The organism is Actinomadura sp. NPDC049382 (assembly GCF_040677125.1).
Taxonomy (GTDB): domain Bacteria; phylum Actinomycetota; class Actinomycetes; order Streptosporangiales; family Streptosporangiaceae; genus Spirillospora; species Spirillospora geliboluensis.
Map to the genome: position 1 here is coordinate 1 of NZ_JBFARO010000006.1, position 197,231 is coordinate 197,231.

201 protein-coding genes, 4 tRNA genes and 3 pseudogenes are annotated in these 197,231 nt (G+C 71.3%); 148 read left to right on the forward strand and 60 right to left on the reverse strand.

Annotated elements, in window-relative coordinates:
• The first annotated feature begins 3 nt into the window (after nucleotides 1-3).
• Nucleotides 4-780, forward strand: coding sequence for a hypothetical protein (locus AB0K34_RS05765; protein ID WP_364546199.1), 777 nt, complete (start codon nucleotides 4-6; stop codon nucleotides 778-780).
• Between the two features lie 44 nt (nucleotides 781-824).
• On the forward strand, nucleotides 825-1,097 hold the full coding sequence (locus AB0K34_RS05770) for a hypothetical protein (RefSeq protein WP_138640592.1): 273 nt from the start codon (nucleotides 825-827) through the stop codon (nucleotides 1,095-1,097).
• 110 nt (nucleotides 1,098-1,207) lie between these two features.
• Here the strand turns inward: AB0K34_RS05770 and AB0K34_RS05775 are convergent, their stop codons facing one another.
• The gene (locus AB0K34_RS05775) at nucleotides 1,208-1,411 is read right to left on the reverse strand and encodes a BldC family transcriptional regulator (RefSeq protein WP_021593176.1); all 204 of its coding nucleotides are present in this window, start codon (nucleotides 1,409-1,411) and stop codon (nucleotides 1,208-1,210) included.
• Between the two features lie 247 nt (nucleotides 1,412-1,658).
• Here AB0K34_RS05775 and AB0K34_RS05780 point away from each other — a divergent pair, with 247 nt between their 5' ends.
• From AB0K34_RS05780 to AB0K34_RS05870, 19 genes are all read left to right on the forward strand, one after another.
• The gene (locus AB0K34_RS05780) at nucleotides 1,659-2,636 is read left to right on the forward strand and encodes a threonine/serine dehydratase (protein WP_364545930.1); all 978 of its coding nucleotides are present in this window, start codon (nucleotides 1,659-1,661) and stop codon (nucleotides 2,634-2,636) included.
• Between the two features lie 45 nt (nucleotides 2,637-2,681).
• Nucleotides 2,682-2,921 (forward strand): DUF4229 domain-containing protein, encoded by a 240-nt coding sequence (locus tag AB0K34_RS05785; RefSeq protein ID WP_364545932.1) that lies wholly within the window; start codon nucleotides 2,682-2,684, stop codon nucleotides 2,919-2,921.
• Between the two features lie 85 nt (nucleotides 2,922-3,006).
• Nucleotides 3,007-3,708: a demethylmenaquinone methyltransferase gene (locus tag AB0K34_RS05790; protein ID WP_364545935.1), complete on the forward strand. Its 702-nt coding sequence runs from the start codon at nucleotides 3,007-3,009 to the stop codon at nucleotides 3,706-3,708.
• Between the two features lie 136 nt (nucleotides 3,709-3,844).
• Nucleotides 3,845-5,101, forward strand: coding sequence for a geranylgeranyl reductase family protein (locus tag AB0K34_RS05795; protein ID WP_364545938.1), 1,257 nt, complete (start codon nucleotides 3,845-3,847; stop codon nucleotides 5,099-5,101).
• Nucleotides 5,102-5,282: 181 nt separating this feature from the next.
• On the forward strand, nucleotides 5,283-5,642 hold the full coding sequence (locus AB0K34_RS05800; RefSeq protein WP_138636821.1) for an NADH-quinone oxidoreductase subunit A: 360 nt from the start codon (nucleotides 5,283-5,285) through the stop codon (nucleotides 5,640-5,642).
• Between the two features lies 1 nt (nucleotide 5,643).
• Nucleotides 5,644-6,189, forward strand: a complete 546-nt coding sequence (locus tag AB0K34_RS05805) for an NADH-quinone oxidoreductase subunit B (RefSeq protein ID WP_089324571.1) — start codon at nucleotides 5,644-5,646, stop codon at nucleotides 6,187-6,189.
• Nucleotides 6,190-6,969, forward strand: a complete 780-nt coding sequence (locus AB0K34_RS05810) for an NADH-quinone oxidoreductase subunit C (RefSeq protein ID WP_364545942.1) — start codon at nucleotides 6,190-6,192, stop codon at nucleotides 6,967-6,969. It abuts the gene before it with no gap.
• Nucleotides 6,966-8,312: an NADH-quinone oxidoreductase subunit D gene (locus AB0K34_RS05815; protein WP_138636824.1), complete on the forward strand. Its 1,347-nt coding sequence runs from the start codon at nucleotides 6,966-6,968 to the stop codon at nucleotides 8,310-8,312. Before AB0K34_RS05810 ends, AB0K34_RS05815 begins: the two co-directional genes overlap by 4 nt.
• On the forward strand, nucleotides 8,309-9,088 hold the full coding sequence (nuoE, locus tag AB0K34_RS05820; protein WP_364545945.1) for an NADH-quinone oxidoreductase subunit NuoE: 780 nt from the start codon (nucleotides 8,309-8,311) through the stop codon (nucleotides 9,086-9,088). The genes AB0K34_RS05815 and nuoE overlap by 4 nt, the downstream gene beginning before the upstream one ends.
• Nucleotides 9,085-10,383, forward strand: coding sequence for an NADH-quinone oxidoreductase subunit NuoF (nuoF, locus tag AB0K34_RS05825; protein WP_138636826.1), 1,299 nt, complete (start codon nucleotides 9,085-9,087; stop codon nucleotides 10,381-10,383). The genes nuoE and nuoF overlap by 4 nt, the downstream gene beginning before the upstream one ends.
• Nucleotides 10,380-12,842, forward strand: coding sequence for an NADH-quinone oxidoreductase subunit G (locus tag AB0K34_RS05830; protein WP_301173979.1), 2,463 nt, complete (start codon nucleotides 10,380-10,382; stop codon nucleotides 12,840-12,842). Before nuoF ends, AB0K34_RS05830 begins: the two co-directional genes overlap by 4 nt.
• Nucleotides 12,839-14,179 (forward strand): NADH-quinone oxidoreductase subunit NuoH, encoded by a 1,341-nt coding sequence (gene nuoH, locus AB0K34_RS05835; protein WP_138636828.1) that lies wholly within the window; start codon nucleotides 12,839-12,841, stop codon nucleotides 14,177-14,179. Before AB0K34_RS05830 ends, nuoH begins: the two co-directional genes overlap by 4 nt.
• Nucleotides 14,166-14,720, forward strand: a complete 555-nt coding sequence (nuoI, locus tag AB0K34_RS05840; protein ID WP_138636829.1) for an NADH-quinone oxidoreductase subunit NuoI — start codon at nucleotides 14,166-14,168, stop codon at nucleotides 14,718-14,720. The genes nuoH and nuoI overlap by 14 nt, the downstream gene beginning before the upstream one ends.
• Nucleotides 14,717-15,625: an NADH-quinone oxidoreductase subunit J gene (locus tag AB0K34_RS05845; protein ID WP_138636830.1), complete on the forward strand. Its 909-nt coding sequence runs from the start codon at nucleotides 14,717-14,719 to the stop codon at nucleotides 15,623-15,625. Before nuoI ends, AB0K34_RS05845 begins: the two co-directional genes overlap by 4 nt.
• Nucleotides 15,622-15,921 carry an NADH-quinone oxidoreductase subunit NuoK gene (gene nuoK / locus AB0K34_RS05850; protein WP_138636831.1) on the forward strand — a complete coding sequence of 100 codons (300 nt, stop codon included), beginning with the start codon at nucleotides 15,622-15,624 and terminating at the stop codon, nucleotides 15,919-15,921. Before AB0K34_RS05845 ends, nuoK (AB0K34_RS05850) begins: the two co-directional genes overlap by 4 nt.
• A gap of 10 nt (nucleotides 15,922-15,931) precedes the next feature.
• Nucleotides 15,932-17,848 (forward strand): NADH-quinone oxidoreductase subunit L, encoded by a 1,917-nt coding sequence (nuoL, locus tag AB0K34_RS05855; RefSeq protein ID WP_364545951.1) that lies wholly within the window; start codon nucleotides 15,932-15,934, stop codon nucleotides 17,846-17,848.
• Nucleotides 17,845-19,425, forward strand: a complete 1,581-nt coding sequence (locus AB0K34_RS05860) for an NADH-quinone oxidoreductase subunit M (protein ID WP_364545954.1) — start codon at nucleotides 17,845-17,847, stop codon at nucleotides 19,423-19,425. Before nuoL ends, AB0K34_RS05860 begins: the two co-directional genes overlap by 4 nt.
• Nucleotides 19,422-21,008, forward strand: a complete 1,587-nt coding sequence (gene nuoN / locus AB0K34_RS05865) for an NADH-quinone oxidoreductase subunit NuoN (RefSeq protein WP_138636833.1) — start codon at nucleotides 19,422-19,424, stop codon at nucleotides 21,006-21,008. The genes AB0K34_RS05860 and nuoN overlap by 4 nt, the downstream gene beginning before the upstream one ends.
• A 78-nt stretch (nucleotides 21,009-21,086) precedes the next feature.
• Nucleotides 21,087-22,058, forward strand: a complete 972-nt coding sequence (locus AB0K34_RS05870; protein WP_240807640.1) for a polyprenyl synthetase family protein — start codon at nucleotides 21,087-21,089, stop codon at nucleotides 22,056-22,058.
• Here the strand turns inward: AB0K34_RS05870 and AB0K34_RS05875 are convergent.
• Complete coding sequence (locus tag AB0K34_RS05875) at nucleotides 22,034-23,266, reverse strand: MFS transporter (protein ID WP_364545958.1); 1,233 nt, start codon at nucleotides 23,264-23,266, stop codon at nucleotides 22,034-22,036. The two genes, AB0K34_RS05870 and AB0K34_RS05875, sit on opposite strands and share 25 nt — an antisense overlap.
• A gap of 96 nt (nucleotides 23,267-23,362) precedes the next feature.
• On the opposite strand from AB0K34_RS05875, the gene AB0K34_RS05880 reads away from it, so the two are divergent.
• Nucleotides 23,363-24,307, forward strand: coding sequence for a LysR family transcriptional regulator (locus tag AB0K34_RS05880; protein ID WP_364545961.1), 945 nt, complete (start codon nucleotides 23,363-23,365; stop codon nucleotides 24,305-24,307).
• On the opposite strand, the gene AB0K34_RS05885 is transcribed toward AB0K34_RS05880, so the two are convergent.
• From AB0K34_RS05885 to rarD, 9 genes are all read right to left on the reverse strand, one after another.
• Nucleotides 24,304-24,915, reverse strand: a complete 612-nt coding sequence (locus AB0K34_RS05885) for an ATP/GTP-binding protein (RefSeq protein WP_364545964.1) — start codon at nucleotides 24,913-24,915, stop codon at nucleotides 24,304-24,306. The two genes, AB0K34_RS05880 and AB0K34_RS05885, sit on opposite strands and share 4 nt — an antisense overlap.
• Nucleotides 24,896-25,327, reverse strand: a complete 432-nt coding sequence (locus AB0K34_RS05890; protein WP_138636838.1) for a DUF742 domain-containing protein — start codon at nucleotides 25,325-25,327, stop codon at nucleotides 24,896-24,898. The genes AB0K34_RS05885 and AB0K34_RS05890 overlap by 20 nt, the downstream gene beginning before the upstream one ends.
• Entirely contained in the window at nucleotides 25,324-25,749 is a 426-nt protein-coding gene (locus tag AB0K34_RS05895; protein ID WP_138636839.1) for a roadblock/LC7 domain-containing protein, read from the reverse strand. Before AB0K34_RS05895 ends, AB0K34_RS05890 begins: the two co-directional genes overlap by 4 nt.
• Entirely contained in the window at nucleotides 25,746-28,358 is a 2,613-nt protein-coding gene (locus tag AB0K34_RS05900; RefSeq protein ID WP_364545967.1) for a nitrate- and nitrite sensing domain-containing protein, read from the reverse strand. Before AB0K34_RS05900 ends, AB0K34_RS05895 begins: the two co-directional genes overlap by 4 nt.
• Nucleotides 28,359-28,587: 229 nt before the next feature.
• Complete coding sequence (locus tag AB0K34_RS05905; RefSeq protein WP_364545970.1) at nucleotides 28,588-30,234, reverse strand: prenyltransferase/squalene oxidase repeat-containing protein; 1,647 nt, start codon at nucleotides 30,232-30,234, stop codon at nucleotides 28,588-28,590.
• Entirely contained in the window at nucleotides 30,231-31,133 is a 903-nt protein-coding gene (locus AB0K34_RS05910) for a terpene synthase family protein (RefSeq protein ID WP_364545973.1), read from the reverse strand. The genes AB0K34_RS05905 and AB0K34_RS05910 overlap by 4 nt, the downstream gene beginning before the upstream one ends.
• 6 nt (nucleotides 31,134-31,139) lie before the next feature.
• The gene (locus AB0K34_RS05915; protein ID WP_138641433.1) at nucleotides 31,140-32,510 is read right to left on the reverse strand and encodes a cytochrome P450; all 1,371 of its coding nucleotides are present in this window, start codon (nucleotides 32,508-32,510) and stop codon (nucleotides 31,140-31,142) included.
• 275 nt (nucleotides 32,511-32,785) lie between these two features.
• A complete protein-coding gene (locus AB0K34_RS05920) occupies nucleotides 32,786-33,127 on the reverse strand; it encodes a hypothetical protein (protein WP_301173977.1) in 342 nt (113 codons plus the stop codon).
• A gap of 47 nt (nucleotides 33,128-33,174) precedes the next feature.
• Complete coding sequence (gene rarD / locus AB0K34_RS05925; protein ID WP_356948714.1) at nucleotides 33,175-34,044, reverse strand: EamA family transporter RarD; 870 nt, start codon at nucleotides 34,042-34,044, stop codon at nucleotides 33,175-33,177.
• A gap of 206 nt (nucleotides 34,045-34,250) precedes the next feature.
• On the opposite strand from rarD, the gene AB0K34_RS05930 reads away from it, so the two are divergent.
• From AB0K34_RS05930 to AB0K34_RS05950, 5 genes are all read left to right on the forward strand, one after another.
• Nucleotides 34,251-34,448, forward strand: coding sequence for a type II toxin-antitoxin system RelE/ParE family toxin (locus AB0K34_RS05930; RefSeq protein WP_301173976.1), 198 nt, complete (start codon nucleotides 34,251-34,253; stop codon nucleotides 34,446-34,448).
• A 143-nt stretch (nucleotides 34,449-34,591) separates the two neighbouring features.
• A complete protein-coding gene (locus AB0K34_RS05935) occupies nucleotides 34,592-34,801 on the forward strand; it encodes a helix-turn-helix transcriptional regulator (protein ID WP_338072677.1) in 210 nt (69 codons plus the stop codon).
• 189 nt (nucleotides 34,802-34,990) lie between these two features.
• Complete coding sequence (locus tag AB0K34_RS05940; RefSeq protein ID WP_138641840.1) at nucleotides 34,991-35,344, forward strand: DUF1877 family protein; 354 nt, start codon at nucleotides 34,991-34,993, stop codon at nucleotides 35,342-35,344.
• 295 nt (nucleotides 35,345-35,639) lie between these two features.
• Nucleotides 35,640-36,353: a methylenetetrahydrofolate reductase gene (locus AB0K34_RS05945; protein WP_364545979.1), complete on the forward strand. Its 714-nt coding sequence runs from the start codon at nucleotides 35,640-35,642 to the stop codon at nucleotides 36,351-36,353.
• Nucleotides 36,350-36,721 (forward strand): hotdog domain-containing protein, encoded by a 372-nt coding sequence (locus AB0K34_RS05950; protein ID WP_364545982.1) that lies wholly within the window; start codon nucleotides 36,350-36,352, stop codon nucleotides 36,719-36,721. Before AB0K34_RS05945 ends, AB0K34_RS05950 begins: the two co-directional genes overlap by 4 nt.
• Before the next feature lie 261 nt (nucleotides 36,722-36,982).
• On the opposite strand, the gene AB0K34_RS05955 is transcribed toward AB0K34_RS05950, so the two are convergent.
• The 3 genes from AB0K34_RS05955 to AB0K34_RS05965 all read right to left on the reverse strand — a co-directional run bounded on the left by AB0K34_RS05955 (nucleotide 36,983) and on the right by AB0K34_RS05965 (nucleotide 41,027).
• The gene (locus AB0K34_RS05955) at nucleotides 36,983-37,813 is read right to left on the reverse strand and encodes an ABC transporter permease subunit (protein ID WP_138641842.1); all 831 of its coding nucleotides are present in this window, start codon (nucleotides 37,811-37,813) and stop codon (nucleotides 36,983-36,985) included.
• Complete coding sequence (locus tag AB0K34_RS05960) at nucleotides 37,810-40,287, reverse strand: CocE/NonD family hydrolase (protein WP_364545985.1); 2,478 nt, start codon at nucleotides 40,285-40,287, stop codon at nucleotides 37,810-37,812. Before AB0K34_RS05960 ends, AB0K34_RS05955 begins: the two co-directional genes overlap by 4 nt.
• A 68-nt stretch (nucleotides 40,288-40,355) precedes the next feature.
• Nucleotides 40,356-41,027, reverse strand: coding sequence for a TetR/AcrR family transcriptional regulator (locus tag AB0K34_RS05965; RefSeq protein ID WP_240808415.1), 672 nt, complete (start codon nucleotides 41,025-41,027; stop codon nucleotides 40,356-40,358).
• A gap of 113 nt (nucleotides 41,028-41,140) precedes the next feature.
• Here AB0K34_RS05965 and AB0K34_RS05970 point away from each other — a divergent pair, with 113 nt between their 5' ends.
• Nucleotides 41,141-43,720 carry an MFS transporter gene (locus AB0K34_RS05970; protein ID WP_364545988.1) on the forward strand — a complete coding sequence of 860 codons (2,580 nt, stop codon included), beginning with the start codon at nucleotides 41,141-41,143 and terminating at the stop codon, nucleotides 43,718-43,720.
• A 64-nt stretch (nucleotides 43,721-43,784) separates the two neighbouring features.
• Nucleotides 43,785-44,615, forward strand: a complete 831-nt coding sequence (locus tag AB0K34_RS05975) for a YceI family protein (protein ID WP_364545991.1) — start codon at nucleotides 43,785-43,787, stop codon at nucleotides 44,613-44,615.
• A 9-nt stretch (nucleotides 44,616-44,624) separates the two neighbouring features.
• Here AB0K34_RS05975 and AB0K34_RS05980 read toward each other — a convergent pair whose 3' ends face one another.
• The 5 genes from AB0K34_RS05980 to AB0K34_RS06000 all read right to left on the reverse strand — a co-directional run bounded on the left by AB0K34_RS05980 (nucleotide 44,625) and on the right by AB0K34_RS06000 (nucleotide 51,875).
• Complete coding sequence (locus AB0K34_RS05980; RefSeq protein ID WP_364546202.1) at nucleotides 44,625-45,551, reverse strand: hypothetical protein; 927 nt, start codon at nucleotides 45,549-45,551, stop codon at nucleotides 44,625-44,627.
• Nucleotides 45,552-45,789: 238 nt separating this feature from the next.
• Complete coding sequence (locus tag AB0K34_RS05985; protein WP_364546205.1) at nucleotides 45,790-46,821, reverse strand: 2-oxoacid:ferredoxin oxidoreductase subunit beta; 1,032 nt, start codon at nucleotides 46,819-46,821, stop codon at nucleotides 45,790-45,792.
• A 73-nt stretch (nucleotides 46,822-46,894) separates the two neighbouring features.
• Complete coding sequence (locus AB0K34_RS05990) at nucleotides 46,895-48,736, reverse strand: 2-oxoacid:acceptor oxidoreductase subunit alpha (RefSeq protein ID WP_138640513.1); 1,842 nt, start codon at nucleotides 48,734-48,736, stop codon at nucleotides 46,895-46,897.
• Nucleotides 48,737-49,062: 326 nt separating this feature from the next.
• Nucleotides 49,063-50,316 carry a hypothetical protein gene (locus tag AB0K34_RS05995; RefSeq protein WP_364545994.1) on the reverse strand — a complete coding sequence of 418 codons (1,254 nt, stop codon included), beginning with the start codon at nucleotides 50,314-50,316 and terminating at the stop codon, nucleotides 49,063-49,065.
• A 488-nt stretch (nucleotides 50,317-50,804) separates the two neighbouring features.
• A complete protein-coding gene (locus tag AB0K34_RS06000) occupies nucleotides 50,805-51,875 on the reverse strand; it encodes a hypothetical protein (RefSeq protein WP_301173973.1) in 1,071 nt (356 codons plus the stop codon).
• A 367-nt stretch (nucleotides 51,876-52,242) separates the two neighbouring features.
• Between AB0K34_RS06000 and AB0K34_RS06005 the strand changes: the two genes are divergently transcribed.
• From AB0K34_RS06005 to AB0K34_RS06020, 4 genes and pseudogenes are all read left to right on the forward strand, one after another.
• Nucleotides 52,243-52,614, forward strand: a complete 372-nt coding sequence (locus AB0K34_RS06005) for an NADH-quinone oxidoreductase subunit A (RefSeq protein WP_138642371.1) — start codon at nucleotides 52,243-52,245, stop codon at nucleotides 52,612-52,614.
• A gap of 66 nt (nucleotides 52,615-52,680) precedes the next feature.
• Nucleotides 52,681-53,124, forward strand: a pseudogene (locus tag AB0K34_RS06010) (NADH-quinone oxidoreductase subunit B family protein); the annotation flags it as partial.
• Between the two features lie 479 nt (nucleotides 53,125-53,603).
• Nucleotides 53,604-54,155 carry an NADH-quinone oxidoreductase subunit C gene (locus AB0K34_RS06015; protein ID WP_301173971.1) on the forward strand — a complete coding sequence of 184 codons (552 nt, stop codon included), beginning with the start codon at nucleotides 53,604-53,606 and terminating at the stop codon, nucleotides 54,153-54,155.
• On the forward strand, nucleotides 54,148-55,104 hold the full coding sequence (locus AB0K34_RS06020; RefSeq protein WP_301173970.1) for a complex I subunit 1 family protein: 957 nt from the start codon (nucleotides 54,148-54,150) through the stop codon (nucleotides 55,102-55,104). Before AB0K34_RS06015 ends, AB0K34_RS06020 begins: the two co-directional genes overlap by 8 nt.
• Before the next feature lie 15 nt (nucleotides 55,105-55,119).
• Here the strand turns inward: AB0K34_RS06020 and AB0K34_RS06025 are convergent, their stop codons facing one another.
• The gene (locus AB0K34_RS06025; RefSeq protein WP_301173969.1) at nucleotides 55,120-55,761 is read right to left on the reverse strand and encodes a helix-hairpin-helix domain-containing protein; all 642 of its coding nucleotides are present in this window, start codon (nucleotides 55,759-55,761) and stop codon (nucleotides 55,120-55,122) included.
• 300 nt (nucleotides 55,762-56,061) lie between these two features.
• Here AB0K34_RS06025 and AB0K34_RS06030 point away from each other — a divergent pair, with 300 nt between their 5' ends.
• From AB0K34_RS06030 to htpX, 7 genes are all read left to right on the forward strand, one after another.
• On the forward strand, nucleotides 56,062-56,613 hold the full coding sequence (locus tag AB0K34_RS06030; RefSeq protein WP_364545999.1) for an NADH-quinone oxidoreductase subunit I: 552 nt from the start codon (nucleotides 56,062-56,064) through the stop codon (nucleotides 56,611-56,613).
• Nucleotides 56,610-57,200: an NADH-quinone oxidoreductase subunit J gene (locus AB0K34_RS06035; protein WP_364546002.1), complete on the forward strand. Its 591-nt coding sequence runs from the start codon at nucleotides 56,610-56,612 to the stop codon at nucleotides 57,198-57,200. Before AB0K34_RS06030 ends, AB0K34_RS06035 begins: the two co-directional genes overlap by 4 nt.
• Nucleotides 57,200-57,571 carry an NADH-quinone oxidoreductase subunit NuoK gene (gene nuoK / locus AB0K34_RS06040; RefSeq protein ID WP_364546005.1) on the forward strand — a complete coding sequence of 124 codons (372 nt, stop codon included), beginning with the start codon at nucleotides 57,200-57,202 and terminating at the stop codon, nucleotides 57,569-57,571. Before AB0K34_RS06035 ends, nuoK (AB0K34_RS06040) begins: the two co-directional genes overlap by 1 nt.
• The gene (locus AB0K34_RS06045; protein WP_364546008.1) at nucleotides 57,568-59,577 is read left to right on the forward strand and encodes an NADH-quinone oxidoreductase subunit L; all 2,010 of its coding nucleotides are present in this window, start codon (nucleotides 57,568-57,570) and stop codon (nucleotides 59,575-59,577) included. Before nuoK (AB0K34_RS06040) ends, AB0K34_RS06045 begins: the two co-directional genes overlap by 4 nt.
• A gap of 5 nt (nucleotides 59,578-59,582) precedes the next feature.
• Entirely contained in the window at nucleotides 59,583-61,076 is a 1,494-nt protein-coding gene (locus AB0K34_RS06050) for an NADH-quinone oxidoreductase subunit M (protein ID WP_364546208.1), read from the forward strand.
• A complete protein-coding gene (locus tag AB0K34_RS06055; protein ID WP_364546010.1) occupies nucleotides 61,076-62,530 on the forward strand; it encodes an NADH-quinone oxidoreductase subunit N in 1,455 nt (484 codons plus the stop codon). The genes AB0K34_RS06050 and AB0K34_RS06055 overlap by 1 nt, the downstream gene beginning before the upstream one ends.
• A 65-nt stretch (nucleotides 62,531-62,595) precedes the next feature.
• Nucleotides 62,596-63,450 carry a zinc metalloprotease HtpX gene (gene htpX / locus AB0K34_RS06060; protein WP_364546012.1) on the forward strand — a complete coding sequence of 285 codons (855 nt, stop codon included), beginning with the start codon at nucleotides 62,596-62,598 and terminating at the stop codon, nucleotides 63,448-63,450.
• Nucleotides 63,451-63,548: 98 nt separating this feature from the next.
• On the opposite strand, the gene AB0K34_RS06065 is transcribed toward htpX, so the two are convergent.
• Nucleotides 63,549-64,037: a YajQ family cyclic di-GMP-binding protein gene (locus AB0K34_RS06065; protein WP_138641835.1), complete on the reverse strand. Its 489-nt coding sequence runs from the start codon at nucleotides 64,035-64,037 to the stop codon at nucleotides 63,549-63,551.
• Nucleotides 64,038-64,150: 113 nt separating this feature from the next.
• Between AB0K34_RS06065 and AB0K34_RS06070 the strand changes: the two genes are divergently transcribed.
• A tRNA-Tyr gene (locus tag AB0K34_RS06070) sits at nucleotides 64,151-64,232 on the forward strand.
• Nucleotides 64,233-64,353: 121 nt separating this feature from the next.
• Here the strand turns inward: AB0K34_RS06070 and AB0K34_RS06075 are convergent.
• From AB0K34_RS06075 to AB0K34_RS06085, 3 genes are all read right to left on the reverse strand, one after another.
• The gene (locus AB0K34_RS06075; RefSeq protein WP_364546015.1) at nucleotides 64,354-64,731 is read right to left on the reverse strand and encodes a hypothetical protein; all 378 of its coding nucleotides are present in this window, start codon (nucleotides 64,729-64,731) and stop codon (nucleotides 64,354-64,356) included.
• Between the two features lie 170 nt (nucleotides 64,732-64,901).
• Nucleotides 64,902-65,408 (reverse strand): class F sortase, encoded by a 507-nt coding sequence (locus AB0K34_RS06080; RefSeq protein WP_364546018.1) that lies wholly within the window; start codon nucleotides 65,406-65,408, stop codon nucleotides 64,902-64,904.
• A gap of 463 nt (nucleotides 65,409-65,871) precedes the next feature.
• Nucleotides 65,872-66,447 (reverse strand): hypothetical protein, encoded by a 576-nt coding sequence (locus tag AB0K34_RS06085; RefSeq protein ID WP_364546021.1) that lies wholly within the window; start codon nucleotides 66,445-66,447, stop codon nucleotides 65,872-65,874.
• A gap of 193 nt (nucleotides 66,448-66,640) precedes the next feature.
• Between AB0K34_RS06085 and AB0K34_RS06090 the strand changes: the two are divergent.
• Nucleotides 66,641-67,113, forward strand: a pseudogene (locus AB0K34_RS06090) (hypothetical protein); the annotation flags it as partial.
• A 78-nt stretch (nucleotides 67,114-67,191) separates the two neighbouring features.
• Here the strand turns inward: AB0K34_RS06090 and AB0K34_RS06095 are convergent.
• The 5 genes from AB0K34_RS06095 to AB0K34_RS06115 form a co-directional block, all read right to left on the reverse strand.
• The gene (locus AB0K34_RS06095; protein WP_364546215.1) at nucleotides 67,192-67,554 is read right to left on the reverse strand and encodes a hypothetical protein; all 363 of its coding nucleotides are present in this window, start codon (nucleotides 67,552-67,554) and stop codon (nucleotides 67,192-67,194) included.
• A 314-nt stretch (nucleotides 67,555-67,868) separates the two neighbouring features.
• Nucleotides 67,869-68,441: a cadmium resistance transporter gene (locus AB0K34_RS06100; RefSeq protein WP_301173962.1), complete on the reverse strand. Its 573-nt coding sequence runs from the start codon at nucleotides 68,439-68,441 to the stop codon at nucleotides 67,869-67,871.
• A gap of 58 nt (nucleotides 68,442-68,499) precedes the next feature.
• Nucleotides 68,500-68,664 carry a hypothetical protein gene (locus AB0K34_RS06105; protein ID WP_301173961.1) on the reverse strand — a complete coding sequence of 55 codons (165 nt, stop codon included), beginning with the start codon at nucleotides 68,662-68,664 and terminating at the stop codon, nucleotides 68,500-68,502.
• Nucleotides 68,665-70,035, reverse strand: a complete 1,371-nt coding sequence (locus AB0K34_RS06110) for a glycosyltransferase family 2 protein (RefSeq protein WP_364546024.1) — start codon at nucleotides 70,033-70,035, stop codon at nucleotides 68,665-68,667.
• Nucleotide 70,036: 1 nt separating this feature from the next.
• Nucleotides 70,037-70,693: a class F sortase gene (locus AB0K34_RS06115; RefSeq protein ID WP_301173959.1), complete on the reverse strand. Its 657-nt coding sequence runs from the start codon at nucleotides 70,691-70,693 to the stop codon at nucleotides 70,037-70,039.
• Nucleotides 70,694-71,244: 551 nt separating this feature from the next.
• Between AB0K34_RS06115 and AB0K34_RS06120 the strand changes: the two genes are divergently transcribed.
• On the forward strand, nucleotides 71,245-71,967 hold the full coding sequence (locus AB0K34_RS06120; protein ID WP_364546027.1) for a hypothetical protein: 723 nt from the start codon (nucleotides 71,245-71,247) through the stop codon (nucleotides 71,965-71,967).
• Nucleotides 71,968-71,970: 3 nt separating this feature from the next.
• Here AB0K34_RS06120 and AB0K34_RS06125 read toward each other — a convergent pair whose 3' ends face one another.
• A complete protein-coding gene (locus tag AB0K34_RS06125; protein WP_301173957.1) occupies nucleotides 71,971-73,002 on the reverse strand; it encodes a hypothetical protein in 1,032 nt (343 codons plus the stop codon).
• An 86-nt stretch (nucleotides 73,003-73,088) separates the two neighbouring features.
• Between AB0K34_RS06125 and AB0K34_RS06130 the strand changes: the two genes are divergently transcribed.
• The 9 genes from AB0K34_RS06130 (at nucleotide 73,089) to AB0K34_RS06170 (ending at nucleotide 78,824) form a co-directional block, all read left to right on the forward strand.
• Entirely contained in the window at nucleotides 73,089-74,219 is a 1,131-nt protein-coding gene (locus AB0K34_RS06130; RefSeq protein ID WP_364546031.1) for an acyl-CoA dehydrogenase family protein, read from the forward strand.
• 154 nt (nucleotides 74,220-74,373) lie between these two features.
• Nucleotides 74,374-74,446 (forward strand) — tRNA-Thr (locus AB0K34_RS06135).
• Between the two features lie 330 nt (nucleotides 74,447-74,776).
• Nucleotides 74,777-74,850, forward strand: a tRNA-Met gene (locus AB0K34_RS06140).
• Between the two features lie 117 nt (nucleotides 74,851-74,967).
• A complete protein-coding gene (gene rpmG / locus AB0K34_RS06145) occupies nucleotides 74,968-75,132 on the forward strand; it encodes a 50S ribosomal protein L33 (protein ID WP_089324515.1) in 165 nt (54 codons plus the stop codon).
• A gap of 188 nt (nucleotides 75,133-75,320) precedes the next feature.
• Nucleotides 75,321-75,758: a MaoC family dehydratase N-terminal domain-containing protein gene (locus tag AB0K34_RS06150; RefSeq protein WP_138640885.1), complete on the forward strand. Its 438-nt coding sequence runs from the start codon at nucleotides 75,321-75,323 to the stop codon at nucleotides 75,756-75,758.
• Nucleotides 75,758-76,183 carry a MaoC family dehydratase gene (locus tag AB0K34_RS06155; RefSeq protein ID WP_089324513.1) on the forward strand — a complete coding sequence of 142 codons (426 nt, stop codon included), beginning with the start codon at nucleotides 75,758-75,760 and terminating at the stop codon, nucleotides 76,181-76,183. The genes AB0K34_RS06150 and AB0K34_RS06155 overlap by 1 nt, the downstream gene beginning before the upstream one ends.
• Before the next feature lie 81 nt (nucleotides 76,184-76,264).
• A complete protein-coding gene (locus tag AB0K34_RS06160; RefSeq protein WP_364546035.1) occupies nucleotides 76,265-77,332 on the forward strand; it encodes a UDP-N-acetylmuramate dehydrogenase in 1,068 nt (355 codons plus the stop codon).
• 103 nt (nucleotides 77,333-77,435) lie between these two features.
• On the forward strand, nucleotides 77,436-78,137 hold the full coding sequence (locus AB0K34_RS06165) for a GntR family transcriptional regulator (RefSeq protein ID WP_364546038.1): 702 nt from the start codon (nucleotides 77,436-77,438) through the stop codon (nucleotides 78,135-78,137).
• 33 nt (nucleotides 78,138-78,170) lie between these two features.
• Complete coding sequence (locus AB0K34_RS06170; RefSeq protein ID WP_364546041.1) at nucleotides 78,171-78,824, forward strand: TetR/AcrR family transcriptional regulator; 654 nt, start codon at nucleotides 78,171-78,173, stop codon at nucleotides 78,822-78,824.
• On the opposite strand, the gene AB0K34_RS06175 is transcribed toward AB0K34_RS06170, so the two are convergent.
• Nucleotides 78,751-79,704, reverse strand: a complete 954-nt coding sequence (locus AB0K34_RS06175) for an adenosine deaminase (RefSeq protein WP_240807628.1) — start codon at nucleotides 79,702-79,704, stop codon at nucleotides 78,751-78,753. The genes AB0K34_RS06170 and AB0K34_RS06175 overlap by 74 nt on opposite strands.
• 346 nt (nucleotides 79,705-80,050) lie before the next feature.
• Here AB0K34_RS06175 and AB0K34_RS06180 point away from each other — a divergent pair, with 346 nt between their 5' ends.
• From AB0K34_RS06180 to AB0K34_RS06190, 3 genes are all read left to right on the forward strand, one after another.
• Entirely contained in the window at nucleotides 80,051-80,998 is a 948-nt protein-coding gene (locus tag AB0K34_RS06180) for a hypothetical protein (RefSeq protein WP_364546044.1), read from the forward strand.
• 119 nt (nucleotides 80,999-81,117) lie between these two features.
• Entirely contained in the window at nucleotides 81,118-81,627 is a 510-nt protein-coding gene (locus AB0K34_RS06185) for a SigE family RNA polymerase sigma factor (protein WP_138636777.1), read from the forward strand.
• 3 nt (nucleotides 81,628-81,630) lie between these two features.
• The gene (locus tag AB0K34_RS06190) at nucleotides 81,631-82,386 is read left to right on the forward strand and encodes a hypothetical protein (protein WP_364546047.1); all 756 of its coding nucleotides are present in this window, start codon (nucleotides 81,631-81,633) and stop codon (nucleotides 82,384-82,386) included.
• Nucleotides 82,387-82,554: 168 nt separating this feature from the next.
• Here AB0K34_RS06190 and AB0K34_RS06195 read toward each other — a convergent pair whose 3' ends face one another.
• Complete coding sequence (locus AB0K34_RS06195) at nucleotides 82,555-83,766, reverse strand: pyridoxal phosphate-dependent aminotransferase (protein ID WP_138636779.1); 1,212 nt, start codon at nucleotides 83,764-83,766, stop codon at nucleotides 82,555-82,557.
• 279 nt (nucleotides 83,767-84,045) lie between these two features.
• Here AB0K34_RS06195 and AB0K34_RS06200 point away from each other — a divergent pair.
• The 24 genes from AB0K34_RS06200 to AB0K34_RS06315 all read left to right on the forward strand — a co-directional run bounded on the left by AB0K34_RS06200 (nucleotide 84,046) and on the right by AB0K34_RS06315 (nucleotide 113,316).
• A tRNA-Trp gene (locus tag AB0K34_RS06200) sits at nucleotides 84,046-84,118 on the forward strand.
• 123 nt (nucleotides 84,119-84,241) lie between these two features.
• The gene (gene secE, locus AB0K34_RS06205) at nucleotides 84,242-84,511 is read left to right on the forward strand and encodes a preprotein translocase subunit SecE (RefSeq protein WP_301173948.1); all 270 of its coding nucleotides are present in this window, start codon (nucleotides 84,242-84,244) and stop codon (nucleotides 84,509-84,511) included.
• Between the two features lie 99 nt (nucleotides 84,512-84,610).
• Nucleotides 84,611-85,468, forward strand: a complete 858-nt coding sequence (nusG, locus tag AB0K34_RS06210) for a transcription termination/antitermination protein NusG (RefSeq protein ID WP_301173947.1) — start codon at nucleotides 84,611-84,613, stop codon at nucleotides 85,466-85,468.
• Nucleotides 85,469-85,853: 385 nt separating this feature from the next.
• Nucleotides 85,854-86,282 (forward strand): 50S ribosomal protein L11, encoded by a 429-nt coding sequence (rplK, locus tag AB0K34_RS06215; protein WP_089324503.1) that lies wholly within the window; start codon nucleotides 85,854-85,856, stop codon nucleotides 86,280-86,282.
• A gap of 59 nt (nucleotides 86,283-86,341) precedes the next feature.
• Nucleotides 86,342-87,058: a 50S ribosomal protein L1 gene (gene rplA, locus AB0K34_RS06220; RefSeq protein WP_138636781.1), complete on the forward strand. Its 717-nt coding sequence runs from the start codon at nucleotides 86,342-86,344 to the stop codon at nucleotides 87,056-87,058.
• A gap of 122 nt (nucleotides 87,059-87,180) precedes the next feature.
• A complete protein-coding gene (locus AB0K34_RS06225; RefSeq protein WP_364546054.1) occupies nucleotides 87,181-88,725 on the forward strand; it encodes an AMP-binding protein in 1,545 nt (514 codons plus the stop codon).
• A 154-nt stretch (nucleotides 88,726-88,879) separates the two neighbouring features.
• Nucleotides 88,880-89,749, forward strand: coding sequence for a hypothetical protein (locus AB0K34_RS06230; RefSeq protein WP_364546057.1), 870 nt, complete (start codon nucleotides 88,880-88,882; stop codon nucleotides 89,747-89,749).
• 154 nt (nucleotides 89,750-89,903) lie between these two features.
• Nucleotides 89,904-90,755 (forward strand): hypothetical protein, encoded by an 852-nt coding sequence (locus tag AB0K34_RS06235; protein WP_364546060.1) that lies wholly within the window; start codon nucleotides 89,904-89,906, stop codon nucleotides 90,753-90,755.
• A gap of 116 nt (nucleotides 90,756-90,871) precedes the next feature.
• On the forward strand, nucleotides 90,872-91,750 hold the full coding sequence (locus AB0K34_RS06240) for a hypothetical protein (RefSeq protein WP_364546063.1): 879 nt from the start codon (nucleotides 90,872-90,874) through the stop codon (nucleotides 91,748-91,750).
• Nucleotides 91,751-92,093: 343 nt separating this feature from the next.
• A complete protein-coding gene (gene rplJ, locus AB0K34_RS06245; RefSeq protein ID WP_138636785.1) occupies nucleotides 92,094-92,684 on the forward strand; it encodes a 50S ribosomal protein L10 in 591 nt (196 codons plus the stop codon).
• A gap of 55 nt (nucleotides 92,685-92,739) precedes the next feature.
• On the forward strand, nucleotides 92,740-93,129 hold the full coding sequence (rplL, locus tag AB0K34_RS06250; protein ID WP_138636786.1) for a 50S ribosomal protein L7/L12: 390 nt from the start codon (nucleotides 92,740-92,742) through the stop codon (nucleotides 93,127-93,129).
• A 561-nt stretch (nucleotides 93,130-93,690) separates the two neighbouring features.
• On the forward strand, nucleotides 93,691-94,812 hold the full coding sequence (locus AB0K34_RS06255; RefSeq protein ID WP_364546067.1) for an ABC transporter ATP-binding protein: 1,122 nt from the start codon (nucleotides 93,691-93,693) through the stop codon (nucleotides 94,810-94,812).
• A complete protein-coding gene (locus AB0K34_RS06260; RefSeq protein WP_301173940.1) occupies nucleotides 94,812-95,663 on the forward strand; it encodes an ABC transporter permease in 852 nt (283 codons plus the stop codon). The genes AB0K34_RS06255 and AB0K34_RS06260 overlap by 1 nt, the downstream gene beginning before the upstream one ends.
• A gap of 83 nt (nucleotides 95,664-95,746) precedes the next feature.
• Nucleotides 95,747-96,511: an ABC transporter permease gene (locus tag AB0K34_RS06265; protein ID WP_301173993.1), complete on the forward strand. Its 765-nt coding sequence runs from the start codon at nucleotides 95,747-95,749 to the stop codon at nucleotides 96,509-96,511.
• Nucleotides 96,512-96,517: 6 nt separating this feature from the next.
• Nucleotides 96,518-97,825, forward strand: a complete 1,308-nt coding sequence (locus AB0K34_RS06270; RefSeq protein ID WP_301173939.1) for an MCE family protein — start codon at nucleotides 96,518-96,520, stop codon at nucleotides 97,823-97,825.
• Complete coding sequence (locus tag AB0K34_RS06275) at nucleotides 97,822-98,853, forward strand: MCE family protein (RefSeq protein ID WP_138640893.1); 1,032 nt, start codon at nucleotides 97,822-97,824, stop codon at nucleotides 98,851-98,853. Before AB0K34_RS06270 ends, AB0K34_RS06275 begins: the two co-directional genes overlap by 4 nt.
• Nucleotides 98,854-99,915, forward strand: coding sequence for an MCE family protein (locus AB0K34_RS06280; protein WP_301173937.1), 1,062 nt, complete (start codon nucleotides 98,854-98,856; stop codon nucleotides 99,913-99,915).
• Nucleotides 99,916-99,930: 15 nt separating this feature from the next.
• Nucleotides 99,931-101,205: an MCE family protein gene (locus AB0K34_RS06285; RefSeq protein ID WP_301173936.1), complete on the forward strand. Its 1,275-nt coding sequence runs from the start codon at nucleotides 99,931-99,933 to the stop codon at nucleotides 101,203-101,205.
• Nucleotides 101,202-102,512: an MCE family protein gene (locus AB0K34_RS06290; RefSeq protein WP_364546072.1), complete on the forward strand. Its 1,311-nt coding sequence runs from the start codon at nucleotides 101,202-101,204 to the stop codon at nucleotides 102,510-102,512. Before AB0K34_RS06285 ends, AB0K34_RS06290 begins: the two co-directional genes overlap by 4 nt.
• Nucleotides 102,509-103,966, forward strand: coding sequence for an MlaD family protein (locus tag AB0K34_RS06295; protein WP_301173934.1), 1,458 nt, complete (start codon nucleotides 102,509-102,511; stop codon nucleotides 103,964-103,966). The genes AB0K34_RS06290 and AB0K34_RS06295 overlap by 4 nt, the downstream gene beginning before the upstream one ends.
• Nucleotides 103,967-103,976: 10 nt before the next feature.
• Nucleotides 103,977-104,465 (forward strand): hypothetical protein, encoded by a 489-nt coding sequence (locus tag AB0K34_RS06300; protein ID WP_240807729.1) that lies wholly within the window; start codon nucleotides 103,977-103,979, stop codon nucleotides 104,463-104,465.
• Nucleotides 104,462-105,370, forward strand: a complete 909-nt coding sequence (locus AB0K34_RS06305; protein WP_364546077.1) for a hypothetical protein — start codon at nucleotides 104,462-104,464, stop codon at nucleotides 105,368-105,370. Before AB0K34_RS06300 ends, AB0K34_RS06305 begins: the two co-directional genes overlap by 4 nt.
• Before the next feature lie 577 nt (nucleotides 105,371-105,947).
• Nucleotides 105,948-109,424, forward strand: coding sequence for a DNA-directed RNA polymerase subunit beta (gene rpoB, locus AB0K34_RS06310; RefSeq protein WP_301173932.1), 3,477 nt, complete (start codon nucleotides 105,948-105,950; stop codon nucleotides 109,422-109,424).
• A 19-nt stretch (nucleotides 109,425-109,443) separates the two neighbouring features.
• Nucleotides 109,444-113,316: a DNA-directed RNA polymerase subunit beta' gene (locus tag AB0K34_RS06315; protein ID WP_364546080.1), complete on the forward strand. Its 3,873-nt coding sequence runs from the start codon at nucleotides 109,444-109,446 to the stop codon at nucleotides 113,314-113,316.
• Between the two features lie 143 nt (nucleotides 113,317-113,459).
• Here the strand turns inward: AB0K34_RS06315 and AB0K34_RS06320 are convergent, their stop codons facing one another.
• Both AB0K34_RS06320 and AB0K34_RS06325 read right to left on the reverse strand, forming a co-directional pair.
• Nucleotides 113,460-113,783 (reverse strand): SUKH-4 family immunity protein, encoded by a 324-nt coding sequence (locus tag AB0K34_RS06320; protein ID WP_364546083.1) that lies wholly within the window; start codon nucleotides 113,781-113,783, stop codon nucleotides 113,460-113,462.
• 116 nt (nucleotides 113,784-113,899) lie between these two features.
• Nucleotides 113,900-114,373: a carboxymuconolactone decarboxylase family protein gene (locus AB0K34_RS06325; protein ID WP_138637360.1), complete on the reverse strand. Its 474-nt coding sequence runs from the start codon at nucleotides 114,371-114,373 to the stop codon at nucleotides 113,900-113,902.
• A 148-nt stretch (nucleotides 114,374-114,521) separates the two neighbouring features.
• Between AB0K34_RS06325 and AB0K34_RS06330 the strand changes: the two genes are divergently transcribed.
• The 3 genes from AB0K34_RS06330 (at nucleotide 114,522) to AB0K34_RS06340 (ending at nucleotide 116,726) form a co-directional block, all read left to right on the forward strand.
• Entirely contained in the window at nucleotides 114,522-115,292 is a 771-nt protein-coding gene (locus AB0K34_RS06330; protein WP_364546086.1) for a phytanoyl-CoA dioxygenase family protein, read from the forward strand.
• Nucleotides 115,293-115,326: 34 nt separating this feature from the next.
• Nucleotides 115,327-116,367, forward strand: coding sequence for a DNA polymerase IV (locus tag AB0K34_RS06335; protein ID WP_364546089.1), 1,041 nt, complete (start codon nucleotides 115,327-115,329; stop codon nucleotides 116,365-116,367).
• Between the two features lie 119 nt (nucleotides 116,368-116,486).
• Nucleotides 116,487-116,726 carry a hypothetical protein gene (locus AB0K34_RS06340; protein ID WP_138637357.1) on the forward strand — a complete coding sequence of 80 codons (240 nt, stop codon included), beginning with the start codon at nucleotides 116,487-116,489 and terminating at the stop codon, nucleotides 116,724-116,726.
• An 82-nt stretch (nucleotides 116,727-116,808) separates the two neighbouring features.
• Here AB0K34_RS06340 and AB0K34_RS06345 read toward each other — a convergent pair whose 3' ends face one another.
• The 5 genes from AB0K34_RS06345 to AB0K34_RS06365 all read right to left on the reverse strand — a co-directional run bounded on the left by AB0K34_RS06345 (nucleotide 116,809) and on the right by AB0K34_RS06365 (nucleotide 120,997).
• Nucleotides 116,809-117,441 (reverse strand): hypothetical protein, encoded by a 633-nt coding sequence (locus AB0K34_RS06345; RefSeq protein WP_364546092.1) that lies wholly within the window; start codon nucleotides 117,439-117,441, stop codon nucleotides 116,809-116,811.
• 153 nt (nucleotides 117,442-117,594) lie between these two features.
• On the reverse strand, nucleotides 117,595-118,248 hold the full coding sequence (locus AB0K34_RS06350) for a response regulator transcription factor (RefSeq protein WP_364546095.1): 654 nt from the start codon (nucleotides 118,246-118,248) through the stop codon (nucleotides 117,595-117,597).
• Nucleotides 118,245-119,417 (reverse strand): histidine kinase, encoded by a 1,173-nt coding sequence (locus tag AB0K34_RS06355; RefSeq protein WP_138637354.1) that lies wholly within the window; start codon nucleotides 119,415-119,417, stop codon nucleotides 118,245-118,247. Before AB0K34_RS06355 ends, AB0K34_RS06350 begins: the two co-directional genes overlap by 4 nt.
• Nucleotides 119,418-119,453: 36 nt before the next feature.
• The gene (locus AB0K34_RS06360; RefSeq protein WP_301173926.1) at nucleotides 119,454-119,900 is read right to left on the reverse strand and encodes a DUF6069 family protein; all 447 of its coding nucleotides are present in this window, start codon (nucleotides 119,898-119,900) and stop codon (nucleotides 119,454-119,456) included.
• A 98-nt stretch (nucleotides 119,901-119,998) separates the two neighbouring features.
• Nucleotides 119,999-120,997, reverse strand: a complete 999-nt coding sequence (locus tag AB0K34_RS06365) for an RNA polymerase subunit sigma-70 (protein ID WP_301173925.1) — start codon at nucleotides 120,995-120,997, stop codon at nucleotides 119,999-120,001.
• A 114-nt stretch (nucleotides 120,998-121,111) separates the two neighbouring features.
• Here AB0K34_RS06365 and AB0K34_RS06370 point away from each other — a divergent pair, with 114 nt between their 5' ends.
• Entirely contained in the window at nucleotides 121,112-121,525 is a 414-nt protein-coding gene (locus AB0K34_RS06370; RefSeq protein WP_205719303.1) for a hypothetical protein, read from the forward strand.
• Nucleotides 121,522-122,253, forward strand: a complete 732-nt coding sequence (locus AB0K34_RS06375) for a DUF4253 domain-containing protein (RefSeq protein ID WP_138637351.1) — start codon at nucleotides 121,522-121,524, stop codon at nucleotides 122,251-122,253. The genes AB0K34_RS06370 and AB0K34_RS06375 overlap by 4 nt, the downstream gene beginning before the upstream one ends.
• A gap of 74 nt (nucleotides 122,254-122,327) precedes the next feature.
• Here AB0K34_RS06375 and AB0K34_RS06380 read toward each other — a convergent pair whose 3' ends face one another.
• Complete coding sequence (locus AB0K34_RS06380; RefSeq protein ID WP_138637350.1) at nucleotides 122,328-123,530, reverse strand: CU044_5270 family protein; 1,203 nt, start codon at nucleotides 123,528-123,530, stop codon at nucleotides 122,328-122,330.
• Nucleotides 123,523-124,101 (reverse strand): RNA polymerase sigma factor, encoded by a 579-nt coding sequence (locus AB0K34_RS06385; RefSeq protein WP_138637349.1) that lies wholly within the window; start codon nucleotides 124,099-124,101, stop codon nucleotides 123,523-123,525. Before AB0K34_RS06385 ends, AB0K34_RS06380 begins: the two co-directional genes overlap by 8 nt.
• Nucleotides 124,102-124,273: 172 nt before the next feature.
• Here AB0K34_RS06385 and AB0K34_RS06390 point away from each other — a divergent pair.
• Nucleotides 124,274-124,834 (forward strand): annotated as a pseudogene (locus AB0K34_RS06390) (aldo/keto reductase); the annotation flags it as partial.
• Between the two features lie 792 nt (nucleotides 124,835-125,626).
• On the forward strand, nucleotides 125,627-127,063 hold the full coding sequence (locus AB0K34_RS06395) for a replication initiator (RefSeq protein WP_301173924.1): 1,437 nt from the start codon (nucleotides 125,627-125,629) through the stop codon (nucleotides 127,061-127,063).
• Nucleotides 127,064-128,532: 1,469 nt separating this feature from the next.
• Here AB0K34_RS06395 and AB0K34_RS06400 read toward each other — a convergent pair.
• Both AB0K34_RS06400 and AB0K34_RS06405 read right to left on the reverse strand, forming a co-directional pair.
• Nucleotides 128,533-128,769, reverse strand: coding sequence for a hypothetical protein (locus tag AB0K34_RS06400; RefSeq protein WP_301173923.1), 237 nt, complete (start codon nucleotides 128,767-128,769; stop codon nucleotides 128,533-128,535).
• 356 nt (nucleotides 128,770-129,125) lie between these two features.
• Entirely contained in the window at nucleotides 129,126-129,422 is a 297-nt protein-coding gene (locus AB0K34_RS06405) for a hypothetical protein (RefSeq protein ID WP_301173922.1), read from the reverse strand.
• Between the two features lie 178 nt (nucleotides 129,423-129,600).
• Here AB0K34_RS06405 and AB0K34_RS06410 point away from each other — a divergent pair, with 178 nt between their 5' ends.
• Entirely contained in the window at nucleotides 129,601-130,836 is a 1,236-nt protein-coding gene (locus AB0K34_RS06410; protein WP_301173921.1) for a helix-turn-helix transcriptional regulator, read from the forward strand.
• 60 nt (nucleotides 130,837-130,896) lie between these two features.
• On the opposite strand, the gene AB0K34_RS06415 is transcribed toward AB0K34_RS06410, so the two are convergent.
• On the reverse strand, nucleotides 130,897-132,414 hold the full coding sequence (locus AB0K34_RS06415; RefSeq protein WP_301173920.1) for a recombinase family protein: 1,518 nt from the start codon (nucleotides 132,412-132,414) through the stop codon (nucleotides 130,897-130,899).
• A gap of 14 nt (nucleotides 132,415-132,428) precedes the next feature.
• Here AB0K34_RS06415 and AB0K34_RS06420 point away from each other — a divergent pair, with 14 nt between their 5' ends.
• The 31 genes from AB0K34_RS06420 to AB0K34_RS06570 all read left to right on the forward strand — a co-directional run bounded on the left by AB0K34_RS06420 (nucleotide 132,429) and on the right by AB0K34_RS06570 (nucleotide 152,844).
• Nucleotides 132,429-132,875: an aldo/keto reductase gene (locus tag AB0K34_RS06420; RefSeq protein ID WP_356948711.1), complete on the forward strand. Its 447-nt coding sequence runs from the start codon at nucleotides 132,429-132,431 to the stop codon at nucleotides 132,873-132,875.
• A 241-nt stretch (nucleotides 132,876-133,116) separates the two neighbouring features.
• Complete coding sequence (locus AB0K34_RS06425; RefSeq protein ID WP_364546105.1) at nucleotides 133,117-134,619, forward strand: hypothetical protein; 1,503 nt, start codon at nucleotides 133,117-133,119, stop codon at nucleotides 134,617-134,619.
• Between the two features lie 680 nt (nucleotides 134,620-135,299).
• Nucleotides 135,300-135,674 (forward strand): 30S ribosomal protein S12, encoded by a 375-nt coding sequence (gene rpsL, locus AB0K34_RS06430; RefSeq protein WP_089324469.1) that lies wholly within the window; start codon nucleotides 135,300-135,302, stop codon nucleotides 135,672-135,674.
• The gene (rpsG, locus tag AB0K34_RS06435) at nucleotides 135,674-136,144 is read left to right on the forward strand and encodes a 30S ribosomal protein S7 (RefSeq protein ID WP_067806994.1); all 471 of its coding nucleotides are present in this window, start codon (nucleotides 135,674-135,676) and stop codon (nucleotides 136,142-136,144) included. The genes rpsL and rpsG overlap by 1 nt, the downstream gene beginning before the upstream one ends.
• A gap of 40 nt (nucleotides 136,145-136,184) precedes the next feature.
• A complete protein-coding gene (fusA, locus tag AB0K34_RS06440; protein ID WP_138636312.1) occupies nucleotides 136,185-138,296 on the forward strand; it encodes an elongation factor G in 2,112 nt (703 codons plus the stop codon).
• A gap of 83 nt (nucleotides 138,297-138,379) precedes the next feature.
• A complete protein-coding gene (gene tuf / locus AB0K34_RS06445; protein ID WP_301173918.1) occupies nucleotides 138,380-139,573 on the forward strand; it encodes an elongation factor Tu in 1,194 nt (397 codons plus the stop codon).
• 108 nt (nucleotides 139,574-139,681) lie between these two features.
• The gene (gene rpsJ, locus AB0K34_RS06450; protein ID WP_018657599.1) at nucleotides 139,682-139,990 is read left to right on the forward strand and encodes a 30S ribosomal protein S10; all 309 of its coding nucleotides are present in this window, start codon (nucleotides 139,682-139,684) and stop codon (nucleotides 139,988-139,990) included.
• Nucleotides 139,991-140,005: 15 nt separating this feature from the next.
• The gene (gene rplC, locus AB0K34_RS06455) at nucleotides 140,006-140,656 is read left to right on the forward strand and encodes a 50S ribosomal protein L3 (RefSeq protein ID WP_138636310.1); all 651 of its coding nucleotides are present in this window, start codon (nucleotides 140,006-140,008) and stop codon (nucleotides 140,654-140,656) included.
• Nucleotides 140,653-141,255, forward strand: a complete 603-nt coding sequence (gene rplD / locus AB0K34_RS06460) for a 50S ribosomal protein L4 (RefSeq protein ID WP_138636309.1) — start codon at nucleotides 140,653-140,655, stop codon at nucleotides 141,253-141,255. Before rplC ends, rplD begins: the two co-directional genes overlap by 4 nt.
• Before the next feature lie 12 nt (nucleotides 141,256-141,267).
• Nucleotides 141,268-141,567 (forward strand): 50S ribosomal protein L23, encoded by a 300-nt coding sequence (gene rplW / locus AB0K34_RS06465; protein WP_089324464.1) that lies wholly within the window; start codon nucleotides 141,268-141,270, stop codon nucleotides 141,565-141,567.
• A 42-nt stretch (nucleotides 141,568-141,609) separates the two neighbouring features.
• Nucleotides 141,610-142,443: a 50S ribosomal protein L2 gene (rplB, locus tag AB0K34_RS06470; protein ID WP_089324463.1), complete on the forward strand. Its 834-nt coding sequence runs from the start codon at nucleotides 141,610-141,612 to the stop codon at nucleotides 142,441-142,443.
• A 12-nt stretch (nucleotides 142,444-142,455) separates the two neighbouring features.
• Nucleotides 142,456-142,737: a 30S ribosomal protein S19 gene (gene rpsS / locus AB0K34_RS06475; RefSeq protein WP_067807019.1), complete on the forward strand. Its 282-nt coding sequence runs from the start codon at nucleotides 142,456-142,458 to the stop codon at nucleotides 142,735-142,737.
• Nucleotides 142,738-142,772: 35 nt separating this feature from the next.
• Nucleotides 142,773-143,156, forward strand: a complete 384-nt coding sequence (gene rplV / locus AB0K34_RS06480; RefSeq protein ID WP_138636308.1) for a 50S ribosomal protein L22 — start codon at nucleotides 142,773-142,775, stop codon at nucleotides 143,154-143,156.
• Nucleotides 143,156-144,019 carry a 30S ribosomal protein S3 gene (gene rpsC / locus AB0K34_RS06485; RefSeq protein ID WP_138636307.1) on the forward strand — a complete coding sequence of 288 codons (864 nt, stop codon included), beginning with the start codon at nucleotides 143,156-143,158 and terminating at the stop codon, nucleotides 144,017-144,019. The genes rplV and rpsC overlap by 1 nt, the downstream gene beginning before the upstream one ends.
• A 7-nt stretch (nucleotides 144,020-144,026) precedes the next feature.
• On the forward strand, nucleotides 144,027-144,446 hold the full coding sequence (gene rplP, locus AB0K34_RS06490) for a 50S ribosomal protein L16 (RefSeq protein WP_089314943.1): 420 nt from the start codon (nucleotides 144,027-144,029) through the stop codon (nucleotides 144,444-144,446).
• Nucleotides 144,446-144,691 (forward strand): 50S ribosomal protein L29, encoded by a 246-nt coding sequence (gene rpmC / locus AB0K34_RS06495; RefSeq protein ID WP_089324460.1) that lies wholly within the window; start codon nucleotides 144,446-144,448, stop codon nucleotides 144,689-144,691. The genes rplP and rpmC overlap by 1 nt, the downstream gene beginning before the upstream one ends.
• Nucleotides 144,688-144,960: a 30S ribosomal protein S17 gene (gene rpsQ / locus AB0K34_RS06500; protein ID WP_138636306.1), complete on the forward strand. Its 273-nt coding sequence runs from the start codon at nucleotides 144,688-144,690 to the stop codon at nucleotides 144,958-144,960. The genes rpmC and rpsQ overlap by 4 nt, the downstream gene beginning before the upstream one ends.
• A gap of 98 nt (nucleotides 144,961-145,058) precedes the next feature.
• Entirely contained in the window at nucleotides 145,059-145,427 is a 369-nt protein-coding gene (gene rplN, locus AB0K34_RS06505) for a 50S ribosomal protein L14 (protein WP_067629407.1), read from the forward strand.
• Nucleotides 145,427-145,735, forward strand: coding sequence for a 50S ribosomal protein L24 (gene rplX / locus AB0K34_RS06510; protein ID WP_138636305.1), 309 nt, complete (start codon nucleotides 145,427-145,429; stop codon nucleotides 145,733-145,735). The genes rplN and rplX overlap by 1 nt, the downstream gene beginning before the upstream one ends.
• A gap of 5 nt (nucleotides 145,736-145,740) precedes the next feature.
• Complete coding sequence (rplE, locus tag AB0K34_RS06515; RefSeq protein ID WP_138636304.1) at nucleotides 145,741-146,316, forward strand: 50S ribosomal protein L5; 576 nt, start codon at nucleotides 145,741-145,743, stop codon at nucleotides 146,314-146,316.
• 2 nt (nucleotides 146,317-146,318) lie between these two features.
• A complete protein-coding gene (locus AB0K34_RS06520; RefSeq protein ID WP_138636303.1) occupies nucleotides 146,319-146,504 on the forward strand; it encodes a type Z 30S ribosomal protein S14 in 186 nt (61 codons plus the stop codon).
• A gap of 146 nt (nucleotides 146,505-146,650) precedes the next feature.
• Nucleotides 146,651-147,049 carry a 30S ribosomal protein S8 gene (rpsH, locus tag AB0K34_RS06525; protein ID WP_138636302.1) on the forward strand — a complete coding sequence of 133 codons (399 nt, stop codon included), beginning with the start codon at nucleotides 146,651-146,653 and terminating at the stop codon, nucleotides 147,047-147,049.
• A gap of 16 nt (nucleotides 147,050-147,065) precedes the next feature.
• Nucleotides 147,066-147,602: a 50S ribosomal protein L6 gene (gene rplF, locus AB0K34_RS06530; protein ID WP_138636301.1), complete on the forward strand. Its 537-nt coding sequence runs from the start codon at nucleotides 147,066-147,068 to the stop codon at nucleotides 147,600-147,602.
• Nucleotides 147,603-147,604: 2 nt separating this feature from the next.
• Nucleotides 147,605-147,991: a 50S ribosomal protein L18 gene (gene rplR / locus AB0K34_RS06535; protein ID WP_138636300.1), complete on the forward strand. Its 387-nt coding sequence runs from the start codon at nucleotides 147,605-147,607 to the stop codon at nucleotides 147,989-147,991.
• A gap of 31 nt (nucleotides 147,992-148,022) precedes the next feature.
• Complete coding sequence (gene rpsE / locus AB0K34_RS06540; RefSeq protein WP_089324453.1) at nucleotides 148,023-148,646, forward strand: 30S ribosomal protein S5; 624 nt, start codon at nucleotides 148,023-148,025, stop codon at nucleotides 148,644-148,646.
• On the forward strand, nucleotides 148,643-148,825 hold the full coding sequence (gene rpmD, locus AB0K34_RS06545) for a 50S ribosomal protein L30 (protein ID WP_089324452.1): 183 nt from the start codon (nucleotides 148,643-148,645) through the stop codon (nucleotides 148,823-148,825). The genes rpsE and rpmD overlap by 4 nt, the downstream gene beginning before the upstream one ends.
• A 1-nt stretch (nucleotide 148,826) precedes the next feature.
• A complete protein-coding gene (rplO, locus tag AB0K34_RS06550) occupies nucleotides 148,827-149,303 on the forward strand; it encodes a 50S ribosomal protein L15 (protein WP_138636299.1) in 477 nt (158 codons plus the stop codon).
• A gap of 227 nt (nucleotides 149,304-149,530) precedes the next feature.
• Nucleotides 149,531-150,826 carry a preprotein translocase subunit SecY gene (gene secY / locus AB0K34_RS06555; protein WP_138636314.1) on the forward strand — a complete coding sequence of 432 codons (1,296 nt, stop codon included), beginning with the start codon at nucleotides 149,531-149,533 and terminating at the stop codon, nucleotides 150,824-150,826.
• Complete coding sequence (locus tag AB0K34_RS06560) at nucleotides 150,826-151,476, forward strand: adenylate kinase (RefSeq protein WP_364546118.1); 651 nt, start codon at nucleotides 150,826-150,828, stop codon at nucleotides 151,474-151,476. The genes secY and AB0K34_RS06560 overlap by 1 nt, the downstream gene beginning before the upstream one ends.
• Nucleotides 151,477-151,543: 67 nt before the next feature.
• Nucleotides 151,544-152,383, forward strand: a complete 840-nt coding sequence (map, locus tag AB0K34_RS06565) for a type I methionyl aminopeptidase (protein WP_364546120.1) — start codon at nucleotides 151,544-151,546, stop codon at nucleotides 152,381-152,383.
• 14 nt (nucleotides 152,384-152,397) lie between these two features.
• On the forward strand, nucleotides 152,398-152,844 hold the full coding sequence (locus AB0K34_RS06570) for a DUF1707 domain-containing protein (protein WP_138636296.1): 447 nt from the start codon (nucleotides 152,398-152,400) through the stop codon (nucleotides 152,842-152,844).
• Between the two features lie 3 nt (nucleotides 152,845-152,847).
• Here AB0K34_RS06570 and AB0K34_RS06575 read toward each other — a convergent pair whose 3' ends face one another.
• Nucleotides 152,848-153,663: a phosphodiesterase gene (locus tag AB0K34_RS06575; protein WP_364546123.1), complete on the reverse strand. Its 816-nt coding sequence runs from the start codon at nucleotides 153,661-153,663 to the stop codon at nucleotides 152,848-152,850.
• Between the two features lie 113 nt (nucleotides 153,664-153,776).
• On the opposite strand from AB0K34_RS06575, the gene AB0K34_RS06580 reads away from it, so the two are divergent.
• A complete protein-coding gene (locus tag AB0K34_RS06580; protein WP_364546126.1) occupies nucleotides 153,777-154,109 on the forward strand; it encodes a GNAT family protein in 333 nt (110 codons plus the stop codon).
• A gap of 31 nt (nucleotides 154,110-154,140) precedes the next feature.
• Here the strand turns inward: AB0K34_RS06580 and AB0K34_RS06585 are convergent, their stop codons facing one another.
• Nucleotides 154,141-154,698 (reverse strand): hypothetical protein, encoded by a 558-nt coding sequence (locus AB0K34_RS06585; protein ID WP_138636293.1) that lies wholly within the window; start codon nucleotides 154,696-154,698, stop codon nucleotides 154,141-154,143.
• A 258-nt stretch (nucleotides 154,699-154,956) separates the two neighbouring features.
• Between AB0K34_RS06585 and infA the strand changes: the two genes are divergently transcribed.
• From infA to truA, 8 genes are all read left to right on the forward strand, one after another.
• Complete coding sequence (gene infA / locus AB0K34_RS06590) at nucleotides 154,957-155,178, forward strand: translation initiation factor IF-1 (protein ID WP_067629441.1); 222 nt, start codon at nucleotides 154,957-154,959, stop codon at nucleotides 155,176-155,178.
• A gap of 66 nt (nucleotides 155,179-155,244) precedes the next feature.
• A complete protein-coding gene (gene rpmJ / locus AB0K34_RS06595; RefSeq protein ID WP_021596712.1) occupies nucleotides 155,245-155,358 on the forward strand; it encodes a 50S ribosomal protein L36 in 114 nt (37 codons plus the stop codon).
• A gap of 261 nt (nucleotides 155,359-155,619) precedes the next feature.
• The gene (gene rpsM / locus AB0K34_RS06600) at nucleotides 155,620-156,000 is read left to right on the forward strand and encodes a 30S ribosomal protein S13 (RefSeq protein ID WP_138636292.1); all 381 of its coding nucleotides are present in this window, start codon (nucleotides 155,620-155,622) and stop codon (nucleotides 155,998-156,000) included.
• A 48-nt stretch (nucleotides 156,001-156,048) separates the two neighbouring features.
• Entirely contained in the window at nucleotides 156,049-156,450 is a 402-nt protein-coding gene (gene rpsK / locus AB0K34_RS06605) for a 30S ribosomal protein S11 (RefSeq protein WP_021596710.1), read from the forward strand.
• 20 nt (nucleotides 156,451-156,470) lie between these two features.
• Nucleotides 156,471-157,097, forward strand: a complete 627-nt coding sequence (gene rpsD, locus AB0K34_RS06610; protein ID WP_138636291.1) for a 30S ribosomal protein S4 — start codon at nucleotides 156,471-156,473, stop codon at nucleotides 157,095-157,097.
• Nucleotides 157,098-157,210: 113 nt separating this feature from the next.
• Nucleotides 157,211-158,224 (forward strand): DNA-directed RNA polymerase subunit alpha, encoded by a 1,014-nt coding sequence (locus tag AB0K34_RS06615; protein ID WP_131741171.1) that lies wholly within the window; start codon nucleotides 157,211-157,213, stop codon nucleotides 158,222-158,224.
• Nucleotides 158,225-158,319: 95 nt separating this feature from the next.
• Nucleotides 158,320-158,838 (forward strand): 50S ribosomal protein L17, encoded by a 519-nt coding sequence (gene rplQ, locus AB0K34_RS06620; protein ID WP_138636290.1) that lies wholly within the window; start codon nucleotides 158,320-158,322, stop codon nucleotides 158,836-158,838.
• 175 nt (nucleotides 158,839-159,013) lie between these two features.
• Entirely contained in the window at nucleotides 159,014-159,904 is an 891-nt protein-coding gene (truA, locus tag AB0K34_RS06625; protein WP_364546131.1) for a tRNA pseudouridine(38-40) synthase TruA, read from the forward strand.
• A 54-nt stretch (nucleotides 159,905-159,958) separates the two neighbouring features.
• Here truA and AB0K34_RS06630 read toward each other — a convergent pair whose 3' ends face one another.
• The 3 genes from AB0K34_RS06630 to AB0K34_RS06640 form a co-directional block, all read right to left on the reverse strand.
• The gene (locus AB0K34_RS06630; protein WP_364546134.1) at nucleotides 159,959-161,500 is read right to left on the reverse strand and encodes a hypothetical protein; all 1,542 of its coding nucleotides are present in this window, start codon (nucleotides 161,498-161,500) and stop codon (nucleotides 159,959-159,961) included.
• Between the two features lie 24 nt (nucleotides 161,501-161,524).
• Nucleotides 161,525-162,619: a hypothetical protein gene (locus tag AB0K34_RS06635; protein ID WP_364546137.1), complete on the reverse strand. Its 1,095-nt coding sequence runs from the start codon at nucleotides 162,617-162,619 to the stop codon at nucleotides 161,525-161,527.
• Between the two features lie 118 nt (nucleotides 162,620-162,737).
• The gene (locus AB0K34_RS06640; RefSeq protein ID WP_364546139.1) at nucleotides 162,738-163,499 is read right to left on the reverse strand and encodes a CAP domain-containing protein; all 762 of its coding nucleotides are present in this window, start codon (nucleotides 163,497-163,499) and stop codon (nucleotides 162,738-162,740) included.
• A 760-nt stretch (nucleotides 163,500-164,259) separates the two neighbouring features.
• Between AB0K34_RS06640 and rplM the strand changes: the two genes are divergently transcribed.
• From rplM to glmM, 3 genes are all read left to right on the forward strand, one after another.
• Nucleotides 164,260-164,712 carry a 50S ribosomal protein L13 gene (gene rplM, locus AB0K34_RS06645; protein WP_301175482.1) on the forward strand — a complete coding sequence of 151 codons (453 nt, stop codon included), beginning with the start codon at nucleotides 164,260-164,262 and terminating at the stop codon, nucleotides 164,710-164,712.
• Between the two features lie 126 nt (nucleotides 164,713-164,838).
• Nucleotides 164,839-165,345, forward strand: a complete 507-nt coding sequence (gene rpsI / locus AB0K34_RS06650) for a 30S ribosomal protein S9 (RefSeq protein WP_089324437.1) — start codon at nucleotides 164,839-164,841, stop codon at nucleotides 165,343-165,345.
• A 134-nt stretch (nucleotides 165,346-165,479) separates the two neighbouring features.
• Nucleotides 165,480-166,823 carry a phosphoglucosamine mutase gene (glmM, locus tag AB0K34_RS06655; RefSeq protein ID WP_364546143.1) on the forward strand — a complete coding sequence of 448 codons (1,344 nt, stop codon included), beginning with the start codon at nucleotides 165,480-165,482 and terminating at the stop codon, nucleotides 166,821-166,823.
• Here the strand turns inward: glmM and AB0K34_RS06660 are convergent.
• Together AB0K34_RS06660 and AB0K34_RS06665 are read right to left on the reverse strand one after the other, a co-directional pair.
• A complete protein-coding gene (locus AB0K34_RS06660; RefSeq protein WP_364546146.1) occupies nucleotides 166,820-167,140 on the reverse strand; it encodes a hypothetical protein in 321 nt (106 codons plus the stop codon). The genes glmM and AB0K34_RS06660 overlap by 4 nt on opposite strands.
• 50 nt (nucleotides 167,141-167,190) lie before the next feature.
• The gene (locus AB0K34_RS06665) at nucleotides 167,191-168,072 is read right to left on the reverse strand and encodes a DUF1524 domain-containing protein (protein WP_364546149.1); all 882 of its coding nucleotides are present in this window, start codon (nucleotides 168,070-168,072) and stop codon (nucleotides 167,191-167,193) included.
• 123 nt (nucleotides 168,073-168,195) lie between these two features.
• Between AB0K34_RS06665 and AB0K34_RS06670 the strand changes: the two genes are divergently transcribed.
• The 5 genes from AB0K34_RS06670 (at nucleotide 168,196) to AB0K34_RS06690 (ending at nucleotide 172,702) form a co-directional block, all read left to right on the forward strand.
• Nucleotides 168,196-169,152, forward strand: a complete 957-nt coding sequence (locus AB0K34_RS06670) for a DUF389 domain-containing protein (protein WP_364546152.1) — start codon at nucleotides 168,196-168,198, stop codon at nucleotides 169,150-169,152.
• Between the two features lie 85 nt (nucleotides 169,153-169,237).
• Nucleotides 169,238-170,206, forward strand: coding sequence for an ABC transporter ATP-binding protein (locus AB0K34_RS06675; RefSeq protein ID WP_364546154.1), 969 nt, complete (start codon nucleotides 169,238-169,240; stop codon nucleotides 170,204-170,206).
• Nucleotides 170,203-171,081: an ABC transporter permease gene (locus tag AB0K34_RS06680; protein ID WP_364546157.1), complete on the forward strand. Its 879-nt coding sequence runs from the start codon at nucleotides 170,203-170,205 to the stop codon at nucleotides 171,079-171,081. The genes AB0K34_RS06675 and AB0K34_RS06680 overlap by 4 nt, the downstream gene beginning before the upstream one ends.
• Nucleotides 171,078-171,989 (forward strand): ABC transporter ATP-binding protein, encoded by a 912-nt coding sequence (locus AB0K34_RS06685; protein WP_364546160.1) that lies wholly within the window; start codon nucleotides 171,078-171,080, stop codon nucleotides 171,987-171,989. The genes AB0K34_RS06680 and AB0K34_RS06685 overlap by 4 nt, the downstream gene beginning before the upstream one ends.
• On the forward strand, nucleotides 171,986-172,702 hold the full coding sequence (locus tag AB0K34_RS06690) for an ABC transporter permease (protein WP_138637906.1): 717 nt from the start codon (nucleotides 171,986-171,988) through the stop codon (nucleotides 172,700-172,702). The genes AB0K34_RS06685 and AB0K34_RS06690 overlap by 4 nt, the downstream gene beginning before the upstream one ends.
• Nucleotides 172,703-172,727: 25 nt before the next feature.
• On the opposite strand, the gene AB0K34_RS06695 is transcribed toward AB0K34_RS06690, so the two are convergent.
• From AB0K34_RS06695 to AB0K34_RS06715, 5 genes are all read right to left on the reverse strand, one after another.
• Nucleotides 172,728-173,360 carry a response regulator transcription factor gene (locus AB0K34_RS06695; RefSeq protein WP_364546162.1) on the reverse strand — a complete coding sequence of 211 codons (633 nt, stop codon included), beginning with the start codon at nucleotides 173,358-173,360 and terminating at the stop codon, nucleotides 172,728-172,730.
• 1 nt (nucleotide 173,361) lies between these two features.
• The gene (locus AB0K34_RS06700) at nucleotides 173,362-174,537 is read right to left on the reverse strand and encodes a sensor histidine kinase (RefSeq protein WP_364546165.1); all 1,176 of its coding nucleotides are present in this window, start codon (nucleotides 174,535-174,537) and stop codon (nucleotides 173,362-173,364) included.
• Nucleotides 174,538-174,542: 5 nt separating this feature from the next.
• On the reverse strand, nucleotides 174,543-176,699 hold the full coding sequence (locus AB0K34_RS06705) for an MMPL family transporter (protein ID WP_364546167.1): 2,157 nt from the start codon (nucleotides 176,697-176,699) through the stop codon (nucleotides 174,543-174,545).
• 92 nt (nucleotides 176,700-176,791) lie between these two features.
• The gene (locus tag AB0K34_RS06710) at nucleotides 176,792-179,011 is read right to left on the reverse strand and encodes a DUF4132 domain-containing protein (protein ID WP_364546170.1); all 2,220 of its coding nucleotides are present in this window, start codon (nucleotides 179,009-179,011) and stop codon (nucleotides 176,792-176,794) included.
• Nucleotides 179,012-179,073: 62 nt separating this feature from the next.
• Entirely contained in the window at nucleotides 179,074-179,982 is a 909-nt protein-coding gene (locus tag AB0K34_RS06715) for an LLM class flavin-dependent oxidoreductase (RefSeq protein ID WP_364546173.1), read from the reverse strand.
• A 51-nt stretch (nucleotides 179,983-180,033) separates the two neighbouring features.
• On the opposite strand from AB0K34_RS06715, the gene AB0K34_RS06720 reads away from it, so the two are divergent.
• Together AB0K34_RS06720 and AB0K34_RS06725 are read left to right on the forward strand one after the other, a co-directional pair.
• Nucleotides 180,034-180,501 carry a MarR family winged helix-turn-helix transcriptional regulator gene (locus tag AB0K34_RS06720; RefSeq protein ID WP_138637912.1) on the forward strand — a complete coding sequence of 156 codons (468 nt, stop codon included), beginning with the start codon at nucleotides 180,034-180,036 and terminating at the stop codon, nucleotides 180,499-180,501.
• A 130-nt stretch (nucleotides 180,502-180,631) separates the two neighbouring features.
• Nucleotides 180,632-181,996 (forward strand): alkaline phosphatase PhoX, encoded by a 1,365-nt coding sequence (locus AB0K34_RS06725; RefSeq protein ID WP_364546176.1) that lies wholly within the window; start codon nucleotides 180,632-180,634, stop codon nucleotides 181,994-181,996.
• Between the two features lie 42 nt (nucleotides 181,997-182,038).
• Here the strand turns inward: AB0K34_RS06725 and coaA are convergent, their stop codons facing one another.
• Nucleotides 182,039-182,980, reverse strand: a complete 942-nt coding sequence (coaA, locus tag AB0K34_RS06730) for a type I pantothenate kinase (protein WP_138637914.1) — start codon at nucleotides 182,978-182,980, stop codon at nucleotides 182,039-182,041.
• A 122-nt stretch (nucleotides 182,981-183,102) separates the two neighbouring features.
• Between coaA and glmS the strand changes: the two genes are divergently transcribed.
• The 3 genes from glmS (at nucleotide 183,103) to AB0K34_RS06745 (ending at nucleotide 186,956) form a co-directional block, all read left to right on the forward strand.
• The gene (glmS, locus tag AB0K34_RS06735; RefSeq protein WP_138637915.1) at nucleotides 183,103-184,947 is read left to right on the forward strand and encodes a glutamine--fructose-6-phosphate transaminase (isomerizing); all 1,845 of its coding nucleotides are present in this window, start codon (nucleotides 183,103-183,105) and stop codon (nucleotides 184,945-184,947) included.
• 74 nt (nucleotides 184,948-185,021) lie between these two features.
• Nucleotides 185,022-185,978: an ABC transporter ATP-binding protein gene (locus AB0K34_RS06740; protein ID WP_364546180.1), complete on the forward strand. Its 957-nt coding sequence runs from the start codon at nucleotides 185,022-185,024 to the stop codon at nucleotides 185,976-185,978.
• A 6-nt stretch (nucleotides 185,979-185,984) separates the two neighbouring features.
• Entirely contained in the window at nucleotides 185,985-186,956 is a 972-nt protein-coding gene (locus tag AB0K34_RS06745) for an ABC transporter permease (RefSeq protein WP_138637917.1), read from the forward strand.
• A 94-nt stretch (nucleotides 186,957-187,050) separates the two neighbouring features.
• On the opposite strand, the gene AB0K34_RS06750 is transcribed toward AB0K34_RS06745, so the two are convergent.
• From AB0K34_RS06750 to AB0K34_RS06760, 3 genes are all read right to left on the reverse strand, one after another.
• Complete coding sequence (locus tag AB0K34_RS06750) at nucleotides 187,051-187,272, reverse strand: DUF397 domain-containing protein (RefSeq protein ID WP_338072574.1); 222 nt, start codon at nucleotides 187,270-187,272, stop codon at nucleotides 187,051-187,053.
• A gap of 245 nt (nucleotides 187,273-187,517) precedes the next feature.
• Complete coding sequence (locus AB0K34_RS06755) at nucleotides 187,518-187,889, reverse strand: DUF397 domain-containing protein (RefSeq protein WP_138637919.1); 372 nt, start codon at nucleotides 187,887-187,889, stop codon at nucleotides 187,518-187,520.
• Complete coding sequence (locus tag AB0K34_RS06760; RefSeq protein ID WP_138637920.1) at nucleotides 187,780-188,640, reverse strand: helix-turn-helix transcriptional regulator; 861 nt, start codon at nucleotides 188,638-188,640, stop codon at nucleotides 187,780-187,782. Before AB0K34_RS06760 ends, AB0K34_RS06755 begins: the two co-directional genes overlap by 110 nt.
• A gap of 226 nt (nucleotides 188,641-188,866) precedes the next feature.
• Between AB0K34_RS06760 and AB0K34_RS06765 the strand changes: the two genes are divergently transcribed.
• From AB0K34_RS06765 to tsaD, 8 genes are all read left to right on the forward strand, one after another.
• Entirely contained in the window at nucleotides 188,867-190,342 is a 1,476-nt protein-coding gene (locus AB0K34_RS06765; RefSeq protein WP_364546186.1) for an NAD(P)H-hydrate dehydratase, read from the forward strand.
• Nucleotides 190,343-190,790: 448 nt separating this feature from the next.
• The gene (alr, locus tag AB0K34_RS06770) at nucleotides 190,791-191,915 is read left to right on the forward strand and encodes an alanine racemase (RefSeq protein WP_364546188.1); all 1,125 of its coding nucleotides are present in this window, start codon (nucleotides 190,791-190,793) and stop codon (nucleotides 191,913-191,915) included.
• Nucleotides 191,916-191,926: 11 nt separating this feature from the next.
• Complete coding sequence (locus AB0K34_RS06775) at nucleotides 191,927-193,015, forward strand: alpha/beta hydrolase (RefSeq protein ID WP_364546191.1); 1,089 nt, start codon at nucleotides 191,927-191,929, stop codon at nucleotides 193,013-193,015.
• Between the two features lie 35 nt (nucleotides 193,016-193,050).
• The gene (gene tsaE, locus AB0K34_RS06780) at nucleotides 193,051-193,482 is read left to right on the forward strand and encodes a tRNA (adenosine(37)-N6)-threonylcarbamoyltransferase complex ATPase subunit type 1 TsaE (RefSeq protein WP_364546212.1); all 432 of its coding nucleotides are present in this window, start codon (nucleotides 193,051-193,053) and stop codon (nucleotides 193,480-193,482) included.
• Nucleotides 193,483-193,607: 125 nt separating this feature from the next.
• Entirely contained in the window at nucleotides 193,608-194,750 is a 1,143-nt protein-coding gene (locus AB0K34_RS06785) for a hypothetical protein (RefSeq protein ID WP_364546194.1), read from the forward strand.
• Nucleotides 194,751-194,796: 46 nt separating this feature from the next.
• Nucleotides 194,797-195,465, forward strand: coding sequence for a tRNA (adenosine(37)-N6)-threonylcarbamoyltransferase complex dimerization subunit type 1 TsaB (tsaB, locus tag AB0K34_RS06790; RefSeq protein ID WP_138641408.1), 669 nt, complete (start codon nucleotides 194,797-194,799; stop codon nucleotides 195,463-195,465).
• Complete coding sequence (gene rimI, locus AB0K34_RS06795; protein WP_301175475.1) at nucleotides 195,462-195,953, forward strand: ribosomal protein S18-alanine N-acetyltransferase; 492 nt, start codon at nucleotides 195,462-195,464, stop codon at nucleotides 195,951-195,953. The genes tsaB and rimI overlap by 4 nt, the downstream gene beginning before the upstream one ends.
• Nucleotides 195,953-196,987 (forward strand): tRNA (adenosine(37)-N6)-threonylcarbamoyltransferase complex transferase subunit TsaD, encoded by a 1,035-nt coding sequence (gene tsaD / locus AB0K34_RS06800; protein WP_171069437.1) that lies wholly within the window; start codon nucleotides 195,953-195,955, stop codon nucleotides 196,985-196,987. The genes rimI and tsaD overlap by 1 nt, the downstream gene beginning before the upstream one ends.
• The last annotated feature ends 244 nt before the right edge of the window (nucleotides 196,988-197,231 follow it).

The window sequence follows — 197,231 nt, forward strand, 5'->3', positions numbered from 1 at the left end:
GACATGGGCGACGCCGCCCAGCGGACCCTGGAGGTCAAGCTGGTGTTCGTGCTGCTGTCCGGGGGGCTCGCGCGGCGCGGCCACGGGCGGCCGCGCGCCGGCGACTACTCCTGGAGCGACTTCGAGCTGGACGACGACCGGCTCCGCGTCGAACCGCACCCGCCCGGCATGCCGCACGCCGCCGACGGCCGCCGCCACTGCGGCGTGCTGGAGGACGTCCTGCACCGGCAGTGGGACGTCCGGGACGGGCCGCCGCCGCCCGAGGTGATCGGCGCGGTGGAGAGCCTGGCGTCGCTGCCCGAGCGGCTGAAGGAGAAGCTCGCGGCCGGGCTGGACGGCATCTACGTGGGGCCCGGCGGGGTGCCGCAGCTCGACGACATGGGCCACCTGCGCGACCGGCCGCTGCCGTCCGGCCGCGCGACCTGGGACATCTGCGCCGGCGCCTACGGCGACCGCAAGATCGTCGTGGGTGACCGGCCGTCCCCGACCCCGGACGTGATGCTGCACGAGGTCGGGCACGCCCTCGACGACATCGACGGCGCCGACGGCGAGTGGACGTCCGACAGCCCCGCGTTCCGGAAGCTGTACGAGGAGTGCCTGCCGCATCTGGCGAGCGGCTTCCACCGGCAGCCGGGCGCGCTCGGCCGCCGCGAGTTCTTCGCCGACGCGTTCGCCGCGATCTCCTCCCGGCAGCGTCCCGCGCTCGTGGATATGCTCGCCGGCAACATCAGGACGGCCCTTGAGGTCATGCTCTTCTTCAACCGCGAGTACGGGATCTAGGACACCGTGATGACGGCGACGGCAGACGGCGAGGGTGATCGACGATGTACGTGATCCGGCTCCCCGACGGCACGCTCCGGGTCCCGCACAGCGTGATCGCCGGCGCGGACGGCTCCGAGCCCGGATCCGGCGCGCGCGAGGGACGGATCATCGCCGACGCCTATGTGGAGATCGGCCCGGACGACCCCGACTACGACCGGCTGCTCCGCGAGTCGCTCACCGAGGAGGAACTGGAGGACCGGCGGCGCCGCTGGCGGGACGAGGACGCGGACCTGCTCCGCCGGTTCGAGGAGTGGAAGGGGGACGCGGAGGACTGAGCGCCGGAGGGCGCGGGGAGCGCGGGGCGTCCCCGGGGCGGTGCGATGCCCCGGCCGCCCGGCTGGTTGGGACCGTCGAGGGCGCGGCGGTCCGGGCGGCCAGAGCCTCGTCAGCGGGCCGAGTGCTCGGCGACGGGCTCCTCGCCGCGCAGCAGCGCGTGCACCTCGGACTCGCGGAAGCGCCGGTGGCCCCCCGGAGTGCGGATGCTGCTGATCCGGCCCGCGGCGGCCCACCGGGTGACCGTCTTCGGGTCGACCCGGAAGAGGGCGGCGACCTCCCCTGGGGTCAGCAGGCGCTCGCTCGTGCTCTCCACGTTTTCTCTCCCCCTTTGTCCCGCTCTCGGCGCGGGTGGACTGTTTACAGTGTGGCGGGTCAAGACCGATTTCTCCCTTGTTTTCGGAAAAGATCACCGACCGTAGTTTCCCGAGCAGGAGCGATCGCGCTCGGTATTCGGCACTGTGGCCACCGCTCCCGCACTGACCCCATTTGACCTGCCAAGTCACGGGGGAAACGGGCTGCGGCGCGCCTGCGGCGCGGCGCGCGAAGTAGTCTTCGAGACCATGTCCGATCTTGTTTCGCTGCCGGAGATCGAGCGGGCCGCCGAGCGCGTCGCGGGCGTCGCCGTCCGGACCCCGCTCGTCCCGTTCCCCCGCGACCCCGCCCCCGCCGCCGGCGAGCCGGAGCTGCTGGTGAAGGCCGAGTCGCTGCAGCCGATCGGCGCCTTCAAGGTGCGCGGCGCCTACGCCGCCATCTCCGCGCTCCCCGAGGAGCAGCGCGCGGCCGGGGTCGTGACGCACTCCAGCGGCAACCACGCGCAGGCCGTCGCCTACGCCGCCCGCGCCCTCGGCATCAAGGCCGTCCTGGTCATGCCGCACACCACCCCCGGCGTGAAGGTCGAGCGGTGCATCGCGCTCGGCGCCGAGGTCGTCTACGTCGAGCCGACCGGGCAGGCCCGCGCCGAGACCGCCGGCAAGCTCGCCGCCGCGCACGGCTTCACGCTGATCCCGTCCTACGACGACGCGCGGGTCATCGCCGGGCAGGGCACGGTCGGGCTGGAGATCGTCAAGGACCGCCCGGACGTCGACGTCGTGCTCGTCCCGATCAGCGGCGGCGGCCTCATCGCCGGCGTCGCCGCCGCGGTGAAGGCGCTGCGGCCCGAGGCGAAGGTGATCGGCGTCGAGCCCGAACTGGCCGCCGACGCCCGCGACTCCCTGGCCGCGGGACGACCCGTCACCTGGGACGCCGAGAAGACCGGCCGCACCCTCGCCGACGCGCTGCGCGTCCAGCGGGTCGGCGACCTGCCGTTCGCCCACCTGCGCGCCCACGTGGACGGCATCGTCACCGTGACCGAGGACGAGATCCGCCGCGCGATGCGCCGGCTGGCCCGCGAGGCCCGCCTGATCGCCGAGCCGGGCGGCGCCGTCGCCACCGCCGCCTACCTGGACCGCCGCGCCGAACTGCCCGAGGGGCGCACCTACGTCTCCGTCCTGTCCGGCGGCAACGTCGACCCGGCGCTGCTCCTGGACGTCCTGAGGTGACCCCGGGGACGGAGCGCGCGGGACCGGGGTTAACCTCGAAGGGTCATGCGCTCCGTCATCCTCTACACCATCGCGCGGGCCGCGATCTTCGCGGCGACCGCGGGTGTGCTGGCGCTCTTCGGCGCCCGCGGCTTCCTGCTCCTGCTGCTGGCCCTGCTGATCAGCGGCATCGTCAGCTACGTACTGCTGTCCGCGCAGCGCGACCGCGTGTCCGCCGCCGTCACCCGCGGCGTCCGCAGCGGACGGAAGAAGTACGAGAAGTCCCTCACCAAGGAAGACGCGTGACGGCTTCCGCCGGGCCGTCGCGCCCGTAGGGAACCAAGGGGGACCACGGGCGCGCACGGGTCCGGGCAGTCTCTAGGCTGGAGGCATGACCCGCGCCTCTCTTGACAAGCAGCCGGCCGACGTGGCGGCGATGTTCGACGGCACCGCCGAGCGGTACGACCTGCTGAACACGCTGATGACCGGCGGGCAGGACCGGCGGTGGCGGCGGGAGGTCGTGCGGGCGCTGGACGCGCGGCCGGGCGAGCGGATCCTCGACCTCGCGGCGGGGACGGGCACGTCCTCGGTGCCGTTCGCGGAGGCGGGCGCCGACACGGTGGCATGCGACTTCTCCCTCGGGATGCTGCGCGTCGGGGTGCGCCGGCAGGAGGGCGTGCGGGGGCTGCGCTTCGTGGCCGGCGACGCGCTGTCGCTGCCGTTCGCGGACGGCTCGTTCGACGCCGTCACGATCTCCTTCGGGCTGCGCAACGTCGCCGACACCGTGAAGGCGCTGCGCGAGCTGCGCCGGGTCGCGCGGCCGGGCGGGCGGCTGCTGGTGTGCGAGGTGAGCCACCCCCCGAACGCGCTGCTGGCGCTCGGGCACAAGGCGCACCTGAAGTACGGGCTGCCGCTGCTGGCGCGGGTCAGCTCCAATCCCGACTCCTACCGCTACCTCGCCGAGTCGACGCTCGCCTGGCCCGACCAGGCGGGGCTGGCGCGGCTCGTCCAGGACGCCGGCTGGGACGCGGTGCGGTGGCGCGACCTCACGTTCGGGGTGGCCGCGATGCACCACGCGGTCAATCCCGGCTGATCGCGGCGGCGGGCGGTTCGGACCGGTCCAAAGTCAGACCGACCCAGAAGTACCCACCAGTCGTGATAAAGGAATAGACTCCCCTGTCGGATCCTTGTGAAGTGCTTCACAAGCGAACGAGCTGAAGAGGAACGCCGTGACCGACTCCACCCGACACGCGGACGTGATCGTCGTCGGGGCAGGCCCCGCCGGATCGTCGACCGCCTACTGGTTGGCGCAGGCCGGCCTGGACGTGTACCTGCTGGAGAAGGCCGTCTTCCCGCGGGACAAGATCTGCGGTGACGGGCTCACCCCCCGCGCCGTCCGCGCCCTCATCGGCATGGGCGTCGACATCAACGACCCGGGCTGGGGGCGCAACCGGGGGCTGCGCATCTACGGCGGCGGCGTCAAGGTCGAGCTGCCCTGGCCGGAGCTCGCGTCCTTCCCCGACTTCGGGCTCGTCCGCAAGCGCACCGACCTCGACCAGCTGCTCGCCGAGCACGCCGCGAAGGCCGGCGCGCGGCTGCTGCAGGGCTGCAACGTGACCGGTCCCATCCTGGACGAGCGCACCGACCGCATCATCGGCGTCACCGCCGTCCTCGACGGCGAGGAGACGGAGTTCCGCGCGCCGCTCGTCGTCGCCGCCGACGGCAACTCCACCCGGCTGTCGCTCGCCATGGGGCTGCGGCGTCGCGAGGACCGGCCGATGGGCGTCGCGGTCCGCCGCTACTTCCAGTCGCCGCGCCACGACGACGACTTCATGGAGGCGTGGCTCGAACTGTGGGACGGCGAGCGACTCCTGCCCGGCTACGGCTGGGTGTTCGGCGTCGGCGACGGCACGTCCAACGTCGGCCTCGGCCTCCTCAACACCAGCAAGGCGTTCCAGAACGTCGACTACCGGGGCATGCTGAAGCGCTGGTGCGCGCAGATGCCCGAGGACTGGCAGTTCGACGAGGAGCACGCCACCTCCAAGATCCGCGGCGCGGCGCTGCCGATGGGCTTCAACCGGCAGCCGCACTACACCCGGGGCATGCTGCTCGTCGGCGACGCCGGCGGCATGATCAACCCGTTCAACGGCGAGGGCATCGACTACGCGCTGGAGTCCGGCCGGCTGGCCGCCGACATCATGGTGCAGGCGCTCGCCCGCCGCACCCCGGCGCAGCGCGAGCGGACCCTCTACGAGTACCCGCGCATCCTGAAGGACGAGCACGGCGGCTACTTCACCCTCGCGCGCGTCTTCGTGCAGGCGATCGGCGACCCGCGCGTCATGAAGTTCCTGACCTCGCACGGCCTGCCGCACCCGACGCTGATGCGCTTCACGCTCAAGCTCCTGGCCAACCTGACCGACCCCAAGGGCGGGGACGCGATGGACCGGGTCATCAACGCGATGCAGAAGGTGGCGCCGGCGGCATGAGCGAACCCCGTACGACGCTCCTGATCGAGCTGATCGAATTGAAGCTTCCGCAGGTGAGCGGACTACAGTGCAGTACCCGAGCCCCTGAGGGGAGCGCTATTGATCACCTTGGTTAGGGTGGCGGGTCGCCGGCGGCCCGTCCCGTACAACGTCGTACGTCCCGAGGAGAGGTCGTAGAGGCATGGATCTCTATATTCCGATCATCGTGCTCGGGGTGCTCGCCTTCGCCTTCGCGGCGGGCTCGGTGCTGATGGCCGCGTTCACCGGGCCGAAGCGGTGGAACCGCGCCCGGCTGGACGCCTACGAGTGCGGCATCGAGCCGACTCCGCAGCCGGTCGGCGGCGGGCGTTTTCCGATCAAGTACTACCTGACGGCGATGCTGTTCATCGTCTTCGACATTGAGATCATCTTCCTTTACCCCTGGGCGGTCGCGTTCGACCGGATGGGGCTCTTCGGCCTTGTCGAGATGGTCCTTTTCATCGTCACCGTGCTCGTGGCGTACGCCTACATCTGGCGGCGCGGCGGTCTGGAGTGGGACTGACATGGGTCTAGAGGAGAAACTCCCGAGCGGGTTCCTGCTGACCACGGTCGAGCAGGTCGCGGGATGGGCGCGCAAGAGCTCGGTGTGGCCGGCGACGTTCGGCCTCGCGTGCTGCGCGATCGAGATGATGGCGACCGGGGACCCCCGGCACGACTTCTCCCGGTGGGGGATGGAGCGTGCCTCGGCGACGCCGCGGCAGGCCGACCTGATGATCGTCGCGGGCCGGGTGAGCCAGAAGATGGCGCCGGTGCTGCGGCAGATCTACGACCAGATGACCGAGCCCAAGTGGGTCATCGCGATGGGCGTGTGCGCCTCGTCGGGCGGCATGTTCAACAACTACGCGATCGTGCAGGGCGTGGACCACATCGTCCCGGTCGACATCTACCTGCCGGGCTGCCCGCCGCGGCCGGAGATGCTGCTGGACGCGATCCTGAAGCTGCACGACAAGATCCAGAACACCAAGCTCGGGCCGCAGCGGCAGAAGCAGATCGCCGAGCTGGAAGAGGCCAAGCGCCGCCAGCTCCCGCTCCTGGGTCAGGGGGCCTAGATGAGTTCCGAGCACCCCGAGCAGAAGGCCGAGCAGGCCGCCGACCAGCTTCCCGCGCAGACCGAGGAGGAGCGCCGGGAGCAGCCGATCGCCCGCAAGGGCATGTTCGGCGCGAAGACCACCGGCGACACCTCCGGCTACGGCGGGCTGGTCGTCCGGCAGAGCCCGAAGGTGTCGGCGCCGCGCCCCTACGGCGGGCCCGGCGGCGCGGCCGAGCGCGGCGAGTTCGACGACATCGCCGACGAGCTGGAGCGGGCTCTGCGGGGTCCGGGGTCGTCCCCGGAGAAGACAGGGCCCGACTTCGGCGACGCGATCGAGCGGGTCGTCGTGCACCGCGGCGAGCTGACCTTCCACGTCAAGCGCGAGCACCTGCGCACGGTCGCCACGACCATGCGGGACGAGCCGTCGCTGCGCTTCGAGCTGTGCTCGGGCGTGTCCGGCGTGCACTACCCGAAGGACGAGGGCGCCGAGCTGCACGCGGTCGTGCACCTGCTGTCGATCACGCACAACCGGCGGGTCCGGCTGGAGGCGAGCTGCCCCGACGCCGACCCGCACATCCCCTCGCTCGTCCCGGTCTACCCGACGAGCGACTGGCACGAGCGCGAGACCTACGACTTCTTCGGGATCGTCTTCGACGGCCACCCGGCGCTGACGCGCATCGAGATGCCCGACGACTGGGTGGGGCACCCGCAGCGCAAGGACTACCCCCTGGGCGGCATCCCCGTCGAGTACCGAGGAGCGGAGATCCCGCCGCCGGACGAAAGGCGGTCGTACGTATGAGTTCGACGAAGTACACCGAGTACGACGCCTACGCCGCCGAGGAGGCGGCCGAGGGCAAGGTCTTCGACGTCAACGGGCAGGACTGGGACAAGGTCGTGTCCGCCGCCGAGGAGGCGGGCGACGAGCGGCTCGTCATCAACATGGGGCCGCAGCACCCGTCCACGCACGGCGTGCTCCGGCTGATCCTCACGCTCGACGGTGAGACGGTGAACGAGGCCCGGGTGGGCATCGGCTACCTGCACACCGGCATCGAGAAGAACATGGAGTTCCGCACCTGGACGCAGGGCACCACGTTCTGCACCCGGATGGACTACCTCGCCCCGCTGTTCAACGAGGCGGCGTACTGCCTCAGCGTGGAGCGGCTGCTCGGCATCGAGGACAAGATCCCGGAGCGGGCCCAGATCATCCGCGTGATGATGATGGAGCTGAACCGGATCTCCTCGCACCTGGTCGCGATCGCCACGTTCGGGCTGGAGCTCGGCGCGACGACCGTCATGCTGAACGGGTTCATCGAGCGCGAGTACACCCTCGACCTGTTCGAGGAGATCACCGGCCTGCGGATGAACCACGCCTACATCCGCCCCGGCGGCGTCGCGCAGGACCTCCCGAGCGGCGCCACCAGCAAGATCCGCGACTACCTGGACCGGATGCCGAAGCGGATCCAGGCGCTGCGCAAGCTGATGGACGACAACCCGGTCTTCAAGGCCCGCACGCAGAACATCGCGTACCTGGACCTGACCGGCTGCATGGCGCTCGGCATCACCGGCCCCGTGCTGCGCTCCACCGGCCTGCCGTGGGACCTGCGCAAGTCGCAGCCCTACTGCGGCTACGAGACCTACGACTTCGACGTCCCGACGCAGGACACCTGCGACGTGTACGGCCGCTACCTCGTCCGGATGGACGAGATGGAGCAGTCGCTGCGGATCGTCGAGCAGTGCCTGGACCGGCTGCAGTCGGTCAAGGGCCCGGTCATGATCGAGGACAAGAAGATCGGCTGGCCCGCGCAGCTCGCGATCGGCGCCGACGGCATGGGCAACTCGCCCCGGCACATCGCGCACATCATGGGCACCTCGATGGAGGCGCTGATCCACCACTTCAAGCTGGTCACCGAGGGCTTCCGGGTCCCGGCGGGCCAGGCGTACGCGCCGATCGAGTCGCCCCGCGGCGAGCTCGGCGCGCACGTGGTCAGCGACGGCGGCACCCGCCCGTACCGGGTCCACTTCCGCGAGCCGTCCTTCGTCAACCTGCAGGCCACCCCGGCGATGAGCGAGGGCGGCATGGTCGCCGACATCATCGCGGCCGTGGCCAGCATCGACCCGGTCATGGGGGGAGTGGACCGATGACGTACGAACCCGAGGTGCGCGAGCGGCTGGAGCGGGACGCCAAGGAGATCATGGGCCGGTACCCCCGGCCGCGGTCGGCGCTCCTGCCGATGCTGCACCTGGTGCAGTCGGTCGACGGCCACGTCACCCAGCACGGCGTGGAGTTCTGCGCCGAGATGCTCGGCATCACGCCCGCGCAGGTGATGGGCGTCGTCACGTTCTACACGCAGTACAAGCAGGAGCCGGTCGGCGACTACCACGTCGGCGTCTGCACCAACACGCTGTGCGCGATCATGGGCGGCGACCAGATCTGGGACGAGCTGAGCGAGCACACCGGCGTCGGCCACGACGAGGCCACCCCGGACGGCAAGATCAGCCTGGAGCGGGTCGAGTGCAACGCGGCCTGCGACTTCGCCCCCGTGGTGATGGTCAACTGGGAGTTCTTCGACAACATGACTCCCGCGAAGGCCAAGCAGCTCGTCGACGACCTGCGGCTGGGCAAGGACGTGCTCCCCTCGCGCGGGCCGAACCGCCTGGCCACCTGGCGGGAGGCGTCCCGCGTCCTCGCCGGGTTCCCCGACGGACTCGCCGGCGAGGGCGTCCAGGCCGGGCCGGAGTCGCTGGTCGGCCTGAAGCTCGCGCACGAGCGCGGGTGGGCGGCGCCGTCCGCCGACACGGGCCGCGAGCGCCCGGACGAGCCGGTCAAGCCCGAGCAGATCGCCGAGCCGCCGCACGAGCCCGGCAAGCCGATTCCGGGCGAGGCCAAGCCCGGCAGCCAGGAGGGACGGAACAAGTGACCACGCTGACCCCCGTCCTCACGAAGAACTGGGACCGCGCCGACTCCTTCACCCGGGCGGGCTACGAGCGCGACGGCGGCTACGCGGCGCTGCGCAAGGCGCTGCGGATGGAGCCCGACGAGATCGTCCAGGCGGTCAAGGACTCCGGGCTCCGCGGCCGCGGCGGCGCCGGGTTCCCCACCGGGATGAAGTGGGGCTTCCTGCCGCCGTCCAGCCCGAACCCGCGCTACCTCGTCGTCAACGCCGACGAGTCCGAGCCGGGCACGTGCAAGGACATCCCGCTGATGATGGCGAACCCGCACGTCCTCGTCGAGGGCGTCATCATCAGCGCGTACGCGATCAAGTCGAGCCACGCGTTCATCTACGTGCGCGGCGAGGTCCTGCACGTCATCCGCCGCCTCCAGCAGGCGGTGGCGGAGGCGTACGAGGCCGGCTACATCGGCAAGGACATCCTCGGCTCCGGCTACGACCTCGACGTGGTCGTGCACAGCGGCGCCGGCGCCTACATCTGCGGCGAGGAGACGGCGCTGCTCGACTCCCTCGAGGGGTTCCGCGGCCAGCCCAGGCTGAAGCCTCCCTTCCCCGCGGTCGCGGGCCTGTACGGCGGCCCGACTGTCATCAACAACGTCGAGTCGATCTCCTCGGTTCCCTCGATCGTCGAGAACGGGCCGGAATGGTTCGCCTCGATGGGCACCGAGAAGTCGCAGGGCTTCGGGATCTTCTCGCTGTCCGGGCACGTCACCCGGCCCGGCCAGTACGAGGCGCCGCTCGGCATCACGCTGCGGGAGCTGCTCGACATGGCGGGCGGCATCCGGGAGGGCCACCGGCTGAAGTTCTGGACGCCCGGCGGGTCGTCCACGCCGATCTTCACCGACGAGCACCTGGACGTGCCGCTGGACTTCGAGTCCGTCGGCGCCGCCGGGTCGATGCTCGGCACCCGGGCGCTGCAGATCTTCGACGAGACGACCTGCGTCGTCCGGGCGGTGCTGCGCTGGTCGGAGTTCTACGCGCACGAGTCGTGCGGCAAGTGCACGCCGTGCCGTGAGGGCACCTACTGGTACAAGCTGATGCTCAAGCGGCTCGAGGCGGGCGACGGCACCGAGGAGGACCTGGAGACCCTGCTGGACATCTCCGACAACATCCTCGGCCGCGCGTTCTGCGCCCTCGGCGACGGCGCGACCAGCCCGGTCGTGTCGTCGATCAAGCTGTTCCGGGACGAGTACCTCCAGCACTTCGAGCAGGGCGGCTGCCCGTTCGACCCGGCCAAGTCCACCCTCTGGGGAGGTGCCAAGTGACCGTCACCGACGACAAGTCGGCGGTGGAGAAGGTCGAGATGGTCTCCTGCACCATCGACGGCTTCGAGATCGAGGTGCCGAAGGGCACGCTGATCATCCGGGCCGCCGAGCTGCTCGGCATCCAGATCCCCCGGTTCTGCGAGCACCCGCTGCTCGACCCGATCGGGGCGTGCCGGCAGTGCCTGGTGGAGATCCCGGACGCCGGCAACGGCCGCGGGATGCCGAAGCCGCAGGCGTCCTGCACCACCGCGGTGATGCCGGGCATGGTCGTCAAGACCCAGCTCACCTCGCCGGTGGCCGACAAGGCCCAGCACGGCATCATGGAGTTCCTGCTCATCAACCACCCGCTGGACTGCCCGGTCTGCGACAAGGGCGGCGAGTGCCCGCTGCAGAACCAGGCGATGTCGAACGGGCGCGGCGAGACCAGGTTCCAGGAGACCAAGCGCACCTGGCCGAAGCCGATCCCGCTGTCCAGCCAGGTGCTGCTGGACCGGGAGCGGTGCATCCAGTGCACCCGCTGCACCCGGTTCTCCGAGCAGATCGCCGGCGACCCGTTCATCGACCTGTTCGAGCGGGGCGCCAAGGAGCGGGTCGCGGTCGCCGACGACCGGCCGTTCCACTCCTACTTCTCCGGCAACACCGTGCAGATCTGCCCGGTGGGAGCGCTCACCGGCACCGCGTACCGGTTCCGGTCCCGGCCGTTCGACCTCGTGTCGCAGCCGAGCGTCTGCGAGCACTGCGCGTCCGGCTGCGGGCTGCGCACCGACCACCGGCGCGGGAAGGTCACCCGCCGGCTGGCCGGCGACGAGCCGCAGGTCAACGAGGAGTGGAACTGCGACAAGGGCCGCTGGGCGTTCACCTACACCACGCAGCCCGACCGGCTCACCACGCCGCTCGTCCGGAACGAGGACGGGGTGCTGGAGCCGGCGTCGTGGCCGGAGGCGCTGACGGTCGCGGCGCGCGGCCTCGCGGCGGCGCACGGCTCGGCCGGCGTGCTGGCCGGCGGCCGCGTCACCCTTGAGGACGCCTACGCCTACGCCAAGTTCGCCCGGGTCGCGCTCGGCACCAACGACGTCGACTTCCGGGCCCGGCCGCTGTCGGACGAGGAGTCGCGGTTCCTCGCCTCGTCGGTCGCGGGACGCTCCATCGAGGTGTCCTACGCCGACCTGGAGAAGGCGCCCGCCGTCCTCCTCGCCGGGTTCGAGCCGGAGGAGGAGTCGCCGATCGTGTTCCTGCGGCTCCGCAAGGCGTACCGCAAGAACCGGCTGAAGGTGTACGCCGCCGCCCCGTTCGCGACCCGCGGGCTGGGCAAGGTCGGCGGGACGCTGCTGCCGACGGCGCCCGGCGCGGAGGCCGAGACCCTCGGCTCCCTCATCGGGGACGACGCCCGCTCCGACGTCCGGACGCTGCTGGAGACGCCGGGCGCGGTGATCCTGGTCGGCGAGCGGCTCGCCGCCAGCCCGGGCGCGCTGACCTCGGCGGTCCGGGTGGCGCAGGTGACCGGCGCGAAGCTCGCGTGGGTGCCGCGCCGGGCCGGGGAGCGCGGCGCGGTGGAGGCCGGGGCGCTGCCCGGGCTGCTGCCGATCGGCCGCCCCGTCGCCGACCCGGCCGCGCGCGCCGAGGTCGCCCGCACCTGGGGCGTCGCGGAACTGCCCGCCGACCCCGGTGAGGACACCGCCGGCATCATCGCCGCGGCGGCGCAGGGCCGCCGGGGCGCGCTGCTCGTCGGCGGCGTCGACCCCTACGACCTGCCCGACCCGGACGCGATGCTCCGGGCGCTCGACGCGACCCCGTTCGTGGTGAGCCTGGAGCAGCGGCCGAGCGCGGTCACCGACCGCGCCGACGTGGTGCTGCCGGTCGCGGCCGTCGCGGAGAAGGCCGGCACGTTCGTCGACTGGGAGGGCCGCGGCCGCCCGTTCGACATCGTGCTGAAGCAGGCCGGGCGGATGTCCGACCTGCGGGTGCTGGACGCGCTCGCCGACGAGATGGACGTCCATCTGGGCCTGCCCGGCCCGGAGGCGGCGCGCCGCGAGCTGACCGGCCTCGGCGCGTACCGCGGCGAGCGTCCGGACGCGCCGAACGTGGCGCAGGAGCTGCCGCCGCACCCCGAGCAGGGCGAGGCGCTGCTCGCGACGTGGCGGCTGCTGCTGGACCGGGGCCGCCTGCAGGACGGGGAGCCGTTCCTCGCGGGCACCGCCAAGGCGGCCGTCGCCCGGCTGTCGCCCGCGACCGCCGCCGAGATCGGCGCGACCGGCGCGGTGACGGTGTCGGCGGCGCGCGGCGAGGTGACGCTGCCGCTGGAGATCACCCCGGACATGCCCGACCGGGTGGTGTGGCTGCCGACGAACTCGGCCGGCTGCGCCCTCTACCGGGATCTGGGCGCCGCCGCGGGCGGCGTCGTCAAGATCGCGAGCGGGGTGCTCGCGAGCACCGCGCGGAACGTGGGAGGTGGCGAATGAGCCCGCTCGCCGCGGCGCCGGCCGCCCAGCCGCCGCTGCAGGACTTCGGGCACGACCCGTGGTGGCTGATCGGCGGCAAGGTCCTGGTCATCTTCGCGTTCCTCGTGGTGACCGTGCTGCTGACGATGTGGATCGAGCGGCGCGTCATCGGCCGGATGCAGCTGCGCGTCGGCCCGAACCGCGCCGGGCCCTTCGGCCTGCTGCAGGGCCTCGCCGACGGCGTCAAGCTGGCGCTGAAGGAGGACATCGTCCCCCGCCAGGTGGACAAGGTGGTGTTCATCCTGGCGCCGGTGATGGCGGCGGTGCCGGCCTTCATCTCGTTCATCATCATCCCGTTCGGCCCGACGGTGTCGATCTTCGGCCACCAGACGGCGCTGCAGGGCACCGACCTCCCGGTCGCGGTCCTGCTGGTCCTCGCGATGTCGTCGATGGGGATCTACGGCGTGGTGCTGGCCGGCTGGTCGTCGATGTCCCCGTACTCGCTGCTCGGCGGGCTCCGCTCGTCCGCGCAGATGATCTCCTACGAGATCGCGATGGGGCTGTCGTTCGTCGCGGTGTTCATGTTCGCCGGGTCGATGTCCACCTCGGAGATCGTCGCGGCGCAGCAGGACAAGTGGTTCGTGCTGCTGCTGGCGCCGTCCTTCATCATCTACGTGATCACGATGATGGGCGAGTCGAACCGCATCCCGTTCGACCTCCCCGAGGGCGAGGGCGAGATCGTCGGCGGCTTCCACACCGAGTACTCGTCGCTGAAGTTCGCGATGTTCTTCCTCGCGGAGTACATCAACCTCACGACGCTGTCGGCGCTCGCCACCACGATGTTCCTCGGCGGCTGGCGCGCGCCCGCGCCGATCTCCACGGTGTGGGCCGGGGCCAACTCCGGCTGGTGGCCGGTGCTGTGGTTCCTGATCAAGATCTTCCTGTTCATCTTCTTCTTCATCTGGCTGCGCGGCACGCTGCCGCGGGTCCGCTACGACCAGCTGATGAAGCTCGGCTGGAAGGTGCTGATCCCCGTCTCGCTCGGCTGGATCCTGCTGGTCGCCGCGATCCGCGCCTTCAAGAACGAGGGCTACGACATGCAGCAGATCGCGATCGGCACCGCGATCGCCGCCGCGGTCGTGCTGGTGGCGACGGTGATCTGGGAGATGGTCCGCGGCGGCGAGGACGGCAAGGAGATCGTCCCCGGCGCGGCGGAGGGGCCGCGCCCCGACCCGGCCGCGGGCGGGTTCCCGGTGCCGCCGCTGGACGCGCCCCACTACCACGGCCGCGCCCGCGAGCCGGTCCGGCCCGCCACGATCGAAACCCCTCCTGAGGAGGTCACCAGTGGGACTCACTGATTTCCTGAACCCGGTCAAGGGGTTCGGGGTCTCGTTCCACCAGATGTTCATGAAGAGCGAGACCGTTCAGTACCCCGAGGTGAAGAAGCCGACCGCCCCGCGCTTCCACGGGCGGCACCAGCTGAACCGGTGGCCGGACGGGCTGGAGAAGTGCATCGGCTGCGAGCTGTGCGCGTGGGCCTGCCCGGCGGACGCGATCTTCGTCGAGGGCGCCGACAACACCGAGGACGAGCGGTACTCGCCCGGTGAGCGGTACGGCCGCACGTACCAGATCAACTACCTGCGCTGCATCCTCTGCGGGCTGTGCATCGAGGCGTGCCCCACCCGGGCGCTCACGATGACCAACGAGTACGAGCTCGCCGACGACAGCCGGGAGAGCCTGATCTACACCAAGGACATGCTGCTCGCGCCGCTGCGCGAGGGCATGGAGACGCCGCCGCACGCCATGCGGCTCGGCGACACCGAGGAGGACTACTACCGCCTCGGCCTCCAGTCCGACGAGTCGCCGGCCGGGCCGGCCGAGGGCGGTGAGGGCAGATGAGCGCCGCGCACGTCCTCGCCGCCGAGGTCGCCGACAAGCAGTCGGGCGAGCCGTTCTTCTTCTGGCTGCTCGCCGTGGTGTCGGTCGCCGGCGCGCTCGGCATGATCTTCGTGCGGAAGGCGGTGCACTCGGCGCTGCTGCTGGCGACCGTGATGCTCAGCCTCGCCGCGCTGTACGCGATCCAGAACGCGCCGTTCCTGGCCTTCGTCCAGGTGATCGTCTACACCGGCGCGGTGCTGATGCTGTTCCTGTTCGTGATGATGGTCGTCGGGGTCAGCTCCACCGATTCGCTGGTGGAGACGATCCGGGGCCAGCGCTTCTGGGGCGTGATCGCCGCGATCGGGTTCATCGCCCTGCTGACCGCGGGCCTCGGCAACGCGGCGCTCGGCGACTCGGCGGGCCTGAACCAGGCCAACGCCGAGGGCAACGTCGTCGGCCTGGCCCGGCTGCTGTTCTCCAAGTACGTGTTCGCGTTCGAGGCGACCAGCGCCCTGCTGATCACCGCGGCGCTGGGCGCGATGGTGCTGGCGCACCGGGAGCGCACCGAGCCGAAGCCGACCCAGAAGGACCTGTCCAAGGGCCGCTTCCTCAGCGGCGACCACCCGGGCCCGCTGCCGGGCCCCGGCACCTACGCCCGGCACAACGCCGTCGACATGCCGGCGCTGCTCCCGGACGGGACGCCGTCGGAGCTGTCGGTCAACCCGGTCATCGCGGCCCGCACCGACACCGCCGCGCGGCACGCCGACCTGCACGGCGGCACCGAGGAGGAGGCGATGGAGCGGGACGTGGCGGAGGTCAGGGCGGTCACCGCCGAGGCCGCCGAGGCCGACGCCGAGGAGCGCTCCGTCAAGTCGGGGACGCCGGCCGCGGGCGGCGGCGCGAGTGAAGGCGAGGCTGGTCAATGAGTCCGGGGCACTACCTGGCTCTCTCGGCGATCCTGTTCACCATCGGAGCGCTCGGCGTCCTCGTGCGGCGCAACGCGCTCGTGGTGTTCATGTGCATCGAGCTCATGCTGAACGCGACGAACCTGGCGTTCGTCTCGTTCTCCCGCATGCACGGCAACCTCGACGGCCAGATCATCGCGTTCTTCGTGATGGTGGTGGCCGCCGCGGAGGTCGTGGTGGGCCTCGCGATCATCATGACCATCTTCCGGACCCGCAGGTCCTCGTCGGTCGACGACGCGAACCTGCTGAAGTACTGAGAGGTCGGGAATGCAAGCGGAAGGCATCCAGGCCGCGTCCTGGCTTCTCATCGCGCTCCCGCTCGCGGGCGCCGCGATCCTCCTGCTCGGGGGGAGGCGCACCGACAAGTGGGGCCACCTGCTCGGCGTCACCATGTCGGTCGCGTCGTTCGCGGTGGGCGTCGCGATGTTCGCCCAGATGCTCGGGTACGACGCCGCGGAGCGGCGCCGCACCCTGCACCTGTGGGACTTCATCGACGTGGGCTCGTTCAAGGTCGGCATGGACCTGCTGGTGGACCCGCTGTCCATCAGCTTCGTCCTGCTGATCACCGGGGTGGGCTCGCTCATCCACATCTACTCCATCGGCTACATGGCCGAGGACCCCCACCGCCGCAAGTTCTTCGCGTACCTGAACCTGTTCGTCGCGGCGATGCTGCTGCTGGTGCTGGGCAACAACTACCTGGTCATGTTCCTCGGCTGGGAGGGCGTGGGTCTCGCGTCCTACCTGCTGATCGGGTTCTGGCAGCACAAGCCGACCGCGGCGACCGCGGCGAAGAAGGCGTTCGTCGTCAACCGCGTCGGCGACATGGGGCTGATCATCGCGATCGCGCTGATGTTCGCGACGTTCGGCACCATCGACTACGGGCCGATCCTCGGGCTCGGCCCCGAGCACGCCGGCCTCGCGAACCAGCTGGGCTCCGGCACCGCCACCGCGATCGGGCTGCTCCTGCTGCTCGGCGCGTGCGGCAAGTCGGCGCAGCTGCCGCTGCAGTCCTGGCTGCTGGACGCCATGGAGGGCCCGACCCCGGTGTCGGCGCTCATCCACGCCGCCACGATGGTGACGGCGGGCGTCTACCTGATCGTCCGGTCCGGGCCGATCTTCGAGATGTCGGAGACCGCGCAGCTCGTCGTGACGATCGTCGGCGCGGCCACGCTGCTCGCCGGTGCGATCATCGGTTGCGCGAAGGACGACATCAAGAAGGCCCTCGCCGGGTCGACGATGTCGCAGATCGGCTACATGACGCTGGCCGCCGGGCTCGGCAAGGCCGGGTACGTCTTCGCCATCGCGCACCTCATCGCGCACGGCTTCTTCAAGGCGGGCCTGTTCCTCGGCGCCGGCTCCGTCATGCACGGCATGAAGGACGACGTGAACATGCGCCACTACGGCGCGCTGCGCGGCGTCATGATGGCCACCGCGGTGACGTTCGGGCTCGGGTACCTCGCGATCATCGGGTTCCCGTTCCTGTCCGGCTGGTTCACCAAGGACGCGATCATCGAGGCCGCGTTCAACAAGGGCGGCACGTCCGGGGCGATCCTCGGCACCTGCGCGGTGGTCGGCGCGGCCGTCACCGCCTACTACATGTCGCGCGTCATGTTCATGACGTTCTTCGGCGAGAAGCGCTGGGCGGACGACGTCCACCCGCACGAGTCGCCGAAGGTCATGACGATCCCGCTGATGCTGCTCGCGGTCGGCTCCGTCGCCGCCGGCGGGTTCCTGATCCTCGGCGGGTTCGCCGACTTCCTGGAGCCGGTCGTCGGGGCGCCCGAGCACGAGCACGAGTTCGCGTTCATCACCGGCCCGGGCGTCGCGGTCTTCGTCCTGATGATCGCCGGCGCCGTGATCGCGTGGCGGCAGTACGGCGCCCGCAAGGTGCCGCGCGAGGCGCCCAAGGGCTCGTTCGTCACCGTCGCGGCCCGCAAGGACCTGTACGGCGACGCGATCAACGAGTCGCTGCTCATGCGTCCCGGCCAGTGGCTGACCCGCCTCGCGGTCTGGTTCGACGGGCGCGGCGTCGACGGCCTCGTCAACGGCACGGCCGCCGGGGTCGGCGGCAGTTCGGGCCGGCTCCGCCGCGTCCAGACCGGCTTCGCCCGTTCGTACGCACTCTCGATGCTGGGCGGCGCGGCCCTCGTGGTCGCGGCGCTCCTGGTGGTGAACGTTTCATGAGCGACTTTCCCTGGCTGAGCGTCCTCATCGGACTGCCACTGGTGGGCGCGCTGCTGCTCATCGCCATCCCGCGCCAGCGGGAGGCGCTGGTCAAGCAGTTCGCGCTCGGCGTCTCCATCCTCGTCGCGGTGCTCACCGGCGTCATGGCGGCGGGCTTCGACGCGGGCGGGGCGCGCTTCCAGTTCGAAGAGAAGTACTGGTGGATCAAGGAGTTCGGGGTCCACTGGGCGCTCGGGGTCGACGGCGTCGCGCTGACGCTGATCCTGCTGTCGGTCATCCTCGTCCCGCTGGTCATGCTGGCCTCCTGGAACGAGGCGGACCGCTCCGGCGGCACCGACGTGCCGGCGAAGCGGTCGGTGAAGACCTACTTCGCGCTGCTGCTGTCGCTGGAAGCGGCCATGATCGGCGTCTTCGCGGCGACCGACGTGTTCCTCTTCTACGTCTTCTTCGAGGCGATGCTGATCCCGGTGTACTTCATCATCGGGTCCTACGGCGGCGCGCAGCGCTCCTACGCCGCGGTGAAGTTCCTGCTGTACTCGCTGTTCGGCGGGCTGCTGATGCTCGTCGCGGTCATCTGGCTGTACCCGCTGTCGGCCAAGTCCGTCGCGGACGGCGGCCTCGGCCACGGCACGTTCATGTTCGACGAGCTGTCGAAGATGAACATCGACCCGACGACGGCGAAGTGGCTGTTCCTCGGCTTCTTCGTCGCGTTCGCGATCAAGGCGCCGATGGTGCCGGTGCACACCTGGCTGCCGGACGCGGCGCAGCAGTCCCCGGCCGGGGCGCTGGTGCTGATCGTCGGCGTGCTGGACAAGGTCGGCACCTACGGGATGCTCCGGTTCTGCCTGGAGCTGTTCCCCGGCGCGGCCAAGTGGGCGACGCCGGCGGTGCTCGTGTTCGCGGTCGTCAGCATCATCTACGGCGCGATCCTCGCGATCGGGCAGGTCGACATGAAGCGGCTGATCGCCTACACGTCGATCTCCCACTTCGGGTTCATCGTGCTCGGCATCTTCGCGATGACGTCGCAGGCCCAGTCCGGCGCGGCGCTCTACATGGTGAACCACGGGTTCTCCACCGGCGCGCTGTTCCTGATCGTCGGGTTCCTGATCGTCCGGCGGAAGTCGGCGCGGATCTCCGACTTCGGCGGCGTGCAGAAGGTCGCCCCGGTGCTCGCAGGGACGTTCCTGATCGCCGGCCTGTCCGGGCTGTCGCTGCCCGGCCTGTCGCCGTTCGTGTCGGAGTTCCTGGTCGTGGTCGGCACGTTCAGCCGCTACCAGTGGGCCGCCGTCGCCTCCATCATCGCCATCGTGCTCGCCGCCATCTACATCCTCTGGATGTACCAGCGGACCATGGGCGGCCAGCCGGTGGCCGCGGTGGAGGGCATGAAGGACCTGTCCGCCCGGGAGAAGTGGGTCATCGCCCCGATCATCGCGATCATCGTGGCGATGGGCTTCTTCCCGCAGCCGGTGCTGCACGTGATCAACCCGTCGGTGGACCACACGCTGGCCAGGGTCGACCAGCACGACCCGGCGCCGGACATCACCGGTAACGTCGCCGAGAACGGAGCCCGTCCATGAGCACCTCCAGCCAGGTGAGCGCGGTCCTCGCGCAAGGGGGTGACATCCCCGCGCCGCACATCGAGTACGGGCAGATCGCCCCGCTGCTCCTGGTCCTCGGCGCCGCCGTCGTGGGCGTGCTCGTCGAGGCGTTCGTCGGCCGCAACGCGCGCTACTACGTGCAGGTTCCGCTCGCGTTCCTCGGCCTCGCCGGCGGTTTCGGCTGGACGGTCGCGCTCGCGTGGCGCGACAACCCGCACCACGTCGCGGCCGAGGGCGCGATCGGCGTGGACGGGCCGACGCTGTTCATCCAGGGCACCATCCTGCTGCTGGGGCTGGTCAGCCTGCTGCTGATCGCCGAGCGCGGCGGCCACGCGACCGGCGGGCACTTCGCCGCGCAGGCGTCCGCGCTGCCCGGCAGCGAGGCCGAGCAGCGGACCGCCGAGGCGGGGGTCACCCAGACCGAGGTGTACCCGCTGATGATGTTCGCCGTCGGCGGCATGATCATGTTCCCGGCGGCGAACGACCTGCTCACGATGTTCGTGGCGCTGGAGGTCATGTCGCTGCCGCTGTACCTGCTGTGCGGGCTCGCCCGCCGGCGGCGCCTCCTCTCCCAGGAGGCGGCGGTCAAGTACTTCCTGCTCGGCGCGTTCTCGTCGGCGTTCTTCCTGTACGGCGCGGCGCTGCTGTACGGGTACGCCGGGTCGGTGCGGCTGGCGGACATCTCCGCCGAGATCGGCAAGGACGCCGGCAACGAGACGCTGCTGCTCGCGGGCGCCGCGCTGCTGTCGGTCGGGCTGCTGTTCAAGCTCGGCGGCGTCCCGTTCCACATGTGGAAGCCGGACGTCTACCAGGGCGCCCCGACCCCGATCACGGCGCTGATGGCGTCCGGGACGGTCGTCGCCGCGTTCGGCGGGATCCTGCGGGTCTACTACGTGGCGTTCGAGACGCTGCGCTGGGACTGGCGGCCCCTCATGTGGGGTGTGGCGATTCTCACGATGGTCGCCGGGTCGATCATCGCGATCACGCAGACCGACATCAAGCGGATGCTGGCCTACTCGTCCATCGCGCACGCGGGCTTCCTGCTCATGGGCGTGATCGCCAGCTCCGCGAACGGCCTGTCGAGCACCCTGTTCTACCTGCTCGCCTACGGCTTCACCTCGGTCGGCGCGTTCGCCGTCGTCACGATGGTGCGGGACGCGGGCGGCGAGGCCGGGCACCTGTCCCGGTGGGCCGGGCTCGGCAAGCGCTCCCCGGTGGTCGCGGGCGTGTTCGCCTTCTTCCTGCTGGCGTTCGCGGGCATCCCGCTCACCAGCGGGTTCACCGGGAAGTTCGCGGTGTTCAAGGCCGCCGTCGAGGAGGGCGCGACGCCGCTGGTCATCGTCGCGGTCATCTCGTCCGCGGTCGCCGCGTTCTTCTACGTCCGGGTGATCGTGGTGATGTTCTTCAGCGAGCCGGACGCCGAGGGACCGGTCGTGGTGGCCGGGCCGGCGACCGCGGTAGCGGTGGCGCTCGGTGTGACGGCTACTGTGGTACTCGGCGTGATCCCGCAGCCGGTCCTGGACCTCGCGGGTCAGGCCACGACCCACATGTTCGTCCGTTAGGGAGTCTGGGTGAGCAACCCATCCGCGGAGAAGTCCGGCGGGCCGGCCGTCAAGGGGACCGGCCCGTTCGGGCTTCCCATCGACGCCGCGCTCGCGTCCGACGCCAAGGCGCGCCTGACCGACGTCGAGGCCCTGCTGCTCGACTGCGTGCGCGGCGAGGACCCGCTGCTCACCGAGGCTTCCGAGCACCTCGTCGAGGCGGGCGGCAAGCGGTTCCGGCCCATGCTGGTACTGCTCGCCTCCCACTTCGGCGACCCCGCCGCGGCCGGCGTGGTGCCCGCCGCCGTCGTCGTCGAGCTGACCCACCTCGGCACCCTCTACCACGACGACGTGATGGACGAGGCGACCGTCCGCCGCGGCCAGCAGTCCGCCAACTCGCGGTGGACGAACACCGTCGCGATCCTCACCGGCGACTACCTGTTCGCCCGCGCGTCCGACCTGCTCGCCGACCTCGGCCCGGAGGCGGTCCGCATCCAGGCCCGCGCGTTCGCGCGGCTCGTCCGCGGCCAGATCCAGGAGACGGTCGGCCCGGGCGAGGACGCCGACCCCCTCAAGCACTACCTCCAGGTCGTCGCCGACAAGACCGCGTCGCTCATCGCCGTCTCCGGCCAGTTCGGGGCGCTGCTGGCGGGCGCCCCGGCGCACGTCGTCGACACGGTCACCTCCGCCTGCGAGAAGATCGGCATCGCGTTCCAGCTGTCCGACGACATCCTCGACATCGACTCCGAGACCGAGGAGTCGGGCAAGACCCCCGGCACCGACCTCCGCGAGGGCATCCGCACGCTGCCGATGCACCACGTGCTCGCCGGCGTCGGCTCCGGCCCGGACGACGCCCGCCTCCGCGAGCTGCTCGTCCAGGACCTCACCGACGACGCGCTGCACGCCGAGGCGCTCGCCCTCCTGCGCGCCCACCCCGCGATGGACCGCGCCCGCGCCGACCTGCGCCGGTGGGCCGAGGACGCGCGCACCGAGCTCCTCACCCTCCCGGACGTCCCGGCCCGGGAGGCGTTCACCAACCTCTGCGACTACGTCGTCTCCCGCACCGGCTGACCTCCGTCGGCCGGTTCCGCCGGGCGGGCCCGCACCTCGCCGCCACCGCGATGCCCGAGTGTCATCGCGGTGGCCAGGGCGAGCGCGGCCAGCGCGCCGCCCAGCCACATGACGCCTTCCTCTCCCGCGGTGTCGGCGACGCGTCCGCCGGTCAGCGCTCCCAGCGAGATGGCGATGTTGAACGCGGCGACGAACAGCGCCGACACGGGTTCGGGTGCGTCGGGGGCGGCCCGCAGCAGCCAGTTCTGCAGGGTGACCGAGACGCCGCCGTAGGCGATGCCCCACAGCATCAGCAGCGCCACTGCCGGGAGCGGGTTCCGGCCTGCGACGGGGATCAGGAGGGCGGCGGGTGCGAGCAGCGCGGTGAGCGTGATCAGGGTGCGGCGCGGGTCGCGCGCTGAGGCCGTCCCGGCGGCGAAGTTCCCGGCGACGCCCGCGATGCCGTAGCCGAGCAGCAGGGTGCTGATCAGGCCGGCGTCCACGCCCGACACCCGCTCCAGGACGGGACGCACGTAGGTGTACGCCGCGAAGTGCCCGGTGACGAGCAGCATCGTGACCAGCAGCCCGGCCCGCACGGCGGGCACGCGCAGGAGCCCCGGCAGCCGCCGCAGGCCCGCAGGGCCGGTGCCGGGCAGCGGCGGCAGCAGCACGGCCAGGGCCGCGCAGGCGGCGGCCGCGGACAGCCCCGCTACGGCGAACGCGGCCCGCCAGCCGGCCAGGTCGCCGAGGAGCGTGCCGGCGGGGACGCCCACCACCGACGCCACCGCGATCCCGCCGAAGATGACCGAGGTGGCGGTGCCGACCGAGCGGGCCGGCACCAGCCGGACCGCCAGCCCGCCGGCGATCGCCCACACCCCGCCGATCGCGACGCCGACCAGGATCCGCGCGACCAGCAGCACCTCCAGGTTGGGCGCGGCGGCCGAGGCCAGGTCGGCGGCGGCCAGCAGGCCCGCCAGGACGGCCAGCACCGTCCGCCGGTCGTATCGGGCGGTCGCGGCGGGGAGCACGAGGGCGGACAGCGCGGCCACGAGGCCGGGCACGGTCATCGCCAGCCCGGCCGTGCCGGCGGACACCCCGAGGTCCGGGCCGATCGAGGTGAGCAGCCCGACCGGCAGCATCTCGCTGGTGACGACGAGGAACGTCGTCGCGGCGACCGCGGCGACCGCGGGCCGGCCGCGCCGGGGCGCGGGAAGGGGAGCGTACGTCATGCTCACGACCCTGCTGCGCGGGCGCGCCGGGAACAACGGCGAAGTCCGCAACCTTGTATGAGCGAGACTGATCGATCACCGACCCGGAGGAGCGCGGTGCCCGAGATCGAGGCCCGGGAGCTGGAATGCTTCCTCGTCCTCAGCGAGGAGCTGCACTTCGGCCGCACCGCCGAACGCCTCTACCTCTCCCAGAGCCGCGTCAGCCAGCTGCTGCGCGCGCTGGAGCAGCGGGTCGGGGCCCGGCTCGTCGAGCGCACCAGCCGCCGGGTGCGGCTGACCCCGCTCGGCGCGAGCCTGCGGGACGAGCTGGAACCCGCGTACGCGGCCGTCCTCGGTGCCGTCGACCGGGCCAGGGCCGCCGCCCGCGGAGTCGGCGGCGTGCTGCGGGTCGGCTTCCTCGGCGTGCTGGACGAGGAGCTGATGGGCTTCGTCGCCGCGTTCGAGCGCGCCCACCCCGGCTCCGAGGTGCACACCGTCGAGGTGCCGCTCGCGGACCCGTTCGGCGCCGTCCGGGACGGGGACCTGGACGCCGCGATCGTGCTGGCGCCGGTACGGGAGCGCGGCCTCGCCACCGGCCCGGTCTTCAACGAGGCGCCGCTGAGCCTCGCCGTCGCGTCCGGCCACCCGCTCGCGGACCGCCCGTCGGTGGACGCCGAGCAGCTCGCCGGGCACCCGCTGGTCAGGATCGCCGGGCCGGCGCCGCGCTACTGGCGGGAGGCGCAGTCGCCGGGGGTGACGCCCGGCGGGCGGCTGATCCCGTCCGGCCCGGCCGTCACCACGATCCAGGAGGCGCTCGCGCTGGTCGCCGTGGGGCGCGGGGCGATGCTGCTGTGCGTCCCGACCGCCCGCGTCCAGGCGCGCGGCGACATCGCCTTCGTCCCGGTCACGGGACTGCCCCGCTCGGCGCTCACGCTCGTCTGGCGGCGGGAGCGCACCACCGCGACCCTCCGCGCCTTCGCCGCCGCCCTGACCGGCGGCCCGGACGCGACAGGGGCCGGCGAGCGCGGCCTCCCGCTGCTCGCCGGCCCCGGCCACGGCTAGACGTTCTGCGGTTCGGGCTCCTCGGTGACCCCGCGGGCCTTCATCGCGTGCAGGACGAGGTCGATGAGGACCTCCTTGCAGGAGTCGATGCTGCGGGCGTCGCAGAGCATGACGGGGACCTTGGGGCCCAGGTTCAGGGCCATCTGGATCTCCGCCAGGTCGTAGCGCTGCGCGCCCTCGAAGCAGTTGACGGCGACGATGAACGGCGTGCCGCGCCGCTCGAAGTAGTCGACCGACGGGAAGCAGTCCGACAGCCGGCGGGTGTCGGCGAGGACCACGGCGCCGAGCGCGCCGAGGACGACCTCGTCCCACATGAACCAGAAGCGCTCCTGGCCGGGGGTGCCGAACAGGTAGAGGACGTACTCGTTCCGCATCGTGATGCGGCCGAAGTCCATCGCGACCGTGGTGGTGCTCTTGCGCTCCACCCCGGACACGTCGTCCACGCCGATGCTCTGGTCGGTCAGGAGTTCCTCGGTGCGCAGCGGCTGCGTCTCGGAGACCGTGCCGACCATGGTGGTCTTGCCGACGCCGAAACCGCCCGCGATCACGATCTTGACCGCGGTGGGGAGCCGGCGGGCGCGTATCCCCCTAGAGGGCCCGGAGACCATCGATCACCGCCTTGTAGAGCCTGATGTCGTGCATGTCCGCCTCCGGTTCGGGTTCCTGCATGGAGACGAACCCCTTGTCGAGGAGGTCGCCGAGCATCACCCGCACCGTCGCGACGGGCAGGTTGAGATGGCCGGTGAGTTCGGCGACGGAGATGACGTTCTGGCAGAGCCGGAGGATCGCCAGGTGTTCGGGGCCGAGCCCGATCGCGGTGTCCGGCTCGGGGCCGGAGGCGACCACCAGCGTGATGAGGTCGAACTTGCCGCGGGTCGGCTCGATGCGGCCGCTCGTCATCACGTACGGGCGGACCATCGGGCCGGCGTGCTCGTCGAGCCAGCGCTCGGCCTCCGTCTCCGGGGGACGCGCCGGATCCTCCGACCAGAACTCGGGGGAGGGGTCCTCGGGCGGCATCATGTCGGGCGGCCCTCCGCGGCGCTCTCGGCACGGGACGGGGAGGTCAGGTGGTGGCCCATGCTCGTGACGAGCATCGCCATCTCGTAGGCGATGAGGCCGACGTCGGCGTCCTCGTCGGCCAGCACCGCGAGGCAGGCGCCCTTGCCCGCCACCGTCACCAGCATGAACTTCGTCTGCATCTCGATGATCGTCTGCCGGACGGGGCCGCCGCCGAACCGCGTCCCGGCGCCCTTGGCCAGGCTCTGGATGCCGGCGGCCACCGCGGCCAGGTGCTCGCCGTCGTCCTGGCCCATCCCCTCCGATGAGGCCATCAGGAGGCCGTCCGCGGACAGGACGACCGCGTTGTGGGCGTGCGGCACGCGGTGGACCAAGTCGTCCAGCAGCCAGCCCAGATCGGACGGCGAACCTGCCTTCTGCTTCACTGCTCGTCCTCGCCTTCCACTGCTTCGTTGCCGCGGGATTCGACCGCCGTCCTCGCAAGGCGGGTGCCGCGCTGGTAGGAACCCATGATTCGCTGGATCTCCTCGGGGGAGCGGCCGGGGACGTCCGGCTCGTCCGGCTCCTGCGCGACGACGGGCTCGTCGGTGCGCAGCGGCGCCGCGAGGTTCGCCTGCGGGACCCGGACGGGCAGGCCGGACGGGGTGGTGCTGTCGGTCACGGGTGGCTGGTCCTCCGGGTGGCTCGTCGCGGAATCCCCGCCGCCCGTCGCCGCGAGACCGCCGGGCGGAGCTGGTTCGCCCGGGGGTCGCGACGGGGCGGGTGCACCGGCGGGAGCGGTCTGCGGGCCGGTGGTCTGGGGCCCGGTGGCCGTGGTGACGGTCTGCGGGCCGGTGGTGCGCGGTTCGGCGGCCTGTGGGCCGGTGGTGTTCGGGTCGGCCAGGGGGCCGGTGGTGTTCGTGCCGCCGCTCAGAGGGCCGGTGGTGGTCGGGTCGCCGCCGCGCGGGCCGCTGGGCTGCGGGGCGGGCGCGTCGTCCGGCTCGGGGGCGGGCGGGGGCACGGCCACCAGGGCGGGCGGCGAACCGGCCTGCCTGGTGAGCGTCACGACGCTGCCCGATCCTTCGCGGCCCTGCTCGGAGGCCCCGGCCGGGACCGCGGCCGGCTGCCGGACGGCCAGGCCGTTCTCGGTGGTGGCGGCGGGCGCCTGCGCGGTGCCCGCCTCGACGACCAGGTCCTGCGGGATGACGACGACGGCGGTGGTGCCGCCGTAGGCGGACCGCTTCAGCGAGACGCGCACGCCGTAGCGCTCGGCGAGCTTCGCGACCACGAACAGGCCGAGCTGGACGGAGCTGCGCAGGTTGAACTCGGGCGGGTCGACGATCCGCTCGTTGATCTCGGCGAGCTTCTCGTCGGTCATGCCGAGCCCGCGGTCCTCGATGTCGATGGCGAAGCCGTTGGCGACGAGGTGGCCGCCGACGTGCACGGCGGTGTCGGGCGGCGAGAACGACACGGCGTTCTCGATCAGCTCGGCCAGCAGGTGGGTGACGTCGCCGACCGCGCGTCCGGCCAGCTCGACCGGGCCGAACGGCAGCACGGTGACGCGGGTGTAGTCCTCGACCTCGCCGACGGCGGCGCGGACGACGTCGATCATCGGGACCGGCTGCCGCCAGCCGCGGGCCGGGATCGACCCCGAGAGCACGATGAGGTTCTCGGCGTTGCGCCGCATGCGGGTGGCGAGGTGGTCGAGCCGGAACAGCTCTTCCAGGTCCTTCGGGTCGATGTCGCGCTTGCGCTCCATCGTGTCGAGCATGCTCAGCTGCCGGTGCACCAGCGCCTGCGTGCGGCGCGCCAGGCTCAGCAGGACGTCGCGGATGCCGCGGCGCAGCTCGGCCTGCTCGACGGCGGTGCGGATCGCGGTCTCCTGGACGGCGTTGAACGCGCGGCCCACCTGCCCGATCTCGTCGCTGCCGAACTGCAGCGGGGGCGCCTCGACGGCGACGTCCACCTTCTCGCCGTGCCCGAGCCGTTCGACGACGCTCGGCAGCCGCTGCTCGGCCAGCTCCCACGCCGCGCCGCGCAGCCGCTCCAGCTGCCGCACCAGGGCGCGGGCGGTGGTGATGGACACGACGATGGACGCGATGACCGCGAGGAGCCCCAGACCACCGGCGAGGACCAGCCGCAGGATGATGCCGAGGCTGACCGGACCGGCACGTTCCACCAGCTCGTCACCGCCGGTGAGGACGAGCTTCTCCAGCCCTTCCTGGGACGGGCCCACCGCGCCCTGCCAGTCCGTGCCGTTGACCGGCGGGCGGAGCGTGGCGCGCTGGAGGATGCGGTCCTCGACGGCGCGCAGCCGGGAGAAGGCGGGACCGTTGACGAGCTGCTCGTAGCGCGCGAGGTCGGCGGGCGGGAGCTCCGCCGCGGCCTCCTCGGTGAGGAAGCGGGAGGTGTTCACCAGCCCGACGAAGCGGGCGTGCTCGCCCGGCTCGTACTTGCGGGCGGCGATCGCGCCGGCGAGCAGCGCGTCCTCCCGGGACAGCACCTCCTTGGCGCGGGTCATCGCGTTCAGCGTGCGGCTGTCCTTGGAGATGCCCTCGTCGTTCAGCACGGCGCCGGTCGAGTTGAAGACGCGGAACGCGGTGTCGATGATCTTGTTGAAGGAGGTGGCGGCCTGGACCCGGGTGCCGCGCCCGGCGTCGACGACGGCGCGGCCCGCGCGCAGGTCGTCGAGGGCCTCGAACATCTCGTCGATGCGGCGCTCCAGCGCGTCGCTCGCCGCCCGGCCGACGTCGCCGCCGGACGCCGTCGTGCGCACCTTGGCCGCGGCCTTGTCGGTCTCGGTGCGCTGCGCGAGCAGCGACTGCCGCTGCTGCTGCCCCGGCGAGGCGAGGTAGACGACGGACGCGCGGCGCTCGTTCTGCAGGGCGGTCACGAGCGACACGGTCGGCCGGCTGATCTTGGTGTCCAGTGTGCTGGCCCAGAGCAGGCCCAGACCTTCGCGAAGTGTCACCCACGCGGCGAACGCCCAGAGCGCCGTCAGCGACAGCAGCAGCGCAGTGATCTTGGTCCGCAGACGAGAATTGCGGAGGCGCATTGACGACCCGTCCCAACGAGAGTGAGCAGGACCCGCGATCCCGGGGGTGTCAAGGGCCAGCGAGTCTCTGTTGTCCGAGTGCGCGATGGGGCAGGAGGGGCGCCAGCGCACACACCGGAGCACCTTAGCAACGCGGCATCACGTGAAGACGTCAATTTTCACTATTTGAGCAGGACGAGGCCCAGATCGGTGTGGTGCGTCTCACGTCCTGGACGCCTCCCGCGCGACGCTACTCGGGACGGGTGAGATGGAGGGCGCTCAGGATCGTCGAATGGACGATCGCCTTCGGCAGGTACAGGTCCTTGTCGTGCCAGAGGGCCGGGCCGTCCGTCCAGTGGGGGGAGCGCAGCAGCCACGCCCGGCCGCGCGCGGCGGCCCGCAGGTGCGCGAGGCGGCGCGCGGACCCGTTCCCCGCCCGTCCGGACGGCAGCAGGACGAGCATGGCCTCCGCGGTCTCCTCGGCGGTGCCGTCCCACCAGCCCCAGGATCCGTCCGGACGCTGGGTCTCGGTCACCCACCGCCGGGCACGTTCCACGGACGCGGCGGCCTCGGCGCCGCCGAACGACTGGAGCGCCTGCACCGCGCACGCGGTCGCGTAGTAAGGGGAGACGTGCCAGCGGTCCGTCCAGCTTCCGTCCGGCTCCTGGCGGGCGCACAGCCAGCTCGCCGCCTTCGCCATGGCGGGCGCGTACCGGGCGCGGGCGGCGGGGCGCAGGCGCGCGTACTCGCCGAACGCGTCGAGGACGTGCGCGTTCGTCGTGACCGACGCGCCCTGCTCGCCCTGCCAGGTGCAGAAGCGGTCGTCCAGCTCGTAGGCCAGCAGGCTGTCGGGCTCCCGCGGCGCGCCGAGCAGCGCGAGCGCGTGCAGGGTCACGGACGTGGTGTCGGCGTCCGCCGGGAGGCCCTCGCCCGCCGGGGTTCCGAGCGGGCCGACGGCCGCGTCCAGCGAGGCGGTCAGCTCGTCCGGCACGGTCACCGGGACGCCCGTCCGGCGCAGGCCGCTCAGCACCCACGCCCGCTCGAACACGGTGATCGGATAGCCGCAGGGCACCGGGCCGCCGTGGTGCGCCGCGACGGTCTCCAGGAAGCGGCGCGCGGGGTCGTCCGCCGGCGGGGCCTCGTCGCCGCCGATCCACGCGGCCGTCGCGGCCGGTGAGGCGCCGACGCCGCCGGTGCGGGGGCCCGGCCGGGTGGAGCCGGTCCGCCGGGCGGCGGGCCCGGCGACCTCCAGCGCGTGGAACAGCTTCTCCGGGACCTGCCCGCCCGCGCTCAGCAGCTCCCGCAGCGGGTCGAGCGCGGCGTCCGCCCAGCTCTCGGGGGCGCGCACCCGCACCCCCGCCGGACGCGGACCGGACGCGCCCGGCGGCCGGGCGTCGAGCCACTCCAGATGGTCGTTGATCAGGCGGGCCAGATGCGCGGAGATCAGCTCCACCGCGGGCATGTCGGGGATCGCGTCGCCGGACGCGTCGTCCAGCAGCGCCGTCAGCGCCTGGAGCCCGCGGTCGGCCGCCTTCGCCAGGACGTCGCGCTCGATCCCGGAGCCGTCGCGGCCGGTCCCGGACGCGTCCCGCCGGAAGGCCGAGAGGATCGCCTCGGTCGCGCTCAGGGTCGGGACGAGGGAGTACCCGCCCGGCGCGCCCCACCCGCCGTCGGCGCGCTGCGCCGCGAGGAGGAACCGCAGCCGCTCGGTGTGCCCGATGAGCCACGGGGCGAGGGTGACGACGCGTCCGGTCTCGTAGATGGAGGGGGACACCTGCCCCCAGGGGTCCGCGAGGAGGCCGCGGACCAGTGCGTCGGCGCCGGCGACCGGGTCCGCCGCCGGCGCGGGTTCTGACGGGTCCGGGACGTCCTCCGCCTCACCGCACTGGACGCTCACAGCTCACCCCAGTAGTCCGTCCGGCCGTAGAAGCCGGTGCTGAACCCGATCTGGCGCTCCAGGTACCGCGCCTCCTTCGGGCACGGCTCCCGCAGCGGAGCCAGTTCGTCCAGGCACTCCTTGACGAGGAGGTCGATCTGGTCGGTCACCTCGGCCCGGCTGACGCCGAGGGCGAGCGGGTTGAGGTCGCCCCAGTCGAGGTCCCGCTGGAGGGTGGCGAGGTCGTTGAGCAGCCGCAGGATCCGTTGCACCGTTCCGCTCGCGGCCCACAGCGCGTCGATGTGCCGGAGCTCGTCCGGGCCGGACGTGTAGATCCAGTGCGAGAGGTTGACGAACGAGGACCCGAAGTTGTCGGCGTTGCCGACGTACTCGGCGAACGTCGGCGCGGGGCCGTCGCCGGACTTCCGCGCGGCGTGCCACTCCCACTCCCGGGCCATCGCCGCGAAGTAGCGGTCGAGTTGGGCGCGCCACCGCCCCCGCAGCTCGGCGAACGCGGGACGCGCCGCGAGCGTGTCGCGGATCTCCGCGAGGAACCGGGCCAGCGGGACGTCCGGCGGCGGCTCCGCGCCGTCCGCGACCGCGAGGCACGCCGCCGCCTGGACGTCGACGTCCGCCCGCGTCTCCGCGACGTAGTCGACGAGCCAGTCCGCGGCGAAGACCCACAGCGACGTGCGGCAGGCGACGCTCAGCTCCTCGGCGGACGCCCACGGCGACCCGAACGCGTTGGCGAGGGCCACGCCGCTCAGCAGCCGCGGGTCGAAGGGGCCGCCGGGGAAGAGGACGGCGTGCTCCTTCGCGCACGCCGCCAGGTCGCGCTGGCAGTCCACGGCGAGCGCGCTGGTCCTGCCCTCCTCGATGACGGTCCGAAGTTCACCGGTCGGTGCGGCCGGGGTTCCCATGTGCGCCTACCTGCCGTCGACGGGGTTCAGTGAGATCTTGATCGGCTGCCGCGGCTTGAGGGTGAGCCCCGCCTGGGGCTCGACGCCCGCGGGCCCGTGCAGGGTCGGGCGCAGCCGGCTGATCATGCTGGCGACGATCAGCTGCGCCTCGACGGTGAAGAAGACGCTGCCCACGCACTGGTGGGGCCCCGCGCCGAAGGCGAGGTAGGCGAAGCGGTGCCGGGAGTTGCCCGGCGCGAACCGCTCGGGGTCGAACCTGTGCGGGTCGGGCCACACGTCCGGCACCCGGTGGGTGAGGTAGGGGCTGACCGCGATCGTGGCGCCCCGGTGCATCCGGACGCCGTCGATCACGTCGTCCTCGGCCACGATGCGGGGGATGATCCAGCCGACCGAGTAGATCCGCAGCAGTTCCTGGAGGACCATCTTCGTGTAGCGGAGCCGCGGCAGGTGCTCGCGGGTGGGGCGGGCGCCGTCCAGGACGTCCTCGATCTCCGCGCGGAGCCGGACCATCACCTCGGGATGCGCGTCGAGCACGACCCACAGCCAGCTCAGCGCCGTCACCGTGGTCTCCGTGCCGGCCACGAACAGCGAGACGACTCCGTCGCGGACGCCCTGGTCGTCGAGCGCGTTCCCCTGCTCGTCGCGGGCCCGCAGCAGCAGGGACACGATGTCGTGGCCCTCGTCGCCCCGCTCGTGCACGCCCTGCCGGCGCGCCTCCTCGATGACGGGGAAGATGATGTCGTCGACGTTCTGCACCGCGCGGTGGAAGGCGTGGTCGCCGGGCAGCGGCACCGCGTGCGGGACGAACGGCAGCAGCATCCGGGACCGGAACGACGACGTGGTCGCGATCGTGATCGCGTCCCCGAGCCGGTCGGCGTCGGCGAGCGAGAGCCGGTCCCCGATGAAGATCCGCAGGATGGCCCGGTAGACGATGCGGGTCAGCTCGTCGCTGCAGTCGATCGGGGTGCCGGCACCGGTGCGGCGGCCGAGTTCGTCGACGTTGTCGGCGATGTTGGCCGCCATCTCGTCGGTGTAGGTCGCGATCTTCTTGCCGGTCAGCAGGGTCTGGAAGATGCGCCGCTTGAGCGGCCAGGCGGGGTCCGCGCCGGACGGCTCGCCGACGAGCCTGCTGAGGGGCTTCCACATCAGCCCCTCGCGCCGGTAGTTCGCCGCGTTGTCGCGCAGGATGTGCTGGACGTGCTCGGGGCGGGTCACGAGGTACGGGCGCAGCATGCCCAGGTTCACGCGGGTGATCTCGCCCTGGGACTCGCGCCCCATCTGCTCGATGGCACCCAGCGGGTCCCGGAGCAGTCTCGGCAGGCTCTGATGGAACGGAATGGTTCGCGGTTCCCTGACGGAGCCGACGCCGACCGACATACTCGACTGTCCCCTCACTAGGCAGTGGTGCGGGTCACGGGGCGAGATGATCTCGGGCTATGGCCGCTGGTGCGGCATTTGTGAAACATGGGCGATTCGTCCGGAAGTATCACATGATCATTTGACGAAGACAACCGTCCGAGAGGTAGGAAAGCACTACATCTGTGCGTGATCTAGGTCACTTTTCAAGGGATGTGCCGGTGAAGTCAACGCCGCGCTGACAAAGTGATGGCTGCGTATGCGCACCGGCCGACGGCGGCCCTTGACGCCCGCGGTCAGTGGTCGGTCGGCAGGATGTCGGGCCACCCGACCCGGCCCGCGACCCGCACCTCGCCGGTCACCTTCCGCGACCCGCAGCGCGCCGCCACCGCGTACTCGCCGGGGACGGCATCGGCCTTCACGGTCGCGGCGCCGTCCACGGCCCGCCCGGTGAACACCTCGGACTCGACCCGCGCCCCCGCACATCCCGGCACCGAGACCCGGACGTGCTCGCCCGGCCGCACCATGCCGGGCTCCACCGCGACACCGCCGCGGCCCGTCGCCTCACCCGTGGCCGGAGCCAGCATCCCGGCCGCGACCAGCGCGGTGCCCAACACGCTGACGGTGACCAGACGCAACGAGACTCCTCGAAATCCGGCAAATGACGTCCGGCACTCTAGTCCCTTCAGACGGCCTCGGGCACCGCTTCCCGGCGGCTCAGCCCCTCCCACGTCAGCGTCACCAGCGCGAGCCACACCAGCAGGAACCCCGCCCACCGGCTCGGCGGCATCTCCTCGTGCTGCACCAGGAAACCGATGGCGAACTGCAGCACCGGGGCCAGGTACTGCAACATCCCGAGCGCCGTCATCGGCAGCCGGATCGCCGCCGAGTTGAACAGCATCAACGGCACCGCCGTAACGACACCCGCCCCCGCCAGCAGCACCGCGTTCGCCACCCCCTCATGCCCGAACGCGGCGTCCCTCTGCGCCTCCAGGAAGAACACGAACCCCAGGGCGGGCAGGAACATGACGGCCGTCTCCACCGCCAGACTCTCCGCCGACGGCATGTCCGCGAACTTCTTCAGCAGCCCGTACACGCCGAACGCGAAGGCCAGCACCAGCGCGATCCACGGCGGCCGCCCGTAGTCCACGGTCAGCACCACCACCGCGACCGCCCCCAGCCCGACCGCCGCCCACTGCCACGGCCGCAGCCGCTCCCGGAACACCACCACCCCGAACACCACGCTGATCAGCGGGTTGATGAAGTACCCGAGCGACGCCTCGATCGTCCGCCCGCTGTTCACGGCGTAGATGTACGTCCACCAGTTCACGCTGATCACCACGGCCGCCGCGACCAGCAGCAGCATCTGCCGCCGCCCGACCCGCGCCCACGTCCGCCGCACCGCCAGCACCGCCCCCACGGCGACCAGCGACCACATGATCCGATGCGCGAGGATCTCCCCCGCCCCCGCCGGCTTCAACAGCGGCCAGTACAGGGGAAAAAGCCCCCACATCACATAAGCCCCGACACCGGCCGCCATGCCCCGCTTAATCACGACCGAACCCTACGCGGTAACCACCCAACCAGTAAGACACCCCTGAACCCCGAACAACCAGCAACCATCCCGGACTCCGCGAACACGCCCCCGACCCCGACGAGCAGATCCCGTCCCCAGCACAGCACGAGGTCCCCGCCGCCCGCCCGCCCACCTCGGCACGTCTACCGACCGCGCAGTTCGCCACGGCGGCGTTCTACATCGACTTGCTCGCCGACGAGGGGGTGCTGCTCGGGGAGCCGTACACGCGGCAGCTCGATGGCAAGCTGAGGGAGTTGCGTTTCCACCTCGGCACACAGGCTGTACGCGTGACCTACTGGATTGCTTCTGGCAGACGAATCGTTCTGCTCACGGTGTTCCACAAAACACGCATGCGAGAAGATCGAGAGGGAGCGCGCTCGTAGGGCGCTGCGGCTATGCGTAACCGAGGCGCACTCGGCGGAGGCTGAGGGAGGTGAGGCCGATGGGTGATCGGACAGACTGGAGTGCGCTGCGGGAGCGCCGCATGTCCGAACCTGGTGCTGCGGAGGCTTACGAGGTGGCTCGCTTGGCCTACGAACTGGGGCGCAGTGTTCGAGCCCTCCGTGAGGAGCGCGGCTGGAGCCAGAGCGAGCTGGCCCGGGGGGCGGGCATGACACAGTCGGCCGTGGCCAGGTTCGAAGCCGGCGGCACCGTGCCGACGCTGGCGGTCCTCGAGCGCCTGGCCCGAGCTCTCGGTGCCGAACTCGTCGTCAAACTGCAGAGCCCGGCCGCGTAGGCGGGCGACCACGCGCAGGGCGAGTAGCGCCAGCAGTACTCGGCCGCCAACCGCAAACGGCTACTACGGCCTAGAGGGTCGGCGGTGGGCTCGACGCCTCATCGACTTGCGCCCTGGTTGGTGGTGGCGGGCGGTTCTGGTAGCGGCAGCGTGCTTCTGAGTGCTGGGGGGCGTCAGTAGGGTGGCGGGGTGTTGGGTGTGCACTTCGCTGTCAGTGCCGATCAGGAGCGCCTTTTGCTCGCGGCCGGCGATGAGGGCGGTGCCTATCCGCTGTCGCATGCCGTCCTCGGCGGGCGGCATATGCACGAGGACTACTACGTCGTCTACGTGACCGCGGCCGAAGTCCGAGATGTCGCAGACGAACTCCAGCGGGTCGAAAAGGTGTGGCTGCGGCGGCGCTTCGACGCGATCGACGACCCGGAGTACCGCGGGTCGCTTGATGATGACGACTTCGAGTACACGTGGGAGAACTTCGTCGAGGTACGGGGGTTGTTCGAGCGGGCGGCCGAGGCCGGGCGGGCGGCCATCTTCACGGCGACGTGACCTCGTACCGGTTGGAACTGCTTGCAGTCATGCGTGGCCGGAGTGTTGCGCGGGGTGTGGCGGGTGATCCCCAGGTCGTGGGGCGTTGTCCTGAAATGCCCGTTAAGAGGCTGCTCGACGGAAGTTAGGTCTACACGTCTCCTGGCCATGGGGCTGCGGGGGTGTTCTTTGGGGGAGAAGGCTAATGTGAGGCGGTGTCGGTTGTGCGCGTCGTCACGTCGATCTGGGAGTAGGGCTCGTGGGGTTCGAGGTTGTTTGTGAGGTCGAGCCGCCTACTCGGCCTGATCTGCGGAAGGTGCGGCATCAGATCGGGGTGTTGAGTCCGGTGGCGGACTCGTTTCTGATTCCCGACAACCACATTGGCCGGGCCACCGTGTCGAGTGTGGCCGTCGCGCACGAGGTGCAGGCCATGGGGGCTCGGGGGATCGCCTGTTTGAACTCGCGTGACCGGAATCTGCTCGGGTTCCGGCGGGATCTGCTCACCGCGGCCGCGTACGGGGTCGAGCGGTTTCTGTTCGTCTATGGGGACAAGCCGAGCGCGGGCGGGCGGACGAGTGAGCTGACCGTCCGGGCGATGATGGAGGAGGCGCGCGCGGCCAGTGAGGACGCGGTCTTCGACGGGTGCGGGGCGTTCCAGGTCGGCGTCACGTCCGGGTTGAGGCGGGTGCCTGAGTGGAAGCGGGCTGCCGACTTCACGTTCGTGCAGGTCAGTTACTCGGTGGATAACCTCTTGCGGTGGCGCGAGCGCGCGGAGATCGACGGGCCCGTCTACGCGGGGGTCATGGTGCTGGCCAGTGCGGGGATGGCGCGGAATCTGGCTGCGGCCATTCCCGATATCGACATTCCCGGGGAGCTCGTCGAGGCCGTCGAGCGGGACCGGAGTGCCGGAGTCGCGGCTGCCTGTGAGCAGGTGCTCGCGATCCGGGACAGCGGGGCGTTCGACGGGGTGCATCTCGTGCCGGTGAGTCGCTACCGGGAGGTCGCGGCGCGGCTGGAAGGGGAGTTGTGAAGCCGGGGCTGCACGGCCAGGTGTCCCTCGTGGTGGGGGACGACGACACGGCGGTCGCGTTGGGCAGTGGTGATGTGCCCGTGCTGGCGACGCCCCGGTTGCTGGCGCTCGCCGAGGCCGCGACCGTGGAGGCCGTCAGAGGTGAGCTCGGGGACGGCCGGACGTCCGTGGGGACGCGGGTCGCGCTGGAGCATCGCGCGGCCAGCCCGGTCGGTGTGCGGGTGACCGTGGAGGCGGAGCTCGCGGAGGTCGACGGGAAGCGGCTCGTGTTCGCGGTCAACGCGGTGGACGAGCGCGGCCCCGTGGGGAGCGGCCGTGTCGAGCGCGTGGTGGTCGAGCGGGAACGGTTCCTGGCGCGGCTTCAGTAGGGGAGCAGGCGGCCCGAGGGCGTGCGGAGGTCGGGCTGGCTCGGTTGACGTGGGGGCTTGGGGCGCTTGATGAGCTGCTGCCGTGCCATGGTGATCATCTCCCCCCAACGGGCCCGGCTTAATCGTCACTGCCTCGTGTGACGCGGCCGATGGGCGCGCGGTTCGCCGAGCTTATGCGACGAACGCTGCCGGTTCGACCGATTTTCGGGGCCGAATTGTCGACGCGGAGTTGTCGGATAGTGACAATGCGTGCCCAGTTTTTCAGGAGACGATGTCGCGGGTGCGGAAGCGGCGGAAGGCCAGTGCGAACAGTATGAGCGCGTAGGAAAGGGATATCGCGGCGCCCTTCGCCATGCCCGTCCACTGGATCTGGGGTTGCAGGGCGTCCATCCACGAGTACATCCAGTGCGTCGGGAGGAAATCGCGCCAGGAGCCGAGGGCGGTGACGGCGTCCAGGATGTTGCTGACGATGACCAGGCCGACGGCGCCGCCGACCGCGCCGAGGGGCGAGTCGGTGGTGACGGACAGCAGGAACGCCAGGGCGGCGACGACGAGCTGGGCGATCAGCGAGTAGCCGACGATGATCGCCATCCTGCCGAGCGCGGTGCCGACCGGGACGGTGCCGCCGGTGGGGAGTTCCACGTCGCCCCAGCCGAAGCCCGCCGTGCCGGCGACCAGGGACATCAGCGGCAGGCTGACGACGGCGACGACGGCGTAGGAGAGCGCGACGACCAGCTTCTGGCGCAGCAGGCGGGCGCGGGGCACGGGCGCGGCCAGCAGGTAGCGCAGGGACGACCAGCCCGCCTCGCTCGCGACGGTGTCGCCGCAGAACAGGGCGACGGCGACCACCAGCAGGAAGCCGGTGGAGACGAACAGGGCGAACAGGGCGAAGTTCAGGGCGCTGGAGGTGGCGACGTCGACCAGGCTGGGGACGCCGTCCGGGCCGGGGTCGCCGCCGAGCTTGAACGCGAGCACCAGCACCCACGGCAGGACGAGCAGGATCCCGAACGCGACGAGGGTCCGGCGGCGCCGGAACTGCCGGACGGCCTCGACCCGCAGCGGCAGCGTCCGCCGGACGTGGTAGGTGGTCATGACGTCTCTCCGATGATCTCCAGGAACGCGTCCTCCAGGCGGCGGCCGGAGCCGACGATCTCGCTGACGGGCCCGGCGGCGACGCGGCGGCCGCCCGCCATGACGACCGCGTGCGTGCAGGTCTGCTCGACTTCGGCGAGGAGGTGGCTGGAGACGATGACGGTGCGCCCTGCGGCGGCGTACTTGACCAGCACCTCCCGCATCTCGCGGATCTGGGGCGGGTCGAGGCCGTTGGTGGGTTCGTCCAGGACGAGGAGGTCCGGTAGGCCGAGCATGGCCTGGGCGATCGCGAGCCGCTGCCGCATCCCTTGCGAGTAGGTGCGTACCGCGCGGTCCAGGGCGGAACCCAGGTCGGCTATCTGCAGCGCCTCTTCGAGGTGGGCCTCGTCCAGGGGGCGGCCTGTGGCGCGCCAGTAGAGGTCGAGGTTGTCGCGGCCGGAGAGGTGGGGCAGGAAGCCGGGTCCCTCTACGAAGGAGCCAAGGCGGGACAGGACGGGCGCACCGGGAGTGACCCGCTGACCGAAGATGCGTATCTCGCCCGAGTCGGGGTGGATCAGCCCCATGAGCATGCGCAGCGTCGTGGTCTTGCCTGCACCGTTCGGGCCGAGCAGGCCGAGAACCTGACCCTTCTCCACACGGAACGACAGGTCGGCCACGGCTTGGTGGCCGTTCTTGTAGGTCTTGGTAAGGCCGGTTATCTCCAGCGGGACGTCGCTGCTGGCGTCGGCGGTGCGTCTGCGTCGTCCGGGCAGGAGGATGGCGGCGGCCACGGCGAGCGCCCCCAAAGGCAGGACCCAGACCCAGGCGGGCAGCGGCGACGAGGCCGTGGCGAGGGACGGCACCGTGGGGACGGTCAGCGGCGAGACCACCTGCACCTTGTAGGACGAAGGCTCGGCGGGCGTCGCGAAGCCCATGTCGGTCGTCGCGATGACGAGGCGCAGGCGGTGGCCCCGGTCGAAGCGGTAGTCCATCGGCGGGAGCGTCACGCTGACGTCGCCGTCCGACACGCGGAACGGGGCCGCCAGGCGCCGCGCCGGAGCGGCGCCGCCGCCGGGCGGGACGTCGTAGAGCTTCGCGAAGAGCGGCCCCTTGCCCTGAACCTCGAGGCGCACGGAGGCCGCGCCGGTCAACCGGACGGGACGCTCCAGCGGGGCGGTGTCGAAGACGGCGGTCTGGCCCGGCATGTCGGCCGGCAGCGACCCGCCGAGCCCGCCGGCCGCGCCGAGCGACCCGAGGGAGCCGAGCGCGCCCAGGCCGGGCACCGCCGAGATCGACGCCGGCGACCCGCCCGCCGGGTTGAAGATCGTCTGTTCGCGGCCGGTGAGCCGCAGGGCGACCGGATCGCCGGCGAGGCCGGGATACCGGGCCGCCGTCGCCTCGTCCACGACGACCTCCTGCGTGGACGAGTCGAGCCCGCCCGCGCGCGTCACCGTGAAGGCGTCGAGGGCGGGGCCGGAGCGGCGGAGGCGGGCGTCGAAGAAGTCGCGCACCAGCCCCTCGACGCGCTCGGTCTCCGGGTCGCCGCCGTCGTGGCCGCCCTGGAACCACACCACCGACACCGGCGCGCCGTTGCGGGCGATGGCCCGCGCGTTGGCGTCGGCCTGGTCCAGCGGGAACAGCGAGTCGGCCTGGCCCTGGACGAGCAGCGTCGGCACCCTGATCCGGTCGGCGACGGAGGACGGGCTCGACCGGCGCAGCGTCGCGATCGCCGACTCGGTCGGGCGCCCCTTCTGCGCGACCTCCTGGTACATCTCGCAAAGAGACGGCAGGAAACGCCCGCAGGCCGTCCGGGTGGCGCTGCCGGTGAAGAAGATCCCCGCCCACAGCTTCTTGAACACGCCGTCGGTGGGCGGCGCGCCCTCGGCGGTGGTCGGGAACAGCGCGTCCGCGAGGTCGTTCCAGGTGATCTGGGGTGCGATGGCGTCCACCCGCTGGTCGTAGGCGGCGGTCATCAGCGCGATCGCGCCGCCGTACGACTGGCCCGCCATGCCGACGCGCGGGTCGCCCGGCCCGTCGAGGACGACCTCGGGCCGCTTCGCGAGCCAGTCGATGAGCTGCCGGGTGTCCTTCACCTCGTAGTCGGGGGAGTTCAGCGCGATCTCCCCGGTCGAGCGTCCGAAGCCGCGCGCCGACCAGGTCAGCACCGCGTACCCGGCGCGGGCCAGCTCGCGCGCCTCGCCGGCCGCCTCCTGCTTCGAGCCGCCGAAGCCGTGCGCCAGCAGGACCGCCGGGCCCTTCGCCCGCCCGGCGGCCGGGCGGTAGAACGTCGTGTCGAGCAGGACGCGCTGGTCGTCCTTCGGCCCGTCCACCACGGGGATGCGCTGCTCGGACGTCCGGACGCGCGGAGCGTCGCCCGCGACCGCGCCCCAGCCGGCCGCCGTGCCCGCGAGCACGACCGCCGCGCCCGCCGCCGTCCAGCGCGCGGCCCGCCCCGTCCTGCCCCACCGCTCGCGGAGAGCGCCCCCCAGCCTCATGGTCGACAACCCTATGCCGGGGTGCCGGGCGCGCCGCTCCGCCTTCAGGCCGAGCCGGCCGCGCCGCGCTACTCCCGGTGGCGTACGGGCGGGCCGAGCGCGGCGGTGAACATGGCGGTGAGGCGGTCGGTGACCTCGGCCGGGTCGGCGGCGCGCAGGTCGTCCAGGCCGAACAGCCGGCGGACGGGCCCGCCGCCCATGATGATCGTGGACGCGAGCAGCGCGCGGGCGCGGGCGTCCGGCCCGTCCAGCTGGGCGATGATCGGCTGGACGATCCGGTCCTCCAGGTAGTGGAGCAGGGCCTCCTTGACCTCGGGCTGGCCGGCCGACCGGTCCAGGATCCGGGACATGGTGGTGACGGGGCGCTGGTCGATCTGCCGGACGAAGTGCTCGGCGAGCCGGCGCGGCAGCCCGGCCGGGTCGCCCGCGATGACGCCGCGGATCACCGACTCGCCGGCGAGGACCTCCTCGAACAGCGCCGCCTTGGAGCCGAAGTACCGGTTGACGAGGGCGACGTTCGCCTCCGCCCGCGCCGCGATCATGCGGACGGTGACGCCGTCGTAGCCGTGCTCGCCGAACAGGTCGCGGCCCGCCTCCAGGATGCGCCGCCGGGTGGCCTCCCGGTCCCGCTTGGGCCGCCGCCGGCCGGCCGCCCCCGGCCCGCTCGCCGCGGGCGCGTCCGCCTCGGGCGCACTCGTTTCGGGTGCGCTCGCGCGCTCGTCCTCGACCCGCATCCCCATCCCCGGAACTGTCGGTAACGGTCAGTGTTCAGTATCCAACGAGTTGCAAGTAAACAAGCGTCTACCTAAGATACATGCACGGCACAGGTAATTCCGTATCGCATGGGGGCAGGGTGGCTCGAACCAGCGTGGCGTCGCACGGCCCGGCGGCGTCCGAGCCCGCGCGACCGCACTACACGCACCGGCAGATCCTGGAGATCCTCGCCGGTCTGATGATGGCGATGCTGACGTCGATGATCTCGACGTCGGTCGTCGCGACGGCGCTGCCGACGATCGTCGGCGACCTCGGCGGCCAGGACCAGCTGGCCTGGGTCGCCAGCGCGTCGCTGCTGACGATGACCGCCTCGACCCCGCTGTGGGGCAAGCTGTCGGACATCGCCGGGCGCAAGCTGATGTTCCAGACCGCCCTGCTGATCTTCGTGCTGGCCTCGGTGGGCGCCGGGCTGTCGCAGAACATCGGCCAGCTCATCGCCGCCCGCGCGTTCCAGGGCCTCGGCGTCGGCGGCCTGTCCGCGCTCGCCCAGGTCATCCTCGGCGACGTCGTCGAGCCCCGCCAGCGCGGCCGCTACGCCGGCTACATGGGCGCCGTGTTCGGCGTCTCGACGGTCGCCGGCCCCCTGCTCGGCGGGTTCATCGTGGACGCCGACGGCCTCGGCTGGCGCTGGTGCTTCTACGTGTGCGTCCCGCTCGCGGTCGTCGCGTTCCTCGTCATCCAGCGGGTGCTGAAGCTGCCGAAGGTGAAGCGCGACACCCGGGTGGACGTGTTCGGCGCGTTCACCATCACCGGCGCCGCCGCGCTGCTGATGCTCGTCCTGTCGATGGGCGGCACGGAGTTCGCGTGGAACTCCAAGTGGACCTACATCATGCTCGGCGCCGCCGCCGCGCTGGCCGTGCTGGCGGTCGTCGCCGAGCGCATCGCGCACGACCCGATCCTGCCGCCGCGGCTGTTCCGCAACCCGACGTTCGTCCTGACCTCGTTCATCTCCATCTGCGTCGGCATGGCGATGTTCGGCGCGATGATCTACATGCCGCAGTACCTGCAGATCGTCAAGGGGATGAGCCCCACCGCGTCCGGGCTGATGACGCTGCCGCTCGTCCTCGGCATGCTGATCACCTCGACGGGCTCCGGGCAGATCGTCACCCGGTCCGGCCGCTACAAGCTGTTCCCGGTGATCGGCATGGTGTGCATCGCGGTGGCCATGTACCTGCTGTCGCGGCTGCACACCGACTCGTCCGAGTTGCTCATCGGCGCCGACCTCGCCCTCCTCGGCGTCGGGATGGGCCTGACGCTGCAGATCCTGATCCTGGCCGCGCAGAACGCCGCCGCGCCCGCCGACCTGGCCTCGACCACGTCCGGCGTCTCGTTCTTCCGCAACCTCGGCGGCGCGATGGGCGTGGCCGCGTTCGGCGCCATCCTCACCAACCGGGTGGCGGACGAGATCGCGTCCGGGCTGCGCGCCGCCGGCCTCCCGATGCCGACCGGCGCGTCCGGGGAGCTGGGCTCGCCCGAGGAGATCCAGAAGCTGCCCGAGCCGCTGCACGGGATCATCCAGGACGCGTTCACCAAGGCGATGGAGGCCGTCTTCCTGGTCGGCGTCCCGGTCGCGGTGATCGGCTTCATCGCGGTCCTCGCGCTGAAGGAGCTGCCGCTGCGCGGCTCGGCCGACCGCGGGAAGGCCGCCGCCGCCAAGGAGCCCCCGGCGGGGGCCGTCCCCGGCGAGGACGGCGTCGTCCGGCCCCCGTCCCCGGTGGCGCACACGGGCGCCGTCGGAGCGGTCGGCGCCGGCCGGCACGCGCGCGACAACGGCCACGACCCCGAAGCGCGGCTCGCCACCGCCGCCCCGCCCGCACCCGCGGCGGCGCCGGCCGCGTCCGACCTCGCGGCGCAGGCGCGGCTCCTCGCGCAGCAGAACGGGCACGGCGGCCACGACGGCGGCGTCCCCGTGCGCGGCGTCGTGCGGACCGGCGACGGCGCGCCCGTCCCGTCCGCCGCGCTGACCCTGATCGGCGTGGACGGGCACCAGCTCGCCCGCGCGGTCACCCAGGAGGACGGCCGGTACGCGCTGCCCACCCCCGGCCCCGGCAGCTACGTGCTGATCGCCGCGACGGGCGAGCACGAGCCGCAGGCCGCGACGCTCGTCGTCGGCGACCGGCCGGTGGACTTCGACCTGCTGCTCGCGGGCAACGGCGGGCTCGCCGGGACGGTCCGCGGCGGCGACGGCGCCCCGCTCGCGAACGCCATGGTCGTCGTGACCGACGTGCGCGGCGACGTCGTCGGCACCGGCCGCACCGACGCCGACGGGCGCTACCTGTTCAAGGACATCACCTCCGGCGCCTACACGCTCGCCGTGTCCGCCGCCGCGCACCGCCCGGTCGCGCTGCCGGTCGAGGTCGTCGGCAACGGGCAGACCCGGCAGGACGTGGAGATGCCGCCCGGCGCCCGGATCCGCGGCACCGTCCGCTCCGAGTCCGGCGACCCGGTCGGCGACGCCCGCGTCACGCTCGTGGACGCCGCCGGCAACGTCGTCGCGATGGTGATCACCGGCCCGGACGGCGAGTACGCGTTCACCGACCTGACCGGCGGCCAGTACACCGTGATCGCGTCCGGCTATCCCCCGGTCGCGACCGGTCTGTCGCTTTCGGGCAGCGGGCTCGACGAGCACGACCTCAAGCTCGGCTACCCCGACGAATGACCGACTCGATCCCGGGCCGCCCGGCGGTGGCGGCCCGGCCGACACGAAGCTGGAGTGCGGGCCGTTGAAGGACGCTGAGCGGGGTCTGCGCGGAACCGTGCGGACGAAGGACGGCTGGGCGGTGCGGCACGCCGTCGTCACGGTGACCGACCTGGCCGGGAACCAGGTCGCGCGGGAGCGGACCGGGGAGGACGGCGTGCTCGCCGCCGGTCCGCTGCCCGCCGGCACCTACACGGTGATCGTGACGGCGATGGGCTTCCAGCCGGCCGCCGCGACGCTGATCGTGTCGACGTCCGGCACGGCCGACATCGGGAAGGTGGTGCTCGGCCGCGCCGGCGGCACCGCACTGCCGCCGCCCGGCACCTGGACGATCGACCCGGCGCACTCGGCGGTCGGCGCGGTCGCGCAGCACCTCGGCCTGTCCAGCGTCCGCGGCCGGTTCGCCGCGTTCGAGGGGCGGATCGAGGTCGCCGAGCCGGTCGAGGCGTCGCGGGTGACGGCGCGGATCGAGGCCGCGTCCATCGACACCGGCAACAAGACGCGCGACGACCACCTGCGCTCCGCCGACTTCCTGAGCGCCGACGCCAACCCGTACATCACCTACGAGGGCGACGGGCTGACCGCCGCCGGGCCCGACCGCTGGACGGTGCACGGCCGCCTCACCCTCAACGGGATCACGCGGCCGGTCGACCTCGACCTGACCTACCTCGGCAGCGGCACCGACCCGTGGGGCGGCGTGCGGGCCGCGTTCCGCGCGACGGCCGAGCTGCGCCGCGCCGACTTCGGCATCCGGTTCAACCAGATCCTGGAGGCGGGCGTCGCGATGGTCGGCGAGAGCCTGCGCGCCGAGCTGGAGATCCAGGCCGTCCAGGGCGAGGAGCTCCCGGCGGGCTGAACCGGGGGCCTAGCGGCCGCCCTTGAGGTCGCGGACGAGCCGGTTCGCGGTGGTCCGGTCCGGCGAGCCGGTCACGACGACCTTCCCGTCGGTGATGGCCATGTCGACGCGGGGCAGGGTGACGAGCCGGTCGCGGACGACGAACGCGAGGTCGCGCCCGACGGTCGCGCGGGTCAGCCGGGCGAACGCGTCCCGGTCGACCGGCCGCAGCGTCAGCGCCACGTCGTAGCCGCCCGGCTTCACCCGCGACTTCTGGACGCGCAGGCCGGCGACCTTGTGGATGGCGATGCCCTGGGTGAGGCGGTAGCAGGTCGGGCCGGTGCCGGCCTGCCCGGTGATCCCGGCCGTCCCGGCGGGGCACGGCCCCGGCGTCGCCTCGGAGACGGGGTAGATGTGCAGCGGCGCGGCCAGCGCCACCGGCCGGGTCCGCATCGAGGACGCGATCAGCCCGCCGGTCACCGCGACGGCCGCGATCAGCAGCCCCAGCGTCAGCACCATGATGAGCAGCGCCGACCGGTGCTGGTCGGCGGCCTTGGCCGGCGTCGGGGGGACGGTCTGCCGGCGGGGCCGGCGCCGACCGGCCCGGCTCCGCTTGACCTCCGCCGCCTGCCGCCGGCGCTCCGCCGCCCGCGCCCGCCGCCGCGCGGCCTCGTCGTCCGGGACGGGCAGTACCGCGGTGGCCGTCTCCGTCTGCACCCCGCCCGGCGAGCTCTCCTGCCCGAGCGCTTCCTGCGGGCTGCTCGGGCCGCCCGCGCCGCCCGCCGGCAGTGGCCGGGTGGCCGCATCCGGCCGCGCTTCGGTGCCGCCCGGCTCGGCCTTGCCGACGGGTTGGGTGGCATCGGTGGGGGATGCGGGAGCGGGAGGCGCCGTTTCACCAGGAGGCGACGCGGACTCGTCCCCTGGACGATCCTTGTTACGGCGCGGAATGACCCGCATCGTCACCTCCCGGCTCCATGATCTCCGACAGTCTGTCAGGGTGAGACGCCGTCCCGCACCGTGTCTCGTGTGAAGACCGTGTCCCGTCCAGAGACCGCGGCGACGCGTCCGACGGCCGTCATGAGCATCAGTGCCCCGTTCCCCGCTATTCAATACGTGTGCAATAGGCGTGAAAAGGCCCGGTCCCGGGACAAACCGGGACCGGGCCTCCGCGAAAGCGGTCGGGTCGCGCCGTGGACTAGTCGATGCGCCAGGTGTCGCCGGAGCCGAGCAGCGCGGCGAGGTCGCCCTTGCCCTGCTTCGCGACGGCCTCGTCGAGCTGGGCCCGCATCAGCTCGTCGTAGGACGGCCGGTCGACGTCCCGGAAGATGCCGATCGGGGTGTGCTCGAACGCCGGCTGGTCCAGCCGCGACAGCGCGAACGCCTGCGACGGGTCCGCGGCGTGGGCGTCGTGCACCGCGATCTCGGACGGGTCGACGTCCGCGGTCTTCACGACCTCGAACGACCCGGCCGGGGTGCGGCGCAGCGCCTTGGAGCGGTCCGCTCCGAAGACGATCGGCTCCCCGTGCTCCAGCCGGACGGTGACGTCGTCGCGGACGTCCGCGTCCTTCAGCGGGTCGAACGCGCCGTCGTTGAAGATGTTGCAGTTCTGGTAGATCTCGACGAGCGCGGTGCCGCGGTGCTGCGCGGCGGCCCGCAGCACCGACTGCAGGTGCTTGCGGTCGGAGTCGATGGTGCGGGCGACGAACGTCCCCTCCGCGCCGATCGCGAGCGACAGCGGGTTGAACGGGGCGTCCAGCGACCCCATCGGCGTCGACTTGGTGATCTTGCCGAGCTCGGACGTCGGCGAGTACTGCCCCTTCGTCAGCCCGTAGATCCGGTTGTTGAACAGCAGGATCTTCAGGTTGACGTTGCGGCGCAGCGCGTGGATCAGGTGGTTGCCGCCGATCGACAGCGAGTCGCCGTCACCGGTCACCACCCACACCGACAGGTCCGGGCGGGACGTGGCGAGCCCCGTCGCGATCGCGGGCGCGCGGCCGTGGATCGAGTGGAACCCGTAGGTGTTCATGTAGTACGGGAACCGCGACGAGCAGCCGATGCCCGAGATGAACGTGATGTTCTCGCGGCGCAGCCCGAGCTCCGGCAGGAAGGACTGGACGGCCGCGAGGATCGCGTAGTCACCGCACCCGGGGCACCAGCGCACCTCCTGGTCGGTCTTGAAGTCCTTCAGCGTCTGCTTCTGGTCGGTCTTCGGGACGAGGGAGAGCAGCGACTTCCCGTTCCCGTTCCCGTTGGCGCCGTTCCCGTTGGCGACGGCGCCGTTGCCGTTGGGGGAGCCGTTCTCACTCACTGTCGATCACATCCTGGATGACGCCCTGCAGCTCTTCCGCCTTGAAGGGCAGGCCGCGGACCTGGTTGTAGCCGATCACGTCGATGAGGAACCGGCCGCGCAGCAGCAGGGCGAGCTGGCCGAGGTTGATCTCCGGGACGATGACCTTGTCGTAGGAGCGCAGCACCTCGGGCAGGTTCGCGGGGAACGGGTTGAGGTGCCGCACGTGCGCCTGCGCGATGTCCCGGCCGGTCGAGCGGACCCGCCGGACGGCCGCGGAGATGGCCCCGTACGTCCCGCCCCAGCCCATCACCAGCACGCGGGCGGCGCCGGACGGGTCGTCCACCGCGAGCGGCTCGATGTCGTTCGCGATGCCGTCCACCTTGGCCTGGCGGAGCCGGACCATGGTGTCGTGGTTGGACGGGTCGTAGGAGATGTTGCCGGACCCGTCGGCCTTCTCCAGGCCGCCGATCCGGTGCTCCAGCCCGGCCGTGCCCGGGATCGCCCACGGGCGGGCGAGGGTCTCCGGGTCGCGCTTGAACGGCTGGAAGTCCTCCTGGGACGGCGCGGCGAAGTTCGGCTCGATCTTCGGCAGCGACGCCACGTCCGGCAGCCTCCACGGCTCGGAGCCGTTCGCGAGGTAGCCGTCCGACAGCAGGATGACCGGGGTGCGGTACTTCACCGCGATCCGGGCGGCCTCGATCGTCGCGTCGAAGCAGTCCGACGGGGACTGCGGCGCGACCACCGGCACCGGGGCCTCGCCGTTGCGGCCGAACATGGCCTGCAGCAGGTCGGCCTGCTCGGTCTTGGTCGGCAGGCCCGTGGACGGCCCGGCCCGCTGCACGTCGATGACCAGCAGCGGCAGCTCGGTCGCGACGCCGAGCCCGATCGTCTCGCTCTTCAGCGCGATGCCCGGACCGGACGTCGTGGTGACGCCGAGCGACCCGCCGAACGAGGCGCCGAGCGCCGCGCCCACGGCGGCGATCTCGTCCTCGGCCTGGAACGTCCGCACGCCGAACTTCTTGTGCTTGGACACCTCGTGCAGGATGTCGGACGCCGGGGTGATCGGGTACGAGCCGAGGAAGATCGGCAGCCCGCTCTGCACGCCCGCGGCGACCAGCCCGTACGCGAGCGCGAGGTTCCCGGTGATGTTGCGGTACAGGCCGGGCGCGTGCTCGGCCGGCTTGATCTCGTACTGCACCGAGAACGCCTCGGTGGTCTCGCCGTAGGACCAGCCCGCCTGGAACGCCGCGATGTTGGCCTTCATGATCTCGGGCTTGCTGGCGAACTTCTTCTCCAGGAAGCCGAGCGTCCCCTCGGTGGGACGGTGATACAGCCAGGACAGCAGCCCCAGCGCGAACATGTTCTTCGCGCGCTCGGCGTCCTTCTTGGAGATGTCGAAGTCCTCGAGGGCCTTCACCGTCATCGAGGTCAGCGGCAGCGCGTGCACGCGGAACTCGCTCAGCGAGCCGTCCTCGACCGGGCTGGCGGCGTAGCCGACCTTGGCGAGGTTGCGCTTGGTGAACTCGTCGGTGTTGACGATGAGGTCGGCGCCGCGCGGCAGGTCCGCGAGGTTGGCCTTGAGGGCGGCGGGGTTCATCGCGACCAGCACGTTGGGCGCGTCCCCGGGGGTGAGGATGTCGTGGTCGGCGAAGTGCAGCTGGAAGCTGGACACGCCGGGCAGCGTCCCGGCCGGGGCGCGGATCTCGGCCGGGAAGTTCGGCAGCGTCGACAAGTCGTTGCCGAACGCCGCCGTCTCCTGCGTGAAGCGGTCACCGGTCAGCTGCATGCCGTCGCCGGAGTCGCCGGCGAAGCGGATGATGACGCGGTCGAGTTGCTGGACCTGTTTGGTCACAGAGGAAGACCTCCTCGACGGGCAGCAACCGTCCCGGGGGAGGCACCCGGGATCGTGATGCTACTTAGGCTTACCTTCATGGTATGTCCGGGATCGGATGGTGCTATCGGGACGACCGCTCACCGGGAGGTACGACCTGGGGCGGACGCCTAGTTCATCCCGAACACAGGCTGCTGCGCTGCCGGCACAGGTCGACGTGCAGCCGCCGCACCAGCCGCCGCGCGGGGCTCGTCGAGGAGCCGCGGCTCCCCAGGGGCGTGGAGTTCACGTCCCGAAGTGTAGACAGCGAGGCTAAAGGCGGACCGCACCGACCCGGGATGCACGCGTCACGGGCGTCCCGGTGACTGAGATGTAGCCGCCTCCGCACCTTCTGACCGATTCGCCGACGGCCCCTGCGTCCCTTCCGTCCCGCCCGTGGCGGACGGTCCCGGCGTGGCCGGTTTCGGCTTGAGCACGGCCTTGCGCTCGCGGTCGACCCGCGCGAGCAGTTTCGGCACGTCCGCCGCGGACAGCGCCTCCCCGACGACGCGGGCGGACGCCTCGTACGGGTAGGAGCCGGGGTTGTCGAGCGCGTTCTTCATCCACGTCCGCCACAGCCGGCCGGTGACGGTGCAGCCCAGCAGCACCGAGCGGCCGGTCCCGACCTGCTCCGACGCCTCGCAGGAGCCGAGCGGCGCGCCGCGCGAGGTGATCGACGCCCGCAGCGCGGCCCGCGCGCCCTCCGGCACCGGCCCCGAGGGCGCGGTCATCGTGGCGGGCAGCTTCACCGTGCAGCCGTTGGTGTTCTGGTCGCAGTCGCTGAACGTCAGGGTCCCCGGCCGGAACCGCACGGTCGGGTCGCCTGCGCCGCCGAGCGCGGCCACCCGCGGGCGCAGTTCGGCGAACATCGCCGCGGGCGCCGCCACGGGCGCGGCGGTGAAGTCCGGCGCGTTCTGCCCGGCGGGGCGCACCGCCAGCAGCCGGTACGGGGCGGTGGCCGTCACCAGGTAGTCGGCGGCCGGCGTCTTGACGCGGTACGCCCGGACGCCGCCGACGTCCTCCGTCGGCGGGTTCCCCGACGTCTTGGCCAGCGCCTTCGCGATGGCCTCGGGCCCCAGGACGCCCGGCACGTCGAATCCGGGCATCGACGCGGGCGCCTTCGACCAGCGCCCCGCGTAGTAGTCGGGGTGGGGGACCTCGCCGGCGTAGGCGCGCCAGAACGCGAGCCCGGCCTTGATGTAGGTGGTGCCGTCGATCGCGACGACGTCCGCCGTCAGCGTGCCCGCGACCAGCCGCCCCGTCGCCGAACCCGACGGCGCCACCTGGAGGCGCGCCCGGACGGTGCCGCCCTTCAGCGTGAGGGTGCCGTTGTAGCGCAGGCCCGTCCCGCGCTTGAGCCTGCGGCCCAGCGCGGCCGTCCACGCCGGCGGCGCGGCGGCCGCGGTCGCCGTGGGCTTCTTCTCGGCGGGCTCGTCGTCCCCGCCGAGCGCGACCGCCGCCACGGCACCGGTCGCGACCACCGCGAGGGCCGCCGCCCCGGCCACCACCAGCAAACGCGTGCGCCGCGGCCCGCCCTGCCGCCCGCCCTTGCCGGGCAGCACCCCGCCCGGCGGAACCGGGCCACCGGGCCGTCCGGACGGGCCTGGACCCCCCGCCTGCCCTGGCTGGGGCCGCCCGCCGGGGCGTGGCGGCGCACCGGCCACGCGGACGTCCTGCGGGTGGCGCCGGGCGCCGAAGGGGCGTCCCGGCGGGGGCGGGGGGCGGTGCGGGGACGGAGACGCCGGTGACGGCTCGTCCTGTTCAGCGCTCACGGGGGACTCGCTCTGCCCTTCTCACTTCCGGGGCCCGGGTTCGGCCCGACCGTCGGCAACAAAGCAAGGGGGTGCGGGAGGCGTCCACCCGAGGGTGCCGGCGAGGCTCGGGACCGTCGCGGGGGGATGAGGGGCGGCCGCCGGGCCCTGGAGGGGCGTCCTCACAGAGCATAAGGGTGCCCGGCGGCGCTTCCTCCGGAAGTGGAGGAGCGCCGCCGGGCACCCGGGTGGCCGAGGGTCAGCGCGCGGTGCTCCGCGCCGCGCGCCTCACCTGCGGCTCATTCGCTGTCGAGACCGTTCTGCAGGGCCTGCACATCGGCGGACGTGGCGCCGATCACCTTGTACTGGGCGTGCTTGTAGAAGGTGCCGCCGGTGCCCTTGGCCCAGCTCTTCCACGCGGAGGTGGCGACCCGGCAGCTGGCCCACTGCGAGGCGCTGCCGGTGATCGTGATCCGGGTCGTGCAGTTGCCGAGGTCACGGCCGGTCAGCGTGCCGGCGGTGATCCGGAACCGGACGTCGATCGTGACGGGCTTCTCCACGCCGATCGGCGGCCGGATCCGGGCCTGGACGGTGCAGCCGGAGTCGCCGTTGCAGCCGCCCTTCTTCCACTCGTCGACCGACGGCCGCGCCGAGCCGTTGAAGGCGTCCTTCAGCTCGCCCATGCTCGACCGCATGTCGGAGATGAGGGACGAGGCGCCGCCCGAGTCCTGCGGGGTGACGTCGACGGCGACGCGCGGGGTGGTGGCCTCGTAGCGCAGCAGCTCGGCGTCGTCCTCGTCGGTGATGTAGAGGGTGGAGGAGAAGGTGCTGAACTTCAGCGCCTTCTTGCCCTGCCACGTCGTCTCCAGGGGCTTCACCCGGGACGTCCTGGCGGAGCGGAGCTTGCTCGCCAGCGCGGCGGGCGACAGCTGGGTCTTGAAGTCGAGGTCGAGCTCGTCGTCGTCCAGCCGGCCCCACTGCTCGCCGGACTGGAGGTAGAACGGGTCGTCGGTCGAGGAGATCTCCTTCGCCCAGTACGACTTGTCGGCCTTCACGAACACCTTGCCGTCGGCGGCGAGGAGGGTGACGTTGTCGCCGCCCCAGGTGACGGGCCCCATCACGCGCCCGCCCTTGGTGACGTTCAGCTCGCCGCGCAGCGACTCCGAGGAGCTGAAGGTGCCCTTCAGCTCGACCGCGCGCGCCGCGCCGATGCTGGCCGCCGCGGCGGTCAGCTTCTCCTCGGGCGACTTTCCTCCGCCGCCCACGGACACCGCGTACACGACGACCGCGATGATGATGAGGACGACGAGGCCGCCGCCGATCAGCCCGATGACGAGGCCGCCGCCGCCACCGCGCTTCGGCGGGGGCATGGCGGGGCCCATCGGGGCGCCGGGGGGCGGCGGGAAGAAGGGCGGCGGCGTGCCCGGGCCACCGAAGCCGCCGGGCGGCGGAGGTCCGCCCGGGGCGCCCGGGCTACCGGGTCCGCCCGGACCGGGACCGCCCGGGCCCGCCGGCGGCGGCGGGGGCGGCCAGGAGGCACCGCCCGGGGATTCCCAGCCCGGGGGAGGCGGGGGGTTGCTCATCCGGTCACGTCCTTCCAGGTCAACCTGACCCAATGCAAATCTAGTGTGCAGCAAAATCATGGCATCGTGGTCCCCCGGGGGTGGAGGTACGACGTCACACTCCCCTGATCCTGCGCCGGGGGATACTGGATCAGACGCAGACGAGGAGGATCTGGTGCATAACTATTTCGACACATATGTCGTTGTGGTCGTCCTCCTCCTCGTCGGCGCCGGAATCGTCGGCGGGGCGCTGGGCGCGAACCGGATGCTCCGTCCGCATCGTCCGACCGCTGAGAAACTGACCACGTACGAGTGCGGCGTCGACCCGGTGGGCGAGGGCTGGGCCCACTCCTACGTGCGGTACTACGTCTTCGCCTACCTCTACGTCGTGTTCGCCGTGGACGCGGTGTTCCTCTTCCCCTGGGCGACCGTCTTCTCCGCGCCCGGCTACGGGGCGACGACGCTCGCCGAGATGTTCATCTTCCTCGCGTTCCTCGCCACCGGGCTCGCGTACGCGGGCAAGAAGGGCGTCCTCTCCTGGGTGTGAGGCCCCGGCCGCTGTAACAATGGCGCTGTGGGCACCATCGATCTACCGCCGCCGAGCGTGGGACCGCTGTCCCGGCTCGCGCCGAAACCGGTCAAGTTCGTGCTCAACTGGGGCCGCCGCTACTCGCTGTGGGTCTTCAACTTCGGGCTGGCCTGCTGCGCCATCGAGTTCATCGCGACGTCGATGAGCCGGCACGACTTCATCCGGCTCGGCGTCATCCCGTTCGCGCCGGGGCCCCGGCAGGCCGACCTCATGGTCGTCTCCGGCACCGTCAGCGACAAGATGGCGCCCGCCGTGCGGCGCCTCTACGAGCAGATGCCGGAGCCCAAGTACGTCATCTCGTTCGGCGCCTGCTCCAACTGCGGCGGGCCGTACTGGGACTCGTACTGCGTCACCAAGGGCGTCGACCAGATCATCCCGGTGGACGTCTACGTGCCCGGCTGCCCGCCCCGTCCCGAGGCGCTGCTGCAGGGCATCGTCCACCTGCAGGAGAAGATCGCGGCCGAGTCGCTCGGCGAGCGCTACGACGGCGGCGACCCGCTCAGCCCGCCGCCCCCGCCGCGGCCGCTGTCGGCGACGGTGCTGCGCCGCCCCCTCCAGCCCCCGCCCGAACCTCCCGCGCCGCCCGAGCCCTCGCCCGCCCCCGCGCCGGACGAAGAGGCCGCGCACGAGCCCGCGGCGCACGAGCCCGCGGGGCCCGCGGACGAGACGGTGCCCGTCCATCCCCTCGGCGAGGACGACCAGGTCACCGTGCCCGTCCCGACGGTTGAGGACGAGCCCGCTCCCGTTGAGGAGCCCCCTCAGGCCGACGAGCACCCTGCCGACGAGCCTCCTCAGGCGGAGCAACCGGTCCAGGCCGACGAGCCGGTCGGGGACGACGAGCCGGCGCCGCCGCGCGGCGGGAGGCGGGGCTGGTCGCCCGACCACGACCCGTCCATCATCCCGGGGCTGGTCGACGACGACCACGACGACCGGATCGGGCGCGACCGGTGAGCGCCGAGCTGGCGGACGCCTGGACGGCCCGCTTCGGCGACGAGGTCAGCTCCGAGGAGACGTTCGGCGGCCTCGCCGTCGGCGTCCCGCCCGAGCACTGGCTGGCCGCCCTGACCTTCGCCCGCGACGATCTGTCCTGCGGGTTCTTCGACTGGCTGACCGGCGTCGACGAGCTGGAGGACGGCTTCGCCGTCGTCGTCCACGTGTACTCGCTGGAGCGCCGCCACCACCTGCTGGTCCGGACGCGCGTCCCGCGGCGGGCCCCGGTGCTGGCGACGGCGACGGGCGTCTACCGGGGCGCCGCCTGGCACGAGCGCGAGACGGCGGAGATGTTCGGGATCCTGTTCGAGGGCCACCCGAACCTCGTCCCGCTGCTGCTGCCGGACGGTTTCGAGGGCCACCCGCTGCGCAAGGACTTCGTGCTCGCGGCCCGCGTCGCCAAGCCGTGGCCGGGCGCGAAGGAGCCGGGCGAGTCGGGGCACGGGGCGCCGAGCCGCCGCCGCGTCCGGCCGCCGGGCGTCCCGGAGAACTGGGGGCCGGATGCTTGAGATCGTCGTCAAGCTGGTCCTCGTCGCGGCGGCGTTCGCGGTGCTGCCGCTGCTGGTGGGGCAGGCCGAGCACAAGGTGATGGCGCACATGCAGGGCCGCCTCGGCCCGATGTACGCGGGCGGGTTCCACGGCTGGGCGCAGCTCGTCGCCGACGGGGTGAAGTTCGCGCAGAAGGAGGACGTGGTCCCGCGCGACGCCGACCGGTGGGTGTTCAAGCTGGCGCCGGGCGTCGCGCTCGTCCCGTACCTGCTGGTGCTGCTGGTGATCCCGATCGGGCCCGGCGGGCAGGTCGCGCTCGACCTCGGGCCCGGGATCTTCTTCGCGCTCGCCGTGATGGGCGTCGGCGTCATCGGCGCGATCATGGCGGGCTGGGCGTCGGCGAACAAGTACTCGCTGCTCGGCGGGATGCGGGTCGCCGCGCAGCTGATGTCGTACGAGCTGCCGATGGTGTTCGCGGCGTCGTCGGTCGCGATGGCGGCGGGCACGCTGTCGCTGCAGGGCGTCGTGGAGGAGTGGCGCTGGTGGTGGCTGCCGTGGCAGGCGGTCGGCGGCGTGGTGTTCTTCGTCGCGGGCCTCGCCGAGCTGCGCCGGCCGCCGTTCGACATGCCGGTCGCCGACTCGGAGATCATCTTCGGCCCGTACACCGAGTACGGCGGGCTGCGGTTCGCGCTGTTCCTGCTCGCCGAGTACGCCGGGATCGTGGTGCTCTGTGCGCTGACGACCGTGCTGTTCCTCGGCGGGTGGAAGGGCCCGTTCCTGAACACCGAGCTGGGCTGGCTCTGGACGCTGCTCAAGGTCGGTGCGCTGGCGTTCTGCGTCATCTGGCTGCGCGTCAGCTACCCGCGCATGCGCGAGGACCAGTTGCAGAAGCTCGCCTGGGCGTGGCTCGTCCCGCTGTCGCTCGCACAGCTGGCGCTGACGGGCGTCCTCAGCGTCGCCCTGGCCTGACCCGGGCCGTGCGCCTCAGCGCAGGAAGATCGTGAACTCGGCCATCTCCGGGAGGAGGTCGGGCGGGATGTCGGCGTCCACCGCCATCTCCTCCGCGGACACGAACCCGCCGTGCTCCTCGCGGTGGCGGACGACGCGCTCCGCGATCTCCGGCGTCATGCCGGGCAGCGCCTCGATGATCTCGCGCGGGACGTGGTTGACGTCCACCAGCCCGCCGTCGTCGTAGGTGCGGGGCGCGTCGGGGCGGCCGATCCGCAGCTCGCGGGCGAGCGCCGGGTCCTCGGCGGCGAGCGCGCGGGCCTGCTCGCGCAGCGTCCGGCGGTACTTGGCGATCTCGATGGCTCGCTCGTTCTGCCGGTTGCGGGGCGCCTCGCGGGGGAACACCGACGTCCGGACGGCGAACGCGTGCCCGGTGCCCGCGAGCCACAGCAGGATCGCCACGAACGACCCGAAGACGGTGAGCAGCGGGTCGCCGGACTGGATCATCGTCAGCACGGCGGCGGTGCCGGCGCCGTACCCGGCGGCGACGGCGCCGTACTTCCACGAACCCCGCCGGATCGCCGCGTAGAGGAACGAGACCGGCGTCCCGTAGCCGAGTGTGATGAACGGCACGGCCGCCCACACCACACCGCGGGCCGTCTCCCCGACCGGGGCCATCGCGGGCGGCGGAGGCGCCGGAACCGGCGGGCCGGGGAAGGGCGCTCCGGGGCGGCGGGGAGTCCCAGGCCGGGGCGTGCCGGTGGGCGGCGTTCCAGGGAAGGGAGGCCGCCAGGACTGGGACCGGTGCGGCGGCCGCGGCGCCGGGCCCGGCTCGGGGTCGTAAGGGCGGTCCGCGTGATGACTCACATCGCCTCCCTGCACGTAAGCGCGCCCCTTACCACGCGTCCTACTCCTGGTAGGACGAACGCCGCGCCCATCGCGTTCCCCCCGAGCCCATCGTGCGCAATCATGGGGCGCGTGGGACGGCTACCAGGAGGCGGGCTGGCCAAGGGGCTGGCGGTCACGTTGCGGACGATGACGCGGCGGTCCATAACGCGTCAATACCCCGAAGTGCAACCGGAGTTGCCGCCGCGCAGCAGGGGCGTCATCGCCCTGTTCGAGGAGAACTGCACCGTCTGCATGCTGTGCGCCCGCGAATGCCCCGACTGGTGCATCTACATCGACTCCCACAAGGAGACCCTCCCGGCCGAGGGCGGCGGGCGCCCCCGCACCCGCAACGTCCTCGACCGGTTCGCGATCGACTTCGCGCTGTGCATGTACTGCGGGATCTGCATCGAGGTGTGCCCGTTCGACGCGCTGTTCTGGTCGCCGGAGTTCGAGTACGCCGAGTACGACATCGCGGAGCTGACGCACGAGAAGGAGCGGCTGCGCGAGTGGATGTGGACCGTCCCGCCGCCGCAGGCCCACGACCCTGCGGCGGAGCCGCCCAAGGAGGTCGCCGCGGCGGAGAAGGCGGCGGCGCGGGCCGCCCGCCGGCCGCCCGGGGCGGGCCCTGGGGCGGCGCGGTGAGCGGCCAGGAGATCGTGTTCACGCTGCTCGGCGTGGTCGCGGTCGGGTCGGCGGTGCTGGTCGTGACGACGCGGCAGCTCGTCCACGCGGCGCTGTGGCTGGTGGTGTCGTTCGGCGCGCTCGCGGGCGGCTACCTCGTGCTGACCGCGGAGTTCGTCGCCTGGGTGCAGGTGCTGATCTACGTCGGCGCGATCGTCGTGCTGCTGCTGTTCGGGATCATGCTGACGCGGGCGCCGATCGGGGAGTCCGCCGACCTGAACTCCGGGAACCGGTGGGCGGCGCTGGCCGTCGCCGCCGGCACGGCCGCCGTCCTGGTCACCGTGGTCGTCCTCGGCTTCCGGGACGAGCGGATGCCGCTGCGCGCGGGCGGCGGGTCGGCCGAGGAGCTGGGCGCCGCCGTGTTCCGGACGTGGGTGCTCCCGTTCGAGGTGCTGTCGGTGCTGCTGCTGGCCTCGCTGGTCGGCTCGATCGTCCTGTCGCGCTCCGACATCGGCCCGCCCGCGCCCGGCGCGGAGCCGGACCCGAACCCGACCTCGAACCCGAACCAGGACTCGGCCTCGGACCCGGACTCGGGGGAGGACGCCTGATGCATCTCGCCTACCCGACGGTCGTCGCCGCGCTGCTGTTCTCCGTCGGCGTGTACGGGGTGCTGGCCCGCCGCAACGCGATCCTCGTCCTGATGTCGGTCGAGCTGATGCTGAACGCGGTGAACCTGAACCTCGTCACGTTCGACGTCTGGTACCGGGACCGGCTGCACGGCGGCCAGGTCCTCACGCTGTTCACCATCGTGATCGCGGCGGCGGAGGTCGGGCTCGGGCTGGCGATCGTCCTGCTGGTGTACCGGAACCGAAAGATGGTCGACGTCGACCGGCTGCGCACGCTGGCCGAGGACGGCGCGGACGCCCCGCGTCCCCCCGCCGGGCCGGAGTCCGATCCCGAGGCGGTCGACGCGCGATGATCTGGCTGGCCTCCCTGACGGCGCTGCTGCCGTTCCTCGCCGCGTTCGCCGGGATGCTGTTCGGGCCGTCCCTCACCCGGGTGCTGCGCGGCGTGCCGGGCGGCGGCCCCGGCGTGCTCGCCTGCGCGCCGGTCGCGGTGTCGCTCGTCCTGTCGGCGGTCGTCGCGTTCGCCGTGTGGCGCGACCCGGGCGAGCGGACGGGCACGCTCGCGCTGGTCGACACGGGCTCGGTGCCGATCCGGATCGGGCTGCAGGTGGACGGCCTGTCCGCCGTGGTCGGGCTCATGGTGTGCTGCGTCGCCGTCGCCGTCCAGGTGTACTCGGTCGCGTACATGAAGGGCGACCGGCGGTACTCGTCCTACGCGGCGTTCATCTCGCTGTTCACCTCCGCCATGCTCCTGGTCGTGTACGCGGGCGACCTGCTCGTCCTGTACGCGGGCTGGGAGGTCATGGGCATCTGCTCGTACTTCCTGATCGGGCACCACTGGGAGGAGCGGGCGAACTCGCGGGCAGCCGTGAAGGCGTTCCTGGTCACGCGGCTCGGCGACGTCGGCTTCCTGATCGGAGTGATCGTCCTCGGCGTCGGCGCCGGGACGTTCGAGATCTCCGGGATCCTCGCGCGGGCGGGCGACCTGCCGTCCTCGACGGTCACCGCCGCGGCGCTGCTGCTGCTCGCCGGCGTCGCGGGCAAGAGCGCGCAGTTCCCGCTGCACACCTGGCTGCCGGACGCGATGGCCGGCCCGACGCCGATCAGCGCGCTGATCCACGCGGCGACGATGGTCGCGGCGGGCGTCTACGTCGTCGCCCGGCTGTACGGCGTGTTCCTGCTGACCCCGGGCGCCCGCACGGTGCTGGCCGTCATCGCGGTGGTCTCCATGGTCGGCGCGGCGTGCGCGGCCCTCGCGCAGGACGACCTGAAACGCGTCCTGGCGTACTCGACGATCAGCCAGCTCGCCGTGATGGCCGCCGGGCTCGCGGTCGGCGCTAAGACCGCCGCGGTCTTCCACCTGCTCACGCACGGCGCGTTCAAGGCGCTGCTGTTCCTCGCCGCCGGATGCGTCATCGTCACCGCCGGGTCGAACCTGCTCGCGCACTACGGCGGGCTGTGGCGCGCCATGCCCGTCACGTTCTGGTCCATGACGGTGGGGCTGGCCGCGCTCGCGGGCGTCCCGCCGTTCAGCGGCTGGTTCAGCAAGGACTCCATCATCGAGGCGGCCCAGCACTCGGCCACGCACGGCGGATCGCTGCCGGAGCAGGGGGTGTCCGCCCACGCGGCGGGCTGGGCCGACTACGCGCCGCCTCCGGAGATCGCGAGCCCGCCGAAGTGCGCCGCCGCCTCACAGGTCTGCGAGGCGCTGGTCGCGAAGATCCAGGCACCGGCCGCGCCCCTGGCGGCGGGCGAGGTGACCCTGCCGGGCGGGGCCGCGTGGCTGGTGTACCTGGGGCTCCTGCTGACCGTCGTTCTGACCGCCGCCTACGCGATGCGCGCCTGGCTGATGACGTTCTTCGGTGAGCAGCGCGGTACCTACGAGCCCCGCGACCCGTCGCGCTTCATGTCGTGGACGGTCGCCGCCCTGGCCGTCCCTGCCGCGATCCTCGGATTCTTCGGGCTCGGTGCCGCAGAGCTCCGTCCCCACCTTGGAGCGTCGTTGCTCAGCGTTGTGCTGGTGGTCCTTGGGGCGGGGGCCGCCTTCCTCATGTGGAACCGTGACCCCGCCTTGGATCCTGCGCGCGCGCTTGGCCCGGTGCGTCCCGTCTTTGCACGGGCCTTCTTCGTGGACGAGCTGTACGCCGTGGCCATCGTCCGTCCCGTGCGGGCCCTGGCCCGGTACGTCGTCGCGTTCGACCGGCGCGGCGTGGACGCCGCCGTCATCGGCACCGCCCACGGCGCGCGGCGCCTCGCCGGTGTCCTCCGCGTCCCGCAGAACGGCAACCCGCAGACCTACCTCACCGGCCTGCTCGCCGGCGTCGTCGTCATCGTGGCCGGGGTGGTGATCTTCCTTTGATCTTCGTGCTGATGATGGCGATCCCGCTGTGCGGGGCGCTCGCGCTGCTCGTCCCGGCGAACCGGTTCCTGCGCACCGACCTCGCCGTACGCGCGTTCGGGACGGCGGTGTCCGGCGCGACGCTGCTCGTCGCCGTCTCCGCGCTGACCGCGTTCGACTTCGGCGCCACGCACCGCATGCAGCTGGAGGTCGACCGGTCCTGGTCGCCCGCGATCGGCCTGCGCTTCCACCTCGGCGTGGACGGCATCTCGCTGCCGCTGGTCGTCCTGACCGCGCTGCTGACGTTCCTGTGCTTCCTCTACACGCTGCGGCACCCCCCGGCGGGCGACCGGATCCGGCTGCTGACCGCGCTCCTGCTCGTCCTCGAGATCGGGATGCTCGGCACGTTCACCGCCCTCGACCTCGTGCTGTTCTTCGTGTTCTTCGAGACCGTCCTGGTCCCGATGTACGTGGTGATCATGCTGTGGGGCGGGACCGGACGCCGCGCCGCCGCCACCAAGTTCATCCTCTACACCCTGCTCGGCTCCGGCCTCCTCCTCGCCGGGATGCTGCTCGTCGGCGCCGAGGCGGGCACGCTCGACATGACCGCGCTCGCCGACCGGCACGGGGCCGGGCTCGCGCGCGGCCTGCAGATCACGGCGTTCGCGCTGATGGGCCTCGGGTTCGCGGTCAAGGCGCCGATGTGGCCGCTGCACACCTGGCTGCCGGACGCGCACACCGAGGCGCCGACCGTCGGGTCCGTCCTGCTGGCCGGGGTGCTGCTCAAGATGGGCACCTACGGGCTGGTCCGCGTCGCGCTGCCGCTCGCCCCGGACGGGGCCGCGTTCTGGGCGCCCTGGCTCGGCCTCCTCGCCGTCATCGGGATCATCTACGGCGCCCTCGCCTGCCTCGCCCAGCGCGACCTCAAACGGATGATCGCCTACTCGTCCGTCGGGCACATGGGGTTCGTCCTGCTCGGCATCGCGACCCTCACCCCCGTCGGGATCAACGCGGCGCTGTTCGGCAACATCGCGCACGGCCTGATCACCGGCCTGCTGTTCTTCCTCGCCGGCTCGGTCAAGGAGCGCTGGGGCACCACCGACATGGCCTCGATCGGTGGCGGCATGCTCGGCACCTCGCCCCGGCTGGCGTCCATCCTGACCTTCGCGTCCGTCGCGTCCCTCGGGCTGCCGGGGCTCGCCGGGTTCTGGGGCGAGGTCCTCGCGCTCATCGGCGCGTACCGGCCGCACGCCGACCTGCCCCGCGAGACGTTCGTGACGTTCATGGCCGTCGCCGCGCTCGGCACCGTCCTCACCGCCGCCTACTTCCTGCGGATGCTCGCCAAGCTGACCCACGGCCCCGTCTCCCGCCCGGCGGAGGCGCCGATCGCCGCCGTCTCCATGCAGGAGTACGCGGCCTGGGTCCCGCTGATCGCGCTCACGCTGCTCATCGGCCTGTGGCCGAAGACCCTGCTGGACGTGACCACCGGACCCGTCCGCGCGCTGTTCGGAGGCGGCTGATGATCCAGGGCATCGACTACGCGGCGATCGCGCCGCCGCTGATCCTCGCCGCCGCCGCGCTCGGCCTGCTGCTCGCCGACGCGTTCGACGCGCCCCGCCGCGCGCTCTCCCTGCTGTCCGGCGGGTCCCTCGTCGCCGCCCTCATCGCCGTGGTCGTCCTCGCGTCCGGCGACCGCCGCGCCACGTTCTGCCTGCCGGACGGCCTGCGCTCCGGCGGCCCGCCGTCCTGCTCCTACGTCGCCGACGACTTCACGCTGCTGTTCCAGGGGATCGTCCTCGCCGCCGCCGCGATCGTCGTCCTGCTCTCCCTCCAGGAGATCACCGACTCCCGCATGCCGGTCGGCGAGTACCACTTCCTCCTCCTCGCCGCCGTCATCGGCGCCCTCGCGCTCGTCGCCGCCCGCGACCTCGTCCTCCTCCTGGTCGCGCTGGAGACCCTCACCCTCCCCGTCTTCGCCCTGACCGCCCTCCGCCGCTACGACGGGACGGCGTCCGAGGCGGCACTGAAACTGTTCCTGATCTCCGTCATCTCCACCGCGGTCATGCTGTTCGGGATCAGCCTCGTCTACGGCGCGACCGGCGCCATGCACCTGGACCGCATCGCCCCCGCCCTCGCCGACCTCCCCTCCGACCTGGACCCGGTCGCCTCGGTCGGCTCCGTCCTCGTCCTCGCCGGATTCGCGTTCAAGGTCGCCGCCGTCCCGTTCCACTTCTGGGCACCGGACGTCTACCAGGGCGCCCCGCTCCCCGTCGCCGCGTTCCTGTCCGTCGTCTCGAAGGCCGCCGGCTTCGCCGGGCTCGTGATCGTCCTCGCCCTCGGCCTGCCCGCCTACGGACACGTCTGGGGCCCGATCCTCGCCGTCCTAGCAGCCCTCACCATGACCGTGGGCAACCTCCTGGCCCTACGCCAGCGCACCCCGATCCGCCTCCTCGCCTGGTCATCCGTCGCCCAATCCGGCTACATGCTGGCGCCCCTGGCCGTCGGCTCCCACCGCCTCGCCGAGGCCACCGCCGCCACCGTCGCCTACGTCGCCCTCTACGCCGTGATGAACCTCGGCGCGTTCGCCGTCGTGATCGGCCACCACCGGCGCCGCACCCTCGACGACTACCGCGGCCTCGCCCGCCGCGGCCCCGCCGCCGCCACCGCCCTCGCCTTCTTCCTGATCTGCCTCGCCGGCCTCCCGCCCGGCGTGATGGGCCTGTTCGCCAAGGTCGTCGTCTTCCGCGCCACCGTCGCCGGCGGCGTCACCTGGCTCGCCGTCATCATGGCGATCAACACGGTCATCGGGCTGTACTACTACCTGGCCTGGGCCGTCCGCCTGTTCAGCCCGCCCCTTCCCGGGCAGCACCAGGACACGGGACCCGGCCTGCCGGTCCGCGCCGCGATCACCGCGACCGCCGCCGGGGCGATCGTGCTGTCGATCGCGCCGCAACTCGTCCTGCAGGCCGTCTGACCGGGAACGTTCACCCAGGTCAAACCGTTGATGTTCATGCCGGAGTCGACGGGGAGGCAACGGAAGTGCACCACAACGGCGTCAAGACGGCAGCACTGATCGCCGCGCTGTCCGCCCTGATGCTCGTCGCCGGATGGGCGTTCGGCGGCGCCACCGGGCTGACGATCGCGCTGGTGATCGCCCTCGGCACCAACGGCATCGCGTACTTCTTCAGCGACCGCATCGCGCTGCGCTCCATGCGCGCCCACCCGGTCGGCGAAGTCGAGGCCCCGACCCTCTACCGGCTCGTCCGGGAACTCTCCACCGCCGCCCGCCAGCCGATGCCGCGGCTCTACATCTCCGAGACCCGCCAGCCCAACGCCTTCGCCACCGGCCGCAACCCGCGCAACGCCGCCGTCTGCTGCACCCGCGGCATCCTCCACATCCTCGACGAACGGGAACTGCGCGCCGTCCTCGGCCACGAGCTCTCCCACGTCTACAACCGCGACATCCTGATCTCCTCGGTCGCCGCCGCGATCGCCACCGTGATCACCTACCTGTCGCACCTGGCGATCTTCCTGCCGATCGGCCGCGCCGACGACGACGACGGCCCCGGCATCCTCGGCGCCCTCCTGATGCTCGTCCTCGGCCCGGTCGCCGCCGCCGTCGTCCAGATGGCGATCTCCCGCACCCGCGAGTACTCCGCCGACGCCGCCGGCGCCCGCCTCACCGGCGACCCGCTCGCCCTCGCGTCCGCCCTCCGCAAGATCGACGCCGGCACCCGCGCGATGCCGCTGCCCCAGGACCCCGAGCTCGCCACCACCAGCTCCCTGATGATCGCCAACCCCTTCACCGGCGCCGGCATCGGCAGGCTCTTCTCCACCCACCCGCCCACCGCCGACCGGATCGCCCGCCTGGAGCGCATGGCCGGCCCCCGCTGAAATCCGCCCGAACCATCCCGGCCGCCGCCGCGTCATAACACACGAGAGCGCGCCGGCCCCTTTCTGCGGGGGATGGGGCCGACGCGCTCCTCAAGCGACTACCGGTAGTTGACGAACTGCAGCGCCACCTCGAGGTCCTTGCCCTTGAGCAGCGCGATGACCTGCTGCAGGTCGTCCTTCTTCTTCGCGCTGACCCGCAGCTCGTCCCCCTGGACCTGGGCCTTCACACCCTTCGGCCCCTCATCCCGGATGATCTTCCCGATCTTCTTCGCCTCGTCCTGCGCGATGCCCTCCTTGAGCCCCACGCTCAGCTTGTGCACCTTCCCCGAAGGCTTCGGCTCACCGGCGTCGATCGACTTCAGCGAGATTCCCCGCTTCACGAGCTTGTCCTTCAGCACGTCCAGCACCGCGTTGGCCCGCTCCTCGGTGTTCGCCTGGATCTCGATCGACTCACCCGACCACTTGATCCCCGCGTCCACGTTCCTGAAGTCGAACCGGTTGGCCACCTCCTTGGCGGCCTGGTTCAACGCGTTGTCGACCTCCTGCCGGTCGAGCTTGCTGACGATGTCAAAGCTGGAGTCGGCCACGGCCCACACATCCCCTCAGCAGCAACTTCCCGATCCACAGAGCGTATCGACTCCCCACCCCGCCTCGATGTCACACCCACTCCCGCGGTCCGCTATTCTTTCAACGACACCACGGCGGGTTGCCCGAGTGGCCAATGGGAGCGGACTGTAAATCCGTCGGCTTAGCCTACCCAGGTTCGAATCCTGGACCCGCCACACCAGCAGAAACAGCCCCTGACCAGCACAAACGCGGTCAGGGGCTGTTCTCGTCGTGTCCGGCTGTCTCTGATCGTCAACGGTCTCCTACGGCCGTCTGTGCCGAATACGTGCCGAAGTTCTAAGGCGTCTTTGGCCTGGTCGCTTCGCTGATTCGGCGCTTGGCGTCCTCCTCCTGCCCGGCCACGCACTTGGCGTAGACGCGGAGCAGGACGGCGACGCTATGCCCCGCCCACTCGGCGACCTGAGCCGGAGGGACACCCGCGCCGAGCCACGTCGACACGGCCGCATGCCGGAGGTCGTACGGGGTCTTGGCCAACGGCGAGGCTGCCTCACGCTCGCTCAGCGCCGCCGCCCTCGCCTTGTGCCAGGCGCCGAGGTGCGTCCGGTCAGTCATGATCCCGCCGCGCGGCCCGACGAACAGCCGGCCCCCGGCCGGGATGTTGAACTCCTTGATGTGGTGGCGCCACAGTGTGACGAGCTCCGGATGGATCGGCACGGGCGGGGTCTCACCGGGCGCCCGATGCTTGAGAGGCTGCCTGTCTCGGGGCTTGCCGCTGTCGGTCCACCGGGAGCCGCTACGCGGTTCGGCGTGCGTCAGCCGCATCTCACCCCAGCCGTCATCAGGCAGGCTCACCCCGGGCCTCACACCGCAGGTCCACCGCTTCTTCAGGACGCAGCGCGGCCGGGGATCAGGGACGCGTAGACGATGACGTTGTCCTCGTAGTGTCCTCGCTTGCGGTCGAAGTTGCCGCCGCAGGTGACCACACGCAGTTCCGGTTTCCCTTCGTCCCCGTAGACGCTCTCGGTCGGGAACTTGTCCTTGGGGACACGCTTGACGCCGTCGACGTGGAAGGCCGCTGTCGTGCCGTCCTTGCGGACGACCTCGATCAGGCGTCCCTGGCGCAGCGCGCCCAGTTTGTAGAAGACACCCGGCTCCTTCTTGGAGTCGACATGGCCGACCAGGACGCTGCGGCCGTTCTCGCCCGGCGTTGGCCCGGACCTGTACCAGCCGACCTGGTCGACGCGGCTCAGCGGTGGTACCCCGAGCGTCCCGTCCCGCTGGACGTCAACCGGGACGACCGGTGCGTCGACCTTGATGGACGGAATCTTGATCTGTTGCGGGATGGACGCGGGAAGCGCCTGCACCTGGTTCGGTGCCGAGTCCTTGGGCATCTCCGCGACCGACTGGGGTGGTTGCGGTGGTGCGTCTGGGGCGTTCAGCCGAAACCCGACGACACATAGGGCGACGCCCGCCAAGGTGATCACGGCGGCCAGCCAGTACTGCAGACGGACCGATAGGCCGCGTCGTCGTCTAGCTTCACTCATGGGCTAGCCGAGACCCATTGCGCTGCAGCGGACCCGCCGCCCGGCGTGACGCGGCGATCAGTTCGCTCCCGGCCCCCGTCGGCCCGGGCACCGTGCCGATGCACGTTCTCATCTCCATCTCTCCCTCAAAGTAATAACCCCCCTGAGTCGATAGCGCCACAATTCTCGTGTTCATGCTCATTGACGAAAGGTCGAAATTTGTTCATCTCGAATTCGGCATGTTATTGCTCAGGCCGGCGGTCGGAAGGGGACGGCGGTCGGTCGCCACCCTGGGTGGGGCGACCGACCGCCGAACAGTTCGCTCCGCAGCTCAGGCGACGTTCTTCACCTGGCGGCGTCGCGCGGAGATCGCGGCGCCCGCGCCGAGGGCGAGCACGCCGATGCCGACACCGCCCAGTGCCGAGTTCGCCGCCACGGAAGTGCCGCCGCCGCCGGCGGAGACTCCGCCAGCGGGCTTGATCCGCTTCAGGTACTTCGCGAAGACCCAGCCATGGCGCTGGGACACCGGCACACCTCCGTGCAGTTCGACCCAGCCGCCGTGGCTCGCCTTGCAGTCCGCGTCGACGCGCGTGCGGAACTTCAGTGCCGGGGGGATCACCTTGCCTCGCGGCGTCTCGTGAACCCTGAGCCCGTGCCGCGCGGTGACCTCGTAACGGCAGATGTCGCCGGCGGCGGGCGGCCCTTCTGGCGATGTGGCGGTGATCGCCGCCTGGGCGGCGGTAGCGCCGCCCAGCATGGTCAGGCCGCCCGCCGCCCCGGCCACCGCGACCGCCAATCCGGTACGCGCACTTCTCCTCATCCGTTCTCCTTCGAACAAGTGATCTCTCCGCGTTTGCCGGACGTGTCCGGCATCGCTTTTCTTGATCACGCTGCCCTGATAGGACACGGCACATGCAACTCTGGTTGCAAATAATGGGAATAGTGATCGGCGGGCATTGCGAAACGTCCGGCAAGGATGTTCTCGGATCTGCAAAGCGGATCATGTGGGGCAACGGCTGCGTCTTTGGTGCTCCAATTGAACTGAGAATGTCTCCTATGTGGTGATTTGGGCAGCTTCTAAGGTCGTGTCTTGATTGGTGATGAATTGTTGGCCAGGCGCGCTGAGCCTTGAGGAACGGCTGGTGCCGGACGAGTTGTGGGAGTTGTTCCAGCGGGTCGTCTCTTCCGCGCCGTCGTGGCAGACGGTGCGCTGCGGGTTCGCCGAGTGGAGCGCGGCGCGGGTGCGGGCCCAAGTTGCACCGGGTCCTGGCGGACGAATTCGGCGTGGCCGGTGAGTTGGACTGGTCGCGGTGCGCGATCGACTAGGTCAGCGGCCGCGCTGGCAGAGGGACAACTGACAGGCCCGAAGTGTGTCGACTGCGGCAAGCCCGGGTCGGAGATCCACGTGCTCACCGCCCGTGCCGGTTTGCCCATCTTCGTCGGAGTCTCAGCGGCCAACACCCAAGACATGCTCGGTCGGCACCGGTAGGTGGTCGAGTGCACGGTGTCGTGGATGAACCGCTGTCGTCGGCTGCACCGCCGCTATGAGCGCAAGGCCGAGCACTTCCTGGCCCTTGTCGGCATCGCGGAACTGGTCAGGGGACTTGTGGGGGCGGGCTTGGACGGCTCTGATCCTGCTAGGGGCAGAAGTTCACCGGCGGGCAGGCTTGCCGTAGAGGGAGACCCTGTCGTCGCGTTCGAAGTTGTGTCGGCGATTGAGGAACATCGTGCTCTGAGGCGCTTCGTGGGCAATGCTGACTGTCCAGTCGTAATAGGTCCAGGTCATTGAATAGCCAGAGAGCCGGAAGTTGGCCCGGTACCGCGCGCTTTGGCCAGGAGAGAGGGTTCCCAGGTGGAGCATCCGTCTGGTCACAGGGTAGGAGGCCCAAACCGGACTGCGCTCAATTCGTATCGCGCCGCTCGGTTCGCGTTTCAGGCTGAGCCAGTCCACTCCAGAGAGATTGCTGTGGGTGTGGAGTTCTTCGGACGGGACGTACCCATCGGCCTCTTCCATCCAGACCTCGTGCACAAGTACTTCCCCGCTGCCGTCACTGTCGGGAAGCGGGAATGCCTTGGGGAGTCGGCCGCGTACGGTCGCCTCAGCGCGCCTCTGCCCCGTGCGGTCCAGACGATGCGAACCCGTTGGATGACCAACACGACACCGATCATGCCACCCGGTAGAAGCCAAGTACGTCCAGGCGGGGGGCAGGTTGGCGGGTGGTTCAGCGCGAGTTGGAGGTGACTGGTCATCCTCTTGCCGGCGAGTAGAGGGGCGGGATCAGTCGGAGCCTGGGCAGAGGTTTGCGCAAGCGTTGAGCTTCGGTGTGGCTAGAGGGTGCTGGCGAGGATCAAAGCGCCGATGGTGATGAAGACGGCGGGGACCAGCCAGTGGCCGTAGCGGTCGATCAGGGCGATCAGTTTTTTGTGGGAGGCGAGGCGGGAGGCCGTCCAGCACCATAGGGCCACGCCCAGGGCGAAGACGGTGATGGTTATGAGGGTGGAGGTGGGGCCGATGGTGCGGAAGACCGGGGTGTAGACCGCGATGTTGTCGGCGCCGTTGGCGATTGTCAGGGCGGCGATGGAGATCGGGCCTGAGGCCATTGGGGGTGCGGCGTCCGAAGTGGAGCGGAAGGCCATGATCAGGGCTCGGATGCCCAGGGCCATGGGAATCAGGCCCAGGAGGTTGACGTGGTCGTCGGGGACGATCGTCAGGCCGAGTGCCGCTGTTACCGAGATGAGGATAAGGGCCGCGATGCCTATGTACTGGCCTGCCCAGATGTGCCATGGGCGGCCGGTCGCGTGGGCGGCCGGAAAGAGGATCGTCAGGACGATCAGGTCGTCCACGTTCGTGCCGGCGAACATGCCGCAGGCGCTGAGGATGGTGCCCGTGATCCCGTTCACGGCGGGAATCTAGTTGGTCGAGGGAAGGCCGGGGGGCGGGGCCCCGGCCTTCCAGGGGTCAGCCCTTGCGGGCGGGGAGGATCCGCTTCACGGCGAGGCCGGCGGAGACCAGGGTGAACAGGGCCAGGCCGATCCAGAGGGCCTGCACGCCGAGCCACGGGGAGGCCGCGGCGGCCCCGCCGAAACCCGCGGCCACGCCGCCGATGGGGGGTGTGTTGTACATCTACCATTTCCTTTCTTTGCGCCAGGCGGCCTGCCAGAAGGCACGGGCCTGGACGATCTGGAGGAAGACGTCGAAGATCATTTCGACGACGATGGTGCTGGCGAGGGCCATCTGGACCTTGCCGCGCTGCCGGACGGTGACCACGCGCTCCACCATGAAGATCACGGTGACGCCGGCCCAGATCGGGCTGATCTGGATGCCGCCCAGCCAGATCGCCGAGTAGGCGAGCGAGGAGAGGTAGGCGGTGATCACCAGGATGCCGATCAGGGAGAGGAGTTGGCGCCCCCAGTACGGGCGGGTGATGGGCGTCCAGCCGTAGTCGAGGAGGTTCTCCAGGGCGCCGCGCTTCCAGCGGAGGCGCTGCTGGGCCAGTTCGCGCCAGGTGGGCATGACCTCGGTGGTGAGGGTGCATTCCGGCGGGCACAGGATGCGGAAGCCCAGGTGGAGGATCGCCAGGGTCAGCTCGTTGTCCTCGGTCAGGACCCGGACGTCGTAGACGTGGGGCAGGCCGGGGAGGCGTTCGGAGCGGCGCGCCGCGACCACTTCCTGGAGGGTCGTGGCGCGGAAGATGGTCGCGGTGCCGGTCAGGACGAGGGCCTTGCCCTGGAGGCGTCGGACGTCGCGCGCGTACCGGGCGTACTCGTTGCGCTGGAACATGCCGACCGCGCCGCCGCCGGGCTTGCCGGTGAACGTGCCGCCGACGGCGGCGTAGCGGCCGTCGGCCAGGTAGTCGATGCCGTGCCGGATGAAGCCGGGGTCGAGGGCCGAGTCGGCGTCCATGACCATGATGGCGTCTTCCGGGCCGAAGATCGGGAGCAGCTGGTCCAGGACCTGGTTCAGCGCGCCGGCCTTCTTGTGCTTGTTGCCGCGCGTGCCGACGATCTCGACGCCGCAGAGTTGCGCGAACGCGGCGGTGGCGTCGGTGCAGTTGTCGGCGATCACGATGATGTGGTCCGGTGGGCGTTCCTGGCGGCGCAGCGACGCGATCGTCTCGGTGATCTGCTTGGCCTCGTTGTGCGCCGGGATCAGCACTGTCACGCGCATCGCCGCTGCGGGGATGCGCGGTAGGTCGCGTTTGCCGTCCTTGCCGGTGGGGGTCGAGCGGGGCTTACGGGGTTGCTGGACGGGCGGTGCCGGTGGTGGGGCCGCGGGGCGGTGGCGTGGCGGGGCAGTGGTGGTGCGCAGCGGCGGGACGATCGGGGGCGCCACGCGGTCGGGCAGGGTTTCCAGCGGGGAGCCCAGGAGCCGCCGGGGCGTGGTGGGCGGTCGGACGGTTCCGTGGCGGGGCAGCCGGTGGCGTCCGGCGCGGTCGGGGATGGTGGTGTTGCAGTCGGAGCCGGTGAAGGCCGCGGGGTCGAAGGTCGCGGGCATGTCAGCGCGCCGCCTCGGAACGCAGGAGGTGGCCGTAGGCGATGACGTTGTCGACGTAGTGGCCGCTGCCCCGGTCGAACCGTCCACCGCAGGTGATCAGGCGGATCGCCGCGTAGCCGGGGTCGCCGTAGACCCGCTGGGTGGGGAAGTCGTCCTTGCCGACGCGCTCGACGGAGTCGATCCGGAACACGGCGGTGCGGCCGTCTTCGCGCAGCACCCGGGCTGTGTCGCCGGGCCGCAGGTCGCCGAGCCGGTAGAAGACGGCGGGGCCGGTGGCCGTGTCGACATGGCCGATGAGCACCGCGGCGCCGCGGCTCCCGGGCGCGGGGCCGAGCCGGTACCAGCCGGCCACTTGGGCGCGGCTCAGCGGCGGGGTTTCGACGGTCTGGTCGGCGTTCTTGGCGAGGGTCATCAGCGGTGTGCGGACGTCGATCCGCGGCACTTCGAGGCGGAGCGGTGCCGAGCGGGGCAGGGCGGGGGTCGTGGTGGGGACGGCCGTGCCGGGTGCGGTGGACGCGTCGGGCGCCGGCATGGGCGGCGCGGCCGTCGCCGTGTGGCCCTGGAACGCCTGGACGGCGAGGAAGGTGGCCGTGACCAGGCCCGTCAGCCCGATGGCGAGGGCCGTCAGCGCACGCGCGCGCCGACCATGACGTTCCACAGACCCCGCTCCTCGCCCCTTGGACCCCGATGACGTCACCGCGCGCGGCGGCGACGGGTGGAACCGTAATGCCTCGCGGTGAACATTTGGGATGTTGGACGGGTAAAGCCGCAGATGAGAGGCATGGGACGGTGGAGGCGGCTGGTTCTCCTGGAGCGCTGTGACCGGCCCATCGCGTGTGGACCATCAGGGCCGCGCGGTCGTCGTGATCACGACGGTGAGCTGGGTAAACGTCAGCATGTCTGAGATGTCTGCTTTGTTCGGCGGGACGGCTCCGGCACGGCTGCGGGACGGCGTGGATACACGAATCGGTGACCGGAAGTGGCCTTCTTCGCGACCGAAAAACGCTCTCCCCAGGTGGCTGACCTGCGTGAATGGTCCGCAATGGTGTCCGAAACGTGGGGCGTCCGGTGGACCATGTCAGCCGGCGGCGCGCGCGCCCGTCCGATACCGGAGAGCGGCGGGGCCGCGGGCCGGGGTTGCGGGTTTGGTCTACCGGTCCCCGGCCGGCCGCTTCACCGGGTAGACCTGCATTCGTGCAGGTGAGTTATGTGAGTGAGGCGACGCCCGGGCGGCCGAACGAGGATTTCGTGGCGGCCGGGCCCGGCTGGGTGGTGCTGCTGGACGGGGCGACGGCGCCGCAGGGGGTGGACAGCGGGTGCCGGCACGACCCGGCGTGGCTGGTGCGCCGGCTGGGCGGCGGGATCGCGGCGCTGCTGGCGCTGGAGGACGGCAAGCCGCTGCCCGACCTGGTCGCGGAGGCGATCAAGGTGACGGGGGAGGCGCACACGGGGACGTGCGACCTGCAGAACCCGGACAGCCCGTCGGCGACGGTGTCGCTGCTGCGCCGCCGCGGCGCGGCCGTGGAGTGGTTCGTCCTCGCGGACTCCCCGATCGTGGTGGACGTCGGCGAGATCATGGTCTTCCGGGACGACCGGGTCGACCATCTGCCGAGCTACACCCTCGAAGGCGTGCGCAGGTCGCGCAACAGCCCCGGCGGGTTCTGGGTGGCGAGCACCAAGCCCGAGGCCGCGTACGAGGGGCTGACCGGCGAGGTGCCGGTGGACGGTCTGCGGCGGGCGGCGGTGCTGAGCGATGGCGCGTCCCGGCTGGTCGAGCGGTTCGGCCTGATGGGGTGGGACGAGCTGCTCCAACTGCTGGACGAGGAGGGGCCGAGGGAGCTCGTCCGGCGCACCAGGGCCGCGGAGGCGGCGGGCACGAAGCCCAGGGGCAAGCGGTACGACGACGCCACCGCCGTCCTGGTGCGCTTCTAGCGGTCAGCGCGTCGCCGGCTTGATGTTCGGCCACCAGGCGCCGAGGTCCTCCGGCAGGTGCATCCCGTCGACGCGGAGCGTGGCCGGCATCAGCGGGAAGCGCCGCCCGGCGGGGAACGTCCGGTTGTAGGACGGCGGGTCGATCACGACGACGCGGGTGCCGTTGACGGCGGGGATGTCGGCGGGCACGCCCTCGTTCCAGATCCATTCGCCGTGCGCGTCGACGAGGTTCCACGGGCTGGACACGATCGGCGGTCCGGGCGGGGCGTCGGCGTTCAGGAAGCACGCGAGGATCTCCGGCGCGGGCCGCTCGCCGGTCAGCCCGCCGGGACGCCCGATGAGGGCCCCGCCGAGCAGCATGTGCAGCTGGAAGTTGTCGCCGATGCCGCCGATCGTGACCGTCCAGCCCTGGCGGCTCGCCCGGTCGAGGACGAGGAGGCGCTCGCCGTCCAGGACGCGCAGCAGCGCCTGGTAGTGCTCCATCTGCCCGAGGTGCCGGGACGCCTCCCCGGCGGCGCGGAGGTGGAGGTCGCGGTCGCCGAGGGACGCCCGCAGGCCCGGTGCCATCTGCAGGAGGGTGCAGCCCGCCATCGCGTACTGCGGCAGCGCGAACCACGCCATCATCGTGACGACCGCGCCGTCGCCGAGGACGGGTCCGACCGTGTCGACCGCCCGCTGGGACGGCTGCTCCTCCTGCATGTCGGGCGGCGGCTCGCCGCCGGTGGCCTCGGTCCAGGCGTTGCCGAACGCCAGCGCGGCGGCGGTGACCTCGGTGATCCGCTGGACGAGCGCGGGCCCGACGGGCGCGGGGTCGGCGCCGTTCTCGATCCAGGCGCCGGAGATCACGGCGAGCCAGCCGCCGAGGTTCGGCGGGGCCTGCGCGATGCCCTCGGCGAGGCGGGGCAGCGCGGCGGTCATCTCGGCGGGGGACGCGGTCCGGGACGCGTCCATGAGGGAGGGCAGGAGGTCGCCGAAGGAGCGGTCCTCGGCGATGGCCGCCCGGACGGCCTCCTCGACGGCGTGCTGTAGCGGCATGGTTGATCACCTTCGCACAGCGGGCGGGGCGCACGGGAATCGGCCGGAACCGCCCCCATCTTGGAATCTGATTCTAGAATGAGGCCATGGAGCCACAGGATTTCGACGACGTGCTCAAGGCCGTCCGCAGCTTCGTCCGCGAGCAGGTCGTCCCGCGCGAGGACGAGATCGAGGAGACCGACGCGATCCCGGCGGCGCTGCGCCGCACGTCGCAGGACATGGGGCTGTTCGGGTACGCGCTGCCCGAGCAGTACGGCGGCCTCGGCCTGTCGCTGAGCGAGGAGGTCCGGCTCGTTTTCGAGATCGGCTACGCCAGCCCGGCGTTCCGCTCCATGTTCGGCACCAGCAACGGCATCGCCGGGCAGGTCCTGGTGAACTCCGGAACCGAGGCGCAGAAGGACGCGTGGCTCCCCAAGCTCGCGTCCGGCGAGGTCGTCGGCGCGTTCGCGCTCACCGAGGCCGAGGCCGGCTCCGACCCCAGCACGCTCGCCACGACCGCCGCCCCCGACGGCGACGGCGGCTACGTCATCAACGGCGCGAAGCGGTTCATCACCAACGCCCCCGAGGCCGACGTCTTCATGGTCTTCGCCAGGACGGGCGGCGCCGGCTCGCGGGGCATCTCCACGTTCCTCGTCGAGAAGGGCGCGGACGGCCTGAGCGTCGGCCCGTCCGACGAGAAGATGGGCCAGCGCGGCGCGCACACGGCCGAGGTCTTCTTCGACAACGTGCGCGTGCCCGCCGAAGCCATGGTCGGGACGGAGGGAACGGGCTTCCGCACCGCGATGGCGTCCCTCGCCCATGGGCGGCTCAGCATCGCCGCCGTCTGCGTCGGACTCGCCCAGAGAATCCTGGACGAGACCGTCGCCTACGCAAAGGAACGCAGCCAGGGCGGTAAGACGATCGGCGAATACCAGCTCGTCCAAGGGCTCATCGCCGATTCCCAGACCGAGCTGTACGCCGGACGCTCCATGGTGCTGGAGGCCGCCCGCGCCTACGACGCCGGTGAGGACACCAAGCTCGGGCCGTCCTGCGCCAAGTACTTCTGCTCGGAGATGGTCGGACGCGTCGCCGACCGCGCCGTGCAGGTCTACGGCGGCATGGGCTACATGCGCGGCGTGGCCGTCGAGCGCTTCTACCGCGACGTCCGGCTGTTCCGGATCTACGAGGGGACGAGCCAGATCCAGCAGCTCGTCATCGCCCGCGGCCTGCTGCGCTGACGCGGCCCGCCGCGCCGCGACGGCGCCCGCCGGGCGGACCCGGCGCGCCGCGCTGACGGCGCCCGCCCCGCTGACCAGCGCGGACGCCGGCCGGGCAATCCGGTTCGCACCACGCGCTCAGGCCGTGTATGGTTTCACTGCGCGAACGACGCAAGCCCCTTTAGCTCAGTCGGCAGAGCGTCTCCATGGTAAGGAGAAGGTCTACGGTTCGATTCCGTAAAGGGGCTCACGGCATCCCGGCCGCCATCCGATCTCATCGGACGGCGGCCTTCGTCGTCTCCACCGGCGAGGCGGGGTTCCGCCGCGAAGCGGCGCCGCGAAGCAGCAGGCCGCCGCCCCGGAGGCGGAACGCGCTGATTCGCTCCTTACCAGGCGCTGTGGTACCGTCCCACCGGTTCCAGCAGGACGTTTCGCAGCCCACCGGAGCACCCGGTATTCTGGGAGGCGGTCCAGCGGAACCCGCGAAACCGAAGCCCCGATCTCGATCCGGGTTTTCGCGTTTCCAGGGTTCGGTGAGCATCCGGTATCCTTGCAATCCGGTCCACACCGACCATCACGGCGGGGTAGCTCAGTCAGGCAGAGCAAGCGGCTCATAATCGCTGTGTCGCCGGTTCAAGTCCGGCCCTCGCTACTACCCATGTCTCTCACCTCCTCCGGGAGGTGAGCAGGCTGGGTCGAATCGCCGGCCGCCCGCCCGGGCGGCCGAGGTCCGTAGATCCATGTCCCTTACCCAGAAAGGCACTCCATCGTGGCTGCCACCGACGTCCGGCCGAAGATCACGCTGGCCTGCCAGGAGTGCAAGCACCGCAACTACATCACGCGGAAGAACCGGCGCAACGACCCGGACCGCCTTGAGCTGAAGAAGTACTGCCCCAACTGCCGCTGCCACCGCCCGCACCGGGAGACCCGGTAGCCGAGCGCCGCACGGCCGGCTGAGAACGGCGCCTTCTTCGCGCGCTTGCCCTGACATCGATCAGCCCGTCCCCGCCAGTGAGACCCGGCGGGGGCGGGCTGAACGTCATTCTGTTACCGTCCGACGCGAAGACGGAACAGGCGGGCGCCCGGGCAGCGCGGCCCGTTCGACCTGGAGGGACGGATTGCATGGCACTGAACCGCGATTTCATCGGGCGGAGCTTCCCGCCCAGCGAGCCGTACGAGGTCAGCCGGGTGAAGATCCGCGAGTTCGCGGACGCGATCGGCGACCGTAACCCGGTCTACCGCGACCAGGAGGCGGCCAAGGCGGCCGGGTACCCCGACGTCATCGCGCCGCCCACGTTCCCGATCGTGGTCTCCCTCGGCAACCCCGGCCTCGCCGACCCCGACCTCGGGCTCAACTACGCGATGGTCGTGCACGGCGAGCAGCGCTTCGAGTACACCCGCCCGCTGCACGCCGGCGACGTCGTGACCTGCACGTCCACGATCACCGAGATCAAGTCGATCGGGAACAACGAGAAGATGGTCGTCGAAACCGACGTCAAGACGACCGAGGGCGAGCTGATCTGCAAGACCTACAACACGATCGTGGAGCGGGGGGCCTGATGACCGCCAAGGTGAACTACGCCGACGTCGAGGTCGGCACCGAGATCCCCGCGCAGAGCTACGCGGTCGACCGCGCCAACCTCGTCATGTACGCGGGCGCGTCCGGGGACTTCAACCCGATCCACTGGCGCGAGTCCGTCGCGAAGGCCGTCGGCCTCCCGGACGTGATCGCGCACGGCATGTACACGATGGCGCAGGGCGGCCGGTTCGTCACCGACTGGGCCGGCGATCCGGGTGCGGTCGTCGACTACGGGGTACGGTTCTCCTCTCCGGTGGTCGTCCCCGACGAGGGCGGCGCGACCCTGGAGATCAGCGGCAAGGTGGAGGAGAAGCTCGACGACAACAAGGTCGTCGTGGCGCTCACCGCCAGGTCGAACGACCAGAAGGTCCTCACGCGCGCGCGGGCGGTCGTCAAGCTCGCCTGACGGACGGTGACGCATCGGCCGGGGCGTCCCGGCCGATGCCGTCGCGGGGGCCGCGGCACGCACGGCTAGGGGGAGGACGACGTGGCGGTGTTCGCCGAAGACGTGAACCTGGCGGGATACACCACGCTGCGGCTGGGCGGCCCCGCCCGGCGCTTCGTCGAGGCGACGACCGAGGACGAGCTGGTCGCCGCGGTCCGCAAGGCCGACGACGAGGGCGAACCGCTCCTCGTGCTCGGCGGCGGCAGCAACCTGGTCGTGTCCGACGACGGCTTCGCCGGCACCGTCGTGCACGTCGGCACCCGCGGCACCGAGCGCGCGTCCGCCGAGGGCGACACCGTCCTCGTCCGCGTCCAGGCCGGCGAGGACTGGGACCCGTTCGTCGCCCGCTGCGTCTCCGACGGCCTCGCCGGGGTCGAATGCCTGTCCGGCATCCCCGGGCGCGTCGGCGCCACCCCCATCCAGAACGTCGGCGCCTACGGGCAGGACGTCAGCGAGACCATCGTCGCGGTGCGCGCCTACGACCGGGAGGCCCGCGCCGTCGTCACCCTCGACCGCGACGCCTGCCGCTTCACCTACCGGCACAGCGTCTTCAAGGGCAACGACCGGTACGTCGTGCTGGACGTGACGTACGCGCTGCACGAGGCCGAGGAGTCCCAGCCGGTCGCCTACGCCGAACTGGCGCGCAAGCTGGGCGTCCAGCCGGGGGACAGGGTCACCCTCAAGGAGGCCCGGCACGCCGTCCTCGAACTGCGGCAGGGCAAGGGCATGGTCCTGGACCCGGCCGACCCCGACACCCGCAGCGCCGGATCGTTCTTCACCAACCCGATCCTCGACCCCGGCCAGCTCGCCGAGCTGGAGCGCCGCGTCGCCGAGCGGCTCGGCCCGGACGCGGTGTTCCCCCGCTACCCGGAGGCCGGCGACCGGGTCAAGACGTCCGCCGCCTGGCTCATCGACCGCGCCGGGTTCGGCAAGGGCCACGCCCGCGGCCCGGCCCGGATCTCCACCAAGCACACCCTCGCGCTCACCAACCCGGGCGACGCCCGCACCGCCGACCTGCTCGCGCTGGCCCGCGAGGTCCGCGACGGCGTCCGCGACGCGTTCGGCGTCGAACTCGTCAACGAGCCCGTCCTCGTCGGCGTCACCCTCTGACCCGCCGGCCCGGCTGAAACGGGCCGGGAGCGGGAACCATGAGGGCAGGGCCCTCGACCACCGCGGGGCTCGGCCGCGGAAGGGCCCGGACGGGAGTACCGCCGTGGCCCTACCCGCCCCCCTGCCCCCGCCCCGGCGGGCGCTCGGCACCCGGCCGCAGCTGAGCGACGAGGCCGCCGCCCGCATCCGCGAGCTGATCATGGACGGCCGGCTCCGCCCCGGCGACCACCTGCGGCTGGAGCGCCTCGCCGTGGAGTTCGGCATCAGCGTCACCCCCGTCAGGGAGGCGCTGAAGTCGCTGCGCAGCGAAGGGTTCGTCGTGCTGGAGCCGCGGCGCGGGTTCGTCGTCGCGCCGCTGTCGAAGCGGGACGTCCAGGACCTGTTCTGGGTGCAGGCGGGCATCGCCGCCGAACTCGCCGCGCGCGCCACCCCGCGGATCGGCGCCGCCGCCCTCCGCGAACTCGCCGACCTCCACCGCGCGCTGGAACGCGCCCGGGCCGCCCGCCGCCCCGACCTGGTCGAGGAGTACGACCACCTCTTCCACCGGGAGATCAACCTGGCCGCCGACTCCCCGAAGCTCGCCTGGTCGCTCGGGACGGTGGCCCGGTACGCCCCGCGCGGCCTGTACGGCCGGCTCCCCGGCTGGCCCGCCCTCGCCGTCCGCGACCACGCCCGGATCCTCACCGCCCTCCGCGCCGGGGACGCGCCGGACGCCGCCGCCGAGATGCGCGCCCACATCGTCCGCGCGGGAGCCCTCCTGACCGCCCACCTGGAACACCGGGGCATGTGGACCCCCGCCGACTGACCCGGCGGGCGGGACGGCACTACGTTGGACGGTATGAGCCCGAGGATGAGCGCCGCGGAGCGTCGCGAGCTCGCGGTGCGGGCCGCGATCGCCGAGTTCGCCGAGGGCGGCTACGACGGCACGTCCACCTGGACGATCGCCCGGCGGATCGGCGTCTCGCAGCCCTACATGTTCCGGCTCTTCCCGTCCAAGCACGCGCTGTTCCTCGCCGCCGCCGAGCGCTGCTTCGACGACCTGGAGCGCGTCCTGCGGGACGCCGCCGCCGGGCTGCGCGGCGACGCGGCGCTCGACGCGACGGCGCGCGCCTGCGCGCGGCTGCCGCAGGACGCGCCCGCGCTTCCCCGGCTGCTGCTCAAGATCTACGCGGTCGCCGTCCGGGACGCCGACACCGCCCGGCTCGGGCGCGTCCGCTGGGCGCGGCTGTGGCGGCTCGTCGGCGACCTGACCGGCGCGCCGCCCGAGGAGATCGCCCGGATCCTGTCGGCGGGGCTGCTCGTGCACGTCCTCAGCGCCCTCGGCGTCCCGTACGGCGACGACGTGCCCGGCTCGACCGCGGCCTGGGCGGACGGCCTGCGCGGCGTCGAGACCTTCGCCGACTCCGGCGGCTGGGCGGTCAGCCCGCCAGCCAGGCGTCGACCCCCGCCAGCAGGCGGCGGCGCAGGGCGTCCGGCGCCGCCGACGCCCTGATCGACTGCCGGGCCAGCTCCGCCAGCTCCTCGTCGGTGAACCCGTGCTCGGTGCGGACCAGCTCGTACTGGCGCGCCAGCCGCGACCCGAACAGCAGCGGGTCGTCGGCGCCCAGCGCGATCGACGCGCCCGCCTCGAACAGCCGCCGCACCGGGACGTCGCCCGCCGTCGCCGCCACGCCGAGCCCCACGTTCGACGCCGGGCACACCTCCAGCGTGACGCCCCGGTCCACGATCGACGCCAGGAGGCGCGGGTCCTCCACGGCGCGGACGCCGTGGCCGATCCGGTCGGCGTCCAGCGTGTCCAGGCACTCGCGGACGCTCGCCGGGCCGAGCAGCTCACCGCCGTGCGGGTCCGACAGGAGCCCGCCGCGCTTGGCGATCCGGAACGCGCCCTCGAAGTCGTAGGCCCGGCCGCGCCGCTCGTCGTTGGACAGCCCGAACCCCACCACGCCCTCGCCCGCGTACCGGACGGCCAGCCGCGCCAGCGTCTTGGCGTCCAGCGGGTGCCGGGTCCGGTTCGCGGCGATCACCACGCCGATGCCGACGCCGGACGCCGCCGACGCCTCCCGCGCCGCGTCCAGCACCAGCTCCACGGTCGGGGTCAGCCCGCCGAACCGTGCCGCGTAGCCGCTCGGGTCGACCTGGATCTCCAGCCAGCCGGACCCCTCGGCCGCCTCGTCCTCCGCGGTCTCGCGCAGCAGCCGGCGCAGGTCGTCGGGGGTCTGCAGCACCGAGCGCGCGATGTCGTACAGGCGCTGGAACCGGAACCAGCCGCGCTCGTCGGTCGCGTGCAGCTTGGGCGGCCAGTCCTCGACGAGCGCGTCCGGCAGGTGGACGCCGTGCAGGTTGGCGAGCTCCACCAGCGTGGAATGCCGCATCGACCCGGTGAAGTGCAGATGCAGGTGCGCCTTCGGGAGCAGGCCCACGTCCGGACGGGCGGTGCCCCGCGGGACCGGACGGAGTGAAACGGTACTGGCCTCCATGAGCCAATGTTGCCGGATCATCGGCCCGGCCGAACCCCGGACCCGCAGGATCATCACACCGGACTACCTCGCATGACACCGCGCGGCCATCGCGCCCCATGGGCATCCCGAAAAAACTTTGGAATCGCGTGCAACCCCCTCCGGGCACCGTGCGTATACGAGGGGCGCCAGAGAGATACGGGCGACCCGCCCCCGCTAGCACCCCCCGCTGGAAAGACCCGGGCAGAAAGGGACACACACCATGATCACCCTGAAGGCCGCCTTGATCGCCGCGTCCGCCGTCGGAACCGTCGCCGTCGGCGGCGGCGCGACCTGGGCGATGACCGGTTCCCACCACGAGGCGGGCCTCCAGTCGCACGACGCCAAGGCCCCCACCGCCGTCGAGCGCACGGTGCAGGACGCGCCGAAGACCCTGCCGACCTGCGTCCCGGCGAAGCTGCCCAAGGCGGGCGCCCCCGCCGCCGGGATCCCCGAGACCGGCGCGAAGAAGCAGCTGGAGCAGCAGCGCAAGCAGGTCGAGCAGCAGCTGAAGCAGAACGGCGCGAACCTGCCCGACACCGGCGTCCCCGCCCCCGGCCTGCCGAAGGGCGAGCTGCCGAAGACCGACCTGCCCGGGGCGAAGGTCCCCGGCGTCGAGGTCCCGGCGGACGCCAAGGGCAAGCTCCCCGCGAACCTCCCGACCTGCGTGCCGTCCACCAAGGACGCCCCCGCCAACGCCCGGTCGGCTCCGCCGGCCGCGCGCGTCCCCGCCGAGCCCGGCCTGCCCGCCGTGCCGAAGCTCGACTGCAGCACGCTGAAGCCCGCCGTGAAGGTCGGCGGCGCCGCCGAGAAGGCCGCCATGCTGACGAAGGGCCTGCGTTACGCTTCCACCGTTCCCGGCTCGGCCGAGCTCCGCGAGCAGAACGTCTGCGCGGTCACGCAGAAGTGGGTCGGCAAGGCCGGCCAGTGGGTCACCGTCGAGACCCTGAAGACGCCCGCCGGCATGTCCCAGGCCGAGCTGCGGAAGGCGCTGAAGCTGCCCGAGGGCGGCTCCCCGGTCGCCGTCGCCGGCCTCGCCGCCTGGCAGAGCCCGAAGGGCGGCGGCGTGCTGCTGTTCGACCCGAACGGCTACTCGATGTACCTCGACGGCAGCCCCGTCCTCGCCGGCGGGCTGCCGGACATGGCCACCGCCCTGCGGCAGGCCCGATAGCGCGGACCCGGGAACCGGGCCCGCCGACACCAAGAGACGGGGGCGGGCGGCCCAGGCGCGGGGCCGTCCGCCCACGGCACATCGCAACACCGGAACCGCACTAGCCGGGACGGAGCACAGTGGGGCGTCGAGACGACGAGTCGTTCGTGGAGTTCGTGGCGGCACGCGGCGATGCCCTGCTGCGCACCGCGGCACTGATGTGCGGGGCGCGGCAGGACGCCGAGGACATCCTGCAGACCGCGCTGGAGAAGGCCTACCGCCACTGGGGGCGGCTGGAACCGGGCAGCGATCCGGAGCCCTACGTCCGCCGGATCCTGGTCAACCTCGTGATCAGCCGGTCCCGGCGGTGGAAGGTGCTCCGCGAGATCCACATGGCGCGGCTTCCGGAGACCCCGGCGGCCTCACCGAACCACGCCGTCGAGCTGAGGGGGACGCTCATGGAGGAGCTGCGCAGGCTCGGCCCGCGCCAGCGGGCCGTGCTCGTCCTGCGCTTCTGGGAGGACCTCTCGGAGGCGGAGACGGCACAGGCTCTCGGCTGTTCGGTCGGAACGGTCAAGAGCCAGGCGTCCCGGGGGCTCGCCAGGCTCCGGGAGCGCCTCGACTCGAACCTGGCGCCATTGGGGAGCTGAGCGATGGACCTGGAGAGTGAACTGCGGAAGGCCATGGCCGAGCAGGTGGCCGGGGCGACCGCGTCACCGTCGCTCGTCGCCGACGTCAAGCGGCGGCACCGGCGCCGCAGGGCCCGCGTGCACGCCGCCGCGGGCGTCGCCGCCGCATCGGTCGCGGCGCTCGCCCTCGTGCCCACCTATCAGTCGTTCCGGGCCACACCGGCCGGGAGCACGGAGACGGCCCGCCCCACCGGGACCGCCTCCGCGTCCCGGCCGCCGGAACGGCCCCCCGCTTCGGGCCTCCCCGCGTCCCCGCCGTCCAAGGGGAGGCCCGAGGCGGGCGCTTCGCCGAAACCGGAGGCGCACCCGTCGTCCGGCGGCGGCGACACGGCGCCGCACAAGCCCGGTGTCGGCGGCGTGGTGGACAGGCTGCCGGACTGGATCACCTACATCCCGGACGGGCTGGCCGCCGACGGCCCCTGCGCCGTCGCCGGCGACGCCGGGCGCAAGACCACGACGTGCGCGTGGCGCGGCGACGCCGGCTCGGTGGAGATCGCGCTCGTGACGGGCAGCGGGCTCACCGGTCCGCGCGACCTCATGCGGACGCCGGGCCTCCCCGGGCACACGTCCGTGCGGGGCATGCCGGCGCTGGTCGGCGACGGGCCCGACTCGACGCGGCAGATCTCCTGGATGGCGCGGCCCGGGGTCGGTGTCACCGTCACCGCCAAGGGCACGACCAAGGACCGGCTCATGCGCATCGCCGAAGGCGTCCGGCCGTAGGAATCACCGACCCTTGCCCTGGCAGGGCGTCCGCCGGCGTTGAGGGGCCGCTGCGGAGCCGCCCGCCGGGCGATCCCGGACGGGGCCGGGCACGCCCCGTCCGCACAGAACCGGCCCCGGGCGAAGTGCACGCCCGGGGCCGGTTCTCTTTCCCGCTCCGCGGTGCGGTCAGCTCGCCTCGGAGAGCAGCTTCGCGACCCGCGAGACGCCTTCGGTGAGGTCGTCGTCGCCCAGGGCGTAGGAGAGGCGGAAGTAGCCGGGGGTGCCGAACGCCTCGCCCGGCACCAGCGCGACCTCGGCCTCCTCCAGGATCAGCGACGCCAGCTCCACCGACGTCTCCGGGCGCTTGCCGCGCAGCTGCTTGCCGAGCAGCGCCTTGACCGACGGGTAGGCGTAGAACGCGCCCTCCGGCTCCGGGCAGACCACGCCGGGGATCTCGTTCAGCATCCGCACGATCGTCTGGCGGCGCCGGTCGAACGCCTTGCGCATCTCCGCCACCGCCGACAGGTCGCCGGTCACGGCGGCGAGCGCCGCGGCCTGGGACACGTTCGCCACGTTGGACGTCGCGTGCGACTGCAGGTTCTGCGCGGCCTTCACCACGTCCGCCGGGCCGATCAGCCAGCCCACGCGCCAGCCCGTCATCGCGTACGTCTTCGCCACGCCGTTCAGGACGAGCGTCCGGTCGGCGAGCTCGGGCACCACGACCGGCATCGAGTGGAACTCGGCGCCCCCGTACACGAGGTGCTCGTAGATCTCGTCGGTGACGACCCACAGGCCGTGCTCGTCGGCCCAGCGCCCGATGGCCTCGATCTCGTCGCGCGAGTACACGGCGCCGGTCGGGTTGGACGGCGACACGAACAGCAGCACCTTCGTGCGGTCGGTGCGGGCCGCCTCCAGTTGCTCGACGGTCACCTTGTAGCCGGTGGTCTCGTCGGCGACGACGTCCACGGGCACGCCGCCCGCCAGCTTGATCGACTCGGGGTAGGTCGTCCAGTACGGGGTGGGGACGATGACCTCGTCGCCCGGGTCGAGCAGCGCCGCGAACGCCTCGTACACCGCCTGCTTGCCGCCGTTGGTCACCAGGACCTGGTTGGCCTCCACCTTGTAGCCGGAGTCGCGCTCGGTCTTCTCGGCGATGGCGGCGCGCAGCTCGGGCAGCCCGCCCGCCGGCGTGTACTTGTGGAAGCGCGGCACCCGGCAGGCGGTCACCGCCGCCTCGACGATGTAGTCCGGGGTGGGGAAGTCGGGCTCGCCCGCGCCGAACCCGATGACCGGGCGGCCCGCCGCCTTCAGCGCCTTGGCCTTGGCGTCGACGGCCAGCGTGGCGGATTCGGATATCGCGGCGATGCGCTTGGAGATGCGAGGACGGTCAGTGCTCATGTCCCTATCGTTACAGACGCGGCCTCGTGACCCGGGACATATATCCGGGCCGGTCGGACGGGCTTCGCCGCGGCGCCCGCCACCGCCCCGCCGCGGCGCCGCGAAGGATCTGCGGGTATCGGTTCGACGCGGGGCGCTCCGGCACGTAGACTCACCCTCCAAGTGACGCGTCACCGGTATACGAGCCTGTCCGCACGCGGGCATCACGATGAGGCCGTAAGCTGGGACGCGGCACCACCCCGGCCGTGCGGCCGGGTGTTCTCCTTAGCCGGAGAATGAAGGGCAGTGGCTCAATTGGTAGAGCTCCGGTCTCCAAAACCGGCGGTTGGGGGTTCGAGTCCCTCCTGCCCTGCGAGGTGCGGTGCGCGCACCCGTGCCGGCCGCGCCACGGCGGCGCCGTGGCGGAACGCGGCACGGGACCGCGCGGCAACCACGTCGGTGGTTGGATCACGACCTATGAGGTGAACGGCGGCAAATGGCGACTGAGACGCGCGACGAGCGCGACGAGCCCGAGGCCAAGGACGAAGGCAAGAGCAAGGGCAAGAAGAAGTCCGCTTCCCGGCGGACCGGGCCCGCGCTGTTCGTCCGTCAGGTCATCGCCGAGCTGCGCAAGGTCATCTGGCCGACGCGGCGCGAGCTGGTCACCTACACGACCGCCGCGCTGGTCTTCGTGCTGATCATGGTCGCGATCGTCTCCGGTTTCGACTACGGCCTGCAGAAGGGCGTCTACGCCATCTTCGGCTGACGCCGCGCGGCCACCGCGCGCGATTCCGGCGAGTCCGCCGTACCCTGGTAAGACCATCACCGGTAAGACCATCACCGCAGTCCGAGAGAAAGAGTCACCGTGTCCGAGTCCTCACAGCCCTACGACGAGGCCGTTGAAGAGGCCCAGTCCGCTGCGGCTGCTGCGGCCGACCTGGCGGCTGAGCCCGCCGACGAGACGGCCGAGGCGGTCGTCTCCGCCGGCGACGGCGAGCCCGCGGACACGAAGCTCGAGGGCGAGGGTCCCGCGCAGGACGCCGCCGAGGGCGCCGCGGAGCTGGCCGAGGCCGTCGAGGGCGAGGACGAGACCGACGGCGACGACGAGGAGGGCCCGGCCGAGCCGCCGGCCGACCCGTACGCCGACTTCAAGATGCAGCTCCGGCTCCAGCCGGGCGACTGGTACGTCGTGCACTCCTACGCGGGCTACGAGAACCGGGTCAAGACCAACATCGAGACCCGGACGCAGACCCTCAACATGGAGGACTACATCTTCCAGATCGAGGTCCCGCAGCACGAGGTGACCGAGATCAAGCAGGGCAAGCGGCAGAAGGTCAACGAGAAGGTCCTGCCGGGCTACATCCTCGTCCGGATGGAGTTGACCGACGAGTCCTGGGCCGCCGTCCGCAACACCCCGGGCGTCACCGGCTTCGTCGGCCTGCTGAACAAGCCGTCCCCGCTGAGCCTCGACGAGGTCGCCAACCTGCTGGCCCCCGAGCCGGAGGAGGGCGCCGCCAAGGTCGCCAAGGAGCAGGCGAAGACCGCGGCCACCGTCGACTACGAGGTCGGCGAGTCCGTCACCGTCATGGACGGCCCGTTCGCCACCCTCCCCGCGACGGTCAACGAGATCAACGCCGAGCAGCAGAAGCTCAAGGTCCTGGTCTCCATCTTCGGCCGCGAGACCCCGGTCGAGCTCTCGTTCAACCAGGTCTCCAAGATCTGACCGAGCCTTTCAGACCACCTTCGGGCCGTTTCCGCTCTCGCGGGGACGGCCCGAACACGTGCCGGCCCTGCCGCACCACGCCGCCGGACGGCCCGAGCGGACCGACGCACCCCGCCGAGGCCGTATCCTGTACGGGTTGTCCTCGGTAATGCGAGGACGGGTTGGATCTCGGCTCTCACTTTGGGAGCGAGACACCACGGCCCCGCACATGCGGGGATGACCCCAAGATCGCTGCACTCGTCAAGGTGCAGCTTCGCTGCTCCCCGTGCACGCGGGGATGTGGGGTCGGCCAAAGGTCCCAACACAGCGGTTACGTTCCGACCGCCGTGTTGCCCGGGCATCCGGGAGTCGGGACCAGAGCAGAACGGAACGCTGAGGGAGAGGCATGCCTCCGAAGAAAAAGGTCGCCGCGCTCGTCAAGGTCCAGCTGCAGGCCGGGCAGGCGACTCCGGCGCCGCCGGTCGGTACCGCGCTCGGTCCGCACGGCGTCAACATCATGGACTTCTGCAAGCAGTACAACGCGGCCACGGAGTCCCAGCGCGGCAACGTCATCCCCGTAGAGATCACCATCTACGAGGACCGGTCGTTCAGCTTCGTCACGAAGACCCCGCCGGCCGCGCAGCTCATCCTGAAGGCCGCGGGCGTGGAGAAGGGCAGCGGCGAGCCGCACAAGAACAAGGTCGGCTCGGTGACCCGCGACCAGATCCGCGAGATCGCCACGACCAAGATGCCCGACCTGAACGCCAAGGACCTGGACGCCGCCGAGAAGATCGTCGCCGGCACCGCCCGGTCCATGGGCATCGACGTCAAGTAACACCGTTTGTGGAAGGGCCGGCGCTGGCCCGCACCACGAGTTCCACTGGAGGAACGCACATGAAGCGCAGCAAGGGCTACCGCGCCGCAGCGGAGAAGATCGACCGGGAGCGGCTGTACACCCCGGCCGAGGCCGTGAAGCTGGCCAAGGAGACCGCGGTCACCAAGTTCGACGCGACCGTCGAGGTCGCGCTGCGGCTGGGCGTCGACCCGCGCAAGGCCGACCAGATGGTGCGCGGCACCGTCAACCTGCCGCACGGCACCGGTAAGACCGCCCGCGTGCTGGTCTTCGCCGTCGGCGCGAAGGCGCAGGAGGCGGAGGCCGCCGGCGCCGACCTGGTCGGGTCGGACGACCTGATCGAGCGGATCCAGGGCGGTTTCCTGGACTTCGACGCGGTCGTCGCCACGCCGGACCAGATGGGCAAGGTCGGCCGCCTCGGCCGCGTGCTCGGCCCGCGCGGCCTGATGCCGAACCCGAAGACCGGCACCGTCACGATGGACGTCGCGAAGGCCGTCACCGACATCAAGGGCGGCAAGATCGAGTTCCGTGTCGACCGGCACGCGAACCTGCACTTCATCATCGGCAAGGCGTCCTTCGACGAGCGCCAGCTGGTGGAGAACTACGCGGCCGCGGTCGACGAGATCCAGCGTCTCAAGCCGTCCGCCGCGAAGGGCCGGTACGTGAAGAAGGCGTCGCTGACGACGTCGATGGGCCCGAGCATCCCGGTGGACCCGAACGCGGTCCGCAACCTGACCGCGGAGCTCGAGACCGCCTGATCGCGCCACGCGTCACGCATCATCGGAAGGGCGTCCCCGCTGCGGCGGGGGCGCCCTTCCGCCGTTCCGGCCACCGGTACCGCGGCGGCCCGCCCGGCCGCGTGCTCGGTAGATTCGCCGGGATGCCCAGCACAGTGATGGACGGTTCGCCGCGCAGCCTCTACGACGTGCTCGCCGCGGCGGCGACGCGGACCCCCGACGCCCCGGCGCTGTCGGTGGACGGCACCACGTGGACGTTCCGGGAACTGCGCGCGCGCGTGGATGCCCTGAGCGCATACCTCTCCGCACGCTGCTCGCCGGGGGCGCGCGTGGCGCTGCTGGCGCACAACCGGCTCGAATACGTCGCCGCCTACTACGGCGTTCCGCGCGTCGGCCGAGTCCTGGTGCCGCTCAACCAGCGGCTGCATCCCCGCGAGTGGGCGGACCAGATCGCCCGGAGCGGCGCCGAGCTCGTCCTCGGCGAGGGGGATCTGCTCGACCGGCTGGCCGCCGAGGGTGATCTGCCCGCAGGCCATCCGCCGCTGATCGGCATTGATGAACTGCCTTGGGACGGCCCCGCGCACGCCGCCGCCACGTCCGAGGCCGACGACGTCGCGTGGTTGATGTTCACCAGCGGCACCACGGGCCGCCCGAAGGGCGTGCGCCTCACGCACCGGAGCCTGCTCGCGGGGATCGAGGTCACGGCGTCGGGCCGTCCCGTACGCGCGGACGACGTGTTCTGCACGCCGTTCCCCCTGTGCCATGTCGCCGGATACCAGGTCGTCCTGCACCACCTGTTCGGGCGCCATGCCGTCGTGCTGCGCCGCTTCACCCCGGCCGCGCTCGTGGACGCGACGCGCCGGCACGGCGTCACGAACCTCTCCCTGGCCCCGACGATGCTGGAGGATCTCCTCGCCCACGCGGCGGACGACCCGGACGCGCTGACGCTGCTCCGCGACAGCATCCGGGTCGTCGCCTACGGGTCGGCGCCGATGCCGGTGCCGCTGCTGCGCCGGGCCGGCGATGTGCTCGGGTGCGACTTCAACCAGGGCTACGGGATGACCGAGCTGTCCGGGAACGCGACGTTCCTCTCACCGGACGACCACCGCGCCGCGCTCACGACACGGCCGGAGCTGGCGGAGTCTGCGGGACGTCCCGCCGAGGGCGTGGAGATCGCGGTGCTGGCCGAGGACGGGACGCCGGTCCCGCCGGGCGCGCTCGGCGAGGTCGTCGTCCGGGGATCGCAGGTCACGCCCGGCTACTGGGACGACCCGGGCGCGACGGCGGAGGCGTTCGCCGGCGGCTGGTTCCGCACGGGCGACGCGGGCCGGGTCGACGCCGACGGCTACCTCTACCTGGTCGACCGCCTCAAGGACGTGATCATCACGGGCGGCGAGAACGTGTCGTCGCGGGAGGTCGAGGACGTGCTGCGCACGGTCCCCGGCGTCGGGCAGGTCGCCGTGATCGGGCTCCCCGATCCGCGCTGGGGCCAGACGGTCTGCGCGGTCATCGTCCCGGACGGCGTCCGGCCGAGCGAGGAGGACCTGGTCGCGGCCTGCCGGGCCCGCCTGGCCGGGTTCAAGGCGCCGCGCCGCATCGAGTACGCCGCCGCGCTGCCGCGCACCACCACCGGCAAGATCCGCAAGTCGGCCCTCCGCGCCCGCCTCACCGGACCCGGACCCGTCTAGCCGGCCGGGCGGGGGACGCCCCGTGGCATCCCGTGGCTCTCCGTGACCCCATTACCACCGAGCACGACGGATACATAGATCGCAGTCCGGATTCGGACAATTCGATTCCCGATCCCTTTGTTACCGGCGAGGAACCTGGTGTTGAATTGGGCTCGTGAAGCGTCGCACCGACCGGGCCATCGCCATCTCCGCCGTCGTGGCCGTCGCCGTCGTGCCCACGGCCTTCCTCATGGTCGTCAAGGTCGGCGGGGAGTCGGCGAAGGACGCCGGTTCGATGCCCCCGGCGGCCGTCATGGCCCAGCAGGACCAGACCAACCCGAACGGCGCGGCGTCCGGCACCGTGTCCCCGGGCGCGACCGCACCGGGCACGAGTCCGGGCAGGCCGGCCGGTCCGGGCGCTCCCGCCGCCGGGAACGGCGCCGCCCCGCACGGCCTGCCCACTGCACCGCCGCAGCCGGGCCCCAGCCTGCACGCCTTCACCCGCAAGACGGAGATGAAGGTGAAGATCGGGGAGGGCGGCGACTACAAGCACGCGGTCGAGACGGCCTCGTTCACCCTGTGGCCGAAGTTCGCGATGAGCGCCACCGGCGTCACCAAGACGGTGCTGAACGGCGAGGCCAGCGAGATCACGCAAAAGGTGGTCGTGAGCGGGAACGTGCTCAAGGGCTTCGACGGCGCGAAGTGGACGCAGTCCACGCTCAGCGCGGCGCAGCTGGGCCAGCTGCAGAACGGGTCCGACCCCCGGCAGTTCACCTACATGATCGGGACGCTGCCCGGGACGACCGCGAGCGAGCCGGACGCGTCCGGGCGCACGCACTTCGCCGCGCAGGCGCTGATGAGCAGCGTGTACGCGCTGCTGCCGCAGGACGCCGCGACCCAGATCCGGCCCGTGATCCCCGACTCGACCGGCTGCGGGATCGACCTGTGGGTCGACAGCAGCGCCCGGCCGACGACGATCAAGCTGTCCTCGCAGGCGCCCGCCGCCGTGCTCGACGGCACGATGTCCTTCGGCTCCTACCGCTGACCCTCCCGTCCTCCGGCGCCCCGGTGCGGGCGCGCGGGCTACGCCGTTGGTCGTACCGCGGGGTGACCCGTTCGTACCACCGGGGGATGCCCGCGATGCAGGCGTCCCGCGACACTGGGGATACCAGGAGGACAACATGGGAGGCCAAAACCTCATGAACCGACGACTCGTGGTGGCCGCCGGCGGTACCGCCGTGGGTGCCGCGCTGGTCCTGTCCGGATGCAACGGGGACGGGTCGGCGAACACGGACAACATGAAGCTCAGTGCCGGGCAGGCGCTGCTCAAGACGTCTGAGAAGACGGCGAAGGCCGACGCGTTCAAGGCCGACCTCACCGTGACCGGCACCGGCGACGAGTCCGGCAGGATCCACGCCGACGGGCAGTTCCAGCTGCGCCCCTCGCTGCAGTTCAGCGCCAAGCTGGACGAGGTCAGCCGCAACGGGCAGACGATGCCGGGCGCCAAGGGCCAGGCGGTCTTCAAGGACGACGTGCTGTACGCGAAGGTCCCGCAGCTCGCCCGGTTCGTCAGCGGCGGCAAGCCGTGGCTGCGGGTCGACGTGAACCAGGTGTCGCAGCACACGGGCTTCGACGTGCGGAACCTGGTCGACCAGGTGCAGAAGGTCGACCCGGCCGAGCAGACGAAGATGTTCACCGGCTCCAAGGACGCCCGCCGCGTCGGCACCGAGACCATCGACGGCGTGAAGACGACGCACTACGCCGGCACGGTCACCGTCGACGACGCGCTCAACCGCCTCGACGCCCAGGCGCGCGAGAAGGTCGGCAAGTGGCTGCCGAAGGACCGCGCCAACGGAAAGATCAACTTCGATCTGTGGACGGACGGCGACAACCTGCCGCGCAAGATCGTCTCGAAGGCGGACGGCGAGGGCGGCGACACCGCCTCGGTCATTGTCCTCTACAGCGACTACGGTAAGACCTTCACGGTGAACCCGCCGCCGTCCGACCAGGTGGGTCAGCTGACGCTCGGCTCCCTCCTCGGCGGGAACTGAGCGCGACCGCACCGAGCCGGCCGAGGCGGCGGATGAACCGCGGGGGCCGCTCCAGCGTCTGACCCAGTGTTCGGCCCGTGCGCCCGGGCGACCAGACGCAGAAGGAGAACCCCCACATGATCCGTCGTTTCGCCGCCGGCACGGCGCTGGCCACCGGCCTCGCCCTCTCGCTGACCGGCTGTCTGGGCGACGCCGGCAACAAGGTGGACGAGGCCGGCAAGAACATCAAGCTGACGGCCGCACAGGTGCTCGGCAAGGCCGCGGAGAAGACCGGCGACGTCAACTCGTTCAAGGCCGCCCTGTCGATGCAGATGTCCGGCACGCCCCAGGGCGACGTGACGATGAACGGCGACATGCAGTACCGGACGAAGCCCGACATCGCCTACAGCATGAACTTCAGCGACATGACCGTCGCGGGCAAGGCGACGGGCGGCATGGAGCAGCGCCTCGTGGGCGGCAACATGTACATGAAGATGCCGATGCTGTCGCAGCTGCCCGGCGGCGGGGGCGGCAAGCCCTGGCTCAAGTTCTCGCTGGACGAGCTGAGCAAGCAGTCCGGCATGAACCTCGACCAGATGCTGCAGCAGTCCCGCCAGATGGACCCGGTGCAGAACACCAAGATGCTGACCGCGTCCAAGGACGCGCGCGAGGTCGGCGAGGAGACGATCGACGGCGTCAAGACGACGCACTACACCGGCACCTACCGCATGGAGGACGCGATCGCGAAGCTGCCTCCGGAGCAGCAGGAGGCCTACCGCAAGACGCTCGCCCAGGTGGGCATGCAGAGCATGCACTTCGACCTCTGGGTGGACGGGCAGCAGCTGCCGCGCCAGATGACGATGAAGTCCGACCAGGGCGCCCAGGGCGACCTCACCGTGACGACGAAGTACCGCGACTTCGGCAAGCCCGTGCAGATCGACGAGCCGCCGGCGAGCCAGGTCACCGACTTCAGCGAGCTGATGGGCAAGCTCGGCACCGGAATGCCGCGCACCTGACGCCGCGGCACCGGCCGCACGACCGAGGGACCGCGCCCCCGCCCGGGGCGCGGTCCCTCCGCGTCCGCCCCTCGAGCCAATCGATTTGGCCTGACGCGGCGGGGGACGTATTCTGTCCGATGCCGAAGACCGCCGGTCGTCACCTCATGTCCGTGGGGTGACCGAAGGACCCGACTCTGTTCGGGCGGCCTGCGTAGGTGAGACGAGAGCTTCCGCATGGCCTCCGTGCCGTGCCTGGACGCCCCGTGCGCCTGCGCCGGGGCGTTTTTTGGTGGATCGGCGCCCCCTCCCGCGAGGGCGGACGGGCGCGGATCGGACCACCCAGGTAATCGGAAGGAGGGCTATGGCCAAGGCCCACAAGGACGCGGCGATCGCCGAGCTCAAGAGCGAGTTCGAGAGCTCCAGCGGCGCCGTGCTGACCGAGTACCGCGGGCTTAGCGTCGCGCAGGTCAAGGAGCTGCGCGACAACCTCGGCGAGAACGCGCGGTTCCGCGTGGTGAAGAACACGCTGACCAAGCGCGCCGCGAACGAGGCCGGTGTCGACGAGCAGTTCCGTGCGCTGCTCGAAGGCCCGTCGGCCATCGCGTTCGTGCGCGGCGACGTGGTCGAGGCCGCCAAGGGCCTGCGCGACTTCGCCAAGGCGAACCCGATGCTGGTGATCAAGGGCGGCTTCATCGACGGTCAGTCGATGGACGCGGCCGAGGTCACCAAGCTGGCGGACCTCGAGTCCCGCGAGGTTCTCCTCGCCAAGCTGGCCGGTGCGATGAAGGGCTCGATGGCGAACGCCGCCGCGCTGTTCAACGCGCTGCCCACGCAGGCGGCCCAGCTCGCCGAGGCGCTGCGCGCCAAGCGCGAGGCCGCCGGCGAGACCGCCGAGGCCGGTGCCGCCGAGGCGCCCGCCGAGGCCGCAGCCGAGGCACCCGCCGCCGAGTAGGCGCACCCGCGGTTCCGTATCACCCGAGATTTCAAGCCATAGCGGAGGAAACATCATGGCGAAGCTCAGCACCGACGAGCTGCTCGACGCTTTCAAGGAGATGACCCTTCTCGAGCTCTCCGAGTTCGTGAAGCAGTTCGAGGACGTCTTCGACGTCAAGGCCGCCGCCCCGGTCGCGGCCGTGGCCGCCGCCCCCGGTGGCGCCGCCCCGGCCGCCGAGGAGGCCGCGACCCAGGACGAGTTCGACGTCATCCTCGAGGGTGCCGGCGACAAGAAGATCCAGGTCATCAAGGAGGTCCGCGCCCTGACGAGCCTCGGCCTCAAGGAGGCCAAGGACTTGGTCGACGGCGCGCCGAAGCCGCTGCTGGAGAAGGTCAACAAGGAGACCGCCGACAAGGCCAAGGAGGCCCTGGAGAAGGCCGGCGCCTCGGTCACCGTCAAGTAAGGACGGCTCCAGAGCTCCCGAGCCTCGCGGCTCGACCGCTCTCCCAAGGAGGCGGTCACCCCATCCGGGGTGGCCGCCTCTTTCGCGTTCGCGGGGAACGCGCTGTTCCGAGGTGCGCGAGCGGGTGCCCGTTTCCTGTACCGGAGTGATAAAGGCCGGGCCAAAAGCGTGTGCCGTGACGGGTTGTGCGGCCGTCGGCGGGCGGCGTACCGTCCCGTTTCGACACCGTGGTCACACCAGGTGGTCCGCGTCCCCGCCGTCCGGGTCGGGCGGGCGGCCGGCGGCCCGGGGCCGGCCGGAGCCCGCGGGCTTGAGGTGCTGGTTCTTGGACCACTAGTCTCATAGACGTCGTAAGTAACGATTGTCTTACGACGTCGCATTTAGCCGCTGATCTGGACCGGAACCCCTTCCATTTGGACAGCGGCCCGCTACCGTAGTGGAACCCGGCGCGGCTACCGGACGGTAGCAACACGGCGGACACGCCGTGTGACGACAGCAAGAGCCTGAGTACTACTCGCTCATTGGTTCGGGATTCCCCCCGGCCTGGACGAAAGGTGACGAGTGGGCGTCGAGATCAGAGTCGAGGGCCTGACCAAGTCCTTTGGCCGCCAGGTGATCTGGCAGGACGTGTCGCTGACCATTCCCGCAGGTGAGATCTCCGTTCTTCTGGGCCCGTCCGGTACCGGCAAGTCGGTGTTCCTGAAGTCCCTCGTCGGGCTGCTCAAGCCCGACCGCGGGCACATCTGGATCGGTGACAGGGACCTGCCCCACCTGCCCGAGTCCCAGCTCTACGAGACCCGCAAGCTGTTCGGCGTCCTGTTCCAGGACGGCGCGCTGTTCGGCTCGATGAACCTGTTCGACAACATCGCCTTCCCGCTGCGCGAGCACACCAAGAAGTCCGAGTCCGAGGTCAAGCGGATCGTCCTCGAGAAGATGGACATGGTCGGCCTCCTCGGCGCCGAGCACAAGCTGCCCGGCGAGATCTCCGGCGGTATGAAGAAGCGCGCCGGCCTCGCCCGCGCCCTCGTGCTGGACCCCGAGATCCTCCTGGTGGACGAGCCGGACTCCGGCCTCGACCCGGTCCGCACCGCGTTCCTGAACCAGGTGTTCATCGACCTGAACGCGCAGATCGGCGCGACGTTCCTCATCGTCACCCACGACATCAACACGGCCCGTACCGTCCCGGACAACATCGGGCTGCTGTACCAGCGCAACCTCGCGATGTTCGGGCCCCGGGAGATGCTGCTGTCCAGCGAGGAGCCGGTCGTCCGGCAGTTCCTCAACGCCAGCAAGGTCGGCCCGATCGGCATGTCGGAGGAGAAGGACGCCTCCGAGCTGGAGGCCGAGGCCAAGATGGGCCTCGACTCCGGCAAGCTGCCGCCCATCCCGCCGCAGCAGATGCCGAGCAACGGGATGCTGCGCGCCGGCATGCACGCGCCCGGCGCGTGGTGCGCCGCGCACGGCGTCACGCCGCCGCCCGGCTCGTTCATCGACGACCTCGGCCGCAACTGGGTGGAGGAGTGGCCGCGGTACGTGGCGTCCATGGCGCCCGTCGGCGCCCCCGCCCCCGGCGGCCCCGCAGGTCCTCCTCCCGGGCCGCCGCCCGGCGGCCCCACCGGCCCTGGCGGCCAGTTCCCGGGTAACCCGCCGCCTGGACGTCATGCAGGTGGTGCAGGGTACTGATGTCCACTCCTGGTATCGGCGCGGACCAGCGAGAGGGGAAGGGCGGCGGCGGATCGTCGGCGACGTTCCGCAAGATCGGGGACGGCGCGGCCAACGTGGTCGTCAAGGAGCCCGGGCGGTTCTTCGCCCTGTGCCTTGACGTCGCGCGCGCGACGTTCCAGTGGCCGTTCCAGTGGCGCGAGTTCATCCAGCAGGCCTGGTTCATCGTCAGCGTCACCGTCGTCCCCACCATGCTGGTCGCCATCCCCTTCGGCGGCGTGCTGTCGCTGCAGGTCGGCGGGCTGATCCGGCAGCTCGGCGCGCAGTCCTACACCGGCGCGACCGCGGTCGTCGCGATCGTCCGGGAGGCCAGCCCGCTGGTCACCTCGCTGCTGGTCGCGGGCGCCGCCGGGTCGGCGATGTGCGCCGACATCGGGTCCCGGAAGATCCGCGAGGAGATCGACGCCATGGAGGTGCTGGGGATCAACCCCCTGCACCGCCTGGTGGTCCCGCGGATGTTCGCCTGCGCGTTCGTCGCGCTGTTCCTGAACGGCCTGGTGTCGGTGGTCGGCCTCATGGGCGGCTACTTCTTCAACGTCATGCTGCAGGGCGGCACGCCCGGCGCCTACCTGGCGTCCTTCAACGCGATCGCGCAATTGCCCGACCTGCTGCAAGCGGAGTTCAAGGCGTTCGTGTTCGGCATTACCGCCGGGCTGGTGGCCGCCTATAAGGGGTTGAACGCCAAGGGCGGCCCGAAGGGCGTCGGTGATGCGGTCAACCAGACCGTCGTGATCACCTTCATGCTGCTGTTCCTGGAGAACTTCCTGATCTCCACGCTGTACTTCCAGTTCGTCCCGTCGAAGGGGATGTGATGGCTGCCCCTGGAAAGACGGGCAAGGCGGTCAGCCGCGTGGTGAACGCGCCCCTGGAACGGCTGGACGACTTCGGCCACCAGATGTCGTTCTACGCCCGCGCCTTCGCGTGGGTGTTCCGGGTGCTGCGCCGCTACCGCACCGAGGTGCTGCGGCTGCTCGCCGAGGTGAGCCTCGGCACCGGCGGCCTCGCGGTGATCGGCGGCTCGGTGGTGATCGTCGGCTTCATGACGTTCTTCACCGGCAGCCAGGTCGGCCTGCAGGGCTACGAGTCGCTGAACCAGATCGGCACGGCCGCGTTCACCGGGTTCGTCGCGTCCTACTTCAACACCCGCGAGATCGCCCCGCTGGTGTCGGCGCTGGCGCTGTCGGCGACGGTCGGCTGCGGCTTCACCGCGCAGCTCGGCGCGATGCGGATCTCCGACGAGATCGACGCGCTGGAGGTCATGGCCGTCCCGTCGATGCCGTTCCTCGTCACGACCCGGATGCTGGCCGGGATGATCGCGGTCGTCCCGCTGTACATCGTGGGCCTGCTCGCCTCCTACGGCGCGACGCGGGTGATCGTGACGGTGTTCTACGGGCAGTCGACCGGCACCTACGACCACTACTTCCATCTGTTCCTACCGCCGAACGACATCCTGTGGTCGTTCGGCAAGGTGATCATCTTCGCGGTGCTGGTGATGCTGATCCACTGCTACTACGGCTACCACGCGTCCGGCGGCCCGGCCGGCGTCGGCGTCGCGGTGGGCCGCGCGGTCCGCACCAGCATCGTCGTGATCAACGTGGCGGACCTGCTGCTCGGCATGGCGATCTGGGGCACCACCACTTCCGTCCGGATTGCGGGGTAGCGCGCGATGAGCACCCGTGTGCGTTACCGCCTGCTCGGCATCTCGATGGTCATCGTGATCGCCCTGCTGCTGGCGCTGACCGTGGCGTTCTACAACAAGGCGTTCACGCCCGTCACCGAGGTGTCGGTGAAGACCGAGCGGGCCGGGCTGCAGCTACTGCCCCACTCGGACGTGAAGGTCCGCGGCCTGATCGTCGGCGAGGTCCGCGGCACCGACGCGACCTCCGACGGCGCCGTGCTGCACCTCGCGCTCGACCCGGGCAAGGCGAAGCTGATCCCGCGCAACGTGCAGGCGCGGCTGCTGCCGAAGACGCTGTTCGGCGAGAAGTACGTCGACCTGCAGATCCCGGCGCAGGCGGGCCCGGCCGGGTTGCGCGAGGGCCAGGTCATCCAGCAGGACCGCTCGCAGACCGCCGTCGAGATCGACAAGGTGCTGAACGACCTGCTGCCGCTGCTGCAGGCGGTGAAGCCGGCGGAGCTGAACGCGACGCTGAACGCGCTCGCCACCGCGCTGCAGGGCCGCGGCGACCAGCTCGGCGAGAACTTCGAGCAGGCCGACGCGCTGCTGAAGAAGATCAACCCGCAGCTCGGCACGCTGGTGCACGACCTGCACGGGCTGGCGGACGTGTCCGACATCTACGCCCAGGCGGCGCCCGATCTGCTGCAGACCCTCCGCAACCTCAACGTGACCAGCCGCACGATCACCTCGAAGAAGGCGACGATCGAGCAGCTGATCCCGGCGACGACCGCGCTCGCGCAGGACGGCGACGCGTTCATGCGGCACAACGGCCCGAAGATCATCGGCGTGAACATCGCGAACCGGGACGTGGCGAGCCTCGTCGCCCGGTACTCGCCGTCGCTGCCGTGCGTGTTCGCCGGGCTGATGAAGCTCAAGCCGGAGGCCGAGCGGGTGGCCGGCGGGGGCGGGTCCAAGACCTTCAACCTGACGATCGAGATCGTCAAGCCGCGGCCGGGCTACAAGAACCCCCTGGACAGGCCGGAGGCCAAGGACCGGCGCAACCCGCGCTGCTACGGCCTGCCGAACCCGAAGACGCCGTTCCCGGACTACCTGGCCCTGGACGGCACGCAGGACGACCTGTGGTGGAAGAACCCCGACGACCCGAACGGCGGTGGCGCGAGCCGCGGCCGGGCGCTGTCGAACGTGTTCGTGGACACCGGGTCGCTGACCCCCGAGCAGCAGCTCAAGAGCGTCCTCGGGCCGCTCACGCAGACCCCCGCCGATGAGCTGTCGGACGTGTCGCAGCTGATGTTCGGGCCGCTGCTGGGCGACGGATCGGTGGTGACGATCAAGTGAAGACGACGAGCGCGGCGATCAAGCTGCTGACCTTCGTGGTCATCACCTCGGTGGCCACCGGCGTGCTGGCGATGACGATCTCCAACATGCGCTTCAAGGAGACCCGCGAGTACAGGGCGGTCTTCTCGGACGTGGCCGGGCTGCTCGACAACGACGACGTCCGCATCGCGGGCGTCCGGGTCGGCCAGATCGAGGACATCGAGCTCTACCAGGGCGACAAGGCCGTGGTGACGTTCAGCGTGGAGCAGGACGGCCCGCTCAAGGCCGGGATCCCCACGTCCACGCAGGCGCAGATCCGCTACCGCAACCTGATGGGCCAGCGGTACCTCGCGCTGACCGACGGCGCCGGGCAGGCCAACGCCTACCTGAAGCCGGGCGGGACGATCCCGATCGCCCAGACCAAGCCGGCGCTGGACCTCACCACGCTGTTCAACGGGTTCCGGCCGCTGTTCCGCGCGCTGGAGCCGAAGGACGTCAACACGCTGGCGATGCAGATCGTCCAGGTGCTGCAGGGCGAGGGCGGGACGATCAACAGCCTGCTCGCGCACGTCGCGTCGCTGACCAACACGCTCGCCGACCGCGACAAGGTCATCGGCCAGGTGGTCGACAACCTGAACACGGTGCTCGGCACCATCGACCAGCGGCACCAGCAGGTCGACCAGCTGGTGCGGGACCTGCGCAGCTTCGTCAGCGGCGTGTCCGGCGACCGCAAGGCGATCTTCGACTCGGTCGCGGCGATCAACGACCTGACGGGCACCACGCAGAGCCTGCTGTCGGACGCCCGCCCGGACATCAAGGACGACATCGCCGGGCTGCGCAAGCTCGCCGGCACGTTCGCCGCCAACGAGGAGGCCCTCGACGGCGGGCTGAAGCGGTCGCCGAAGCGGCTGGAGGGGCTCGTGAACATCTCCTCCTACGGGTCCTGGTTCAACATGTACATCTGCGGTCTCGACGCGCGGGTGCGGCTGCCGGGCGGACCGGTCTACCAGACGCCGGCGATCGTGAACGAGAACGCGAGGTGCAAGTAGATGAGGATCCCGTTCCGGGAGCGCAACCCGGTCCCCATCGGTCTCTCCGCGTTCGCGATCATCGCCGTGCTGGTGCTGCTGGCGATGAACCTGGAGAGCATCCCGCTCGTCGCCGGCGGCAGGACCCACACCGCCGCCTTCAAGGAGGCGGCGGGGCTGAAGGCCGACGAGGAGGTCCGCATCGCGGGCGTCAAGGTCGGCAAGGTCACCGCGCTCGACCTGGACGGCGACCACGTCAAGGTCACCTTCCGGGTGGACGACGGCGTCCGGCTCGGCGAGCGCACCGAGGCCGGCATCAAGATCAAGACGATCCTCGGCGCGCACTACCTGGAGCTGACCCCGCGCGGGAAGGGCAAGCTCGGCCGCAACATCCCGATCGAGCGGACGCACACCCCGTTCGAGGTCGTCCCGGCGATCAGCGAGCTGAGCCAGCGGGTCGGCGCGATCGACGTCCAGCAGGTCGCGAAGTCGTTCGACGTGCTGTCGGACACGTTCAAGAACTCGCCGGAGGAGGTCCGGGCGTCGCTGCAGGGCCTGCGGCGGCTGTCCAACACGGTCGCGTCCCGCGACGACGAGCTGCACGAGCTGGCCGGCAAGGCCAAGGACGTCTCGCAGCTGCTCGCCGACCGCAACCAGGACTTCGCCAAGCTCGTCCAGGACGGCGACAAGGTGCTGCAGGCGGTGCAGGCGCGCCGCGCCGTGATCCACCAGCTGCTGATCAACACGGTCACGCTGTCCCAGCAGGTCAACGCGCTGATCAGGGAGAACGAGAAGCAGCTGCGGCCGATGCTGGACAACCTGGCGAAGGTCAACCAGATCCTGCTGCGCAACCAGAGCAACCTGGACCGGATCCTGCAGCTGTTCGCGCCGTTCGCACGGCAGTTCTCGGACGTCACCGGCACCGGGCGCTGGTTCGACTCCTGGATCCAGAACCTGATCCCGATCCCCGCCTCGATCCAGGACGCCCCGAAGAGCGGCGGGACCACGACGAAGAAGCAGGGCGGACAGAACGGCAACCAGACCGGCAACTCCAGCGACAACCCGTTGCCGTTCCTCCCGTGAGCAGGCAGGTCACTAGTGCGTAACTCAGGAACCATCCTCCGCCTCGGCGGCGCGGTCCTCGCCGTCGCAGTGCTGGTGGCCGCGCTCCTGCTGATCTTCCAGGAGCCGAAGCAGCGCCACCTCACGGCGTACTTCACCAAGACCGTCGGCCTCTACAAGGGGGCGGACGTCCGCATCCTCGGCATCCCCGTCGGGGAGGTCACCAGCGTCGAGCCGGTCGGCGACGCGGTGAAGGTCGAGCTGAAGTACGACGCCAAGTACAAGGTCCCCGCCGACGCGCAGGCCGTCATCATCAACCAGACGCTCGTCGCCGACCGGTACATCCAGCTGACGCCCGTCTACCGGAGCGGCGCCGCCGTCCTCGCCGACGGCGCGACGCTGACCACGAGCCGCACCGCCGTCCCGGTCGAGGTGGACGAGGTCGGCGGCAGCCTGAACGACCTCACCAAGGCCCTCGGCCCGGAGGGCGCGAACGCGCCCGGCGCGGACGGCCAGCAGGGGTCGCTGTCGCGGCTGCTGCAGGTCGGCGCCGCGAACCTGGAGGGGCAGGGCGACGACATCCGGCAGACGATCGCGGACGCGTCCAAGGCGCTCAGCACGCTGAGCACCGACCGCGGCGACGTCGCCGCGACGATCCGGAACCTGCGGATCATCACCGACGCGATGAAGGCGAACGACCAGCAGATCAAGTCGTTCAGCGGGCACCTCAACGGGGTGTCGGCGCAGCTCGCGGGGGAGAAGGAGGAGCTGAGCGCGGCCCTCAACACGCTCGCCCCGACGCTGCGGAACGTGCAGCGGTTCGTGAAGGACAACCGCGGCGAGCTGGCCGCGAACGTCCGGCAGCTCGCGCAGATCACCGGGGTGCTGGTGAAGGAGAAGGACGCGCTCGCCGAGATCCTCACCGCCGGCCCGCTGGCCGTCAACAACCTGGCCCGCGCCTACGACCCGATCAGCGGCACCATCCACACCCGGGACAACTTCCGCCAGTTCCACGACCTGGCCGACTGGATCTGCTCGCTGGCGTACTCGGTGGGCACGCCCGCCAAGGAGTGCCTCGACTTCGTCGAGCCGTACAACGGCATCGGCAAGGCGCTGACCGGCTTCAGCCTGGACCTGTCCTGGATCACGGCGCTGACCACGCACTACGACCCGGTCCCGATCCCGCCGGACGCCTACGGCCCCGGCGGCAGGACCGGCAAGACGAGCAAGACGAGCACGACGAACAAGACCGCGACGCGCAAGCAGCCCGCCGGCGACCTCAGCGCGCTGCTGCCGGGAGGTGGCCGATGAGCAGGACACGGCCGATGCGCCGCGCCCGCCTGCTGGGCGCCGCCGCGCTCGCCGCGACGACGGTCCTGTCGGGCTGCTCGTTCAACGGCGTCGCGTCGCTGCCGCTGCCCGGCGGCCCCGACCTCGGCTCCCACCCCATCACCGTCAAGATCGAGTTCGCGAACGTGCTGGACCTCGTCCCGCAGTCGGCGGTCAAGGTCAACGACGTCTCGGTGGGCAAGGTCGAGGAGATCAAGCTCGCCGGCGCGCCCGGCGCCACGACCGGGCAGAGCGGCTGGCACGCCCTGGTCACCATCAAGATGCGCGGCGACGTCAAGCTGCCCGACAACGCGATCGCGACCGTCAGCCAGACGAGCCTCCTCGGCGAGAAGTTCGTGCAGATCGAGCCGCCGAAGGACCAGGCGCCGTCCGGCACGCTCGCCTCCGGCGACCTCATCCCGCTGAACCGCACGTCCCGCGGCACCGAGATCGAAGAGGTGCTGTCGGCGATGTCGCTGCTGCTGAACGGCGGCGGCCTGGAGCAGGTCTCCACGATCAGCCACGAGCTGCAGGCCGCGATGAGCGGCCGGGAGACGACGATCAGGTCGGTGCTGGAGCGGGTCGACACCTTCGCCGGCACGCTGGACCGCAACCGCGCCGCGATCACCCGGGCGCTGGACAGCATCGACCGGCTCACCGGCAAGCTCGCGGCCGAGCGCAAGACGATCCGGGACACCATCGACGAGACGGGCCCCGCGATCGCCGTCCTCGACCGCAACCGCGCCGACCTCACCAAGATGCTGGTCGCGCTGAACAAGCTGAGCCGCACCACCACCACCGTGATCGACCGCTCGAAGGCCGACCTGCTGGCGAACCTGCGGAACCTCGACACGATCCTGCGGAACCTCAACAAGGCCGGCAACGACCTGCCGCGGTCGCTGGAGTCGCTGATCACCTTCCCGTTCCCGGCCACGTTCGAGAACGTCATCGAGGGCGACTACGGCAACGTGCGGCTCACCGTCGACCTGGACTTCGAGTCCATCGCCCGCAACCTGCTGGGCGGCACCGACCTCGAAGGGCTGCTCGGCAGCGGCACGCAGATGCGCAACATGCTGCAGGTGCCGAACGTGACCCTGCCGGACTCGCCGCTCGGCGTGCTCCCGCAGGCCCCCGGCGGCGGCCTGCCGGGGCTCCCCGGCCAGTCGACCCCGACCCCGAAGCAGACACCGAAGCAGACGCCGAAGAAGACGCCGACACCGCAGCGGACGGGCGCCCTCGCACCCGATGACGGCGGCCTGCGGACCCTGATGACGGGGGGCCTTTCATGATCCTCAAGCGCGGCGTGATCTTCCAGCTCATCGCGTTCGCCGTCATCACGGTGGTCGGCGTGGTGATCGTCTCGGTGAACTACATCGGCATCGGCCGCGACCTGCTCGGCAAGGAGTACGTCGCCTACGTCGACCTCACCGACTCCGGCGGCGTGTTCACCAACGCCGAGGTCACCTACCGGGGCGTCCCCGTCGGACGGGTCGGGCCGATCGAGCTGACCAAGGAGGGCATCCGCGTCAAGCTGCTGCTCAACCGCGGCGAGCGGATCCCGCGCGACGGCACCAAGGCCGTCGTGGCGAACCGGTCCGCGGTCGGCGAGCAGTACATCGACCTGGAGCCGACCAAGAAGACCGGCCCCTTCCTCGACGAGGGCGACCCCTACACGATCCCCAGGGACCGCACCACGCTGCCGGTGTCCACCGCCGAGCTGCTGCGCAACGTCGACTCGCTCGTCGGTTCGGTCAACACCAAGGACCTCGGCATCATCGTGGACGAGCTGGACAAGGCGTTCTCCGGCTCCGCCGAGGACCTCCAGTCGATCCTGGACGACACCGACCGGCTGTTGAAGACCGCCGAGCAGGCGTACCCCGACACCAAGCGGCTCCTGGACAACAGCGTCACCGTCCTCGGCACCCAGCGCGGCCAGGCCGCCAACATCCGCGGCTTCGCCAGCAACCTGAACGAGCTCACCGCGTCCCTCCGCAAGGACGACCCGGCGCTGCGCAAGACCATCGACAACGTGCCGGGAGCCGTGAGCGAGACGCACAAGGCGATCAACCAGCTGGCCCCGACCCTGCCCACCCTCCTGGCGAACCTCACCACGACCGGGCAGATCGTCACGTCCCGCCAGGCCGGCCTCCGGTCGCTGTTCATCCTGTACCCGGTGACGGTCGCCGGCGCGTTCACCGTGACGCCCGGCGACGGCACCCAGCACCTCGGCCTCGCGCTGAACATCGACGCGCCGCCCGCGTGCACCGAGGGCTACGAGAAGGTCAAGCACCGCTGGCCGCAGGACACGTCCCCGAAGAAGCCCCGCGTGGACGCCGGCTGCAAGGCGCCGCAGGACGCGCCCACCGCCGTCCGCGGCGCGCGCAACTTCCCGAAGGACGAGATCCTGCCGTACCCGAAGGTCCCGGAGGGCGCCACCACCGGCGCCGGCTTCCCCGAGGGCGGCGCGTACGGCACCCGCGAGGACGGGAAGTCGCAGGCCAAGGGCGGCGATGACGCCAAGACCAAGGCCGCGGCGGCGGCCCCGACAGGGCAGCTCTCCGACGGCCGGCTGATCCTCTCGTATCCGTCGGATTCAGTGGAATTCGCTGGATACGATCCAACGACCGGTGCGGTCTACGGGCCCGACGGCAAGCGATACGTGATGCCGCGCAGCGCCGGAACCCGTCAGTTGGGAGAAGAATCCTCGTGGAAGTGGCTCCTGCTCGGACCGTTGAGCCAGTGAGGCGGGCACGATGAGGCGCCGCCTGCCCATGGTCACCGCGATCACGCTCGGCGTGATCGTGGTCGGCCTCGCCATCGCGTCCGGCTGGCTCGGGGTCGTGACCCTCCGCAACAAGGACGAGGCCGACCAGCGGGCGAAGGCGATCCAGTCCGCGCGCCAGATGGGCGTGAACCTGATGTCGCTGGACGCCGCCACGGCGCAGCGCGACCTCGACCGCATCGTGTCCGGCACCACCGGAGACCTGAAGAACAAGCTCGCGAGCCAGTCGAACGCGTTCATGCAGCAGATCACCAAGGTGAAGGCCAAGTCGACCGTCAACGGCGTCGACGCCGCCCTGGTGTCGATGGACGGCGACTCCGCCGAGGTGATGGTCTCCCTCAACGGGACCGTCACCAACGACAAGGTCAAGAACGGTACGCCGCAGGGCTACCGCTACCAGATGGACCTCACGCGGGTCGACGACCGCTGGCTCGTGTCCGGACTGGAGGTTGTCCCGTGACGATGCTCGGCCGGGGCAAGCGCTCCGCTCCAGACAAGAAGAACGACAAGGCCGCCAAGGCCGAGGAGGCGGCGAGGGCCGCCGAGCTGGCGGAGGAGGCCGCGGCGAAGGCCCGCGAGGCCGCCCGCCTGGCCCAGAAGGCCGCCGAAGAGGCCGCCGCGGCCGAGGACGAGGACGACGAGGAAGAGCCGGAAAAGGCCGTCAAGTCCCCGGAGAAGCCCCGCACCCCAAAAAAGGACTCCGAAGTCACGCCCGACCCCGAAGACGCGTCAGAGGAAGCCTCAGCCCCGTCAGAGGCCAATGACGCAGACGACGAGGACGAGGACGAGGAGCCCAAGCGCCCGAAGCTGTCCAAGAAGCCCGAGCCCGCCGCGAGTGACGACGACGAAGACGAAGACGAAGAACCTCGCAGCTCCCGCCTGGGCGGCCTGACGACGGTCATCGCCGTCCTGGCGGTCCTCACGATCGCGCTGGGCGCGGGCACCACGGCCCTGTACCTGAAGGTCAGTGACCAGAAGGCGACGGAAGAGGCGAGCAAGGAGGCGTCGTTCGCGTCGTCCCGCGCCGCGCAGAAGCTCTCGTCGTACGACTACCAGACCCTTGACGCCGACCTGAAGGCCGCGTCCGCGATGACGACGGGCAAGCTGCACACCGACTACGAGAAGCTCGCCCAGGAGCTCAGGACGGTCGCCGTCCAGCAGCAGGCGGTCTCCAACACGACGGTGATGAAGGTCGGCGTCGTGAGCGCCACGCCCGACAAGGTCGTCACCCTCGTCTACGCCAACCGCTCGTCCCGCACCAAGAGCGACAAGCAGCAGCGCCTCCCCGAGCCGCTCCGCATCAAGATGACGATGGTGCACAAGGACGGCAAGTGGCTGGCCGAGGAACTCAAGGTCATCTCGTAACGCCGCCCACCTCCGAACGCACCCCGTGAGCCGCCCAGGGCCACGGGGTGCTGTCGTGAACGAGTAAGAACACACTCTCCTGAATGGGGATCCGAGCAGACCGGAAAACCCCGGCCACGGCCACGGGTCGGCCGGCCGGAGGGCGCCCTAGCGCCCGGAGGTCGGCCGACCCGCCGAGCCGGTCGACCACAGCGCCACGCGAAGACCTGCACGGTCACAGAAGCCGAACCTGTGGCGTGAGGATCGACCGGCTCGTGACGGGGGGATTGGGGGGTCGCCCCCCCCGGTAAACTATGGCGTTCCTCACTGCAGGTCAGGGCCCGAAAAGTCCAAGTCCGCTCTTGACTGAGAGGCGCTGAGGGGCGATGCTCCATGGCAACGTGATGCATACTGCGGCGCTAGAGTTGCGAGCGGTGTACCAGTCGGCTACACTGCCCCTTTGCGCTGCCCTCTGACTATCCGCGTGTGAGAGCACCCCTGCCGTGGTCCCTTTTGGACCCCTTTGCGCAGGTCTCGGACGTGGATCGTCTGGCGTGCGTGTCGTCAGTTACGCCGCGAGCCCTCGGAAGGACCACTCTTGGCAGCCTCGCGCAACGCCTCGAATACCGCAACCGGTCCGAACCGCGTCTCCTTCGCGCGCATCAAGGAGCCGCTCGAAGTCCCGGACCTCCTTGCTCTGCAGACCAACTCTGTTGACTGGCTGCTGGGTAACGAGAGGTGGAAGGCCCGGGTCGAGGCGGCCCAGAAGGCCGGAAGTAAGAGCGTCCCGACCCAGTCGGGGCTGGAGGAGATCTTCGAAGAGATCAGTCCGATCGAGGACTTCTCCGGAACCATGTCCCTGTCGTTCCGGGACCACCGGTTCGAGCCGCCCAAGTACTCCGTCGAGGAGTGCAAGGACAAGGACATGACCTACTCCGCCCCGCTGTTCGTGACGGCGGAGTTCATCAACAACACCACCGGTGAGATCAAGAGCCAGACGGTGTTCATGGGCGACTTCCCGCTCATGACCCCCAAGGGCACCTTCATCATCAACGGCACCGAGCGCGTCGTGGTCTCGCAGCTGACCCGCTCGCCCGGCGTGTACTTCGACCGCGCCCTCGACAAGGCGTCCGACAAGGACATCTACGGCTGCCGGGTCATCCCGAGCCGCGGCGCCTGGCTCGAGTTCGAGATCGACAAGCGCGACAACGTCGGCGTGCGCATCGACCGCAAGCGCAAGCAGCCCGTCACCGTGCTGCTCAAGGCGCTCGGCTGGGACGAGGCGCGCATCCGCGAGCGCTTCGGCTCCTACGAGTCGATCAACGTCACCCTGGAGAAGGACCACACCTCCGGCCAGGACGACGCCCTGCTCGACATCTACCGCAAGCTGCGCCCGGGTGAGCCGCCGACGCGCGAGTCCGCGCAGACGCTGCTGGAGAACCTGTACTTCAACCCGAAGCGCTACGACGTCGCCAAGGTCGGGCGCTACAAGATCAACAAGAAGCTCGGCCTCGACCTGGACATGCGCCAGGGCACGCTCACCGAGGACGACATCGTCGCCACGATCGAGTACCTCGTCCGGCTGCACGCCGGCGAGGAGGAGGCGACCATCGGCGCCGTCCCCGTGCCGATCGAGGTCGACGACATCGACCACTTCGGCAACCGGCGCCTGCGCACGGTCGGCGAGCTGATCCAGAACCAGGTCCGGCTCGGCCTCGCCCGCATGGAGCGCGTCGTCCGCGAGCGGATGACCACCCAGGACGTCGAGGCGATCACGCCGCAGACCCTGATCAACATCCGGCCGGTCGTGGCCTCCATCAAGGAGTTCTTCGGCACCAGCCAGCTGTCGCAGTTCATGGACCAGACCAACCCCCTGGCCGGACTGACGCACAAGCGGCGGCTGAACGCCCTCGGCCCCGGTGGTCTGTCGCGCGAGCGGGCGGGCATGGAGGTCCGCGACGTCCACCCGTCGCACTACGGCCGGATGTGCCCGATCGAGACGCCGGAAGGCCCGAACATCGGCCTGATCGGCTCGCTCGCCGCGTTCGGGCGGGTCAACCCGTTCGGGTTCGTCGAGACGCCGTACCGCAAGGTCACCGACGGTGTGGTCACCGAGCAGATCGACTACCTCACCGCCGACGAAGAGGACCGCTACGTCATCGCGCAGGCCAACTCCCTGCTGAACGACGACGGCACCTTCGTCGACGACCGCATCCTCGTCCGCCGCAAGGGCGGCGAGATCGAGCTGGTCCCCGCCCGCGAGGTCCAGTACATGGACGTCTCGGCGCGGCAGATGACCTCGGTCGCCACCGCGATGATCCCGTTCCTGGAGCACGACGACGCCAACCGCGCGCTGATGGGCTCCAACATGCAGCGCCAGTCCGTCCCGCTGCTGCGCAGCGAGGCGCCGCTGGTCGGCACCGGCATGGAGTACCGCGCGGCGACCGACGCCGGCGACGTCATCACGGCCGAGAAGGCCGGCGTCGTCGAGGAGGTCTCGGCCGACTACGTGACCGTCATGAACGACGACGGCACGCGGACGACCTACCGCGTCGCCAAGTTCAAGCGGTCCAACCAGGGCACCTGCTTCAACCAGAAGCCGATCGTCGACGAGGGCCAGCGGGTCGAGGTCGGCCAGGTCGTCGCCGACGGGCCGTGCACCGACAACGGCGAGATGGCGCTCGGCAAGAACCTCCTCGTGGCGTTCATGCCGTGGGAGGGCCACAACTACGAGGACGCGATCATCCTCAGCCAGCGCCTGGTGCAGGACGACGTCCTCTCCTCGATCCACATCGAGGAGCACGAGGTCGACGCCCGCGACACCAAGCTCGGCCCCGAGGAGATCACCCGGGACATCCCGAACGTCTCCGAGGAGGTCCTCGCCGACCTCGACGAGCGCGGCATCATCCGCATCGGCGCCGACGTCGTCCCCGGCGACATCCTGGTCGGCAAGGTCACGCCGAAGGGCGAGACCGAGCTCACCCCCGAGGAGCGGCTGCTCCGCGCGATCTTCGGTGAGAAGGCGCGCGAGGTCCGCGACACCTCGCTGAAGGTGCCGCACGGCGAGCAGGGCAAGGTCATCGGCGTCCGGGTGTTCTCCCGCGACGACGGCGACGAGCTGCCCCCCGGCGTGAACGAGCTGGTCCGGGTGTACGTCGCGCAGAAGCGCAAGATCACCGACGGCGACAAGCTCGCCGGCCGGCACGGCAACAAGGGCGTCATCTCCAAGGTGCTCCCGGTCGAGGACATGCCGTTCCTGGAGGACGGCACCCCGGTCGACATCGTCCTGAACCCGCTGGGCGTCCCCGGGCGCATGAACGTGGGCCAGGTCCTGGAGACCCACCTCGGCTGGGTCGCCTCCCGCGGCTGGAAGGTCGAGGGCGACGACGCCGAGTGGAAGCGCGCCCTGAAGGAGATCGGCGCCGACGAGGCGCCGCCGTGGACGAACACCGCGACGCCGGTGTTCGACGGCGCCCGCGAGGACGACGTCACCGGCCTGATCGAGAGCACCCTGCCGAACCGCGACGGCCAGCGCATGGTCGGCCCGGGCGGCAAGGCGCGGCTGTTCGACGGCCGCACCGGGGAGCCCTACCGCGACCCGATCTCGGTCGGCTACATCTACATCCTCAAGCTGCTCCACCTGGTCGACGACAAGATCCACGCGCGCTCGACCGGCCCGTACTCCATGATCACCCAGCAGCCGCTCGGCGGTAAGGCCCAGTTCGGCGGCCAGCGCTTCGGTGAGATGGAGGTGTGGGCGCTGGAGGCGTACGGCGCCGCCTACGCGCTCCAGGAGCTGCTGACCATCAAGTCCGACGACGTCCTCGGCCGCGTCAAGGTGTACGAGGCCATCGTCAAGGGCGAGAACATCCCCGAGCCCGGCATTCCCGAGTCCTTCAAGGTGCTCATCAAGGAGATGCAGTCGCTGTGCCTCAACGTCGAGGTGCTCTCCAGCGACGGCATGTCCATCGAGATGCGCGACACCGACGAGGACGTCTTCCGCGCCGCGGAGGAGCTCGGCATCGACCTGTCCCGCCGTCCTAACGAGGGCGCGATGAGCGTCGACGAGGTCTGAGAACTCAAGGGGAAAACAGTTGCTTGACGTCAACTTCTTCGACGAGCTTCGCATCGGTCTGGCGACCGCCGACGACATCCGCCAGTGGTCGCACGGCGAGGTGAAGAAGCCGGAGACGATCAACTACCGGACCCTCAAGCCGGAGAAGGACGGGCTCTTCTGCGAGAAGATCTTCGGCCCGACCCGGGACTGGGAGTGCTACTGCGGCAAGTACAAGCGCGTCCGCTTCAAGGGCATCATCTGTGAGCGCTGCGGCGTCGAGGTGACCCGCGCCAAGGTGCGCCGTGAGCGGATGGGCCACATCGAGCTGGCCGCGCCGGTCACGCACATCTGGTACTTCAAGGGCGTGCCGTCCCGCCTCGGCTACCTGCTGGACCTGGCCCCGAAGGATCTCGAGAAGATCATCTACTTCGCGGCCTACATGATCACCAGCGTGGACGCGGAGCGGCGCGACCGCGACCTGCCCACGCTGGAGGCGCACATCTCGGTGGAGCGCCAGCAGATCGAGCAGGCCCGCGACGCGCAGGTCGAGGCCCGCCAGCAGAAGCTGGAGGGCGACCTCGCGGAGCTGGAGGAGGCCGGCGCGAAGGCCGACCAGAAGCGCAAGGTGCGCGACGGCGCCGAGCGGGAGATGAAGCAGCTGCGCGACCGCGCGCAGCGCGAGCTCGACCGCCTCGACGAGGTGTGGAGCCGGTTCAAGAACCTCAAGGTCCAGGACCTGGAGGGCGACGAGCTGCTCTACCGCGAGATGCGCGACCGCTTCGGCAAGTACTTCGAGGGCGGCATGGGCGCCGCGGCCATCCAGGCGCGGCTGCAGAACTTCGACCTCGAGGCCGAGGCCGAGAAGCTGCGCGACATCATCCGCACCGGCAAGGGCCAGAAGAAGGCCCGCGCCCTGAAGCGGCTGAAGGTCGTCTCGGCGTTCCTCAACACCCGCAACAGCCCGCTCGGCATGGTGCTGGACTGCATCCCGGTCATCCCGCCGGACCTGCGCCCCATGGTGCAGCTCGACGGCGGCCGGTTCGCCACGTCCGACCTGAACGACCTGTACCGCCGGGTCATCAACCGCAACAACCGGCTCAAGCGCCTGCTCGACCTGGGCGCGCCCGAGATCATCGTCAACAACGAGAAGCGGATGCTGCAGGAGGCCGTCGACGCGCTGTTCGACAACGGCCGCCGCGGCCGCCCGGTCACCGGGCCCGGCAACCGTCCGCTGAAGTCGCTGTCCGACATGCTCAAGGGCAAGCAGGGCCGGTTCCGGCAGAACCTGCTGGGCAAGCGCGTCGACTACTCCGGCCGTTCGGTCATCGTCGTCGGCCCGCAGCTGAAGCTGCACCAGTGCGGCCTGCCCAAGCAGATGGCGCTGGAGCTGTTCAAGCCGTTCGTCATGAAGCGGCTGGTCGACCTCAACCACGCGCAGAACATCAAGTCCGCCAAGCGGATGGTCGAGCGGGCCCGCCCGGTCGTGTGGGACGTGCTGGAAGAGGTCATCACCGAGCACCCGGTGCTGCTGAACCGCGCTCCGACGCTGCACCGCCTCGGCATCCAGGCGTTCGAGCCGCAGCTGGTCGAGGGCAAGGCCATCCAGATCCACCCGCTGGTCTGCACCGCGTTCAACGCGGACTTCGACGGCGACCAGATGGCGGTGCACCTGCCGCTGTCCGCCGAGGCGCAGGCCGAGGCGCGGATCCTGATGCTGTCGACCAACAACATCCTGAAGCCGTCGGACGGCAAGCCCGTCACCATGCCCACCCAGGACATGGTCATCGGCCTGTACTGGCTGACGACGCAGAAGGACGGCGCCGTCGGCGAGGGCCGCGCGTTCGGCTCGGCCGCCGAGGCGATCATGGCCTACGACCGGGGCGAGCTCGACCTGCAGGCCAAGATCAGCATCCGGCTGAAGGACGTCCCGCCGCCGCGCGACTGGATCGCGCCGGAGGGCTACGAGCCGGGCCGTCCGTACCGGCTGGAGACGACGCTCGGCCGCGCCATGTTCAACGAGACGCTGCCGGACGACTTCCCGTTCGTGGACGACGAGATCGGCAAGAAGCAGCTCTCGGCGATCGTCAACGAGCTGGCCGAGACGTACCCGAAGGTCGCCGTCGCCAACGCGCTCGACGCGCTGAAGAGCACCGGCTTCCACTGGGCGACCCGGTCCGGCGTCACGATCGCGATCGACGACGTCATCACGCCGCCGAACAAGCAGGACATCCTGGCCGGCTACGAGCAGCAGGCCGACAAGGTGCAGCGGGAGTACAACCGCGGCCTGATCACCGACGATGAGCGCAAGCAGGAGCTCATCGACATCTGGAACAAGGCCACCGCGGACGTCGCGGTGGACATGGAGAAGGCGTTCCCGAAGGCCAACCCGATCTGGATGATGATCCAGTCGGGCGCCCGCGGCAACCCGCTGCAGCTCCGCCAGATCGCCGGCATGCGCGGCCTGGTCTCCAACCCCAAGGGCGAGACCATCCCGCGTCCGATCAAGTCGTCCTTCCGCGAGGGCCTGTCGGTCGTCGAGTACTTCATCTCGACGCACGGCGCCCGCAAGGGCCTCGCCGACACCGCGCTGCGCACCGCCGACTCGGGTTACCTGACCCGGCGCCTGGTGGACGTCGCGCAGGACGTCATCGTCCGCGAGGAGGACTGCGGCACCGACCGCACGATCCCGTTCGAGATCGTGGAGCGGCAGAACGACGGCAGCCTGATCAAGCTGCCGACCACGGAGACGAGCCTGACCGGCCGCACCATCGCCGAGGACGTCGTCGTCGACGGGACGGTCATCTACCCCGCCGACACCGACCTGTCCGACGCGGTCGTGACCCGGCTGTTCGAGGCCGGGGTGACGAAGGTCCGCACCCGCAGCGCCCTGGTCTGCGAGGCCAAGATCGGTGTCTGCGCCGCCTGCTACGGCCGCTCGCTGGCCACCGGCAAGCGGGTGGACGTCGGTGAGGCCGTCGGCATCATCGCCGCGCAGTCCATCGGTGAGCCCGGCACGCAGCTGACCATGCGCACCTTCCACACCGGCGGTGTGGCCGGTGGCGACATCACGCACGGTCTGCCGCGCGTCCAGGAGCTGTTCGAGGCCCGCATCCCCAAGGGTGTGGCCCCGATCAGCGAGGTCGCCGGCCGCGTCAAGATCGACGAGACGGAGAAGTCGCGCAAGGTCGTCGTCGTCCCCGACGACGGCTCCGACGAGATCGCCTACCCGGTGCCGATGCGGTCCCGCCTCCTGGTCAAGGAGGGCGAGTCCGTGGGCGTCGGCCAGCAGCTCATCGCGGGCGCGATCAACCCGCACGAGGTGCTGCGCATCCTCGGGCCCCGCGCCGTGCAGCTCCACCTGGTCCAGGAGGTCCAGGAGGTCTACCGGTCGCAGGGCGTGTCGATCCACGACAAGCACATCGAGATCATCGTCCGCCAGATGCTGAAGCGGGTGAACATCCTCGAGTCGGGCGACACCGACCTGCTCCCGGGCGACCTGGTCGAGCGTCCGATCTTCGAGGAGACGAACCGGAACGTCGTGGCCGAGGGCGGCACGCCCGCCGCCGGCCGCCCCGTCCTGATGGGCATCACCAAGGCCTCGCTCGCGACCGAGTCGTGGCTGTCGGCGGCGTCCTTCCAGGAGACGACCCGGGTGCTCACCGAGGCCGCGATGCACGCCAAGAGCGACCCGCTGCTCGGCCTCAAGGAGAACGTCATCATCGGTAAGCTCATCCCGGCCGGTACCGGCATGCCGCAGTACCGCAACGTCCGGGTCGAGCCGACCGAGGAGGCGAAGGCCGCGGTCTACTCCGTCGGGTCCTACGACGACGGCGCCGAGTACGCCTTCGGGCAGGGCTCCGGCGAGGCCGTGCCGCTGGAGGAGTACGACTTCGGCCAGTACAACCGCTGACGTCCCGTCCCGGGGTGCCGCCGCGCGCGGCGCCCCGGGCTCGCGGACACCCTGACTGACGACACGCGAGAGGCCCCTTCCGTCCGGGAGGGGCCTCTTCGCATGTCCGGGGCGTGTCGGGCCGCTCAGGGCCGTCCAGGGGGTCAGTAGACGCCCGCGGCGCAGCCGTCCTCGAACAGTTCCGGCCAGTACCGGCGGTCGCCGTCGCCGGCGAGGGGGCGGCAGGCGACGGGGTCGGCGGCGCCGAGGATCCGGACCAGGTTCGCGACGAGCGCGGCCTCCGCCCGGAGGAGGTCGTGGAGGGGGTCGAGCAGCTGGACCCGGCGGATCAGCCATTGCGCGAAGGCGACGGTCGAGATGTCGGTGTTGATCGGGTGGGGCCGCGCGGGCTCGTGCGCCATCACGGAAGCGGGCAGCCGCAGCACTCCGTCCGCTCCGAATGTCTCCAGCAGTTGCTCGTGCGTCATCGCCGAACCCATCCGGAATGCCTACCACGGTGTGATTCGCCGGACGGGCCGGAATGGCGGGCCGGAATGGCGAAGGCCCCGCCGACCGGCGGGGCCTTCCCAGGGGCGGGTTCGGATCAGCCGAACGAGCCGGCCACGTAGTCACCGGCGGGCTGCCGGGTGATGACGTTCAGCCGGTTCCAGGTGTTGATCATCGAGATGAGGGCGACCAGGGCGCCGAGCTGGTCGTCGTCGTAGTGCTTGGCGGCGTTGGTCCACGCCTCGTCGCTGACGCCCCCGGGGGTGTCGGCGATGCGGGTGCCCTCCTCGGTCAGCTCAAGGGCGGCCTTCTCGGCGTCGGTGAAGACGGTGGCCTCGCGCCAAGCGGCGACCATGTTGATGCGCAACTGCGTCTCCCCGTGGTGCGCGGCCTCCTTGGTGTGCATGTCGACGCAGAAACCGCAGCCGTTGATCTGGCTGGCCCGGATCTCCACCAGGTGTTGCGTCGTGGTGGGCAGCCCCGAGTCCGCGACGATCTTGCCCGCCGACTGCAGGTACTTCATGAACTTGGGCATGATCGAAACGCCGTAGAGGTTGAGGCGAGCGTCCATGGTGTCTCCTTGAGGTATCTCCGCGTACACCAGGTTGACGTGACAGCCGTTTCGGTTGTGACAGCTCCGCCCTTGTGATCTGCGGCACGCGGGCCGTCCGGCGGAAAACGGCTGGCGGCGGCGGGGCCCCGTTCGGCATCGTGTGATCATGCTCGACGCCGCACGGCTGGACGCCTTCATCGAGGACGGGTTCGTCCGGATCGAGGGCGCGTTCCCCGGCGAGGTCGCGGCCGAGTGCCGGGACGTCATCTGGCAGGACTTGGGCGCCGACCCCGGCGACCCGGCCACGTGGCCGCCCACGGTGGCGGCCCGTCCGGACTACGCGCAGCCGCCGTTCGTGGCCGCCGCCAACACGCCGCGCCTGCACGCCGCGTTCGACGCCCTCGTGGGAGAGGGGCGCTGGACGCCCCGCACCAGCCTCGGCGGCTTCGTGATCCGTTTCCCGAGCGGCGAGTCGGCCGTCGTGGACGGCTGGCACGTCGACGTGAGCTTCCCGGGCCCCGGTTCCGTCCCGGACGACTACATGACCTGGCGCGCGAACGTCGCGTCCCGCGACCGTGCGCTGCTGATGTTCTTCCTGCTCTCCGACGTCGGCCCGGACGACGGGCCGACCCGGCTGCGCCCCGGCTCCCACCTGGACGTCGCACGCGTCCTCGAACCCGAGGGGGACCACGGCCTGGACGCTCGGGAGCTGGCCCGGCGGGCGGACGCCGCCACCGCGCACCGGCCGACCGTCCACGCCACGGGCCGTGCGGGTGACGTCTACCTGTGCCACCCGTTCCTGGTGCACGCCGGGCAGCCGAACACCGGGACGAGGCCGCGCTTCCTGGGGCAGCCGAAGCTGAGCCCGGCGCGGCCTCTGCACCCGGACGGCCCTTCGGCCGTGGAGGCGGCGATCAGGCGCGCTCTCGACCGGTAGCGATGTTCCCGCTGGTAGCGGGCACAATCGAGGGGTGGCTCCCTGGGTGCTGCACGTCGATCTGGACCAGTTCCTCGCGGCCGTCGAGGTGCTGCGCCGGCCGGAGTTGCGCGGGCGGCCGGTGATCGTCGGCGGTGACGGCGATCCGACGAAGCGCGGCGTGGTGAGCACCGCCTCCTACGAGGCGCGCGCCTACGGCGTCCACTCGGGGCAGCCGCTCCGCACGGCGGCGCGGCGCTGCCCGGACGCGGTGTTCCTGCCCGTGGACCGCGAGCTCTACGAGTCGGTGTCGGCGCGGGTCATGGAGACGCTGCGCGGGTTCGGCGCCGTGGTGGAGGTGCTCGGCTGGGACGAGGCGTTCCTGGCGGTCGACGGCGACCCGGAGGCGGTGGCGGCGGAGATCCGCGCCCGCGTCCACGCGGCGACGGGCCTCGACTGCACGGTGGGCATCGGCGAGAACAAGCTCCAGGCCAAGATCGCGACCGGTCTCGGCAAGCCGGCCGGCGTCTTCCGGCTCACCGGGAACACCTGGTTCGCGGTCCTCGGCGACCGGCCGACCGACGCGCTCTGGGGCATCGGGGCGAAGACGGCCAAGCGGTTGAAGGAGCTGGAGATCACCACGGTCCGCGAACTCGCGACGGCCGACCCGGGCGCGCTCGCCGAGCGGTTCGGCCCGGCGACCGGCCCGTGGCTGGTGCGGCTCGCCCGGGGCCTGGACGGCTCGCCGGTGAGCGATGCCCCGCACGTCCCGCGCTCCCGGGGCCGGGAGACCACGTTCCAGCAGGACCTGGACGACTGGGAGAACGTGCGCCGCGAAGTCTCCCGGCTGGCACGCCGGGTCGCGGACGACGTGGCGGACGACGGCGGGAAGGTCGCCCGCGTGATCGTGAAGGTCCGGTACGCGCCGTTCACCACCCGCACACACGGCAGCACGCTGGCCGCGCCGACAACGGCTCTGGACCGGATCGAGGAGGCCGCTCTCACCGCGCTCGGCCGGTTCAGCGGCGGCCGTCCGGTGCGCCTGCTGGGCGTCCGCGCCGAGTTCGCCAGGCCGCGTCCCGTCACCGGGGCTTGACCTGCGGAGACACTCGCTTTTCTTGACCTTTTGTCGTGTTTTGGGCGGTTAGGGCCTGGGGATGAAGGTGGTCGTTGCCTGATGTACGCGACGGGGGAGCGAAGCAGATGAAGAGGGTCATGACCGGCGCACTGATCGCAGCCGTGGTCGGGGTCGGGGGCGTGGGCGGCGCGGCCGCCGCCCAGGCGGCCGATCCCGCCCAGGGCAAGGACGCGCGCCAGGACTGCCGCACGTACTCCAGCGTCACGGAGTGCGGCCAGCCGAAGCTGACCGAGAAGCAGCAGTCCTGCGTGAAGACTTCGGTCCAGCAGGGCATGACCGAACGGCGCGCCGTGGTGGAGTGCTCCGCCTTCGGCTGACCGCCGCACCGGCAAGGGGCCCGTCCGGGGGGGACGGGCCCCTTCGCATGTCGGCAGGCCCGCACTAGGCCGCAGGCCCGCACTAGGCCGTGGCGCGGGCGCCGGCCCCAGAGCGTGCCGGGGCGGGCGAGCCCTGGACGCGGATGCACGGGACGAGAGCGAGCCAGATCAGTGCCGCGCCCGCCGGGAGCAGGTTCAGGTCGAGCGTGATGGCGACGAATCCGAGGGTGACCAGGACGGGGCTGAGGGCGGCCACGGCCTTGCGTCCCGGAGCCGTGACCGCGAACTGGACGAGCAGCGCCAGCAGCCCGAGCATGAAGAACACCGGGCCGATCTCGTAGACGGCCTGGGGCAGGACGGCGGGGACGTCGGCGTACCGGTCGGCGAGCATGCTCTTCTCGGCGGGGTCCGCGGCCCGCAGGCCGACGACGATGTCGATGACCGCGACGCGGACGAACGTCGCCAGCCCGAGCGCGGCGACCACGGTCGTGACGCCCGCGACGACCCGGCTCGCGGTGCCGCCGGACGCGGCCCGGACGCGGCCGTACAGGCCCGCGATCACCCCTCCGTACAGCAGGAGGGAGCCGAGGAAGAGCACGTGGCCGACCGTCCAGGCGGGGCCGGGCCCGTGCTGCCCGTCGCGGCCGTCGATGAGCCGGACGACCCCATAGGCGAGCATGAGGGCGGGGGCGAGGTGGAAGGCGATCCTGGACATGCGGTTCTCCCGGAGTTCGAGACCTGCGTTCTGGTGATCTCGATCCTCGGAGGAGAGGGGTTCCCGGCGGATCGCCGCCGCGAGCGGTCTTCGGGCATCGGTCGCGCGGGGGAGGACCGGGGCCCGGCTCCCTCGCGTGAGGGAGACGTCCGCTCAGGAGGGCTCGATCAGCCGGGTCTCGTACGCGACGATCACGGCCTGGACGCGGTCGCGGATGCCGAGCTTGGACAGGACGTTGCTCACGTGCGTCTTCACCGTGTGCTCGCTGACGACCATCGCCGCGGCGATCTCCGCGTTCGACAGGCCGCGGCCGAGCAGCCGCAGCGTCTCGCGCTCCCGCTCGGTCAGCACCGACAGGCGGTCGGAGGCGGTCGCGCCCGAGCGCGGGCGGTTCCGGGTGATGTCGGAGATGAGGCGCCGGGTGACGGCGGGCGCGAGCAGCGAATCCCCCGCCGCCACCACCCGCACCGCGTGCACCAGGTCGTCGCGGCGCACGTCCTTCAGCAGGAACCCGCTCGCACCGGCGTAGAGCGCGTCGTAGACGTAGTCGTCCTGGTCGAACGTGGTCAGCATGATCACGCGGGTCGGGGTCTCGGCGCACACGACCTTCGCGGCCTCGATGCCGTCCAGGCCCGGCATGCGGATGTCGAGCAGCGCCACGTCGGGCGCGTGCTCGCGCACGGCGGCGATCGCGGCGGACCCGTCGCCCGCCTCGCCCGCCACCTCGATGTCGGGCTGCGCGTCCAGGATCATGGCGAAGCCGCTGCGGACCAGCTCCTGGTCGTCGGCGAGCACGACCCGGATCACGCGGTCACCGCCGCGAAGGGGAGCCGCGCCAGGACGCGGAACCCGCCGCCCGGCCGGGGACCGGCCTCGGCCGTCCCGCCGCAGGCGGCGACGCGCTCCCGGATGCCGATGAGGCCGCTGCCCCCGCGCCGCCATCCCGCGTCGGCGCCGCCACCGCCCTGCCCGTCGTCGGTCACCGTGATCTCCAGTTCGTGGTCGGTCCAGCGGAGCCGGACCTCGGCCTCCCGCGCGTTGGCGTGCTTCACCGTATTCGTGAGCGCCTCCTGGACGATGCGGTAGGCCGCCAGATCGGCGTCGGCGGGGAGCGCGCGGCTCGCGCCCTCCACCGTGAGCCGCACCCGGACCTGCGTGCGGTCGACGTGCTCGACCAGCTCCGGCAGCGCGCCGATGGTGGGCTGCGGCGCGCGGACGCCGTGGTCCTGCTCCTCCTTGAGGACGCCCAGCGTGCGGCGCAGCTGGGCCATCGCGTCCCGGCCCGCGTCGGCGATGGCGTCGAAGACCCGTTCCGCCCGGTCGGGATCGGTGCGGACCACCACCGGACCGGCCTCGGCCTGCACGACCATGATGCTGACGGCGTGCGCGAGCACGTCGTGCATGTCGCGGGCGATGCGGGACCGCTCCTCCGCCGCCGCCCGCGCCGCCTCGGCCGCGCGTTCGCGTTCGAGCTGCGCCGAGCGCTCCACCAGCGCGTCCGACCGCTCCCGCGCGGTCCGTGCCAGCGTCCCCAGCAGGAACGCCGTCATGGGCAGGAGCAGCGTGAACATGAACTCGGCCGCGTCGTTGTCCTTGATGAGCAGCGCGCCGGGCGGGATCGTCGCCACGAGCACGGCGATGAAGCCCCAGCGCTGCCAGCGGTACCGCCCGAGGTCGGCGAGCGTGTAGACGGCCACCAGCGCGCCGTACTGCAACGCCTGGCCGGGCCGGTCGTACAGCGACACGGCCATGGCGAAGGACGCCACGGCCAGCGCGACCGCGAACGGCGCCCGCCGCCGCCACACCAGCGGCACGACCGTGCCGAGGTTGAACACCACGCCGAGCGGCGACACCTCCGGCGCCGTGGCGAACGGCACGAACACCGGCACCGCGACGGCGGCGGCGACCAGCACGTCCACGAGACGGCCGGCCCCCGCGCGCGGGGAGAGACCGAAACCACGGAGCCGATCGGACATTCACCCAGTATCGCGGCCGGACCGGGCATGATCGCCTCAGTCGTGCGAGGGATATCCCGTCCGGCCGCCGGGGACGCGGAGGCCGCGCGCCAGCGCGGGGATCATCACCGCCGCGGGGACGAGATGCAGCACGAGGAGGGTCGCGGTGGTGGCGGTGCTCGCCCCCGAGACGAGAGGCGGGACCAACGAGACCGCCGTCAGCGATACCGCCGTCCACACGAACCGCGCGGCGGGACGAGCGCTCCAGCGGAGGAGGGCGGCGGCGATGGCGATGCCCACGACCGAGAAGAACCCGGTCACCACGGCGAACCCGGGCAGCGGGATCTGCTCGCCGCCGTCGGGGATCTCGAAGTCGACGCCGCCGGCCTGAGCGAGTGCGGCGGCGAGGGTGGTGGCCGCCATCGCCGCGAGCGCGGCGACGAGGCCGGTACCGGTGAGTCTGCGGAATCGGTGGGGCGATGCGGGGGCTGCGATGACGTTCATGCCGTCCTCCAACGGGCGGTGCCTGGCACAGTGCCTGACACAAAGGGGGGCGAAGCGCACCCCGCGCCGTGCGACGGCGGGGGCTGCGCAGGGCGGGGCTACTCCGTGCCGTCGGCCGGCAGGCGCTCGGGCAGCCCGAGGCGCGGGAACTGGTCGGCGTGGAACGTGGTGATCTCGCTGATCGCGCCGCCGGTGATGCGCAGGACGTCGATCGTCAGCGGCAGGTAGGCGCCCTCACGCTCCCGCCACTGGTAGAAGCCGAGGGCGGGCTGCCGGTTCACGGAGGTGGGGACGGCGCGCAGGCCCGTCATGCCCACGAAGCCGTCCTCGACCCAGTCGTTCACCACCGCGTCGCGGCCGACCTGCAGGCCCGGAGTGGGCGGCATCGAGCACCGGACGTCGTCGCGCAGCAGGGCGGCGAGCGCGTTGATGTCGGTGGCCACGCTGGCTTCGGTGAAGCGGCGCACCACCTCGCGCGTCCCGGTGTCCTCCTCGCCGCCGGTCCAGTCCTGCCGCTCGGCGGGCAGGTGCTCCCGCATGCCGGCGCGGGCCCGCTGCAGCGCGCTGTTCACGGAGTTGACCGAGTCGCCCAGCAGCTCCGCGACGTCCTTCGCCGGCCAGCCGACCACGTCCCGCAGGATCAGCGCGGCCCGCGGGCGCGGCGCCAGGTGCTGGACCGCGACCAGGTACGCCAGCTCGATCGTCTCCCGCGCGAGGGCGACGGCCTCCGGCTCGTCCGCGTCGCCCGCGGGCAGCTCGTCCAGCAGCCGGTCCGGGTAGGGCTGCAACCACGGCACCTCACCGCCGCTCGCGGGCTCCGGGCGGCGCTTGGCGAGCAGGTCCAGGCAGGCGTTGGTGGCGATCCGGTACAGCCAGGCCCGGAACGTCGACCGCCCCTCGAAGGTCTCGCGCCGCCGCCAGGCGCGCAGGAACGTCTCCTGCACGGTGTCCTCGGCGTCCTCGAACGACCCGAGCATCCGGTAGCAGTGCACGTGCAGCTCCCGCCGGTGCCGCTCCGCCAGCCCCGTGAACGCCGGCTCGTCGACCTCGCCCAGACCGCTCACGCTCAGCTCCTCCAGCCACGTGTCCGCCCTCATCGCGTCATCCTTCCCTCGTTGCCTTCCATCACAGGTATGACGCAAGCGGGCGCAACAACTCATCACTCGTACGCTGAGCCCGCTCATGCCCGGCCGCAGAGAGAAGGTGTGACAGTGACCGAGTCGTGGAGATTCGACGGCGCCGCACCGCTCACCCCCGACGCGGCGATAGACGAGCTACGCGCGAGGATTGGACGGGGAACGCTCGAATTCTGGCTGACCAGCTCGTCCGGCAGGCTCCTCGCCGTCGTGACCAACACGCGGCGGGCGATGGTCATGCTGCTGGACGGTGAAGGCGACCCCGGCGAGCACGCGGTGAGCCCTGGAGCGGACGGCTGGAGCGACGGCTTCGTCCTGTCCAACGGCCAGCACGACGAGTACCCGGACGAGGACACGGTCCCACTGCCGGACGCGCTCCGCATCGTCCGGCACATCCTCACCCACGGCACCCCGCCACGGACCACCCCTGGAAGACCGACCGCTGACCGCCGGAATGTCCGACGCGAGTGCCAGCATCACCGGGCATGACCGACCTCGCCGCCCTGTTCACCCATGGTGCGGATGGGCGTGCCCTTGAGCTCGGGCTTCCTGCCGGGCGTCTGGTCCGGCCGTTCGCGCCGACGTACACGGATTTCGGCCTGCCACCCGTCGAGCGACCCGCGTACTGGCTGAGCGACGCGCCAGCCTCCGCCGACCTGTGGCGCCGGCTGCGGGCGGCTCACCCGGCCTTGGGGCTCTGGCCGCTGCTCCTGGTGCCCGGCACGTTCGGGACCCCGGGAGCCCCCTGGACGGTCGGAGACGTGATCCCGGAATCGGCGGCGCAGATCGACCGGTGCGACCCGGCCGAGTTCATGCGCGCGGAATGGGACGAATGGGCCGCCGACGAGGAGGGCGAGGAGGACATCGGCTACGACTTCGAGGACCTCGAACCCTTCGGCCTGGTCGCGGCGGCCCGGAGCGCCGACACCCTCGCGATCATGGGCTGGCAGGGGCCGGTCAACCACCATCCGCCGTCCCCGCTGTCGGCGATGCTGCGGAGCTGGGAGGACCGGTTCGGGGTCCGGGCGGTCCGGGTCGGGTTCGACACGCTGGACGTGAGCGTCGCCGCGCCGCCCGTCACCGAGGAGCACGCCCTGCACGTGGCCGCGGAGCACTTCGCCTTCTGCCCCGACAACGTCCAGCAGGGGTCGGAGACCCTGCGTGAGTACGCGAAGGCGATCCAAGGAGTGAACACCTGGTCGTTCTGGTGGGACTGAGCCGAGCCACGGCTCCACAGGCCCGCCGCATGCGGAAGGCCCGTCCCGGGTGGGACGGGCCCTTCAGGCAAGGGTCAGCGCGGGGGCTGGGCGTTGGTCCATTCGGCGACTTCGAACGCCTTGTACGCGGCCAGCTCGCCGGGCTTGTGGAAGCGGTCGGGCATGTTCTCCGCCTTCAAGGAGCGCGGCTTGCCGTTGTCGCCCGGGGGGAGCGGCCGGCTGCCGTGCGGCGGGGTCGCGACCAGGTCGCGGATCGCCAGCAGCGAACCGGTGTCCGGGGCGACGATGAACTGGCGCCGGTAGGTGCCGAGCTGCTTCGGCGCCGTGAACAGGCCGAGCGGCGCGGTCGTCTTCAGCGGCAGCGACACCGCCGTCCCGGGCCGGCCGAGCGGGTCGGTCGCCGGGCCCTCGGCCTTGACGCCGGGCAGGCCCGCCAGCATCCGGAACACCGCCGCGCGCACCGCGGGCGGCGCGGGCGCGGTGGACAGCAGGGTCCCGGCCACGTCGCTCAGCGCCCGGATCCGCTCCTGCCCCCGCAGGGCGCGGATCGGCTCCTCCCTCTCACCGTCGGTCGAGACGGCGTGCCAGTGCCCCTTGAGGTTCAGCAGCACCTTCTCCAGTTCCTCCGGGCTCGTGGGCAGCTCGGCGATCTGGCGCGGCGTCATGCCGTAGAACCGTTCGACGGACGCCGGCCACGGCACACGGCCACCGGTGCGCTCCGCCATGTCCAGGCGGAACTCGGCGTCTCCTCCTTCCGGGTTCGGAATGGTGACCCATTCGGGCGAACCCGCCGCCCTCCACTTCTCCCTGTCCTGCGCGGTGAGGGGGACGTCGGGCATGTCGATGTGGGTGAGGCGGCTGAGCCCGGCGGCGTCGATCCACGTCTCATTGCCCTGCCGCGAATCCACCTTGTAGTGGTCCGACGCGCTCTTGCCGACCGCGTAGACGTCGCCCATGACGGTCTTGGTGTGCCAGTAGCGCCCATTGGGCGCCTTCTGCGCGTTGGTCGCGGCCACCAGCAGGGCGTTCCCGGGGGTGATGACCGTGGTCCCGTGCCGGCCGGGGGCCGGGTCCTCTCCGGGCTGCAGGACGACGGCGGTGACCGCCCCGGCGGTGACGGCGGCGGTCGCCGCGACCGCGATCAGCGGCATCTTCAGGCCGCGCCGGGGCCGCTCCCGGGGGCCGCTCCGCCAGTCGGTGCGCAGGGCGAGGCGCTCCGGGCTCTCCTCCTCGGCCAGCGCCGTCCGCATGCCCCGCAGGGCGTCGAGCTCATCCATGGGTCTCCTCCTGGGGAAGGGCCTTGCGGAGCTTCTTCCGGGCCCGGTGGATCTTGGCCTTGACGGTGCCGAGCGGCAGGTCGAGCGTCGTCGCGATCTCGGCGTAGGACAGCTCGGCCCACGCCAGCAGCAGGACGGCGTGGCGCTCCTGCGCGTTCAGCGACGCGAGCGCCTTCGCGAGGCCCGGCCCGAGCGCGGCGGCCGACGCGCGGTCGCTCGCCACGTCGGCGACGCCGTCCTCGGCGGGGTCGGTCCCGGTCCGGGCGAACGCCCGGTACATGCGGGTCTCCTGGCGGTGGTGCCGGGCGATCAGGTTGGCGGCGATGCCCCACAGCCAGGCGCCGAACTCCCGGCGCCCGTCGAACCTCGCCCGCTGCCGGAACGCGGTCGCGAACGCCTCCGACACCAGGTCGTCCGCGAGGGCCGGCCCCAGCCGCCGCTTTATATAGGCGTGCAGCCGCGGCGCGTGGCGGCGGAACAACTCGCCGAACGCCTCGGGGTCGTCCAGCGACGCGGCGACGATCCGGGAATCGTCCAGCTGTTCGCCCTCGGCACGGCTCACCGCGTGCATGCGCGTGTCTTCATGGAGTGCCTCTCCGGGCCTAGAGGATGCTGACACCCTCCTCTCTCCCGAAGCCCCCGCCCCGGTTGCGGCCGTCGCGGGACGGGCGCGGAAGTCGGCCGGCGGGGGTGGTGATGCGCGGGGCGGCGCGGCACCGTGGAGGGGTTGAGAGGAGTTGCCCATGGAACAGGTACGGCTCGGCACCACCGGACTGAAGGTCTCGCGGATCTGCCTCGGGATGATGAGCTACGGCGACCCCGCGGTGCGCAAGTGGGCGCTCGGCGAGGACGAGGCGGAGCCGATCGTCCGGCGGGCCGTCGACGGCGGGGTCACCTTCTTCGACACCGCCGACGTCTACTCGCTGGGCGTGAGCGAGGAGATCACCGGGCGCCTGCTCCCGAAGCTCTTCGCCCGGCGCGACGACTACGTCCTGGCCACCAAGGTCTGCATGCCCATGGGGGACGGGCCCAACGACCGCGGGCTGTCCCGCAAGCACATCATGGCCGGCATCGACGCCTCGCTCAGGCGGCTGGGCACCGACTACGTCGACCTCTACCAGATCCACCGCTGGGACTACGAGACGCCCATCGAGGAGACCATGGAGGCCCTGCACGACGTGGTGCGGGCGGGCAAGGCGCGCTACATCGGGGCGTCCAGCATGTACGCGTGGCAGTTCGCCAAGGCCCAGCACACCGCCGAGACACACGGCTGGACGAAGTTCGTCTCAATGCAGAACCACTACAAATAGTACTTCACTTCATGCAGGTTTGATCAACCTTGCTGCCGACCACGAAGAGTGACACTCCCCGCGTAGCGATCCGACGCACATCCTGTGATGTGCGTCACTTTCTTTTCGGGTGTGGCCATATGTCACCAGTCACCACCGGACGCCACCGGACGCCAGCGGTCACCAACGGACAACCGCACACACTCGGAACCCCGACGGGCGCAGGGGTTTCGCAGGTTTGATCTCCGCGTGCGCGTGGCACAGTTGAGGCCGGAGCCGCATCCAGTGACTCCGAGACAAGCGAGTGGCGGACGGGGTCGGCTCCCGTCGCGGAGGTCCCGTGAGGTACCTCGATCCAAGCGGAAAGCCGCAAAACACTAAATACACAGATCGCCAAGGTGGGCTCTTGGCACGTAAGACCGGGTGCGCGCCCGGGCGGGACTCGTCCCGCGAATAGCTACCTAAAACGAACAGCCCTGGCTAACACGGCACATGAAGAAGGCCACTCGCGCGAAGCACCGACAAGAACGAGTAGGCGTCAGCCTGCCCGTAGGTCGGAGTGTCTTCAGTCCCGGAGATCGCCGCGCGCTCCCTAGCCGTAGCCAGGGAGAGGAGTCACGGGTTGAGGCCCAGCCCGGAAGCAATCGCATGGGGCAAGCGTCAGGCCAGCACATCGCCGCACTGGTCAGACGCCAAGTGGCGGCAGGTTGGAATGATCTTCGGGTTGGCGCTGTCCCCCGAAGGTGACCCGGCAGAGCAGGACCAGGCCGAGGACGACCAGGCCCCCGAGACGCTGCGGGACGCGGCATGAGCGCCCCACAGATGCCCGAACTACCGCCCGAACTAGACGCCGCCGTCCAGCGCGCCGCCATGCCGGACTTCGACCGCTGGCACCAGATGATCAAGTCCGCCGGAGGGTGCGAGCAGCCGGTACGGCTACGCGGCGAGCGGATCACGCTGGACGGCGAGACCGGCGAGTTGATCGAGTCGTACTCGACCGCCGACGAGCCGACCGGGTTCCTGATCACTGCGTGCGGGAACCGCCGTGCGTCCCGTTGCGCCGCGTGCGCCGAGGTCTACCGGGACGACACCTATCACCTGATCATCTCCGGCCTGACCGGAGGGAAGGGCGTCCCGGAGGAGGTCAGCCAGCACCCGCGAGTGTTCCTCACCCTGACCGCACCCTCGTTCGGTGCCGTTCACGCGCGCCGGGAGAAGGCCGGGAAGCCCCAGCCGTGCCGCCCCCGCCGGGACGACCCGGTGTGTCCGCACGGCCGCCCGGAAGGATGCCGAGCGCGACACGAGGCCGACGACCCGCAGGCAGGGCAGCCGATCTGCCGAGACTGCTACGACTACCCGGCCGCCGTCCTGTGGAATGCCCACGCGCCCGAACTCTGGCGACGCCTCACCCTCACCGTCCCGAGGCTGATCACCGCCGAGTTGGGCATCACCCACAAGGCCCTACGCGAGCAGGCCCGCGTGTCGTATGCCCGTGTCATCGAGTACCAGCGACGCGGGTTGATCCACTTCCACGCGGTGGTGCGCCTGGACGGACCGGACGGCCCCGACCAACCGCCGCCCGCATGGGCCACCTCCGAACTACTGGAGCGCACCCTTCGCACGGCCGCCGCGCAGGTCGAGGTCCCAGCCGCGCACCCGGACGGGACAAGCCCGCCGCTCATGCTGCGCTGGGGGCGCCAGCTCGACACCCAGTCCATCCAGGTGGCCGCCGACCTGGACGGCATCGCCGACAAGCACGTGGCCCGCTACATCGCCAAGTACGCCACCAAGGGCGCCGAAGACTCCGGCACGGTAGACCGCCCCATCCGGTACGCGACACAGATCAACTCGTTGAAGGTGTCCGAGCACGCCCGCCGCATGATCTGGACGTGCTTCGCACTGGCCGACCTACCCGAGTACCACGACCTACGGCTACGCAACTGGGCTCACATGCTGGGGTACGGCGGGCACTTCTCTTCCAAGTCGCGCCGCTACTCGGTCACACTCACCCAGCTACGCCAGGCTCGCGCCGACCACGCCGCCCAAGCAGCCCGCGAGGCCGCAGGACAACCCGAGCTTGACCCCAACCGCGCCACCGTGACCACCGGCCAATGGAAGTACCTCGGAAGCGGCCTCATGCATGGAGAGCACTTCTGGGCAGAGCAGGCCCGCAACCGGGTTCAGAAGGCGAGAGCCATCAGGAATCAGCTCACCGAGCGTGACGAGGACAGCAAGGCGAGCTAGCCCAGACCACCCGGCGTCGAGGAGTTTCACTACAAGGTCAAGGGCCGCTACGCGGCCCGCGTGATCGGCGGTCAGGAGCCTGTCAGCCGGTACACGGTGAGGGGATTGCCGCGAGCTTCGCCCGGGCAGCCTCTGTGAGGCTGCCTCAGGTTCGATGCACGTGCTAATGCACGTGCATCGACGGATAAAACAATACATGAATTTGGCGCCACGCCCTGGAGGAGCCGAGGGGGGAATCCTGGTCGGATGTATCTTGGGCGTGTGCACATGACTTAGCGCCATGCGGTCGTGTCACGGAAGACGGAGCCGCCTGGCTGGGTGCCAGGCGACCCCGGATTAGCGGTGGCGGTGCCTGGCGCTACTGACCAAATACGACGCGGAACAGCTCTATCACAGCCGCCGCGACGACCAGTGCGTCAGGTGCCGCCTCTAACCATGCCCGGCGACTTCGCCACCAGCGAGGGTCATCCCCCACTTGGTGCTCACCTCCTCTCGTGATCGAGTGCCGTATACGGGTACTCGACAGGAGGTAAGAGATGATCAAGACGCCAAGCTGAGGGTTAGCCTACGGTGCAGTGTGGTCTCCACATCGATCAGCGGTCGGCGTGTCGCCCATCATCCTGGGGTGGGCGTGGGGCGGCATTACGCAACCCTCGGCCTTCGCACTCAAGGCGTGCGCTCCGGGCGGCGTGAATGCGCCGAGGGCCCGGATGAGCTTGCGAGGGACGCCGGGCGAATGGCTCGGCCATATTCGTTCGCTTGGGGTGGGGCGCCGCTGGCCGGTTCCCGACTTGCACGGGGACCCCTCGCGGGGCCTCGCGACGGGCCATTGCGGGCAGGCAGGTGCTGCCCGTCCGCCGGTCAAGGCTACGAGGCCCCGCCCCCGTGCAAGTCCGGAACCGTCCAGCTTCAACGCGCGGCACATCCGACGCTCAGGGACTGATCTCGTCAGGGGAGGGCGCGGGGCGGGAGCGGGGTTGGGCCCGTCCACCGCAGGGCGGGACCGTGGACGGCCGCCGCGCCTTGCGCGTGCGGCCTTGGGGGCCGTTCGCGGCGCGGCCCCGACCACCGCCCCGCCCTGCCGTGGACGGCCCGCCCGTCCCGCAGCGCGCAAGCCGAGGCAGGCCCCGCGCGGCGGCTTGTCGCACAGGTGCCGGGCAGCGGCTTCCAGGTCGGGCGACGCTTGAGACGGAATTGCCGCAACGGCGCCGGCTGACTCCCTCCGGTCGCCCCTACGGGGTGGCCTACGGCCATCGACCGGCCCCGACCATGCCAGCACGCAAGGGAAGCCGCGGCCCTCAACTCAGCGGTCATAAGTGGCCCCGCCTCTCTACTCCGGGGGAAGCAGAGAGGCGGGGCAGACGACGACGCGCAGCGGTCTGTGGTTCGCAACAGAGCCACGCGCGTCATCATCAGGACGAGGAGCAACCTCCCGGAGCCCACCCCACGGTGGTCACCCCTCACGCGGCCTACCAGGTGCCGGGAAACATGCGGTGCTTGAGAAGGGCGTCAACCTGGTCGGCCGCTGCTTTCGCGTCGCCGCAGGGAGCCAGATAGCCGCGTCGCCCATGCTCGGCAGCGTGGTAGCCCCACGCACCGCCCGAAACGGCCAAGGCCAGGACGCCGAGCCCGACGTGATCATCGGGGCCGCTGGCGTAGACCCACAGCAGCGGCACCGGGAACCCCTGGGCGCGATAGAGCCGCACCAGCCGCCACCCCCGAGGCCCCAGCGCGGCGGCAAGCAGAGTCAGATACCGCTCTGCCGTGGCACCGCCCCGGTGGGTCCGCCACCGCAGGACATGCCGCTCCACCTGGACACTCAGAGGGCGCACTTGGCCCACGATCTTCCCGCCTTCCATGTTCGGTCGCGTCTCCAGCACACGCACGAACGGCGGCAGCGAGGAGGAACTTGTGTTGAGGCCATGGCCACGCCGCAGGGTTCTCGATCGCTGTCCGAAGCTCGCGAGGGTTCGCGGCTTCCACCAGTCGCGCCCCGTCTGGCGAGGGGACCAATGCCCACCACATCCCCGTGGCCCGCCCGTACCAGGTCACTAATCCTTGGTCACCCATCGGCCTGTCCGGCGAGTTTGCCCTTCACCGCCACGACCACGTCGTGCACGTGGGCGTCATCGGCCGGAGCGATCGCACCGCCACCGGAGAACGTGAACCACAGTTCGCCACCGCAGACCGCCCGCCGATCGCAGCGCACCACTACCGGCGACCCGAACGCGACAGGGACGGCCAGCAGCGGGTCGGACTCGGCCACCTCCACCGCGTACCCGTGCGACTTGAGCGCTTGTGCCAATGCCCAGATACGCAGCCGCCGCACCTCCGTCACCTCAGTTGTCTCCGTTGCCATGGACTGTCCTTTCAGCAGGGCCGGGGGATGGACCGGGCGAGGCAGGCGCCGATCAAGGTTGACCGGCGATGCACGCCGCGTTTCCATGGCTCTGAGCTTGTCTTTCTCACCGGGTCCCCCAGAGGCACCAGACAGGGGGCCTGGGAGGGGCCAGACTTGAGGGAGAGAGGGGGCCAGCGTGGGCGACGCGAAACGCAAGCGGTTCGGCGCGTACCTCGCAAGGTTGCGCCGAGACGCGGGCAAGAGCCAGCGGCAGTTAGCGGAGACGCTTTGCCGGATCTCTGGCACCGCCTCAGTGACCCGCCACGAGATCAGCCGATGGGAACGAGGCGAGCGCCTTCCTGACGTGTGGCTCCCCGCCCTAGCGACGGCCCTAAGCGTGCCGCTCGACACTCTTGAGCGAGCAGCAGCCCATGCGCGAGGCGAGGACATCGGCACGGAGTTGCGCAGTCCGGCCGAGGCGCTCGCTTACTTCCTGCCCGACAGTGTCGACCTTGGACCGGTGGCCAGCAGTGCAGGCCGCCGGGTCGGAGCCACCACGGCGGCCGCGCTCGCCGACCGTGCGCACGGCCTACGGCTCGCCGACGACGTCATAGCCGGTGGTGATCTACTCGCCCCCGCGCTCCGGGAGTTGGACGGAGCCGTTCGGCTCTACCGCGAGACGACGCATTCCGAGGAGACCGGCCGCTCGCTTCTCAGCAGCATTGGAGAGATAGCCCAGATCACGGGATGGATCGCCAGCGACGCGGGCGAGCACGACCAGGCCGCACGCGCTTACCGGCTCGGAGTCTCAGCCGCCAGAGAGGCCGGGGACCTGGCTCTCGTGGGCAACCTTGCCGGGAGTCTGGCCTATCAGCTCTCCAACACCGACCACGAAGACGACGGCGTCAGTCTCGCCCGTGCCGCGCTGGACGAGGCAGGACCGGACGCACCGGCCAAGGCCCGCGCGCTCTACCTTGACCGAGTCGCGTGGGCACATGCCAAGACAGGCGACGCCCAACCAGCGATGCGCGCTCTCGCGGAGGCGCATGAGGCGATGGCTGGCGAGGACTCGCAGGAGTCGCCCGAGTGGGCGTATTGGGTCTCGCCCGAGGAACTCGACGTGATGGACGCCCGCGTCTACACGGAACTTCGCAAGCCGTTGCGCGCCGTGCCACTCCTGCAAGAGGTACTCAGCCGGTACGACTCGACACACACACGAGAGTTGGCGCTGTATCTCTCGTGGCTCGCCGTGGCCCTGGTGGACGCGAACGAGCCGGAGGAGGCCGCCGGGACCGCGCGGCGGATGCTCGACCTCTCGGCCGACTTCGCCAGCGACCGGACGGCCCAGCGAAATGGGGTCGTCCTCACCAAGCTGGAGCCGTACGGCGACGTGCCCGAAGTCCGCGAGGTACTGAACACCTACGCGGCCTAACACGCTGACGAGCCCCGCACCGATGATGGGCGGGGCTCGCTTGCGGACGTTGACCGGCTGTCAGTCGTTGCGCCAGACCGGGTCGAGTAGGTCAGGGTCGAACTTCTTGTTGCCCTTGCCCGCCGGGTACATGATCACCGCGTGCAGGGCCGAGCGGATGTAGGTCCGCTTCACCGAGATCGGAAAGCCGCCCTCCTCCTCGGAGAGGTACCAACGGCGCCGCACCTCGGAGGCGTTCGTGTCGTCCCGCGCTGCCTTCGCTGCGATCGCCGCTTCATGCTTGTTCTTCTCGGCGCGAAGCTGGTTGATCTGCTGTTCCAGCCCAGGCACCAGCTTGAAGAACAGGTCATTGGTGACCTGTCGCGCGTTCCACTGGCGGGTCAGCGCGTCCAACTGGGCTTCGACGTCCTTGAGCTCAGCCTCCCGAGGCCACTCCTGATCTTGAGGGCCGGAGGAGAACGACGCCTCTTCGAGCTTGGCCAAGACCGCCTCAGAGATGAACATGTCCACCAGGTCACCGCGCCGGGAGACACCGCCGCACCCGCCTTCGGAGCGGCTGAGGCAGGTGTAGGTGTGCCGCCCATCCTTCTGAGGGTTGGCGCGAAGAGGCGTGTTGCAGAGCTTCCCGTCCGGGAGTCGCCGTCCGCAGCGCAGGATGCCTGACAGTAGATAGGTGTGGTCCCGGTAGTCGGCGGGGTGCGCACGCCCGATCTTCATGTCACGTCCTACGAAGTGCCCCTTGCGGCTCTCGAAGACCGCCCGGACGGCCGACCACTGTTCAGGGGTGACGATCGGTTCCCACTGCCCTTGAACGGGCGTGCCGTCCGCCCCGCGAACCAACTCGCCGTGGATCTCACGCCACCCGCAGACGCGGGGACTGCACATCGCGACCTTGAGAGACCGGACGCTCCACTCGTTGCCGCGCGCCGTCTTCACACCCCTGTCTTGCCAGTCCCGGACGATCGAGTGGACGGACCGTCCGCTCAGGAAGTCCTTGACCGCTTGGGCCAGTAGCTCGGCCTCACGCGGTTCGAGGGTCAGCCGGTCGTCCTTCCAGCCGAAGGGGCGAGGCCCGCCGACCGGCCGCCCCTCCTCCGCACGAGCCCGATGCGACCGCCGCATACGACGCTGCATCTTGCGCACCTCCATCTTGGAGATGACCGCCCCGAACAGACCCATGCTCTCTACGTCTTCGCTGTAGAGGTCTTTGGGCCCTCGCTGGTCAGCGAACACCCGGTTGTCCTGGTAGGTGAACGCCTCAACGAACCGTTCGTAGTCGCCGGGCCGCCGCGCTAGACGATCCTCGGCAAGGATCACCACACCTTCTATATGGGTGCCGTCCGGGAGACGGCTCGCCCGCAGCGCGGTCAACATCGCTTCGAAGTCGTCGCGGACGACCTCGAACTTGGCCGCCGACTTGTCGTTGTCCGTGAACTCGTGGACCACCGTCCAGCCGTAGCGGGCCGCAGTCTCCCGGTTGGCCTTGTGCTGGTCCTTGACGCCGTGGGAGTCCCGCCGGATGTCGGCAGAGATGCGTGCGTAGGAGACGACCGGGATCAGCGAGCCGGACGAGGGCATTCCTACCTCCGTAAGTGTTCGTGCATGAAGCGAACCACTACAACCTCCTCTATAGAGAGGAGGAGCGGGAGATGAACCCGCTCTGCGTCGACCAGGGGGTGGGGCTCATCCCGTGGAGCCCGCTGGCGCGCGGCATGCTCGCCGGGAACCGGGAGCGGGGCGGCGAGCGCAAGACCGTCCGGTCCCGGAACGATGCCTTCGGCGACGGCCTCTACACCGACGACGACTTCGACGTCGTCGACGCCGTCCGCGAGGTCGCGGGGGAGCGGGGCGTCCCGGCCGCGCGGGTGGCGCTCGCGTGGCTGCTCGGACGGCCCGGGGTGACCGCGCCGATCGTGGGAGCGACGAAACTCACTCACATGGACGACGCGATCGCCGCGGAGCGCCTCGAACTGGACGAGAAGGAAGTGGCGCGACTGGAGGCCCCGTACCGTCCGCACGCGGTCTCCGGGCACTCCTGACGAGGCGGGACGAACCCGCCCCCGGGCCGGGAACTGCCCGGGGGCGGTCGGCGTCTATCAGGGGTGGTGATTTGCGATCCTGCGGGCGATCGGGGCAGGCTGTGGACGAGAACGCCCACGCATGGCAAGACCGCCACGTGGTGACATGGGTGAAGGTTCGGAGGCGGCGACAAGCGCCGCCCGCCTCCGGGCCCCCGGGAGCTGAGGAGCCCCGGACCGACGGCGCTGAAGGAGCCCGACGATGACCGAGAACGACGGCACGCAGGGACCGCAGAGGCCGTTGCCGGAGGACGAGGGGCAGCAGGCGCAGGAGCGGCAGGAGCCGCCCGCCCGCCCGCTCGGGGACCGCACCGTGGTGTTCGGCGCCCCGCAGCTCGGCGGCCAGCCCGGCCAGCCCGGCGCGCCCGCGCCGCCGCCCGAGCCGCGCGAGGAGGAGCGGCCCGCGCCGCCTCCGCCGCCGCCCACCATGGTGGAGCAGCCGATGCCGCAGTTCGGCGAGCAGCCTCCGCCGCCGCCCCCGCAGCCCTACGGCGCCCCGCAGGAGCAGCCGCAGTACGGGCAGCCGCCCGCCTACGGCTCGCCCGGCGGCCCGGGTGGCCCCGGCGGCTTCACGCCCCCGCAGGACCCGCAGCAGTACGTCCCGCCGGGCGAGCAGCAGCAGTACGGCCAGCCGCAGCCCGGCTACGGGCAGCAGCCTCCGCAGCAGCAGTCCGGGTACCCGCAGCAGCCGTACGGGCAGCAGCAGTACGGCCAGCCCGGCCAGTTCGCGCCGCCCGAGCCGCCCGCCGCCCCGCCCGCGCCCGCCGAGCAGTCGCTCCCGCAGCCCGAGCAGCCGCAGGAGGGCATCGGCGACCGCACGGTGATCGTCCCCGGTCCCGGCACCGGCGCGCCCGAGCCCGAGCAGCCGCAGCGGCCCGCGATCGACGACCAGGCGACGCTGCACTGGTCGCCCGGCACCGACGTTCCGGTCGCGACCGGCCCCGAGCGGCGGCAGGAGCCGCCGGCCGAGCCGTGGCAGGCGCCCGCGCCGCCGTCGACGCCGGAGCCCTGGTCGCCGGAGGCGCCGCAGCCGGGCCAGGGCCGCGAGCAGGCCGACCACGAGCGGACGATGATGGTGCCGCCGCCCGAGTCCGGCTTCGGCGCCGGCTCGACGACGTCCGGCCCCTCGCCCTCGGTGGACGACCTGTACCGGCCGCCCGGTGAGAGCGGCGTCGAGGACGCGCGCCCCACCGAGGCGTTCGACCCGTCCGCCCCGTCGCAGGGCCGGCACGCCGCCGCCCCCGAGGCGGGCGGTCTCGGCGACGCCACCCGGCTCGACATCGGCCAGCAGCAGTGGGGCCAGCAGCAGCCGCAGCAGCAGTTCGGGCAGCAGCAGCAGTACGGCCAGCCCGAACAGCAGCAGGGCTACGGCCAGCAGCAGCCGGGCGAGCAGCAGCGCGGGTTCGGGCAGCCCGAGCAGTACGGCCAGCCGTACCAGCAGCAGGGCTACGGGCAGCAGGGCCAGCAGTTCGGCCAGCCCGGCGAGCAGCAGCAGTACGGCCAGCAGGGCTTCGGCCAGCCCGAGCAGCAGGGGTACGGCCAGCAGGGCCAGTTCGGGCAGCCGGGCCAGTACGGCCAGCAGCCCGGCGGCTACGGCGCCGGCGCCGAGGAGGGCAAGGGCGGCAAGAACATGCTCTGGCTCATCGTCGGCGGCGTCGCCGTCGTGGTGATCCTCGTCGTCCTGGTGGTCGCCTTCGTCATCTAGCGGCGGCACCGGCGCGGGCATGACGCGCGTCACAGAGCGGTAGGGGACGGCCTCCGTCCGAGACTCCCGGTGGACAGCACCTTCCACTGAGAGGCCCGGACGGGGGCCGTCTCGCTGCCGCTGACGGCCGTCCCCCATGCGCCGGTCCTCACCGCAGGCCGCGCCGCCGCAGGCCGGCGGCCGAGGCGTAAAAGTTGGCCCATGTCTTCCCCGCGGCGGGAACGTGGGACACAATGCCGACAGACGCCCACCCCGGACGGACGCCTCCGGGTGGGGGAACATCCGTCGGTATTTCGTCGTTTACCGTCTCAGGGAGAAGGCTCCCTACCCGTCCCACGGCTTGCGTCGCAGGGGCGCGCGCGATAGTGCGCGCTCGCTTTGCACTTTGGTCTGTGGATAGGTAACCTCTTCACTTGCGCCCGCTCTGCGGGCCACTGTGCGTGCGCGTCGGCGAGGCCGGTCGGCCAGCCCCAGCGCCGCATCTACTCCCCGGCTTGATTCGGCCCTTTCAGGGGCCGGGCGGTCTGTGTCGGTTTCGCGCGGGTGTATTTCCGTGAGGCGGCGACACGCCCGACCGCGTGGGTCGGAGAGGTCGGGAAACCGGCAGGTCACAGCCTCGCCTGAGGTGGTGATTGCAGCAATAAGACTTACCGGCTCGGTACGAGGAAGACGGAGACGCGGTGCCCACGATCCAGCAGCTGGTCCGAAAGGGCCGCCAGGACAAGGTGACCAAGAACAAGACGCCCGCGCTCAAGGGCAGCCCCCAGCGCCGGGGCGTCTGCACGCGCGTCTACACGACGACGCCCAAGAAGCCGAACTCCGCGCTTCGCAAGGTCGCCCGTGTCCGCCTGACGAGCGGGATCGAGGTCACTGCCTACATCCCCGGCGTCGGTCACAACCTGCAGGAGCACTCGATCGTGCTCGTGCGCGGCGGCCGTGTGAAGGACCTCCCGGGCGTTCGGTACAAGATCATCCGCGGGGCCCTCGACACCCAGGGCGTCCGGAACCGCAAGCAAGGGCGCAGCCACTACGGCGCGAAGAAGGAGAAGAGCTGATGCCGCGCAAGGGCCCTGCTGGCAAGCGCCAGCTGATCGCTGACCCGGTGTACAACTCGCCGCTGGTCACCGCGCTCATCAACAAGGTTCTCCTGGACGGCAAGCGCTCGATCGCGCAGAGCATCGTGTACGACGCCCTTGAGGGCGCGCGCGAGAAGACCGGCAACGACCCGGTCGTCACGCTGAAGCGCGCGCTCGACAATGTCAAGCCCACCCTGGAGGTCCGCAGCCGCCGCGTCGGTGGCGCGACCTACCAGGTCCCCGTCGAGGTGCGGCCGGCCCGCAGCACCACCCTGGCCCTGCGCTGGCTGGTGCTCTACGCCCGGCAGCGCCGCGAGAAGACCATGACCGAGCGGCTGATGAACGAGCTGCTCGACGCGAGCAACGGTCTTGGCGCGTCTGTCAAGAAGCGCGAGGACACGCACAAGATGGCGGAGTCCAACAAGGCCTTCGCCCACTACCGCTGGTAACCCCGGCGATCTGCAACGACGAGACGACGCGAGGACGACAGTGGCTACCAAAACCGGTGTAGACCTGGCCAAGGTCCGCAACATCGGGATCATGGCCCATATCGACGCGGGCAAGACCACGACGACCGAGCGCATCCTGTTCTACACGGGGATGAGCTACAAGATCGGCGAGACCCACGACGGCGCGGCCACCATGGACTGGATGGAGCAGGAGCAGGAGCGGGGGATCACCATCACCTCCGCCGCCACCACCTGCCACTGGGCCGTGAACGACGACGATCACACGATCAACATCATCGACACCCCCGGGCACGTCGACTTCACCGTTGAGGTGGAGCGCAACCTGCGGGTGCTCGACGGTGCGGTCGCGGTGTTCGACGGTGTCGCCGGCGTGGAACCGCAGTCGGAGACCGTGTGGCGCCAGGCCGACCGGTACGACGTGCCCCGCATGTGCTTCGTCAACAAGATGGACCGGGTCGGCGCGGAGTTCCACCGCTGCCTCGACATGATCGAGAACCGGCTCAACGCGACCCCGCTCGCGCTGCAGCTGCCGATCGGCGCCGAGGCCGACTTCAAGGGCGTCATCGACCTCGTCAACATGAAGGCCCTCGTGTGGAACGAGGAGGCCAAGCTCGGCGAGATGTACGACACGGTCGACATCCCCGAGACGCACGCCGAGGCGGCGCGCGAGTGGCACGACAAGCTCGTCGAGACCCTCGCCGAGAACGATGACGAGATCATGGAGCTGTACCTGGAGGGCAACGAGCCCTCGGTCGAGCAGCTCCACGACGGCATCCGCCGCGCGACGGTCGCCGCCAAGCTCACCCCGGTGATGTGCGGCACCGCGTTCAAGAACAAGGGCGTGCAGCCGCTGCTGGACGCGATCGTCCGCTACCTGCCCTCCCCGCTCGACGTCGAGGCCATCGAGGGCCACGCCGTCCGCGACGAGGAGAAGGTGCTCGTGCGCAAGCCGAGCGAGGACGAGCCGTTCTCCGCGCTCGCGTTCAAGATCATGAGCGACCCGCACCTGGGCAAGCTCACCTTCGTGCGCGTGTACTCCGGCGTCATGGAGTCCGGTGCCAGCGTCATGAACTCCGTCAAGGAGCGCAAGGAGCGCATCGGGAAGATCTACCGGATGCACGCCAACAAGCGCACCGAGATCGAGCGCGCCGGCGCCGGCGACATCGTCGCGGTGATGGGTCTCAAGCAGACCACCACCGGCGAGACGCTGTGCGACGACAAGGACCCGATCGTCCTGGAGTCGATGAACTTCCCGGCGCCGGTCATCCACGTCGCGATCGAGCCGAAGACCAAGGCCGACCAGCAGAAGCTGGGCACCGCGATCCAGCGGCTCGCCGAGGAGGACCCGTCCTTCCAGGTCCGCACCGAGGAGGAGACCGGGCAGACCGTCATCTCCGGCATGGGCGAGCTCCACCTGGAGATCCTCGTCGACCGGATGAAGCGGGAGTTCAAGGTCGACGCCAACGTCGGCAAGCCGCAGGTCGCCTACCGGGAGACGATCACCCGCAAGGTCGAGAAGGTCGAGTACACCCACAAGAAGCAGACCGGTGGCTCGGGCCAGTTCGGCCGCGTGATCATCGACCTGGAGCCGCTGGGCGGCGGGTCCGACGGCTACGAGTTCGAGAACAAGGTCACCGGCGGCCGCATCCCGCGGGAGTACATCCCGTCGGTCGACGCGGGCTGCCAGGAGGCCGCCGAGTTCGGTGTCCTCGCCGGCTACCCGATGGTGGGCGTGAAGGTCACCCTGCAGGACGGCGCCTACCACGAGGTCGACTCCTCGGAGATGGCGTTCAAGGTCGCCGGTTCCATGGCGTTCAAGGAGGCCGCCCGCAAGGCGTCCCCCACGCTGCTGGAGCCGATGATGGCGGTCGAGGTCACCACGCCCGAGGAGAACATGGGCGACGTGATCGGCGACCTCAACAGCCGCCGCGGTCAGGTCCAGTCCATGGACGAGCGGCACGGCATGCGCGTCATCAAGGCGCTCGTGCCTCTGTCGGAGATGTTCGGCTACGTGGGTGATCTGCGCAGCAAGACCCAGGGCCGGGCTGTTTTCACGATGCAGTTCGACTCCTACGCGGAGGTTCCCTCGAACGTCGCGCAGGAGATCATCGCCAAGGCGCGGGGCGAGTAAGCACCCCGGCCTGCCCACAGATCACCAGGACGTACATCGAAGCGGTCGTCTAGACGGCCGAGGATCGCAACAAGGAGCAACCAGTGGCGAAGGCCAAGTTCGAGCGGACGAAGCCGCACGTGAACATCGGCACCATTGGACACATCGACCACGGTAAGACCACGCTTACCGCGGCGATCACCAAGGTGCTCCACGACAAGTACCCGGACCTCAACCCCTTCACGCCGTTCGAGGACATCGACAAGGCGCCGGAGGAGCGCGAGCGCGGCATCACGATCTCGATCTCGCACGTCGAGTACCAGACCGAGGCCCGCCACTACGCGCACGTCGACTGCCCGGGTCACGCCGACTACATCAAGAACATGATCACCGGTGCGGCGCAGATGGACGGCGCCATCCTGGTGGTGGCCGCCACCGACGGCCCGATGCCGCAGACCAAGGAGCACGTGCTCCTGGCCCGCCAGGTCGGCGTGCCCTACATCGTCGTCGCGCTGAACAAGTGCGACATGGTGGACGACGAGGAGATCCTGGAGCTCGTCGAGCTCGAGGTCCGCGAGCTGCTGTCGGAGTACGAGTTCCCCGGTGACGACGTCCCGGTCATCCGCGTCTCCGCCTACCAGGCGCTGCAGGGCGACGAGAAGTGGGCCGAGTCCATCGTCGAGCTCATGACCGCCGTCGACGAGAACGTGCCGGAGCCGGTGCGCGACACCGACAAGCCGTTCCTGATGCCGATCGAGGACGTCTTCTCGATCACCGGCCGCGGCACCGTCGTGACCGGCCGCATCGAGCGCGGTGTCGTCAACGTCAACGAGACCGTCGACATCATCGGCATCAAGCCCGAGTCCACCTCGACCACCGTCACCGGTGTCGAGATGTTCCGCAAGCTGCTCGACCAGGGCCAGGCGGGCGACAACGTCGGCCTGCTCCTGCGCGGCATCAAGCGCGAGGACGTCGAGCGCGGCCAGTGCGTCATCAAGCCGGGCACCAACACCCCGCACACCGAGTTCGAGGCGCAGGTCTACATCCTGTCCAAGGACGAGGGCGGCCGCCACACGCCGTTCTTCAACAACTACCGTCCGCAGTTCTACTTCCGGACCACGGACGTCACCGGCGTGGTGAACCTCCCCGAGGGCACCGAGATGGTCATGCCGGGCGACAACACCGAGATGCGCGTCGAGCTGATCCAGCCCGTCGCCATGGAGGAGGGCCTGAAGTTCGCCATCCGCGAGGGTGGCCGGACGGTGGGCGCCGGTCGCGTCACCAAGGTCATCAAGTAACACCTCTCGTCACGCGGCGGCCCGGCCGCTGGGACTCCCCAAGCCGGGCCGCCGCGTCACGACTCTGAAGTAAACAGCGGCACTACAGCAAAGGACACCGAGGCCACCATGGCGGGACAGAAGATCCGCATCCGGCTCAAGGCCTACGACCACGAGGTCATCGACACCTCCGCGAAGAAGATCGTTGAGACGGTGACGCGGACGGGCGCCAAGGTCGCGGGCCCGGTGCCGCTGCCGACCGAGAAGAACGTGTACTGCGTCATCCGCTCGCCGCACAAGTACAAGGACAGCCGCGAGCACTTCGAGATGCGCACGCACAAGCGGTTGATCGACATCATCGACCCGACGCCCAAGACGGTCGACTCGCTGATGCGGCTCGACCTTCCGGCCGGCGTTGACATCGAGATCAAGCTCTAAGGGACGCACCGAGAGATGAGTACGCAGAGGAAGGGCGTCCTGGGCGAGAAGCTCGGCATGACCCAGGTCTTCGACGATGAGGGCCGGATCGTTCCGGTGACCGTCGTCCAGGCCGGGCCGTGTGTCGTCACCCAGCTCAAGACCCAGGAGAAGGACGGCTACGCCGCCGTCCAGATCGGGTACGGGCAGATCGACCCGCGCAAGGTGAACAAGCCGAGCACGGGTCACTTCGAGAAGGCCGGCGTCACGCCGCGCCGTTTCCTCGTCGAACTGCGGGCTGACGACACCACCGAGTACGAACTCGGCCAGGAGATCACCGCCAGCGTCTTCGAGGCCGGCCAGAAGATCGACGTTACCGGCACGAGCAAGGGCAAGGGCACCGCCGGTGTCATGAAGCGCCACGGGTTCAAGGGCCTCGGCGCCTCGCACGGCACCCAGCGCAAGCACCGCTCGCCGGGCTCGATCGGCGGCTGCGCGACCCCGGGTCGCGTCTTCAAGGGCCTCCGCATGGCGGGACGGCACGGCAACGCCCGTACCACCGTGCAGAACCTGACCGTCCACGCCATCGACGCGGAGAAGAACCTGCTGCTCATCAAGGGCGCGGTTCCCGGTCCCAACGGCGGCGTGGTGCTGGTCCGCGACGCAGTGAAGGGGACGGGCAAGTGACCTCCAAGCTCGACATCGACCTGCCCGCCGAGGTCTTCGACGCGAAGACCAGCGTGCCGCTGATCCACCAGGTCGTGGTGGCGCAGCTGGCCGCGGCGCGCCAGGGCACGCACGCCACCAAGACCCGCGGCGACGTCCGCGGCGGCGGCAAGAAGCCGTACCGGCAGAAGGGCACCGGCCGCGCCCGCCAGGGCTCGACCCGCGCGCCCCAGTTCGCCGGCGGCGGCACCGTGCACGGCCCGCAGCCGCGGGACTACGCGCAGAAGACGCCCAAGAAGATGAAGGCCGCCGCGCTGCGCGGCGCCCTGTCCGACCGCGCCCGGTACGGCCGGGTGCACGTCGTGGACGGGCTCATCGAGGGCGACACCCCGAAGACGAAGACGGCGCTGAAGGCCCTGCGCGAGGTCACCGAGGCCAAGCGCGTCCTCCTGGTCCTGGACCGCGAGGACGAGCTGACCTGGAAGAGCCTGCGCAACGAGCCGAGCGTGCATGTGCTCGTCTCCGACCAGCTCAACACCTACGACGTGCTGGTGAACGATGACGTCGTCTTCACGAAGGCGGCGTACGACGAGTTCATCTCGCGCGCGGCGAAGAAGTAAGGAGGGTCGCACATGAACAAGATCGCTGACCCCCGCGACGTCATCATCGCGCCGGTCGTCTCGGAGAAGAGCTACGGGCTGCTGGACGAGAACAAGTACACGTTCGTCGTCCGCCCGGACGCCAACAAGACGCAGATCAAGCAGGCCGTCGAGGCGGTGTTCGGCGTCAAGGTGACGAACGTGAACACGCTCAACCGCCCGGGCAAGCGCAAGCGGACCCGGTTCGGCTACGGCAAGCGCAAGGACACCAAGCGCGCCATCGTCAGCCTGGCTGAGGGCGAGCGGATCGACATCTTCGGCGGCCCGGCCTAAGCAGGCCGAGGTCCCGAAGCAGACAAGGGATGAACGAAAAAGATGGGCATCCGTAACTACAAGCCGACGACTCCGGGGCGTCGCGGCTCCAGCGTGGCCGACTTCGTCGAGATCACGCGCGACGAGCCGGAGAAGTCGCTGCTGCGTCCGCTCCCCAAGAAGGGCGGCCGCAACAACCACGGCCGCATCACGACCCGGCACCAGGGCGGCGGGCACAAGCGCGCCTACCGCCTGATCGACTTCCGCCGGCACGACAAGGACGGCGTGCCGGCCAAGGTCGCGCACATCGAGTACGACCCGAACCGCACCGCGCGGATCGCGCTGCTGCACTACGTGGACGGCGAGAAGCGCTACATCCTCGCCCCCCGCGGCCTCAAGCAGGGCGACCGGGTGGAGAACGGGCCGGGCGCGGACATCAAGCCGGGCAACTGCCTGCCGCTGCGCAACATCCCGACCGGTACGGTCGTGCACGCCATCGAGCTCCGCCCCGGCGGCGGCGCCAAGATCGCCCGCAGCGCGGGCGCCGGCGTCCAGCTGCTGGCCAAGGAGGGCAAGTACGCCACGCTGCGCATGCCCTCCGGCGAGATGCGGATGGTGGACGTGCGCTGCCGCGCGACGGTCGGCGAGGTCGGCAACGCCGAGCAGTCGAACATCAACTGGGGCAAGGCCGGCCGCATGCGGTGGAAGGGCAAGCGCCCGACCGTCCGCGGTGTCGCCATGAACCCGATCGACCACCCGCACGGCGGTGGTGAGGGCAAGACCTCCGGTGGCCGCCACCCGGTGAACCCCGCCGGCAAGAAGGAAGGCCGCACTCGCCAGGCGAACAAGTCGAGCGACCGGCTGATCGTCCGTCGTCGCAGCAAGAAGAAGCGGTAGGAGTCGCTCGTCATGCCACGTAGCCTTAAGAAGGGCCCGTTCGTGGACGACCACCTGATGAAGAAGGTGGACGTCCAGAACGAGAAGGGCACCAAGAACGTCATCAAGACGTGGTCGCGGCGCTCCATGATCGTGCCGGACATGATCGGTCACACGATCGCCGTGCACGACGGCCGCAAGCACGTCCCGGTGTTCATCACCGACGCCATGGTGGGGCACAAGCTCGGCGAGTTCGCGCCGACGCGCACGTTCCGCAGCCACGTCAAGGAAGACCGCCGCAGCCGCCGAGGCTGAGCAGGCAGAGCAGAATCGTACGGAGAGGAACAGCGATGGAAGCCAGGGCCCAGGCGCGGTACATCCGCGTCACGCCCAGGAAGGCCCGCCGCGTGGTGGACCTCATCCGCGGCCTGCCTGCCGCGGAGGCTCAGGCGGTGCTGCGGTTCGCCCCCCAGGCTGCGAGTGAGCCGGTGGGCAAGGTGCTGGCGAGTGCCATCGCCAACGCCGAGCACAACTTCAAGCTCGACTCGGACACGCTCGTCGTGAGCCGTGCGTGGGTGGACGAGGGGCCGACGCTCAAGCGTTTCCGCCCCCGTGCCCAGGGCCGGGCTTACCGCATCAACAAGCGCACGAGCCACATCACGGTGGTCGTGGAGTCGCGGGACGACGCGGTTTCCGCGTCGGGCGGCGGTAAGAAGACGAGGAGGGCCCGGTAGTGGGTCAGAAGATCAACCCGCACGGGTTCCGGCTCGGCATCACCACCGACCACAAGTCCGTGTGGTTCGCCGACAAGCTCTACAAGGACTACGTCAAGGAAGACGTCCAGATCCGGCGCATGCTGCAGAAGGGCATGGACCGTGCGGGCATCTCCAAGGTGGAGATCGAGCGGACCCGTGACCGCGTCGAGGTCAACATCCACACCGCCCGGCCGGGCATCGTCATCGGCCGCCGCGGCGCGGAGGCCGAGCGGCTGCGCGGCGACCTGGAGAAGCTGACCGGCAAGCAGGTCCGGCTGAACATCCTCGAGGTGAAGAACCCCGAGATCGACGCGCAGCTCGTCGCGCAGGGCGTGGCCGAGCAGCTGTCCAGCCGGGTCGCGTTCCGCCGCGCCATGCGCAAGGCGATCCAGTCCGCGATGAAGTCCGGCGCCAAGGGCATCAAGGTGCAGTGCGGCGGCCGTCTCGGCGGCGCCGAGATGTCGCGGTCGGAGTTCTACCGCGAGGGCCAGGTCCCGCTGCACACGCTGCGCGCCGACATCGACTACGGCTTCTACGAGGCCCGGACGACGTTCGGCCGCATCGGCGTCAAGGTGTGGATCTACAAGGGCGAGGCCGCGCAGACCCGCGCCGAGCGCGAGCAGCAGGCCGCGCAGCAGCGCGCGGCCGGCGGCGGTGGCGGCCGTGAGCGCCGCGGCGAGCGCCGTGGCGGCGGCGGCCGCGGTGGCCGTGGCGGCCGCGGCGGCGCCGGTGGCGAGCGCGGCGGCGACCGCGGCGCCCGCGGCGGCGAGCAGAAGCAGCAGCAGGTTTCCGAGCAGCCGGCCCCGGCGGCCGAGGCTGCTCCGCAGGGTGAGGGGAGCTGAGTAACCGATGCTGATCCCTCGCAAGGTCAAGCACCGCAAGCAGCACCACCCGAAGCGCCGTGGCATGGCCAAGGGCGGCACGAGGGTGACGTTCGGCGAGTACGGCATCCAGGCCGTCGAGTCCGCGTACGTGACGAACCGGCAGATCGAGGCCGCGCGAATCGCGATGACGCGCCACATCAAGCGCGGCGGCAAGGTCTGGATCAACATCTTCCCGGACCGTCCGCTGACCAAGAAGCCCGCCGAGACCCGCATGGGCTCCGGTAAGGGCTCCGTGGAGTGGTGGGTGGCCAACGTGAAGCCGGGCCGCGTGCTGTTCGAGATCTCCTACCCGAACGAGCAGGTGGCTCGGGAGGCCCTCACCCGCGCGATCCACAAGCTTCCCATGAAGTGCAAGATCGTTAAGCGAGAGGTGGGTGAGTCCTGATGGCCAAGGGTCTTACCGCCGACGACCTGCGGACCGAGCCCGAGGACGTCCTGGTCACCAAGCTCAAGGAGGCCAAGGAGGAGCTGTTCAACCTCCGCTTCCAGGCCGCGACCGGCCAGCTTGAGAGCCACGGGCGGCTGCGCACCGTCAAGCGCGAGATCGCCCGCATCTACACCGTGATGCGGGAGCGCGAGCTCGGCATCGTCACGGTCGCCGAGGACGACGCCGCGGAGGGCAACGAATGACCGAGCAGCAGACGGAGCAGCGGACCACCCGCAAGGTCCTTGAGGGCCTCGTGGTCAGCGACAAGATGGACAAGACCGTGGTCGTGTCCGTCGAGGACCGCGTGACCCACCGCAGGTACCACAAGGTGATCCGCCGCACGAAGAACTACAAGGCGCACGACGAGGGCAACGAGTGCGGCGTGGGCGACCGCGTCCGGCTCATGGAGACCCGTCCGCTGTCGGCCACCAAGCGGTGGCGCGTGGTGGAGATCCTCGAGAAGGCCAAGTAGGCCCGCGGGGCGCGAGTCCCGCACTTGTACATGACTGGTTCCACCAGGCTGGCCGGACGAGATCCGGTGCAGAACCGGTGTGACGAACAGGAGTTGACGTGATCCAGCAGGAGTCGCGACTCAAGGTCGCCGACAACACGGGTGCGAAGGAGATCCTTTGCATCCGGGTTCTCGGCGGCTCGGGTCGGCGCTACGCGGGAGTCGGCGACATCATCGTCGCGACGGTGAAGGACGCCCTTCCCGGCGCGGGCGTGAAGAAGGGTGACGTCGTCAAGGCGGTCGTCGTGCGCACCCGCAAGGAGCGCCGGCGCCCGGACGGCTCCTACATCCGCTTCGACGAGAACGCCGCCGTCCTGATCCGGGACGGCGGCGACCCCCGCGGCACCCGTATCTTCGGCCCGGTGGGCCGTGAACTGCGCGAGAAGAAGTTCATGCGCATCATCTCGCTCGCGCCGGAGGTGCTCTGATGAAGATCCGCAAGGGCGACGAGGTCATCGTCCTCGCCGGCAAGGACAAGGGCGCGACGGGCAAGGTCCTGCGCGTCGACCCGCGCGCCGAGCGCGTCGTCGTCGAGGGCGTCAACCTCATCACCAAGAACATCAAGGCCGACCAGCAGCGCGCCGGCAAGGAGAGCGGCCGCGTCACGGTGGAGGCGCCGCTGCACGCCAGCAACGTCGCCATCGTCGAGGACGGCAAGCCGGTACGGGTCGGTTACCGCACCAACGACGACGGCACGAAGGTTCGGATCTCGCGCCGTAGCGGTAAGGAGATCTGAGACCGATGACCGAGACCGTCACCGAGCGTCCCGTGCCGACGCCGAGGCTCAAGGTCCGCTACCGCGAGGAGATCGCGGGGCAGATGCGCGAGCAGTTCGGCTACGCCAACGTCATGCAGATCCCCACGCTGACCAAGATCGTGGTCAACATGGGCGTCGGCGACGCGGCCAAGGACGCCAAGCTGATCGAGGGCGCGATCCGCGACCTGTCGGTGATCACCGGCCAGAAGCCGGCGGTCAACCGGGCCCGCAAGTCCATCGCGCAGTTCAAGCTGCGCGAGGGCATGCCGATCGGCGCGCACGCCACGCTGCGCGGCGACCGCATGTGGGAGTTCCTGGACCGGCTGCTCGCCACCGCGCTGCCCCGCATCCGCGACTTCCGCGGCCTGTCGCCGAAGCAGTTCGACGGCAACGGCAACTACACCTTCGGGCTGACCGAGCAGGTCATGTTCCACGAGGTCGACCCGGACAAGGTCGACCGGCAGCGGGGCATGGACATCACGGTCGTGACGACCGCGAAGACCGACGACGAGGGCCGGGCGCTGCTCAAGCTCCTGGGCTTCCCCTTCAAGGAGAGCTGAGCATGGCGAAGAAGTCGCTGATCGCCAAGGCGGCGCGGAAGCCGAAGTTCGAGGTGCGCGCGTACACTCGTTGCTCGCGCTGCGGGCGTCCGCGCTCCGTCTACCGGAAGTTCGGCCTCTGCCGGGTGTGCTTCCGGGAGATGGCCCACCGCGGCGAGCTGCCCGGCATCACGAAGTCCAGCTGGTGACCGCATCCCCCGGGGCCCCGGCCCCGGGGGGCGGACGCCGGCCTGTAATGACCAACCGGGCGCCCGAGAGGGCGTCCACGACCGCGCCAAAGGTCCACGGGCCGCATCAACCCGAGGAAACCGTGGCGAGGGAGGGCCTGTAGGCCATGACGATGACCGACCCGATCGCAGACATGCTGACGCGTCTGCGTAACGCGAATTCGGCGTACCACGACTCAGTGGCGATGCCGTACTCGAAGATCAAGGCGCACATCGCCGAGATCCTCCAGCAGGAGGGCTACATCTCGGGCTGGAACGTGCAGGACGCCAAGGTGGGCAAGGAGCTCGTGATCGAGCTCAAGTTCGGCCCCACCCGGGAGCGTTCGATCGCCGGCATCAAGCGCGTCTCGAAGCCGGGTCTGCGCGTGTACGCGAAGAAGGACAACCTGCCGAGGGTCCTGGGCGGACTGGGCGTCGCGATCATCTCGACGTCCTCCGGCCTGATGACCGACCGGCAGGCGGGCAAGCGCGGCGTGGGCGGGGAAGTCCTCGCCTACGTCTGGTGAGGGGAGGTACCGAACAATGTCTCGTATTGGACGTCTTCCCATCACCGTGCCCAGCGGTGTCGAGGTGAGCCTCGACGGCCGGGAGGTCACCGTCAAGGGGCCGAAGGGCACGCTGTCGCACACCGTCGCCGAGCCCATCGAGGTCAGCCAGGAGGACGGCAAGATCGTCGTCACCCGGCCGAACGATGTGAACAAGGTGCGCGGGCTGCACGGGCTGACCCGGACGCTGATCAACAACATGGTCGTCGGGGTGACCGACGGCTACAAGAAGACCCTGGTCATCCAGGGCGTCGGCTACCGGGTGGTGGCCAAGGGGCAGAACGTCGAGTTCTCCCTCGGCTACAGCCACCCGATCCCGTTCGAGGCCCCGGACGGCATCAAGTTCACGGTCGAGAAGCCGACGCAGCTGACCGTCGAGGGCATCGACAAGCAGCTCGTCGGCGAGATCGCCGCCCGCATCCGCAAGCTGCGCAAGCCGGACCCGTACAAGGGCAAGGGCGTGCGCTACGAAGGTGAGCAGATCCGCCGCAAGGTCGGAAAGGCTGGTAAGTAGTCATGGCAGGCACCAAGACCCTGGCCGCGAAGGCCACGTCGGCGCGGGCCAAGTCCCGCAAGCGCCGGCACCTGCGGGTCCGGAAGAAGGTCGTGGGCAGCGCCGCGCGGCCTCGCCTGGTCGTGACCCGCTCCAGCCGGCACGTGTTCGTCCAGGTCATCGACGACGACAAGGGCCACACGCTGGCCAGCGCGTCGACGATGGAGGCCGACCTGCGCGCCGACTCCGGCGACAAGACGGCCAAGTCCCGCAAGGTCGGCGAGCTCGTCGCCCGCCGGGCCCAGGACGCCGGCGTCCACTCGGTCGTGTTCGACCGCGGTGGGCACAAGTACCACGGCCGCATCGCCGCTGTCGCGGACGGTGCGCGCGAGGGGGGCCTCGAGCTCTGATGGCCCTGAACAAGGTGAACGAGAGGAACCACTGATGGCAGCGCAGAGGCGTGGTGGCGGTCAGGGTGGCGACCGTCGCGACCGCCGCGACGACCGCCGCGGTGGCGCCGACAAGGGCCAGTCGTACATCGAGAAGGTCGTGGCGATCAACCGTGTCGCCAAGGTCGTCAAGGGCGGGCGTCGCTTCAGCTTCACCGCCCTGGTGATCGTCGGTGACGGCAACGGCACCGTCGGCGTCGGCTACGGCAAGGCCAAGGAGGTGCCCGCGGCGATCGCCAAGGGCGTCGAAGAGGCCAAGAAGCACTTCTTCAAGGTGCCGCGGATCCAGGGCACCATCCCGCACCTGGTGCAGGCGCGGGACGCGGCGGGCGAGGTCCTGCTGCGTCCGGCCAGCCCCGGTACCGGCGTCATCGCCGGTGGCCCGGTGCGCGCCGTCCTGGAGGCCGCCGGCATCCACGACGTGCTGAGCAAGTCGCTGGGCAGCGACAACGCCATCAACATCGTGCACGCCACGATCGCGGGGCTGAAGTCGCTGAAGCGTCCGGAGGAGATCGCGGCCAAGCGCGGCCTGCCGATCGAGGACGTCGCCCCGGCGGCCATGCTGCGCGCCCGCGCGGCGGGCAGCGAGCCCAGGGCGGAGGCCGCGTCGTCATGACGAACCTGAAGATCACGCAGACCAAGTCCGTGATCAGCGAGAAGCAGAACCAGCGTGACACGCTGCGCACCCTCGGCCTGAAGAAGATCGGGCAGAGCGTGGTCCGCGAGGACCGCCCCGAGGTGCTCGGCATGATCCGGACGGTGGCGCACCTGGTCACCGTCGAGGAGGTCGACTGACATGGCGGCTGATCTCGGTAAGGACACCTCCGAGGGAACCCCGCTCAAGGTCCACGACCTGCGTCCGGCCCCCGGCGCCAACAAGGCCAAGACCCGCAAGGGCCGCGGCGAGGCGTCCAAGGGCAAGACCGCGGGCCGCGGCACCAAGGGCACGAAGGCCCGCAGCACCGTCCCCGTCGGGTTCGAGGGCGGCCAGATGCCGCTGATCCGCCGGGTGCCGAAGCTGAAGGGCTTCAAGAACCCGAACCGGGTCGAGTTCCAGGTCGTGAACCTGGACAAGCTCGCCGCGCTCTACCCCGAGGGCGGCGAGGTCACGGCGGAGGACCTGGCGGCCAAGGGCGCGGTGCGCGGCGGCCGTCCGGTCAAGGTCCTCGGCACGGGCGAGATCTCCGTCGCGGTCCAGGTGAAGGCGCACGCCTTCTCCGGCACCGCGAAGGAGAAGATCGCCGCCGCCGGTGGGTCCACCGACGAGCTGTAAGAAGGACGACGTCCGATGCCGGGGCCGTACTCGCCGAGCACCCGGGGCCGTGAAGGCTCCGGGAAAGGCGGGGCGGCCCCGGTGTCATCTGCTGTTAGAGTCCTACGGGCGAAGGCGACTCGCGTGAGATTGCGCACTTACGCGTCTCCTCGGGTATCCTCCGCCCGTTCTCATGCTGTAGCCGGCCCCTCGGTGGCCGTGAACCCGCCAGTCACGCAGGAGGAATGGTGCTGACCGCGTTCGCTCGGGCTTTCCGTACGCCTGACCTGCGTAAAAAACTTCTGTTCACGTTGTTCATGATCTTGGTGTTCCGGATCGGTTCGATCCTGCCGACGCCGAACGTGAACGTGAAGGTGCTGAAGGACACCGCGGACGCGGCCAAGGAGAGCAACCAGCTCTACGGCCTCGTCGACCTGTTCAGCGGCGGCGCGCTGCTGAAGCTGTCGATCTTCGCGCTGGGCATCATGCCGTACATCACGGCGAGCATCATCCTGCAGCTGCTGGTGGTCGTGATTCCGCGGCTGGAGGCCCTGAAGAAAGAGGGCCAGGCCGGCACGACGAAGATCACACAGTACACCCGCTACCTGACGGTCGGGCTGGCGATCCTCCAGGCCACCGGCATCGTGGCGATGGCGAGCACCGGGCAGCTGTTCCAGGGCGTGTCCGGCAGCGGCGACATCCTCTACGACACCGGCCTCTTCCCGATCATCACGATGGTGATCTGCATGGTGGCGGGCACCACGGTCATCATGTGGCTGGGCGAGCTGATGACCGACCGCGGCGTCGGCAACGGCATGTCCGTCCTGATCTTCACCCAGGTCGTGGCCGTCTTCCCCGGCCAGTTCTGGGGCATCTACAAGGCCAAGAACGGCTTCGTCTTCGCGATCGTGATCCTGGTCGGCCTCGCCATCATGGCGGGCGTCGTGTTCGTCGAGCAGGCGCAGCGGCGCATCCCCGTCCAGTACGCCAAGCGGATGGTGGGCCGGCGCATGTACGGCGGGACGTCGACCTACATCCCGCTGAAGGTGAACCAGGCCGGCATCATCCCGATCATCTTCGCGTCCTCGCTGCTCTACCTGCCGATCCTGGCGACGCAGCTGTGGCCCAACACCAAGTGGCTGCAGAAGGTCCAGCCCTACCTGCAGCAGGACAACGCCTGGCACATGGGCTTCTACTTCGTCTTGATCATCTTCTTCACCTACTTCTACGTGGCGATTACGTTCAACCCCACTGAAGTGGCCGACAACATGAAGAAGTATGGTGGATTCATCCCAGGTATCCGTCCTGGTCGGCCGACCGCCGAATACCTCGACTTCGTGCTGACCCGGATCACCGCGCCGGGTGCGCTGTACCTGGGGCTCGTGTCCCTGATCCCGATGGTGGCGTTCGCACTCCTGAACGCGACCCAGGACTTCCCCTTCGGTGGCGCGAGCATCCTCATCGTCGTCGGCGTCGGACTGGATACCGTGAAGCAGATCGAGAGTCAGCTGCAGCAGCGCAACTACGAGGGCTTCCTCCGGTAGTGCGTATCGTGCTGGTGGGCCCCCCGGGAGCGGGCAAGGGGACGCAGGCCCAGTTCATCGCATCTCATCTGTCGGTCCCGAAGATCTCGACAGGTGACATCTTCCGCGCCAACGTCAGCGGCGGGACCGAACTCGGCCTGCAGGCCAAGCAGTACATGGACCGCGGCGACCTCGTCCCCGACGAGGTCACGATCGCGATGGTCCGCGACCGGCTCGGCGAGGAGGACGCCCGCGACGGGTTCCTGCTGGACGGGTTCCCGCGCAACGTCCCGCAGGCGGAGACGCTCAAGAAGATCCTCGCCGAGTGGGACGCGCGCCTCGACATCGTGCTGGAGCTCGTCGTCGACGAGGACGAGGTCGTCCGGCGGCTGTCGGGCCGGCGCACCTGCGACCGGTGCGGCCGGATCTGGCACGTCGACTTCGACGACAAGCAGGACGACATCTGCGACGACTGCGGCGGTCACCTGTTCCAGCGGGACGACGACAAAGAAGAGGTCGTCATGCACCGCCTGGAGGTGTACCGGCACGACACGGCGCCGCTGGTGCAGTTCTACGCCGACGAGAACATCCTCGTCGGCATCGACGCCACGGGCCCGGTCGAAGAGGTCACGAAGCGCGCTCTGGCCGCGCTGCGCCCGCTGGAGAAGTGACGGGCGGGCGCGGAGCCACCGGTTCCGCGCCCCGCCCGGCGGCGGCCGAACCGGTGCAGGGGGAATGATGTTCAGACGGCGTAGGCCCACCATCCAGATGAAGACCCCGGAGCAGGTCGAGCTGATGCGGGCGGCGGGCCTGCTCGTCGGCCGGACGCTGGAGCTGCTGCGCGGCGCGGTCAAGCCGGGGATCACCACCCTGGACCTCGACGCGCTCGCCGAGGAGCACATCCGCGACAACGGCGGCGTCCCGTCCTTCAAGGGCTACCACGGCTTCACCGGGACGATCTGCGCCTCGGTCAACGAGGAGATCGTCCACGGCATCCCGCGCGCCGGCAAGACGCTGCGCGACGGCGACGTCATCTCGATCGACTGCGGCGCGATCGTCGAGGGCTGGCACGGCGACGCGGCGATCACCGTGCCGGTCGGCGAGATCACCGACGAGCTGCGGCGGCTGCTGGAGGTCACCGAGACGTCCCTGTGGCACGGTCTGGCGGCCGGAAGGGCCGGGGCCCGCCTGACGGACATGTCGCACGCGATCGAGGCTCACATTCGCTCTCAGGGCCGCTACGGCATCGTTGAGGGCTACGGGGGGCACGGCATCGGCACCGAGATGCACATGGACCCGCTGATCCCCAACCACGGCGAGGCCGGGCACGGGCCCGTCCTGGAGCCGGGCATGTGCTTCGCGGTCGAGCCGATGGTGAACCTCGGCACCAAGGAGACCCGCGAGCTGGACGACGGCTGGACGGTCGTGACCACCGACGGGCGGTACTCGGCGCACTTCGAGCACACGTTCGCGGTCACCGCGGACGGCCCGCGCGTGCTGACCGCCCTCGATGAGGGCCGCGCATGGTTCCAGAAGCTCGGCTCGGACGCGCAGAATGGGACTGACAGCTCGTCCTGAGAAGCGGAGGAACGATGGCGCCGAACCCTGACGTCCGGGCGTCGGACGCCGACCGCGACCGGGTGGCCGCGAGCCTGCGGGAGCACTGCGCCCTCGGCCGGATCACGATGGACGAGCTCCAGGAGCGGCTGGAGAGCGTCTACGCGTCCAAGACCTTCGGGGAGCTGCAGGAGGTCACGGCCGACCTGCCGGAGGAGGACCTCTACCAGCTGCCCGTCCCGGCCACCCAGCCCAAGAGCACCGCCACCGCGGCGCGGCCCGCCTCCGGCGATCTGGAGCTGCGGGGCGCGCTCGCGATGTGGGGCGCGTGGGCCACCGTCAGCGCGATCAACCTCACCATCTGGCTGATCGTGCTGGTGACCTACGGCGCGGTCTACCCGTGGTGGATCTGGGTGGCGGGCCCGTGGGGCGCGATCCTGCTGATGCGCACGATCTTCGGGGGCCGCTCCGGGCACGGCTGACGGTCACTCCACGTCCATCAGCGGCCGGTAGTTGCCGGTCGGGGCGAAGTGCGTGGTGGCGGTGCCGTCCGCGCCGATGAGGTGGAGCGCGAACCCGGCGGGCTCGCCGGTGACGGCGGCGCGGCCCTGCTTGGTGAGGTCGAGGAACAGCTGCCGGTAGGTGCTCGGGCAGGTGGTGCTGACCCGTCCCGCGAGCGACCCGACCGACGCCCGGTGGACGTGCCCGGAGATCACCCGCACCACCTGCGGGTGCCGGGACAGCACCGCCGCGAACCCGGCCGGGTCGACGAACCGCAGGTCGTCGATGAACCGCATCCCGATCGGGTAGGCGGGATGGTGGGTGGCGACGATCGTCGGCGTGTCGGGCGCCTCCCGCAGCACTCCGTCGAGCCAGCGGAGCCTGTCCTCGCTCATGTGCCCGTGGGAGTGGCCGTCGACGGTGGTGTCGCAGCAGACCAGCCGCACGCCCGCGACGTCCACGGCGTACTGCAGGGGCGCCCGCGGGGCGGTGCCGGTCGCGGCGACCGCCGGGTGGTCGGCGAACGCCTTCCGCATCTCGTCGCGGTCGTCGTGGTTGCCGCACATCGGGTAGACGGCCATCGGCAGCGGCGACAGCAGCGCGTGCAGCCGCGCGTACTCGGCGGGCCGCCCGCCGTCGGCGAGGTCGCCGGTGAGGACCACCGCGTCCGGACGGGCCGGCAGCGAGAGCAGGCTCGACACGGCGGCCCGCAGGGCGCGCACGGGGCCCGAGCCGTCGTCCACCTCGCCGTCGCGCCCGGCCGCCAGATGGATATCGCTCAGCTGCGCGATGATCGCCATCGATCCACTCCCCTTGCCCTGAAGACATCGCTGGGCCCGTCTCCGCACCACCCCCGGGCCGCGCCCCCCGGACGATCTTCGCCCTCGTCCGCCCGCACTGTCGACTCCGCCCCGTGAACAACGACATTACGGGCGTCTTCCACCGCCCGCCTCCACCCGCTGCCTTGCTCGGCGGTAGATCACACCGGAGGTACGGCCATGGCGACGCGGCAGCGGCCCGCCTTACGCGTCCGCGGCTGCTCCGGCGGCCGCCACGAGATCCTGACCCCCCGGCTGTTCTTCCGCACCGCGACATTGGCGGCCACCTCGCCCCCGACTACCGGGGCCGCGGCCTCGGCGCCGAGCTGTTCACCGCCGGCCTCGCGCTGGCCCACCGCCACCTGGGCTACCGAGAGGTCCGCGCGGGCGCCGAGCCCGAGAACATCGCGAGCGTCCGCTCCCTGTAGCGGGCCGGCTTCGACCCGGCAGAGCCGTCGCTCAGGCGACGTGCGGGATGACCAGGGACAGGGCCGTGGTGACCTCTTCGGCGGGCGGGGCCACGTCGGGGACGACGTCGCGGAGGGCCAGCCAGCCGTTGATGGCCTGGACCGTGGGCTTCGCCTCGACGAGCTGCGGGTCGTCCAGGCCGTACCAGGCGGCGACCTTGGACCAGCGCCACAGGCGGTGGCCGGCGGTCGACATCTCCGAGGGAGGGAAGCCGGTGGCGCCGCGGGCGCCGGTGATCGCGTGCCGGACCGAGTCCAGCGAGCGGCCGACGCGCTCGGCGATGTCGCGGATCGTCAGCAGCGGATCGGCCTCGACCTGGAGGACGTGCAGGCCGGGCGCGCTCTGCTCGACGTGCTCGACCACCTCCATGATCGACGCGGCGAGGGTGGCGCCGGACCACGAGCAGGACGCGTTGCCGGGGCGCTCCGCGTGCTGCGGCTCGCTGATGATCGAGACCGTGACCGCGCCGTGGGTGCGGTCGAAGAGCGGATCCAGTTCGTCCTCGTACAGGGGACGGCTGAGGATCAGCGCGAAGTCATAGCTCGGCATGCTGATCCTCCTCTGACGTCTCTCTCCTGAAAGGTACAACGCGCACGCGATGTATGCTTGTGTCGGGAGCAGTCTCCGGACTCGTGGCGTGCGTCGATTTCGCGTTGTGCGTCCGGTTGACGTAGACTCCTTTGTCGGTCCGTCGCCGGCCGCCTGATTCCCCGTTTCCGACGCTCGCGCGTCGTGGTGGGTTGCGGTCGATTCTCCACCGGAGACCCGGGCCGCGTCCAATGAGCCGATCAGTGAAGCGCGGAGGACATGCCCAAGAAAGAAGGGGCCATCGAGATCGAGGGCACCGTCATCGAGTCCCTCCCGAACGCCATGTTCCGGGTGGAGCTCGAGAACGGGCACAAGGTGCTCGCCCACATCAGCGGCAAGATGCGGATGCACTACATCCGGATCCTGCCGGACGACCGCGTCGTTGTGGAGCTGAGCCCCTACGACCTCACGCGCGGTCGGATCGTCTACCGCTACAAGTAACACCCACTGGGGTTGCCTTCCCTGTGTGTGGCGGCACAGGGGTGACCCTTATCTCTAGGAGACCCAGTGAAGGTCAAGCCGAGCGTCAAGAAGATCTGCAACAAGTGCCGCGTCATCCGCCGGCACGGCCGGGTCATGGTCATCTGCTCCGACCCGCGCCACAAGCAGCGTCAGGGCTGACGCCACAACCAGACAAGCGCACCGCAGCCTTCATACACGTGGCCGTACGAACCAGCGATCACCCTGGTCGGAAGCAGAGCTTCCTCCCGGGAGCCGGGCATCTTCCCGGGGGGCGACCCCCGGACCCCCGGAAGATCGGGTCGTACGGCACCGGCGTGTGAGGACCACCCTCGGACCGTCGGAGGCCGAGGCCGCCACCCGGGCAGGGTGTGTGCGGACGCGGTGCGTCCATACCTCCGCACTATGAAGGGAACTGCCCACATGGCACGCCTCCTCGGCGTCGACCTCCCGCGCGAAAAGCGCTTGGAGGTCGCTCTCACCTACATCTTCGGCATCGGCCGGACGCGGGCGCTGGAGACCCTGGCGGGTACCGGCGTCAGCGGCGATCTGCGGGTGCACCAGCTCGGCGACGACGAGCTGATCAAGCTCCGCGACTGGATCGAGGCGAACTACAAGATCGAGGGTGACCTTCGCCGCGAGGTCCAGGCGGACATCCGCCGCAAGATCGAGATCGGGTGCTACCAGGGCATCCGGCACCGCCGCGGGCTTCCGGTCCACGGTCAGCGCACGCAGACCAACGCGCGCACCCGCAAGGGCAAGAAGAAGACCGTGGCCGGCAAGAAGAAGGCCGGCAAGAAGTAGTCCGGAGTCGGTCCTCCGGATCGATGACCTCAAGAGTAGAGAGAGCACATGCCTCCTAAGAGCCGTGTCGGCGCCAAGAAGGTGCGCCGCAAGGAAAAGAAGAACGTCGCTCACGGGCACGCCCACATCAAGAGCACGTTCAACAACACGATCGTCTCGATCACCGACCCCAACGGGAACGTGATCTCCTGGGCCTCCTCGGGCCACGTCGGTTTCAAGGGCTCGCGCAAGTCCACCCCGTTCGCCGCGCAGCAGGCCGCCGAGGCCGCCGCCCGGCGCGCGATGGAGCACGGCATGCGCAAGGTCGACGTCTTCGTGAAGGGCCCGGGCTCGGGCCGCGAGACCGCCATCCGCTCGCTGCAGGCGACCGGCCTCGAGGTGGGCTCGATCCAGGACGTCACGCCCGTTCCGCACAACGGCTGCCGCCCGCCCAAGCGTCGCCGGGTCTGAGGCAGGGGAGATCTAGAACAATGGCTCGTTACACCGGTGCGGACTGCAAGCTCTGCCGCCGCGAGAAGATGAAGCTGTTCCTCAAGGGCAGCAAGTGCATGGGCCCGAAGTGCCCGATCGAGATCCGTCCCTACCCGCCGGGTGAGCACGGTCGCGGTCGGCCCAAGGAGACCGAGTACCTGCTGCAGCTTCGCGAGAAGCAGAAGGCGCGGCGCATCTACGGCGTCCTGGAGCGGCAGTTCCACAACTACTACGTCGAGGCGAACCGCCAGCAGGGCAAGACGGGTGACAACCTGCTCGCCCTCCTGGAGCGCCGGCTCGACAACGTCGTCTACCGGGGCGGCTTCGCCAAGTCCCGCGACATGGCCCGCCAGCTCATCCGGCACGGCCACATCCGGGTCAACGGCAAGAAGGTCAACATCCCGTCGGCCCTCGTGAACGAGGCCGACATCATCGACGTCAAGCCGAAGTCGATGGAGACGACGCCGTTCCAGGTCGCCAAGGCCGAGATCGGCGAGCGCCCCGTCCCGGCGTGGCTCGGCGTCGACGGCGAGAAGATGCGGATCCTCGTGCACTCGCTGCCCGTCCGCCAGCAGATCGAAGCTCCCGTCCAGGAGCAGCTGATCGTCGAGCTCTACTCCAAGTAGGAACCGGGTAGGGCTCAACGACCGCCGGGGTCCCGGACGGGGCCCCGGCGGATCGGGGAACATTCCAGAACGCGGTCGTCAAATAGCGGGCACCGCGGAAAGAAGGCACCACCATGCTCATCGCTCAGCGTCCCACTCTCACCGAGGAGCAGGTCGACGAGTACCGGTCGCGGTTCACCATCGAGCCGCTGGAGCCGGGCTTCGGCTACACGATCGGCAACTCGCTGCGTCGTACGCTGCTCTCCTCGATTCCCGGTGCGGCCGTCACCAGCATCCGGATCGAGGGCGTCCTCCACGAGTTCTCCACCGTCCCCGGGGTCAAGGAGGATGTCACCGACATCATCCTGAACCTGAAGGAGCTCGTCGTCTCCTCCGAGCACGACGAGCCCGTGGTCATGTACCTGCGCAAGCAGGGCCCGGGCGAGGTGACCGCGGCCGACATCGCGCCGCCGGCGGGCGTCGAGGTCCACAACCCGGACCTGCACATCGCCACGCTGAACAACAAGGCCAAGCTGGAGATGGAGCTGACGGTCGAGCGCGGCCGCGGCTACGTCTCCGCCGCGCAGAACAAGCAGCCGGGCCAGGAGATCGGCCGGATCCCGATCGACTCCATCTACTCGCCCGTGCTGAAGGTCACCTACAAGGTCGAGGCGACCCGAGTCGAGCAGCGCACCGACTTCGACCGCCTCATCCTGGACGTGGAGACCAAGCAGGCGATGCTGCCGCGCGACGCGGTCGCCTCCGCCGGCAAGACCCTCGTCGAGCTGTTCGGCCTGGCCCGGGAGCTCAACGTCGAGGCCGAGGGCATCGACATGGGCCCGTCCCCGACGGACGCCGCGCTCGCCGCGGACCTGGCCCTGCCGATCGAGGAGCTGAACCTCACGGTCCGCTCCTACAACTGCCTGAAGCGCGAGGGCATCCACTCGGTGGGCGAGCTCGTGGCCCGCTCCGAGCAGGACCTGCTCGACATCCGCAACTTCGGCGCCAAGTCGATCGAAGAGGTCAAGCAGAAGCTCAACGACATGGGCCTGTCGCTGAAGGACTCCCCGCCCGGGTTCGACCCGAGCGCGGCGGCCGACAACTACGGCGACGACGACCAGAGCTACGCCGAGACCGAGCAGTACTAGAAACCCGATTCCGGACGGCCGGGGGCGCGTTCCCCGGCCGTACCGGAACCAGCTGACACCGGTACCTGACACGGCCGGTGCAGGAAGGAAGCACGATGCCTCAGCCCACCAAGGGCGCCCGCCTCGGCGGGAGCGCCGCGCACCAGAAGCTGATCCTGGCGAACCTGGCGACGGCGCTGTTCGAGCACGGCCGCATCACCACCACCGAGGCCAAGGCCCGGCGGGTGCGTCCGCTGGCGGAGAAGCTGATCACCAAGGCCAAGAAGGGCGACCTGCACAACCGTCGCCTGGTGGCCCGCACGATCCGCGACAAGGGCGTCGTCCACGCGCTCTTCACCGAGATCGCGCCGAGCTTCGAGACCCGGCCCGGCGGCTACACCCGCATCACCAAGATCGGTCCCCGCAAGGGCGACAACGCGCCCATGGCGGTCATCGAACTGGTGCGGGAGCCGATGCCGGCCGCCACCGGCAAGGCGGCGCCGAAGGTCGCCGAGGAGGAGCTGCCCGCCGAGGGCGAGGTCACCCTCAGCAAGGCCGCCGACACCGACGCCGAGCCCGAGGCCAAGGCCGCGGACGAGGCGGCGGACGCCAAGGCGGAGGACGGCAAGGAGTAGTTCGCCGCGCGAACTGGCCGAGCGTTTGCTCGACATTCGTCCAGGGCCCACCGTCCACAGCGGGCGGTGGGCCCTGTTCTTTGCCAGACTCGACACATGGTCAGGTCAGGGGAGCGGCGGCGCGCACACGCAAGGGATCGGAACAGCCACGTTGCAGAAGGATCAATCGGCTGACATGACCGCACTGGTACGACTCCGGCTCGACATCGGTTACGACGGGTCGGACTTCGCGGGCTGGGCGCGGCAGCCGAACCAGCGGACCGTGCAGGGCGTCATCGAGGACGCGCTGGCGCGGATGCTGCGGCTCGATCCGCCCCCCATGCTCACCGTCGCCGGCCGCACCGACGCGGGCGTCCACGCGAGCGGCCAGGTCGCGCACCTGGTGGTGCCGGTGGCGGCGTACTCGGCGATCAACGGGACGATGCCGCGCCGCCTCGCGGGGCTGCTCCCGCCGGACGTGCGGGTGTGGCGGGTGTCGATCGCGCCGGAGGGGTTCGACGCCCGGTTCTCCGCACTGTCGCGCCGCTACGTGTACCGGGTGTGCGACAACCCCGTGGGGGTGGACCCGCTGCGCCGCCACGACGTGCTGTGGCATCCGCGCCCGCTCAACCTGGCCCGGATGAACGACGCCGCGCGGCGGCTGGTGGGGGAGGCCGACTTCGCCGCGTACTGCCGCAAGCGGGAGGGCGCGACGACGATCCGGGAGCTGCTGCGCTACGAGTGGGTCCGCGACGACCGCGACCCGCATCTGGCGCTCGCGACCGTGGAGGCCGACGCGTTCTGCCACTCGATGGTGCGGGCGCTCGTCGGCGCGCTGCTGATGGTGGGGGACGGTCGGCGCGAGGTGGAGTGGCCCGCCGAGGTGCTCGCCGCCCGCGTCCGCGACTCCGGTGTGAACGTGGCGCCCGCGCACGGGCTGTCGCTGGAGGAGATCCGCTACCCCGGCGACGACAGCCTGGCCAGGCGCGCGCAGGAGACCCGGCGGGTCCGGACGCTCAACGCGACCGCCGCCGCCAACGCCGCCGAGCCGCAGCAGCCCGCCTCGTCCGAGCAGGGGACGGCCTAGACGCGACACGGCCGCGGGCCCCGGGGCGGGGGCGCGCGGCCGTGAGAGGGCCGGTCAGCCGCGGGCGCGGGCCATGATCGGGCGCAGGTCGTAGTCGAGGAACTGCTGGGCGGCCTGTTTGATCACCGGGTCGCCGGGCTCGGCCTTCTTGCCGTTCGCCCACTGGACGTAGGCGTAGGCCACGTACCGGCCGCGGACGGTCGCCGCCGCGTAGCCGCCGGCGCGGTCGATGTCCGGGGAGTGCTTGCCGGCCATGCCGCGGAACCACTCGTACGCGCCGGGGTCGCCGGCCCTGCTCACCGCGAGCGCGGCGTCCTTCGTCGGCATCACCGCGATCCCGGAGGTGACGGCGAGCTTGTTCGCCCGGTCGATGAACGTCGCGCGAACGATCTTGCGGCACTGCTGCTGCTGCAGGGTGCGGAGCATCGCGCCCCGGGCGGCGTACTTGACGTCGCGGTTGAGGGACCAGCGGTCGCGGGTGTAGGTCCGCCCGCCCAGCTTGACGACCACCTGCGGGAACACGTCGCGGAACGTGAGGTCCTTCGGGTCGGTCTTCTCGTCGGCGATGTTCGCCGGGCCGGTCGCGGGGGACGGCTCCGCCGGGGCCGCCGACGACGGCGCCGGGGCCGCGGACGGCTCAGCCGCCTTGCGGGCGCCGTCCTCGCTGCTCGGTTCCGTCCCGCCCAAGGTGAACAGCGCGATGCCGGCCGCGAGGACGACGGCCGCGCCGGCGCCGATCAGCACGGTGCGGCGCTTGTTCCCGCCGCCGGCCCCGCCGGTGCCGGGCGCGCCCTGGGGCGGCCGGCCGGGCGGCGGCGGTGTGTCGAGCGGGACGCCGCCCTCGGTGTGGTAGACCGGCGCGATCACGGGGATCTGGCCGTCGGCGACCGTGGCGCCGTCCGCGGTCTCGGTGTGCGGGAACGGTCCGCTGCCGGTGGGCGGCACCACGCCGCGCGGCAGGATCGCGTCGGGCACCAGCACGGCCGTCTGCGCGGACGACGCGCTCTCGGCCTCCTTCGCCTTCTCGAAGGCGGAGAGCGACGCGGGACCGTCCTCCGCGGCCTCGTTCACGGCGGGGTTGTCCACGGGGGTGTCGTCCTTCGGGGTGTCGTCCTCGGGGGCGGCGCCCTCCGGACGGACGGCCTGGAAGCCGTCGGGGTCGGTGTCGTCGGTCGAGACGGGGGGCTTGACGAGCGGCTCGGCGGGAACGGCGCCGCGGGAGTCGACCGGCGGGACTCCCGGGCCGGCGACGAGCGTCCCCGGCGAGATGCCGACGGGGGCCGGCTCGGCGGTGGAGGCCGGGTCCGCGGGGGCCAGGTCCGCGGGGGCGGCCTCGGGGGGAGCGGGGTCGGGGGGAGCGGGCTCGGCGGCGGCCTCGGCTGCGGGGTCGGCGGCCGCGGGCTCGGGCTCGGCGTCGGCCTCCGACTCGGCGGCCCACCAGGGTGCCTGCAGGCCGAACGCGGGCAGCCGGAGCGGGGCGGTACCGGTGGCGGTCTCGCCGTCGCCCCCGCCGAAACTGGGCGGCGCCGAGTCGGCGGGGACGCCGGACGTCCCCGCCGACTCGGCGGTCTCCCGAGTGTCTTCAGGTCCGGACATAAGCAGTGAGGGTATTCGCAGGGGTCACTTTTGGAGGGGCTTGCCTTCGGTTTCCCTGTAATGCAGGGCGAGGGCGAGGTTGCTGCCCTTGACCATCTGGGTGCCGAAGACCTGGACGGCCGCATGGTACTTGCTCGCGATCTTCTTGCCGTCCGGCCGCTGCACCCACGTCATGATGACGTAGTGGCCGCGGGCCTGCGAGGTGCCGAACGCCTCGCCCTTGCCGTTGGTCTTGGACACGCCCTTGCCGGGCAGGGCCTGCAAGAAGGCGTCCTTGTTGCCGGCGGCCTTCACCGCCGCCTTGGCGGCGGACTCGCTTTCGAGGTTGAACACGCCGACGGTGCCGATGAGGGAGCCGCTGGTGAGCGCGTAGGTGGCCCGCAGCGCCTGGGTGCAGTCGCCCTTCTTGAGGGCCTTCTCCAGGGTCGCGCCGCCGACGACGCCGGTGCAGCCCTTCTTCGCGCTCACGGCCGTCCGCACGTACTTGTGGTCGCCGGCCGTGAACTTCGCCTTGCCGAAGACCTCCTTGAGGGTCAGCGGCTTCGGGTCGGTGGTGCGGGTCTTCAGCTTCACCGGCGCGAGGACGGGCTCGGCCGGGGACGGCTCCGGCTGCGCCTGCGTGGGCGCGGGCTGCGTCGGGGCCGCCTTCGCCGGCTTGGCGTCGTCGTCCTTCAGCAGCGAGGAGAGCCCGACGCCGCCGCCGATGAGCAGGATCCCGGCGACCGCCGAGCCGCCGATGATCAGCGGCAGGTTGCGGCGCCGCTCGGGCGGGGTCGGCCCGCCGCCGGACGGACCGGGCGGGCCGGGCGGCCCCGGCGGCATCCCCTCCGGCGGGCCGTAGGAGTCGTCGGCGCCGAACGCGCCGCCCGCGACGGGCCGGTCGTCCCACGGCGCGGCGGGCTGCTCGTCCCAGGAGGCGGCGGGCCGCTCGTCCCAGGACGCGGTCGGCGCGTCGTTCCACGCCGCGGTGTCGTCGTCCACCCGTTCGCGCGGTGCGAAGGGGGCCTCGTCGTTGTCGTGGCCGTACGGCGGCGCTCCGGCTCCGGGTCCGTACGGCGCGTGCGGCGGCTGCCGAGGGGGCCAGTCGCCGGGTTTGCCTTGATCGCCCGGATAACCCATGGGTTGGACCTTACCGTTCCTCATTCAGGGGTCTTCACGTTCGGACACCCACCATGACATGGGGGCGAACCGGACGCCGGTGATTCCCCGAAGGTCGCGTCCCGGAGGAGCGGGCGGGTCACTTCCAGCCGAAGTCCTGCGTCCACAGCGGGCCGCCGGGGCCGGACGCCCGGCCGACGCCGATGGCGCGCAGGCCGCAGTTCAGGATGTTGGCCCGGTGGCCGGGGCTGTTCATCCAGCCCTTCACGACGGCGGCGGCGGTCGGGTACCCCTTGGCGATGTTCTCCGCGCCGGGGCTCGTGTAGCCGGCGTCCTCCATCCGCTTCCACGGGCTGTCGCCGTTGCGCGAGGTGTGGTCGAAGTAGCCGTTGGCCGCCATGTCCGCGGAGTGCTTGCGGGCCGCCGTGACGAGCCGCTGGTCGACGCGCAGCGGGCGGCAGCCCTCCTTGGCGCGCTCGGCGTTGGTCAGCGACACGACGGCGGCCTCCGAGGAGGGCGATCCGCCGGACGAGCCGCCCGTGGAGCCGCCCCCGCCGCCGGACGCCTGCGTCGGCGGCGCGTCGGGCTCGGGCGCCGCCGCGGACCTCGACGGCTCGGCCGACGCGGTCGTGCGCGGGTGGATCGGCTTCAGCGGCGGCGTCGGCTCCGCGACCGCCGTGGTGGGCGTGGTGCTGGGCGCGCCCGTCGCGCCGCTCTTCGGCTTCCCGGACGCGGCGGCGGTCGTCGGGAGGTCGCTCTGCGGGCCCGGCATGGTCTCGGTGGGCTCGCGGGTCTCCGGGCCGGCCGCGGTGGTCCGGTCCGAGCGCAGCTCGGGCAGGACGAGCCGGTCGATCGCGACGCCGATGCCGATGGCGAGCCCGGACGCGGTGACGACCGCCATCAGCCCGGTCGCGCTCCTCAGCCGGGACCGGCCGCGCTTGCCGCCCCGGCCCCGCCCGCCGTGGCCCCGTCCGCCCGCGCCCGGTCCGCCGTGGCCCTGTCCGCGTCCGCCCTGGCCGCCCTGGGGACGCGCGCCGTCCGTCCGGCGGCCGCCCGGCGGGGGCCCGGAGGGGGACGTGCCGCGCCGCCGCCCGCCGGCGACGAGCTCGTCGCGGGGCGGGGAGACGCGGAAGTGGGACGTGCGGCCGCCCTGCCCGTCATGCCTGGGCTGGTGGCCTCCGGCGGGGTCGCCGGGTCTGCGGGGAGTGGACAGCGGGGGCTCCCGGGTGCGGGCCGGCGCGAGCCGGCGTGGACTCGGTTGCCCGGCACCTTATCCCGATATACACCCCGAGTTACGGAGATCCGTTAAGAAAGATCAAAAGCGCTACCTATCGTCACCGTGACGTTCCCCACGGTCCCCGCCTGAAGGCCGCTCTGTCCTGCGGATTGCGCCGCTTACCCGTCGCTCGTGTATCCTGCCTATTTGTTGTGTGCGTGACGCCTGCCCTCCGGGTGGGGCGACGCCGCAGCGAGCCGGTGCGTCTCGGAGTGTTCGCGTCAACTGCCGCGGACGTGTGGGGGCCCCGGCCTCCCGGAGCGCCGGGTCGGATGATCCTCTGATCGGCGCGAGCAGGATTTCCGCTGACATGTGGCGCTCGCCCGCGAGGGGGAGCGGAGGATCGAAACCGCTGAAAGTCGACGAGAAACGAAGGCTGACGACCGTGCGCACGTACACCCCTAAGCCCGCTGACGTCCAGCGTCAGTGGTACGTCATCGACGCGACCGATGTCGTGCTGGGCCGTCTCGCCAGTCAGGTCGCGCAGCTGCTTCGGGGCAAGCACAAGCCGATCTACGCGCCGCACCTCGACACCGGTGACTTCGTGGTCATCGTGAACGCCGACAAGGTGTCGCTGTCGGGCAACAAGGCGGAGCGCAAGAAGGCCTACCGGCACTCGGGCTACCCGGGCGGGCTCCGCTCGGTCACCTACACCGAGCTGCTGGCCAAGCACCCCGAGCGGGCGGTCGAGAAGGCGATCAAGGGCATGCTGCCCAAGAACTCCCTCGGCCGGAAGATGTTCGGCAAGGTGAAGGTCTACGCCGGGCCGGACCACCCGCACCAGGCGCAGAAGCCGGTCCCGTTCGAGATCACCCAGATCAGCCAGCCCGCGAAGTGACACCCGCGCCCGTCCGGGCGCACGCAGAGACATCGCGCGCAGAGACATCGCACGCAGGCACATGAGGCCGCCGGGGCACCCGATGGACGGGCCAGCCGCCCTGGCTAGAACACCCCAAGGAGAACCGTGGACGACACCACCGGCGCCGAGGGCGTCGAGCTCGACTCGTACGAGGACGCGCCGTCCGAGTACAGCACCGAGACCCCCGAGGCGCCCGGCGAGGGCTACCTCGGCCAGCCGGTCGCGACCGGCCCCGCCGCCGGCACCGGCCGCCGCAAGCAGGCCATCGCGCGGGTCCGCATCGTCCCCGGCAGCGGCCAGTGGAAGATCAACGGCCGCACCCTGGACCAGTACTTCCCGAACAAGGTGCACCAGCAGATCGTGAACGAGCCGTTCGTGCTGCTGGGCCTGGAGGGCCAGTTCGACGTGCTCGCGCGCGTCAACGGCGGCGGCACCACCGGCCAGGCCGGTGCGCTGCGCCTCGGCATCTCCCGCGCGCTGCAGTTCGCGAACATCGAGCACCGCCCGGCGCTGAAGAAGGCCGGCTTCCTCACCCGCGACGCGCGGGTGCCGGAGCGCAAGAAGGCCGGTCTCAAGAAGGCCCGCAAGGCTCCGCAGTACAGCAAGCGTTGATCGACGGTACGAGCCGTCGCACCCCGTGCTCCCACGCGGCAGGTCCGCGTGGGGGTCGCGGCGGGTGCGGCGGCTCGTCCGCTTTTCCGGGGTCATCCAGTCCGGGGTCATCCAGTCTCATCGGGAGTTGAACTGTGGCTCGTCTGTTCGGGACCGACGGCGTGCGGGGGCTCGCCAACCGCGATCTGACCGCTCCGCTGGCCATGGACCTGTCCGTCGCGGCGGCGCGGGTGCTGGGCGAGCAGGGCGCGTTCAAAGGACATCGCCCGCTCGCCGTGGTCGGCCGCGACCCGCGGGCCTCCGGTGAGTTCCTGGAGGCGGCCGTCGTGGCGGGCCTCGCCAGCGCCGGGGTGGACGTGCTGCGCCTCGGCGTCCTGCCGACCCCCGCGGTGGCGTACCTGACGCACGCGCTGGACGCCGACCTCGGCGTGATGCTGTCGGCGTCGCACAACCCGGCGCCCGACAACGGGATCAAGTTCTTCGACCGCAGCGGCTACAAGCTCCCCGACGAGATCGAGGACCGGATCGAGGCGCGGCTCGGCGAGGCGTGGGAGCCGCCGACCGGCGCGGGCGTCGGCCGCGTCCGGGAGGCGCACGGCGCCGTCGAGCAGTACGTCGCGCACCTGGTCTCGACGGTCGCGGTGTCGTTGGACGGCCTGCGCGTCGTGGTCGACTGCGCGAACGGCGCGTCCTCCGACGTGGCCCCGGAGGCGCTGCGCCGCGCCGGTGCCGAGGTCTTCACGATCGGGACGGCGCCGGACGGCCTGAACATCAATTCGAGCTGCGGTTCGACGCACCTGGAGGCCCTGCAGAAGGCCGTCCGGGAGCACGGCGCGGACGTCGGCATCGCGAACGACGGCGACGCCGACCGCTGCCTGGCCGTGACGGCGTCCGGCGAGGTCGTGGACGGCGACCAGATCATGGCGATCCTCGCGCTCGACCTCCGCGAGGCGGGCGCGCTGCCGTCCGACACCGTCGTCGCGACCGTGATGTCGAACCTCGGCTTCAAGCTCGCGATGCGCGAGGCCGGGATCACCGTGGTGGAGACCGCGGTCGGCGACCGGTACGTGCTGGAGGCGATGAAGGAGGGCGGCTTCGGCTTCGGCGGCGAGCAGTCCGGCCACGTCATCATGCTGGACCACGCCACGACCGGCGACGGCGTCCTGACGGGCCTGCACCTGGTCGCCGCGATGGCCCGGCGGGGCCGCCCGCTGGACGAGCTGGCCAAGGTGATGACCCGGCTGCCGCAGGTGCTCATCAACGTCAAGGACGTCGACAAGGCCCGCGCGAAGACGGCGCCGGAACTGGCCCAGGCGGTCGCGGCCGCCGAGGCGGACCTCGGCGAGACCGGCCGCGTGCTGATCCGGCCGAGCGGCACCGAGCCGATGGTCCGGGTGATGGTCGAAGCGGCGTCGCACGACCAGGCGCAGGCGGTCGCCGAGCACCTCGCCGGCGTCGTGAAGACCGTCCTGGGCTAGCGCTCGTCGATCTCCAGGCGCCCCACCTTGAGGTGACGGATCTCCACGGTGCCGGCTTCGAGGTGGGCGATGACGGCGCGCTTCACGACGAGCTTGCCGATCGCGACGGCGCCGATCGCGAGCGCGCCGAGCGCCATCGAGCCGATCGCGATCGAGCCGAGCCCGTTGCCGAGCCGCACCGTGAGCCCGGTCGCGGACGCCCCGGTCACCTCGGCGCCGGTGGCGCGGGCGCCGACGCCGCGCTCGGTGCGGACGCGGGGCGGTGCGCCGTTCGTCTCGGTCTCGCCGTCCTGCCTGTCGTCGGGTTCGTTGCTCATCGGACGAGCATATTCGGCCGTCCGGCGGTCTCCGCGCCGCCGCCCGGCGGTCAGCCGCCGCACAGGCCGAGCATGACCTCCTTGTCGGGGGCGGTGACCGGCAGGTCGTACTTCAGCGCCACCTGGGCGAAGCGGACGCCGTAGGAGCAGCGGACGGCCTTGTTCGGCGGCAGCCAGGACGCCGGACCGGAGTCGCTCTTGGCGCCGTTGAGCGGGCCGTCCACCGGGACGAGGTTCAGCGGGTCGTTGGCGAGGGACTCGCGCTTGCCCTTCGACCAGCGCGACGCGCCCATCTGCCAGCCGTACGACAGCGGGATCACGTGGTCGATCTGGACGGCGGTCGCGCGCGCCTTCTTCCACTTGATCGTCTTGCCGGAGTACGGGTCGGCCAGCGTGAGGGAGATGATCACGCAGTCGGACCCGGACCGGTAGCGGACCTCGGTGCCGTCGCGCTTCAGCAGGTCGTTGCGGGTGTCGCAGCCGTTGCGCGCGAACGGGACGCCGGGCGCGTTGTCCATCCACGCGTAGCCGAACTTCTCGCGCTCGTAGCCGGTCTTCGGCCCGCGCCCCTTGGTGGCGACCTTCGCGATGAGCGTGCGCGCCTTGGCCCGGTCGCCGGTGGCGGTGATGGCGGCGAGGCCCGGCTTGGTGCCGTCGGGGTTGTCGAGCGGGCTGGTCGCGTGCCCGTCGCTCTGGGCGGGCGCGCCGCCGCCGGGGGAGGCGGACGGGTCGCCGGCGCTCAGGGTCGCCTCGCAGCCGGTCGCCGCCGCGAGGCCGATCGCGAGCGCGCCCGCGACCAGCAGCCCGCGGCCCGGTTCGCTCCTCCGCCCGTGCCGCATCGGGTCGTGCCGCATCGGGTCGTGCCGCATCGGGTCATGCCGCATCCGGTCACGCCGCTTCTGGTCACGCCGCATCCGGTCGCGCAGCGCCATGCCGTCACCGCCCTGGGGGTTGGCTGTCCTTATTTTTCGCCAAAAGTAATGCAAATAACCGATCAAACCGTATGGGCTGGCGTCACGGTCACACGGGCCCGCCGTTTACGGCACCATTGGCCCGTGCTGCATCTCAGAGCGATCGTCCCGGCGGACCGCACCGACGCCGTCTGCCGGGCGCTGGACGCATGCGCCGGGGCCACCAACGTGGTCGTGATCGACGGCGCGGCCCGGTCGCCGCGCGGCGACCTGGTGACCGCCGACATCGCCCGCGAGTCCGCCAACGAGGTGCTGGACGCACTGCGCGCCCTGAGCGTCGACCGGGACGGCTCCATCGCGCTCGACAAGGTCGACCTGACCCTCTCGGAGACCGCCGAGGCCGCCAAGGAGCGGGCGCCCGGGCACGGCGACGACGCCGTCGTGTGGGAGGAGCTGGACCGGCAGGTCAGCGAGGGCACGGCGCTGACCTGGTCGTTCGTCGCGTTCCTCGCGCTGGCCACGCAGCTCGCCGGGATCGCCGCGCTGATCGACTCGCCGGTGCTGGTGGTCGGCGCGATGGTCCTCGGGCCGGAGTTCGGCGCGGTCGCGGCGATCTGCTACGGGCTCGTCCGGTGGCAGCCGGTGCACATCCTGCAGGCCGTCCGGGCGCTGGTCGTCGGGTTCTGCGTCGCGATCGCGATCACCTATGTGTGCGCGCTGGTCAGCCGGTGGATCGGAGTGATCGAACTGGACCGGCTGCCCGCCGAGCGCCCGCTCACCGCGTTCATCTACAGCCCGGACCGCTGGTCGTTCATCGTCGCGCTGCTCGCCGGCGGCGCCGGGGTGCTGTCGCTCACCGCGGGCAAGTCGTCGGCGCTGGTCGGCGTCTTCATCTCCGTCACCACCGTGCCGGCCGCCGGGAACCTCGCGGTCGCGATGGCGCTCAAGCACGGCAGCGAGATCACCGGGTCGCTGCTGCAACTCGCCGTCAACTTCGCCGGAATGATCATCGCGGGGTCGCTGACGCTGCTCGTCCAGAAGGCGCTGTGGGGCATGGTCCTGCGGAACGGGAGACGACCGGCCATCGGGCGGCGGACTTAGGTCGACGCCGCATCGGACGAAAGGCTGCCCCTGCATCGCCCTTGAGGGTGACGTGTCCCACCTTGACAGCCGCTAGGTTCGAAGCATGCCGATCATTGCCACCCAGGGCCTGACGATGAGGTTCCCCCGGGTGACCGCCTTGGACGACCTCTCCGTGGCCGTCGAACCGGGCGTCGTCGGGCTGGTGGGCGCGAACGGCGCCGGCAAGTCGACGCTCATCAAGATCCTGCTCGGGCTGCTGCCGCCGACCTCCGGCACCGCGACCGTGCTGGGGCTCGACATCGCGCGCGAGGGCCTGCGGATCCGGGAGAGCGTCGGGTTCATGCCCGAGTACGACTGCCTGCCGCCGGACGTGTCCGCGACCGAGTTCGTCGTGCACATGGCCCGGATGTGCGGGCTGCCCGCGACCGCGGCCCGCGAACGCGCCGCCGACACGCTCCGGCACGTCGGCCTCTACGAGGAGCGGTACCGTCCCATCGGCGGCTACTCCACCGGGATGCGCCAGCGGGTGAAGCTCGCGCAGGCCCTCGTCCACGACCCGAAGCTCGTGTTCCTGGACGAGCCGACCAACGGCCTCGACCCGGCCGGGCGCGACGAGATGCTCGACCTGATCCGGCGCATCGGCGCCGAGTTCGGGATCAGCGTCCTCGTCACCTCGCACCTGCTGGGCGAGCTGGAGCGGGTCTGCGACCACGTCGTCATCATCGACGGCGGGAAGCTGCTGCGGTCCCAGGCCGTCGAGGCGTACACCTCCGCGAGCGGGGTGCTGACCGTCGAGGTCGACGAGGGGCGCGACGTGCTCGGTCAGCACCTGTACGACCAGGGCGTGTCCGTCCACCCGGAGGGCCGGTTCCTCATCGTCGACATCGCCGGCGAGGCGACCTACGACCTGGTCCGCGACGGCGTCGCCGACCTCGGGCTGCGGCTGATCCGGATGGAGCAGCGCCGCCACCACATCGAGGAGGTCTTCCAGACCGGGCCGCCCGCGCCGCCCGCCCCCGCCGGAACCGTCCAGCCGCCCGCCGGACCCGTCCAGCAGGGAGCCCCCCGATGAGCACGAGCACCATCCACGACATCGGCTACCGCCACTACGAGGGCCGCCGCAACGGCCGCGCGTACGTGCTGCGGTCGCTGTACGTCCACAACCTGCGGGCCGCGTTCGGGCTCGGCCGGCCCGCGCGGGCCAAGGTCATGCCGTTCCTGCTGGCGGGGATCATGCTGCTGCCGGCCGCCGGGTCGGTCGCGGCGTTCGCGTTCAGCAAGGAGCCGGACGCGCTGTTCCGCTACGCGTCCTACGCCAACATCATGCAGGTCATCGTGGCGATCTTCCTGGCCACGCAGGCGCCGGTGCTGGCCTCCCGCGAGGTGCGGTTCCACGTCATCCCGCTGTACTTCTCCCGGCCGGTCGGCCATCTCGACTTCGTCCTGGCGAAGGGCGCCGCGCTGACGACCGCGCTGCTGGCGCTGATGGCGGTGCCCGTCACCGTCCTGTACGTCGGCGGCCTGATCACCAAGATGCCCGACTCCGGCGACCAGCTGCTGAACTACCTCGGCGCCCTCGTCGGCTGCGTGCTGTACGCGCTGGTGCTGGCGGCGATCGGGATGGTCGTCGCGGCGTTCACGCCGCGGCGCGGGTTCGGCGTCGCCGCGGTCATCGCCGTCTACATGATCAGCGCCGCGTTCGTCGGCGCCGTGCAGGGCATCGCCGAGGCGCGGACGAACTTCACCCTGCAGGGCTGGATCGGGCTGCTCACCCCGTTCAACCTGGTGGACATCGTCCAGGTGAGGCTGCTCGGCGCGGAGTCGTCCTCGCCCGGCATCGCGCCAGGCGTCACCGGCGGCGTCGTCGCGCTCGCCCTGTGCGCCCTCATCGTCGTCGGCTCGATCGCGGTCCTGTACCGCCGGTTCAGGAAGGCGGGCCTCTCGTGAGTGAGCTGATCCTGGAGAACGTGTCCCGCTGGTACGGGAACGTCGTCGCCGTCAACGGCGTGTCGATGAGGGTCGGTCCCGGCGTGACCGGGCTGCTCGGCCCGAACGGCGCCGGCAAGTCGACGCTCATCCACATGATGGGCGGGTTCCTCGCGCCGTCGTCGGGGAGCGTCACGCTGGACGGGGTGCCGATCTGGCGGAACCCGTCCGCCTACCGCAGCCTCGGGCTCGTCCCCGAGCGCGAGTCGGCGTACGACTTCCTCACCGGCGAGCAGTTCATCACCGCGATGGCGAAGCTGCACAAGCTGCCCGACCCGGACGCCGCCGCCCGCCGCGCCATCGGCCTCGTCGAGATGGAGTACGCGGCCGGGCGCCCGATCGGCAACTACTCCAAGGGCATGAAGCAGCGCATCAAGATGGCGTCGGCGCTGGTGCACGACCCGCCCGTGCTGCTGCTGGACGAGCCGTTCAACGGCATGGACCCGCGGCAGCGCCTCCAGCTGATGGACCTCATCCAGCGGATGGCCGACGAGGGCCGCACGATCCTGTTCTCCTCGCACATCCTGGAGGAGGTCGAGCGGCTCGCCAGCCACATCGAGGTGATCGTCGCGGGCCGGCACGCCGCGTCCGGCGACTTCCGCAAGATCCGCCGGCTGATGACCGACCGGCCGCACATCTTCCTCGTCCGCTCGTCCGACGACCGCCGGCTGGCCGCCGCGGTCATCGCGGACGGCTCGGCGCGCAGCGTCCAGCTCACCGACAAGGGCCTGCGGGTGGAGGCGGTCGACTTCCAGCGCTTCACGCTGCTGCTGCCGCAGGTCGCCCGCGACGCGGACGTGCGGCTCTGGGAGGTCTCCCCGGCCGACGAGTCCCTCGAAAGCGTCTTCTCCTACCTGGTGGCCCGATGAACCCGACCATTGCGATGATCACGTTCCGGGCGATGCTCGGGCGCAAGCGGGCGCTGCTCCTGCTGGGGCTGCCGCTCATGATGCTGATCCTGGCGGTCGTGCTCCGCGCGACCGGGCAGAACGACCTGGACGTCTCCGCGGGCGTGCTGCAGCAGTTCGGGCTCGCGACGCTGCTGCCGCTGCTCGCGCTGATCGCGGGCACCGGGGTGATCGGGCCGGAGATCGACGACGGCCAGATCATGTACGTGCTGACCAAGCCGATCCCGCGCGAGGTGATCGTGCTGACGAAGCTCGTCGTGGCGATCGTCCTGGTAACGGCGTTCGCGACGGTCCCGACGCTGCTGACGGGCCTGGTGCTCAGCGGGACGACGGCGCAGCTGACGCCGGCGTTCGCGGTCGGCGTGCTGATCGGCGGGGTGGCCTACAGCGCGGTGTTCGTCGCGCTCGCGGTCGCCAGCCGCAACGCCGTCACGATCGGCCTGCTGTACGCGCTGGTCTGGGAGTCGCTGCTCGGCAGCTTCGCGCCGGGCGCGAAGTCGGCGTCCATCCAGCAGTGGTGCCTGTCGGTCACGGACGCGCTGACCGGGGCGTCCCCGGTCACCTCGACGGTCGATCTGCCGGTCGCGATCGCGCTGCTGGTCGCGGTGACGGCGGCGGCGACGCTGCTGGCGACGTTCCGCCTGCGCACCCTCGCGGTGGCGAGCGCCGACTAGCGAGGCGCCGACTAGCGAGCGATGACTAGCGCGTGTCGCCGAGGAGGCCGCGTTCCATGGCGACGACGACGGCGCGGGTGCGGTCGCCGACGTCGAGCTTCGCGAAGACGCGCAGGAGGTGGGTCTTGACCGTCGCCTCGGCGATGACGAGCCGCCTGCCGATCTCGGCGTTGGACAGGCCGTCGGCGACCGCGCGCAGCACGTCGATCTCCCGGGCGGTCAGCGCGGCGGGCTCGGGGCGGCGCATCCGGGCGACCAGTTTCTCCGCGACGCGCGGGGCGAGCACCGTCTCGCCCCGCGCGGCGGCGCGGATGGCGTCGACGAGCTGGTCGCGGGTGGTGTCCTTCAGCAGGTAGCCGATGGCGCCGGCCTCGATCGCCCGTTCGATCTCGGTGTCGGTGTCGTAGGTGGTGAGGACGAGCACGCGGGTGCCGAACCGGCCGATCCCGGCGGTGGCGGCGACGCCGTCCAGCACGGGCATCCGCAGGTCGAGGAGGGCGACGTCGGGCCGCAGCCGCTCGGCCAGCTCGATCGCCTCGCGGCCGTCGCCGGCCTCGCCGACGATCTCGATGGTGGGTTCGGCGGCCAGCAGCGCGACGACGCCCGCGCGCATGACGGTGTGGTCGTCCACCACGATGATCCGCAGGGTGCCGGTCATGTCATGCCTTCAGGGGGATCATGGCGAAGACGCGGGTGCCGTCGCCGGGTGAGCTGGTGACGGTCAGCTCGCCGCCGAGTTCGGCGAGCCGGCGGCGCATGCCGTCCAGGCCGAACCCCCGGGCCGCGCCGACCGCGAACCCGCGCCCGTCGTCGGTGATCTCCAGTTCGACGCCGTGCGGGCGCCGTTCCAGGACGACCCCGACCGCGGACGCGGCGGCGTGCTTGCGGACGTTGGCGAGCGACTCCTGGGTGCAGCGCAGCAGCGCGATCCGGGTCGTCTGGTCGCAGTCGACGTCCGGGAGGTCGGCGGTGACGGCGAGCCCGGTGTCCTCGGCGAACCGGTCGAGGGTGCGGCGCAGCGTCCGGGCGATGGACGCGGGGGCCACCTCGGCCTGCGCCGCGGCCCCGACGAGGACGCGCGCCTCGGCGAGGTTCTCCCGCGCGGTCCGCTCGATGGAGGCGAGCTGCCGGGCGCTCCCGGCGGGGTCGGTGCCGAGGCCGTCGCGCGCGGCCTCCGCCAGCACCACGATGGAGGCCAGCCCCTGCGCGAGCGTGTCGTGGATCTCCCGGGCGAGGCGTTCCCGCTCGTCGGCGGCGCCCTGCCGGCGCTGCGCCTCGGCGAGCCGCCGCTCGGCGTCCGCGAGGTCGGCGGCGAGGGCGCGGGCGCGCTCGTCGTGCCGCCCGACGACCCGGTGCATCCACAGCCCGAACAGGACGCTCGCCGCGTACCCGATGAGCGCGGCGACCGCGTTGCCGGTGAGCAGCGGCCCGTCGGGGGCCGCCCGGACGGCGTCGCCCGCGACCGCGGCCGCGGCGGCGGCGCCGCTGAGGACGACCGCGCGCAGCGGGCTCCCCGCGAAGATCCAGAAGTGCGGGAGCGACGCGATGAGCAGGGACGCGGCGCCGTCCATCTCGTAGGAGACGGCGCCGATCCCGGCGGCGAGCACGCCGAGGAACGCGGTCCGGCGGAGGACGGGGTCGCCGGGGAACGTCCCGGTGACGGGGTAGCTGAGGGCGAGCACCGACAGCAGCGCCAGCGTGGCCGACCGCGTCCCCTCGGGCTGGTCCCACACGGCGATGCCGGGCGGGACGAGCCCGAGGACCACCCAGGCGGTGACGTACCAGCGGCGGAGCGCGCGCACCTGGGGGCGTTCACCGGGCTGCGGCATCGGCATGCCGGTCAGCCTATGGCCTGCGGGATCTTCTCGGCGCCGCCGTCCCGGGCCCGCCGCACGCTCCGCGCGGGCCACCAGCAGCGGTCGCCGAGCAGCAGCATCAGCGCGGGCAGCACCATGATGCGGATGACGGCGGCGTCCAGCAGGACGGCCACCGCGAGCGCGAAGCCCATCTGCTTCATCTCCATGATGTGCAGCGGGACGAAGCTGGCGAAGACCGTCACCATCACGAACGCGGCGCTGGTCACGACGCTCGCCGAGCCGCCGATCCCGTCCAGCACGGCCTGCCGGGTCGGGACGCCGCGCAGCACCGCCTCCCGGATCCGGCTGATCACGAAGACCTGGTAGTCCATCGAGAGGCCGAACAGGATCACGAGCAGCAGCAGCGGGACGCGGGAGCCGATCGAGCCGGTGGAGGTGAAGCCGAGCAGGCCCTCCGCCCACGTCCCCTGGAACACGGCGGTCAGCAGGCCGAGCGCCGCCCCCGCCGACAGCAGGTTCAGCAGGACGCCGACCAGGCCGAGGACGACCGAGCGGAACGCCCACACCGTCATCGCGAACGTGACCAGCAGCAGCGCGCCGATGATGATCGGCAGCTTGCGCTCCTGGTGCTCGGGGTAGTCGGCGTAGCGGGCCACGTCGCCGGTCACGGCGGTCTCGGCGTCCAGGCGCCCGGTCGTCGCCGGGACGTACTCGTCCCGCACCCGGTCCAGGGACCGCTGCGCCTCGGGGCTGCTGGCGTGGCGCGGCACGGGGAGTTCGAGGACGCTGATCCGCCCGTCCGGCGAGGTGCGCAGCTCGGACGTCCCGGCGAGCAGCGGGTCGCGCTCGGCGCGCCGCGCCAGGTCGGCCAGGGCCGCCCGCGCCTCGCCGGTGTCCCCCGCGCCGGCCTTCACGACGATCTGGTGGGTGGCCTTCAGCTCGGGGAAGGCAGCGTTCAGCCGGTCGTACACGCGCATCGCGGCGATCTCGCGGGGATGGCTGTCGCGGCCCATGTCGGTCAGGTCGAGGGTCAGCAGCGGCGCGGCCAGCGCGAGCATCGCCAGCGCCGACACGGCCAGCGTCGCGGCGGGGTGCCGGCCCGTGGGGCGCAGCATCGCCCGGGTGATCCGGCCGGTGCCGATCCTCGGCGCCTTCGGCGTACGGCCGCGCCGGGCCGCCCGCCGCTCCGCCCAGGCGCCGAGCTTCGCCAGCACGGCGGGCAGGACGGTCAGCGAGCTGACCACCGCGACCAGCGTGACCACGATCGCGGCGGTCGCGATGGAGGAGAAGATGACGTCGTCCGCCAGGTACAGCGTCGCGCTGGACACGGCGACCGCCAGCCCCGACACCACCACGGCGCGCCCCGAGGTGGCGGCGGCCAGCTCCACCGTCGCCCGCGCGTCGAGCCGGCCGCCGGAGCGCGCCCGCTCCTCCCGCTCCCGCTTCAGGTAGAACAGCGTGTAGTCGACGCCGACGGCCATGCCGATCAGCAGGATGATGCTCGCGCCGATCCCGGCGTCCGGGAACGCGTGCGAGGCGAGCATCGACAGGCCGATCGCCGCCGCGATCGAGGACAGCGCGAGCACCACCGGCACGACGGCGACCGCGAAGGAGCCGAACACCGCCAGCAGCGTGACCAGCGTGATCGGCACGGCGATCACCTCGGTGCGGGCGAGGTCGTCGCTCCGCAGCTCGCCGACGCCCTTGCTGATGGACGGGCCGCCGGTCTCCTCCACCTTCACTCCGGGATGGGCGGCCCGCACCGCGGCCGTCTGCGCGAGCAGCGGGTCGACGTGGTCCTTGCCTTCGAGTTCGGGGCCCTTCAGGGCCACGTCGACCCGGACCGCCGTCCCGTCGGCCGAGCGCACCGACGCCGACACCGACGCGACCTCGGGGAGCGCCCTCATCCGCGCGGCGGCGTCCTGCGCCGCCGCGTCGGCCGCCGGCCCCCGGCCGGTGATGAGGACGTGCTCGACGGGCCGCTGCTGGAGCCCGCCCTCGGTGGCCAGGGCCTCGGCCCGTCCGGCCTCGCCGATCCAGAAGTCCTCGGTCGTCGCGGCGTGCCCGCCGACCGAGGCTCCGACGCCGAGGCACAGCGCCACGAACAGGAACCAGGCCGCGATGCCGCGCCAGGGGTGCCCGGCGCTCCACCGGGCCATGCGCACAGGGAGGTTCGTCATGCGGAAAAGCCTGGTCGCGGAGCCCTCGCCCGCATGAGCCTCGACCGGTTGAACCTTCCGTCCACCGATCGGTGGACGGAAGGGCCGGCCGGTCAGCCGGTGAGGCGCGTCAGTTCGGCGAGCGTCTCCGAGATCGTGACCGGGTCGAGCTCGCCGAATGCGAGCTGCTCGCCGGAGTAGGGGCCCGTCATGAGCATGACCCGCTCGATCGTCTGCTCGGCGAACTCCTCCGGGGAGATGACCCGGATGCCCGGTTCGAACGCGACCATGACGTGCGGGCCTCCGGGCGTCATGAGGTTCACCTGGCGGCGGAACCCGCCGGTCTCCTTCTCGCCCAGCTTCCAGCCGCGGGACGTCATGTCGATGAACCTGCCGAAATGGGCGGTGGCGCCCTCGAAGCGGGTGAGGCGGCTTGAGGCGCGCTCGTCGTCCACAAGGGTGTGGACGGGGCGTCCGAGCTGCGGGAACGGCTGCAGGATCTCGTAGTCGGCGAAGACCTCCGCCCACGCCGCGACGGCCTTCTCCCCGAGCACGACGGGATGCGGGAGCGTCACGCGGGCGTCCGGCGCCGGGTCGAACGCGTCGTCGTGGACGTCGGCGAGCGTGCCGTCCTCCGCGACCCGGAACGCGGTCTCGCCCGCCGACCACACCAGCCGCCGGACGATGTGCCGCATCAGCGGGTGCCCGGCGAGGAGGGAGCCGAACTCCTCGGGCGACCAGGACCGTCCGGCCGACATCGCCGCCTCCAGCCGCCTGATCTGGTCGGCGGCGGTGGCGCGGGCCTCCTTCTTCAGCTCGGAGAACCGCGCGTAGGCGGCCGGCGCGAGCGTCTCGTCGTCGTTGGCGCCCGGCTTCGGGAGCGTCTTGCGCGGCTTGCCGTCCGCGTCGGTCACGAAGGGCTTGAGCTGCTCGTCGAACCCGACGCGGAACCGGCGCCGCCCGTAGTCGAGGACGAGCGAGCCGTCGGCGTCCAGGCCGAGGTCGGGGACGAGCCGGTCCGCGAGCTGCTCGGGCGACAGCCCGCGCTCGCGGGCGGCGGCGTTGAGCCGGCCCTGCGCCCGCGGCCGCAGGTGCTTGGCATCGGCGCCGCGGCGGGCGATGCGGTCGAGGTGGCGGAGCTTGGCGTCGGCGGGCGCGTCGATCTCCATGAGCACGTCGAGCGCCGAGAAGCCCTTGAACGTCCAGGTGTAGTAGTTGTCCCAGCGGGCCATCCGGGCGGCCAGCCGCGCGGCGGTCCCGGCGTCGCCGAGCCGCCGCAGCGCGTACTGGACGCCCGGCGCGGCCCACAGCCCGCCGCCGCGCTGGTTCTCGTGGAGCGCCCAGGCGAACTCGGCGAGGGACGCGGGGTCGCAGAGCTCGATGACCTGCTCGCAGCCCGGGTACGGGTCCTTCGGCGTGGAGATCAGCAGCATGGTCACGAAGTGCCGGGCGGCCGCCACCGGCAGGGCTCGCTCCCGGCCGCGCAGCAGCAGCCGAGGGAACTGCTCGCGGACCCGCTCCTCGTCCCATTCCGGCAGTTCGCCGGGGTACTGGTCGAGCGGATCGACGCCCAGCGCGGCGATCGCGGCGGCGGCCTCCTCGCCGTAGGTCCGTGCCGCCTCCGTGAGGCAGTCGGCGCCGTGCTCCCGGGCGATCAGCGCGAGGCCCTGCTCGGCCTTCGTGCGCTTGGGCCCGGGTTTGCGCAGCGCCTCCGGGACGACGAACGGGGCCGCGGCCGGGCCGTGCCAGCCGAACCAGAGCCGCGCGGCCTCGTCGACCTGGCCGAGCGCGTTGATCATCAGCTGCGCGGTGGCGTCGTCCACGAACGGGACGAGCGCCTCCGCGCACGACAGGTGGGCCTTGGCGGCGTGCAGGATCAGCGGGTGGGCGGCGAGGCCGCGCCGGGCGGCGAAGTGCCGGAGCGGGACCCGGTACACCCAGCCGGCCCAGTCGCCGTGGTAGCGCACGTCGGCGAGGAGTTCGTCGGCGAGGTCGCCGGGACCGTCCATGACCAGCCGGTAGTACCGGCGGGCGCGGTCCCCGCCGCGCGGGTCCTCCAGCGCGGCGCCGCTGCGGTAGTGCTCGGCCACCGCGGCCCAGTCGGTGTCCGCCGGGAGCGGCTCGTAGGCCCGCTGGAAGCCGTCCGCCGCCTTCAGCCACTCCTCGCGCACCCCGGGCGGCCAGGACTCGGCGGCCGGCGTCTTGGGGCGCTTCAGGCCCTTGAGGACGACCGGCTCCGTGCTCCGGGGCGTCCGGCGGGTCCACGGCGGTTCGACGAGCAGGCGGGGGAGGTCGCTCTCGGCGGCGTCCTCGACGCGGGGAGTGTCGGTCATCGCTCAATGATCGTGGCGGCGACGGACATTTCCGATCACCACTCCGCGACGGCGTGCCGCGCTCAGCCGGCCGCTTTGCGCAGTTCGGGCAGGACCTCTCGGGCGAGCCGCTCGACCTGTTCGTCCTGGCCGGGGCCGGTGGGCATGAAGTTGAGGGTGGTGAAGCCCAGCTCGATGAACCCGAGGAGCGTCTCGACGACGTGGCCGGGCGGGCCGCCGACCGTGCCCGGGTCGTCTCCGGCCCGCGCGTCGATCCGGACGCCGACGTTGTAGGCGCAGGTGATCTCCGCGGGGTCGCGCCCGGCGTCCGCCGCGGCGGCGAGGACGCGTGCGCGCATGGCCCTGGCCTGCTCCGGCGGGGCGAAGCCGAGGGACGGGATCCACCCGTCCGCCACCCGCCCGGTCAGGTCGAGAGCGCGCGGGCCGAACGTGCCGAGCCAGATCGGGATGCGCCGTTCGGGCTTGGGCTCCAGATGCGCCTCGGTGGTCCGGTGCAGGCGGCCGTGGAAGGTGAACGCCCGCTCCGACCACAGCCCGCGGGTGATGCGGACGGCCTCGGCCAGGCCGTCGACCTTGTCGCGGGCGGTGGGGACGGGCATGCCGAACGCCCGGAACTCCTCGTCGGAGTAGCCGCCGCCCAGCCCGAGGACGAGCCGTCCGCCGGAGAGGCGGTCGAAGGTCTCGGCCATCTTCGCGACCAGGGCGGGGTTGCGGTAGGGGACGCCGAGGACGCGGGTCGCGACGCCGATCGTGGACGTCGCCGCCGCGATCCACGACAGCATCGTCCAGGTCTCCATGGTCGGGTGCTCGGTGCACGGGTGGTCCGAGGCGGACACGAAGTCGAAGCCGAGTTCCTCGGCCCGGCGGGCGTCGGCGACGGGGTCGCTACCCGGCTCCGCCGAGGTCGAGATGTTCAGGCCGTAGCGCAGGGAGGACGCGGCGGAGGGGGCCGCCGACGATCTATTTGACATGTCAAGGAAGCTAGTCGCGATGTATGTGACATGTCAACTAAGCTGGCGGCCATGGACGAACCCCGCTGGCTCACCCCCGCCGAGGACCGCGCGTGGCGCGGCTACCGGCGCCTGTCCCTGCTGCTCGACCAGCAGGTCGCCCGGGACCTCGCCGCCGACTCGGGCCTGTCGGAGGCCGACTACGACGTGCTGTCGAACCTCTCGGAGACCCCCGGCGCCCGGCTGCGGCTCACCGAGCTCGCCGCGCACATGCGCTGGTCGCCGAGCCGCCTGTCGCACCATGTGACCCGGATGCAGCAGCGAGGCCTCGTCACCCGGCACACCAGCCCCGAGGACGGCCGCGCCGCCGTCATCGTGCTGACCGGCGAGGGCCGCCGGACGATCGAGGAGGCCGCCCCCCACCACGTCGAGTCGGTGCGGCGCCACTTCATCGACCTGCTGACCCCCGAGCAGGTCGCGGCGTTCGCCGCCCTCAGCGAGACGGTCGTCGCCCACCTGGCGGAGATCGAACCCCGCTGAACGGTGCCCGGCCCCGGCGGCGGCGCCGTGCCTGACACGCCCTGTCGAGGTGTGCCATATCCGGCCGGTGTGACGCGTGTTACAACGGGCTGGAGGGTTTTGATCGTTCCAGACCAGGGAGTGTGCACCCATGTCAGTCACGCGCCGCCGGCTCCTGGCGGGGACGGGCGCGGTGGGGGCGGGGATCGCCTTCACCGGCGCCGTGGAGCAGCTGTTCGCCGGGAGCGCCGCCGCCGCGCCGGCCGGCCGCCACGACGGCTACGGGCCGCTCGTGCCCGATCCGAAGGGCCTGCTCGACCTGCCGCGCGGGTTCCGGTACACCGTCCTGTCGCGGGAGGGCGAGCCGCTGCGCTCGGGCGAGGGCGCGGTGCCGAGCCACTGCGACGGCATGGCCGCCTTCCCCGGACGCGGCCGGACGTGGCTCGTCCGCAACCACGAGAACCGCCCGGACGCCGAGCACCGGGTGCCACCGGTCGAGGGCGTCACCTACGACCCCGAGGGCCTCGGCGGCTGCACCGCGCTGGAGGTCGACGGCGCCGGGCGGGTGCGCGCCGAGCGCGTCGCCATCGCCGGGACGGCCGTCAACTGCGCGGGCGGCCCGACCCCGTGGCACACCTGGCTGACCTGCGAGGAGACCGAGGACAAGGCCGGCACCAACGGCTACACCAAGGACCACGGGTTCATCTTCGAGGTCGACCCGTACCGGCAGGGCAGGACCGTCCCGGAGCCGCTGACCGCGATGGGCCGCTTCCAGCACGAGGCCATCGCCGTCGACCCGCGCGACGGCACCGTCTACGAGACCGAGGACGCGTTCGAGAAGCCGTTCGGGCTGTTCTACCGGTTCCTCCCGAAGGAGACGCGCGGCGGGTTCGGCAGCCTGCGCGCCGGTGGACGGCTGGAGGCGCTGCACGTCCCCGACGTCCCGGACCTGTCGGTCGTCCAGGAGCCCGGCACCGTGTTCGAGCACGTCGAGTGGAAGAAGGTGCCCGACCCGCTGGCGAAGGAGACGCCGATCCGGTTCCAGGACTTCGGGCCCGGCGGCATCACCCACGCGCAGAAGCTGGAGGGCTGCTACTGGGGCGGCGACCGCGTCTACTTCGTGTCGAGCTTCGCCAAGACGGCGGACGGGTCCCGCGCCGACCACTTCGGGCAGGTGTGGTCGTACGAGCCGCGCCACCGGCGGCTCACCCTGGTGATCGTGTTCGGGCCCGGCACCGACGTGCAGAAGCCCGGCGAGTCGCCCGACAACATCTGCCTGGCGCCGCAGGGCGGGCTGATGGTGTGCGAGGACGGCAACGGCGCGCAGCACGTGTTCGGCGTGTCCCGCCGCCGGAAGGTCTACGCGATGGCCCGCAACCGGCAGAACATCGGCACCGAGGACGAGCCCGAGTGGGGCGAGTTCGCCGGGGTCACCTTCTCCCCGGACGGGCGGACGATGTTCGTCAACGTCTACACGCCGGGCACGACGTTCGCCGTCACCGGCCCCTGGCGCTGACGGCGGGCCGGATAGGGCCGGATAGGCCCGGGATAGGGCCGCTCAGATGCGGCGCAGGCGGACGCGCTGGACGGCGTGGTCGCGGTCCTTGTGCAGGACGAGCGTGGCGCGCGCGCGTGTCGGCAGGATGTTGGAGACGAGGTTGATCTCGTTGACGTCCCGCCACACGCGCTGCGCGAACGCGGCGGTCTCGTCCTCGTCCAGCTCGTGCGCGTACTTGTGGAAGTAGGAGCGCGGGTCGGTGAAGGCGGTGCGGCGCAGCGCGAACAGCCGGTCGATGTACCACTGCCGGATGTCCTCGACCCGCGCGTCCACATAGATGGAGAAGTCGAAGAAGTCGGACACGCCGAGGGTGCCGGGCGGCGCCGGCTGGAGCACGTTCAGCCCCTCGACGATCAGGATGTCGGGCCGCCGGACGGTCTGCGCCGCGTCCGGCACGATGTCGTACTCCAGGTGCGAGTACACCGGGATCGTCACCTCGGCCGCGCCCGCCTTGATCTCCGAGACGAACCGGACGAGCGCCCGCCGGTCGTAGGACTCGGGGAACCCCTTGCGGTCCATGATCCCGCGCTCGGACAGCACGGCGTTCGGGTGCAGGAAGCTGTCGGTCGTCACCAGCTCCACCGTCGGGTGCTCCGGCCAGCGGGCCAGCAGCGTGCGCAGCAGCCGGGACGTCGTCGACTTGCCCACCGCGACGCTGCCCGCCACGCCGATGATGAACGGGGTCGGCGGCACCTCGCCGCCGAGGAACCCGCTGACGGTGTCGCGGAGCCGCCAGTCGCCGAGGAAGAACAGGTTGAGCAGCCGGGACAGCGGCAGGTAGACCTCCTCGACCTCGGTGATGTCGATCGGGTCCTTCAGGCCGCGCAGGGCGTCCAGCTCACCGGGCGTGAGCGGCAGCGGGGTGCTCTCGCGCAGGCCCCGCCAGGCGCCGCGGGAGAGTTCCACGTAGGGGCTCGGCACGCTGTCCCATCCGCTCGTCATGGCTGAACATTAACCGGGCTGGTCAGCCGGTCACCGGGTTTTCACCGGCGGTTCACGTTAGCGGAGCGGCCCGGGCCGTCCGCGGGTAGGTCCCTGGCAGGACACCGAATAGAGTTGCCGCCATGTGCGGAATCGTGGGGTACGTAGGGGGCCGGCCGGCGCTCGACGTCGTCGTCGAGGGCCTGGCTCGGCTGGAGTACCGCGGCTACGACTCGGCCGGGGTGGCCGTGCTGGCCGACGGGAAGCTGGCGACGGCGAAGCGGGCGGGCAAGCTCGGGAACCTCCGGGCCGCCCTGGAGGAGGAGCCGCCGCCCTCGGGGACGCTGGGCATGGGGCACACCCGGTGGGCGACCCACGGGCCGCCGAACGACCGGAACGCCCACCCGCACGTGGACTGCACCGGCTCCGTCGCGGTCATCCACAACGGGATCATCGAGAACTTCGCCGCGCTGCGCGCCGAGCTGGAGGAGGCCGGGCACGGCCTGGCGTCCGACACCGACACCGAGGCCGTCGCGCACCTGCTGGAGGACGAGCTGAAGTCCGGCGGCGGCCTCGCCGACGCCATGCGCCGCGTCTGCGGCCGGCTGGAGGGCGCGTTCACGCTGGTCGCCGTGCACACCGGCAACCCGGACCTGGTCGTCGGGGCGCGCCGCAACTCGCCGCTCGTCGTCGGCGTCGGCGACGGGGAGAACTTCCTCGCCAGCGATGTCGCGGCGTTCATCGCGCACACCCGCGACGCGATCGAGCTGGGTCAGGACCAGATCGTCGAGCTGCGCGCCGACGGGGTCACCGTCACCGACTTCGAGGGCCGTCCCGCCGAGATCAAGGAGTACCACGTCGACTGGGACGTGTCGGCCGCGGAAAAAGGCGGCTACGACTACTTCATGCTCAAGGAGATCGCCGAGCAGCCGCGCGCCGTCGCCGACACGCTGCTCGGCCGGATCGGCTCCGACGGGCGGCTGCACCTGGACGAGATGCGCATCTCCGACCAGGAGCTGCGCGAGGTCGACAAGATCATCATCGTCGCGTGCGGGACGTCCTACCATGCGGGCCTGATCGCCAAGTACGCCATCGAGCACTGGGCCGGGCTGCCCTGCGAGGTGGAGCTGGCCAGCGAGTTCCGCTACCGGGACCCGATCCTGTCGCCGTCCACGCTGGTCATCGCGATCTCCCAGTCGGGCGAGACGATGGACGCGCTGATGGCCGTCCGGCACGCCCGCGAGCAGAAGGCCAAGCTGCTCGGCATCTGCAACGTCAACGGCTCGACGCTGCCGCGCGAGTGCGACGGCGTCCTCTACACGCACGCCGGGCCGGAGGTCGCGGTCGCGTCCACCAAGGCGTTCCTGACCCAGCTCGTCGCCGTCTACCTCATCGCGCTGTACCTCGCGCAGGTGCGGGGCACCAAGTGGGGCGACGAGGTGTTCGCCATGGTGCAGCTCCTGGAGCGGATGCCGGAGAAGGTCGACAAGGTCCTGGAGACCATGGAGCCGGTCCGCGAGCTGGCCCGGTCGCTGTCGGGCGAACACTGCGTGCTGTTCCTCGGCCGCCACGTCGGCTTCCCCGTCGCCCTGGAGGGCGCGCTGAAGCTGAAGGAACTCGCCTACATGCACGCCGAGGGCTTCGCCGCCGGCGAGCTGAAGCACGGCCCGATCGCGCTGATCGAGGAGAACCTGCCGGTGGTGGTCGTGGTGCCGCCGCGCGCGCGGGACGTGCTGCACGACAAGATCGTGTCGAACATCCAGGAGATCCGCGCCCGGGGCGCCCGGACGATCGTCATCGCCGAGGAGGGCGACGAGTCGGTGGAGCCGTACGCGGACACGCTGATCCGCGTCCCGGCCGTCCCGACGCTGCTGCAGCCGCTGGTCACGACCGTGCCGCTGCAGGTCTTCGCCTGCGAGCTGGCCACCGCCAAGGGCCACGACGTCGACCAGCCGCGCAACCTCGCCAAGTCCGTCACGGTGGAGTAGACCCGCCGGAACCCGCCGATTCCGGGCCGCGTCCAAGCGAGATCGGACCGGCCCGGCGGCGGCGGAGGTGGCGGGTGGCGGAAGACGGCGGCCTCGGTGGCGCCCTTGGCGTCGAGGCGCACGGTGTCACACGGCGGTTCGGGCCGGTGGAGGCGCTCCGCGGCCTCGACATCACCGTCCCGTACGGGCAGGTCACGGCGCTCGTCGGCGCGAACGGCGCGGGCAAGACGACCCTGCTGCTGATCCTCGCGACGCTCCTCGCGCCCGACGCGGGCACGGTGCGGATCGCGGGGCACGACGCGCTGACCCACCCCGCGCGGGCGCGCGACGCGCTCGGCTGGATGCCCGACGTCTTCGGCGTGTACGACCAGCTCACGGTGGACGAGTACCTGGCGTTCTTCGCGGACGCCTACGGGCTGCCGAAGGCGGAGCGGCAGCGCCGGGTCAAGGCGCTGCTCACCCTCGTCCGCTTGGACGACCATGTCGGGCGGCCGGTGCACGCGCTGTCGCGCGGGCAGAAGCAGCGGCTCGGGATGGCGCGCGCCCTCGTGCACCGCCCCCGCGTCCTGCTGCTGGACGAGCCCGCCTCCGGCCTCGACCCGCGCTCGCGCGTCGAACTGCGCGACCTGCTGCGCTCCCTGGCGGCGGAGGGCGTCGCGGTGCTGGTCTCCAGCCACATCCTCAGCGAGCTGGAGGAGATCGCCGACCGGGTCGTCCTGGTCGACCACGGCCGGACGGTCGGCGAGCACACGATGGCGGAGCTCGCCGGCACGTCGTCGCGCGTCCGGTGGCGCGTCCGCTCGCTCGACCCCGGACCGCTGGCCGCGGCCCTGGCCGACCCGCCCGGCGGGCTGCCGGCGCTGCGGACCACCGAACTGCCGGGCGGCGCCGAGGTCGGCCCGCTCACCGAGGCCGAGGCGGCGGCGCTGCTGGCCGAGCTGGTCAAGGCCGGGGTGCCCGTCTGCGGGCTCGCCCCCGCGGGCGGCGCGCTCGAATCGGCCTACCTGGCGATGACCGAGACCCGGAGGTGACCGGCGATGACCGCGCGCGGAATCGGCCTGGTGGCACGGCAGGAGATCAGGACCCGGCTGCGGACGGGCCGGTGGAAGGCGCTGCTCGCGGCCTGGTTCCTGACCGTCAACGGGCTCGGCCTGCTGTTCCGGCTGGCGCTGGAGGCCGGCGGGGGCTCGTCCGACGACCGGCCCGGCGTCCCGATGTTCGGCGGGGTCCTGCTCGGGGTGCTGGTGCTGACGCTGCTGGTCACGCCCGCGCTCAGCGGCCAGTCGATCAACGGGGACCGGGAGCGCGGGACGCTCGCCACCCTCCAGGTCACCCGGCTCACGCCCGGCGAGATCGCGCTCGGCAAGCTCGCCGCCGCGTGGGGGACGGGCCTGGCCGCCCTCCTGCTCACGCTGCCGGTCCTGCTGCTCCCGGTCGCCGAAGGGGTGATCAGCCCGCTGCGGGCGCAGGCCGTCCTCAGCGTCACGGCCCTGCTCATCGGCGTGGTCTGCGCGATCAGCCAGGCGTGGTCGGCGGTCCTCGCGCGCAGCATCACCTCGGTGCTGATGTCCTACATCACGGTGTTCGTCCTCCTCGCCGGGACGCCGCTGCTGTACTCGATCGCCCTCCAGTTCACCGGCGAGCACCGGACCACCCCGTACGAGGGCTACACCGTCGAGCACAGCGAGCGCGTCTGGTGGCTGCTGTCCCCGAACCCGGTCGTCGTGCTCGCCGACGCGGCGCCGCGGCTGCCCGAGCGCAGGATCGTCGTGGGCGACCAGGTGTTCAGCCGGCCGCCGTCGGCCGACCCGCTGGGCGAGCTGAGCCGCAGCGTGCGCGACACCCGCAAGGGCAAGGGCCCCCACCGGCACGACCCGGACGCCGAGGCGGCGGTGTGGCCGTGGGGGCTGGCCTTCGACCTCGCGCTCGCGGCGGGCGCCGTCGCCCTGACCACCGCCCGGCTGCGGACGCCCCTTTTCCGCGTGCCGAAGGGCGTCCGAGTGGCGTGACGAACGCCACTCACTCGATCATCTCGCCCATCGTGAAATGAAATTCTCCGGCCGGTTGGAATTCTCAGCGGAGATGCAAGTTGCAGAGTTTCTTTCAGGGGCGGTCGTAGCGGCCGTCCCGGACGTGCTCGGTGAACCTGCGCCATTCACCGGGGCCGAACCTGAGGATCGTCACGGTGTCCTCGGTATCGCGCACGGATATCGCCTCGCCGTCAAGACGGGCGACCTCGACGCAGCCGTTGCTGGCGCCGCATCGGGTGCTTCTCCTCCACTGGGCGGGGGGTGTCCCACGGAAACTCATTCCGGCTCCCTGCATCGAAAGTTGCCTTGTCCGCGGCCGCGCTGCCGGTACATCAAGCACACGGTAACAAGATCGCAAAAAACGCCTGATCACGGACGGGTGGCGCGGTACCCGTGTGACCGGCGCGGCGAGGTAGGACCAGAGTTTCGGGTGGGGTGGCGACAGGCCGGGTCTAGCGTGGACCCGGCCCGTGCGGCATGGCCCTCCGCCGGCCCTCGTGAGGCGGCGGAAGGGGGCCTCAGCGGCGGCTCAGCGCCGCCTCATCGGCCCAGATCGAATTCGCCCTTCTTGGCTCGTTCGAGGAAGTCCTGCCACTCTCCGGACGAGAATGACAGGACCGGGCTCTGCGTACCGTGCTTGGCGTCGCGCGCCCCGATGGAATGGGACGAACCGGCCAGTGCGGCGATCTCGACGCACGTGTTGCTCGCCCCGCAGTGGGCGCTTCTCCTCCATTGCGGAGCAGGAGTGGCGAAAGGGGACACTCGGTGCCTTTCACAAGGATTGAGCCCCTTAGCGGACCCGTCACCAGGCGTCTTTGGCCGCGGCGATGCGCCGCCGGGATTCGTCGGCGTCCAGCGCCTGGCCCGCCAGGCTTGAATAGGCGAGCCTGTACATATAGGTAACAGCCTCATCCGCAAAGTGGCTGATTGTCAGGGATTCCACGTGCACGATATCAGGGAAAACGATGTCATGCACCGGTGAGAATTCCAGAAGGATAAACGATTCAGCCAACACCGAGTGTGCGATACCCAAGGGCAGGATCTGCACGGTCACGTTCGGCGACTCGGTCATCCGGCACAGATGTTCGAGCTGCTCGCGCATGACCTTCCGGTCGCCGATCAGGCGCTGCAGAACCGACTCGTCCAGCACCACCGAGAGTTCCAGCGGATGCGGGCCGTCCAGCAGCGCGCGGCGCCGCATTCGCACGTCCACCCGGCGTTCCAGTTCCTGCGGCGGCAGCGTGGCGAGGTCGCTCCAGCCGCCGATGACGTGCCGCGCGTAGTCCTCGGTCTGCAGCAGGCCGGGAAAGACGGTGCTGCCCCATTCCTTGGCCGCGGTGGCCTCGGACTCCAGGGCGATGAAATCCGCGAGCGAGCTCGGCAGGTCGCGGTACTCCTCCCACCAGCCGCGCTGCGCCGCGTCGTGCGCCAGCGAGATGAGGTCGGCGTGCCGGGGGCCGTCGATCTCGTACAGCTCCAGCAGCCGCCGCACGTCGCCGATCTTCGCGCCGGTGCGCGCGTTCTCCAGCCGGCTCACCTTGGCGGTGGACCAGGCGAGCCGCTCGGCGACCTCGTCCCCGGTGAGACCCCTGCGCTCGCGCAGCCTCCGGAGCTCGGCGGCGAGCCGGCGCTGCCGGACGGAGGGACCTCGGGAAGTGCTCATCTACTCGGGCCTCTCCAGTCCCGGCGGACTGATCAGGGCGCATTCTGCCGCACCTGAGCGCCGCAGTGCGAATACATCGGAGCGGATGGGGAAGATTCTACGGCCGATGATTCTTTTGCGCACATGACACCGAAAGTTGCAGCGCAAGGTACAAATGGCCGGTGCGCGGGATTGGGACGCGCCCTCCGTGGCACTCTGTCCGTATGACCGAGCGGGGGAGCCGGGGATGAGGTACGCGCACGAGGTCGGCAAGGTCCGGGCGGCGGAGCGGGCCCTGATGGCCCGCGTCCCCGACGGCGCCCTCATGCAGCGCGCCGCCGCCGGCCTCGCCTCGGTCTGCGCCCGCCTCCTGCCCGCCGTGTACGGCTCCCGCGTCGTCCTGCTGATCGGCGGCGGCGACAACGGCGGCGACGCCCTCTACGCCGGCGCACGCCTCGCCCGGCGCGGCGCCCGCGTCCGCGCCGTGCAGGCCGGTTCCAAGATCCACGAGGCCGGGCTGGCCGACCTCCTCGCCGCCGGCGGCCGCCTCCTGCCCACCGGCGCGGAGGCCGCCATCGCCGGCGCCGACCTGGTCATCGATGGCCTCACCGGCATCGGCGGCACCGGCGGCCTCCGCGAACCGCACGCCCGCTACGCCGCGCTCGCCGCCGAGTCCGCCGCCCTCGTCGTCGCCTGCGACGTGCCGAGCGGCGTGGACGCGAGCACCGGCCGCGTCGACGGCGCCGCCGTCCACGCCGACGTCACCGTCACCTTCGGCACGTACAAGCCGGGCCTTCTCATCGACCCCGGAGCGTCCCACTGCGGAGTGGTCGAACTGGTCGACATCGGGCTCGGCCCCGACCTGCCCGACCCGGACGTCGTCGCGCCGCGCCCGGCCGACGTCCAGCCGCCCGAGCCCGGCGCCGAGTCCGACAAGTACCGGCGCGGCGTCGTCGGCGTCCTCGCGGGCGGCGACGAGTTCACCGGCGCCGCCGTCCTGTGCACCGGCGGCGCCGTCCACGGCGGCGCGGGCATGGTCCGCTTCGCCTCCGTCGCGCACCCGGTCGAACTCGTCCGGCACCGCTGGCCCGAGGCCGTCACCACGGTCATCGACCCCGGCCGCCACGACGCCAAGGTCCTGGAGCGCATCGGCCGCGTCCAGTCCTGGGTCGTCGGCCCCGGCCTCGGCACAGGCGACGCCGCCGAGTCCCTCCTCGAAGCGGTCCTGTCCACCGACCTGCCCGTCCTCGTCGACGCCGACGGCCTCACCGTCCTGTCCCGCCGCCGCGACCTGCTGGCCCGCGCCGCCCCGACCGTCCTCACCCCGCACGCGGGCGAGCTGTCCCGCCTGATCGCCGCCGACCGCGCCGCCATCGAGGCCGCCCGCCTCGACCACGTCCGCCGCGCCGCCGCCGAACTCTCCGCGACCGTCCTGCTCAAGGGCTCGACAACGCTGATCGCCGAGGCCGACCGCCCAGTCAGGGTCAACCCCACAGGCACCCCCCGCCTAGCCACCGCCGGCACGGGCGACGTCCTGTCCGGCCTGATCGGCGCCCTCCTAGCCGGCGGCCTCCCCGCCCTGGACGCCGCCACGGCAGGCGCCTACCTCCACGGCCTGGCCGCCCGCCTGGCCGCGGCCCCCACCCCAGGCGCCGAATCCCCCATAAGCGCCCACGACGTCATCACCTCCCTCCCCGCCGCCTTCCGCACCATCACCCACTAACCACAAGCCCCCCGCAAAGACCTCAGCGGTCACACCCAGCCAAAAACCACAGCCACCACGCGACCACAGCAAGTCGATCGTCCCTAAGCCAGGCCCCGCGAGGAGGTCAGCGTTGCGATCGCGTGCGAAGCCAGGTTCAAGCGAAGCAAGAACCTGATCGCGCAGCGAGCCGCAAGGCGAGCCGAAGCGATGCAGCGATCGCCGCTACGCCCGTTGTGCACAGCCACCACGCGACCACCGCAAGCTGATCGTCCCTAAGCCAGGCCCGCGCGGAGGTCAGCGTTGCGATCGCGTGCGAAGCCAGGTTCGAGCGAAGCGAGAACCTGATCGCGCAGCGAGCCGCAAGGCGAGCCGAAGCGATGCAGCGATCGCCGCGAAGCCCGTGGAAGGAAGGCGCGCCAGCGCCTGACGCCGAGGGCGAAGCAATAAATACTGCACACTTGGTTTCATGAGGGTTCCTGCGGAGGCGCGTGTTGATCTGGGCGCCATCGGCGACAACGTCGGGCTGCTGCGCGAGCGGGCGCGGGGGGCCGAGGTCATGGCGATGGTGAAGGCCGAGGCGTACGGGCACGGGCTGGTCGAGGCGGCGGGGGCGGCGCTCGCGGGCGGTGCGTCGTGGCTCGGGGTCGCGAAGCTGGCCGAGGCGCTGCGGCTGCGGGACGCCGGTGTCACGGTCCGGACGCTGGTGTGCATCGGGGTGCCCGGGGAGCCGTATGCGGAGGCCGTCGCGAAGGACGTCGACCTCACCGTGGGGGCGGTCTGGCTGCTGGACGAGGTCGTCCGGGCGGCGGAGCGGGCCGGGCGGCAGGCGCGGATCCATCTGAAGGCCGACACGGGCATGACCCGGGGCGGGGCGAGCGGTGCGGACTGGGAGGCGCTGGTCGACGCGGCGCTGAAGGCGGAGGCCGCCGGGCAGGTGCGGGTCGTCGGGGTCATGTCGCACTTCGCCTGCGCGGACGAGCCCGGCCATCCGTCGATCGCGGCGCAGCTCGGCGCGTTCACCGAGATGGCGGCGTACGCGGAGAAGGCGGGCGCGCGGTTCGAGGTCCGGCACATCGCCAACTCGGCGGCCGCGCTGACCTTGCCGGAGGCGCGGTTCGACCTCGTCCGTCCCGGGATCGCGACCTACGGGCTGACGCCGGTGCCCCGGCTCGGGACGTTCGGGCTGCGCCCGGCGATGACGCTGGTGGCGGACGCGGCCCTGGTCAAGCGGGTCCCAGCAGGCCGCGGAGTGTCGTACGGTCACACCTACACCACGCGAGCGGCCGCCAACCTGGCCGTGGTGCCCGTCGGGTACGGCGACGGGATCCCCCGGAACGGGTCCAATCTCCTGGAGGTCCTCGCGGGTGGGCGCCGCAGGACGATCGCCGGGCGGGTCTGCATGGACCAGTTCGTCATCGACCTCGGCGACGACCGGCTGGCGGCGGGTGACGAGGTCATCCTGTTCGGGCCGGGCGACCGCGGCGAGCCGACCGCGCAGGAGTGGGCGGACGCCTTGGGCACGATCTCCTATGAGATCGTCACCCGCATCGGGTCCCGGGTGCCGAGGGCGTATCCGGGACGGGCGCTGTAGGGGGCGCGTGCATGGACAGCAGGAGCAGACGCAGGATCGGCCTGGCCGGGGTCGTCGCGGGCGCCGGCGCGGCGGGCGTGGGCGCGGCCGTCGGGCTGCGGCGCTTCGCGGTGGGCCGGGTGCGGCTGCGGCCCGACCCGGACGCCGGTGAGCCGTTCGGCGAGCTGCGCGGGCGGGAGCTGACGCTCGAGGCCGCGGACGGCGTCCCGCTGCACGTCGAGGTGGACGGCCCCGACGACGCCGGCCTCACCGTCGTGTTCTGCCACGGCTACACCCTCAACCAGGACTCGTGGCACTACCAGCGCCGCGACCTGCGGGGCCTGGTGCGGATGGTCTTCTGGGACCAGCGCAGCCACGGCCGGTCGGGGCGCAGCGCGCCGGTGCGGGCGACGATCGAGCAGACCGGCGACGACCTGCTCGCGGTGCTGGAGGCGACGACGGGCCCGGAGGAGCGCGTCGTCCTCGTCGGGCACTCCATGGGCGGCATGTCGATCATGGCGCTGGCGGAGCGGCATCCGGAGGTGTTCGAGCGGCGGGTCGCGGGCGTGGCGCTGGTCAACACCTCGTGCGGCGAGCTGGCGGAGATGACGCTCGGGCTGCCGCTGGTGCTGGCGAAGGCCGTCCGGCCGCTGGCGCCCGGGGCGCTGCGCGGTCTCGGCCGCCGCGCCGAGCTGGTGGAGCGGGCCCGCGGGCTCGGCGCCGACCTGGCGTTCGTCGTCACGCGGAAGATGGCGTTCGCCGACAAGTACGTCAGCCCGTCCGTCGTCGACTTCCTGGAGCAGATGATCCGGGCGACGCCGATCGACGTGATCGCGGAGTTCTATCCGGCGCTGATGGGCCACGACAAGACGAGCTGCCTCGGCGTCCTCGGCCGGGTGCCGGTGCTGGTGCTGGCCGCCGGGCGGGACCGGCTGACCCCGGCCGAGCACTCCCGCCGCATCGCGGCGGAGCTGCCGGACGCGGAGCTGGTGGAGGTGGAGGAGGCCGGGCACGTGCTGCCGCTGGAGTACCCCGGCGTGGTGACCGGCGGGCTGCGGCGGCTGATCGCCCGGGTCCGCCCCGAGGAACGTCCCGAGCAGGAGGAGGAGCGAACCGCGTGAAAGCGTTCACCGTCACCGTCCCGACCGCGGCGGACATGCACGAACTGGGGCTGCGCCTCGCCGCGCGGCTCCGGGCGGGCGACCTGCTCGTGATGACGGGCCATCTCGGCGCGGGCAAGACGACGCTCACGCAGGGGATCGGCGAGGGGCTGAAGGTGCGGGGGCCGATCACCTCGCCCACGTTCGTCATCGCGCGGGTGCATCCCTCGCTCGCCGGCGGCCCGTCGCTGGTGCACGTGGACGCCTACCGACTGGGCGGTTTCGCGGAACTCGACGATCTGGATCTTGATGCGTCGATGACGGAATCGGTGACGGTCGTGGAATGGGGAGAAGGGCTCGCGGAGGGCCTTGCCGAGGACCGGCTGGAAGTGATCATTTCGCGCGGTGACGGGCCCGGTGAGGAACGCGAAGTAAGGATCGTCGGGGTCGGTCATCGCTGGTCCGACCTGGAACTCGACGCCGGATGACCGGCTGAGGGCAACTTCTCCGTTTTTTGCCAACCGGGGTGGTCCACTTTACGGCCACATGTCGTACTCTTTGCCGGAACAAGCCTCACTTACGACATATCGATTCTCAACGGGAGTGGGAACCGGTGAGTGGTAGCCATCGCAGCGGTAGTGACCGCGACAGCTACCGCGGTTCGGGCGGTGGCCAGGGGCCAGGCGGCGGTTACCGGCCGGACGGCGGTGGATACGGCACGGGCGGCTACGCCGCGTCCGGCTCCGGTTCCGGCGCCCATGAGTCGGGCGGCTACGGGTCCGGCGGCTACGGGCCGGGGCAGACGGGGAGCGGTCCCTACCAGAGCGACAGCGGCCCCTACCAGCGCGAGACCGGCCCCTACCAGACCGGGAGCGGCGGCTACCCGTCCGAAACCGGCGGCTACCGCTCCGACACCGGCGGGTACCGGACGGCGGGCGGCAGCGGAGCAGGCGGCCGGCGCGACACCGGCGGCTACCGCTCCGGCAGCGGCGGCTACCGCTCGGACACGGGCGGGTACCGCTCGGCCAGCGGCGGGTACCGCACCGGCAGCCACCGGGTGGCGCGCGACGGCCGCGGCGGACGGCGCTGGGCCGCGATCCTCGGCGGCGTCGGCGCCGGCATCGCCGTCTGCGTCCTCGCGGTGGTCGTCGTCCTGACCGGCGTCGGCGCGAGCGGCGACAAGGAGGGCGGCCAGATCGTCGGCAGCGGCGCCACCGAGAGCTCCCCGACGGCGAAGGGCGAGCGCAGCGTCGTCCCCGACGCCTGCACGATCGTCGCCCAGGACCTCATCGACCGGCTCGCGCCGGGCTCCGAGCGCACCCAGGCCGACAACTACCAGAGCAACGAGCGGCAGAACCAGTGCGTGTGGGGCGCCTACGCGGGCGACACCAAGCGCCAGCTCACCGTCGAACTCCGCGCGATCGCGGGCGACGCGGGCCGGACGCCCACGGACGCCGCGAGCAGGACGCTCATCTCCGAGCGCACCGCCGACGAGTCCGGCAAGGCGCTGCTGCCCGGGCAGAAGCTCACCGACAAGACCCGGACCAAGGACGTCGGCGACGACGGCTACATCGTCTACAGCGTGGACAAGGGGCAGGGGTCCGGCGAGGCCGTCGGCAACATCCGGCTCGCGAACGTCCTCGTCACGATCCACTACGCGGGCTCCGACGACGGCGACCCGCTCTCGTCCGGGGCGGCCACCGGCGGGGCCACCGAGGTCGCCAAGACCGTGATCCAGGCCCTCGAACAGGGCTGACCGTCCGAGGCCACGGCCCGCCGCCTGACCGGTAGGCTTACAACCCGTGCTGGTCTTGGCTTTCGATACCGCGACCGCCGCGGTCACCGTGGCGCTGTACGAGTGGATTCCGGGTGAGGGCGCCGTACCGCGCGGCACCGCCGAGGCCGTCGACCGGCGCAGACACACCGAACTGCTCACACCGTCCATCGCGCAGGTGATGGCGGAGGCCGGAGCGGTCCCCGAAGACCTCAGCGCGATCGCCGTCGGCGTCGGGCCCGGCCCCTACACGGGGCTGCGCGTCGGGCTGGTCACCGCCCGCGCCATGGGGGAGGCCCTGAGCGTCCCCGTGCACGGGGTCTGCACGCTGGACATCATCGCCTGGGCCACCGGACGGGACGAACCGTTCGTCGTCGCCACCGACGCCCGCCGCAAAGAGGTCTACTGGGCGCGGTACGACTCGGCACGCGCGCGCGCCACCGAACCCGCCGTGGGCCCGCCGTCGGACGTCCCCGAGGGCCTGCCCGTCGTCGGCGAGGGCGCCGCCCTCTACCCCGACGTCCTGGGCGAATCCGGTCACGAGCCCCTGCTGCCGTCCGCCGGCGCCCTCGCGGAGCTGACCGTCGCCCGCCTGGCCGGGCTCAAGGTCCCCGAACTCCTCCCGCCGGAGCCGCTCTACCTGCGCCGCCCCGACGCGAAGGAGCCGGGGCCCCGCAAGAAGGTGACCCCGGCATGACCGGTGTCGTCCTGCGGCCGATGACCGACGCCGACCTGCCGGCCGTCCACCGGCTGGAGGAGGCCCTGTTCCCCGAGGACGCCTGGAGCGAGGAGATGCTCCGCGGCGAACTCGCCGAGCAGCCGCGCACCCGCCACTACGTCGTCGCCGAGGAGCCCGGCGGCGAGATCGTCGGGTACGCGGGCCTCGCCGCCGCGGGCGGGCAGGCCGACGTGCAGACCATCGGGGTGCGCGCCGACCGGCGCAAGGACGGCATCGGCGCGGCGCTGCTCACCGCGCTGCTGAACGAGGCCGTCCGCCGCAACAGCGAGGCGGTGTTCCTGGAGGTCCGCGCCGACAACGACGCCGCGCACCGCCTCTACGAGCGGTTCGGCTTCGTCAAGGTCGGCCTCCGCAAGCGCTACTACCAGCCCTCCGACGTGGACGCGATCGTGATGAGCCGCCCGCTCACCCGCCGTCCGCCGATGGGCTTCAACCGGGAGAACTGATGATTCGGGACGAGCCGCTGGTGCTCGGCATCGAGACCTCCTGCGACGAGACCGGGGTCGGGATCGTGCGCGGGCACACGCTGCTGGCGGACGCCATCGCCTCCAGCGTCGACCAGCACGCCCGGTTCGGCGGCGTCGTGCCGGAGGTCGCCTCGCGCGCCCACCTGGAGGCGATGGGGCCGACCGTCGAGCGCGCGCTCGCGGACGCCGGCGTCACGTTCGCCGACGTGGACGCGTTCGCCGTCACCGCCGGGCCGGGCCTGCCGGGCGCGCTGATGGTCGGCGTCGCCGCCGCGAAGGCGTACGCGCTGTCGCTGGGCAAGCCGCTGTACGGCGTCAACCACCTGGCCGCGCACGTCTGCGTCGACCAGCTCGAACACGGCCCGCTGCCGAAGCCGTGCGTGGCGCTGCTGGTGTCGGGCGGCCACTCCTCGATCCTGCTCGTCCCGGACGTGACGGACGAGGTCCACTCGCTCGGCAGCACGGTCGACGACGCGGCGGGCGAGGCGTTCGACAAGGTCGCGCGGGTCCTCGACCTCGGCTTTCCCGGCGGCCCGGTGATCGACCGCATGGCCCGCGAGGGCGACCCCGCCGCGATCGCGTTCCCGCGCGGCAAGTACAAGGACGGCACCTACGACTTCTCGTTCTCCGGCCTGAAGACGGCGGTGGCCCGCTGGGTCGAGGCCAAGGAGCGGGCGGGCGAGCCCGTCCCGATCGCGGACGTGGCCGCGTCATTCCAGGAGGCCGTGGTCGACGTCCTGACGCAGAAGGCGCTGAAGGTCTGCAAGGACAACGGCGTCCGCGACCTGCTGATCGGCGGCGGCGTCGCCGCGAACTCCCGCCTGCGCGCCCTGGCCGCCGAACGCTGCGAGGCCGCGGGCGTCCGCCTCCGTGTCCCCCGCCCGAAACTCTGCACCGACAACGGCGCGATGGTCGCCGCCCTGGGCTCGGAACTCGTCGCTTCAGGCCGCCATCCGTCCGACCTGGAACTACCGGCAGACTCCAGCCTCCCCATCGAGACCATCACGCTGTAACACCCAGGGGGCCACCCCCTGGAACCCCGGTCACGACGCAGGCGATCCTCACGCTGTGTTCTCCCAGGGGGGCGACCCCCTGGAACCCCCGTCGCGACGCAGGCGATCCTCACGCCGCCGTTGCGGTCTGGCGTGCCTGTGCGGGTGTGCGTGGCGTCGCTGCGGTCGCCTGCGTCGGCGGGTCGTGCGGCCTCCGGGCGCTAGGGCGCCCTCCGGCCGCCCGACCCGTGGCCGCCGGTTGAGG

What these genes read in the sequence shown, in the direction of transcription:
- AB0K34_RS05765 (WP_364546199.1), top strand. Translation starts at nt 4, where the DNA reads ATGGGCGACGCCGCCCAGCGGACCCTGGAGGTCAAGCTGGTGTTCGTG.
- AB0K34_RS05770 (WP_138640592.1), top strand. Translation starts at nt 825, where the DNA reads ATGTACGTGATCCGGCTCCCCGACGGCACGCTCCGGGTCCCGCACAGC.
- AB0K34_RS05780 (WP_364545930.1), top strand. Translation starts at nt 1,659, where the DNA reads ATGTCCGATCTTGTTTCGCTGCCGGAGATCGAGCGGGCCGCCGAGCGC.
- AB0K34_RS05785 (WP_364545932.1), top strand. Translation starts at nt 2,682, where the DNA reads ATGCGCTCCGTCATCCTCTACACCATCGCGCGGGCCGCGATCTTCGCG.
- AB0K34_RS05790 (WP_364545935.1), top strand. Translation starts at nt 3,007, where the DNA reads ATGACCCGCGCCTCTCTTGACAAGCAGCCGGCCGACGTGGCGGCGATG.
- AB0K34_RS05800 (WP_138636821.1), top strand. Translation starts at nt 5,283, where the DNA reads ATGGATCTCTATATTCCGATCATCGTGCTCGGGGTGCTCGCCTTCGCC.
- AB0K34_RS05805 (WP_089324571.1), top strand. Translation starts at nt 5,644, where the DNA reads ATGGGTCTAGAGGAGAAACTCCCGAGCGGGTTCCTGCTGACCACGGTC.
- AB0K34_RS05810 (WP_364545942.1), top strand. Translation starts at nt 6,190, where the DNA reads ATGAGTTCCGAGCACCCCGAGCAGAAGGCCGAGCAGGCCGCCGACCAG.
- AB0K34_RS05815 (WP_138636824.1), top strand. Translation starts at nt 6,966, where the DNA reads ATGAGTTCGACGAAGTACACCGAGTACGACGCCTACGCCGCCGAGGAG.
- nuoE (WP_364545945.1), top strand. Translation starts at nt 8,309, where the DNA reads ATGACGTACGAACCCGAGGTGCGCGAGCGGCTGGAGCGGGACGCCAAG.
- nuoH (WP_138636828.1), top strand. Translation starts at nt 12,839, where the DNA reads ATGAGCCCGCTCGCCGCGGCGCCGGCCGCCCAGCCGCCGCTGCAGGAC.
- AB0K34_RS05845 (WP_138636830.1), top strand. Translation starts at nt 14,717, where the DNA reads ATGAGCGCCGCGCACGTCCTCGCCGCCGAGGTCGCCGACAAGCAGTCG.
- nuoK (WP_138636831.1), top strand. Translation starts at nt 15,622, where the DNA reads ATGAGTCCGGGGCACTACCTGGCTCTCTCGGCGATCCTGTTCACCATC.
- nuoL (WP_364545951.1), top strand. Translation starts at nt 15,932, where the DNA reads ATGCAAGCGGAAGGCATCCAGGCCGCGTCCTGGCTTCTCATCGCGCTC.
- AB0K34_RS05860 (WP_364545954.1), top strand. Translation starts at nt 17,845, where the DNA reads ATGAGCGACTTTCCCTGGCTGAGCGTCCTCATCGGACTGCCACTGGTG.
- nuoN (WP_138636833.1), top strand. Translation starts at nt 19,422, where the DNA reads ATGAGCACCTCCAGCCAGGTGAGCGCGGTCCTCGCGCAAGGGGGTGAC.
- AB0K34_RS05875 (WP_364545958.1), bottom strand. Translation starts at nt 23,266, where the DNA reads ATGACGTACGCTCCCCTTCCCGCGCCCCGGCGCGGCCGGCCCGCGGTC.
- AB0K34_RS05885 (WP_364545964.1), bottom strand. Translation starts at nt 24,915, where the DNA reads ATGGTCTCCGGGCCCTCTAGGGGGATACGCGCCCGCCGGCTCCCCACC.
- AB0K34_RS05890 (WP_138636838.1), bottom strand. Translation starts at nt 25,327, where the DNA reads ATGATGCCGCCCGAGGACCCCTCCCCCGAGTTCTGGTCGGAGGATCCG.
- AB0K34_RS05900 (WP_364545967.1), bottom strand. Translation starts at nt 28,358, where the DNA reads ATGCGCCTCCGCAATTCTCGTCTGCGGACCAAGATCACTGCGCTGCTG.
- AB0K34_RS05910 (WP_364545973.1), bottom strand. Translation starts at nt 31,133, where the DNA reads ATGGGAACCCCGGCCGCACCGACCGGTGAACTTCGGACCGTCATCGAG.
- AB0K34_RS05915 (WP_138641433.1), bottom strand. Translation starts at nt 32,510, where the DNA reads ATGTCGGTCGGCGTCGGCTCCGTCAGGGAACCGCGAACCATTCCGTTC.
- AB0K34_RS05955 (WP_138641842.1), bottom strand. Translation starts at nt 37,813, where the DNA reads ATGACCACCTACCACGTCCGGCGGACGCTGCCGCTGCGGGTCGAGGCC.
- AB0K34_RS05960 (WP_364545985.1), bottom strand. Translation starts at nt 40,287, where the DNA reads ATGAGGCTGGGGGGCGCTCTCCGCGAGCGGTGGGGCAGGACGGGGCGG.
- AB0K34_RS05965 (WP_240808415.1), bottom strand. Translation starts at nt 41,027, where the DNA reads ATGGGGATGCGGGTCGAGGACGAGCGCGCGAGCGCACCCGAAACGAGT.
- AB0K34_RS05980 (WP_364546202.1), bottom strand. Translation starts at nt 45,551, where the DNA reads ATGCGGGTCATTCCGCGCCGTAACAAGGATCGTCCAGGGGACGAGTCC.
- AB0K34_RS06000 (WP_301173973.1), bottom strand. Translation starts at nt 51,875, where the DNA reads ATGCCCCCGCCGAAGCGCGGTGGCGGCGGCGGCCTCGTCATCGGGCTG.
- AB0K34_RS06020 (WP_301173970.1), top strand. Translation starts at nt 54,148, where the DNA reads ATGCTTGAGATCGTCGTCAAGCTGGTCCTCGTCGCGGCGGCGTTCGCG.
- AB0K34_RS06025 (WP_301173969.1), bottom strand. Translation starts at nt 55,761, where the DNA reads ATGGCCCCGGTCGGGGAGACGGCCCGCGGTGTGGTGTGGGCGGCCGTG.
- nuoK (WP_364546005.1), top strand. Translation starts at nt 57,200, where the DNA reads ATGCATCTCGCCTACCCGACGGTCGTCGCCGCGCTGCTGTTCTCCGTC.
- AB0K34_RS06045 (WP_364546008.1), top strand. Translation starts at nt 57,568, where the DNA reads ATGATCTGGCTGGCCTCCCTGACGGCGCTGCTGCCGTTCCTCGCCGCG.
- AB0K34_RS06055 (WP_364546010.1), top strand. Translation starts at nt 61,076, where the DNA reads ATGATCCAGGGCATCGACTACGCGGCGATCGCGCCGCCGCTGATCCTC.
- AB0K34_RS06080 (WP_364546018.1), bottom strand. Translation starts at nt 65,408, where the DNA reads ATGCCCAAGGACTCGGCACCGAACCAGGTGCAGGCGCTTCCCGCGTCC.
- AB0K34_RS06095 (WP_364546215.1), bottom strand. Translation starts at nt 67,554, where the DNA reads ATGGAAGAGGCCGATGGGTACGTCCCGTCCGAAGAACTCCACACCCAC.
- AB0K34_RS06105 (WP_301173961.1), bottom strand. Translation starts at nt 68,664, where the DNA reads ATGTACAACACACCCCCCATCGGCGGCGTGGCCGCGGGTTTCGGCGGG.
- AB0K34_RS06110 (WP_364546024.1), bottom strand. Translation starts at nt 70,035, where the DNA reads ATGCCCGCGACCTTCGACCCCGCGGCCTTCACCGGCTCCGACTGCAAC.
- AB0K34_RS06125 (WP_301173957.1), bottom strand. Translation starts at nt 73,002, where the DNA reads ATGCCGCTACAGCACGCCGTCGAGGAGGCCGTCCGGGCGGCCATCGCC.
- AB0K34_RS06130 (WP_364546031.1), top strand. Translation starts at nt 73,089, where the DNA reads ATGGAGCCACAGGATTTCGACGACGTGCTCAAGGCCGTCCGCAGCTTC.
- AB0K34_RS06150 (WP_138640885.1), top strand. Translation starts at nt 75,321, where the DNA reads ATGGCACTGAACCGCGATTTCATCGGGCGGAGCTTCCCGCCCAGCGAG.
- AB0K34_RS06155 (WP_089324513.1), top strand. Translation starts at nt 75,758, where the DNA reads ATGACCGCCAAGGTGAACTACGCCGACGTCGAGGTCGGCACCGAGATC.
- AB0K34_RS06170 (WP_364546041.1), top strand. Translation starts at nt 78,171, where the DNA reads ATGAGCCCGAGGATGAGCGCCGCGGAGCGTCGCGAGCTCGCGGTGCGG.
- AB0K34_RS06175 (WP_240807628.1), bottom strand. Translation starts at nt 79,704, where the DNA reads ATGCGGCATTCCACGCTGGTGGAGCTCGCCAACCTGCACGGCGTCCAC.
- AB0K34_RS06180 (WP_364546044.1), top strand. Translation starts at nt 80,051, where the DNA reads ATGATCACCCTGAAGGCCGCCTTGATCGCCGCGTCCGCCGTCGGAACC.
- AB0K34_RS06190 (WP_364546047.1), top strand. Translation starts at nt 81,631, where the DNA reads ATGGACCTGGAGAGTGAACTGCGGAAGGCCATGGCCGAGCAGGTGGCC.
- AB0K34_RS06195 (WP_138636779.1), bottom strand. Translation starts at nt 83,766, where the DNA reads ATGAGCACTGACCGTCCTCGCATCTCCAAGCGCATCGCCGCGATATCC.
- secE (WP_301173948.1), top strand. Translation starts at nt 84,242, where the DNA reads ATGGCGACTGAGACGCGCGACGAGCGCGACGAGCCCGAGGCCAAGGAC.
- rplK (WP_089324503.1), top strand. Translation starts at nt 85,854, where the DNA reads ATGCCTCCGAAGAAAAAGGTCGCCGCGCTCGTCAAGGTCCAGCTGCAG.
- rplA (WP_138636781.1), top strand. Translation starts at nt 86,342, where the DNA reads ATGAAGCGCAGCAAGGGCTACCGCGCCGCAGCGGAGAAGATCGACCGG.
- AB0K34_RS06225 (WP_364546054.1), top strand. Translation starts at nt 87,181, where the DNA reads ATGCCCAGCACAGTGATGGACGGTTCGCCGCGCAGCCTCTACGACGTG.
- AB0K34_RS06235 (WP_364546060.1), top strand. Translation starts at nt 89,904, where the DNA reads ATGAACCGACGACTCGTGGTGGCCGCCGGCGGTACCGCCGTGGGTGCC.
- AB0K34_RS06240 (WP_364546063.1), top strand. Translation starts at nt 90,872, where the DNA reads ATGATCCGTCGTTTCGCCGCCGGCACGGCGCTGGCCACCGGCCTCGCC.
- rplJ (WP_138636785.1), top strand. Translation starts at nt 92,094, where the DNA reads ATGGCCAAGGCCCACAAGGACGCGGCGATCGCCGAGCTCAAGAGCGAG.
- rplL (WP_138636786.1), top strand. Translation starts at nt 92,740, where the DNA reads ATGGCGAAGCTCAGCACCGACGAGCTGCTCGACGCTTTCAAGGAGATG.
- AB0K34_RS06260 (WP_301173940.1), top strand. Translation starts at nt 94,812, where the DNA reads ATGTCCACTCCTGGTATCGGCGCGGACCAGCGAGAGGGGAAGGGCGGC.
- AB0K34_RS06265 (WP_301173993.1), top strand. Translation starts at nt 95,747, where the DNA reads ATGTCGTTCTACGCCCGCGCCTTCGCGTGGGTGTTCCGGGTGCTGCGC.
- AB0K34_RS06270 (WP_301173939.1), top strand. Translation starts at nt 96,518, where the DNA reads ATGAGCACCCGTGTGCGTTACCGCCTGCTCGGCATCTCGATGGTCATC.
- AB0K34_RS06280 (WP_301173937.1), top strand. Translation starts at nt 98,854, where the DNA reads ATGAGGATCCCGTTCCGGGAGCGCAACCCGGTCCCCATCGGTCTCTCC.
- AB0K34_RS06290 (WP_364546072.1), top strand. Translation starts at nt 101,202, where the DNA reads ATGAGCAGGACACGGCCGATGCGCCGCGCCCGCCTGCTGGGCGCCGCC.
- AB0K34_RS06295 (WP_301173934.1), top strand. Translation starts at nt 102,509, where the DNA reads ATGATCCTCAAGCGCGGCGTGATCTTCCAGCTCATCGCGTTCGCCGTC.
- AB0K34_RS06300 (WP_240807729.1), top strand. Translation starts at nt 103,977, where the DNA reads ATGAGGCGCCGCCTGCCCATGGTCACCGCGATCACGCTCGGCGTGATC.
- AB0K34_RS06320 (WP_364546083.1), bottom strand. Translation starts at nt 113,783, where the DNA reads ATGACGCACGAGCAACTGCTGGAGACATTCGGAGCGGACGGAGTGCTG.
- AB0K34_RS06325 (WP_138637360.1), bottom strand. Translation starts at nt 114,373, where the DNA reads ATGGACGCTCGCCTCAACCTCTACGGCGTTTCGATCATGCCCAAGTTC.
- AB0K34_RS06330 (WP_364546086.1), top strand. Translation starts at nt 114,522, where the DNA reads ATGCTCGACGCCGCACGGCTGGACGCCTTCATCGAGGACGGGTTCGTC.
- AB0K34_RS06340 (WP_138637357.1), top strand. Translation starts at nt 116,487, where the DNA reads ATGACCGGCGCACTGATCGCAGCCGTGGTCGGGGTCGGGGGCGTGGGC.
- AB0K34_RS06345 (WP_364546092.1), bottom strand. Translation starts at nt 117,441, where the DNA reads ATGTCCAGGATCGCCTTCCACCTCGCCCCCGCCCTCATGCTCGCCTAT.
- AB0K34_RS06355 (WP_138637354.1), bottom strand. Translation starts at nt 119,417, where the DNA reads ATGTCCGATCGGCTCCGTGGTTTCGGTCTCTCCCCGCGCGCGGGGGCC.
- AB0K34_RS06360 (WP_301173926.1), bottom strand. Translation starts at nt 119,900, where the DNA reads ATGAACGTCATCGCAGCCCCCGCATCGCCCCACCGATTCCGCAGACTC.
- AB0K34_RS06365 (WP_301173925.1), bottom strand. Translation starts at nt 120,997, where the DNA reads ATGAGGGCGGACACGTGGCTGGAGGAGCTGAGCGTGAGCGGTCTGGGC.
- AB0K34_RS06375 (WP_138637351.1), top strand. Translation starts at nt 121,522, where the DNA reads ATGACCGACCTCGCCGCCCTGTTCACCCATGGTGCGGATGGGCGTGCC.
- AB0K34_RS06380 (WP_138637350.1), bottom strand. Translation starts at nt 123,530, where the DNA reads ATGGATGAGCTCGACGCCCTGCGGGGCATGCGGACGGCGCTGGCCGAG.
- AB0K34_RS06385 (WP_138637349.1), bottom strand. Translation starts at nt 124,101, where the DNA reads ATGCACGCGGTGAGCCGTGCCGAGGGCGAACAGCTGGACGATTCCCGG.
- AB0K34_RS06395 (WP_301173924.1), top strand. Translation starts at nt 125,627, where the DNA reads ATGAGCGCCCCACAGATGCCCGAACTACCGCCCGAACTAGACGCCGCC.
- AB0K34_RS06405 (WP_301173922.1), bottom strand. Translation starts at nt 129,422, where the DNA reads ATGGCAACGGAGACAACTGAGGTGACGGAGGTGCGGCGGCTGCGTATC.
- AB0K34_RS06415 (WP_301173920.1), bottom strand. Translation starts at nt 132,414, where the DNA reads ATGCCCTCGTCCGGCTCGCTGATCCCGGTCGTCTCCTACGCACGCATC.
- AB0K34_RS06425 (WP_364546105.1), top strand. Translation starts at nt 133,117, where the DNA reads ATGACCGAGAACGACGGCACGCAGGGACCGCAGAGGCCGTTGCCGGAG.
- rpsG (WP_067806994.1), top strand. Translation starts at nt 135,674, where the DNA reads ATGCCGCGCAAGGGCCCTGCTGGCAAGCGCCAGCTGATCGCTGACCCG.
- rpsJ (WP_018657599.1), top strand. Translation starts at nt 139,682, where the DNA reads ATGGCGGGACAGAAGATCCGCATCCGGCTCAAGGCCTACGACCACGAG.
- rplC (WP_138636310.1), top strand. Translation starts at nt 140,006, where the DNA reads ATGAGTACGCAGAGGAAGGGCGTCCTGGGCGAGAAGCTCGGCATGACC.
- rplW (WP_089324464.1), top strand. Translation starts at nt 141,268, where the DNA reads ATGAACAAGATCGCTGACCCCCGCGACGTCATCATCGCGCCGGTCGTC.
- rplB (WP_089324463.1), top strand. Translation starts at nt 141,610, where the DNA reads ATGGGCATCCGTAACTACAAGCCGACGACTCCGGGGCGTCGCGGCTCC.
- rpsS (WP_067807019.1), top strand. Translation starts at nt 142,456, where the DNA reads ATGCCACGTAGCCTTAAGAAGGGCCCGTTCGTGGACGACCACCTGATG.
- rplV (WP_138636308.1), top strand. Translation starts at nt 142,773, where the DNA reads ATGGAAGCCAGGGCCCAGGCGCGGTACATCCGCGTCACGCCCAGGAAG.
- rplP (WP_089314943.1), top strand. Translation starts at nt 144,027, where the DNA reads ATGCTGATCCCTCGCAAGGTCAAGCACCGCAAGCAGCACCACCCGAAG.
- rpmC (WP_089324460.1), top strand. Translation starts at nt 144,446, where the DNA reads ATGGCCAAGGGTCTTACCGCCGACGACCTGCGGACCGAGCCCGAGGAC.
- rpsQ (WP_138636306.1), top strand. Translation starts at nt 144,688, where the DNA reads ATGACCGAGCAGCAGACGGAGCAGCGGACCACCCGCAAGGTCCTTGAG.
- rplX (WP_138636305.1), top strand. Translation starts at nt 145,427, where the DNA reads ATGAAGATCCGCAAGGGCGACGAGGTCATCGTCCTCGCCGGCAAGGAC.
- rplE (WP_138636304.1), top strand. Translation starts at nt 145,741, where the DNA reads ATGACCGAGACCGTCACCGAGCGTCCCGTGCCGACGCCGAGGCTCAAG.
- AB0K34_RS06520 (WP_138636303.1), top strand. Translation starts at nt 146,319, where the DNA reads ATGGCGAAGAAGTCGCTGATCGCCAAGGCGGCGCGGAAGCCGAAGTTC.
- rpsH (WP_138636302.1), top strand. Translation starts at nt 146,651, where the DNA reads ATGACGATGACCGACCCGATCGCAGACATGCTGACGCGTCTGCGTAAC.
- rplF (WP_138636301.1), top strand. Translation starts at nt 147,066, where the DNA reads ATGTCTCGTATTGGACGTCTTCCCATCACCGTGCCCAGCGGTGTCGAG.
- rplR (WP_138636300.1), top strand. Translation starts at nt 147,605, where the DNA reads ATGGCAGGCACCAAGACCCTGGCCGCGAAGGCCACGTCGGCGCGGGCC.
- rpmD (WP_089324452.1), top strand. Translation starts at nt 148,643, where the DNA reads ATGACGAACCTGAAGATCACGCAGACCAAGTCCGTGATCAGCGAGAAG.
- rplO (WP_138636299.1), top strand. Translation starts at nt 148,827, where the DNA reads ATGGCGGCTGATCTCGGTAAGGACACCTCCGAGGGAACCCCGCTCAAG.
- map (WP_364546120.1), top strand. Translation starts at nt 151,544, where the DNA reads ATGTTCAGACGGCGTAGGCCCACCATCCAGATGAAGACCCCGGAGCAG.
- AB0K34_RS06570 (WP_138636296.1), top strand. Translation starts at nt 152,398, where the DNA reads ATGGCGCCGAACCCTGACGTCCGGGCGTCGGACGCCGACCGCGACCGG.
- AB0K34_RS06575 (WP_364546123.1), bottom strand. Translation starts at nt 153,663, where the DNA reads ATGGCGATCATCGCGCAGCTGAGCGATATCCATCTGGCGGCCGGGCGC.
- AB0K34_RS06585 (WP_138636293.1), bottom strand. Translation starts at nt 154,698, where the DNA reads ATGCCGAGCTATGACTTCGCGCTGATCCTCAGCCGTCCCCTGTACGAG.
- infA (WP_067629441.1), top strand. Translation starts at nt 154,957, where the DNA reads ATGCCCAAGAAAGAAGGGGCCATCGAGATCGAGGGCACCGTCATCGAG.
- rpsM (WP_138636292.1), top strand. Translation starts at nt 155,620, where the DNA reads ATGGCACGCCTCCTCGGCGTCGACCTCCCGCGCGAAAAGCGCTTGGAG.
- rpsK (WP_021596710.1), top strand. Translation starts at nt 156,049, where the DNA reads ATGCCTCCTAAGAGCCGTGTCGGCGCCAAGAAGGTGCGCCGCAAGGAA.
- rpsD (WP_138636291.1), top strand. Translation starts at nt 156,471, where the DNA reads ATGGCTCGTTACACCGGTGCGGACTGCAAGCTCTGCCGCCGCGAGAAG.
- AB0K34_RS06615 (WP_131741171.1), top strand. Translation starts at nt 157,211, where the DNA reads ATGCTCATCGCTCAGCGTCCCACTCTCACCGAGGAGCAGGTCGACGAG.
- rplQ (WP_138636290.1), top strand. Translation starts at nt 158,320, where the DNA reads ATGCCTCAGCCCACCAAGGGCGCCCGCCTCGGCGGGAGCGCCGCGCAC.
- truA (WP_364546131.1), top strand. Translation starts at nt 159,014, where the DNA reads ATGACCGCACTGGTACGACTCCGGCTCGACATCGGTTACGACGGGTCG.
- AB0K34_RS06630 (WP_364546134.1), bottom strand. Translation starts at nt 161,500, where the DNA reads ATGTCCGGACCTGAAGACACTCGGGAGACCGCCGAGTCGGCGGGGACG.
- AB0K34_RS06635 (WP_364546137.1), bottom strand. Translation starts at nt 162,619, where the DNA reads ATGGGTTATCCGGGCGATCAAGGCAAACCCGGCGACTGGCCCCCTCGG.
- AB0K34_RS06640 (WP_364546139.1), bottom strand. Translation starts at nt 163,499, where the DNA reads ATGGCGGTCGTCACCGCGTCCGGGCTCGCCATCGGCATCGGCGTCGCG.
- AB0K34_RS06660 (WP_364546146.1), bottom strand. Translation starts at nt 167,140, where the DNA reads ATGAGCAACGAACCCGACGACAGGCAGGACGGCGAGACCGAGACGAAC.
- AB0K34_RS06665 (WP_364546149.1), bottom strand. Translation starts at nt 168,072, where the DNA reads ATGGCGCTGCGCGACCGGATGCGGCGTGACCAGAAGCGGCGTGACCGG.
- AB0K34_RS06675 (WP_364546154.1), top strand. Translation starts at nt 169,238, where the DNA reads ATGCCGATCATTGCCACCCAGGGCCTGACGATGAGGTTCCCCCGGGTG.
- AB0K34_RS06680 (WP_364546157.1), top strand. Translation starts at nt 170,203, where the DNA reads ATGAGCACGAGCACCATCCACGACATCGGCTACCGCCACTACGAGGGC.
- AB0K34_RS06690 (WP_138637906.1), top strand. Translation starts at nt 171,986, where the DNA reads ATGAACCCGACCATTGCGATGATCACGTTCCGGGCGATGCTCGGGCGC.
- AB0K34_RS06695 (WP_364546162.1), bottom strand. Translation starts at nt 173,360, where the DNA reads ATGACCGGCACCCTGCGGATCATCGTGGTGGACGACCACACCGTCATG.
- AB0K34_RS06700 (WP_364546165.1), bottom strand. Translation starts at nt 174,537, where the DNA reads ATGCCGATGCCGCAGCCCGGTGAACGCCCCCAGGTGCGCGCGCTCCGC.
- AB0K34_RS06705 (WP_364546167.1), bottom strand. Translation starts at nt 176,699, where the DNA reads ATGACGAACCTCCCTGTGCGCATGGCCCGGTGGAGCGCCGGGCACCCC.
- AB0K34_RS06710 (WP_364546170.1), bottom strand. Translation starts at nt 179,011, where the DNA reads ATGACCGACACTCCCCGCGTCGAGGACGCCGCCGAGAGCGACCTCCCC.
- AB0K34_RS06715 (WP_364546173.1), bottom strand. Translation starts at nt 179,982, where the DNA reads ATGTCAAATAGATCGTCGGCGGCCCCCTCCGCCGCGTCCTCCCTGCGC.
- AB0K34_RS06720 (WP_138637912.1), top strand. Translation starts at nt 180,034, where the DNA reads ATGGACGAACCCCGCTGGCTCACCCCCGCCGAGGACCGCGCGTGGCGC.
- AB0K34_RS06725 (WP_364546176.1), top strand. Translation starts at nt 180,632, where the DNA reads ATGTCAGTCACGCGCCGCCGGCTCCTGGCGGGGACGGGCGCGGTGGGG.
- coaA (WP_138637914.1), bottom strand. Translation starts at nt 182,980, where the DNA reads ATGACGAGCGGATGGGACAGCGTGCCGAGCCCCTACGTGGAACTCTCC.
- glmS (WP_138637915.1), top strand. Translation starts at nt 183,103, where the DNA reads ATGTGCGGAATCGTGGGGTACGTAGGGGGCCGGCCGGCGCTCGACGTC.
- AB0K34_RS06745 (WP_138637917.1), top strand. Translation starts at nt 185,985, where the DNA reads ATGACCGCGCGCGGAATCGGCCTGGTGGCACGGCAGGAGATCAGGACC.
- AB0K34_RS06750 (WP_338072574.1), bottom strand. Translation starts at nt 187,272, where the DNA reads ATGCAGGGAGCCGGAATGAGTTTCCGTGGGACACCCCCCGCCCAGTGG.
- AB0K34_RS06755 (WP_138637919.1), bottom strand. Translation starts at nt 187,889, where the DNA reads ATGAGGCTGTTACCTATATGTACAGGCTCGCCTATTCAAGCCTGGCGG.
- AB0K34_RS06760 (WP_138637920.1), bottom strand. Translation starts at nt 188,640, where the DNA reads ATGAGCACTTCCCGAGGTCCCTCCGTCCGGCAGCGCCGGCTCGCCGCC.
- AB0K34_RS06765 (WP_364546186.1), top strand. Translation starts at nt 188,867, where the DNA reads ATGAGGTACGCGCACGAGGTCGGCAAGGTCCGGGCGGCGGAGCGGGCC.
- alr (WP_364546188.1), top strand. Translation starts at nt 190,791, where the DNA reads ATGAGGGTTCCTGCGGAGGCGCGTGTTGATCTGGGCGCCATCGGCGAC.
- AB0K34_RS06775 (WP_364546191.1), top strand. Translation starts at nt 191,927, where the DNA reads ATGGACAGCAGGAGCAGACGCAGGATCGGCCTGGCCGGGGTCGTCGCG.
- tsaE (WP_364546212.1), top strand. Translation starts at nt 193,051, where the DNA reads ATGCACGAACTGGGGCTGCGCCTCGCCGCGCGGCTCCGGGCGGGCGAC.
- rimI (WP_301175475.1), top strand. Translation starts at nt 195,462, where the DNA reads ATGACCGGTGTCGTCCTGCGGCCGATGACCGACGCCGACCTGCCGGCC.
- tsaD (WP_171069437.1), top strand. Translation starts at nt 195,953, where the DNA reads ATGATTCGGGACGAGCCGCTGGTGCTCGGCATCGAGACCTCCTGCGAC.